This window comes from Microbacterium sp. NPDC077184, assembly GCF_040687055.1.
GTDB lineage: Bacteria > Actinomycetota > Actinomycetes > Actinomycetales > Microbacteriaceae > Microbacterium.
In genome coordinates this window covers 230,687-406,693 of record NZ_JBFBMM010000003.1, presented here as the reverse complement: position 1 = coordinate 406,693, position 176,007 = coordinate 230,687, and the positions used below count along the sequence as shown (strand labels likewise).

At 69.9% G+C, this 176,007-nt stretch carries 164 protein-coding genes (1 of these 164 running past the window's edge); 72 read left to right on the top strand and 92 right to left on the bottom strand.

Annotated elements, in window-relative coordinates:
* A partial coding sequence (locus AB0O93_RS08895) for an NAD(P)-dependent oxidoreductase (protein ID WP_363342527.1) occupies positions 1-789 on the top strand: 789 nt, incomplete at its 5' end.
* Between the two features lie 660 nt (positions 790-1,449).
* Here AB0O93_RS08895 and AB0O93_RS08890 read toward each other — a convergent pair.
* A complete protein-coding gene (locus tag AB0O93_RS08890; protein WP_363342525.1) occupies positions 1,450-2,535 on the bottom strand; it encodes an acyltransferase family protein in 1,086 nt (361 codons plus the stop codon).
* A gap of 164 nt (positions 2,536-2,699) precedes the next feature.
* Here AB0O93_RS08890 and AB0O93_RS08885 point away from each other — a divergent pair, with 164 nt between their 5' ends.
* The 5 genes from AB0O93_RS08885 (at position 2,700) to AB0O93_RS08865 (ending at position 5,858) form a co-directional block, all read left to right on the top strand.
* The gene (locus AB0O93_RS08885) at positions 2,700-2,990 is read left to right on the top strand and encodes a hypothetical protein (RefSeq protein ID WP_363342523.1); all 291 of its coding nucleotides are present in this window, start codon (positions 2,700-2,702) and stop codon (positions 2,988-2,990) included.
* Between the two features lie 95 nt (positions 2,991-3,085).
* Positions 3,086-3,376: a hypothetical protein gene (locus AB0O93_RS08880; RefSeq protein ID WP_363342521.1), complete on the top strand. Its 291-nt coding sequence runs from the start codon at positions 3,086-3,088 to the stop codon at positions 3,374-3,376.
* A gap of 13 nt (positions 3,377-3,389) precedes the next feature.
* Entirely contained in the window at positions 3,390-4,301 is a 912-nt protein-coding gene (locus AB0O93_RS08875; RefSeq protein ID WP_363342519.1) for a cation diffusion facilitator family transporter, read from the top strand.
* A gap of 267 nt (positions 4,302-4,568) precedes the next feature.
* Entirely contained in the window at positions 4,569-5,459 is an 891-nt protein-coding gene (locus AB0O93_RS08870; protein WP_363342517.1) for a hypothetical protein, read from the top strand.
* A 9-nt stretch (positions 5,460-5,468) separates the two neighbouring features.
* Positions 5,469-5,858, top strand: coding sequence for a hypothetical protein (locus AB0O93_RS08865; protein ID WP_363342515.1), 390 nt, complete (start codon positions 5,469-5,471; stop codon positions 5,856-5,858).
* A 30-nt stretch (positions 5,859-5,888) separates the two neighbouring features.
* On the opposite strand, the gene AB0O93_RS08860 is transcribed toward AB0O93_RS08865, so the two are convergent.
* Complete coding sequence (locus AB0O93_RS08860) at positions 5,889-6,776, bottom strand: universal stress protein (protein ID WP_363342513.1); 888 nt, start codon at positions 6,774-6,776, stop codon at positions 5,889-5,891.
* A 56-nt stretch (positions 6,777-6,832) separates the two neighbouring features.
* On the opposite strand from AB0O93_RS08860, the gene AB0O93_RS08855 reads away from it, so the two are divergent.
* Positions 6,833-7,417: a hypothetical protein gene (locus AB0O93_RS08855; protein WP_363342511.1), complete on the top strand. Its 585-nt coding sequence runs from the start codon at positions 6,833-6,835 to the stop codon at positions 7,415-7,417.
* Between the two features lie 166 nt (positions 7,418-7,583).
* Here the strand turns inward: AB0O93_RS08855 and AB0O93_RS08850 are convergent, their stop codons facing one another.
* The 3 genes from AB0O93_RS08850 to AB0O93_RS08840 all read right to left on the bottom strand — a co-directional run bounded on the left by AB0O93_RS08850 (position 7,584) and on the right by AB0O93_RS08840 (position 10,230).
* Positions 7,584-8,366 (bottom strand): immunoglobulin domain-containing protein, encoded by a 783-nt coding sequence (locus tag AB0O93_RS08850; protein WP_363342509.1) that lies wholly within the window; start codon positions 8,364-8,366, stop codon positions 7,584-7,586.
* 207 nt (positions 8,367-8,573) lie between these two features.
* Positions 8,574-8,912, bottom strand: a complete 339-nt coding sequence (locus tag AB0O93_RS08845; protein ID WP_363342507.1) for a hypothetical protein — start codon at positions 8,910-8,912, stop codon at positions 8,574-8,576.
* Between the two features lie 4 nt (positions 8,913-8,916).
* Positions 8,917-10,230, bottom strand: coding sequence for a plasmid pRiA4b ORF-3 family protein (locus AB0O93_RS08840; protein WP_363342553.1), 1,314 nt, complete (start codon positions 10,228-10,230; stop codon positions 8,917-8,919).
* 372 nt (positions 10,231-10,602) lie between these two features.
* Here AB0O93_RS08840 and AB0O93_RS08835 point away from each other — a divergent pair, with 372 nt between their 5' ends.
* A complete protein-coding gene (locus tag AB0O93_RS08835; RefSeq protein WP_363342505.1) occupies positions 10,603-11,988 on the top strand; it encodes a DUF222 domain-containing protein in 1,386 nt (461 codons plus the stop codon).
* A 286-nt stretch (positions 11,989-12,274) separates the two neighbouring features.
* Here the strand turns inward: AB0O93_RS08835 and AB0O93_RS08830 are convergent, their stop codons facing one another.
* Positions 12,275-16,681 carry an RICIN domain-containing protein gene (locus AB0O93_RS08830; protein WP_363342503.1) on the bottom strand — a complete coding sequence of 1,469 codons (4,407 nt, stop codon included), beginning with the start codon at positions 16,679-16,681 and terminating at the stop codon, positions 12,275-12,277.
* A 322-nt stretch (positions 16,682-17,003) separates the two neighbouring features.
* Positions 17,004-19,616 carry a LuxR C-terminal-related transcriptional regulator gene (locus AB0O93_RS08825; protein WP_363342501.1) on the bottom strand — a complete coding sequence of 871 codons (2,613 nt, stop codon included), beginning with the start codon at positions 19,614-19,616 and terminating at the stop codon, positions 17,004-17,006.
* Positions 19,617-19,843: 227 nt separating this feature from the next.
* On the opposite strand from AB0O93_RS08825, the gene AB0O93_RS08820 reads away from it, so the two are divergent.
* Genes AB0O93_RS08820 through AB0O93_RS08770 form a run of 11 tightly spaced genes read left to right on the top strand, consistent with a single transcriptional unit; the run spans position 19,844 to position 32,628 of the window.
* Positions 19,844-21,145, top strand: a complete 1,302-nt coding sequence (locus AB0O93_RS08820) for a sugar ABC transporter substrate-binding protein (protein ID WP_363342499.1) — start codon at positions 19,844-19,846, stop codon at positions 21,143-21,145.
* Entirely contained in the window at positions 21,138-22,034 is an 897-nt protein-coding gene (locus AB0O93_RS08815; protein ID WP_363342497.1) for a sugar ABC transporter permease, read from the top strand. The genes AB0O93_RS08820 and AB0O93_RS08815 overlap by 8 nt, the downstream gene beginning before the upstream one ends.
* A complete protein-coding gene (locus tag AB0O93_RS08810) occupies positions 22,034-22,948 on the top strand; it encodes a carbohydrate ABC transporter permease (protein ID WP_363342495.1) in 915 nt (304 codons plus the stop codon). Before AB0O93_RS08815 ends, AB0O93_RS08810 begins: the two co-directional genes overlap by 1 nt.
* 7 nt (positions 22,949-22,955) lie before the next feature.
* Positions 22,956-24,071, top strand: a complete 1,116-nt coding sequence (locus tag AB0O93_RS08805) for a mandelate racemase/muconate lactonizing enzyme family protein (protein ID WP_363342493.1) — start codon at positions 22,956-22,958, stop codon at positions 24,069-24,071.
* A complete protein-coding gene (locus AB0O93_RS08800) occupies positions 24,068-24,796 on the top strand; it encodes a FadR/GntR family transcriptional regulator (RefSeq protein WP_363342491.1) in 729 nt (242 codons plus the stop codon). The genes AB0O93_RS08805 and AB0O93_RS08800 overlap by 4 nt, the downstream gene beginning before the upstream one ends.
* Positions 24,793-25,257, top strand: a complete 465-nt coding sequence (locus tag AB0O93_RS08795; protein ID WP_363342489.1) for a cupin domain-containing protein — start codon at positions 24,793-24,795, stop codon at positions 25,255-25,257. Before AB0O93_RS08800 ends, AB0O93_RS08795 begins: the two co-directional genes overlap by 4 nt.
* Positions 25,247-25,714: a hypothetical protein gene (locus AB0O93_RS08790; RefSeq protein ID WP_363342487.1), complete on the top strand. Its 468-nt coding sequence runs from the start codon at positions 25,247-25,249 to the stop codon at positions 25,712-25,714. Before AB0O93_RS08795 ends, AB0O93_RS08790 begins: the two co-directional genes overlap by 11 nt.
* Positions 25,711-27,360 (top strand): GMC family oxidoreductase, encoded by a 1,650-nt coding sequence (locus AB0O93_RS08785; protein ID WP_363342485.1) that lies wholly within the window; start codon positions 25,711-25,713, stop codon positions 27,358-27,360. The genes AB0O93_RS08790 and AB0O93_RS08785 overlap by 4 nt, the downstream gene beginning before the upstream one ends.
* Entirely contained in the window at positions 27,348-28,844 is a 1,497-nt protein-coding gene (locus AB0O93_RS08780) for an aldehyde dehydrogenase family protein (RefSeq protein ID WP_363342483.1), read from the top strand. Before AB0O93_RS08785 ends, AB0O93_RS08780 begins: the two co-directional genes overlap by 13 nt.
* Complete coding sequence (locus tag AB0O93_RS08775) at positions 28,841-31,180, top strand: molybdopterin-dependent oxidoreductase (protein ID WP_363342481.1); 2,340 nt, start codon at positions 28,841-28,843, stop codon at positions 31,178-31,180. The genes AB0O93_RS08780 and AB0O93_RS08775 overlap by 4 nt, the downstream gene beginning before the upstream one ends.
* Complete coding sequence (locus AB0O93_RS08770; RefSeq protein ID WP_363342479.1) at positions 31,177-32,628, top strand: aldehyde dehydrogenase family protein; 1,452 nt, start codon at positions 31,177-31,179, stop codon at positions 32,626-32,628. Before AB0O93_RS08775 ends, AB0O93_RS08770 begins: the two co-directional genes overlap by 4 nt.
* Positions 32,629-32,687: 59 nt before the next feature.
* Here the strand turns inward: AB0O93_RS08770 and AB0O93_RS08765 are convergent, their stop codons facing one another.
* The 13 genes from AB0O93_RS08765 to AB0O93_RS08705 all read right to left on the bottom strand — a co-directional run bounded on the left by AB0O93_RS08765 (position 32,688) and on the right by AB0O93_RS08705 (position 46,122).
* Positions 32,688-33,473 (bottom strand): glucose 1-dehydrogenase, encoded by a 786-nt coding sequence (locus AB0O93_RS08765; protein ID WP_363342477.1) that lies wholly within the window; start codon positions 33,471-33,473, stop codon positions 32,688-32,690.
* 161 nt (positions 33,474-33,634) lie between these two features.
* Positions 33,635-34,159, bottom strand: a complete 525-nt coding sequence (locus tag AB0O93_RS08760; RefSeq protein WP_363342475.1) for a hypothetical protein — start codon at positions 34,157-34,159, stop codon at positions 33,635-33,637.
* Between the two features lie 10 nt (positions 34,160-34,169).
* On the bottom strand, positions 34,170-34,826 hold the full coding sequence (locus AB0O93_RS08755) for a response regulator transcription factor (RefSeq protein WP_363342551.1): 657 nt from the start codon (positions 34,824-34,826) through the stop codon (positions 34,170-34,172).
* Positions 34,823-36,085 (bottom strand): histidine kinase, encoded by a 1,263-nt coding sequence (locus AB0O93_RS08750; RefSeq protein WP_363342473.1) that lies wholly within the window; start codon positions 36,083-36,085, stop codon positions 34,823-34,825. Before AB0O93_RS08750 ends, AB0O93_RS08755 begins: the two co-directional genes overlap by 4 nt.
* Positions 36,086-36,165: 80 nt before the next feature.
* A complete protein-coding gene (locus AB0O93_RS08745; protein WP_363342471.1) occupies positions 36,166-36,405 on the bottom strand; it encodes a hypothetical protein in 240 nt (79 codons plus the stop codon).
* 115 nt (positions 36,406-36,520) lie between these two features.
* Positions 36,521-37,141 carry a putative glycolipid-binding domain-containing protein gene (locus AB0O93_RS08740; protein WP_363342469.1) on the bottom strand — a complete coding sequence of 207 codons (621 nt, stop codon included), beginning with the start codon at positions 37,139-37,141 and terminating at the stop codon, positions 36,521-36,523.
* Between the two features lie 229 nt (positions 37,142-37,370).
* A complete protein-coding gene (locus AB0O93_RS08735; protein WP_363342467.1) occupies positions 37,371-38,582 on the bottom strand; it encodes an acyltransferase in 1,212 nt (403 codons plus the stop codon).
* A gap of 10 nt (positions 38,583-38,592) precedes the next feature.
* Positions 38,593-40,062: a S8 family serine peptidase gene (locus AB0O93_RS08730; RefSeq protein WP_363342465.1), complete on the bottom strand. Its 1,470-nt coding sequence runs from the start codon at positions 40,060-40,062 to the stop codon at positions 38,593-38,595.
* Positions 40,059-42,185, bottom strand: a complete 2,127-nt coding sequence (locus AB0O93_RS08725) for a glycosyltransferase (RefSeq protein ID WP_363342463.1) — start codon at positions 42,183-42,185, stop codon at positions 40,059-40,061. The genes AB0O93_RS08730 and AB0O93_RS08725 overlap by 4 nt, the downstream gene beginning before the upstream one ends.
* Complete coding sequence (locus AB0O93_RS08720) at positions 42,182-42,712, bottom strand: acyltransferase (protein WP_363342461.1); 531 nt, start codon at positions 42,710-42,712, stop codon at positions 42,182-42,184. Before AB0O93_RS08720 ends, AB0O93_RS08725 begins: the two co-directional genes overlap by 4 nt.
* Positions 42,709-44,016: a wax ester/triacylglycerol synthase domain-containing protein gene (locus tag AB0O93_RS08715; RefSeq protein WP_363342459.1), complete on the bottom strand. Its 1,308-nt coding sequence runs from the start codon at positions 44,014-44,016 to the stop codon at positions 42,709-42,711. Before AB0O93_RS08715 ends, AB0O93_RS08720 begins: the two co-directional genes overlap by 4 nt.
* 1 nt (position 44,017) lies before the next feature.
* Positions 44,018-44,953, bottom strand: a complete 936-nt coding sequence (locus tag AB0O93_RS08710; RefSeq protein WP_363342457.1) for a glycosyltransferase — start codon at positions 44,951-44,953, stop codon at positions 44,018-44,020.
* A complete protein-coding gene (locus AB0O93_RS08705) occupies positions 44,950-46,122 on the bottom strand; it encodes a glycosyltransferase family 4 protein (RefSeq protein ID WP_363342455.1) in 1,173 nt (390 codons plus the stop codon). The genes AB0O93_RS08710 and AB0O93_RS08705 overlap by 4 nt, the downstream gene beginning before the upstream one ends.
* 291 nt (positions 46,123-46,413) lie before the next feature.
* On the opposite strand from AB0O93_RS08705, the gene AB0O93_RS08700 reads away from it, so the two are divergent.
* The 6 genes from AB0O93_RS08700 to AB0O93_RS08675 are packed head-to-tail and all read left to right on the top strand — an operon-like array spanning position 46,414 to position 52,691.
* Positions 46,414-47,268 (top strand): hypothetical protein, encoded by an 855-nt coding sequence (locus AB0O93_RS08700; RefSeq protein WP_363342453.1) that lies wholly within the window; start codon positions 46,414-46,416, stop codon positions 47,266-47,268.
* A 14-nt stretch (positions 47,269-47,282) separates the two neighbouring features.
* On the top strand, positions 47,283-48,818 hold the full coding sequence (locus tag AB0O93_RS08695) for an O-antigen ligase family protein (RefSeq protein ID WP_363342451.1): 1,536 nt from the start codon (positions 47,283-47,285) through the stop codon (positions 48,816-48,818).
* Positions 48,815-49,672: a glycosyltransferase family 2 protein gene (locus AB0O93_RS08690; protein ID WP_363342449.1), complete on the top strand. Its 858-nt coding sequence runs from the start codon at positions 48,815-48,817 to the stop codon at positions 49,670-49,672. The genes AB0O93_RS08695 and AB0O93_RS08690 overlap by 4 nt, the downstream gene beginning before the upstream one ends.
* Positions 49,669-51,138, top strand: a complete 1,470-nt coding sequence (locus tag AB0O93_RS08685; RefSeq protein WP_363342447.1) for a lipopolysaccharide biosynthesis protein — start codon at positions 49,669-49,671, stop codon at positions 51,136-51,138. Before AB0O93_RS08690 ends, AB0O93_RS08685 begins: the two co-directional genes overlap by 4 nt.
* Positions 51,135-52,001 (top strand): GDSL-type esterase/lipase family protein, encoded by an 867-nt coding sequence (locus AB0O93_RS08680; RefSeq protein ID WP_363342445.1) that lies wholly within the window; start codon positions 51,135-51,137, stop codon positions 51,999-52,001. Before AB0O93_RS08685 ends, AB0O93_RS08680 begins: the two co-directional genes overlap by 4 nt.
* A gap of 36 nt (positions 52,002-52,037) precedes the next feature.
* Positions 52,038-52,691: a CatA-like O-acetyltransferase gene (locus AB0O93_RS08675; RefSeq protein WP_363342443.1), complete on the top strand. Its 654-nt coding sequence runs from the start codon at positions 52,038-52,040 to the stop codon at positions 52,689-52,691.
* 58 nt (positions 52,692-52,749) lie between these two features.
* On the opposite strand, the gene AB0O93_RS08670 is transcribed toward AB0O93_RS08675, so the two are convergent.
* The 6 genes from AB0O93_RS08670 to AB0O93_RS08645 form a co-directional block, all read right to left on the bottom strand.
* The gene (locus AB0O93_RS08670) at positions 52,750-53,748 is read right to left on the bottom strand and encodes a glycosyltransferase (RefSeq protein ID WP_363342441.1); all 999 of its coding nucleotides are present in this window, start codon (positions 53,746-53,748) and stop codon (positions 52,750-52,752) included.
* Positions 53,749-53,806: 58 nt separating this feature from the next.
* Positions 53,807-55,279, bottom strand: a complete 1,473-nt coding sequence (locus AB0O93_RS08665; protein WP_363342439.1) for a sugar transferase — start codon at positions 55,277-55,279, stop codon at positions 53,807-53,809.
* A 155-nt stretch (positions 55,280-55,434) separates the two neighbouring features.
* The gene (locus AB0O93_RS08660; RefSeq protein WP_363342437.1) at positions 55,435-56,637 is read right to left on the bottom strand and encodes a glycosyltransferase; all 1,203 of its coding nucleotides are present in this window, start codon (positions 56,635-56,637) and stop codon (positions 55,435-55,437) included.
* Positions 56,634-57,191, bottom strand: coding sequence for an acyltransferase (locus tag AB0O93_RS08655; protein ID WP_363342435.1), 558 nt, complete (start codon positions 57,189-57,191; stop codon positions 56,634-56,636). Before AB0O93_RS08655 ends, AB0O93_RS08660 begins: the two co-directional genes overlap by 4 nt.
* Before the next feature lie 8 nt (positions 57,192-57,199).
* Positions 57,200-58,468 (bottom strand): polysaccharide pyruvyl transferase family protein, encoded by a 1,269-nt coding sequence (locus AB0O93_RS08650; protein ID WP_363342433.1) that lies wholly within the window; start codon positions 58,466-58,468, stop codon positions 57,200-57,202.
* Between the two features lie 29 nt (positions 58,469-58,497).
* Positions 58,498-59,727 (bottom strand): hypothetical protein, encoded by a 1,230-nt coding sequence (locus AB0O93_RS08645; protein ID WP_363342431.1) that lies wholly within the window; start codon positions 59,725-59,727, stop codon positions 58,498-58,500.
* Positions 59,728-60,129: 402 nt separating this feature from the next.
* Here AB0O93_RS08645 and AB0O93_RS08640 point away from each other — a divergent pair, with 402 nt between their 5' ends.
* The 4 genes from AB0O93_RS08640 to AB0O93_RS08625 all read left to right on the top strand — a co-directional run bounded on the left by AB0O93_RS08640 (position 60,130) and on the right by AB0O93_RS08625 (position 65,609).
* Positions 60,130-60,579 carry a MarR family transcriptional regulator gene (locus tag AB0O93_RS08640; RefSeq protein ID WP_363342429.1) on the top strand — a complete coding sequence of 150 codons (450 nt, stop codon included), beginning with the start codon at positions 60,130-60,132 and terminating at the stop codon, positions 60,577-60,579.
* A 49-nt stretch (positions 60,580-60,628) separates the two neighbouring features.
* Positions 60,629-61,051: an organic hydroperoxide resistance protein gene (locus AB0O93_RS08635; RefSeq protein ID WP_363342427.1), complete on the top strand. Its 423-nt coding sequence runs from the start codon at positions 60,629-60,631 to the stop codon at positions 61,049-61,051.
* Between the two features lie 204 nt (positions 61,052-61,255).
* A complete protein-coding gene (locus tag AB0O93_RS08630; protein ID WP_363342425.1) occupies positions 61,256-65,242 on the top strand; it encodes an Ig-like domain-containing protein in 3,987 nt (1,328 codons plus the stop codon).
* Positions 65,243-65,387: 145 nt separating this feature from the next.
* Complete coding sequence (locus AB0O93_RS08625) at positions 65,388-65,609, top strand: DUF3072 domain-containing protein (protein WP_363342549.1); 222 nt, start codon at positions 65,388-65,390, stop codon at positions 65,607-65,609.
* A 31-nt stretch (positions 65,610-65,640) separates the two neighbouring features.
* On the opposite strand, the gene AB0O93_RS08620 is transcribed toward AB0O93_RS08625, so the two are convergent.
* On the bottom strand, positions 65,641-66,045 hold the full coding sequence (locus AB0O93_RS08620) for a nuclear transport factor 2 family protein (protein ID WP_363342423.1): 405 nt from the start codon (positions 66,043-66,045) through the stop codon (positions 65,641-65,643).
* Positions 66,046-66,062: 17 nt separating this feature from the next.
* Positions 66,063-67,502, bottom strand: coding sequence for an NAD(P)/FAD-dependent oxidoreductase (locus tag AB0O93_RS08615; RefSeq protein ID WP_363342421.1), 1,440 nt, complete (start codon positions 67,500-67,502; stop codon positions 66,063-66,065).
* 128 nt (positions 67,503-67,630) lie between these two features.
* Here AB0O93_RS08615 and AB0O93_RS08610 point away from each other — a divergent pair, with 128 nt between their 5' ends.
* Positions 67,631-68,341 (top strand): spermidine synthase, encoded by a 711-nt coding sequence (locus AB0O93_RS08610; RefSeq protein WP_363342419.1) that lies wholly within the window; start codon positions 67,631-67,633, stop codon positions 68,339-68,341.
* A 263-nt stretch (positions 68,342-68,604) separates the two neighbouring features.
* Entirely contained in the window at positions 68,605-69,102 is a 498-nt protein-coding gene (locus tag AB0O93_RS08605) for a hypothetical protein (protein ID WP_363342417.1), read from the top strand.
* A gap of 50 nt (positions 69,103-69,152) precedes the next feature.
* Here the strand turns inward: AB0O93_RS08605 and AB0O93_RS08600 are convergent, their stop codons facing one another.
* Positions 69,153-71,765: a LuxR C-terminal-related transcriptional regulator gene (locus tag AB0O93_RS08600; protein ID WP_363342415.1), complete on the bottom strand. Its 2,613-nt coding sequence runs from the start codon at positions 71,763-71,765 to the stop codon at positions 69,153-69,155.
* A 144-nt stretch (positions 71,766-71,909) separates the two neighbouring features.
* Entirely contained in the window at positions 71,910-72,392 is a 483-nt protein-coding gene (locus AB0O93_RS08595; RefSeq protein ID WP_363342413.1) for a DUF4916 domain-containing protein, read from the bottom strand.
* A 127-nt stretch (positions 72,393-72,519) separates the two neighbouring features.
* On the opposite strand from AB0O93_RS08595, the gene AB0O93_RS08590 reads away from it, so the two are divergent.
* The gene (locus AB0O93_RS08590) at positions 72,520-76,311 is read left to right on the top strand and encodes a hypothetical protein (protein ID WP_363342411.1); all 3,792 of its coding nucleotides are present in this window, start codon (positions 72,520-72,522) and stop codon (positions 76,309-76,311) included.
* Between the two features lie 42 nt (positions 76,312-76,353).
* The gene (locus tag AB0O93_RS08585; RefSeq protein ID WP_363342409.1) at positions 76,354-76,554 is read left to right on the top strand and encodes a hypothetical protein; all 201 of its coding nucleotides are present in this window, start codon (positions 76,354-76,356) and stop codon (positions 76,552-76,554) included.
* A gap of 14 nt (positions 76,555-76,568) precedes the next feature.
* Here AB0O93_RS08585 and AB0O93_RS08580 read toward each other — a convergent pair whose 3' ends face one another.
* Positions 76,569-77,417: a tryptophan-rich sensory protein gene (locus tag AB0O93_RS08580; RefSeq protein WP_363342407.1), complete on the bottom strand. Its 849-nt coding sequence runs from the start codon at positions 77,415-77,417 to the stop codon at positions 76,569-76,571.
* A 154-nt stretch (positions 77,418-77,571) separates the two neighbouring features.
* Here AB0O93_RS08580 and AB0O93_RS08575 point away from each other — a divergent pair, with 154 nt between their 5' ends.
* Positions 77,572-78,279: a GPP34 family phosphoprotein gene (locus AB0O93_RS08575; RefSeq protein WP_363342405.1), complete on the top strand. Its 708-nt coding sequence runs from the start codon at positions 77,572-77,574 to the stop codon at positions 78,277-78,279.
* A 22-nt stretch (positions 78,280-78,301) separates the two neighbouring features.
* Here the strand turns inward: AB0O93_RS08575 and AB0O93_RS08570 are convergent, their stop codons facing one another.
* The gene (locus AB0O93_RS08570; protein WP_363342403.1) at positions 78,302-79,807 is read right to left on the bottom strand and encodes a protein adenylyltransferase SelO; all 1,506 of its coding nucleotides are present in this window, start codon (positions 79,805-79,807) and stop codon (positions 78,302-78,304) included.
* 39 nt (positions 79,808-79,846) lie between these two features.
* Positions 79,847-82,354: a LuxR C-terminal-related transcriptional regulator gene (locus tag AB0O93_RS08565; protein ID WP_363342401.1), complete on the bottom strand. Its 2,508-nt coding sequence runs from the start codon at positions 82,352-82,354 to the stop codon at positions 79,847-79,849.
* Positions 82,355-82,648: 294 nt separating this feature from the next.
* Between AB0O93_RS08565 and AB0O93_RS08560 the strand changes: the two genes are divergently transcribed.
* From AB0O93_RS08560 to AB0O93_RS08545, 4 genes are read left to right on the top strand one after another with little or no spacing between them, the layout of a single operon-like run.
* Positions 82,649-83,329: a SipW-dependent-type signal peptide-containing protein gene (locus tag AB0O93_RS08560; protein ID WP_363342399.1), complete on the top strand. Its 681-nt coding sequence runs from the start codon at positions 82,649-82,651 to the stop codon at positions 83,327-83,329.
* A complete protein-coding gene (locus tag AB0O93_RS08555) occupies positions 83,326-83,982 on the top strand; it encodes a signal peptidase I (protein WP_363342397.1) in 657 nt (218 codons plus the stop codon). The genes AB0O93_RS08560 and AB0O93_RS08555 overlap by 4 nt, the downstream gene beginning before the upstream one ends.
* Positions 83,983-83,998: 16 nt before the next feature.
* On the top strand, positions 83,999-84,733 hold the full coding sequence (locus tag AB0O93_RS08550; RefSeq protein WP_363342395.1) for a hypothetical protein: 735 nt from the start codon (positions 83,999-84,001) through the stop codon (positions 84,731-84,733).
* Positions 84,730-86,445, top strand: a complete 1,716-nt coding sequence (locus tag AB0O93_RS08545; protein ID WP_363342393.1) for a choice-of-anchor G family protein — start codon at positions 84,730-84,732, stop codon at positions 86,443-86,445. The genes AB0O93_RS08550 and AB0O93_RS08545 overlap by 4 nt, the downstream gene beginning before the upstream one ends.
* Before the next feature lie 123 nt (positions 86,446-86,568).
* Here the strand turns inward: AB0O93_RS08545 and AB0O93_RS08540 are convergent, their stop codons facing one another.
* On the bottom strand, positions 86,569-89,013 hold the full coding sequence (locus AB0O93_RS08540; RefSeq protein ID WP_363342391.1) for a glycoside hydrolase family 2 TIM barrel-domain containing protein: 2,445 nt from the start codon (positions 89,011-89,013) through the stop codon (positions 86,569-86,571).
* Positions 89,014-89,142: 129 nt separating this feature from the next.
* Between AB0O93_RS08540 and AB0O93_RS08535 the strand changes: the two genes are divergently transcribed.
* From AB0O93_RS08535 to AB0O93_RS08515, 5 genes are all read left to right on the top strand, one after another.
* Positions 89,143-90,912, top strand: a complete 1,770-nt coding sequence (locus tag AB0O93_RS08535) for a sulfatase (RefSeq protein WP_363342389.1) — start codon at positions 89,143-89,145, stop codon at positions 90,910-90,912.
* Positions 90,913-91,065: 153 nt separating this feature from the next.
* Positions 91,066-92,601, top strand: coding sequence for an ABC transporter substrate-binding protein (locus AB0O93_RS08530; protein ID WP_363342387.1), 1,536 nt, complete (start codon positions 91,066-91,068; stop codon positions 92,599-92,601).
* 76 nt (positions 92,602-92,677) lie between these two features.
* A complete protein-coding gene (locus AB0O93_RS08525) occupies positions 92,678-93,619 on the top strand; it encodes an ABC transporter permease (RefSeq protein WP_363342385.1) in 942 nt (313 codons plus the stop codon).
* A complete protein-coding gene (locus tag AB0O93_RS08520) occupies positions 93,616-95,442 on the top strand; it encodes a dipeptide/oligopeptide/nickel ABC transporter permease/ATP-binding protein (RefSeq protein WP_363342383.1) in 1,827 nt (608 codons plus the stop codon). The genes AB0O93_RS08525 and AB0O93_RS08520 overlap by 4 nt, the downstream gene beginning before the upstream one ends.
* Positions 95,439-96,332: an ATP-binding cassette domain-containing protein gene (locus tag AB0O93_RS08515; protein WP_363342381.1), complete on the top strand. Its 894-nt coding sequence runs from the start codon at positions 95,439-95,441 to the stop codon at positions 96,330-96,332. The genes AB0O93_RS08520 and AB0O93_RS08515 overlap by 4 nt, the downstream gene beginning before the upstream one ends.
* Here the strand turns inward: AB0O93_RS08515 and AB0O93_RS08510 are convergent.
* Complete coding sequence (locus AB0O93_RS08510) at positions 96,322-96,978, bottom strand: TetR/AcrR family transcriptional regulator (protein WP_363342379.1); 657 nt, start codon at positions 96,976-96,978, stop codon at positions 96,322-96,324. The two genes, AB0O93_RS08515 and AB0O93_RS08510, sit on opposite strands and share 11 nt — an antisense overlap.
* Before the next feature lie 420 nt (positions 96,979-97,398).
* Here AB0O93_RS08510 and AB0O93_RS08505 point away from each other — a divergent pair, with 420 nt between their 5' ends.
* From AB0O93_RS08505 to AB0O93_RS08495, 3 genes are read left to right on the top strand one after another with little or no spacing between them, the layout of a single operon-like run.
* On the top strand, positions 97,399-99,684 hold the full coding sequence (locus AB0O93_RS08505; RefSeq protein WP_363342547.1) for a glycoside hydrolase family 3 C-terminal domain-containing protein: 2,286 nt from the start codon (positions 97,399-97,401) through the stop codon (positions 99,682-99,684).
* Positions 99,681-100,838, top strand: coding sequence for a serine hydrolase domain-containing protein (locus AB0O93_RS08500; RefSeq protein ID WP_363342377.1), 1,158 nt, complete (start codon positions 99,681-99,683; stop codon positions 100,836-100,838). Before AB0O93_RS08505 ends, AB0O93_RS08500 begins: the two co-directional genes overlap by 4 nt.
* Positions 100,835-103,636 (top strand): family 78 glycoside hydrolase catalytic domain, encoded by a 2,802-nt coding sequence (locus tag AB0O93_RS08495; RefSeq protein WP_363342375.1) that lies wholly within the window; start codon positions 100,835-100,837, stop codon positions 103,634-103,636. Before AB0O93_RS08500 ends, AB0O93_RS08495 begins: the two co-directional genes overlap by 4 nt.
* Here the strand turns inward: AB0O93_RS08495 and AB0O93_RS08490 are convergent.
* The gene (locus AB0O93_RS08490) at positions 103,633-104,232 is read right to left on the bottom strand and encodes a PadR family transcriptional regulator (RefSeq protein ID WP_363342373.1); all 600 of its coding nucleotides are present in this window, start codon (positions 104,230-104,232) and stop codon (positions 103,633-103,635) included. The two genes, AB0O93_RS08495 and AB0O93_RS08490, sit on opposite strands and share 4 nt — an antisense overlap.
* A 121-nt stretch (positions 104,233-104,353) precedes the next feature.
* On the opposite strand from AB0O93_RS08490, the gene AB0O93_RS08485 reads away from it, so the two are divergent.
* From AB0O93_RS08485 to AB0O93_RS08470, 4 genes are all read left to right on the top strand, one after another.
* Positions 104,354-105,862 carry a sulfatase gene (locus AB0O93_RS08485; RefSeq protein WP_363342371.1) on the top strand — a complete coding sequence of 503 codons (1,509 nt, stop codon included), beginning with the start codon at positions 104,354-104,356 and terminating at the stop codon, positions 105,860-105,862.
* A gap of 197 nt (positions 105,863-106,059) precedes the next feature.
* Positions 106,060-106,203: a hypothetical protein gene (locus AB0O93_RS08480; protein ID WP_363342369.1), complete on the top strand. Its 144-nt coding sequence runs from the start codon at positions 106,060-106,062 to the stop codon at positions 106,201-106,203.
* A 50-nt stretch (positions 106,204-106,253) separates the two neighbouring features.
* Positions 106,254-106,613 (top strand): hypothetical protein, encoded by a 360-nt coding sequence (locus tag AB0O93_RS08475; RefSeq protein ID WP_363342367.1) that lies wholly within the window; start codon positions 106,254-106,256, stop codon positions 106,611-106,613.
* Positions 106,613-107,341 carry a MerR family transcriptional regulator gene (locus tag AB0O93_RS08470; protein WP_363342365.1) on the top strand — a complete coding sequence of 243 codons (729 nt, stop codon included), beginning with the start codon at positions 106,613-106,615 and terminating at the stop codon, positions 107,339-107,341. Before AB0O93_RS08475 ends, AB0O93_RS08470 begins: the two co-directional genes overlap by 1 nt.
* Before the next feature lie 7 nt (positions 107,342-107,348).
* Here AB0O93_RS08470 and AB0O93_RS08465 read toward each other — a convergent pair whose 3' ends face one another.
* Both AB0O93_RS08465 and AB0O93_RS08460 read right to left on the bottom strand, forming a co-directional pair.
* Positions 107,349-108,506 carry a GDSL-type esterase/lipase family protein gene (locus AB0O93_RS08465; RefSeq protein WP_363342363.1) on the bottom strand — a complete coding sequence of 386 codons (1,158 nt, stop codon included), beginning with the start codon at positions 108,504-108,506 and terminating at the stop codon, positions 107,349-107,351.
* Positions 108,507-108,527: 21 nt separating this feature from the next.
* Positions 108,528-108,896, bottom strand: coding sequence for a hypothetical protein (locus tag AB0O93_RS08460; RefSeq protein ID WP_363342361.1), 369 nt, complete (start codon positions 108,894-108,896; stop codon positions 108,528-108,530).
* A gap of 123 nt (positions 108,897-109,019) precedes the next feature.
* Here AB0O93_RS08460 and AB0O93_RS08455 point away from each other — a divergent pair, with 123 nt between their 5' ends.
* Positions 109,020-109,562: a cysteine hydrolase family protein gene (locus AB0O93_RS08455; protein WP_363342359.1), complete on the top strand. Its 543-nt coding sequence runs from the start codon at positions 109,020-109,022 to the stop codon at positions 109,560-109,562.
* A 100-nt stretch (positions 109,563-109,662) separates the two neighbouring features.
* Here AB0O93_RS08455 and AB0O93_RS08450 read toward each other — a convergent pair whose 3' ends face one another.
* From AB0O93_RS08450 to AB0O93_RS08430, 5 genes are all read right to left on the bottom strand, one after another.
* The gene (locus tag AB0O93_RS08450) at positions 109,663-110,859 is read right to left on the bottom strand and encodes a glycosyltransferase (protein ID WP_363342357.1); all 1,197 of its coding nucleotides are present in this window, start codon (positions 110,857-110,859) and stop codon (positions 109,663-109,665) included.
* Positions 110,856-111,431: a helix-turn-helix domain-containing protein gene (locus AB0O93_RS08445; RefSeq protein WP_363342355.1), complete on the bottom strand. Its 576-nt coding sequence runs from the start codon at positions 111,429-111,431 to the stop codon at positions 110,856-110,858. Before AB0O93_RS08445 ends, AB0O93_RS08450 begins: the two co-directional genes overlap by 4 nt.
* Positions 111,432-111,582: 151 nt before the next feature.
* Positions 111,583-112,011, bottom strand: a complete 429-nt coding sequence (locus tag AB0O93_RS08440; protein WP_363342353.1) for a YdeI/OmpD-associated family protein — start codon at positions 112,009-112,011, stop codon at positions 111,583-111,585.
* A 169-nt stretch (positions 112,012-112,180) separates the two neighbouring features.
* Positions 112,181-113,131: a diacylglycerol kinase family protein gene (locus AB0O93_RS08435; protein ID WP_363342351.1), complete on the bottom strand. Its 951-nt coding sequence runs from the start codon at positions 113,129-113,131 to the stop codon at positions 112,181-112,183.
* Between the two features lie 50 nt (positions 113,132-113,181).
* Positions 113,182-113,988, bottom strand: coding sequence for a DeoR/GlpR family DNA-binding transcription regulator (locus tag AB0O93_RS08430; protein WP_363342349.1), 807 nt, complete (start codon positions 113,986-113,988; stop codon positions 113,182-113,184).
* A 205-nt stretch (positions 113,989-114,193) separates the two neighbouring features.
* On the opposite strand from AB0O93_RS08430, the gene AB0O93_RS08425 reads away from it, so the two are divergent.
* The 7 genes from AB0O93_RS08425 (at position 114,194) to AB0O93_RS08395 (ending at position 121,695) form a co-directional block, all read left to right on the top strand.
* Positions 114,194-115,498, top strand: a complete 1,305-nt coding sequence (locus AB0O93_RS08425) for a sugar ABC transporter substrate-binding protein (RefSeq protein ID WP_363342347.1) — start codon at positions 114,194-114,196, stop codon at positions 115,496-115,498.
* Positions 115,499-115,619: 121 nt separating this feature from the next.
* Positions 115,620-116,549, top strand: a complete 930-nt coding sequence (locus tag AB0O93_RS08420; protein ID WP_363342345.1) for a sugar ABC transporter permease — start codon at positions 115,620-115,622, stop codon at positions 116,547-116,549.
* Position 116,550: 1 nt separating this feature from the next.
* Positions 116,551-117,456: a carbohydrate ABC transporter permease gene (locus tag AB0O93_RS08415; protein ID WP_363342343.1), complete on the top strand. Its 906-nt coding sequence runs from the start codon at positions 116,551-116,553 to the stop codon at positions 117,454-117,456.
* Between the two features lie 42 nt (positions 117,457-117,498).
* On the top strand, positions 117,499-118,362 hold the full coding sequence (locus AB0O93_RS08410; protein WP_363342341.1) for a ketose-bisphosphate aldolase: 864 nt from the start codon (positions 117,499-117,501) through the stop codon (positions 118,360-118,362).
* Between the two features lie 47 nt (positions 118,363-118,409).
* Positions 118,410-119,648: an ADP-dependent glucokinase/phosphofructokinase gene (locus tag AB0O93_RS08405; protein WP_363342339.1), complete on the top strand. Its 1,239-nt coding sequence runs from the start codon at positions 118,410-118,412 to the stop codon at positions 119,646-119,648.
* A complete protein-coding gene (locus AB0O93_RS08400; protein WP_363342337.1) occupies positions 119,645-120,631 on the top strand; it encodes a carbohydrate kinase in 987 nt (328 codons plus the stop codon). The genes AB0O93_RS08405 and AB0O93_RS08400 overlap by 4 nt, the downstream gene beginning before the upstream one ends.
* A gap of 44 nt (positions 120,632-120,675) precedes the next feature.
* The gene (locus AB0O93_RS08395) at positions 120,676-121,695 is read left to right on the top strand and encodes a DUF998 domain-containing protein (protein WP_363342335.1); all 1,020 of its coding nucleotides are present in this window, start codon (positions 120,676-120,678) and stop codon (positions 121,693-121,695) included.
* Between the two features lie 4 nt (positions 121,696-121,699).
* Here AB0O93_RS08395 and AB0O93_RS08390 read toward each other — a convergent pair whose 3' ends face one another.
* The 4 genes from AB0O93_RS08390 to AB0O93_RS08375 form a co-directional block, all read right to left on the bottom strand.
* Complete coding sequence (locus tag AB0O93_RS08390; RefSeq protein ID WP_363342333.1) at positions 121,700-122,203, bottom strand: hypothetical protein; 504 nt, start codon at positions 122,201-122,203, stop codon at positions 121,700-121,702.
* Positions 122,200-123,468, bottom strand: coding sequence for a glycoside hydrolase family 32 protein (locus AB0O93_RS08385; RefSeq protein ID WP_363342331.1), 1,269 nt, complete (start codon positions 123,466-123,468; stop codon positions 122,200-122,202). Before AB0O93_RS08385 ends, AB0O93_RS08390 begins: the two co-directional genes overlap by 4 nt.
* Before the next feature lie 154 nt (positions 123,469-123,622).
* Positions 123,623-123,856 (bottom strand): hypothetical protein, encoded by a 234-nt coding sequence (locus AB0O93_RS08380; protein WP_363342329.1) that lies wholly within the window; start codon positions 123,854-123,856, stop codon positions 123,623-123,625.
* Positions 123,857-123,911: 55 nt separating this feature from the next.
* A complete protein-coding gene (locus AB0O93_RS08375) occupies positions 123,912-124,736 on the bottom strand; it encodes a nitrilase-related carbon-nitrogen hydrolase (protein ID WP_363342327.1) in 825 nt (274 codons plus the stop codon).
* Positions 124,737-124,865: 129 nt separating this feature from the next.
* On the opposite strand from AB0O93_RS08375, the gene AB0O93_RS08370 reads away from it, so the two are divergent.
* From AB0O93_RS08370 to AB0O93_RS08355, 4 genes are read left to right on the top strand one after another with little or no spacing between them, the layout of a single operon-like run.
* Positions 124,866-125,102 (top strand): hypothetical protein, encoded by a 237-nt coding sequence (locus AB0O93_RS08370; protein ID WP_363342325.1) that lies wholly within the window; start codon positions 124,866-124,868, stop codon positions 125,100-125,102.
* On the top strand, positions 125,099-126,583 hold the full coding sequence (locus tag AB0O93_RS08365) for a cytosine permease (protein WP_363342323.1): 1,485 nt from the start codon (positions 125,099-125,101) through the stop codon (positions 126,581-126,583). The genes AB0O93_RS08370 and AB0O93_RS08365 overlap by 4 nt, the downstream gene beginning before the upstream one ends.
* Positions 126,580-127,680, top strand: a complete 1,101-nt coding sequence (locus AB0O93_RS08360; RefSeq protein ID WP_363342322.1) for a Zn-dependent alcohol dehydrogenase — start codon at positions 126,580-126,582, stop codon at positions 127,678-127,680. Before AB0O93_RS08365 ends, AB0O93_RS08360 begins: the two co-directional genes overlap by 4 nt.
* Before the next feature lie 15 nt (positions 127,681-127,695).
* Complete coding sequence (locus tag AB0O93_RS08355) at positions 127,696-128,319, top strand: hypothetical protein (protein ID WP_363342320.1); 624 nt, start codon at positions 127,696-127,698, stop codon at positions 128,317-128,319.
* Here the strand turns inward: AB0O93_RS08355 and AB0O93_RS08350 are convergent.
* Positions 128,303-128,902, bottom strand: coding sequence for a hypothetical protein (locus AB0O93_RS08350; RefSeq protein ID WP_363342318.1), 600 nt, complete (start codon positions 128,900-128,902; stop codon positions 128,303-128,305). The genes AB0O93_RS08355 and AB0O93_RS08350 overlap by 17 nt on opposite strands.
* A gap of 217 nt (positions 128,903-129,119) precedes the next feature.
* A complete protein-coding gene (locus AB0O93_RS08345; protein ID WP_363342316.1) occupies positions 129,120-130,811 on the bottom strand; it encodes a sigma-70 family RNA polymerase sigma factor in 1,692 nt (563 codons plus the stop codon).
* A gap of 155 nt (positions 130,812-130,966) precedes the next feature.
* Here AB0O93_RS08345 and AB0O93_RS08340 point away from each other — a divergent pair, with 155 nt between their 5' ends.
* From AB0O93_RS08340 to AB0O93_RS08330, 3 genes are all read left to right on the top strand, one after another.
* The gene (locus tag AB0O93_RS08340) at positions 130,967-132,277 is read left to right on the top strand and encodes a UDP-glucose/GDP-mannose dehydrogenase family protein (RefSeq protein WP_363342314.1); all 1,311 of its coding nucleotides are present in this window, start codon (positions 130,967-130,969) and stop codon (positions 132,275-132,277) included.
* Between the two features lie 20 nt (positions 132,278-132,297).
* Complete coding sequence (locus AB0O93_RS08335; RefSeq protein WP_363342312.1) at positions 132,298-134,091, top strand: DUF4012 domain-containing protein; 1,794 nt, start codon at positions 132,298-132,300, stop codon at positions 134,089-134,091.
* Positions 134,092-134,161: 70 nt separating this feature from the next.
* Positions 134,162-134,704, top strand: coding sequence for a cell wall protein (locus tag AB0O93_RS08330; protein ID WP_363342310.1), 543 nt, complete (start codon positions 134,162-134,164; stop codon positions 134,702-134,704).
* Positions 134,705-134,729: 25 nt separating this feature from the next.
* Here the strand turns inward: AB0O93_RS08330 and AB0O93_RS08325 are convergent, their stop codons facing one another.
* Complete coding sequence (locus AB0O93_RS08325; protein ID WP_363342308.1) at positions 134,730-135,185, bottom strand: VanZ family protein; 456 nt, start codon at positions 135,183-135,185, stop codon at positions 134,730-134,732.
* A gap of 577 nt (positions 135,186-135,762) precedes the next feature.
* Here AB0O93_RS08325 and AB0O93_RS08320 point away from each other — a divergent pair.
* Both AB0O93_RS08320 and AB0O93_RS08315 read left to right on the top strand, forming a co-directional pair.
* Entirely contained in the window at positions 135,763-136,521 is a 759-nt protein-coding gene (locus AB0O93_RS08320; RefSeq protein WP_363342306.1) for a cohesin domain-containing protein, read from the top strand.
* A 62-nt stretch (positions 136,522-136,583) separates the two neighbouring features.
* Complete coding sequence (locus tag AB0O93_RS08315; RefSeq protein ID WP_363342304.1) at positions 136,584-138,425, top strand: amidase family protein; 1,842 nt, start codon at positions 136,584-136,586, stop codon at positions 138,423-138,425.
* Between the two features lie 62 nt (positions 138,426-138,487).
* Here AB0O93_RS08315 and AB0O93_RS08310 read toward each other — a convergent pair whose 3' ends face one another.
* From AB0O93_RS08310 to truA, 4 genes are all read right to left on the bottom strand, one after another.
* Positions 138,488-140,062 carry a carbohydrate-binding protein gene (locus AB0O93_RS08310; protein ID WP_363342302.1) on the bottom strand — a complete coding sequence of 525 codons (1,575 nt, stop codon included), beginning with the start codon at positions 140,060-140,062 and terminating at the stop codon, positions 138,488-138,490.
* Positions 140,059-142,389 carry a glycosyltransferase family 2 protein gene (locus tag AB0O93_RS08305; RefSeq protein WP_363342300.1) on the bottom strand — a complete coding sequence of 777 codons (2,331 nt, stop codon included), beginning with the start codon at positions 142,387-142,389 and terminating at the stop codon, positions 140,059-140,061. Before AB0O93_RS08305 ends, AB0O93_RS08310 begins: the two co-directional genes overlap by 4 nt.
* Before the next feature lie 88 nt (positions 142,390-142,477).
* Positions 142,478-143,200, bottom strand: coding sequence for an endonuclease/exonuclease/phosphatase family protein (locus AB0O93_RS08300; RefSeq protein ID WP_363342298.1), 723 nt, complete (start codon positions 143,198-143,200; stop codon positions 142,478-142,480).
* An 89-nt stretch (positions 143,201-143,289) separates the two neighbouring features.
* Positions 143,290-144,129 (bottom strand): tRNA pseudouridine(38-40) synthase TruA, encoded by an 840-nt coding sequence (gene truA, locus AB0O93_RS08295; RefSeq protein ID WP_363342296.1) that lies wholly within the window; start codon positions 144,127-144,129, stop codon positions 143,290-143,292.
* Between the two features lie 37 nt (positions 144,130-144,166).
* Between truA and AB0O93_RS08290 the strand changes: the two genes are divergently transcribed.
* Together AB0O93_RS08290 and AB0O93_RS08285 are read left to right on the top strand one after the other, a co-directional pair.
* Positions 144,167-145,171, top strand: a complete 1,005-nt coding sequence (locus AB0O93_RS08290; protein WP_363342294.1) for a glycoside hydrolase family 6 protein — start codon at positions 144,167-144,169, stop codon at positions 145,169-145,171.
* Positions 145,172-145,344: 173 nt separating this feature from the next.
* Positions 145,345-146,325, top strand: coding sequence for a response regulator transcription factor (locus AB0O93_RS08285; protein WP_363342292.1), 981 nt, complete (start codon positions 145,345-145,347; stop codon positions 146,323-146,325).
* Between the two features lie 35 nt (positions 146,326-146,360).
* Here AB0O93_RS08285 and AB0O93_RS08280 read toward each other — a convergent pair whose 3' ends face one another.
* Positions 146,361-147,842, bottom strand: coding sequence for a glycosyltransferase (locus AB0O93_RS08280; RefSeq protein WP_363342290.1), 1,482 nt, complete (start codon positions 147,840-147,842; stop codon positions 146,361-146,363).
* Positions 147,843-147,940: 98 nt separating this feature from the next.
* On the opposite strand from AB0O93_RS08280, the gene AB0O93_RS08275 reads away from it, so the two are divergent.
* Entirely contained in the window at positions 147,941-149,572 is a 1,632-nt protein-coding gene (locus AB0O93_RS08275; protein WP_363342288.1) for an ATP-binding protein, read from the top strand.
* On the top strand, positions 149,572-150,744 hold the full coding sequence (locus AB0O93_RS08270; RefSeq protein ID WP_363342286.1) for a hypothetical protein: 1,173 nt from the start codon (positions 149,572-149,574) through the stop codon (positions 150,742-150,744). Before AB0O93_RS08275 ends, AB0O93_RS08270 begins: the two co-directional genes overlap by 1 nt.
* Here the strand turns inward: AB0O93_RS08270 and AB0O93_RS08265 are convergent.
* Complete coding sequence (locus tag AB0O93_RS08265; RefSeq protein ID WP_363342284.1) at positions 150,722-151,339, bottom strand: hypothetical protein; 618 nt, start codon at positions 151,337-151,339, stop codon at positions 150,722-150,724. The two genes, AB0O93_RS08270 and AB0O93_RS08265, sit on opposite strands and share 23 nt — an antisense overlap.
* A 44-nt stretch (positions 151,340-151,383) precedes the next feature.
* Positions 151,384-152,244: a universal stress protein gene (locus AB0O93_RS08260; RefSeq protein WP_363342282.1), complete on the bottom strand. Its 861-nt coding sequence runs from the start codon at positions 152,242-152,244 to the stop codon at positions 151,384-151,386.
* A gap of 141 nt (positions 152,245-152,385) precedes the next feature.
* Between AB0O93_RS08260 and AB0O93_RS08255 the strand changes: the two genes are divergently transcribed.
* A complete protein-coding gene (locus AB0O93_RS08255; protein ID WP_363342280.1) occupies positions 152,386-154,329 on the top strand; it encodes an acyltransferase family protein in 1,944 nt (647 codons plus the stop codon).
* Positions 154,330-154,348: 19 nt separating this feature from the next.
* On the opposite strand, the gene AB0O93_RS08250 is transcribed toward AB0O93_RS08255, so the two are convergent.
* The 35 genes from AB0O93_RS08250 to AB0O93_RS08080 form a co-directional block, all read right to left on the bottom strand.
* Positions 154,349-155,305, bottom strand: a complete 957-nt coding sequence (locus AB0O93_RS08250; protein WP_363342278.1) for a GNAT family N-acetyltransferase — start codon at positions 155,303-155,305, stop codon at positions 154,349-154,351.
* A 72-nt stretch (positions 155,306-155,377) separates the two neighbouring features.
* Positions 155,378-155,932, bottom strand: a complete 555-nt coding sequence (gene rplQ / locus AB0O93_RS08245) for a 50S ribosomal protein L17 (protein WP_363342276.1) — start codon at positions 155,930-155,932, stop codon at positions 155,378-155,380.
* A 46-nt stretch (positions 155,933-155,978) separates the two neighbouring features.
* Entirely contained in the window at positions 155,979-156,968 is a 990-nt protein-coding gene (locus AB0O93_RS08240) for a DNA-directed RNA polymerase subunit alpha (RefSeq protein WP_053546356.1), read from the bottom strand.
* A 138-nt stretch (positions 156,969-157,106) separates the two neighbouring features.
* Entirely contained in the window at positions 157,107-157,505 is a 399-nt protein-coding gene (gene rpsK, locus AB0O93_RS08235) for a 30S ribosomal protein S11 (RefSeq protein WP_013583990.1), read from the bottom strand.
* A 31-nt stretch (positions 157,506-157,536) separates the two neighbouring features.
* The gene (gene rpsM / locus AB0O93_RS08230) at positions 157,537-157,911 is read right to left on the bottom strand and encodes a 30S ribosomal protein S13 (protein ID WP_053546357.1); all 375 of its coding nucleotides are present in this window, start codon (positions 157,909-157,911) and stop codon (positions 157,537-157,539) included.
* 236 nt (positions 157,912-158,147) lie between these two features.
* Entirely contained in the window at positions 158,148-158,264 is a 117-nt protein-coding gene (gene rpmJ, locus AB0O93_RS08225) for a 50S ribosomal protein L36 (protein ID WP_138174654.1), read from the bottom strand.
* A 67-nt stretch (positions 158,265-158,331) separates the two neighbouring features.
* On the bottom strand, positions 158,332-158,553 hold the full coding sequence (gene infA / locus AB0O93_RS08220; protein ID WP_028496510.1) for a translation initiation factor IF-1: 222 nt from the start codon (positions 158,551-158,553) through the stop codon (positions 158,332-158,334).
* Between the two features lie 151 nt (positions 158,554-158,704).
* Positions 158,705-159,388: a thioredoxin domain-containing protein gene (locus AB0O93_RS08215; RefSeq protein WP_363342273.1), complete on the bottom strand. Its 684-nt coding sequence runs from the start codon at positions 159,386-159,388 to the stop codon at positions 158,705-158,707.
* A 41-nt stretch (positions 159,389-159,429) separates the two neighbouring features.
* Positions 159,430-160,269, bottom strand: coding sequence for a type I methionyl aminopeptidase (map, locus tag AB0O93_RS08210; RefSeq protein ID WP_363342271.1), 840 nt, complete (start codon positions 160,267-160,269; stop codon positions 159,430-159,432).
* Positions 160,270-160,271: 2 nt separating this feature from the next.
* Positions 160,272-160,862: an adenylate kinase gene (locus AB0O93_RS08205; protein WP_363342269.1), complete on the bottom strand. Its 591-nt coding sequence runs from the start codon at positions 160,860-160,862 to the stop codon at positions 160,272-160,274.
* A complete protein-coding gene (gene secY, locus AB0O93_RS08200) occupies positions 160,859-162,181 on the bottom strand; it encodes a preprotein translocase subunit SecY (RefSeq protein ID WP_353999275.1) in 1,323 nt (440 codons plus the stop codon). Before secY ends, AB0O93_RS08205 begins: the two co-directional genes overlap by 4 nt.
* 142 nt (positions 162,182-162,323) lie before the next feature.
* Entirely contained in the window at positions 162,324-162,893 is a 570-nt protein-coding gene (gene rplO / locus AB0O93_RS08195) for a 50S ribosomal protein L15 (protein WP_363342266.1), read from the bottom strand.
* Positions 162,893-163,078 carry a 50S ribosomal protein L30 gene (gene rpmD / locus AB0O93_RS08190; RefSeq protein WP_020098644.1) on the bottom strand — a complete coding sequence of 62 codons (186 nt, stop codon included), beginning with the start codon at positions 163,076-163,078 and terminating at the stop codon, positions 162,893-162,895. Before rpmD ends, rplO begins: the two co-directional genes overlap by 1 nt.
* Positions 163,078-163,767: a 30S ribosomal protein S5 gene (rpsE, locus tag AB0O93_RS08185; RefSeq protein ID WP_082334510.1), complete on the bottom strand. Its 690-nt coding sequence runs from the start codon at positions 163,765-163,767 to the stop codon at positions 163,078-163,080. Before rpsE ends, rpmD begins: the two co-directional genes overlap by 1 nt.
* Positions 163,764-164,123 carry a 50S ribosomal protein L18 gene (gene rplR, locus AB0O93_RS08180; protein WP_053546362.1) on the bottom strand — a complete coding sequence of 120 codons (360 nt, stop codon included), beginning with the start codon at positions 164,121-164,123 and terminating at the stop codon, positions 163,764-163,766. Before rplR ends, rpsE begins: the two co-directional genes overlap by 4 nt.
* 2 nt (positions 164,124-164,125) lie before the next feature.
* The gene (gene rplF, locus AB0O93_RS08175; protein ID WP_053546363.1) at positions 164,126-164,662 is read right to left on the bottom strand and encodes a 50S ribosomal protein L6; all 537 of its coding nucleotides are present in this window, start codon (positions 164,660-164,662) and stop codon (positions 164,126-164,128) included.
* A gap of 6 nt (positions 164,663-164,668) precedes the next feature.
* Positions 164,669-165,067 (bottom strand): 30S ribosomal protein S8, encoded by a 399-nt coding sequence (rpsH, locus tag AB0O93_RS08170; protein WP_053546364.1) that lies wholly within the window; start codon positions 165,065-165,067, stop codon positions 164,669-164,671.
* 91 nt (positions 165,068-165,158) lie between these two features.
* The gene (rplE, locus tag AB0O93_RS08165; protein WP_363342263.1) at positions 165,159-165,752 is read right to left on the bottom strand and encodes a 50S ribosomal protein L5; all 594 of its coding nucleotides are present in this window, start codon (positions 165,750-165,752) and stop codon (positions 165,159-165,161) included.
* The gene (rplX, locus tag AB0O93_RS08160; protein WP_053546366.1) at positions 165,752-166,111 is read right to left on the bottom strand and encodes a 50S ribosomal protein L24; all 360 of its coding nucleotides are present in this window, start codon (positions 166,109-166,111) and stop codon (positions 165,752-165,754) included. Before rplX ends, rplE begins: the two co-directional genes overlap by 1 nt.
* 4 nt (positions 166,112-166,115) lie before the next feature.
* Positions 166,116-166,484: a 50S ribosomal protein L14 gene (rplN, locus tag AB0O93_RS08155; protein ID WP_053546367.1), complete on the bottom strand. Its 369-nt coding sequence runs from the start codon at positions 166,482-166,484 to the stop codon at positions 166,116-166,118.
* 3 nt (positions 166,485-166,487) lie between these two features.
* Positions 166,488-166,817: a 30S ribosomal protein S17 gene (gene rpsQ, locus AB0O93_RS08150; protein ID WP_363342260.1), complete on the bottom strand. Its 330-nt coding sequence runs from the start codon at positions 166,815-166,817 to the stop codon at positions 166,488-166,490.
* Entirely contained in the window at positions 166,817-167,131 is a 315-nt protein-coding gene (gene rpmC / locus AB0O93_RS08145; protein WP_053546369.1) for a 50S ribosomal protein L29, read from the bottom strand. Before rpmC ends, rpsQ begins: the two co-directional genes overlap by 1 nt.
* On the bottom strand, positions 167,131-167,550 hold the full coding sequence (gene rplP / locus AB0O93_RS08140; protein ID WP_045275476.1) for a 50S ribosomal protein L16: 420 nt from the start codon (positions 167,548-167,550) through the stop codon (positions 167,131-167,133). The genes rpmC and rplP overlap by 1 nt, the downstream gene beginning before the upstream one ends.
* Positions 167,550-168,308, bottom strand: a complete 759-nt coding sequence (gene rpsC / locus AB0O93_RS08135) for a 30S ribosomal protein S3 (RefSeq protein WP_053546370.1) — start codon at positions 168,306-168,308, stop codon at positions 167,550-167,552. Before rpsC ends, rplP begins: the two co-directional genes overlap by 1 nt.
* Positions 168,308-168,703, bottom strand: coding sequence for a 50S ribosomal protein L22 (gene rplV, locus AB0O93_RS08130; protein WP_236967968.1), 396 nt, complete (start codon positions 168,701-168,703; stop codon positions 168,308-168,310). Before rplV ends, rpsC begins: the two co-directional genes overlap by 1 nt.
* A gap of 26 nt (positions 168,704-168,729) precedes the next feature.
* A complete protein-coding gene (gene rpsS, locus AB0O93_RS08125) occupies positions 168,730-169,011 on the bottom strand; it encodes a 30S ribosomal protein S19 (RefSeq protein ID WP_053546372.1) in 282 nt (93 codons plus the stop codon).
* Between the two features lie 12 nt (positions 169,012-169,023).
* On the bottom strand, positions 169,024-169,863 hold the full coding sequence (rplB, locus tag AB0O93_RS08120; protein WP_053546373.1) for a 50S ribosomal protein L2: 840 nt from the start codon (positions 169,861-169,863) through the stop codon (positions 169,024-169,026).
* Between the two features lie 25 nt (positions 169,864-169,888).
* Positions 169,889-170,209 carry a 50S ribosomal protein L23 gene (gene rplW, locus AB0O93_RS08115; RefSeq protein WP_053546374.1) on the bottom strand — a complete coding sequence of 107 codons (321 nt, stop codon included), beginning with the start codon at positions 170,207-170,209 and terminating at the stop codon, positions 169,889-169,891.
* Complete coding sequence (rplD, locus tag AB0O93_RS08110; protein WP_363342255.1) at positions 170,206-170,865, bottom strand: 50S ribosomal protein L4; 660 nt, start codon at positions 170,863-170,865, stop codon at positions 170,206-170,208. The genes rplW and rplD overlap by 4 nt, the downstream gene beginning before the upstream one ends.
* Positions 170,866-170,867: 2 nt before the next feature.
* Complete coding sequence (rplC, locus tag AB0O93_RS08105; RefSeq protein WP_053546376.1) at positions 170,868-171,527, bottom strand: 50S ribosomal protein L3; 660 nt, start codon at positions 171,525-171,527, stop codon at positions 170,868-170,870.
* 10 nt (positions 171,528-171,537) lie between these two features.
* Entirely contained in the window at positions 171,538-171,846 is a 309-nt protein-coding gene (gene rpsJ, locus AB0O93_RS08100; protein WP_013584016.1) for a 30S ribosomal protein S10, read from the bottom strand.
* Positions 171,847-172,298: 452 nt separating this feature from the next.
* The gene (locus AB0O93_RS08095; protein ID WP_363342253.1) at positions 172,299-172,514 is read right to left on the bottom strand and encodes an Rv0909 family putative TA system antitoxin; all 216 of its coding nucleotides are present in this window, start codon (positions 172,512-172,514) and stop codon (positions 172,299-172,301) included.
* A 43-nt stretch (positions 172,515-172,557) separates the two neighbouring features.
* The gene (locus AB0O93_RS08090; protein ID WP_363342251.1) at positions 172,558-173,553 is read right to left on the bottom strand and encodes a class C sortase; all 996 of its coding nucleotides are present in this window, start codon (positions 173,551-173,553) and stop codon (positions 172,558-172,560) included.
* Positions 173,554-173,629: 76 nt separating this feature from the next.
* A complete protein-coding gene (locus tag AB0O93_RS08085) occupies positions 173,630-175,111 on the bottom strand; it encodes a SpaH/EbpB family LPXTG-anchored major pilin (RefSeq protein WP_363342249.1) in 1,482 nt (493 codons plus the stop codon).
* Positions 175,112-175,239: 128 nt separating this feature from the next.
* Positions 175,240-176,007: the 3' portion of a hypothetical protein gene (locus tag AB0O93_RS08080; protein WP_363342247.1), read on the bottom strand. Its footprint extends 2,226 nt past the window's final position; 768 of the gene's 2,994 nt are visible here — the last part of the coding sequence; its start codon lies off the right edge, out of view; its stop codon occupies positions 175,240-175,242.

Below are 176,007 nucleotides of genomic sequence, written 5' to 3'. Positions count from 1 at the left end.
CGGGACACCCTCGACCTCACCTCCCCCACCCTGGACACCGACCGGCGGTGGCGGGACTACGACACCATCATCAACGCCGCCGCCTACACCGCCGTCGACACCGCCGAAACCCCCACCGGCCGCTCCACAGCATGGGCCAGCAACGTCACCGCGACCGCAGCGCTTGCCCGCATCGCCACCGCCAACAACATCACCCTCGTCCACGTCTCCAGCGACTACGTCTACGACGGCACCCGCACCGGCGAATACACAGAGGAGGACCCGATCAGTCCCCTCGGTGTGTACGGGCAAACCAAAGCCGCCGCCGACACGATCGTGGCCACCGTTCCCCGCCACTACATCATCCGCACCAGCTGGGTCATCGGCGACGGCAACAACTTCGTCCGCACCATGGCAGCCCTCGCCGAACGCGGCATCAACCCCACCGTCGTCAAAGACCAAACCGGACGCCTCACTTTCACCACCGACATCGCCGCCGGCATCCACCACCTCCTCACCACCCCGGCGGCCTACGGCATCTACAACCTCACCGGGACCGGGCAACCCACCACCTGGTACGACATCGCCCGCCACGTCTACCAACACACCGGACACAACCCCGACCGCGTCACACCCGTCAGCACCGAGCAGTACTACGCCAACCCCACCGGACCCATCGCGCCCCGACCCCACAACAGCCTCCTCAACGTGGACAAGCTCAGTGCGGCAGGGCTGACGCCGCGCGACGCGGTCGAGAGTCTTCGCGGGTATCTGGGTGCCGATGCGAGGGCGGAGAACACTCGCGCCTGAGCGGTCTCGCTCAGCGCACAGCCACCGTCACGGCGGCGGCCTGCTCCAACACCGCGGCTGATCATCGTCGCGTAAATGGCCACCACCCACACGGCGCCGGGAGCGGCACCGTGTGGGCCGCCCGTTGCACACCTCGCAGTTGCGCCCCATCCGCCTCCGGCTGCTCACTCTCCGGTGACCGATCAGATCACGACGTTTGCGATGTGTCGCGACGCGGTCGTCTATGTGGTCGTACTCCTGGCGATCGTCACGACCGACGCACGCTACTCGCGCGGCAACCGCGCCCGACGGCAGTAGCGAGCGTCGCGGATATCTTTTCGACACATCGTGATCTTCAGAGTCCACGACGATGTCGAGGCGCGTGGACCTCTCCTTCGACACTCGCAAAGGACGCATCATCGTCGGAGACGCGGGCTTCACTGACGGCACGGCATTGCTAGCTTCCTGGTCAGACTCCGAACACGCGACGCCTCTGAGAGCATGGCCAGAATCTACGACTGGCGGATCGGAAGCTATGGGTTTTAACGCAACATATTGAGCATGTCGTTCGGTTGCGTGATCGGGTCGTAACCTGCCCATGGCAGGAGCGAACCTCCTCACGTTGCGGCCGTCGGGACCGGCTGAAGTCGCGCCGACGCCGTAGCACCAACGCTTCGATGCCTACCAGCGCGACGACTGGTGAACAGGAGATTGTTTGAGCCAGTCAGGCGAGAGCGTCCACCGTAGCGGGGTCGCGAGGATCAGACGGCCGGCGAGCATGGAAGCCCAGATGATCACTACGGCGGCTAGGGGCGGGAGGATCGCCCCGAAGAGGTACGGATGCTCTGCTATCTGGCGACCGAGCGTGAGTCCGACTAGCCCGCTGACAACGGACAACGCGAAGATGTGGAAGATGTAGACCGGCAGCGTGAGCCCGCCGACGCGCTCGAGTGTCCGCGTCGTGATGTTGTTTCGAGGGAGGAAGGCGAGCACATTGGCCGCAAGGAGAAGGCCGACGATCGCGAGCACGGGGCGCATCTCCGTGAGAACGTTAGCGAACATGCTGCTAAGGACAGCGACGGCGTAGACAGACGCCAGAGTAATCGCACGCGTCGGGGTCGCCTGCCGCATCACGGCATCCCAGAAGCTACGTCCGTGAATGCCGGCGAAGAACCATACGAAGTTTACGGCCATGTGGCCGAACATGAACGAGAACGCCTCGGTGGGCACGAGCGGCCGGAGCGCGGCATCAATCAGCGGCGCCGCGAGCGCGACCCCGAACAGAGGGATGACGAGCCAGACGCTCCGATCACCCAGAACCCGTTGCGCGGCCCACGCGATGAGGAAGAACAACGCCAACGCGTACAGGTACCAGTACGACGTCGGCAGGGTCACCGCGATGAGAAGGTCGGGTGGTGTGACCGTCTCGTCGAAACCGGGAATGGGCAGCCAGAGGCGAGCGAGAAAGAGAACCGTCCACAGGACGTAGAGGTAGTAGAAGCCGATTGTCCGTGCCTTCGAGGCACCGAGGGGTCGGCGGACGGCAGCCGCGGCGAGGTAGCCCGAGATGAAGAAGAACAGCGGCATGCGGATGGCGACGAAGAACTGGGAGAACTGCCACCAGAACGCGTCCCCTTCGCCCATGTACGCGTTCTCGATCCACAGAGAGACGTGCATGACGACGACAAGCACCATGCAAAAGCCCTTGCCGACGTCGATCCACTGTTTGCGCGCCGCAGGCAGCGCGGCTCCCCCCGAAGATTGCATGGCTCGAAGCCTATCGGGAGGGGCCACGCGCTCTTCCGCAGTGTGCGAAAGAATTTACTTGGGCGCATCGGCCGTGTCACGCGCGGGCGAGTGTTCCACAATGGCGGCGCGCAGAGCCTGGTTCTCGGCGGCGAGGTTGGCAACCTGCCCGTAGACCCCTCCGCGTGCAGCAGCTCGCGCAGCATAACAGCGACCGCGACACAGCGGCTATGGTCAAGCCGGGAGAGGCGGCCGAGGCCGTGGATTTCGACGACGGTCAGCCGCGCGAAGGTCGATGCGTCGGTGATGGCGCTCGCGGCATCCGTCTCAGCATCCGCGAGGACGCGATCGACGCGAGCGTGCTCGACGGGCCACGTGGTCGCGGGGTGAGGGTCTCGCCCATCGGGACGCACGCGACAACGATGAGCGGTGAGGTCGGCACCACAGGATCCGTCTGGGGTGCGGAGGAACTCTGAATGCCGGACTCGGACATCAGGGCAACGACCCCGCCACCCGCGCAGAAGACGACGGCTTGAGGGGCTGCGCTGACCAGGTCAGTACACTGCTCGGGATGGTTGCGGCCGCTCGGACACACGATGCTGCGTTCTTCTTCGAGCATCTGCCGATAACGAGGATCATTGCGAGCGTGGCGCTTGCGCGACTGCTGGTCGTCGACGCGTGTGTCGCCACCACTCACACGGAGCCGGCCGCTCGCGCTCCGGTAACCGATCAGAACGTGACGTCTGCCATGCCTCCCGACGCAGTGGGGGAAGGACCTCGCCCACGCGATCAGCGCGGCTCGGTGATGCGCGCCGTTCCGGACGCGACGGTGATCGCGCATCCCGTCATCAATCGGGTGTAGAAGAGGAACCATCATGGGTGCAGGACACAGCCACGCCACCGGGGACGCGACGCCCCGGAAGAAGCTCCTGATCGCGTTCTCCATCACGGCATCCGTCTTCGTGGTCGAAGTCATCGGCGCGATCATCACCGGCAGCCTCGCCCTGCTCGTCGACGCAGCCCACATGCTCACCGATGTGATCGGCCTGGCGATGGCGGTCACGGCCGCCCACCTGATGAACCGGCCACCGTCGGAGAGGTACACGTTCGGGCTGCGGCGTGCGGAAGTGCTCGCGGCCCTCGCTCAGGCCGCGCTGCTGCTCGGGGTGGGACTCTTCGCGTTGGTTGAGGGCATCCGTCGCCTGTTCGAGCCGCCCGAGATCGCGTCCGGCAGCCTGCTGTTCTTCGGGATCGTCGGCCTGGTCGCCAACATCGCAGCGCTGCTCGTGCTGATGAGCGATCGCATGCGGAACCTGAACATGCGGGCCGCGTTCCTCGAGGTCGTCAACGACGCGCTCGGCTCAGTCGGGGTCATCGTCAGCGCCATCCTGATCGCCACCCTCGGCTGGTACCGAGCCGATGCGGTCGCCGGCATTCTGATCGCCCTGCTCATCATTCCGCGCACGATCATCCTGTTCCGCGCGTCCGGCAGCGTCCTGCTGGAAGCCACCCCGCCCGGTCTCGACCTCGCGGATGTGCGCCGCCACATCCTCGAGCTCCCCCACGTCGTCGCCGTGCACGACCTGCACGCCACCCTGGTCTCGACCGACCTACCGATCCTGACCGCGCACGTCGTCGTCGACGACGCGCTTGCGCCGGAGGAGTCGGCTCGGCTGCTGCGGAGGCTTCAGGAATGCGTCGCCGAACACTTCCCGGTGAGCATCGAGCACGCGACGTTCCAGTTGGAGACGGGGGCGCACCGGGGGGGAGGGGCGGGGCACTCCTAGCGGGAGCGGGGTGCCGGGGTGCGAGGTTGCTGGAGGTTCGGCGGGTCTCGGTACGTCCGCTTCGCGGACACTCGACCACCGGAGGGTGGGGTCGGGGCCCAGGGGGTGCTGGAGGTTCGGCGGGTCTCGATACGTCCGCTTCGCGGACACTCGACCGCCCGAGGGTGGGGTCGGGTGGCGGGGTTGCTGGGGGGCGCGGAGATCACCGCGGGCGAAGGACTGCGCGGTGGGGGTGGCCGGCGGACTCCGCTCCGGTAGCGTGCAGCAATGGCGATCCTCGATGACGACGATCCATTTCCCTCCGTGGAAGACAGTCTCCGCCGGACTCTGGAAGACATGCGCTGGATCTCGCACCCGGCTGTCGGTGCGATCATCTACCCGGCCGGCATGGCCGCTCACACGGATCTGCCGCAGAAGCTATCGATCGCCATCGCCTCAACGGTGCTGGGGGTCAGCCTCGCTCACGCAGAGCGGACGTACAAGCACGCCCTGAGCCCGCCGGGCGAACCGAAAGAGAAGCATGTCGCGTTTGTGGGGTGCTATCAGACCGCGTCCGGCCACATCGAGGAGGCTGGTGCGCGATTCCGTTCGACGCCCGACGCCGCCCTCACGCTCGGGATGTTTGCCGCTTCCATCGCACTCCACCGCGTAAATGAGACGTTGAGCTCTGCCTACATCCTCTACAAGCTCGGGCAGCAGCTCGAAGGCGACACGATCGCTCGGTACATGCTCGAACAGGTGGCGTGGGCCTACACCGCTCGCACAGCGGAATCGCACGAGGAGCTCGACAAGATCAAGAGCCACTCCGCCATCTCTGCGTTCAAGAAGATCGCGCCGGCCGCAGGACCCCTCTACGGCCGCCTCAGCCAGTCGACGCACGCCGGCAACAGCACGCACCGATCATGGTTCGACATCACCCCTGAGGGGCGGGGCGTCGTGACCACCCGCAGGGCGCCGGGAGTTGCGCAGGCCACGACACTTCTCACGCTCGCTGACATGTGGGTACTGGCGCTCGAAGCAACGCAGATCGGCCACATGCTGTCGTACGAGGCGATCGATCCCGCGACAGGAACCGCACTGGAGGACCGGGCGTTCTTGACCTCGTCGCAGGAAGCGCTCGATCGCCTGCAGGCGGTGGTCGATGGCGGCGACCCGTAATCCAGTGCGATGAGCACATTGGTCGTCGAGGCCGGCAGCTGCCAGGCTCTCCTTGTGGCGAAACTCTTGCTCTTCAACGTCCCCCAGCCGACGACCGAATCGAAACCGAAGACTCTTCCCGCGTGGCTCGCGTGGATCCTGATCGGCGCCCTCACCGCGGCGCTGATCGTCGGCGTGCTGTCGCTCGCCCAGTCTGACGCGACGCCCGAAGCGATCGGAGCAGCAGCGGCATCTGTGCTGGTACTAGGCGCGCTCGCAAAGGCGGCGGAAGCAGCATCCGATCTTCCTGAAAGTGTGCGGGCCCGCCTCACCGCGGTATCCGCGGCTGCAACGCTCATCGGATCGGCGCTCGGACTCCTCGGCGTCACAGGAGCTCTGACCGCGCTTACCGCGACCTGAGCCGCGGCCGGTGAGATCGAGGCGGTCCCGTCAGCGGACGGCGACGGTGACCGCGGTGGCGTTCTCGAGGACCGCGGTGCTGGTCGAGCCGAGGAGGAGGCGGGCAAGGCCGCCGCGGCCGTGGGTACCGACAACGGTGAGCCGCGCGGAGGTCGACGCGTCGGTGATGGCGATCGCGGCGTCTCCTTCGGCGACGAGCGTGCGGACATCGAGGTCGGGGTGGCGGGTTCGTGCCTCGTCGACCGCCGTCTGCGCGAAGGCCTCGGTGGGGCCCTGCAGGTCGTAGGGCGTCGGGTCGTACGTCATGTTGACGTCGAGGGAGACCGGCACCGGCATCCAGGTCGACACGATCGTCAGCGGCTCGCGCAGGCGTGCGGCCTCGTCGGCGGCGAAGGCGAGAGCGCGGTGGGAGACGTCGGAGCCGTCGACTCCGACGACGACACCTTCGCGGTGCTCGTGGGCCACGTCGGGGACGACGGCGACGGAGCAGTGGGCGTGCGACACGAGGTGGCGGCTGAGGTGCTCGCGCTCCCGCTCACCCCCGGGGACGTGGTCGGTGCCGATGACGAGGAGGGCGGCATCCGTTGCCGCATCCGGGAGGGCGCGGTCGACGTGACGGTCGTCGACGACATCGATCGAGACGGTGAGACCGTCGGCGCGGAGAGGCTCGGCGAGGTCTTGGAGGGGGGCGATCGCGTGGGTGTCGGGGTCGTCACCCTTCGCGTCGACGACGGAGACGAGCTTCAGATCTGCTCCGGTGGTGCGGGCGCGCTCGGCGGCCCACGCGATCGCGGGGTGGGACTGCGTGGTGTCGGGGTGCACCGGGTCGGAGCCGGAGGTGTCGGGGCGGACGCCGACGACGATGAGCGGGGAGGCCGGGGCTGCGGCATCCGTCTGGGGTGCGGAGGAATCCGTCATGGCGCCAGCCTAGGGGGCGGGGGTGGCGGGAGGGAGGGGCGGCATACGGTGGGGCGATGAGTTCAGGTCAGCCGTGGATGGCTCCCGGGGCAGAACAACTGGAGCGCCTGACGACGGACGAGCGCGATGCGCAGGACTTCGTCGATTACATGCCCCTCTGGATCCGGCAGGCCTCGTACGCCGGCGGTGAGGCGCGAATCAACCGACGCATCAAGGATCACCTCGTGCGGGATTGGCAGGTTCCGCGCCTGCCGGGACGAGGTCGTCGCTCGGGCCGGGAGCGTTACGCCAGCGGGATCCCGTGGTCGAAGGATGCGCGGCACCTCCTCCTCTCCCCCGGGCCGGACGACAAGCTTGCGGGAAGGCTCGTCTTCGAACACGTGCGCCCGCTGAAGAACACCGTCGCTGAACTGCGCGCGTCGTACGTGGACGGGGAAGGCCGCGACGCGGCATCCATGCTGGCGCTCCTGCGGCGGCTGCACACCGGGTGGTGTTTCGCCGTGGTGTCGAAACGCGACCGAGTACCGCGAGCGTTCGCCGACGGGACGGACCCGGTCACGAAGTTCGCTGAGGTCGACGGTGGGGCGGCGGGCTTCTTGATCTTGGCGGACGATCCGCGGTTCGGGGACCGGGACTGGTGAAGGTGGGGCCGCGCGGGGAGCGGTAGTCGGTCTTCCAGGTCTCGGTACGTCCGCTGCGCGGACTACTCGACCACCGGGAGGGGTGCGATGCGCACGGTCTTTGTTGCGGCAGAACGATGCCGCCCCGGTCGGTGTGGCCGAGGCGGCATCGAGACGGTGTCGGGGGTCAGCTCCCGTGGTTCGTGCGGCGGCGGACGACGAGTAGCGTCGTCGCGCCGGCGAGGAGGAGCGCACCGCCGAGGCCGATCACCGGCCACGCGGGATCGGACCCGGTCGCCGCGAGAGTGGTGACGGGCGCATCGGTGTCGGACGCGGCATCCGTTGCCGGGGTGTCGTCGGTGTCGGAGGGCGTACCCGGGGTCGGCGTGGCGGTCTCGGTCGGGTCGGGGGTGGGTTCCGGGTCGGGGGTCGGCTCGGGGTCCGGGGTGGGCTCGGGGTTGGGGTTCGGGTTGGGGCCGGGGTTCGGCGCGGGGTTGACGAACAGGCCCACCTGCTGCGAGCGCACCTGACCGTTGCCGTTGGTGAAGGCGACGAGGATCGCCGTGTTGGTCTGGCTGCGCGTCACATCGGTCAGCGTGAGCGTCGTGGATGTCGCGCCCTCGATCGGCTGGAAGATCGCGTTCTCGGCGGTCAGTTCGTACCACTGCACGATGCCCCAGTGGGTCGCGGCGGCGGTGAACGTCGCGTCCTCCCCCTCGAAGACGACCTGACTCTCGGGCTGCTCGGTGATGACGGGCAGGCCACCGATCTCGGGAGCCGGGACCTCTTCCTCGCCCGGGGCCTCGGAGTCTTCCGGCGCGGGTGACACCGGCGCCGGGGACACGGGGGTCTCAAGCGGCGCGAGGACGGCGGCCGTCGCGGGGCTCGCGAGGGCGATTCCGCCGAGGACCAGGGCGGCGATGGACAGGGCGGCGATACGGCGGCGCGGTGCGCCAGCGGGTCGTGTCATGCGGGTCGGAGACTCTCTCGATGGGCGACGAGAAGTCTCAGGGGTGCGCGGGTCGCGGCACCCGTTGGGGGTGTCGCGTGACACGTGAGCGGCCTCGTCGGCGGCGGTCGGGTGGGGCCACCGTACGGGCGGATGCCGCAGGTCGGGTAGTGACGGGGTGAGCGCGGCGGGCGGGGAGGGTGAGGGGCATCAGGCGGGTGAGGGGCGTCAGGCCGTTTCGCCGTCGGCGGCCTCGATGATCTCGCGCATGAGGGGGACGGTGATCTCTTCGCGGGTTCCGTCGACCCATTCGTGGAGGGTGAACGGGATGCCGAGCCCGTCGAGGTAATCGACCGTCTTCTCGAGACGCGGGACGACCTCGATGTGATCGTTGCCGAAGAGGGGTGCGGTAAAGATCGGCTCGCCGGCGCGGATCGCGCGGCGCAGCTCGGGGGTTGAGCGCCGCGTGATGCGGTAAAGCGCCTGGAGGACCACGCTCGGGAAGTCGGGGGTTCCGTCGAGGGTGAGGTCTATCGCGTTGTGCGGGGGCATCTGCGGGGCGGGCATGGGTCTATTCGACCATGCGGGGGTTGCGGAGGACCTCGCGGGCGAAGCGACGGGCGGTGGCACTCATCTCGCCCTTGTCGGAACGCTCACGGGGGCCATCCCATAGGTTCTCCAGGACAGTCCGGATCGGCAGGCTGTAGAAGTCACTTCCGCGGAGGGGCTGGCGCTCCCGCCGCCAGCCGAGACGACTCATCCACCGCGCGGCGTGACCGAGGCCGCCCTGGGGCTGGTTGCCCCACGTAGCAGTGAAGGACTCCCCCGCAGCCACCGAGAGCAGCACACAGACGGTTGCGTCGCGGAGGTATGCGGCATCCGTTGATCCGGCACGGGCGTTCACGACGTGCGTGCCGGTGACGACTCCACGCCACCGATCGATGAGCGCCTGCCACAGGCGGTCGGGGTTCTTGCGCGCAGCGGCCCCGATACGGGTCAGCAGGAGGTGGCCCTTGAGCTTGCGAAGGAAGCCCTGTCGGGCGAGGGATTCGCGAAAGTGCAGAAGGGATGAGTGGTCGATCTCCCGATTGCTCTTCGAGAGCCAGGCGTCGCTCGTCGGGAGGATCTGCAGGGCGTCGACCACATCGGCGGGCTTGAGATAGCCGGCCGCCGTCAGGGGGATGCCCTCTCCGCCGGCGCGCTGGAGGAACCAGGTCCACGCGGCCAGGCACGCGTCGCGGTCATCGTCGGCGACTGCCGGCTCGAGGGTCGCGAGCGCGTGGGCGGCGGCTTCGACGAGGCGGTCGGTGACAGGCGTGCCCTGGTCGGCCGGCGTCGCGTCGAAGTCGTAGCGGACACGCTCGATGAGATCGATGACCTCTCCCGGAACGCCGGCGTCGCGCATCCGGAATCGGACGTCACCGAGCGCCCCATCGACCTCGGACGCGCTGAAATGAGCGGGATCGGGCTGGAACGTCGCGAGCATCTCGGCGTCGAGCCCGCGACTGTTCTCCGGGGGCGCGGCGCGGCGTCCGTCGACGCAGTGCGCGATCGGGGGCTGACTCGTCGCTGCGTCGGGAGCGGGGATGATCGCCTCGAGCCGAAGGATCAGCTGCCACGCATCGCCGTAGTCGTAGACGTAGCGCAGAACATCGCCGGGGTCAGCGAAGACCTCATCGACGCGGACGTCGCGGTCGGGGATGCCCTCGTCGTCATCGCCATCGACGAGGTCGTCGTTATCGACGTCATACGCGCACAGGAACAGCTGACTCTCGCGATCCCAGGCTCCCCCGCCGAGGGCGAAGCGATGAAGGTGCTCGTCTGCCCACCCGAACGCGGCTTGCAGGACGTCGTGCAGAGTGTCGAGGGTGATCGTCGAGCGGATGTCGAGACGACGCCAGATCGGTGGCTTCTCGCCGTCGATGTCGACCCGGACACGGAAGATCGCGACATCGTCGCGCCGTGGATGGGATGCCGGAGGTCAGGACGCGGCGGATGGGTGATCGCGGCGACCCGCCGACTCGCGACGACTCCGGCGAGGTCGAGCAGCTCGGCCGCAGTCATGCCGGCGGTGAGTTCAGCGAAGCGGCGGTCGATCTCTTTGTCATCCATCACGCCTCACCGTAGCGAACGACGACGAGGAGGTGCAGGCGTACCGAGTTTCGAATGTTATCCACATCGGGCAGGCTTAAGTCTTCGCAATGTCGTACCTGTGTTCTATACTTTGAGGACGGAACATTGATCGAGACGAGAAGCCATGAACGAGACTCCGGAGCCGGTGGGCGACAACGATGATCGTGATGCGGTGGCGCGGAAGACGGCGGCGTTCGTGGACGAGATCATGGAGGCTCGTCGCGTGGTTGCGGAGGGTCAGGCGCGCGAGGCCGCGGCAATGGCCGAGGCATATGCGTTCACGCAGGAGCAGACCGCGCTGCTGGGGTCGGCGACCGTCAAGGCGCGGGAGATGCCGTTGCGGGCCATGGCGGCGGAGATCGGTGCGGCGACGCGGGTGAATGACAGTACGGTGCAGAACCGGTTGTTCGAGTGTCACCGGTTGGTGACGGAGTATGCCCAGACGTTCGAGGCGTGGCGTGCGGGGCAGGTGTCGCAGGCGCACACGAAGGTCATCGTGGAGTTCGGTGCCGACCTGCCGGACCCGGAGGCGCGGGCGGCGTATGAGAAGGATGTGCTGGATTACGCGGTGAAGACTGCGACGGGCAGGTTGCGTCCGTATGCGCAGCAGGTGGCGGACAAGCTCAACCCGCGGACGGTGCAGGAGCGGCACGAGGTTGCGGCGTGCACGCAGCGGGTGTTCGTCGAAGACCTCCCCGACGGGATGTCGATGCTGGGAACGATCGCACCCTCCACCTATGTTCACGGGGCGTACGACCGTGCGACGCAGGTGGCGCGTGAGATCAAAGCGGCCGACCTCCGGGCCCGACGGGAGTACGCCGAGCGGCAGGCGCGCGGCGAAGAGGCCGAAGAACCGTGGTTCGACGACCGCACGCTGGATCAGATCCGCGCGGATGTGGTGATGGACATGCTCCTCACCGCTGCCCCCACCGTCGACCCCACCGGGGCTGGGCTGGCGGCGATCCGCGGGAGCGTGCAGGTCAGCATCCCCGCCACCACCCTCGCCGGCACCACCTCGGGTGGGGCGGAGCTCAACGGGAAGTGCGCGATCGACCCCGCCACGGTGCGGATCCTCACCGGGAATGCTCCCGGGTTCGATCGGGTGTTCCTCCACCCCGTCACCGCCGAAGTGCTCACCACGGACAGATATACCCCGACGGCGGGGATCAAGCGATTCCTGCAAGCCCGGTACGTGCGATGCGCGTTCCCCGGATGCCGGCGACCCGCGATGCGATCCGAGATCGACCACCACCAGGAATACAGCAAGGGCGGCAAAACCGACGGGGACAACCTCGGCCCCTGCTGCACTCGACACCACGTGACCCGCCATGCCGCGGGATGGACCGTCGAGCAACTCCCCGGCGGCAGACTTCGATTCACCGCGCCCTCGGGGAAGGTCTACATCGAAGACCCGCCACCGCGGGTGATGTTCATCCCCGAACCCGATCCGGATCCCGGTCCCGGACCGGATCGCGAATCGCCTCCGGAACCCGCGAGCCCGCCGTTCTGAGTTCGAGCGCGCCGGGTGATCTGAATCTCGGCGCCTCGCGTTCCTGAGGTGGCTGCCGCGGGGTCGCTCCGCGACCCCTTGCCCTCGACAAGGGGTACTCAGCGTGCGCTCGGCGGTGCCGCACGGGAACGTGTCGGTCGTGCACGGGTCTCGGTACGCCCGCGCCGGGAACTACTCGACCGTCGGAGAGAGAAGAGACGCCACGCAAGACTGCCGCCCGGCAGCCGCCGATGCGGATGCCGTCACGGTCGCGCTTGGTGACGGCATCCGCGATCAAGCAAATGGATCAGTCAGAGCGAGGCCTGCGGGCACGGGCGATCGCACCAGCGACGACGAGCAGAATGCCGGCGACCGCCACGAAGATCCACGGCCACGCTTCGGCCCCTGTCGTCGCGAGATCGGCGTCGTTCTGCGCATCCCCCTCGGCGGGGCCGTCACCGGGCGTGCCGGATCCAGCACCTTCGCCGTCACCGGAGTCGCCGCCGCTGCCGCTGCCGTCGCCGTCCGACCCGTCGCCGTCACCCGGAGCGGGGTCGTCGACTGCGTTGACGCGCACGATCAGGCCGCGCTCGTCGCTCGTGTTGTCCGACGCGCGCAACACGGCATACAGCTCGCGCGTACCGGCCTCGGGAGCGGTGTAGTCGACCACCGCCGACGACAGCCCCTCGGCGCCGAGACCTCCGAGACGCTTCACGGCCACGATGTCACCCTCCGACGGGTGACCGTCGTAGACGGTGACGATCTCGTGCGACGCGGTGTCACGCTCGGCATCCGCCTTCAGCACGATCTCCGCCGTCTCACCCACGGTGATCTCGGGAAGCTCGCTCTCGCTGTCGAGATCGAGCGTCGCCGCATCGGTCGTGATCACACCGGCACCGACGAAACCGACCTGCGCGTCACTCGCGCCCGCGGCGCCCTCGGGCACGACCGACACAAGACCGAAGCCCTGGTTGTTCTGGCCGCACACGAGAGTCTCGGCCTCACCGGTTCGCGGATCGGTCAGCGTGACATCGCCCTGCACCGAATCGGCCGGACACACGGTGTCGGGGGTGCCGGCCCAGCCGTGAATCTCGTCGATCGTGTCGTCCTCATCGAGCACGACGAAGACGCGCCAGCTCTGAGCACCGCCACCGGGGGCACCCTGCGCCGTCCACTGCGGGGACGACACGGTCAAGCTCTCCTGCGGCGCGATATCCGAGGTCACAGTGGTGGTGCCGATGTCGACCGGATCGCCGATGATCGTGTTGTTCGCATCGATCGGCACGGCCGAGAACGAGACGGTCAGCGGATCGGTGATCGGAACGAGACTGTAGTTGGAGACCTCGACGTCGAAGACGACCGGGTCGCCCACCTCCGGGCTGGAGCCGTACGGCACGCCCGAGGTCGTCGGGTCGTCACTGTCCGGCAGTCTCGGAGTGAAGCCGCGCAGCTCCTGACGGTTGTCGAGCGGAACCCACTCGACGGTCCCGAGATACCCGATGGGTCCCCGCACCAGAACGGTCGCTCCGGGCATGTTCAGCGCCGGATCGGGTTTCTGTCCGTACACGCGGGTCCAGAACTCCCGGCCCTCCGCGTTGGCCGTGAGATCCGTGCCGTACGTCACCCGCACGGCGCCATCGAGGCCGTAATAGTACGCGGCACCAAACTCGTAACCGAGATCGGCATCCACTTCCGGCACCGACAGCGCGAAGGTGGTGCTGTGGGTATTCGCCGTCGACCCGCTCGTCGACCCGGTGAACATCTGGTTCGTGCTGAAGCCCGCGGACAGGGAACCCTCGAGGTCGACCGAATCGACGAAGGGAACGCCGACCTTGGCCTCGACGCCGCCCTCGACGTTCAGATCAAGGTTCCAGCCCTTCTCGGATGTTTCGGACGTGCTCGACGAGCCCGACACGGTCGTGGTGAGGTCGACCGATGTCTCGGTGCCCCCGACGCCGATCTGCTCGTTGAACAGCGAGGCATCGCCGGTGGTCGTCGTGCCGTCCGCCGCCACAGAGGTGAACTGACCGACGACGTCGTCGATCGGCACCTGACCGTTGACGAGCCGCGGGTAGGACAGCGCGTTTCCGTTCTGCCAGCTGGCGGTGAAGTAGTCGTTGCCCTTGCCGGCGAGGTCCGCCTGCTGCGGCGTGCCGGGAACGACGACATCCCAGTAGCCGTAACAGCCGTCGTCGCACCCGGAGCTTGCGGCATCCGGCCGATCCCAGGAATCGACTGAGATCACGGGGTAGCGGGTGACCTGGTAGTCCTGCACCATCGCGTTGACGATGTCGTCGTCACCGGTCTTCGAGCTGATCGTGAAGTCCGTGCTGTAGCCCGCCTGGGCGGTAGCGCTCCCCAGCGAGCTCCACGATGCACCGAGCTTCCCGGACAGTTCCGTGCTGACCTCGCCCTTCTCCAGGAACGGGATGCCGGCGTCGATCGTGGCCTTCACGTCAGCCTCGGCACTCAGGTTGTACGCCTGGTTCGACTGCTGCGACGTCTCATTGTTGAACGCTCCCGTGCCCGACGTCCCCATCTCGAGATTGAAGTCCTGGTTGCGCGAGATGTTGAGGAACTCTCCGTCGATCCAGTCGCTGTGCCCGGGGGGCTGCCCGCCGATGAGGCTCATCGAGGTGAGCTTCTGCACGGTGAAGACGACGGGGTCGCCGAGCTCGAGCGTCTTGCCGCCGGGATCGTAGGAGGTGAGGTCGAAACCGCTCACCGCCAGCGTCTCGCCCCCGTCGACCGTCACTTGTTGGGTGTTGACGGTGGGCGCCTCGTTCACATCTGTCGGCTGGATAAGCAGGAGCTGATCATCGGTTGCTTCGCCTCCGACCCGAGAAAGCGCGATGCCCCACTGCGCGTCGTCGCCCCCGCCGCCACCGGCGAACCCGCCGACCGCCATCGAAACGCTGGAGGTCTCGTAGAGCGCGGGGAGGGTGGCCGCCTCGGGGAAGACGAGCTCGAGTTCTCCGTTGAGCAGTCGGGCGACGGTCACCGCCTGTCCACCGTCGGCGGCGGGGTGCGTGATGGCGAGCTGGCGGCTCCCAGAGCCGTCCACCGTGTCGAAGAACTGCCCGCTCTCGACGCGCACGCCGGAGTTCGCGTTCTCCCATTGCGCCGAGTACGCCACGTCATCGACGCGGATCCGTGTCACATCCGACACCGTCAGGTCGTCACCGCTGAGGGTGACGCGGCTGACGGCCAGACCGATGTAGCCGGAGTCCGCGGCATCCGGACCCACCCAGGCGATCTCCTGCAGGCCGTCGCCGTCGAAGTCGTATACCGACATGTCGGCAGAGGCCAGCTGGTCGGTTGAAAGGCTCACGGGCAGCGCTTGCGGGTCATCGACCCGCGTGAGTGCGCGCTGCTCCTCACCGCTCGCGGTGTATTCAGCCACGAAGACGGTGGGAGTGCCGGCGTCGTCCACGTACGCGACGATGATCTCGGGCGTTCCGTCCTGGTCTACGTCGGCGGTGTCCACGGCGAGGGGCAGCATCGCGCCGGCGGCGGTGCGACCGGGCGTGATGGCGGTGTCGATGATCGTCACGAGGCGCCGGTTGAGCCCGACGTTGTAGTCGACCACCGCGAGGGCAAGCTCGGAGTCAGGCTTCACATAGGCAACCACGGCTTCGTCCCGGCCGAGCCCCTCTGCGCCCGCGACGCCGTCCAGGTCGGCGACGGCAAGGTCGAAGACGGCATCCGGTGCGGCCGAGATCTCGAAAGAGGTGGACGCAGGGATCGCGTCGGGCTGGTCGACGGCGACGAAGTCCCACTCGAAGGGGGCGCCGCTCCCGAACGCGCTGGTCGTGATCCTGAACCCACTCCCGTCGTATCGCAGCGCCTGCCCATGCGACCAGTTGAAGATCATGGATCCGCCGTCGCCCTGCGGGATGAGGCGCCACCGCTGGTGCTCGCTGTCGTTGCAGACCGCGGTCCAGGGGTTGCTGAACGGGATCGGCTGCGTCAGGCAGGTTCCGTCCGCGCGGTTGACGAGCTGGAAGACGACGGCGTCGTCGGCGACGTCCTCGTGTGCGATCGCCGTCCACTGCTGCGTCAGGTCGGACTTCTCCGCGCCGTTGTTCGACGCCGCGTAGACAGGCGGCGCAGCGTTCGGGCTCGTCGCGATCACGTCACCGCTCGACGCGTGATTGCGGATGATGTAGGTCTTACCCGGCTCGAGGCCGTCCTCGGGCGACGCGTAGGTGGTGTACGTCCCGATGGGTTCGGCGACGTCGCTCGTGGATGTCAGCTGCAGGATGCCGACCGGCTCTCGACCGTCACCGTCGAGCAGCCCTTCGGTCGCGGCGAGGAGGAGACTCCGTTCGGCGAAGGGGCCGGTGAGATTCCCTGCGGCGGTCCGGGCGCCGAGGACGGTGCGCTCGAGCTCGCGCGATGACCCTCGGGGATCGGGCTGGGCCAGTGTCGCCAGTCCCGTGTTGGCGTCGTCGGTCACGCGGCGGTAGCTGTTGTCGGTCAGCGTGGTCGAGAGGAGGAGCTCGTCACTCGCGAACGCGACCCGCTCGCCGAGCAGGGCCTCGGCGGGGAAGTCGTTGCCGTCACCGTCGGTGGTGGTCGCATCGAAGGGCTCGATGGCGAGGAGCGGAGCTGCGCTGCTCGGAGCAGCGGCGAACGCGAAGCCCACGGCGACGGCGGCGGCGGTGGCGAAGGCGAAGATGCCGCGGCGCGCGCGACGGTGGGCGAAAGACATGTGTCGGGAAGGACCTTCTGGCGATTCGGGTCGAGACAGAGTGCGGTGACCTGACGGTATGCGCGTAGGGCATCCGGGTCGAAGCCTGAGGGTGAGCGATGCGCTCTTCTGGGGTGAGGCAGGCGAGGGGTGTTGCCTCCCGGGTGGGCCAAAGCCCCCTTTTGCGCGACGCCGGTCTCACCTGCCCCCCAGCAGCGGTGACCGCGCGCCGCCGCCCACCCGGGGAGGCAACGAGTATCGACGGTAGGGGCCGTGGGGCCACCTGACCCATTCGGAGGATGAGGGAATCGGGCCGGCGGGGTGAGGCGCGGTCACGGGGTGTTCAGCGGACCGACTGCACCGCTTCTTCGCGGGAGTTGACGCCGAGCTTGCGATAGATCGAACGCGTGTGGGTCTTCAGCGTGTTGACGCTGACGTGCAGGCTCTCGGCGATCTCGCCGGCGGTCTTGCGGGTGCCGAGGAGGTCGAGAACGGCACGCTCACGCTCCGAGAGCATCGAGATGGGTCCGGAGGTCGCGGCGGGGCGGGCGCCTCGGGCGGCGAGCTCTTCGTACGCGGTGCCGCGTTGGAGGTGATCGGCGAGGAGTTTCCGGACCGCCGGCTCGGCGCCGACGAACAGACGATCCAGACCCTCCCGGTCGCCGATCTCGAGAGCCTGCTCGCAGAGCTCGTGGGCGAGCCGATCGGCTCCACGGTCGGCCTGGACGAGGGCCGCAGTGAGGAGCGTCGCGGCGCGCACGTAGGTCACCTCGCGGTAAGGGCCGAGTCCGCGGAGCATCTCCAGGGCCCGCTCGGCATCGCCCGCGCGGCGGATGAGCTCGGCGAAGATCACCGTGACCAGCGGCAGGTTGGAGGCGGTGTGGCGCTCGGCGATCGCGACGGCGTCGTCGGTTCGACCCCGCGCATCGGCGAGCGCGGCGTCCGCGAGATCGCGGAAGGCACCCCACGAGACCCCGTGCCGCTCGCCGCGCGGAAGGGTGTCGAGCTCGATCGACGCGCGCGCGGCGAGGCGATCGTCGTGGGCGCGCGCCGCGGTGAGCGCGAGCATGACGGCGGCGACGCCACGGAACGAGGGCGCGGCGCGCTCGCCGCTGACGGCGCGGATGAAATGGCGCGCGGCGAGCTCGTATTCGTCGGCCCAGTAGGCGATGATCCCCATCGCGACCGTCGTCGCTCCCCCGCCGTTGGCGAGCCAGGGACGGTCGTCCTCCGCCGCGGCGCCGAGCCGGTCGAGGACGCGACCCGCATCGCGGAGGGCTCCCGCCCACGCCAGGGTGAAAGACAGGAGTCGGCGCGCACGGGTGGCGAGGATCTCATCGCCCACGGCATCCGCTTCGGTGACGGCGGTGCGGAGCTGGTCGATCGTGCGCGCCGGGGTGAGGCGATGGCGCATGCCCGCCCAGCCGAGGAGGAAAAGCAGCGCCGCGTGGACGTGGCGGTCGAGCTGCGTGTCGGTGATGATTCCGTCGTGCACCTTCTCGGCCGCGGCGGCGAGCGCTGCCCGGTCGTCGAGGAGGAACAGCTGCGCGCGCGGAAGGGTCATCGCGAACGCGGCGTCGGGGGTGTTGCCGGCGCGGGCGACCGCCTGAGCGAGGAACGTGCGCGCCGCGTGTGGGGCGCCCATGATGTCGGCCGCGCACGCGCGGATGAGGAGGACCGCGGGGTCGTTATCGAAGGGTGCGGGAAGGGCCGCGCAGATGCGATCGAGGGCGGCGGTGTCGGCCTCGATGACGATCCGCACCCAGTGCTCCGTGATGACACGGGCGACATCCGCCGGCTCGTCGGCGCGCTGCCAGTGGAAGATCGCTCCGAACGGGTCGTCGTGCTCGAGATGCCGGGCAGCGGCGCGATGGGCGCGGGCGTTCCGGCCCGGATCCTCCTCGTCGGAGATCGTGCGGCAGAGCTTCGCGAACAGCGGGTGCCAGCGGTAGGTGGTGGTCCCGCCGGGATGGGTGGGGTCTCCGTCGTCGACGACCGAGAGGAAGAGGCCGGAACGGAGAGCCCGCGACAGAAGGGACGCGGCATCCGCCCGCTCCGTGAGGACCTCGACGAGGGGGACGGTGAGCTCTTCGCAGACGGCGGTGTCGAGCGCGAGGCGGCGAAGATCCTCAGGGAGATCGCGCATGACATTGTCACGGACGTAGTCGCGGAGGAGCGCGGCGGTGGCGTGCGACGCGGTGGTGTCGGTGCGCGGATGGCGGAGGCCGGCGAGGCGGGCGAACTGGACGGCGATCGGCCAGCCGCCGGTCGCAGCGAGGACGGCAGCGGGGTCAGGAGCGGGGGCGGGCTCGGTGTCGGGGTCGGTGAGGACCTCGGCGATCTCGGCGGCGTCGAAGGCGAGCGCGGCGTCGGTGAGGACGGCATCCGGAGCTCCGAGCGTCCATCGGGCGAGACGCGCGTCGAGGGCGCCGGTGCCGACGAAAAGCAGGCGCAGCTGCTCAGGGCCGGACTCGATGAGGGCTCCGAGGAGACCGGTGATGAGGGCAGCGTCGGCGCGCTGGGCATCGTCGATGACGAGATGGACGGGTTCGTCGAGCGCGGCGAAGACGTCGTGGAGGGCATCGAAAACCGCGCCGCCCCCCGCTTCGGCGGGATCGACCGATGCGAGGGGGCCGAGGCGCGGGTCGACGGGGGCGAGGGCCTGGAGCGCGCGGATCACCCGACTGCCCAGGCGGGACGGCTCATCGTCGTAGGTGCCGAGGGAGAGCCAGGCGACGCGGTCATGCTGGCGGGCCGCCCAGCCGCTTACCGCCGAGGTCTTGCCGAATCCGCTCGGGGCGCGGACCACGGTGATGCGGTGCGCGCGGACTCCGGCGTCGATGGCGTCGTGAAGCCGGGGACGCGCGAGCGTGTGGGGCTGCGGGCGGGGAGGCGCGTAGCGGCGTGCGGCTGCGGTCGGGCTCGGGCTCGCCGGGCTCGGGATGGTGTTCGACAACGACAACCTCCGCGGGGGTGGAAGCCACGCGGATTCGGGTGCCGCGAGCCACATGCCACTTTATTCGGCGCGGAGAGGAGGCCGGTTTGCGTCGGCTTGTTGCCGGAGGGCGCCAACGTCCTGCGCCCGCGCTGCGACAAGACTGGTTGACGGACAGACGCACGGGGGTTTACAGTCCAAATTGGACAGACCAGTTGTCCAGTTTGCATGAATCAAAGGAGATTGAAATGCACAGCACCCGAATGCTGGCGCGCGGGTTGGGCACGGTCGCCGTGGTCACCCTCACCGCCGCCATGGCCGTCGCCTGCGCCTCGTCCGCACCGAGCGGCGGCGAGGACGAGGGTGGCACGCTCAACGTGCTCTTCCCCCAGACCCACGCCGGCGCGTCCGAGATCCTGAAGGCGGATTACGAGGCCGCCAACCCCGGCGTGACCGTGAACGTCACCCTGGTCCCCTACGACGAACTGCAGCAGAAGGCCACGCTCGACGTGCAATCCGGTTCGGGAGAATTCGATGTGTTCGACTCCTGGTACACCGAGATCGGCGCGCTCGCCGCGGGCGGGGTCATCGTCCCCATCGATGACATCGTCGATCAGGCCGATCCGGACGACTTCATCAGCTCGATCTACGACCCGTACTCCCTCGTGGACGGCGAGCGCTACAGCCTGCCCTTCGACGGCGACACCGAGGTGCTCTTCTACAACACGGAGATCCTCGAGCGGAATGGCGTGGAACCTCCGACGACGTGGGACGAGTACGCGGACGCTGTCGCGACGATCACCGAGAACGAGAGCGCGAACGGTGTCTACGGGGCAGCCATCATGGGCCAGCAGACGCCGATCATCCTGATGTCCACCTACGCCAACCGCCTGGCAGGCTTCGGCGGGTCCTTCACCGACGACGCCGGCAACCCCACGCTCGACACCCCCGCAGCGGTCGGAGCCGCCCAGGCACTCCTCGACGTCACCGACGCCGCACTCCCGACCCCGTTGGAGACCGGCTTCGATCAGGCGCTCCAAGCCTTCCTCTCGGGGAAGGTCGCCTTCATGGAGTTCTGGACCGACCTCGGCACCTTCGCTCAGGACCCGGAGCAGTCCGAAATCGTCGACAAGTGGGGCGTTTCCCAACTGCCGGTCGGCGGAGACGCGGAGTCCAGCCTCGCCGCCCTCGACGCCGGCTTCACGCTGACGCTCTCCTCGCAGGCCGACAACGTCGAGCTCGCGAAGGACTTCATGCTCTGGGCCACCAGCAGCGAAGTCAACCTCAAGCTGATCACGTCGTACGGATCCGGCATCGACCCGAACCGCGTATCGACTCTGCAGTCGGAGACCTACATCGAGTTCAACCCGCAGGTTCAGGAGGCGGCATCCGCATCCCTCAACGGAGCCCTGCCCTGGCCGACCACTGCCGACGCACCGGCGCTGAATCAGGCCCTCACCGACGCGCTGGCCACCATGATCGCCGAGCGCGGTGACCCGCAGGAGACGATGGAGCAGGTGCAGGCCGAGTGGGAGTCGATCCTTGGCTGACACCGCCACGGTGACGAGAGGGCCCGGTCGCCGCACCGGCTGGGCCTTCTCGACCCCGGCCCTGATCGCGGGACTCATCGTCACGGTCTACCCGCTCATCTACCTGATCGCGTCCAGCGTCAGCCGCTCCACGCTGGGGCAGCCCTTCCAAGAGCTGGTGGGCGCAGCCAACTTCAGCCGAGCATTCGGGGACACGACCTTCGTCGAGGCGCTGGTGCGCACGAGCGCATTCGCGATCGGCACCGCGGTGTTCCAGGTGGCACTCGGTCTCGTGATCGCCCTGTTGATGCGTCAACTGACGCGGGGCCAGAACGTCATCCGGACACTGATCCTTCTTCCTCTGCTGACCCCGCCCGTGATGGCAGCGGTGGTGTGGAAGCTGATCCTCGCGCCGAACGGCGGCCTGTTCAACGCGGTGCTCATGCAGCTCGGTCTCATCACCGAACCCGTGTCGCTGCTCGGGTCGTCTTTCTGGGCGATCGTCATGGTCGCCCTCGCCGACTCCTGGCAGTGGACTCCCTTTGTCGCCCTGATCATCTACGCGGGCCTGCTGGCTCTGCCTCAGTCGGTGTACGAAGCCGCGCAGGTGGAAGGCGCCGGGCCGTGGCAGACCTTCCGCTACATCACCTTCCCCATGGTCCTTCCCACCATCACCGCCGTGCTGCTCATCAAGCTGATCATCTCGTTCAAGGTCTTCGACCTCATCTACATCCTCACCGCCGGCGGTCCGGCAGACGCTTCGATGCTCTCCGGCTTCCTGATCTTCCGCACCGCGATGCGCGAGTTCGATGTCGGCTACGCCGCCGCGCAGACGCTCATCTTCGTCATCGTCGTCACGATCGTCACCATCCCCGTGACCATGCTCCGCAACCGCACTAGGTGGTCCTGATGTACTCGACAGACACGGCGAACGCCCCCACCACGGCACTCATCACCACGAAACGCGGTCGTCGGATGCCGCGGCGCCGCTCAGCCGGGCGCACCTCGGTGCGCGCAGGGTTCGGACGCGTGGGCCGTGGAACGCTCTGGCTCCTCGTGCTCGCCGGCACCCTCCTGCCGATCGTCTACCTCATCACCCTGTCGTTCACGCCGCAGTCGCAGATCGCGACAGGGCGCATCGTTCCGGACGAGCTGACGCTGAGCAACTGGACCGCCATGTGGGATCGGATGCCGATTCTCCTCTACGCACTCAATTCGGTCGTCGCCGCCGTTCTGGGGTGCGTCCTGTCCCTGGTGATCGCCACTCTGGTCGCCTTCGCCATCGCCCGCTATCGCACCGGTGGCGGCTTTCTGCCGGTGTACGTCCTGGCGAGCTTCGTCGCGCCACCCGTCGTCGCGATCATTCCTCTCTTCTTCCTGCTCCGCGCTCTCGAGCTCACGAACAGTCCGATCGGTCTCGGCCTCATCTACGGGCTGGTGAATGTCGCCGTCGCGACCGCCCTGCTGGAGCCGTTCATCGAGCGCATCCCCGTAGAACTCGAAGAGGCGGCGCAGATCGACGGCGCCGGACCCGTCCGGACGATGATCAGCGTGGTGGTTCCGCTCCTGGTTCCCGGGCTGATCGCCACCGGGATCATCATCCTGATCCTCAACTACAACGAGCTGCTGTTCGCCCTCACCGTGTTGCAGAGCAACGAATCGCAGACGCTCCCGGTCGCGATCTCGCTCTTCCAGGGCGACCGCGGCGTGCAGTTCGGGCAGATGGCCGCCGCCTCTCTCGCCGCCATCATTCCGGTGTACATCGCTGCCGTGTTCATGCAGCGGTACCTCGTCGGCGGCCTCACCAGCGGCGCGATCAAGTGAGGAAGTCATGAAGATCTCTGACATCACCTTCATCGGACTCCGGTCACCGCTTCCGGCCCCCGCCGTGTTCTCGTGGGGTTCGGCGTCCGAGCGGAACGTCGGTCTCGTGCGCGCGCAGCTGGACTCGGGTGTTGAGGGCTGGGGCGAGACGAGCGTGACCTTTCCGCTGTGGTCGCTCGAGGAACGCGCCGCCACCGTCGCGTCGCTCGCCCCCATGTTCGTCGGCCGGACGCTGGACGAACCGGCAGACATCGCAGACGTCATCTCCGCGGCGCGCGTCCGCACCGACCGACTCCGCAGCCTGTGGTCTCCGGTCGGGATCAGCGCGGCGCTCGGCGCCATCGAGATGGCCCTGTGGGACGCGTATGGGAAGGCGCTCGAGACGCCTGTCTGGCAGATCCTCGGCGGAACAGCGAGCGAGGTACCGCTATACGCCGTCGGATTCGGCGGCACACCCGAGCAGTCCGCGGAGGCCGCGGCATCCGCCCTCGCCGATGGCTTCGCGAAGGTCAAGGTCCGAGTCGGATTCGACCCGGATGCCGACGAGGCGCTCGTGCGAACCGTGTCGGACCGTATCGGCGGAGGCCTCCTGATCGACGCAAACATGGGGTGGTCGCGCACCGAGGCACAGACGATGCTGCGCCGCCTCGAGCCCTATGACCTCGGCTGGCTCGAAGAGCCGCTGGATCGCGCCGACCTCACCGGATACGCCGAGCTCCGAGAGAAGGCGACGATGCCCATCGCGGCCGGGGAGAACTGCTACAGCGAAGAGGAACTCATCGCCCTCGCGACGGGCGGCTCGATCGACGTCGTCATGCCCGACCTCGCTCGCGTCGGCGGTCTCACCGCAGCGATCGCCGGAGCGCGGGCTGCACGCGAATCCGGGCGCACCTACAGCACACATCATTACGCGTCCGACATCGGGTTCGCCGCGATGCTCGCCCTCTGCGCGGTGGTGGGCGAGCCCGCGCCGATCCTCCGCGACATCAGCCCCTGGCCGCTGCGGACCGAGCTCCTCTCCGACCCACTGGAGATCAGCCCCGGGCGTGCTCTTCCGTACTCGGGCCCCGGACTCAGCCCCTCACCACGCACGCCGGTCCTAGAGGAGTATCGAACGCTATGAGCAATGACACTCCCTACGCCCGGTTGACACCCAAGCCACTCTGGACCGCAGCGGCCGATCAGATCCGAGAACGGATCGAATCCGGCGACATCCCGGTGGGAGCGCGACTGCCATCGGAACGCGACCTGTGTGTACAGTTCGGCATCAGCCGGATCTCGCTTCGCGAGTCCCTGAGGGTGCTGCAATCCACCGGGTATGTCGAGACGCGGCCCGGCTCGGGCACCTATGCCCGCTTGCCGGAGCCGATCGCCGATGGATCGCTCGCCGCGTGGATCGCGAAAGACATCCACATCCTCGAACTCTTCGAGCTCCGGCGTGCTGTCGAGCCGGGCATCGCCGGGCTCGCGGCGTTGCAGCGGGATGACGCCCACTTGGGCCCTCTCCAGGCCACCATCGCGCAGATGGCGGGAGATTCGCCGCGCAACCACGCGCGCGTCGTGGCGGCGGACGCGGAGTTCCACCGACTCATCGGCCACAGCATCGGCAACCCCGCCATCTCGCGACTGATCGACCAGATCCAGGACGAAGGTGGCGCCGAGAGGCGACTTTCGCTCGGCGTTCCGGGGCAGACCGAACGCGCCGCCGACGACCACTCTGAGATCTTCGACGCCATCCGACGCCAGGACGAAGTCGGAGCGCGGGATGCCATGCGAGCCCACCTCGACGACGCCGTCGACTGGATCGTGAACTACACCAAGGAACACCCACCCAAGGAGGAACAATGACCACCACCTCGACCGCCCAGAGCACCACGCACAACGCCTCGGGGCAGCGCGTCGTGATCAGCCCGGCAGACTTCGGTTCGGGCGCACCGATGGAGGTCGGCCGCGCCGGTGTGCGGGATCGCAAGCTCATCTACCCCGAAGTCGGATTCGACGCCTCCACCCTGTGCCTCGGTCTCGTCGAGATCGATCCCGGCCATCACTCGCCTCTGCATCGACACAACTGCGAAGAGGTCTACTACGTCATCGAAGGCGAGGGCTACGTCGAGCAGGAGGGCGAGAACTTCCCCCTCGCCACGGGCGACGCCGTGCTGAACCGGATCAACGTCGATCATCGAGTCTTCTGCACCGGAGACACCACGCTGCGCCTCGCCGTCATCGGCGGCATCATGCTCGTGCCGCTCCTGCCGACCTGGCCCACGGCGAGCCCGTACGAGATCCTGGAGCAGGCAGATGAGGCGTGAGGATCTGGCGCACGCCATCGATCTGATCGGCGATGTCCTCCTGCCCGCCGGCCGTGGGCGTCCCGCACCCTCCGAGGTGCGCCTCGGCGACGATCTGCTGAACCGGCTGCGGGACTCGGAGAAGGAGATGCTCCGTCAGGCGTGCGAGGAGCTCGGCGCACCGGGACGGTTCGAAACCCTCGATGGCGGATCCCGACACGAAGCGCTCGCCACACTCGAGCAGAACTCTCCCCGCCTCTTCGACGCCGTGCGCCGGTGCGTCTACTTCGGCTACTACGCACAACCGGCTGTCATTCGGGTGCTGCGCGCGCAGGGTTACGACATCAACGAAGCCCCGCAGCCCCGCGGCTACGCGATGCCGCCGATGTCGCCGGAGGTCGTCAAGAACGTCGACCGCTCACGACGGGTGTGGATCCCGGCGGAAGAGGTCGGAACACGGATCAAGGAGGCCTCATGACGGCGCCGGTGAAGACACTTTCCTCCGTTCCGGTCCTCGTGATCGGAGCGGGTATGGCCGGCGGCGCGATCAGCTGCACGCTGGCGGAGGCCGGGGTTCCGGTCGTCTGTCTCGAGCAGGGCCGCTGGATACCGGGCGGCTCACGTCCGCACGCGGATCGCTACTACGAGCTCGAGCGTCAGTACGCCTGGAGCACGTCCCCGAACACGCGCGGATGGGCGGAGGACTACCCGATCGGCACCGATGCCGTCCAGCCGTTGATGTTCAACGAGGTGGGAGGATCAACGGCGATCTACACGGCCGCGTGGCCCCGATTCCGCCCGACGGACTTCGTCAAGAAGGACGAGCACGGCCGGAGCGAGAACTGGCCCTACTCGTACGACGACCTCTCGCCGTACTACGCGGAGAACGATCGGTCGATGGGAGTGAGCGGTCTCGACGGTGACCCCGCCTTCCCCGCCCACGATCCGTACCCCAATCCCCCGCTTCCGATCGGCAGACGAGGAGAGGCCTTCGCCCGCGGGTGTGAGCGTCTCGGCTGGCACTGGTGGCCTTTCCCGATGGCCGTCAACTCCCGCGAGTATCGCGGTCGCGCAGCGTGCAACGCGTGCGGCGACTGCCAGAGCGGATGCTCGATCGACGCGCTCGCCGGTTCCCACAACACCTACTGGCCGCGTGCGCTCGCGGCGGGAGTCGAGTTGCGCACAGGATCCCGGGTCGTCCGCATCGAGTCGGACGAGACCGGTCGCGTCGTCGGCGCCACCTACGTGAGTGCCGAGACAGGCGCCCGCTACTTTCAGCCGGCGGAGCGTGTGATCCTGTGTGCCAACGGCATCGGAACCCCCCGTCTCCTGCTGGCATCGGCATCCGACAGTCACCCCCAGGGGCTTGCGAACAGTTCCGACCTCGTCGGCCGGAATCTGATGTTCCACGGGCTCGCGATCGTCGAGGGGTGGACGGACGAGATGCTCGACCCCCATAAAGGCGTCATCTGCGCGGCGGCCTACTCAGCCGAGTATGCGGAGACCGACGTCGACCGTGGATTCGTCAACGGCTTCACCCTGCTCTGTTCCGGAATGAACGGCCCGGGGTTCCAGGCCAATGGATCGCACTCGGGCAACGTCGCCCCGTGGGGCGCTGGTCACCACGAATGGATGGATCGACACCTCAACCGCGGGATGGCGGTGCTCGTGCAGACCGAAGACCTGCCGTCGCCGAGCAACCGCGTCACCCTCGACCCGCAGTTGGTGGACGGGGACGGCATGCCCGCGCCCTTCATCCACTACCGCCTCGACGACAACGACGAACGTCTGCTCGAGTTCGCCTGTGCCCGCGCCGTGGAGATCCTCGAGGCGGCCGGGGCGCGAGAGGTGAAGGTCAATCGGTTCCGCGCAGCAGGCGGAGACTACATGCCGCCGGCCTGGCACCTCATGGGCACAGCTCCACTCGGCGACGACCCGACCACGTCCGTGATCGACCCCGATCACCAGGCATGGGATGCCCCCGGACTGTACATCTGCGATGGCTCGTCGATGCCGACGGGTGGAGCCGTGAACCCCACGAGCACCATCGGCGCCATGGCGCTACGATGCGCGACCCGCATCTTGGAACATCTCGAAAAGGAGACACCCGCATGGGCGAAGTGATGTCGATCGACCCGCGGACGGGCGATGCCGTCGAGAGCGTCGCGACGGAGACGAGCGACGCCGAGGTCGACGCCATCTGCGAAGCCGCCGCGGCCGGCGCCGACGCCCTTGCAGCCACATCGCCCGCGGAGCAGGCGGATCTCCTCGATGCGATGGCAGCCGCCCTCGACGCCGCGCGCGCCGAGCTGGTCACGCTCGCCGAGCGCGAATCCGCACTGGGAAAGACTCGCCTGGACGGAGAACTCACGCGCACGACGGGACAGTTGCGTCTCTTCGCCGACGTCATCCGCGACGGTGCGATGTTCGAGGCGATCATCGATCACGCCAGTGGCGCAGCGCCCGATCTTCGCCGCGTGCTCATTCCTCTCGGACCCGTCGCCGTCTTCGGCGCGAGCAATTTCCCTTTCGCGTTCTCAGCGGCGGGCGGCGACACGGCGTCGGCACTGGCCGCGGGGTGCCCCGTCGTGATCAAAGCGCACGGCGCCCACCCCGCGCTCGATGCTGCCGTCGCGCGGACGCTGAGCGACACCGCCCGTGCGCACGGTCACCCGCATGCCGTATCCATCGTGTTCGGGCGGGACGCCGGTCGGCGAGTGGTCGAGCATCCCGCGATCAGCGCTGTCGGGTTCACCGGAAGCGAGTCTGTCGGAAGACTGCTGATGGATGTGGCTGCGGACCGAGAACGGCCGATTCCGGTCTACGCGGAGATGGGGTCCTTGAATCCGCTCATCGTTCTGCCCGACGCCGTGGAACGGGCGAACCTCGCCCACGACCTCGCGAGCTCGATCACGCTGGGCGCGGGACAGTTCTGCACCAAGCCGGGGCTCGTCTTCCTCCCCGCCGGGCCGGAGGGCGACGCCGTCGTCGACAGCCTCGTCCGTGCGATGTCGTCGATCGATGCGACATTCCTCCTCAGCGCGGGGATTCGCGACAGCTTCGTCGCTCACGTGGACACTGTCGCCGGCGCCGGCGCGGACCTCCTGGTGACCCCGCACGCCGCGGAGGGGTCGTCTGTGACTCCCGGGCTCGCGCACATCACGGCCGCTTCGCTCCTCGTGTCACCCGAGGTACTCATCGAGTGCTTCGGCCCGGCCGCGCTCGTCGTGCGGTACGACGGTCACGACCAGCTTCTCGATGCCCTTCGTGCCGTCCCGGCATCCCTGACGGTCTCGATCTTCGCGGGCGAGGCTCGGGACAACGCGCTGACGACGCTCATCGGAGCGGCTCAGAAGCAGAGCGGCCGCGTGATCCTCAACAGTGTTCCCACCGGAGTCGCGGTGACCTGGGCGCAGAACCACGCAGGCCCCTATCCGGCATCGTCCGGGGGCGGGATGTTCACCTCCGTCGGCGCGACGGCCGTACGCCGATTCCAGCGCCCGGTGGCGTACCAGGGCATGACGGAGGATGTGCTGCCCGCCGCCCTCCGCGACGACAATCCCTGGCATCTCCCACGAAGGATCGATGGGGTCGAGGTGCCGGGTTGAGTGGCGCGCGGAGCGGTCGCACCGCGAGCCACTGGGGAAGCTACCTCGTCGACACTCTGGACGACGAAGTCGTCGGTGTCGTTCCGGTGCCCGAGGATCCGGACCCCTCACCTATCGGCCAGAACTACCGGGGACGACTGCGGGGCGGCCCCCGGATCACAGCCCCGGCCGTGCGGCGCGGGTGGCTCGACCAACGCTCGCGCACGGGACGCGGCTCGGACGATTTCGTGGAGGTCACCACGTCCGAAGCCGTGGAGCTCGTCGCATCCGAGCTGGAACGGGTGCGCAGCCAGTTCGGCAACGAGAGCATCTTCGGCGGGTCCTACGGGTGGGGAAGCGCCGGCCGCTTCCATCACGCCCAGTCGCAGATTCATCGATTCCTGAACTCGATCGGCGGGTACACGCGATCCGTCAACACCTACTCACACGCGGCCGACGAAGTGATCCTCCCGCACCTCGTCGGAGATCGGGCCGAATTCCTCCGGTCGGTCCCTTCCTGGGAGGAGATCGCTGCACACACGCAGGAGTTCATCGCGTTCGGCGGCCTCCCGGCGCGCAGCACGCAAGTGAACCCTGGAGGCGTCGGCGCGCACGTCAACCTCGCCGGCCAGCAGTCCGCGGCGGAAGCCGGTGTGAACTTCACGCTCATCACACCCGTACGGACGGACACCGTCGACCAGCTCGGCGGGCAGTGGGTGCCGCTCCGACCGAACACAGACGTCGCGCTCATGCTCGGCCTCGCCCACACCGTGCTCGACGCCGGGCTGGCGGACGTCGAGTTCCTCGAAGAGTGCTGCGTCGGCTGGGAGCGGGTCCACGCAGAATTGACCGGCCGCATCGACGGACGCGTCAAGGACGCCGAATGGGCGGCCGAGATCACCGGGATACCCGCGTCCACCATCGTCGACCTAGGACATCGCATCGGATCCCGCCGCAGCTTGATCGCCGTCACCTGGTCGCTGCAGCGCCAGCACCATGGGGAGATGGCCTACTGGGCGGCCCTCACGCTCGCCGCGATGTCCGGGTCTCTCGGTCGGCCCGGAGGGGGGTTCGGCACCGGATACTCCTCGATGCACAACGCCCACGTCTGGGATCGAGTCTCGCCCGCCGCCGCGCTTCCTCAGGGCCGCAACGCGGTCCGTTCGTTCATCCCGGTCGCGCGCATCGCCGATCTGCTCCTACACCCCGGTGAAGAGTTCGACTACAACGGTCGCACCTCGATCTATCCCGACATCCGCCTCGTGTACTGGGTCGGCGGCAACCCGTTCCACCATCACCAAGACCTCAATCGACTGACGCGGGCGTGGGAGAAGCCCGAGACCATCGTGGTCCACGAGCCCTACTGGAATGCGCTCGCCAAGCGCGCAGACATCGTCTTTCCCGCCGCCACTTCTCTCGAGCGCGAGGACTTCGCGATCGGCATGGCGGACAACTGGCTGAGCTGGATGGACCGCGTCGCCGATCCGCCGCCCGGCGTGGTGACCGACTACGAGACGTTCGCCGAGATCGCCGATCGGATGGGCGTCGGCCACGACTTCACTGAAGGACGCGCACCCGAGGAATGGATCAGTCTGCTGTGGGACCAGACGCGTTCGAAGGCAGGTGATCTCGGGTTCGAGCTCCCTGACCTCGAGACGTTCCGCTCGCGCGGCAGCATCCGGCTCGACATGCCGCGGGTCGCGCCGACCGCATTCTCCGAGCTACGGCGCGAACCACGCGAGCATCCGCTGACGACGCCGTCCGGAAAGATCGAGCTGCATTCTGCGACGATCGAGAGCTTCGGATACGCCGACTGCCCCGGGTGGGCGCGGTGGATGGAGCCGGCGGAATGGCTCGGCGCGGACCTGGCGAACACCTACCCCTTTCACCTTGTCTCCCCCCAGCCGGACGGAAAACTCCACAGCCAGTACGACCACGGCTCGGAGTCACGTCGACACAAGATCGACGGACGGACCGTTGTTCGGCTGTCAACGGAAGACGCCACCGAGCGCGGGCTCACCGATGGCGACGTCGTTCGCATCTTCAATGCTCGAGGGGCATGTCTGGCGGCCGTCCGTGTAGATGCGGGCGTTCGTCCAGGAGTCGTCTCGCTGCCGACCGGGGCGTGGTTCGACCCGGTCGACCCATCGGAACCCGGCTCGCTGGACCGCCACGGCAACCCCAACGTGCTCACCCTCGACATCGGCACATCGTCGCTCGCCCAGGGCCCCTCGGCCCATACGTGCCTCGTCGACATCGAGCGCCTCGACGGCGCGCCGCCCCCGGTCGACGCGCATCGACCGCCCCCCATCCGCCCCCGCTACCAGACCCCGACTCACAGAGGAGACACTCCATGAACGACACGCACGCCCGTCTCGACGTCACACGCAACTACATCGGAGGCGAATGGGTCGACCCGACCACCTCGGCGACCGGGGACGTGTTCGATTCGAACACCGGCGATGTCATGGGCTCTGCACCGCTCAGCGGCGCAGGAGATGTCGAGCGCGCCGTCGCCGCCGCCACCGAGGCACTCGCGGATTGGCGCGACCTCGGTGGCCCCGCTCGCGCGGAGTATCTGCGCGCCATCGCGCGGGAACTGGAGGCCCGCCACGACCACATGGCCGGTCTCATCGCCCGAGAGGTCGGAGCCAACGTCGCCATCTCGACTGGGTCGCAGACCTTGACGCCCGTGATGAGCTTCGACATCGCCGCGGACATCGCCGAGACCTACCGGTTCACCGAGCCGCTCGGCGACAACATGATCGTCCGCGAGCCGATCGGCGTCATCGGCGCCATCACCGCGTGGAACTTCCCCCTCCACCTCGTCACGGTCAAGGCCGCCTTCGCCATCGCAGCGGGGAACACCGTCGTCGTGAAGCCGAGCGAAGTCGCACCTCTGACGGCCGCGGTCTTCGCCGAGGTCCTGCACGCCGCCGGTCTGCCGGCCGGCGTCATCAACGTCGTCTTCGGAACCGGTCCCGACGTCGGGGAGCCGCTCGTCGCACACCCCGCCGTCCGGATGATCTCGTTCACAGGGTCCACCCGCGCCGGCCGGCGCATCGGCGAGGTCGCGGCCCAGAAGGTCGCCAAGGTCGCCTTGGAGTTGGGTGGCAAGAGTCCTCTCGTGATCCTGCCCGATGCTCCGCTGGATGATGCCGTGCGCTTCGGTATCGAGGATCTGCTGCTGAACAACGGACAGCGGTGCGACGGCTACACGCGCATGATCGTGCCGCGCGATCGGCTGGGCGAAGTCGAACAGCTCGCGGCGGAACTGATGTCGACGCGGCGAGTAGGACCCTCCTCCGAGAGCATCAACGAAATCGGTCCCCTCGCATCGCAGGCCCAGAAGGACCGCGTCCGGTCTTATATCGAGAGCGGCATCCGCGAGGGCGCGAAGCTCGTCGCCGGAGGCCCAGAGGACCCCGACCTCGCAGAGGAGAACCGGGGAGGCTATTTCGTGCGGCCGACCGTGTTCTCCGAAGTCACGCCCGACATGACGATCGCCCGCGAGGAGATCTTCGGACCCGTCCTGTCGATCCAGGCCTACGACGATGTCGAGGAGGCCGTGCGGCTCGCAAACGACACCGAGTACGGACTCGCCGCCGCCGTCTACAGCGGGGACCGAGACAGCGCCCTGGCTGTGGCATCCCGCATCGAAGCCGGAATGATCTCCGTCAACGGCGGTGGCATGGACATTCGCGCGCCGTTCGGTGGATACAAGCAGTCCGGCCTCGGACGAGAATTCGGCCAGTACGGATTCGAAGAGTTCCTCGAGGTCAAGGCGCTGCGGCTTCCGGCGTGACACGGGCGGGGGCGCGGCATCCGTCGTATGGATGCCGCGCCCCCGCGTTCGCCTGGTGGTCAGTACTTGGCGGACTGCCCACCGTCGATGGGGATGACCGTCGCGTTGACGTAGGAGGCGTCGTCGGAGAGGAGGAAGGCGACGACGGCCGCGATCTCGGGAGCCTCGCCGTAGCGCTTGGTGGGGTTGGCCTGGATGAACTGCTCGGCCGCGCCGCGCGGGTCGTCGGGGTCGAGCTGCTTCATGGAGTTCTCGACCATGGGAGTCCAGATCGCACCGGGCGCGATGGCGTTGAGGCGAATGCCGAACTCGCCGTACTCGACGGCGGAGTTGCGAGTGAGGCCCACGACGCCGTGCTTGGCGGCGGCGTAGCCGGACTGGCGACCGATGCCGCGGATGCCGCCGACGCTCGCGGTGTTGACGACGGCACCACTCCCCTGCTCGCGCATGACCTTCAGGACCTTCTCGAGACCGAGGAAGACGCCGCGGAGGTTGATCGACACGACACGGTCGAACTCGTCGGCGCTGAAGTCCTCGGTGAGGTTCTGCTTGCCCTCGATGCCGGCGTTGTTGAAGAATCCGTCGATGCGGCCGAAGGTCGACAGGGTCTCGTCGACGTAGCGCTGCGTGTGCTCCTCGCTGGAGACGTCCGCGGTGACGGAGAGCAGCTTCGCGTCGGGGGCGACCTCGCGGACGGCATCCGTCGTCGCCTTCAGGCCCTCTTCGGACAGGTCGACGAGGGCGAGGTTCGCTCCCTCGGAGGCCAGGCGGACGGCGCTCGCGCGGCCGAGGCCGGAGCCGGCGCCGGTGATGAGGACGGTGCGGTCGGTGAATCGTGCAGTCATATGTCTCTCGCCTTTCGAATCGCTGGTCCCGGGTCGGGTCCGGTTCGGGTCCGGCTTCCGGGGCATGGCTCCACTGTTCCACCGGGGCGTCCGAGGTGCGGGCGGTTGCGTTTCGGGCGGAGCGGGAGTACGGGCGGGTGCGGGAGGGCTGGTGCTGGTGGCTAGCGCGAGGGAGCCGAACCGCGTCGATCCTGTTCGAGCCACTGCGCCTGCTGGTGCGCGGCGGCGGTTGCGGCATCCGTGGTCCAGGTGGCGGGGCGACTGCCCTCGAGGATCCGGGAAAGAGGCGTCCATCCGCGGAAGGACAGAGGCTCCCAGCCCGGTGCCGGAGCGAGCGACGCGAGAGCCGACGCCTCGTCGATGCGCACCCTGTCCCACGCGTGAATGACGCGGCCGTCTCCCATGCTCAGCCCGACGTGACCCCAGTCGCGGCGGATGCCTCCGATGTCACCCACGCTGCGGTAGAAGACGAAAGCACCGGGAGGCGCGGGATCGGAGGTATGGGTCGCGCCGTACAGGTCGGCGGACTCACCGGCGTAATCGCCCCCGAAGATCTCGATCTCGTTCGCCCGCTCGATCGCGTCCTCGACGAAGGCAAGGCACCGTGTCGTGTACGCCGTGGAGTCGAGATGCTCTTCGGCCCAGCGGAGCGCGTTTCGAGAGATGGTGTCAACGTCGACGGTCACGAGGGCGATCCTAGCGAGGCGACGAGCGGAGGATCAGGGCGGCGGCTTGGGTGCGACTCTCGACACCGAGCTTGCCGAGCACGCGGCTGACATGCGTCTTCACCGTCGGTATGGAGAGGTAGAGCTCGGCGGAGATCTCGGCATTCGAGGCTCCGCGCGCCACGGCCTGCGCGATCTCGAATTCGCGCGGAGTGAGGGACGCCAGAGCTCGCTGCTCGGCGGCGTCGGGGAGTCGGGTGTGATCGGCGGCGAGGCGCATCACGGTGTCGAGGACACCCGGCGCGAGGACGGGGCGGCCCTCCGCCGCGGCGCGGATCGCCGCGACGAGCTCTGACGGCGGCGCATCCTTCAAGAGGAACCCGCGGGCGCCGGCGCGGAGCGCGCGGACGACATCCTCATCGGCGTCGAAGGTCGTGAGCACGATGATCGCCTGCGACGGATCGCGCGCGATCTCGCGGGCGGTCGCAGTGAGGCCGTCGCAGCGCGGCATCCGGATATCCATCAGGACGACATCGGGGCGGTGGCGAGCGATGACCGCTTCGGCCTCGAGTCCGTCCGCCGCCTCGCCGACGACGGTGAGGCCCGCGTCGGTCCCGAGGACGAGACGGAGCGCAGATCGCACCTGCGGATCGTCGTCGACGAGGACGACGGTGACGGCATCCGTCATGCGCTGATCGGCCACGGGAGGCTCACCTCCACGCGGAACTCGTCAGGGCCCGGGGTGAGGTCGAGGGTGCCGTGGACGGAGCGGACGCGCTCATCGATCCCGATCAGACCGAAGCCGGGGGTGGGGGGCTGGGCATGTGTGCGGGTCCGGGTGTCGGCCGGCAGGGGGTTGCGGACGGTGAGGAAGATGCGGTCGTCGACCACGCCATCGATCGTCAGGGTCACGGGCATTCCGGGAGCGTGGCGGCGGGCATTCGTGAGGCACTCCTGCACGATGCGGTACGCGTGGCGACTGACCGTCGGGTGCAGCGTCGCGGTGTCGACGGCGACGCGGGTGTCCACGGGGGTGGCGGTGGTTGCGGTGGCGATGAGGGCCTCGAGGTCGTCGAGGGTCGGCTGCGGGTGGTCAGGGTCGGTGGAGCCAGGGGCGCGGACGACGGCGAGGATGTCACGGAGCTCACCGAGCGACGCGCGGGCGTTGTCGTGGACGTTCTCGACGACGGAAGCGCGCTCGGCGGCGTCGAGATCGTCGCGGTAGCGGAGCGCACTCGCGTGCATCGCCGTCAGGGACAGTCGGTGTGCGAGCGAGTCGTGCTTCTCGCGGGCGATGCGGGCGCGCTCGTGGTCGCGCGCGGCATCCTCGCGGAGGCGCTGCTCTTCCTCGACGAGGATCGCGCGCTCCTGGAGGGAGGCGACGAGGGCGCGGCGGGATCCGATCGAGACGCCGATCGTGACCGCGACGGAGAGGAGGAGCGCGACGATCACGAGTGTGAGAACGAGGTCGACCGGGGTGAGCGGCAGGCCGATGAGGTCGATACCGAGGAGCGCGGCCGCGGCGCCGGACACGAGCCAGACCACGATCGCGATGGCGATGTCACGCGTGCGGCGGCGGGTGGCGAGCGACACGAGCGCGAGGAGCGCGGCGGGCACCGCGAACGAGGACGCCGCGGCGATGACCGCGAGCAGGATCCCGATCGTGAGCGGGGCGAGCCTGCGGAGGGTCACGAGCCCCACGGCGAGGAGGCCGAGGAGGATGTCGAGGAAGAAGAGGCCCGCGAAACGCAGGGTGGTGTCGTCGGCGCCGGAGTCGACGCTGAGGCCGAAGTTGACGACGAAGAGCACGAGGCCGGCGAGGAAGACGGAAACGACCACGGCGACCTCGAGCCAGACCCGGCGGGCGCGGGTGGGTTCGAAAGTCTTCTTCGAGGGAGTGGCGGAAGGGGTGGGGGTGGTCGCGGGCGTGGGGGTGGTCGCGGTCATGGGTTCAGCGTAGGAAGCGGGATCGCGCGAGGGCATCGTCCGAAAGTGTCACATTCCGGTGGGGGCAGGGATAGCCGACGTCATGGGCGTGATGGGATTTCGACGCCGAGAAGCGAGAGCAGCCCGTAACCCACTCCGAGGATGATGCCGGCCCAGCCCATCACCCGCATCTGCTTCGCCACCTCGTCCACGGGCCTTCCGCCCCAGTACCAAGACCGGTACGCGCGTCGCGCGAACCACTGAGCGCGAAGCACGAGGAAAGTCGACAAGGCTGCCCAGACGGCACCGAAGGACATCTGCACGATCTGCCACTGCTCCACAAAGACACATTAGGCAGTGGGGCTCGTGTCACCGGGAGATCGAGGATCGCGGCGCGATGCCGCGACTACCGACGGAGTTCGCGGACGAGAGGCGCGGGAGGTGTGGGCGGGCAGATCAGAGTCGAGGGAGTCTGCGGGCGAGGTCGGGGTAGTCGAGGACGAAGCCATCTGCGTCCGTCGTGATGTGTGCCGAGAAATCGCCGCTACGAAAGGACACGGTCGTCGCGTCAACAGGGCCGTAGTGCTGCTCGCTGCGGAGAACCCGGAGAGAGGGGACTTCGATCCAAGCCATCACGAGCGGTGGGTGCGTCGTCTCGGCGGGACTATCGAGCAGGTGAAGTCGGCGGATGGGCATCGTGTTCGTCACCGGGCAGAGGCCGAGGTCGCAGTCGAGCGCGCCGCTGAGATCGATGTCGGGGGCGATGCCAGCCGGCGGCAGGTCGGTGTCGCCGTGAGATTCGGTGCGGGACGTCCACTCCCCCTCCGGGGAGCGCTCGAGGTGGAGGAATCGGCGCCATCCGTCGCCGTGAACGGCAACGTCGATCGTGCGAGTGAGCCACCCGTCGCCGGCGTCGAGGTTCCACGACAGGGCGTACGCGGTCGCCGTCGAGGAGCCGAACGCGGTCATGCCTTCGTCTTGAAGACGCACCGAGGCGCGGTCCATGCGGGTCGGGTCATCCGTGCCCTGCCAGGTGAGGGTGCGGGAGCGAGGTTCGACGTGGCCGGAGTGGGTCATGGGTCGATCATCTCGGACGTCTCCGACGTGGCCGCCCCTCTATCGCCCTCGAGCGAGCCGAGAGGTCGTCGATGCGCACGCTGTCCCACGCGTGAATGATCCGACCATCGCCCATACGGAGCCCCACGTCTCGCCGAACCACCTGGATCGCACCGACGCTACGGTCGGTACGCCCGCTTCGCGGGCTCCTCAACCACGGGTGGGTGGCGCTGATCCTGGGGTGGGCGTGCTAGTCGGGAACGGGCGATGGAGTGGGATCAGGGCGAGCGGCGGGCTTGGCGCGAGCCGAGATGGTGCGACCGATACGGCTAGCGAGGAGATGACTCGGACGCTCGACGACGCGAAAGAAGACCTCCGCCATGAGCAGCGCGACGGGAATCGTGACGAGGAGCACCGAGCCGGCGACCGGCGGCTCGCCGATCACCCGACCGAGCGCAACGATCATCGGCTCGTGCACCAGATAGAGACTGAAAGACCTGGTGCCGAGCCACCGCAGCGGCGTGACGCTGAGCGCCGCCCCGAGCCCGGGAGAAGCGATCACGAGAAGCACCGCGAGCAGCGCGCCGACCACTTGCAGCACGCGCGTCAGCGGCGCGAGCGCCTCGATCATTGCCGACTCGACTGGGAGAACGAAGACCGTCCAGTAACTCATCATGCACGCGGCGGCGACGACCCCGACGATGACGAACGTCAGGCGCGCATGGCGCAGCCGATCGCGCCAGGCGATCACTTTCTCCCACTCCATCGCGAGGAGGCATCCGAGCGCGAAGATCGGCAACTGAAACAGCGCCGACATCGCGTACGGCCGCTCGATCGGCCCCTCGTACGCACCGACCGTCATGACGACGAGAAGCAGAGCGATCTTCAGCGGCAGGAACTTCCGCAACCGCAGGGCGAACAGCAGATAGAGCGGCAGCAGGAGTGAGAACAAGACCTCCCACTTCAGCGACCACAGGACAGTGTTCGTCCAGCCGGGCTGAGCCGGAACGACCAGGATCAGGTCCCTCAGCACGGCGATCGGGATGGGGTCCTGGTGGATCTGGACGAACGCACTGCCCTCTGCCAGCCGCGGAGTGAACAGGATCCAGGCGATGGCGAGCACGACGGAGGCCCAGACCGGCAGGTACAGGCGCACCAGCCGACTCGGATAGTACGCACGCCACTGCACGCCCCGCTTCCGAGCGGGAAGGCACAGAACGAAGCCGCTCAGCACGAAGAAGACGTAGACGGCGACCGTACCCTCCCACGCGAGGTGAAGCGGCGAATACGTCAGCCACCACATCAGGGGATCGGCATCCGTCGGCCGAGGATCGACGAACGGGTCGACGAACGCACTCGACAGCAGCAGCGAGTGCAGGATTACCACCACGAGCGCAGCGACGCCTCTCAGTCCATCCAGCCCGACGATGCGGTCGGGCGGAGCCGCCGACACGGACGACACGAGATCCGCCTCAGTTCGCGATCGTGATCGAGATGGCGGTACTGACGCCGACGTTGCCGGCAGCATCCGTCGCCCGCGCCGTCAGCGGGTACACGCCGTTGCGGTACGACCGAGACGAGAGCGTCGCCGTCCACTGACCGTTCGACTGCCGGGTCGCCGTCGCCAGTCGCGTCGTGCCGGACCAGAACGAGACACCGGTGACGCCGACGGTATCCGTCGCGGTGGCCGCGACCGTCACCGTGCCACTGACCGTCGCCCCGTTCTGCGGCGACTCGATCGTGACGGCGGGCGCCGTCACGTCAGGCGTCGGAGTGGGAGTCGGGGTCGGAGTGGGCATCGGGGTCGGGGTCGGAGTGGGCGTCGGGGTCGGAGTGGGAGTGGGTGTGGGCGACGGGGTGCCGCCAACGGGGACCACCGACGCGAGGTAGCCGTAGATGCGACCGGGAGTGGGGTTCGTCCGGGGGTCGCCCTGGAAGACGTGCCCGCGCTGCGCTGCCGCCTCGGCCTGCGCCCGCAGGATGCCGATCATCTGGGCGGGCGTCTTCCCCACGCACGCACCTCCGGGAAGAAGGCAGGTGAGGGCGACACCGCTGACGGCGGCCGCCGACATGCTCGTCCCCGACTGGATGAACCCGTAGCGATTGCCCTTCGTGGTCGTGTACGGGCACATTCCGGGAGCGGCGAGGATGTGCGCGGCATCCGCCGCCGTCACGGCGAAGTTGGAGTTCAGCGATGGTCGGTCGTCGAGGGTCGACACGGAGCACGGCGCCGTTCCGAGACCCCCGGGGCGTCCGTCGTAGTCGGCCGTGTTCGTGGTCGTGAGCACCTCGTCGTATGCCCCGGGCACGGTGGTGGCCATGTCGACGCCGGAGTTTCCGGCGACGCTCACGACGAGGATGCCCGCCGCCGTCACACGACAGACGGCCTGGTGCAGCAGGTCGCCGCTGGACCGTCCGCACTGGCCGTCGTCGGCGCCGCGGGTGCCGAGGCTCATGTTGACGACCTTGATGTTGCGCGACGCGGCATTGGCGAGCACCCAATCGAGCCCGCAGACGAGCGACGCGATCGTGCCGCTGTTCTTGGCGTCGAGCGACCGCACCGAATAGATGGGCGCCCCGGGCGCGACACCGACGATGCCGGTGTCGTTGTCGTAGGCGGCCATGTACCCGGCGACCGCGGTGCCGTGGCCGTTGCCATCGTCAGCGGTGCCGCTCGGGAGGCAGTTCACCCCCTCGACGAGGTTGTAGTCGGGGTGCTGACTCACCCCCGAGTCGATGACGGCGACCGCCGGTCCCGTCCAGGGCTGACCTGCGCCCGCACCGACGGCGAGAGGGCCCTGCGGCGCCTCCACACCCCCGATGACACCGCCGACGACCTGCGTCGACGATCCCGCCGCGGGCGCGGCCCCCAGTGGTGCGATGATCAGTGCGATCACCGCGGCGGTGGTCGCGAGCGCCGTAGCGCGGCGTGTGCGGATCATGGTCGACGGTCCCCTCGTCGTGCGGATGATGCGGTGTCGCGGTGGCATCGGAACGCCCGGTAGGCCTGTTCCGTCTGTGTTGCGATCGCCGGCCAGGCGAAATCCGCCAGGTCCGGCGATGCGGTCTCGCCTCGTCCCGTCGCGCGGTCGATGGCCTCCCGGAGACGCTCCGCGGTGAGCTCCCCTTCGAACAGGTCGACCCAGTCCTCGCCGACATCCGTTCGCAGATCCTGCATCGCGCCGAGATCGGGCACGAGGACGGGGCGACCGGCAGACAGAGCGAGGATCGCCGACCCGGAGTTCTGCACGCGGCGGTAGGGCAAGACGACGAGGTCGGCGGCGGCGAGGTACGCGGGCAGGTCGTCATCGGAGACGAACCCGAGATGGAACGCGATGCGCGGGTCGCCCGCGGCCGCCGCGCGGATGTCCTCGGCGAGGTCGGCGGGAGCGTGCCCGGCGATCAGGAGGGTGCCGTGACCGGGGACGCGGCGGAACGTCTCGACGAGATGCACCACGTTCTTGTACGCGCGGATCTGGCCGACGAAGAGGAGCACGGGGCCCTCGCCCGACAGTCCGAGTCGTGCGCGCGCCTCGTCGCGGGACACCCCGAACGCGTAGGCGTCGCGGTAGTCGCCGTGGCGTGTGACGGCGGCGGGCACGGCGGCGAGCTCGGGATACGCGGAGACCGCCGCGTCGATGCCGCTCGGCGAGAGGGCGAGGATGCCGTCGAGGCTCTTCAGCAGGAGGCGATGGGCGCGGTCACGCAAGCGTGCGCTCGATCGCTCCTCGTGGGCCTCGACGTTGTGCACGGTCCACACGAGGATGGCCCCGCGCCGACGGGCGGCGGCGAGCGCCGAGTAGAAGAGGGTGAGACGAGCGATATGGATGACCCGGCGCCGACCGGAGAGGAAGGAGAGATCGGGCCAGTGCAGGTGGATGACATCCACGCGGCCGAAGGCCACGCGCGCGTAGCTGAGGTCACGCACCAGCGCGCCGCGGTCGGCGAGCGCCCCGGCGAGCTGCGCCGTGTAGGGGTTGGCGTGCGCGGTGCGGAAGGCCGGCTCCGCCTCCACGACGAGGCGGCGCTGCGGGCGCAGCCGGGTCCGGGGTCGGGCAGGTGGCGTACGACCGAACAGCGCCGCCTCGGCATCCGGATACCCGCGACGCCAGGACTCACGGAGCGTCCAGGCGTCGCGCCAGGTCTGACGGGAAGACCGTGTGACGCTCTCGAGTCCGGCGCGGACGGCGGTTCCCGCCTGTAGGAGAGCGACACCGGCCCACGCGGCCCAGGGGCGCCAGGTCGTCTCAAGCAGGGTCACCTTCCCCGCGAGGACCATCGCCATCTTGCGTCCGGACGATGCCGTCGAGCCGCCGACGTCGTGCTGGATGACCGCGTCGGGGACGATGACGGGGCGATACCCCGCCCGTCGCGCACGCGCCGAGAACTCGGCATCCTCCCCGTAGAGGAAGAAGCGCTCGTCCATGCCGCCGAGGGCATCCCAGGTGATGCGGCGAGTGAGCAGAAGACACCCGGTGATGATCGGGACCTCGCGGACAGTGTCGCGCTCCCAGCGCCCGAGCGACTCGGGGTCCCAGACCGGTGAGGTGCGGAAGACGGTCGAGGCCATCGTGGCGAAGGTGAACAACGACCACAGGGTCGGCGCGCCCCAGCAGGAGGATCGGTCGACGCTGCCGTCGGCGCGCACCGTGCGTCCGCCGTAGACGCCGTACTCGGGGTGCGCCCGCGCGAATGCGGCGAGCGCTTCGAGTGATCCCGGGAAGACCGTCGCATCCGGGTTCAGCAGGAGGACGAAGTCACCCGTTCCGGCATGGACGCCGCGATTGACGGCGCGCGCGAAGCCGGTGTTCTCCCCGGCGTCGATCACGACGATCTCGGGGAAGCGCTCGACGAACGCCTCCGCACTGCCGTCCGTGGAGCCGTTGTCAACCACGATCACGGTGAGTCCGTCGATGTGCTGGTCGAGCACGGACGCGATGCATTCGGCCGTCCGCTCACGGGTGTTGAAGTTCACGATGACGACATCGATCGTGGCGGTGGGGCGAGGTGCGGTGGCCGGCGCGGGCGCCTCCGTGGCCTCGGCGGCGATGATTGTGTCGGTCATGCCGCAGCCTCCGGTCGGTAGCCGAGCACCTTCGCCGGTACTCCACCGACGATCGCGTGCGGCGGCACGTCCTTCGTGACGACGGCACCCGCGGCCACGATGGCTCCCTCGCCGACCGTGACTCCGGCGAGGACGACGGTGTCGGCCCCCAGCCACACGCCGGGACCGATCGTGATGTCGCGTTCGATCTTCGGCTGATCCATCACGGGGATGCCCCGGACGATGGCGTAGTTCGATGCCGTCAGGGTGACCCGCGGCGCGAGGAGGCACTTCTCCCCGAGCGTCACGCGACCCGTCGCGTTCCCGGCCCAGATCGTGGAGTACTCGCCGATGTGGGACCCCGCACCGATCTCGATGCGCTCGGCGTTGCGGAACGACACGTTCGGGGCGAACGTAACGCGAGGGCCGCGCGTGAGGAGCGGAACCTGACGGACGTGCGCATAGCCGTAGAAGTGCAGGAGCCGGAAGGCGTGGAAGTACACGCGCGGATCGAGCACCGAACCGAAGGCGCGAAGGTAGCGCTTCATCCGCTCACCGCCGCCGTGACCTCGCCTCGGAGGGTGTCGCGGACCCGGGCGACGGCGCCGTCGATGTCGAGCTCGGCGCGCCCCTTCGCCGTGATGTACAGCGTTCCGTCGTAACTGAGGGCGAACAGATTGAGTTCGTCGCGGGCATCGACCGCCGGGATGACGATGAACCGTCGCAGCTGCGCGCCGAGGAGGAAGCGCTCGTCCTCCACCCACGGCACGTAGGTGGCGTAGCCGATCGTGCGGCCCACCGGCTGCGGGTCGGCCTCGATCCGGGCGACGTACCGCCGGATCTGCTTGCGCACCGCGGAAACGAGCTCTGTCACCGGCACACCGGGCTCGCCGTGCACGCGCAGCATGCTGACATGGTTGCGTACCGTGCGGTCGCCCTTCTCGCGGCGCGACACCGGCAGCGCGACATCGAGCCCGCGATCGTCGTCGTCGACTGCGCGCATCGCGGCGGCGACGAGGAGCTCGGTGATCGAGCCGCCGTGCGTCGAGGCCGCCGCGGTCGCCTCCGCCATCGGGATCTCGACGAAGCTCACCCGGCCGGGCGGCAGATGCCGAGCGGTCAGTCCCCGGCGGCGGATCAGCCACTCCTTGATCGGGCGGACGTTGCGCCCCAGCATCCGTCGGACGCGCCGATCGAAGGGCTTCCGCCAGTACTCGTGCCAGCCGGCGCGGAACGAGGGCTGCTCCCTGAGCCACTCTCGAGCGACGAGCACCGGGATCAGCGCGCGCGTCCGCGGCGGCCGGCCCAGAGTCTGGATCGAGGCGCCCTCCGCCGCGGACGACGCGGCACTGTCGGAGGCCCAGAGCGTGAGCGTCTCGAATGCCCACTTCGCGTCTCCCATGACGTGGTGAAGGCGCATCCCCATCGCGACCTCACCCGTCGTCAGTCGAGTGAAGGTGACGTCCCACACCGGACGATCCTGCGGCAAGGGGGCACCGTCCGTGCCGACGATGTGCGCGAGAGTACGCGGACTCAGCTCGAGGATCTCATCGCGGATCAGCACGTGGCGGCGGACGTCGAAGTCGGCATCCGGAACCCACACGGGGGCCGTGAGTCCGAGCGGCGAGCGCACCATCTTCTTGCGCAGGTCCGGCACCGCGGCGATCCGGCGCTCCACGACTTCGAAGATCCGGGCAGGATCGAGCGCGCCATCCCCGTCGAGAAGCGACGCCCCGTCCAGGATGAGCGCGCCTCCCGTATGCGCGGCCTGATAGGCGATGGACGTCCACGCATGGGTCTCGTCGAGGATGCGCATCACCTCGAGGTCGACCGGGACCGATGAGCGTGCCATGTCAGCTCCGTTCCGAGATCAGAAGCCCCGCCGCATCCAGCGGCGGGAGGCCGCGGCTCTGCCACGGGGGGATGAACCGTTCCCCGACGATCGGGACCCGCCACATCGTGGCGGCGCCGACGGCCATCCCGCGCACGAGGGCCACGTCGTGCGCCACCGGACGTCGCCGGCGGAGGCCGCGGACGATCCGGACGAGCGTGCGGCCCTTGAGGCGCCACCCGAGGCGCAGCCCGAGCACCGGACGCAGACGGAAGTGCTTCACGAGGTAGGCCCCGAGACCGCGGCCGTACCCCTCGTGCAACCGCACGTACGCCTCTCCGGCGCGCGTGTTCGTGTGCCGGACCAGGCAGCCGGGCTCGTGGACGATGGCGGTCCCCGCCAGAAGCAGACGGGTGAAGATGTCGAGGTCCTCCGCCCCGGCCATGGGCTGGCCGGCACCGAGCGCATCGTCGAACCCGCCGATGCGCAGCAGCGCCTCCCGGCGGAAGGCCATCACCGCGCCGTGCCCCGCGTCGATCCCCGTCACGGGACGCTCGTAGCGGGCCGGCCGGTGATAGGGCGCATCCTCGGAGACCGTGTGGTCGAGCATGCGGCCGGTCACGGTCGCGACCTCCGGCTCGAGGAAGTGCGGCAGTGCCGCCTCGATCCACCCGGGAGCCGGATGACAGTCGTCGTCGGTGAAGATCACGATGGGCCGATCCGCGGTCGTCAGCCCGGCGTTGCGGGCGATGGACAGGCCCCGCTGGGCACGCACGTAGTCGACACCCGCGTCGGCGGCGACCTCCCGCGTCTCGTCGGTCGCCGAACCGCTGTCGACGACGAGGACGCCCACCTCGGGCGGGGACGACTGCTGCACGGAGGTCAAGGCCGCGCGCAGCATCTCCGGCCGATCGCGTGAGCACACGATGACCGTGACGTCATCCGGCGACGGGGTCATGCCGCGAACTCGTGCTCGTCGACGGTGTCCCGGCCGCACGCCTCGGCGTAGACCTCCGCGAGCCGCGCCGCCGCGACATCCCACGTCAGCGCGGGAGCATGCTCCAGACAGCTCGCGCTCATCCAGGTGCGCAGCGCCGGATCGATCTGGAGCCGATCGAGATGCCACCGCAGGGCGTCGACGTCCCCCGGAGTGTGGACGAACCCGTGGACGCCGTCCTCGAGGTCGGCTCCCGCGGCGGTCGAGACGAGCGGGATGCACCCGGCACCCTGGGCCTCGTAGGTGACCAGCGCGCTCCCCTCCTCCAACGTCGGGAGCAGCAGCACGTCGGAAGCGGCGAGAACGCTCGACACGTCCTCGGAGAAGCCGACGGTCCGCACCCCCGGAAGCCCCAGGTCGTCGCGGAGGAGATCGGCGTAGCCGGGCAGCATCCGTCCGACGACGGTCAGCTCGCCCCCGCGCGACGCCGTCGATGCCTTCCAGGCAGCGAGTGCGTGGTGGAGTCCCTTGCGGGGCTCACCGAGCCCGACGTAGACGGCACGGAGCGGCCGGTCGCCCGTGCGCGGGCGGACGCGCCTGCTGCTCGGGCGATAGCCGTAGCGGTGACGCAGGATGCGATCGTCGGCAAAGCCCGCGGCGCGGAACGAGGCGGCCACCGGCTCGGAGGGGGCGAGGATCGCGGTCGCGGCATCCCACTCCGCCTGCTCCATGCGCAGGTGCTCCGCGTTCGCGGTGTGCGCCGTGCGGACCCGGTCATGCAGACCGAGACGCGCCACCTCTGCGGCGACCACCTCCCACGCGTGCGCGGTGTGCGTGTTCGGCGCCTCGCGCAGCACCGCCGCGCCGACCTCGTGCCCCGCCGTCGCGGCGGCGCCCGCGCCGAGCGGCCACAGGTGCACGATGTCCGGTCGAACCGCGCGCACGCGTCGGGCGGCGCGGCGGTCGTGCCACACGAACGCGCGGTCGCGACCCACCGCGCGATGCGGAATGCGCCGGCCGGCGACACTCAGCGTCAGCGCCACCGACGCCGCCTCGACCGGTCGCGCGAGGCCGGCCGCCACGACGTGCACCTCGTGCCCGGCGCGGGTCAGGCCCTCGACCTGGTTCCAGGCCGTCCATCCGATCCCGGGTGCCCCCAGGACATGCGGAAACGAAAAAACAACTCGCACGCCACACCCCCAAAATGTGCAAGCGATCCCCCGTCGGCCCCCGCCGACGCTTGACTATGGACACGCGCGTCGGCGGTGTGCAAGTCGAAATCGTCATCCGTCACCGAAAGCCCCGCAATGTTTACACGGCGACGTCATCCGTTAACACGCCCGCAACTCCGACGGCGTTCTCGTCGCTCATGGTGGTAGGGCGTGGACGCCGATCTAGGGGTGGCGGCCACCGATCCGATGCCAGGGGGGCATGACGCTTGGGGCGTCGTGCGGCACGAACTCGGTCCAAGGGGGACAAAATTGGAAACTCCGCGCTATCTCATCATCCTGTGGCGGTCGAAGTGGCTGCTGCTGGTCGGACTCGTCGTGGCTACGCTCGGCGGGCTTCTCGCCGGCTTCACGCTCGTGGACGGACAGGTCGTCCCGCGATCGGAACAGGCCTACCGCGCCTCGACCACCGTGCTCGTCACCAGCCAGACGCAGCCGATGTACCAGGCGGTCATTCCCGGACAGGAGGTCGTGGAGGGCCAGACGCTCGCCACCGACGTCGACCTCACGCAGAAGGCGATCCTCTACGCGTACATGGTCAGCGGCCTGGAGATGCGCGACGGCGTCGCTGATCAGATCGGGCAGCTCTCCGACACGGAAGACCTCACGGCCCTCCGCCGCACGACGCAGCCCGGAGGCGACGAGTCGTTCCCCGGCCGCTACGTGCTGCCGATCATCGACGTCGTGGGCGCCTCCACGGACCCCGATCGCGCCGAGCAGATCAGCGCCACGGCGACCGACCTCTTCCTCACCCAGGTCGCCGCCGAGCAGGAGGCCGCGGGCATCCCCGAGGCCGAGCGGGTCGTCATGAGCGTCCTCGACGAATCCGGCGCCGTGGCGGAGGAGGGCAGCAACCCGATGATCCCGGTCCTGGTGACCTTCCTCGGCATCTTCCTGCTCTTCGTCGCCGCCGCCTTCCTCATCGCGGGGGCGAAGGGATCGCGCGAGCGCAAGCGGGCCGCGCGCGACGCCGCCGCGATCGACGAGGACGAGCCGGTCGACGAGTCTCCGACCGAGTCGCCGCGAATGCGGCGCGGACGGTCGTCGGCGCTCCCGCCCGACCCGGTCGAACGCGCCGATGATCGCGAGCCGACGACCGTCGGCTGACACGGATCCACTCGATGTCTGTGGACAGCGCCTCCCGCATCGGGACGGCGCCCCCCGACGATCTCGCCGTGCCGGCGTGGCGTCAGGTGACGGCCGCGGTGATCCTCGCGGCGACGGGTCTGGGAGCGGCCCTCGTGCTGCCCCCGCTCGTCGCGGGGGGGCTCCTCCTCGTCGTCGCCGTCGTCATCCTCGCCCGTCGTGTCCTCTTCAGCCGGCTGGGCCTGTTCGGCCTCTTCATCGCCGTGCTGATGATCTTCCCCGTGCGGCGCTACGCGCTGCCGATCCCGCTGCCGTTCGCTCTCGAGCCGTACCGCGTGCTTCTGCTGGTGCTCATCGTCGCGGTGCTCGGTGCCGTGCTGGTCGACTCGCGCCGCGCCTGGCAGCCGGTCGGATTCGGCTGGCCGATCGGGATCTTCGTGGCGAGCCTCGTCATCTCGATCCCCGCGAACGGCGACGACCTGGTGCGGGAGGGGCTGGCCTCCACCGCCGCGGGGTCGCTCCTGAACTACGCCCTGTTGCTGGCGCTGTTCTACGTCACGCGGCAGGTGATCACCACCCACCGGCTGGTGCTCGGCCTCCTGAACGCGCTGGTGTGGTCGTCGGTCGCGGTGGCGTTCGCCGCGGTCATCGAACGCGTCACCCGGATCAACCCGTTCCTCCGCCTCCACGAGGTCCTGCCGCTCGATCTCATCGCCACCGACAGCGAGTCCTTCCGTGCGGGGGGATTCCGCTCCTTCGCCTCATCGCAGCATCCGATCGCCCTCTCGGTGATGCTCTGCATCCTCATCCCGATCGCGATCTACCTGATGCGATTCAGCCCGTGGCCGCGGCATCCGCTCAACCGACGCCTGGTCTACGGGCTGGCGATCCTGATCATGCTCGGCGGTGTGCTGTCGGCGGTCTCGCGGACGGCGATCATCGTGCTGGCGGTGATGCTGCTGCTCGCCCTGATCCTGCGCCCCTGGCTCGGCATCACGCTGATCGCGTTCTCCCTGCCCGCGCTCCTGGCCGGGATGCTGTTCGTGCCGCGGATCGTGAACACGATGCTGCTGTCGTTCCTCGACCTCGACGCGCTCATCGCCTCGCAGCAGACCTCGCCGGGGTGGCGGGGTGCGGGGCGGTTGGCGGACCTCGGCCCGGCGATGGACGAATTCGCGGAGAACCCCCTGTTCGGGACGGGCGTCGGGAGCCGCATCGTCGTCGGCGACGACCAGAACGCCTTCATCCTCGACAACCAGGTGCTCGGCACGCTGCTCGAGACCGGCGTGGTCGGTGTGATCGGCCTTGCCGCGCTCTTCGTCGTTCCGGCGATCATGCTGCTGCGGTGGAGCTTCACCGTCGCCCGTGACGACCTGGAGTTCGCGATGCTCGGCTTCGCGCTGACGGTGAGTCTCGCCGGCTTCTGCGCCGCGATGTTCTTCTACGACGCTTTCGGCTTCTACCAGACCCTGTTCGTGGCGTTCATGCTGCTGGCCTCCGGCGGGTGGCTGATCACCGCGAGCCCGCCGGCGCTGCGCGTCCGGGCAGACCGAGAGCGGCAGCTCGCGTGAGCGCGGCGAGCATCGTCATCCCCGCCCACGACGAAGGGGCGGGGATCGCCGCGCGCCTGCGACGCATGCTCGCCGGCACCGACGACGGAGAGTTCGAGATCGTGGTCGTGGCCAACGGCTGCCACGACGACACCGCCCGGCAGGCGGCATCCGTCCCGGGAGTGCGCGTCGTCGAGATCGCCCCGGCGTCGAAGATCGCGGCGCTCAACGCGGGCGACGAGGCCGCGGGGGCGTTCCCGCGGCTGTACCTCGATGCCGACATCGAGATCGACGCGGAGACGCTCCGCGCACTCGTGCGCCTGCTCGCCGCGGCCGAGGAACCCTGCGCGGCGGCGCCGACACTGCAGGTGGACGCGAGCCGCAGCTCGTGGGCGATGCGACACTACGTGCGCGTGTGGGAGCTGTCCGACTACCGCCGCGCGGGACACGTCGGCTCGGGCGTCTACGCCGTCAACGCCGCCGGGCGCCGCCGGTGGGACCGCTTCCCGGACGTGATCGCGGACGACCGGTTCGTCCAGCAGCAGTTCGATCCGTCCGAGCGGCGCACCTCGAGCGGGACCTTCACCGTCCGTGCACCCGCGACCATGCGGGCCCACCTCCGCCGCGCGACGCGCATCGACCTCGGCAACCGCGAGCTCGGCGCTGTCGCGCAGCGGGCCGCGCCGGTTCCCGCACGGGTGCGCTACGCGCGGCTCCTCTCCCGCGTCGCCCGGCGCCCCGACCTGTGGATCGCGCTGCCGATCTACGTCTACGGCTACGCGGTGCCGATGCTGCGCGCGCGCCGCGCCCTCCGCCGCGGACAGCACGTGCCCTGGGCGCGCGATGCCTCCGTCCGCGACGAGGTGGCCGCATGAGCCGTGCCACCGGCGAGCGCAGCCTCAGCCAGACCGCCTCACGCGGGGCCGCGGTGACCGCGAGCGGCCTGTGGCTGAAGACGCTGCTGCAGCTCGGGTCGACGATGGTGCTCGCGCGCCTGCTCGACCCGCGCGACTTCGGTCTCATCGCGATGATCATGGCCGTCGTCGGCGTCGCCGACCTGATCCGCGATTTCGGGATGACCGGTGCGATCATCCAGGCGCGCACCCTCACCGCGCGCCAGTGGTCGAGCCTGCTGTGGTTCTCGGTGTTCCTCGGCTCGGGGCTCATGGTGGTGACCGCCCTGTGCGCCCCCCTCATCGCCGACCTGTACGACGAGCAGCGCCTGGTCATCCTCACCCTCGCGATCGCGCCGACCCTCCTCATCAACGCCATCGCGATGCCCATGCAGGCCGCCGCCCAGCGCGATATGCGCTTCGGCACGCTCGCCCTCATAGACATCGTGGCGATGGCCGTCGGGGTGATCCTCTCGATCGTCGCCGCGTTCCTCGGCTTCGGCGTGTGGTCGCTCGTGATCTTCGCCGGCGCTGGCCAGGTGTATCGGCTGATCGCGCTGTGGGTGGTCACCGACCTCCGCTGGGGCCTCCCGCGCATCTCGCGCGACATCCGATCGCTGCTGAGCACGGGAGGCAGCATCTTCGGCGTGCAGTTGCTGAATTACGCCGCGCGCAACATGGACAACGTCGTCATCGGCGCGAACCTCGGGCCGGCCGCGCTCGGTCAGTACTCCCGCGCGTACTCGCTCTTCCTGCTGCCGCAGCAGCAGCTGAACGGTCCGATCGGCCGGGTCGCGCTGCCGGTGCTGAGCCGACTGCAGGAGGACGGCGAACGCTACCGCCGCTATGTGCGCGGGTCGCTCGTGATCATCGGCTACCTGTCGCTGCCGACCTACGCAATCGCAGCGGCCGTCGCGCAGCCGCTGATCCTGCTACTGCTCGGTCCCGGATGGGAGCTCGCTGCGACGACCTTCGCGCTGCTGGCGATCGCGGGGATCGCGCAGGCGATCGGGAACGTCCAGGGGTGGCTGTACATCACCCTCGGACGCGCGCACCGGCAGCTCGTCTACTACCTCATCACCCGCCCCCTCGTCATCGCGATGTTCTTCGTCGGGGTGTGGTGGAACGGCATCGAGGGACTGGCCCTCCTCTACGGCTTGACCACCGTCGCCCTCCTCGTGCCCGGATTCTGGGCGGCCACGAGCGGCACGTTCGTCCGGGGCTGGAGCGACATCTGCCGGCCGCTCGTGCGCCCCGCGCTGATCACCCCGCTGACCTTCGGGTCCGCGTGGGCCGCCGTGGCGGCGACGAGCACCCTGCCCGCGATCGTGCAGCTCCTCGCCGGCGGGTTCGCCGGCCTCGGCGTCCTGATGCTCGCGCTTCTGATCCCCGTCTACCGGCGGGATGCGCGCGAGATGCTCGCGTTCGTGCGGAAGGCCCGCTCGTGACGCGCGCGCATGCATCGGCGCGCATCGCGCTGCTCGTGGCGGCCGCGCTGTCCGTCAGTGGATGCGCGCCCGGCTCCGCCGACCCGGTGCCGACGGTGCCCACCGGGTCGGCGGGCGGCGCGGCCGCGGGGCCGATCGCCGTGATCGGCGATTCGATGGCGCTCGGGGTGAACTCGTGCTCGGACATGGGCGAGTGCCCCGCCGCCTCCTGGGCCCTCGGAGACGACCCGACCGTGGCGTCCGTCTCGGCACGCCTCGCCGGTCAGGAGGGCGCCTCACGCCCCCACGTGTGGGCCGCGAAGAACGGCGGCACCGTCGCCGACGCGATCCGGCTCGCCGACACGGCGGTCGCGGAGCGGGCGGGGATCGTGCTGATCCTCATCGGCGCGAACAACGTCTGTCGCCCCGACACCGCCGCGGTCACCCCCGTCGCAGACTTCGGAGCGCAGTACACGACCCTCATCGACACGGTGCGGACGGGCCTGCCCGACGCGCAGATCGTCGCGCTGTCGATCCCCGATCTGCTGCGCATGTGGGAGCTCGGACGCGACGACCCGGAGGCCACCGCGCGTTGGAACGCGTCTTCGTCCTGCCGATCGCTGCTCGCGGACCCCGCATCCGACGCGGCCGTCGATGTGCAGCGCCGAGCGGGCATCGACGAGACGGTCCGCGGCTACAACGCCGCGATCGCCGAGGCCTGCGAGGCGGACGCGCGGTGCGTCCACGACGCCGGAGCGATCCACGCGCTGGACTTCACGTCGACGGACATCTCGTCGATCGACCACTTCCACGCGTCGGCATCCGGTCAGGCGAAGGTCGCCCAGGTCGCCTGGGAGACCCTCGCGCAGACCCTCGACGGCTAAGCGGGGCGCGCGGCACCCATCTGGGAGGATGGGCGGATGATCTCGCCCGAACCGATCGACCTGGACACGTGGGCGCGTCGCGAGGCCTTCGAGCACTACCGCGAGCGGGTGCCGTGCACATATGCGATGACTGTCGAGATCGACGTCACCGCACTCCTCGCAGCGCTCCGCCGCGCGGGCCGAAAGACCTACCTCGCCCAGATCTGGGCGATCGCACACTCCGTCAACAATCGCCGCGAATTCCGCATGGCACTCACCGACGCCGGCGCGCCCGCGACGTGGCCGGTCGTGCACCCCGCATTCACCGTGTTCAACGCCGCGCGCGAGACCTTCGCCGTGGTCTGGTCACCCTATGACTCGAACTTCGCGGCCTTTCACGAACGCGCGGCACGGGTGCTCGCCGAGGCAGCGTCCTCCGTCGCGATGTTCCCTCAGGGCGAGCTACCGCCGAACGCCTTCGATGTCTCGAGCCTGCCCTGGGCATCCTTCACTGGATTCTCGCTGCAGATCGACGGAGGAACCCGGCACCTGCTGCCCATCTTCACCATCGGTCGTCACATCGAACGCGAAGGGCGCACATTCATGCCCCTCGCGATCCAGGCACACCACGCGGCGGCAGACGGCTTTCATACGGCGCGACTCGCCGAGGACATCCGTGCACGCATGGCCACGCCCGAGTGGGTGACGTGAGAACCTCTGCTCGCTCGCCTGCACCTGCCCGGGAGACCCTCGCGCAGACCCTCGACGGCTAAGCGGGGCGCGCGGCGACACCCGCCGTCTGCGAACCCGCTCGCCGACGGCGCTTGGGTGCCTGGAGCGCGATCGGGCCCGCGTCGGTGACCTCGACCGTGCGCGCGGCCGCCGCGAGGAGCATCTCGGTCGTCAGCGCCTCGGGTGCCGCCTGGATCGCCAGGCCCCGCCCGTCGAACTCGGCGGCGATCTGCAGTTGGTGATCGTCGACGTGTTCGCCGAAGCGCGCGAGGCGCGGCACCAGCACGGGGGCCTTGCCCTGCTCGAACGCCGAGATCGCCGACCCGGTCCCGGAGTGGGCGACGACGACATCCGCCTCGCGGACCGCCGCGACGAGCTCGTCGTGCGGCACGCGCGCGCGCCCCTCGATCCCCCACCGCGTCACATCCTGCGTGCCCGTCTGCCACAGGACTTCGTCGCAGTCCACGAGCAGCGGCACGAGCGCATCGTAGAGGCGGTCGAATCCGTATCCCTCCTGTGTCCCGACGGTGACGACGGCCTTCCGAATCCGCTCCGGCGCCGAGCGCGCGGGCCCGGGCGCGTACGCGTCGAAGATCGAGCCGCGGTACTGCCAGCGCTTCGACTCCCACCCGCGATACTGCGTGTACGTCGCGACCTTCGACTGCGTCGCGACGATGCGTCCGGTCACCGACGGGCCGGCCGCCCGCGCGGCGCTCTCGATGTAGTGGGCCTCGACGCCCCGACGGGCGAGATGCGGCAAGGCGATCACCGCGGGACTCGACCCCGTGCTGAAGACGCGGTCGAAGTCGTACTCCGCCGCGACGTCGAGGAAGAGCGCGCGGAACCGCCGCAGGCCAGCGAGATCCCGCGGTGCGACGAACGGCCCGAAGTGGACGTCCCGATCGGCGAGCAGCGAGCGGCTGAGCCCGTTCTCGAACGTCACCCAGACCTGGTCCTCCGGCCTCACCCCCAGTCTCGGAGCGAGCGTGTGCAGCTGCTTCAGGTGTCCCCCACCCGAGCAGATCATCAGAGCCATCCCCATGGCTTCCCCCAGTTTTCGATCGATGTGTCGTGTGCGGTGCGTCCGCCTCTCGTCAGTACGCACCCTCGGGTTTGAACATCTGCACCACCGTGCGCCCCAGGAGCACGATGTCGCCGGTGACCGACCAGTTCTCGACGTAGTAGAGGTCCAGCCGGATGCTGTCCTCCCACGACAGGTCGGATCGCCCGCTCACCTGCCAGAGCCCGGTGATGCCGGGCTTGGTGAGGAGCCGTCGGGTCTCGTGTCCGCGGTACCTGCGGACCTCGGTCGGCAACGGCGGCCGAGGCCCGACGAGGCTCATGTCGCCGCGGAACACGTTCCACAACTGCGGGAGCTCATCCAGCGAGAAGCGGCGCAGCACCCGGCCCACGCGCGTGACGCGCGGATCCTCGCGGATCTTGAACAGGATGCCGTTTCCCTCGTCCGCGTCGGCGATCGCCGTCAGCCGCTGCTCGGCATCGACCACCATGGAGCGGAACTTCAGCATCGTGAACGACGTGCCGTCCATTCCCACCCGCTCCTGCCGGAACAGTGCCGGCCCCCCGTCGCGCCGCACCAGCAGCGCGATCACGGCGAGAAGCGGGGAAAGGACCACGAGCGCGAGAGCGGAGAGCACGACGTCCAACGCACGCTTCAGGGCGTACGCGGTTCCCGTGAACCGCGGCAGCTGAACATGCACCATCGGAAGACCCTCGATGGGACGCAGGTGGATGCGCGGACCGGCGACGTCGGTCAGCCGGGACAGGAGGATGAGCTCGGCGCTGGAGCGCTCCATGGCCCAGCCCAGCTCGCGAATGGCTGCGCGCCCCCCGGGGAGCTCGCCGGCGATGACGATCGCCCGCATCCGTGCGGTGCGTGCGGCATCCACGAGCTGAGAGTAGGGAACTGTCGGCAGGGACTCGAGCCGTCGGGCGACGTCGTCGTCGGCTGTGTCCAGATCGTCGGTGAGACTGATGCCGACGGCGGTGTACCCCGCGTGGACGTGACGACGAAGCTCGGCGACAGCGCGATCCACGTCGCGGGCGCGACCGACCACGAGCGCCCCGGTGAGGGCGCGATTCCGACGACGCAGTTCGGTCAGCGCCCGGCGCCACAGCAGCCGGTTCACCACGAGGAGCACCAGGCCGGTCGGCAGAGCCACCGCCACGTAGCGACGCACCGCGCCGATGTCGAGCAGGTAGTACGCGATCGCCACGCTGCCGAAGGTGACGAAGGTCGCCGCCAGCACGCGCTGGTACTCGGTGGAGCCCTGCCCGAGAATCCGTTGCGCGCGACTCTTCGTCGCCGACAGGGCCACGAGCCACGCCGCGCACAGCAGCGCGGTCGTTGCCAGGGTCGACGCCTCCATCACGCTCCACCACTGACCTGCCGGGCCGAATGACAGGGTGCTGGCCAGCAGCACCGATGCCGTGATCGCCGCGATGTCGCCCACGACGATTCCGCGGACGAGCCGTCCGTACCACATCATGCTCAGCGGCTGTCGCGGGATCGTCTCGACGAACCCGTCCGTGCGCGTCGAGGTCATCGCCGCCCCCGTCCGTCGGGAATCGTCGATCGTGCTGCGAAAACGATGATGGTGCGCACCAGGCCCCCCAGGGTGCTCATGAACCGGGGAACCCCCGTTCCCCGCGTGAATGCTATGCCGGGGCGTCGCCCCCGCGACATCCCGAAGACGACTCTTCATACACCCGAGCGCGACTCTTCACCTCGGCGAAACAAAGCCGATCTCGTGGTCACATCCAGCAGCGCCGCGTGCCGCGCCGACCAGCTGTTCTGCGCGATCCACGCGACCCTCTCGTCCTCGGACGCGACCCCCATCGCGAGGGCGGCATCCACCGCCTCCCCCATCTCCGCGGTGCCGCCCGTCAGCAGCACGCGAGGGCCGAGGTCGCGGACCGGCGGCAGATCGATCGCCACGACCGGCAGCCCCGCGGCGAGGTACTCGTAGACCTTCAGCGGACTCATCGCCTCTGTCAGCGGCGTCCGCCGATGGGCGAGAAGGGCGGCATCCGCGTTGCGGAGGGCGGCGACGAGCTCGGTGCGCCCGACGCCCGGCTGGATCCACACGTTGCGCCGGTCGCGCAGCGGCGCAACGGCGGCCTCGTCGCCGACGGGACCGAGGAGCACGATGCCGAGCTCGGGTCGCGAGGCGGACAGTGAGAGGATGCCGTCCACGTCCAGGCGCGCGTCGAGCGTCCCGACGTAGAGGGCACGCGGCCCGGGGATGCGCGCCAGCCACGCGGGCATCTCGGGACGCGGCCCGAGCCACTCCGCCGGATCGATTCCGTTCGGGATCACCCGCGCCGGACCCCGTGGATCGATGCGGTCGATGATCTGCTGCGACACCGCAACCACCGCGATCTCCGACTCTCTGATCTGGCGGTACGCCGCGCGGAACGCCGGCCGGTACCGCGCACGGTCGTCGGCGCTCAGCCAGTCGTCCCGCCCGAAATAGGTCACCGTCGAGGCCCACGCGAAGGGTGCGAACGCCGCGACGAGGGGATTCGTCGTCAGCACGCACGGCGCGACGAGGCCGAGGCGGTCCGCCTCCTCACGCAGCACGCGGTCGTACGCGCGCATGGAGGCCACCAGTCCCCGAGGAGTCAGGGGGTCGGCACGCGACAGACGGACGGGCTGGACGAGGCGGCGGGTCGGCGTCTCGGGAAACCCCGCGTCGCGTCCCGTGATCCGCCGAACGCCGTGTCCGAGGCGCGAACGCCACGGGTTCGCCACGAGCAGGCGCCCGACGCGCGGACTCGTCATGAGCGTCTGCAAGATGCGATCCGGCGGACGCATCATCCCGCGCTGCACAGCGTCGTTGTACGTCTCGTACGAGAACGTGAAGACGTGGTCGCGCGCGACCTGCTCTTCGGCATCCGTCACGAAGCGGCCCTGACCTCTCGGAGAGCGCGCGCCGGCGCCCCGACCGCGACGGTGTGGGCCGGGACGTCGCGTGTGACGACGCTGTTCGCCCCGATGACCGCGCCCTCGCCGATCGTCACGCCGGGCATGACGACGACGTTCTGCCCGAGCCATGCTCCAGCGCCGATCCGGACGGGGGCCACCCGCACCAGCGGCTGATCGCGGATGGGCACACCGACGTCGTCGAAGCCGTGCATGTGGTCGGAGATGTACACCCCGCGCGCGAGGTCCACCGCGTCCCCGATCGTGACCTCTCGGACCGCCGTGATCGAGGTCTGGTTCATCCGCACACGGTCGCCGAGGTGGATCACCGGCGTCCCCGCGTCCACGCGCGGCACCATGAGCCAGGAGGACGGGCCGACGAGCACCGAGCGCCCGATCTCGATGAGATGCGGATTCCCCGTCCGGAAGGGGAGCAGGATGCGGCTGCCCGCCCCGAAGGTGGCGAACCCGCGCGAGACGAACGCGCTGAAGAGCGCATCGCGCACGCGCTGCGCCTGCTGGAAGGCCGTCATCCCGGTGATCACGGTCGCGTCACCGCATCGTGGGCTGAGGGCGAGGCCGTGGAGGTGGTCGAGGAGATCGGGTGCCGTTCTGCCGACAGACCGTGCACGTTCTCGGCTGCGAGCGCACGGACACGTTCGGCCCGCGCCGACAGGTGTGCGCGTGTTCCGGGCTGTGAGGCCGTGACCAGCGCGGATTCGACACGGGCCGCCAGCTCGGCGCCCGGATCCACGCACAAATACGGCGCCTCGAACAGCGCCATGAGCCCCTCGACCTTGCCCTGGGTCGCGAGGGTCACGGCGGGGGTGCCGGCCATCAGCGACATGACGGCCAGGTGCATGCGCCCGGTGACGACGAGGTCGGCCTCCGCGGACATTCCGCGGATCTGAGCGGGTGGTAGGAGGCGATCGACGAGCGTCACGCGCCGTCCGTTCGCAGCATCCGCCCATCCGGCGGCGAGCGCCGCACACAGTGGGACGTCGTCCGCACCCGCACGGGACACATGCGGCACGAGCACCACGTCCAGCCCGCGGTCGTGCAGGCCCGCGATGACGCCGCGGTATTCGCGCACGACGTCGTCGCCCCCGCCGATGAGACCGGAGGCGTTCACCAGCGCGAACCGCGCATCCCCCGCGTAGCGACGAGCGGCGGCGTCGTCCGTCGAACGGGCCAGGAACACCAGATCAGCCGTGTCGGTCACAGCGAGGCCGTCCGCACGAGCCCGCGCCGAGGAGACCGGATCGCGCACGAGCAGAGTCACTCCGGCATTCGCTGCGCGACGAAGCGCACGGAGCGCGACCGGGTGCGGCCGGCCGTTCCAGCTGAACCCCAGAATGCGCACGGGCCAGCCGCGCGCGGCCAGGGTCTCCGCGACGACGGCGCGGGTCACGGAGGCTCCGAGGACGTAGGCTCCGTCCATGATGTCGGCGCCGATGATGCTGACCGATCCCGCGCTCCGGAGCGCACGCGACAATCGCCGCGCGTCGCGGGCGTGGCCGATCGCGGTCCCATAGATGAGTGCGGGAAGCGGGAGGAGCGACATCCGATCCGAGAGATGCGGCGGGATGTCGATGTCGGCGACCGACCGGACGACGACGACCACTGCGGCATCCATCGCCTCGACGAACGCCTCGACCAGCGCCTGATCGCCGATGTTCCCGCGCCCGGGCGGCGCGATGAGGATGGCGGTCGTGCCCCCGCGCGGGCGTGCCCGCAGCAACGCGCGGTCGACCGCGCGGATCAGCGGCTCCGCCTTCAGAGCGCCTCGCACCCGTTCCTTCACCCGCATCAGCTCCCCCTTGCGATTTCGGGTATGGACTACTTCCAGATGGACCTCAGGACGTCATCGGTCGGCACCGGCGAGATGGTGTCGAACCCGTCCGCGGACATCGTCGTCGTCCCGGTGTCGAACGCTCCATCGGAGACGGAGGGTGCCTGCGCACCGATGACGGTGCTCCCGGTCACGGTCTTCCACGTGCCGCGCAGCGGACCGTAGAAGGTGGACCCGGATGCCGAGAGGATGTCGACCGTGCCGGAGCCGTTGACCGCCGACGGGTAGCCGGAAGTGAAGTTGTTGGCCCCCTCGGGAAGCGGGAACCGATCGAGCATGTAGCGACCGCCGACCACCAGCGACGCGTCGAAGAGGATGTCGGAAGCCCCCGGGTAGCCGATGAATGCGGCGTTCGTCGAGGCGAAGATCGCCGTGTCCTTGAAGACGATTCCGCTCATGCCCTGCGAGCCGGACAGCTGCAGGGAGTCGACGTGCGCCGATGAGCCGGCCGCCTTGTACGACGGCGCGATGTAGGACCCGACGACCGCGACCCGGTCGATCCGCTGACCGGCGGTCCGGAACGCCCAGGTGTCGCCATCCGCCGCGCGCGCCTCCGGGGTCACGCACTCGACGAGGTCGACGTCGGCCGTCGGCTCGCTCGAGTTGCCGGTGATGTTGAAGGCCTGCCCCTTCGACCACGCCCAGGAGAAGTCCTGCACGGCCGACAGCACGATCGAGTACGGAGCGAGCCAGAACCCGAGGAAGGTCACCCCGCGGACCCGGTCGAGGCGGATCGAGGCACTGAAAGTCACCGAACCGACGCCGTCCCGCGGGCTGATGAGCACACGGGACTTCCTGCGGGCGGACCCGACGTTGGAGAGCACCGGCTTCGCGGTGGAGCCCGCGCCGAATCCCGGGAGCGTGCCCGGCCGGACGAGGATGGCGGCATGGCCGTTCGGCGCGACGGTGTTGGCGCGCTCGATGGCGGCGGCGATGGACGACCATGTCGGATCCGCCTCGACCACGAAGGCGAAGCGATCCCTCCGGGTCGGGGTGCGCGCCGGCCAGTGGGTCCCCGTGGGTCCGAATCGCTGGACGGCGACCGAGGCCGTCTGCACCTTCAGCTCGGGCCCGTCCTCGAGGACGAGATCCCGGGGCGGGGCGGCCGAGCCCGAGGGCACCGTCGACGGAGACGGCGTCGCCACCGAGCATCCGGCGATGAGAAGCGGAGCACCCAGCAGAGCGGTCAGAGCGGTGCGGCGAGACAGATCGGGCATAGCGGGCCATCCCGTCGGTGATGAGCGCCACCGCCCCCGCGGTGGTGCGACTGTGATCTGATGCACACCCTAGACGGCGGGATGATGCGGGGAGGTTACGACGGAGAGAACCCGTGTTAACGCTCGGAAGGCGACGAGGGGCCCGTGCCCTCTTCTTCCTCACCGGAGTCCCAGTCCTGCTCGATGGCGGCGTCCCGGTCCAGGTCACGTCCTCGGAACACCGACATCAGTGCGTACAACGCGCGCTGGAACACCGCACTCCCTCTTCCCAGGCGGCTGGGGGGTCGCCGACGAGAGCGTCGAGGCCGCCTGTGATTCCCCCACCCTAACGCGCACGAACGCGGGTGAAGCGGAACGACGGCATCGATTGTGCACAATTGAGTTGTGTGCAAGGCTTTAGTCATGCCCGCCACCGCGCTCGACGAGTTCGTGTGCTTCGCGATGTACTCCGCGTCGCACGCGACGACGCAGGCCTACCGCGAAGTGCTCAAGCCGTGGTCGCTGACGTATCCGCAGTACCTCGCGATGGTGGTGCTCGCCACCGGCGAGCGCACCGTGAGCTCCCTCGGTGACGAGCTGAACCTCGACTCCGGCACCCTGTCGCCCCTGCTGCGGCGCCTCGAGACCCGCGGACTCGTCGACCGCCGCCGTGACGACCGGGACGAGCGCGTGGTCCGGATCTCGCTGAGCGAGGACGGACGACGCGTGCACGGCGAGGTGATGGGCGCCGTGGGCTGCCTCGTGCCGGCCTTCGTCGACAGCGGCCGCAGCCTGCCGGAGCTGCTGGAGCAGCTGTCGGCCATCACGGCGAACATGCGTGCGCTCGCGGGCGAGCTGCGCGCCGCCTCCTGACGACCGTCCTCCTCTCCGACAACCCGTCCCCCACGAAAGGAAATCCCCCATGGAGACTCTCTACACCGCAGAAGCACTCGCCACCGGTGGAGGTCGCGACGGACACGTCCGCACCGCCGACGGCATTCTCGACACCGACGTCCGCACCCCGAAGGAGCTCGGCGGCGCGGGCGGCGCACCGAACCCCGAACTGCTCTTCGCCGCGGGGTACGCGGCCTGCTTCCACAGCGCCCTCCAGAGCGTCGCGCGCGCGCAGAAGGTCTCGATCGACGGCTCGAGCGTCGGATCCCGCGTCGCCCTGGGCTCGAACGGCGACGGCGGATTCGGTCTCGCCGTCGCCCTCGAGGTCAACATCCCCGAACTCGAGCACGAGATCGCCCAGCAGCTGGCGGATGCCGCGCACCAGGTCTGCCCGTACTCCAACGCCACGCGCGGCAACATCGAAGTCACGGTCACCGTCGTCGACGACTGATCCCTCCGACACGGATGCGGGGCTCGAGCGGTTCACGCTCGGGCCCCGCATGGTGTCTCCCCAGGCTTTACACAGCGGCAACACAGAAAACGCTCACCGAAACACCCCTTCCCTACGGTGGCGACTGCGCCTTCCTCCGCTTCGCCCGTTCCACCTGCTCCACCGGGAGGTGCATCCCCCACCGATCGCAGGAAGAGGACCGCCGTGAAGGCACCCGGCTCATCGCGCTGGCGCGCGCTCGCCACCATCCCCCTGGTCGCAGCACTGCTGCTTCCGACCGCTCCGGCCTTCGCCGCCGACGTCCCCGCCGCCGCGCCGCCGGCGGCTGACCCCGTCGCCGCGGCGCTCGATCTCGGCGCGCTGCCGGATCCCCTGGACCGCGGCCCGCACGTGCCGCGCACCATCCAGGAGACCAAGCTCGGCCTGGTCGACCTGCAGGAGCCGAATTCCAGCGGGCTCGCACCCGACCCGGGCACGGCGCGGGCGGCGGAGAGCATGGAGATCCGCGGTGCGCTCTACGCCCCGGCCGACCGGACGGCGCCGTCGCCGCTCATCGTCCTCGTCCACGGCAACCACGGCTCATGCGATGTCAACGGCGACACGAGCGTGCTCTCGTGCACGGAGTTCAAGCGGAACGAAGCGGGGTACGCCTACCTCGGCGAGAACCTCGCCACCTGGGGCTACACCGTGTTCTCGGTGTCGCAGGACCAGCTCATGATGCGTCAGGACGGCACCAGCGGAAAGGGCATGCACCAGCGACGACTGCTCATCGCCGCCACGCTCGACGCCCTCAGCGCGGCCAACGAGCCGGGCGGCCTCCCCGTCGACGAGCACACGACGATCGGCACCGAACTCGCCGGAACCCTCGACATGGAGCGCATCGGCCTCATGGGCCACTCGCGCGGCGGCGACGCCGTCACGAGCTTCATCGACTACAACCGCATCCGCACCGATGGGCCGCGCTATCCGCTGCGCGGCGTCATCGCCCTCGCCCCCGTCGACTACGAGCGCAAGGCCCCCTACGGCACGCCGTTCATGTCGATCCTCCCCTGGTGCGACGGCGACGTGTCGAACCTGCAGGGTGCGCGGTTCTTCGAACGCAGCCAGTACATCAACGGCGACAACCCGTTCCCCTCCATCCAGGTCTCGCACCTCGGCGCCAACCACAACTGGTACAACACCGTGTGGTTCGCCGACGGGCAGGACGGCACCACCGGCGGCGACGCCGCGTGCGGTGACAGCCGGCCGACCCGCGACGACCGCGTCTCGGAGAACAACCACCGCCTGAGCGGCGCCGCGAGCTACGACCCGTGGTCGTACGTCATCGACAACAGCGACACCTTCAACCCGGAGGTCAACACCAAGATCTCGGCCGACCCCGCACGCATGGGCGCGCAGGAGAAGCTGGGCCTGGCGACCATGTCGGCGTTCTTCCGGCGCTACGTCGGCGGCGAAGGCGCGTTCGAGCCCTACATGACCGGTGAACTGTCGACGACCGAGTCGCACCAGCAGGTGCCCGCCTCCGCGTGCCCCGACATCACCGATGGCGACCGCGCGATCGACTGCGCCGACCGCGTGTCGACCTCGTACTTCGCCCCCGCGGACGAGCGGATCGACGTGATCCGACCCGAGATCGAGAACCCGCTGACGCTCAACGCCCTCGGCGGCTCCCTGGTCGGCACCGGATTCGCGAACCCCTACCTCGAAGACGGCGGCGTCCTGCCGCGCCCGGAGCCGGCATCCGGAATCGACTGGTGCAACCCCGAGCCCGACCAGTTCGCCCCCGGTGTGCTCGGCATTCCGGGGAACCCCACCGCCGCCAAGGCCTGCCCCCTGCCGAACCCGGCCGCCGTCGGGGGCCAGAACGGCACGCGTGAGAACTCGCCCATCAACCACTCCTACGGGCGTCAGCTCTCCCTCGCGTGGGAGGCGGGCCAGCAGGCGACCCTCACCGCGCAGATCCCGGCGGCATCCAGCGACGTGTCCGGAATGAAGGCGCTCGCCCTGAATGCCGACGTGAACTTCTTCGACCTGCGCAACCCCGGCGCGGTGTCGCGGGAGGCCGACCAGCCCAAGACCGACGTCATGTGGGACCCGGCGGCATCGTCGCAGGACTTCGAGATCGTCCTGATCGACCGCGCCGGAACCGAGGCATCCGTCTCGGCCGGCGACCCGCGCTGGGGCAACGCCCTGCATATGTCCACCGGCGACCAGACGCGCTACACGCACATCGTGCTGGAGCAGATCCGGGTGCCGCTGACCGAGTTCACCGCACAGGGTGTCGACGTGTCGTCGCTCGCGGCGGTCGAGCTGCGCTTCGGCGGAGAAGGGATGCCGGCGTCGGGGTCGATCCAGATCGCCGACGTCCGGTTCCAGGAAGCTGCCGTCGAGGCGCCGCTGATCCTCTCCGACGGCATCACGCCGAACGCCGGGGCAGGCAGCGGGGCACCGGCCGCCGGTCCGAACCCCGCGGCATTCCTCGCGGAGACGGACATCACCCCCGGTCAGCTGGCGCTTCCCGACACCGTCGCGGACACCGCCGCGAACGTCACGTGGGTCGTCGACGACGACCGCGCGCAGTGCCCCACGGCGAACTTCACGAGCATCCAAGATGCCGTCGACCACGCCTCCCCGTGGGACACGATCGTCGTCTGCGAGGGCCGGTACGAGGAGTCCTCCTCCGCGCCGACCCCCGCCAGCCGGAACCCGGTCACCGCGCTCGCTCCGGGAGCGACGAACGGTCTCACCATCGCCAAGCCGCTGAAGATCAAGGGCGCCGGCGCCGAGAAGGTGACGATCATGCCCGATCAGAGCCTGGCGACGCTGGTCGGCGACACCCCGTACCTGCGGGACACCGGCGGAAACGTCATCACGGTGATGCGGCAGTCGCTCGGCTCGACCGACACCAACGAGCTGTTCCTGGACATCTCGGGCGTCACGGTGACCTCGGGCTCGGTGAACGCCGAGGCGGGCATCGCGTTCGTCAACACCGCCGGACGCGTGTCGGACAGCATCGTCGGTCCGATCGTGGCCTCCGACAACCCGCACGGCTGGGGGATCGTCAAGACGAACTTCCTCCAGGGCGCGGGCCCCGGCACGGTGGAGACCGAGCTGACCGTCGCCGACAGCGTCGTCACCGGCTTCCAGGCCGGCGGCATCCTGTTCGACGGCGGCCGCGGCCCCGACGGCGACCCCGCCAACGACGTCGACAGCGGCATCCGCCAGCACGGCTACGTCACCGGCACTTTGGTCACCGGATCCGACAACCCGGTGGGGGTGCGCTACACCCACGGGTTCGACGGGTTCGTCGACGCGAGCCGGATCACGGGTACCGCCGAGGCGGTCTCGCTCGTCGGCGCACCCGACGTGTCGGTCAGCGGCGTGATCACCGATCCGGCGCAGCCCGGCGAGCCGACCGCGGTCGGCACCGTCGAGGACCAGGCGCCGACCGGCGCGATCGTCGACCCGGGAACGGGCGTGTCCATCGAGCCGGGCACCGAGATCGTCCCGCTCGTCCGGGCGAAGGACGACTTCGCGGTCGCCTTCGTGACGCTGCTGGCCGACGGCGAACCCGTCGACACCCTGAGCACCTCCCCGTACGCCTTCACGTGGGCGCCGACGGAGGAGCAGGCCGGTACGGATGTCGTGCTCACCGCGGTGGTCACCGACTCGTCGGGCCAGTCGACCACCTCGGAGGACTACGTCGTCTCGGTCATCGGCGACGAGGAACCCGGTGACGGCGACGGTGGTGAGGGCGACGGAGACGGCGGCGGTGACGGTGACGGAGACGGCGGCGGCGAGGAGACCCCGGCGACGCCCACGCTCACCCTGACCCGCTCGACCGTCCAGGCCGGCGACAGCCTGGTGGTGCGGGGCACCGGTTACGAGCCCGGCACCGCCCTGCGCCTCGAGCTGCACTCCACCCCGCAGGTGCTGACGACGGTGGACGCATCGATCTCGGGCTCGTTCTGGACGAGCGTGACGATCCCGGCGTCGACCAGCCCGGGAGAGCACACCATCCGCGTGTACTCCGGATCGACCGAGCTGGCCTCGGCGACGCTCGAGGTGACGGTGAGCGAGCCGCTGGCGGTGACCGGCGGCACCCTGTGGACCGCGAGCTGGGTCATCGGCGCGCTGCTGATCGCGGTCGGCATCGCGATGCTGATCGTCTGGCGCCGTCGCATGGTGTGATCATGCGACGGACGTGACGACCTGAGGGGTCCGGGTATTCCCGGGCCCCTCAGGCGTCGTTGTCAACCCCGACGGCGGTGTCGGCGCTCGGGCCTACGGTCAACGCATGTCTTCTACGAACACCGACCCCGCCGACGACCGCGAGATGCTCGGCGCCACCGAACCGGATGCCGATTCCGACAACTCCGCGGAGAAGGACCCCTCGACGTGGGTCACGGGCGACGAGCCCATGACCGGCCCTCAGCGGTCCTACCTCGACACCCTCGCCCGCGAAGCGGGAGAGCAGGTGCCCGCCGACCTCACGAAGGCGCAGGCATCCGAAGAGATCGAACGGCTCCAGGAAGCCTCGGGGCGCGGCCAGGGCTGAAGAATCCCCGCAGGCCGTCGGCCCGCGAGGATTACGCTGGGGGCGACACCACGTGGCGGTGCTCGGCGATCCGACCGTCGCGAACGACGTAGAGGTCGGCGAACCGCGCGCTTCCGCCCGAGGACCCGCCGGTCTGCGTCGTCCGCAACTCCGAGAAAGCCGCCACGCGGTCGCCGGCCGCCACGATCGATTCGAGGAAGAACGTCGCCCCGGGATCGGCGGTGAACAGAGTGCGCAACTTGGCGGCCACGCCCGCTCTTCCCGGATCGCGCCCGTCGGGAGTGTGGTCGACGAAGTCCGTCGCGACGAGGTCGTTGACGCGACCGAGGTCGTGCGGCGGAGCCAGCACCTCGGCGAAGAAGCGACGGACGACGGCGGCATTGCGTTCGGCTGCCGCGGTGTCGGCGAAGACGCGGGGTGCGGGGTCCGTTGTCATGTGAGCCTCCCGGGGGTTCATGCGAGGGTCGGGTCGGTCGGAGCCGTCTTGAGGAGGTCGCGCGCGGCGACACCGACGATCGCCGTGTAGGTCGGATAGGCGAACTTCACCGCCGCGAGGGAGGAGACATCCGCACCGGCGGCCATGGCGGTCGTGACGGCCTGGATGACCTCGACCGCGTTCTCCCCCACCGCGTGGGCGCCGAGGATGAGCGAGCGACGACCGTCGGCGATGAGCTTCAAGAACCCCACCGCACGGTCGTCGATGATCGCCCGCTCGAGCCGGTCGTAGTGCGCGACGGCGACGACGCACTGGGAATCTCGCTCACGCGCCTGCTCCTCGGTGAGACCGACCGACGCGTAATCGGGGTCGGTGAAGGCGCCGACGGGGAGGAGGTGGTGCGGGGTGGCCCGGTTCGCACCGAGGACGGCGTTCTCGGCCGCAGCCTCGGCTTCGAACTGCGCAGCTTGGACGAGCATGTCCTGTCCGGTGAGATCACCGACCGCGAAGATGTGCGGCACCGACGAGCGGAAGTAGCGATCGACGGCGACGGCCGAGCGCTCGATGTCGACTCCGGCCTCGTCGAGCCCGAGACCCTCGACGTTCGCGGGCCACCCCGCCGCCATGATCACGACGTCGAACACCGCGGTGCTCGGATCGTCGCCCTCAGCGTCGCGCCAGGTGAGGAGGATGGTGCCGTCGGACTTCTTCTCGAGCGAGTCGACCCCGGCGAGACCCGTGCGCACGGTGATGCCGAGTCGCGTGAACTCACGCGTGATCGCCTCGCTCACGTCGGGATCGGAGGGCATGAGGATCCGCGGGGCGACGTCGAGGAGGGTCACCTGCACCCCGAACGAGTCCAGGATCGTCGACACCTGCGCGCCGGTATTGCCGCCGCCGATGATCGCGACCGATCGCGGCAGCTCGGTGACGGTGAGGAGGTGCTCGGGAAGCAGGGCGTGCTCGGCGCCGGGGATCGGGAGGACACGGGAATGACCGCCGACGCACAGGATCACCGAGCCGGCGGTGACGTCGATGGGGGCGCCGGTGCCGTCGGCGGCGCTGTCACCACGGAGGCGCAGGGTGTCGGCATCCGTGAACTCGGCCGTCGTGCTGAGGCGGACGTCGACGCCAGCCTTCTCGAGACGCTCGAGGTCGGCCTTGCTCTCCCGGACCAGATCCACCCGCTCGCGCACGAGCGTGGCGGTGGCCGGCCAATCGAGCTCGGGATCGGACACGCGGATGCCGTACGCCCCCGCCGCGCGGATCTCGCGCATCAGGCGGGCAGCCTTCGCGAGGGCGCGCGTGGGCACGCACCCCGTGTTCACGCACGTGCCGCCGACATGATCGGCACGCTCGACGAGGAGGACGGACGCGCCCAGCTCGGCGGCACGGAGGGCGGCGGCGATGCCGGCAGGTCCCGCCCCGACGACGGCGACATCGAACTGCTGGGTCATCTCGTCTCCCTCGCGGCGCCTCCCCGACGGGGTGGGTCGTGGTCCATTCTGGCGCGCGCACGGGTGGGTGAGGGCGGACGGTGGGTGTCGCGGGCATAGCGTGGGGTCGACGACCGATGAGGAGTGCGATGATCGCGCGGATCGAAGAACTGGATTGGCAACCGACCCGCATGGGCGACCTGACCCTACGGCGACGGACGGATCCCGCGACGGGTGAACTCATCTACGAGGTGAAGCTCGGCGAGGAATTCCTGATGTCGAGCCTGTTCACCGTCGCCGAAGAGGAGCTGTCGACGCTCGGGCTCCATGCGGCATCCGGTGATCGACTCGACGTGCTCGTCGGCGGGCTGGGTCTGGGATACACCGCGGTGACGGCGCTCGCTGATGCGCGCGTGCAGCGCGTCGACGTCATCGACGCCCTGCCGGCGGTGATCGACTGGCACCGGCGCGAACTGCTGCCGGTGTCGGCGACGCTCGTGCGGGACGAACGGACGTCGCTCATCCACGACGACTTCTTCGCCGTCGCCCGGTGCCCGCCCGGCACCGACGACCGGGCGTACGACGTCATCCTGCTCGACGTCGACCACTCGCCGCGCCACACGCTCGACCCGAGCCACGCGGATCTCTACACCGTCGCCGGGCTCACCGCGCTTCGCGGACATCTGCGACCCGGTGGCGTGTTCGCACTGTGGTCGGACGATCCCACCGAAGAGCCGTTCCTCCGCGACCTCGAGACCGTGTTCGGCGCGGCCGAGGCGCACGAGGTGCGATTCGCCAACCGCCTCACCGGCGGGACATCGGCGAACACCGTCTACGTCGCCACGACCTCGGAGGCGTGAGGGACCTCCGGGGATCCGACCGCATCGAACCGCGATGTGAAACCCCGGGGAGAAATCAACGTTTTCGGGCGCGACACGCCGCCGACACGACCGAATCTCCCGCGTTCCTCACCGAATGGCGGCCCGCCGTTCGCGCCTCGGCAGCGGCCGTGGGCCGGCCACCCGGAGGTCGCGCTCCGACCCCTCCCCTCAGGAGCTCAGGCAGACGGTGAGCAATCTCTACTCATTGCCGCGGTGATGCGGTCGCGCGCAGGATCGGACACATGCCCGAACAGCCTGTCTTCCCTGCCCGAGCGGGGCGCCGCCGCGCACTGCCTCTTCTCCTCGCGACCCCCATCCTGATCTTCGGACTCGCCGGGTGCGCTTCCCTCGTACCGACCCCGGAGAACATCGTTGAAGGTGTCGTCGAACAGGTCGCGGAGCAGAGCGGTGAGGACCTCGATGTCGATGTCGACGTGACCGGCGACGGCGTCTCGCTGCCGACGGACTGGCCGGGACTGCCGGTGCCCGAAGGGCGCCTCTTCTCCGCGATCAAGATGGGTGACAGCTTCAGCCTGTCCGTCGAGGTGGACAGCGAAGACACCGCGCGCGCGACCGCGGACGAGATCATCGCCTCCGGTTTCGAGGTGCTCAGCGAGACCGACTACGGCGAACTGAAGGGGCTGGTCCTGAAGTCCGCCGACTGGAGCATCGTCTACGGCTGGACCGTCTCGGACGAAGGGATCACGGTCTCGTACACGATCACGCCCGTGACTTCCTGACCGCGCCCCCGCCTGAGACCCGCTGAGCGCCGCCCGGGGGACGGCGGCGCTCAGCGCGCAGCCGAGGGATCGTCCGCGTCGAACAACGTCGCGAGGTCATCTCGGCCGGAGACGCCGAGTTTGCGGTAGACCCGCGCGAGGTGGTTGTCGACCGTCCGTGCCGAGAGGCCGAGCTCGGCGGCGATCTCGCGGCTGCGCCGTCGCATCGCCGCGGCACGCGCGATCTGCCATTCCCGGGGCGACAGCATCATCTCGTCCACGCTTCCGCCGGTGCCGGGAAGGCGCAGCGGATCCGCGGACGTGAGCGCCGCGAGGTCGGCTGCGGCGATCCGCCCCTGCGTGCGCGCCCGACCCTGCCCCGCCCGCACCGCCGCATCCTCCGCGATGCGACGCGCGACGCCGAGGAGGCCCGCGCGACGAAGCGACGGCAGAAGGTCCACGTAGCGCGCGTAATCACCCCGAGCCCGGGCGCGCGCGACATCGGCGAGAAGGACGCAGAGCGGTGCTCCGCCGGCATCGGCGGCGCTCTCGAGGAGATCGACGACATCACGCGCGCGACCCAGCCGGATCGCCGTGGACGCCGTGAGCGCGGCAAGGACATGGTGGCGCTGGCGCACACCCTCCTCCACCGCCGCGCGGAGGAGCGCGATGGCCTCGTCATCGCGACCGGCACGCGCGGCCGTCCATGCGTCGGCCTCGGCGAGCTGCAGGACCGCCTTCACCTCCGTCGGCGCGGGGCCGCCGGAAGAGTTCCGCACCGCGGACGCGTCGTCACCGCTCATGGCCGCGCAGGTGCGGGCGAGTGCTCGAGCCACGTCCACCAGACCGGTGAAGTCGCGCCATTCCAGCAGTCGCACCGCGAGCCGCGCCAGATCGAACGCGTCATCGTGACGCCCCCCGTGGAGGGCGATGAGGGCGAGCGTGTAGGTCCACAGACCGGCGGCATCCGCCTCTCCGTCGAGCCGCCGCCCCTCGGCGAGCACCCGTGCACTGCCGATGTCGCCGGACCCGACGAAGACGAGGAACTGCGAGAGAGCGAGCAGGCTCTCGGCGTGCGGCAGTTCGGCGCGATGCCGGTCGGCCAGCGGCCGGCCGCGGTCGATCGCCGCCTGCGCCTGCGCGATGCTCCCGCCCATCGTCGCGAACATCGCCTCGGTCAGGTCACCGCCCAGCTGTGCGAGCGACGACGGCGACGCCGACGGCTCATAGGCGGTCACGTCGCCCGCCATCGCGCGCCACTTCACCGCCTCAGCGGCGAGCGCGCCGCCGGCATCCGGATCGATGCGGTCGAGCACGGCGCGAGCGAGATCCGCGGCGGCACGGGGATCTCGGAGGCGATACGCCAGATGCTGCCCGTGCCGCAAGGCGACGACTGCGCGCATCTCGTCATCGACCGCTCGGTCGGATGCCGCGACGAACGCCGCGTCGGCGTCGCGGTCGAGCGCCGAGAGCGCCACTGCGCGGACGAGAGCGGCGGCAGCCGTGGGGCGGAGACGATCGGCGGCGTCGGCCAGGCGCAGTGCCGTCTCGGGGTCGCCCGCGGATGCGGCCGCCTGAGCAGCCCACTCGAGCTCTGCGGCATCCGCGTCCCCCTCGGGCAGGAGGTGGATCGCCGTGCGGCGATCGTCCTGGTCCCCGGTGGAGCGGAGCGCCTCCGCCGCGCGCCGGACGAGCTGGATGCGGCGCTCGGGATCGAGATCGGCGAGAAGCGCCTCGGTGAGGAGCGGGTGCGCGAGGCGCACGCGGCGGCGGCCGGCATCGACGGTCTCCCGGACGACTGCTCGCGACACGAGGTTCCGGAGCGCCCGATCGTCGATGGCGGATGCGAGGTCCGCCGTCCACGGCTGCGCCAGCGCCAAGAGCTCTGCGAGCTCGCGCTCGGAGGACGACAACGGGGCGAGGTGCGCACGGGCCGCGTCGAGCAGGTGCGGGGCCAGACGCATCTCGTCGATCTCGACGCCGACCGTCGTGGGGCGCAGGCGGCCCTCGCGCTCCGCCGTCACCAGCAGCTCGCGGAGCACGAGGGGATTGCCCGCACTGGCGTCCGCGAGGCGTCGCGCGGCATCCGGGTGAAGCGGCTCCTCGAGATACTCCTCGGCAAGCGCGACGAGCTGCACCGGGGTGAGCGGCGGAACATCGACGCGGTCGAGCAGCCCCTCGGCGTCGAGCCGCGCGACGGTCGCCGACAGCGCCCGCTCGACGCGGTCGGTGAAGACGGCCGGCACCCCGAAGACGCGAACGAGCTGATAGACCACACCGGCCGTGACGTCGTCGACGAGCGAGACGTCGTCGACCGCCAAGGCGTAGCGCGATGCCCCCGCCCCGACCGTCGCGACGAAGCGGTGCACGCGTTCGCCGATCACATCGGCGTCGTCTGACGGGATCGCGGCAGGCTCAGGGACTCCGGCCGTCGCGAGGACCGGGGCCAGCGCCGCGGCGGGGACGCCGCGCAGCTCGGCCACGCCGACGATCGGAACGACGATCCGCCCCTCCTCCCGGAGGGCGGCGACGACCCCGCGGGCGAGCGTCGTCTTCCCGATCCCCGTCCCACCCGAGAGCAACTGGGCACGCGAGGGGCGGGCGCGCATCCGGCGCACGATGTCCTCGACGAGATCGGGGCGCGCGGCGAGCGGCCACGACGGGGTGGGGCCTTCGGTGGTCACACCCCGACGCTATCGAGCCCAGGGGTGACGCGAGGCCGCGCAGAAACAGGAGATCAGGCGAGAACAGGACGATCGGTGACGGAATCGCCTGTTCTCGTCGGATCGCCTGGTCTCGTCGGATCGCCTGGTCTCAATTGACCGCCCTCAGGCCAGACCCATCCGCTCGAAGAGATCCCGGCATCCGGGCCAGAGATCGTCGGGCAGGGCATCCGTGGCGAAGAAGGCGAAGTCGAGGGCCTCGTCGTGGGGCTGCGGATCTCCTTCGAGCGCGATCGTGAACGACAGGCCGATCGCGTGCTTGCGGGGATCATCGCCGAAGACGGTGCCGTCATCCGGTGCGACCGCGGACGGAAACCACTCGTAGACGTAGTCGGGCTGGGGGTTGAGCGGCAGGTCGGGTGCGAGCCCGAGGGTGTCGACACTGTGGCGACGGATCGCGGCGGCGATCGTCTCGCCGCGCTGAATGCGACCACCCAGGTGGCACCACACGCGACCGTGCGGAGAATCGCGCAAGATCAGGCCGATCTCGCGACGGCCGTCGACCTCGCGGACGGGCACGAAGTCGACGCAGGCGATGGGCATCGACTCCTCGATTCGGGCGTACAGATCGGCGGGGAGGAAGGTCATGCATCGATTCTCGCGCGGATGAGAACTGCGGGAGAAACCGCGGATTCCTTGACGCGAAACTGCGGAACGGGCCAAGATGGGACACAGCTTGGGAAACGCTTTCCTTAACTGACTCAAGGGAGATTCAGTGACTGCTCTGCGACGTACGACGAGGTTCCGCACCGCGATCGCCGCCCTGGCGGGGGGCGCGATCATCGTCTCCGGCGGAATCGTGGCGGCCCCGGCATCCGCGAACGAAGAGGTCGATCTGCGCTTCGACTTCGGCGGACCCGCCTCCCCCGTCGCCGAGGGATGGACCGGCGTGCACCCCGGATCGGCCTACACCGCAGAGCTCGGCTACGGCTTCACCGTCGCACCCGGGGCGTTCCGCGACCGGGGCGGCGACGACCTCGTCGCACGCGACTTCACGATCGCCGGCAGCTCCACCTTCGCCGTCGACGTGCCCAACGGAACCTACGAAGTCACGACGTGGGCGGGCGACCTCATCGCCGGCAACCGCACGACGTTCGACATCGAAGGCACCGCGTTCTCGGGCCCGCGGACGTCGAGCGGCGACGTGCACGAGGAGTTCTTCCCCGAGATCCTCGTCGCCGACGGACAGCTCACCATCTCGGCATCCGGCGACGGTCGCATCAACGGCATCCTCGTGCAGACGCCCCTGCCCGCTCCGCTCGCGCTCGCCACCTCGGTGAACGCCGACGTCCCCGTCGTCGCGCTCGGGTGGGAGCCGGTCGCCGGAGCCACCGGCTACACGATCTTCCGCGCGGCCCCCGGCGGAGACCTGACCGAGATCGCCACCGTGGCGGCGCCCTTCGACGCGGCCACTCCCCCCACGTACGTCGACAGCGACGTCGAGCTCGGCGAGAGCTACGACTACGCCGTGGCGACGGTGAAGGGCGAACGGACCTCCCGTACCGGCGAGCGCGTCACGGCCTCGGTGACCGATGCGTCCGTCGCCCCGCCCGCACAGCCTTCCGGGCTGGTGACGACGTCGATCGAGCGCAACAGCGTGACCATCGCGTGGGACGGAGTCGAGGGCGCCGCGCTCTACCGGGTGTTCCGTTCCACCCGGGAGGATCTCCCCTTCACCGAGATCGCGCGCGTCAGCGAGCCGACCTACACCGACACGGACGTCCTCACCACACGCCCCTACCTCTACAAGATCGTCGCGGTGAACGCCGGCGGTGCGTCGGAGGAGTCCGCGGTGCACGCGACGGATGCCGCCACCACCCTGGTGCGGAACGTCGAGTACCTCGACCGCTCCCCCGTCGCGGTGACGACGGATGCCGGGGTCTACCTCGGCTGGCGCCTCCTCGGCCTCGACGACCGCGACCTCGGTTTCACCGTCTACCGCGACGGCGCGAAGATCACCGACGCCCCGATCACAGACACCACCAACCTCGTCGACCCCGACGGCACGGCCGAATCCGCCTACCTCGTCACGGCGCAGATCGGCGACCGCGAGGTGTCGGTGACGGACGAGTTCGGCGTGTGGGCATCCGGCTACCTCGACATCGCGCTGGACACACCGGCGCCGCAGACGATGCCCGACGGCAGCACGGCCACCTACGCTCCCGGCGACGGCACCGTGGCGGACGTCGACGGCGACGGACAGTACGAGCTGATCTTCCTCTGGAACCCCTCGAACGCGAAGGACAACTCCCAGTCCGGCTACACCGGCAACGTCTACATCGAAGCGGTGCGCCTCGACGGCACGAGCCTGTGGCGCATCGATCTCGGTCGGAACATCCGCGCCGGAGCGCACTACACCCAGCTCGAGGCGTTCGACTTCGACAGCGACGGTCGCGCGGAGATCGCGGTGAAGACCGCCGACGGCACGATCGACGGCGAGGGCAGCGTCATCGGCGACCCCGACGCCGATCACCGGAACTCCGGCGGCTACATCCTCACCGGCCCCGAGTACCTCACCGTGTTCGACGGGGAGACCGGCGCCGCGATCGACACCGTCGACTACCTTCCCGGCCGGGGCAACGTCGCCGCCTGGGGCGACGGGTACGGCAACCGCGTCGACCGGTTCCTCGGGGGCGTGGCCTACCTCGACGGCGAGAACCCGTCACTGGTGATGAGCCGCGGCTACTACACCCGCAGCGTCGTCGTCGCGTGGGACCTCGTCGACGGAGAGCTCGTCGAGCGCTGGACGTTCGACTCCGACGAGGCCGGCGGGGATTACGAGGGACAGGGCAACCATCAGTTCACCGTCGCCGACGTCGACCGCGACGGTCTCGACGAGATCGTGTTCGGTGCGCTGACGATCGATGACGACGGGACGCCGCTGTACAACTCGCGCCTCTTCCACGGCGACGCGCAGCACGTCGGCGACTTCGTCACCGACCGCCCGGGCCTCGAGATCTACAGCGTCTTCGAGAGCCCGAGCGGCAACGGCGGCATCATCGCGGCGATGCGGGATGCCGAGACCGGCGAGATCCTCTGGGCCAACGAGGGCAGTCGCGACACCGGGCGCGGAACGGCGGCCGACATCGACCCGACATCTCCGGGCGCGGAGGCCTGGAACATCGGCGGCGACTTCGCGTGGAACTCCCGCGTCGGAACCCTCAACGCCGCCGACGGCACGGTGCTGTCGAACGACATCCCCGCGGCGAACTTCGTCACCTGGTGGGACGGCGACCTCACACGGGAGATCACCGACCACGACTACGACATCGCCATCTCGGCGGGTGTCCCGACGATCTCGAAATGGGATCCGGCGGCGCAGGAGGAGGTCGAGATCGCACGCTTCGAGGGGACCCTCACGAACAACACCACCAAGGGCAACCCCGTCATCCAGGCCGATCTCTTCGGCGACTGGCGCGAGGAGATCGCGGTGCGGCTCGCCGATGGCAGCGGCATCCGCATCCACACGACGACGGATGTCGCGGACACACGGATCCCGACCCTCATGCACGATTCGCAGTACCGACTGGCCGTGGCGAACCAGAACTCCGCCTACAACCAGCCGCCGAACCCGTCATTCTTCCTCGGTGCGGGGATGGATGAGCCGCCGATGGCCGCGATCTCGTACGTCGGCGCGCCCGCGGCGGACGAGTCCGCGCCGGTGATCGACGGGATGCCGTCGGGCATCGTCTCGGTCGACGACCCGCTCGCCCTGGCGGTGGCCGCGGACGACCCCGAGAGCGGTGTGCGGACACTCGCGGTCACGATCGACGGCGTCGCGGTGCCGGCATCCGGTGACGTGATCCTGTCCGAGCTCGGACTCGACGGCGACGGGCGCGAGGTGGAGGTCGTCGCCACCTCGGTGAACAACGCCGGGCTCGAGACCGTCGAGACCTCGACCGTGCTGCTCGTGCCGGGGGACTCGTTCACCGCCGCTCCCGGGCGGGGCACCCTGTCGAACACGAGCGGATGGGACGACGGCCTCCACGACGGGACCTACGACGTCGTCATGAACCTGTGGTGGGGCGTGCCGGGAACGGTGTTCCGCCTGTTCGAGAACGGCGAGCTGATCGAGACCCGCGTGCTCGAGCCGACCGCCGGGATGTCGCAGACGACCGGGCTCCGCATCGAGGGGAAGCCCAACGGGCGCTACGTCTACACCGCTGAGCTCGTCAACGCGCAGGGCATGACGGAGACGTCGTCGACGACGGTCGTCGTGAACGCCGCCGCCCCGGGGAAGCCGGTCGTGTCCCACGACAACTGGGATCGCGACGGCGACTTCACGGTGACGGCGAACCTCTGGTGGGGCACCAACGCCGACGCGTACGACATCCTGCTCGACGGCGAGGTCGTCGACTCCGGCGAGCTCGACGCCGCGACTCCCTCCGCCCAGCGGGTGCGGGTGGAACTCGAGGACGTCGCGTCGGGCACCCACGAGCTCGTGGCGGTGTTCCGCAACGCTGCCGGGGAGACGGCATCCGCTCCGCTGACGGTCACGGTGCGTTAGGGGGCGCGGTGATGAGAGGGCGGGTCGGGCTAGCCCGACGTCATGGCTGATTCCGACGACGCGACCGACAATCCCAAGAACGGCATCGCGCTCGGTCTGGCACTGGGCCTTCCCTTCGGCGCGGTGATCGGGCTTCTCCTCCTCGACAACATCGCGCTCGGCGCGAGCCTCGGCCTGTTGGCGGGGATCGTCATCGGCGTCCTCGTCGATGCGCGCGGGCGCGCACGAGGAAGCGACGAGTAGCGGGCGGGCATCCGTCAGCGGGTGACGGCGCTCCCGCGGCGGGCGCGGTCGTGGCGGATGCGGGCGACCACCGTCGCGACGACGATGAGGACGACGGCGACGATCGCGGCGACACCGGTCGCGGGCGAGTAGGGCTCGTCGGTGAACCGCGCGACGGCGACCCACGCGACACCCCAGCTGAGCGACAGGGCCGGCGCGATACGGCCACCGCCCCAGAAGGCGAGCGCGATGCCGATGAGCGCGGCGACACCGAGCACGAGCGAGGACCAGAACTCCGGCGCGATGCCGAAGCCGTCGAAACCGGTCGCGACGAGGATCGCGGTCGCATTGGCGGCGGTGGCGATGATGACCCACCCGAGGTAGAGGCCGATGGCGCCGTCGGCGACGACGATCTCGACCTTGTTCTTCGGGGTCGTACGGCGGAGGATCACGAAGATGCGGCAGAGGACCGCCAGCAGCGCGGCGATGACGGGAAGGCTCAGCCACAGGAGGTCGGCCTGGACGACACCGATCCAGATGGCGTTGAGGATGAGGGATGCCGCGACCCACCAGCCGATGCGCGCCTGCCGCGCGTCGTTCCGCTGCGCCGGGAGCGCCTGCCAGATCGCGTACGCGAGCATGCCGGTGTAGATGACGCTCCAGATGCGGAAGGCGCCGGTTCCGGGGGCGATGAGGGTGGAGTCGGAGTTGAGGAACCCGCCCGCGGCCTCCTGGATGGGCGTCCCGAAGAACGCGCCCGACCCGATGAAGGCGGCGACGATCGCGAGGACCGAGCTGACGAGGATGATGATCTGCTGCGCGATCCCCCGCGAGGGGACGGTGCTGTCGCGGCGGTCGGCGCGCGTCTTCGCTGTCGTGGACACGGGTGGCTCCTCTGTTCGATCGGCTCGGGCTCGAGCGGCGCCGGGGGCGCGGGGCGAGACTCTCTCTTATGTCTTCCTACTCTCGATGGCGGGCGGATGCAGGGGGTTGCGCCCAGCTTGACCCTGTGGTGGGAACACGGTGTTCCCTGGAGACATGAGCGAAGACCGAACGATCCCCGCCGCGTCGTCCCCTGCGGAGCCGTCCCTCGTGGGAGACGTGCTGCTGCTCCTCTTCCAGCCGGATTCGGGCACCATCGCCGGTGAGAACGTGCTCTTCTACGTCCTGGGCGGCGCCGCCGTCACCGACCTCGCCCTGACCGGTGCGGTCGAGGTCGACGGCCGACGCCTGTTCGCCCGGCCCGTCTCGGCGACCGGCGACGAGCGACCGGAGGATGAGCTCGTCGCCCCGGTCTGGGACTATCTGCAGAAGAAGCCCCGCGACGTGCAGACGGTGCTCGCGGCCGTCGGGCCGAACCTGCGTGAACCCGCCCTCGAGCGCCTTGTCGCGCGCGGCGAGCTGCGGGCCGAGACCCGGAAGACCCTCGGTCTTTTCCCCTCGACGCACTACACGCTCGGCGGCGACCGCCGCGCCGAGCTCATCGCGGGGGTGCGTGCGGCGCTCGTCGGCGGCGCCGACCCCGACGCGCGCACCGCGGCACTCGCCGGGCTCCTCTCCGCCAGCGACACCCTCCCCTGGTTCGACCGCGAGATCCCGTGGAACTCTGCCGTCTACACCCGCGGGAAGGCGTTCGAGCAGGGCGACTGGGGCGCCGCCGCCGCGGCATCCGCCGTCGCCCGAACGGTCGTCGCCGGTGTCGCGAGCTCCCTCGTGATCGCGGGGGTCATCTCGAGCCGGCCGTGAGACACCGGGGCCCGGTGTCGGGTCAGGTGCCGCAGTACGTGACGTACGGGCCGAAGGCGTCGGGAGCTGGCTCGGCGTAGCGCTCGAGACCCGGGCGGGCCGTGAACGGCGAGCGGACGGCATCCGTCAGTCGATGCAGCAGTGTCAGATCGCCGGTGTCGGATGCCGCGGCGAGCGCCTCCTCGACCAGGTGGTTGCGCGGGATGCAGAGCGGGTTGACGCGGTCCATCGCGTCCGGATCGGGGGTGAAAGCGAGCCAGCGCGCGAGCCACAGGTCGACCGGGCCGGGGTCGGCGACGAGGGCGCGGAGGGGCGCGGCGTCACCTCGGGCGGCCGTGGCGAGGTGGCGGAAGAAGAGGGTGGCGTCGGCGCGCGAGACGGCGAGGAGGTCGAAGAGGTCGGACACGAGCGCCGGCACGGCGTCCTCGTCGCGGCCCTCGTGGGCGGCGGAGAGGCCGAGCTTCGCACGGATGCCGGCCGACCACGCCGCGTTGTACGCCGGGCGATAGGCGTCGAGGGCGTCCTGCGCGACCGAGATGGCGGCATCCGTGTCGTCCCCGAGGAGCGGGAGGAGCGCCTCGGCGAGCCGGGCGAGATTCCATTCGCCGAGGCCGGGCTGATTGCCGTACGCGTAGCGGCCCTGCCGATCGATGGAGCTGTAGACCGCGCCGGGATCGAAGGCATCCAGGAAGGCGCACGGGCCGTAATCGATGGTCTCTCCCGACAGCGTCATGTTGTCGGTGTTCATCACGCCGTGGACGAAGCCGACCAGCATCCACCGCGCGATGAGGTCGGCCTGACGGGCGACGACGGCGTCGAGGAGCGCGCGGGCGCGAGCGGCCGGGGCGGCGGATGCGCCGGGGTCGATGCCGGGGTCGATGCCGGGGTCGTGGCGCGCGATCGCGTGGTCGACGAGACGTTCGAGGAGGGCACGATCGCCGGTCGCGTGAGCGTGGGCGTTCGCGAAGACGACGCTGCCGACGCGGAGGTGGCTCGAGGCGGTGCGGACGAGGACGGCGCCGGGGAGGATCTGCTCGCGGACGACGTCCCGGCCGGTCGCGACGACCGCGAGCGCGCGCGTCGTCGGGATGCCGAGCGCGTGCATCGCCTCGGAGACGACGTATTCGCGGAGCATCGGTCCGACCGCGGCGTACCCGTCGCCGCCGCGGGCGAACGGCGTCGGTCCGGACCCCTTGAGATGGAGGTCGTGGATCGTGCCGTCGGGCGCGGTGAGCTCGCCGAGGAGGAGGGCGCGTCCGTCACCGAGGCGGGGGTTGTACCCGCCGAACTGGTGCCCGGCATAGGCCTGCGCGACCGGCTGGGCACCGTCGGGCAGGGCGGTGCCGGTGAGGAACGCCAGGCCTTCCGGGGTGCGGAGGAACGCCGGATCGAGGCCGAGCTCCGTCGCGAGGGCGTCGTTCAGGACGAGAAGCGCGGGCGCCGGCGGCTCGTCCGCCCGCCACGCGACCGCCATCTCCGGCACCGCGTCGGCGAACCGGTGCGTGAGCGTCGCGGTCGTCGGTCCCATCCCTCGAGCGTACGTCCCGGTTCCGTCCCGTTGGCGCGGTCAGGGACGGGCGGGTGCCGGGAGCGCGACGCGCTCGCCCAGGTCGCGGCGGGAGTCCGCGCCGATCTTGCCGCGCGCCTGGTAGATGTGCGACTCGACGGTGCGAACCGACAGGAACAGGCGCTCCGCGATCTCACGGTTCGACAGGCCCGCCGCAATCAGGCCCGCGATCTCGACCTCACGCCGCGTCAGGAGGTCGGTGGCGGAGGTCGCCGTCCCTCGCGAGCTGGACGCGGGGCCGCGCGACGACGACGGCGACCGGGTGATCAGCGTGCGCGTGAAGACCGCGTGAAGCTCCGCGGGACGGGGATCCTCCATGAGAGTCACCGGGAGGTCCGAAAGCAGTCGCGTCAGCGGGGCTTTCCCGGCGAGCACCGCACTCTCGATCTCGAGCTGTGACCGGCTGCCGTCGACATCGAGGGCGACGGCGCGATAGAGATCTCGAACCCTCAGCATCGGCGTCTCCTGCGCCGTCGTGAACGACAGCGCCTGCCGGACCGCGCGCGCCGCCTCCTCGAACCGCTCATCCAAGGCATCGATCACCGAGTGGGCGGCGGCGCACGCGTGCCGCAGGGCGAGCGGGCCGTCCGCCCATACGGACTCGACCCGGTCGGTGATGTCCCGCGCCTCCCGCGTACGCCCGTGCTGAGCCAGGAACTGGGCGATCCACAGCTTCACGCCCGCAACCGACAGGTCTTTCCGCAGGGGCGGGAATCGTGTGCGAGCAGCATTCAGACTCGCGAGCGCGGCGGCGCTGTCCCCCCGCACCGCCGCGGTCAGGGCTGTCGCGAGTCCGGCGATGCCGATGACCCGCTCATCGCCTTCCCGAACGGCTCGTCGCCTTTCGCGAGCGATCCGCTCGTCGATACCCGGGGCGTCGTCGCCGAGAACCAGATGGGTGATCTGAGCGACGATGAGGATCCAGAGGCGGCCTGTTGTTCCGAGGCCAGGGATGCCTCCCTCGCCGATTGCCTCCTCCACGCGCACCAGAAGACGGATGGCGCCGTCCGCATCCCCCAGTTGTGCGCGGGCGTACGCCTCCATCAGCCACGCCGAGATCCGCCACATCCCGGTCGCCGCGCTCGCCGCATGATGCGCCTCATTGCGCGCGCGGCGCCAGTCCAGCGCCCACACGAGGGAATCCACGTGCGCGAGCGACACCCGAGGGTCGTCATCGCGCGCCACGCCCGGCGCGAGCGCCGTCCGGAGCTCTTCCGCCCTGGCGCCGTGGCCTCGGGCCTCCCACGTTCGGGCGACGAGGAAGGCGCGCGAGAGGTCTGCGTCGTCAATCACGTCCTCTGCGGCGAACCGCTCGATCCGGGTGTCTCCCACGCACAGGCGCGCGTGCACGAGCTCCAGCCGGAGACCGAGGTCTTCGTGGTTCAGCGCGAGTCCCACCGAGGCGTACGCCTCCGCCAGCGCATGCCGCCCCTCGTCGTTGCACCATCGGGCAGCATCTCGCAGCGCCCGTCGCCGCAGTTCCTCGGACGAAGGGGCGGGCAGGGCATCATCACGGAGCACCCGATCGGCGATCGCGGCGGCGATCGGCAGGCTCCACCATCCTCCATCGGCCTCGAGCATCCGCAGGAGGGCCGCGTCGACGAGCGCCTGAACGCCCTCCGGACCGAGCTTGCGTTCCGCGCCGCGCGCGAGGACGGGATTGGCCCACAGGGCCCGCGCGTCGGACCGGTCGCGGTGGAGCAAACCGGCCGCTCGGAGCTCATCGATCTCCTGGACGGGTCGCATCCGCGCGGCGTGGGAGGACGCGATGCCGGGGAAGCGATGCACCAGAACGAGCGTCGCCAGGTGCCCGTCGTCCAGCGTCGCGAGGTGCGCCATCACCGCGGCCCCCGCCCGGGTCCATCCGGGCGCCTCGCGAACGGCGATGAGCGGATCGTGCTCGTTCTTCACGGCGTCCGTGGCGATCCGCTCGAACTCCCACAGAAGAGCGCGGGATCCGTTCGCCATCCATACGATCGCGTCCACGGTCACGTCATCGATGACGCCGTCCACGCCGTCGCGCAGCAGGCGCGACGCTTCGTCATCGCTCAGAGGCGCAAGATCGATGCGGCGCGCGAATCCGCGGCTCCCCAGAGCCAGCAGGGCGCGCGTCACGGGGTCGAAGGTCTCGCGGACCACGGTCGGCACCTCCACCGAGAAGCAGATCACCGCACCGCGTCGGCACATCGCCTCGGTGAGCACGGAGGCGCTCCGCTCGTCGAGGTTCTGCGCGTCGTCGACGACGAGAACGGTCTCGACCGGTGGAATGTCCTCCGGGGTCAGAAACGGACGCCCCTCCATCGCGATGGCGCGGATCAGCCGGGTCGGGATGCCGCGATCCGCCAGGTCTCTCACGACGTGATCGAGCGTCGTCGTCTTCCCCGCCCCGACGGGACCGACGAGCGCCACGGATGACCGCGCGACGAGCTCCGTGACGATGTCGTCCGGCTCGACGCGACGCAGACTGCGCGCGAAATCGTCCCCACCGGGGGAGTCCGCTGCCCTCATGGTTCCCCCCGCGATGGCATTGGCTCGGTGTGGACCTCACGATATCGACCGCTCTGGGCGATGTCTGCCCCTTTCTCCGCACTCGACCCCGTAATCCACTACTGGGCATCGTCGACGACTACGGGTTTTCCCCGAACATCCAGCAAGCGATTACCGGTCGGCACGGGTATTCGTACGGATTCCCGCCGCCCTCGCTAGCCCGTCGCGGTCCTCGCTCGCCAGGCTCTCCAGCGCGGGTCCTCCCACCCGCCCGTCGAGCAGCGGCACGGCGGCTCGCAGATGATCGGAGTTTTCATGAAGCAGCAAGAGCGCCGGACCGTCCGGCGCCGGATCTTCGCCATCGCCGCCGGTGGCGCGGCCCTCGGACTCGGCGTCGCCGCGACCCTCGCGGCGTGGACCGACACGGAATGGGTGTTCGGCGGTGACGGCGCCGGGGGGCCGGGCGTGGGAACATCCACCTTCGCGATCGAGCAGAACACGGACGCCCCGACCTTCGACGGACCTTGGGACGACGAGCCCGAGAACCCCGGTGGCGAGATGGTCTTCTCCGCCGTCGACATCCTCGGCACCGACCTCTCTCCGGGCGACAGCGTGTACGCGTCCGTTGCGCTCCGCACCAAGGCGACCTCGATCGCGGGCGATGTCGAGCTGCAGCCGGCCGTGCCGGCAGCGGGCATCCCCGCCGACGACCCCGACGGGCTCCTCTTCGCCGCGCTCGACGTCCGCGTCGCCACGAGCGCGACGGCGTTCGCCTGCGATGCCACCGCCTTCACCGGCGGCGCGACGATCATCGCCGACGGAGACCTGGCTTCGACCGGTGGAGACTCTGCGCAGGCGCTGGCGGCGGCATCCGGATCGGTGCAGTACTACTGCTTCGAGGTGACGCTCCCCGAGTCGGTCAACGACGAGGACGACCCGTCGATCTACATGGATCGCGCGGTCGCGCCGGCCTGGGAGTTCGTGGCCACCTCGTGAGCGAGCTGGTCACGGCATCCCGCCCCTTCGCCGCGCACGCCGCCGCGTCGTCCCGTCACTCCGCGGCTCCGGCCCGCGAGGGCGACGTGATCGCTCCCATGGAGCGGGTGCGGGATGCCGTGACCACCGTCTTCGGATGCCTCGGCATCCTCACCGTCGCCTGGCTTGCGGCGAGCGCCGTCTGGAGCCTCGGGATCATCGTCTTCGTCACCGGGTCGATGGCCCCCTCCCTCCCCACCGGCGCCGCGGCCGTGACGCAGACGGTGGAGGCGAGCGATCTCGCGGTCGGCGACATCGTCACCGTCCGTCGCCCGGACGCCAACGTGCAGGTGACGCACCGCATCGTCGACATCGCCCCCGTCGTGGCGAATCCCGACGCCCGTAGCCTGACGCTGCAGGGTGACGCGAACGAGAACGCGGACCTGAAGCCCTACGTCGTCACCGAGGCCGCGCGTGTTCTCGCCGGCGCTCCCGGCATCGGCTGGGTCATCATCTGGGCGAAGACGCCCGCGGTGATGCTCGGCGGCGCCGTCCTCGTGGCCTTCGTCGTGGCGTGGGCACTGTGGCCCGCGCCCGCGCGTCCGACATCCGAGGACGACACCGATGTCGTCGCGGATGTCGTCACGGATGCCGAGCCGGAACCCGCCGGCTGATCTGAGCAGGAGAACCATGTCCCACCCCCGCCGTTCGCGCGGCCGGCGCGGCAGCGCCGTCGTCGTCGCAACGCTCTCGCTCGCCGCCCTCGGCCTCGGGAGCGTCCTCGTCGCCGACGCCGCCCGCGCCGCCTTCATCGACGTTCCGCCGACGGGCACCCCCGGCCGCCTCGTGCTGTCGGCGGATCCGTATCCCGCGGAGTTCCTCGACCTCAGCCCCGGAGAGCCGGCGTTCTGGCAGATCCGCGCCCGGCTGGAAGACGCCAGCCGCGCGACGCTCGCACTGGAGCTACGCAAGAGCGGCACGCTCGCGACGTATCCGCGGGGTCTGGCGATGCAGGTCGACGTGTGCGATGCACCGTGGTCGGGCTTTCCGGCGGCACCGGTGTGTACCCCCGGCGCGCGCGCCGTCACCGTCGCCACGCCCGCGGATGACTACACCGTGTCGTCACCGACGTTCGAGCTGCGGCCCCTCACGCCGTCGGCTCCGCAATACCTGCTCGTGACACTCTCCGTCGAAGACTCCGCAGCCGCTCGCTCGGACGAGGCGCTGATGGGGCTGCGCGGACAGATGGGCGTGGGCCTCACCGCGACATCCGTCGACGATGTCCCGGTCACACCCCCCGGCCCTGGCCCCCTGCCGGCGACCGGGTTCGACATCGGCATGCTCCTCGGGGTCGGAGCGCTCGCTCTCGGCATGGTGGGGCTCGGCGCGACGATGCGCCCGGCGCGTCAGGGAGGACGCTCATGAACCGTCGGATGCGCGGAGGCCTCGCGGCGTTGCTCGGAGCGGCGCTGGTCATTCCGCTGAGCGTCACGGCCACCACGGCGAGCTGGAACGACCGGGAATGGGCATACGGTGGGCCGATCGGCACCGGGTCGCTCCAGTGCGACGGATCGACCGCGTTCGACACGCGCTCGCGCGGGACGTTCCTCGCCGGGCAGCTCCTCGGGGTGAACCTCGACGCGATCGCCGAGCTCGAAGAGATGCGGCTGACCGTGAACGCCGACGGCACCGCGGCCCCCTCCCCCGGCGAGGCGATCGATCTCGGTTCGACACCGCCGACCTTCACGTACGCGAATCCGTTCGACGTGACCGCGCTCGGAATCGTGGGGGTCGACCTCACCGGGTTCGCCGTCGGAGTGCCGGGGGCCGCGCTGGGCGCGGCGAACCAGTGGGCTCAGGGGGCACCGACCGGTCAAACGGCGGGCGCGTCGGGCCTCATCAACGACTCGGGTGCCGTCCTGGTGTCGGACGACACCCCGTCGGACGACCTCCCGGCTCCCGGAACGATCGACATCACGGCGCTCCTCCCGACGATCCCGGGTCTCTCCACGGCCCGTCTCGAGGTCGGAGCGGTGGCCGCGAGCTCCCAGCTCGACGGCTGCGCGGCGCTCCGCGAGCAGATCTGGGGCATCGCGCCGGCGGAACCGGCCGTGCAGCGCGACTACGGTATCGCGGGTCTCGACGTGGTCGTCGACGCGCCCGCGGTCGGTGCACTCACCGGTGCGGTCAACACCACCGTCACCGGCCTGAATGCCTCAGTGGCCGACCTCGTCGGGCCCGGTGGTCTGATCGCGCAGACGCTCGAGTCCACGCTCCTGCAGACCGTGACCGGCCTCGTCGGGGTCGATCTCACCGGCACCGTGACCATCACCGGGCTCGACCTCGGCGCGACCGTCGCCCCGTTCCTCGGCCTCACGCTCGACGGCAACGGCTTCACGATCGACCTCGCGAACGGCCGCATCCTCGTCGACATCGAGCGCCTGAGCGGGCCGCTGAACAACGCCGGTCCGAACACCCAGCTCGTGCTCAACGCAGGAGTGGTCAACGACATCGTCGCCGAAGCCGGCATCCTCCTCGACGAATGGGTCGACGATGTCGTCGCCGCCTTGGACACCGCGATTCGCGCAGCGCAGCTGACGATAAGCCTGTCCTCCACAGTCTCCCGGACCGTGCTCGGGGTGCCTGTCGAGTTCGCCTCTGTCACCGTTACGCTGAGTTCCACCATCGGTCAGGTCCTGTCGGGTGAGACGACTGTGTCCGTGTCTGCGAGCCTCCTTGGAGGCATCATCCCCACTCCCCTGTTGAACGCGCTTCTCTCCGGCATCCTCGGTTCGGCGGGCGCCCTGACCACGGCCCTCGTCGGACTCCTGACGACCGAACTCATCGATCCGATCACGACGCTCGGCGCGACGTTGTCCACCCTGTCGGCACCGGTCGTGAACGCCCTCGCGGGCCTGGTGAACGCGCTGCCGTCGGTGGTGTCGCTCATGGTCAACGTCCAGCCCGATCAGGCGGGCGCGCCGCCCGGCTCGACGTACATCGAGCCCGGCCCGCGCTCGACCGCCGAGTACGCCGTGACGGCGCTGCGGCTGGGCCTGGCCGACTTCGACACCCCCGCCGACGTCGCCCACGTCCGCTTCGCGACGGGCTCCGCCGGTCCCGTCACCCTCCCCTGACCCGCGCTCCCCTGTCGCCCCCGTCGGCACCCCTGACGCCGAGACTGCATCCTCCGGTCAAGACTGCACGTCGCGCACGCAGTCTCGACGGGAGGATGCAGTCTCGCGGTCAGGAGGGGGGTGTCAGGGCAGGGCGACCTCGGTCGGGGCGTGATCCTCGGCCGACACGCGCAACGCGAGCGGACCGTCGCCCGTGCGGCGGATCACCGCGAGCGCGCGACCGTCGAACGTGGTGCATGACGGCCCCGCGAACGACTCCTCGGTGCGCGCCCGTCCGGTGCCGAGACCGGCGATCTCGCCCGGCCCGTCCACCTCGACGGTCACGAGAACGTCGCGGTCGCACGAGACGACACCCGCGGCATCGACGAGGACGACGTCCACGAACGACAACGGACCCGGCAGGATGCCGGTCTCGACGTCGGCGCGCAGGGAGACTCCCTCGCCGGCCGACGACAGCGCGTGCGATCCGATGACCGCCCCGTCCTTCCGGGCGACGGCGAGGAGCTCGCCCGGTCGGTAGGCGATCTCGAAGCGGGCGACGAGGTCGCGCACCTCCCCCACGGGCGCGACGCCTAGCGAGCGCCCCTCGAGGAGCAGTTCGACCTCGTCGGCGTCGGCGTACACGTCGACCGTCACCGGTGCCCCCGCGGGAACACCCCACGACCAGCTCGCGACCACGTCGTCCCACGACCAGGGGGTCTTCGCGGTGGGACGTCCGTGGTGCTCCGGTCGGTGCACGGCGATGTACGGAGCACGCCGCAGACCGAACGCGATCTCGCGGTAGTACGACGCCGGCAGCCGGTACCCGGTGATGTCGATGTCACCGCAGTCGGCGAGGACGTAAGGGTAGGGACCCGCGGTGCCGGTCGCGACGTACCCGTCGGCATCCGTGTAGTCCACGCGCCCGATCCCCGCCTCGCCGAGGTAGTCCCATCCGGTCCAGGTGAAATCGCCGATCACGTGCGGCAGCTCGGTCACCAGGCGCCACAGCTCGGCGATGCGGTCGGGGAAGGTCTCGGAGCCGACGATCACGCGGTGCGGATGGTCGATCGCGTCCTGCCGGTAGCGCGAGTCGGCGTAGTTGAATCCGACGACATCGAGCACGGATGCCGCCTCCTCGATGGACCGCGACACCACGTCGGAGGCGTTCGCGGCGGCCATCTGCGCGCCCATGTTCGCCATCATCGTGTTGGGATCGGTCGCGTCGTCACCGGCATTTGTCCCCTCGCCCTCCGCCTCGTCACCGGCGATCTCGGCGATCGCGTCGAGATTGGCGATGATGCCGTTGATGCCGTTGGTGACGTAGCGCGTGGGGTCCAGGCGCCGGATCTCCTCGGCGAGACGACGTCCCCAGGCGGCTCCGATCGGGCGGCCGAGCTCGAGGATCTCGTTGCCGATCGAGTAGAGGATGACGCTCGGGTGCGATCGGTCCTTCGCCACGAGCGCCGCGACCTCCTCGCGCCACGTCTCGGCGAACGTGATCGACGCGTCGAACGCCGTCTTCGACTGCAGCCACACGTCGGTGAGCTCATCCATCACGAGCATGCCGTGGCGGTCGCACGCCTCCAGCACCGCGCGGGACGCGGGGTTGTGAGAGCTGCGGATGGCGTTGAATCCGGCGTCCTTCAGGCGACGGATGCGGCGGTCCTCCGCGGCGGCGTCGCCGGCCGATCCGAGCACGCCGTTGTCGTGGTGGACGCACGCGCCGCGCAGGTCCACCCGCGCGCCGTTGATGCGCAGACCGTGCGCGGGATCGAGCTGGAGCGTACGGATGCCGGTGGTCAGAGCGGCACGGTCGAGCTCGCGGCCGTCGGCCTCCTCGGCGAGGGTCGCCTCCACGCGGTAGAGGTGGGGCGTCTCCGGAGACCAGCGCTGCGGATCGGCGACGGCGACCCGCGTCCGGGCCACGGCCGTCTCGCCGGGGGTGAGGGTCAGCGGCACAGATGTCCGGGCGACCTCGACGCCGCCCGGATCGACGATCGCCCACGTGACGCGGGTGGTGCGGGTGTGGCGGGTGGCGTTGCGCACCTCCGCCGACAGGGCGAGCATCGCGCGCTCGTCGTCGACGTCCACGGCCGGGGCGTCGATGCCGTCAAGAGTGAGGTGGACGGGGTCGGCGACGATGAGGTGGACCGGGCGGTAGACACCCGCACCGGTGTACCAGCGGCTGTCCTTGTGGACGCGCGCATCGACGGTGAGCGTGTTCGTCTCACCGAAGCGCAGGAAGCCGTCCAGCGGCACCGCGAAGGCGGAGTAGCCGCCGGCGTGGTGGGCGGCGACATCGCCGTTCACCCGCACCACGGCATCCCGGTACACCCCCTCGAACTCGACCAGGACGGTCTTGTCCCGCCACGCGGCGGGGGCCTCGAAGGTCGCCGTGTACGCGAAGACCCCACCGGGGATGTAGCCGGCGTGCACGCCCTGCGGGCTCGCCGGATCCCGCGGGAGGTCGCGCAGGGCGTCGTGGGGAAGGGTGACCGGGCGGGGCGCGGTCGCGGCATCCGGCCGCTCGAAGGCCCCGAGCTTCGGTCCGACGGTCCAGGACGCGGGGAAGGGGACGCGGAGCATCCCTCCTTTGTACGCCGAATCCCAAGCGAAAGCTAGCTTTTGACGCGGACCGCGGGCATGCTGGTCGACAGCGGCTCTCCGACCCCGTGCGGTCGGAACCCGACGTTTCGATGATGAGAAGAGGGCACCATGCGCGCGATCATGGTCATGTTCGACAGCCTGAACCGACGGCTCCTGCCGAACTTCGGCGCCGACGAGATCGAGGCACCCAACTTCGAACGGCTCGCCAAGATGAGCGTGACCTTCGACAACTGCTACGCGGGGAGCATGCCCTGCATGCCGGCGCGACGCGAGCTCCACACGGGTCGCCACAACTTCCTCCACCGGTCGTGGGGGCCGCTGGAACCGTTCGACGACTCGATGCCCGAGATCCTCAAGAACACCGGTGTCCACACGCACCTCGCCACCGATCACCAGCACTACTGGGAGGACGGCGGCGCGACCTATCACTCGCGGTACAGCACGTTCGAGTTCTTCCGCGGGCAGGAGGGCGACGCCTGGAAGGGGCACGTCGGAGGCGTGACGCCGCCGCCGAACGACAACGGGGACAACTTCCTCACCCGCCAGGACTGGATCAACCGGCTCTACCTGACCGACGAAGCCGACCACCCGCAGACGCTGACGTTCGACGCCGGCCTGCACTTCCTCGAGACGAACGCCGACGAGCAGGACTGGTTCCTGCAGATCGAGACGTTCGATCCGCACGAACCGTTCTTCAGCTACGAGCGCTATCGCGAGCTCTACCCCGACCGCAACGACGAGCGGATCTACGACTGGCCGTCCTACCGGCGCGTCATCGAGGACGAGGGGACGGTGGATGCCGTCCGGGCGGAGTACTTCGCCCTCGTCTCGATGTGCGATCGCTCCCTGGGGCGCGTGCTGGACTTCATGGACGAGCACGACATGTGGGACGACACGATGCTCATCGTCAACACGGACCACGGGTTCCTCCTCGGCGAGCACGGCTGGTGGGGCAAGAGCGTCATGCCCTGGTTCGACGAGAGCATCCACACGCCGCTGTTCCTCTGGGATCCACGGGCGGGAGAGAAGGATGTCCGCCGCTCGAGCCTCGTGGCCACGATCGACATCGCCCCGACCCTCCTCGACTTCTTCGGCGTCACGCCGACCCCCGACATGCAGGGCCGCACGCTGCAGCCGGTCGTCGCAGACGACACTCCCGTGCGGGAGACCACTCTCTTCGGCGTCCACGGCTCGCACGTGAACATCACGGACGGCCGCTACGTCTACATGCGCGCCTGCGCGACGGACGAGAACCAGCCGCTGTTCGAGTACACGCTCATGCCCACCCACATGCGCAGCAGATTCTTCGTCGAGGAGCTCCGAGACCTCGACCTCGCGGACCCGTGGGACTTCAGCAAGGGCGTGAAGACCCTGAAGATCCCCGCCGGCCCCGCGGGGAACCCCGCGGCCTTCGGCACGCTCCTCTACGATCTGATCGAGGATCCCGATCAGCGCACGCCCCTGCGGGATCCGGCCCTGGAGAAGCGGATGGCGCAGCTGCTCGTCGAGGCGATGCGGGACAGCGAGGCGCCTGCCGAGCAGTACGAGCGATTGGGGCTGCCCGCCACGGGCCCCGTCACGGACGCGCACCTCCTCATAGAACGCCAGTGGGACCGCGTGGTCTCCTCCGCCGCCCCCGCTCCCCTGGTCTCGGACTTCCCCCGCGACGCCCATGTCGTGACGACACCGATCCGGCGCCTTCTCGACGACGAGCGGACACGGCCGCTCATCCACGAAGCTTTCCCGCCCACGCGCAACGACGGTTTCGGACGGTACTTCGGGGGCATGACGCCGATCATGCTGACCGCGGCCATGCCGCAGGTGAAGAAGGACCGACTCGACGACCTCGAGACGCGGCTCGCCGCCGCCCTGAGCTGACGAAAAAGGACCGCGCACCGGGGCGTCATCGCGAACTCCGAGCGGTCGATCGAAATTCTTCGCAAAAACCTTGTGGACACTCGGGTTTCCACGTAGAGTCATCCCACGGCGGTCCGAGGACGGACGTCACACACAGCATGTGGAAGGACGACGATGTTCAAGTTCAAGCGTTCAGCGGCGGTCGCGGTTGCGGCCGTGCTGGCACTCACCGGTTGCACCGCCGGCGGCGGGGGCGACAACGGCGGCAGCGGTGGCGACAGCGGAGGAACCCTCACGTGGGGTGTCCTGGCTCAGGCATCGACGTTCCAGCAGAAGGACATGCGCTGGGCCAACGAGTCCCCCTACGCCCAGGCCGTCTACGACTCGCTCGTGATCACGACGCCCGAGTTCGAGGTCGAGCCGAACCTCGCCACGGAGTGGGAATACAACGAGGACAACACCGTCCTCACGATGACCCTCCGCGATGACGTCACCTTCACCGACGGCGAGACGCTCACGGCGGAGGATGCCGCTGCCAGCGTGCTCGGCTTCCGCGACGGCACGTCGCCGAACGCGACGCTGCTGAGCTCCGTCACCGACGCCACGGCGGTCGATGACACCACGCTCGAGATCACGCTGGCCGAGCCCGACCCCGGACTCATCACCGCGCTCTCGCAGAACGCCGGCCTCGTCGCGCCGGCCGAGCTGGTCGACGACCCGGCCACGGCGACCGACCCGGTCGGCTCCGGCCCCTACATCCTCAACACGGGCGAGACCGTGGTCGGCAGCAGCTACGTGTTCGACAAGAACGAGAACTACTGGAACCCCGACCACCAGCACTACGACAAGCTGATCCTGCAGGTCTACACGGACGCGTCGTCGCTCGTGAACGCCGTCCAGGGCGGTCAGGTCAACGTCTCGAACGTGATCGACCGGACGACCCTCCCCCAGATGGAGGCCGCCGGCTACACCCTGAACGAGTCGCAGCTCGACTGGCAGGGCTTCCTCATCATGGACCGCGCCGGCGAGATCTCCCCGCCGCTCGGTGACGTCCGGGTCCGCCAGGCCATCAACATGGCACTCGACCGCGACGCGTTGCTGCAGACGATCGGCAGCGGATACGGAGAGGTCACCGACCAGATCTTCGCCCCGTGGTCGGCCGGCTTCGACGCATCCCTCGACACGTACTACGACTACGACGTCGAGGCCGCCAAGGAGCTCCTCGCGGACGCCGGCTATCCCGACGGCTTCGAGGTCACCATGCCCCGCGTCGGTACGATCCCGGCCGCGCAGTGGACCCTCATGGCCGACCAGCTCGCGCAGGTCGGAATCACCGTGAACTACGAAGAGGTGCAGCCGAGCGAGTTCATCAGCGCCATCCTCGGGGCGAAGTACCCGATGTCGTGGTTCCAGCTTCAGATGGGCCCGACCGACTGGCAGCTCGCGCAGTTCCAGATCGCTGAGCAGGCGACATGGAACCCCTTCGGCTACACGACCCCCGAGGTGCAGGGCTGGATCGACACGATCCAGGTCGGCACGGAGGAGGAGGCGCAGGCCGCCGGTCTGGAGCTGAACACGTACCTCGTGGAGAACGCCTGGAACGCGCCGTTCTACCGCCCCACGCAGATCTTCGTCAGCGACTCTTCGACGATGGCCGTCCCGCAGGTCGGCAACGTGGTGCCCTACCTCTGGAACGTCCAGCCCCAGTAGCAGTCCGCAGGTGCCGGACCGGCAGCACGCCGGTCCGGCACCGCCCCCGATGAGGTTCCCTCAGTAAGGACCAGTGATGTTCCGATTCATCCTCCGTCGCGTCATCGCCGGCGTGATCCTCCTCTTCGTCGTCTCGAGCATCGCGTACGTCCTCCTGTACCTCGGCGCCGGCGACATCGCGCGGCAGATCCTCGGACAGGACGCCACGCAGGAGCAGGTCGCCGCCCTGAACAGCGACCTCGGACTCGACCAGCCCGTGCTCGTCGCGTACGCCACGTGGCTCGGGAACGCCGTCACCGGCGACTTCGGCGTCTCCTGGTTCACCCAGCAGCCGGTCGTCCAGGCGATCTCCTCCCGGGTGGCCGTCACCCTCTCGCTCGTGATCGGCACCGTCATCCTGACGGCGATCGTCGGCACCACGCTCGGCGTGTGGGCCGCCCGCAAGCGAGGTGCGGCCGACCGGACGGTGCAGATCGTCTCCGTCCTCGGATTCGCCATCCCCGGGTTCCTCATCGCGATCCTGCTCGTCAATCTCTTCGCGATCCGCCTCGGCTGGTTCAAGCCGACCGGCTTCGTGCCCCTGACCAGCTCTCTGCCCGGCTGGCTCAGCACCGTCACCCTGCCGATCATCGCCCTCTCGATCGGCGCGATCGCCGCGATCGCCGCGCAGATCCGCGGTGGCGTCATCGACACCATGCGGCAGGACTGGGTGCGCACACTCCGCAGCCGAGGCCTCTCGGAGAACCGCGTCCTGTACAAGCACGTGCTGCGAAACGCGGGTGGGCCGGCACTCGCCGTCCTCGCGGTTCAGTTCGTCGGCCTCCTCGGCGGGGCCATCATCGTGGAGCAGATCTTCGCGATCCCCGGCCTCGGCCAGGTCGCCACGACCTCGACCGCACAGGGTGACATCCCGCTCGTCATGGGCCTCGTGGTCGTGACCGCGGCGATCACCGTGATCGTCAACATCGTTCTGGAGATCCTCCAGGGATCCCTCAACCCGAAGGCGCGTGTCTCATGAGTGAGTCTGCCACCACCCCCGCCATCGACGTCCAGGTCGAGGAGAAGGCCGCCCGCTCGCACGTGGTGGCGCGCCTCCTGCGAAACCCCACGGGCCTGGCCTCGGTCATCGTCCTCGTCATCGTCTTCCTGGTCGCCGTGCTCGCCGACTTCCTCGCACCGTTGGACCCCGGCCAGGCGAACATCAACGAGGTGATGGCGCCTCCGGGCGGCGACTACCTCCTCGGCGCCGACAGCGCCGGCCGCGACATCCTGTCCCGTCTGCTGTTCGCGACGCGGTTCAGTGTCGCCGGCGCCCTCCTCGCGGTCGCCGTCGCCGCGATCATCGGTGTCACCACCGGACTCATCGCGGGCTACTACCAGAAGTGGTTCGAGACGGGATCGGTCGCGGTCATCAGCATGATCCAGGCCCTGCCCGGCATCGTGATCCTGCTGGCCGCCCGCGCGGTGGTCGGACCCTCCCTCTGGATCATGATGGCGATCTTCGGACTGATCCTGTCACCGGCGTTCTATCGACTCACGTCCGCGGCCGTCCTGGGCGTGCGGCACGAGCTCTACGTCGACGCCGCCCGCGTGGCCGGCGTCAGCGACACCAGCATCATCGGCCGGCACATCCTCGCCGTGGTGCGCGCGCCAATCATCATCCAGGCGGCGCTCCTGGCCGGCATCGCGATCGCCGTCCAGTCCGGACTGGACTTCCTCGGCCTGGGAGACCCCGACATCCCGACCTGGGGCGCCATGCTCTCCGACGCGTTCTCACGGATGTACCAGGCACCGCTGATGCTGCTGTGGCCTTCGCTCGCCATCGCGGTCACCTCGATCGCGCTCGTGCTGTTCGGCAACGCGCTGCGGGACGAGCTCGAGCGGGCAGCGGCCAAGCCGAAGAAGCGCAAGCGGTCCGCTGTCGCGGCAGCCCCCGCGGGCCCGGCGAACGCGGCACCCGTCGTCCACCCCGACTCGGATGAGACGGGTGCGGTCCTGCTGGAGGCCTCGGATCTCGTGGTGGGCTACGACCAGCCGGACGGCACGGTGAAGCAGGTCGTCAACGGCGTGTCGCTGACCGTCCGCAAGGGCGAGGTCCACGGGCTCATCGGCGAGTCCGGATCCGGCAAGACCCAGACGGCGTGGAGCATCCTCCGTCTGCTTCCCGCGGGCGGACGGATCATCTCGGGCACCGTCACGTTCGACGGTCAGGACCTCGCGCATCTGTCCGACAAGGCGATGCAGAAGATCCGGGGGCGGCGGATCTCCTACATCCCCCAGGAGCCCATGTCGAACCTGGATCCTTCCTTCACCATCGGCGCGCAGCTGGTGGAGCCCATGCGGGTGACGCTCGGCATCTCGGCGGCCGAAGCGAAGAAGCGGGCGCTCGCCCTGCTCGCGCGGGTGGGTATCCCGAACCCGGAACGCACGTTCGCGGCCTACCCGCACGAGGTCTCCGGTGGAATGGCGCAGCGCGTCCTGATCGCCGGCGCGGTCTCGTGCGAGGCCGACCTGATCATCGCCGACGAGCCGACCACCGCCCTGGATGTCACCGTGCAGGCCGACATCCTGGACCTCCTCCGCGAACTGCAGGCGGACCTCGGGGTGAGCGTCCTCATCGTGACGCACAACTTCGGTGTCGTCGCCGACCTCTGCGACCGCGTCTCGGTCATGCAGAACGGACTGATCGTGGAGACCGGTGCTGCACGGGCCATCTTCGCCGAGCCGACGCACCCGTACACGAAGTCCCTGTTCGACGCGATCCTGGAGGACGGCGAGGCGCGAGGACCCCTCACGCGACCGTCCGAGCGTCAGCCCCTCGAGGAAGGTGCCGCCCGATGAACACCGAACCGCTGCTGGTCGTCGAGGACGTCGTCGTCGAGTATCCGGCCAAGGGCTTCCGCAAGAAGCCGTTCCGCGCCCTCAAGAGCGTCTCGTTGGACATCCACCCCGGCGAATGCGTCGGGCTCGTGGGCGAGTCCGGCTCGGGCAAGACCACCCTCGGCCGGGCCGTGCTCGGCCTGGCACCGGTCACCGAGGGTCGGGTGCTCTTCAAGGGGCAGGACATCTCCCACCTGGGACGCCGCGAACGGCGCAAGCTCTCCGATGAGATCCAGGTCGTCTTCCAGGACCCCTACTCGTCCTTGAACCCGTCGCTCACCATCGAGCAGACGCTCGCCGAACCGCTGAAGGTCAAGAAGATCTCGTCGGCCGACGCCTCGCGTCGCATCCGCGGCCTTCTCGATCAGGTCGGCCTGCCGTCGAACTCCGCCACCCGCCTCCCGCGGGAGTTCTCCGGCGGGCAGCGCCAGCGCATCGCGATCGCACGCGCCCTGGCGCTGGACCCGCAGCTGATCGTCTGCGACGAACCCGTCTCGGCGCTCGACCTCTCCACACAGGCTCGCGTCCTCGACCTCTTCCGGGACATCCAGGAGGAGACGGGGGTGGCCTACCTCTTCGTCTCGCACGATCTCGCCGTCGTCCGTCACCTGAGCCACCGGGTCGCCGTGATGTACCACGGCGAGATCGTCGAGTACGGCGACGGAGACAAGGTCACCAGCGACCCGGACCACCCGTACACCCAGCGGCTGCTGCTCGCCGCCCCCGTGCCCGATCCCGCCCGCCAGGAGAAGCGTCGCGTCGACCGGCGCCGGCTGCTGCAGGAGCAGCGGGCACAGGAGCTGGAATTCAGCCTCTCGCGGACCGGGACGTCCCTCGTCGTCAGCGAGTGATCCCGTCGAGGGGTTCCGCGACGCGGAACCCCTCGACGAAGGACGCGAAGAAGTCCGAGAGTTCGCGCGCCATGTCCACGACGTCGCGATCGAGGAGCCACTGCAGCTGAAGTCCGTCCATCAAGGCGATGGTCGCGTTCGCGGCGCGGTGCGGATCAGCGCCGGGCGCCAATCGCCCCGCATCCTGCAGCTGGCGGAAAGCGCTCGCGATCATCTCCCGCGTATCCACGTAGCGCGTGACGAAGTAATCGTGCGCCGGGTGATCGGGAGCGATCGCCTCGGCCGAGAGCACGCAGTAGAGCTCCACGACACCGGGGACGCTGGCGTTGTAGGTGGCCAGGTCCACCAGGGCGCGGAGCGTGGCCGCACCGTCGTCTCCGTCCAGCTCGAACCGTTCCCGCGCCAGGTCGTCCCTGTGCTCGAGGACGGCCTCGAGGAGGTGCACCTTGCTGGGGAAGTGATGGAGGAGACCGGCCTCACTGATCCCCACACGGGTGGCGACCTCTTTGAGCGAACCCGATCGGTAGCCGGACTCGGCGAAGACCTCGAGCGCGGCGTCGAGGATCGCCATCTTGCGAGCGCGGGTCTTCGCGTATTCGCCTCTGGCCCTGCGCGGGGCGACCTTCGTCGTGGTCTCGGTCGACATCTCTCCCCATTTCCGCCTGCCCGTCGGCGGGCCGCGCCGACCGGGGCTGTCCCCACATTGTGGATCATCCGACCACAGAAACCTAGTCACCGGTCGGATTCGACCCGCCTCATCCGATCGGAGACCGCGTCTCCCACAAAAACCTAGCGCTGGCTCGGCTTTCGTGTTAGCGTCTCGATCAGAGGATCCACGGTGGTGTCGCTCGCAGTGAGGCCGTGACCCGAACATCCGTCCGCGACCGCACGACAAAGAAGGACTCCCGTGACTCTCCAGCCGGCTGCCCCCGCCACGACCCACCCCGCCTCGGTCGAGCACCTCCTCCCCCTGCTTGACGCGCTCAGCCTCGAGCAGAAGGCCGCGTTCGTGCAGGGCGCCGACTTCTGGACGACCGTGCCGCTGCCCGAGATCGGCCTGCGCGCCATGACCCTGTCCGACGGGCCCGCAGGTGTGCGCGGTCCGCGATGGGACGAGCGCGAGCCGTCGCTCAACCTGCCGTCGGGCTCCGCCCTCGCGGCCTCGTGGGATGTCGAGTTGGCGTACCGCTACGGAGCAGTCGCGGCATCCGAGGCCCGCCGCAAGGGCGTCGACGTCGTCCTCGGGCCGACGATCAACCTGCACCGCTCGCCGCTCGGCGGTCGCCACTTCGAGTGCCTGAGCGAAGACCCGGAGCTCTCGGCCGAGCTGGCCGAGGCATACGTGCGCGGACTGCAGGACAACGGTGTGGGGGCCTGCCCGAAGCACTACGTCGCCAACGACAGCGAGACCGACCGGTTCACGGTCGATGTGCAGGTCGACGAGCGCTCACTGCGAGAGCTGTACCTCGCCCCGTTCGAGCGCGCCGTCGAGGAGGGCGGGGCGTGGACGGTCATGAGCTCCTACAACTCCGTCCACGGAGTCACGATGACGGAGAACGACCTGCTCGAGACGCCGCTGAACTCCGAGTGGGGCTTCGACGGCGTCGTGATCAGCGACTGGACCGCGGTGCGTTCGCTCGACGCCGCCCCCGCCGCACAGGACCTCGCGATGCCGGGCCCCGCGCCCGCGTGGGCGGATCTCGTCGACGCGGTCCGCGACGGACGCGTCTCGGAGGCGGACCTCGACCGCAAGGTCCTCCGACTGCTCCTCCTCGCGGAGCGCGTCGGCGCCCTCGGCGACACCGCGCCTCGCCGGCCCGCGGAGGTCGACGGTGTGCCGTTCACGCGTGAAGCAGGGATCGCCGGCACCGTCCTCCTCGCCAACGACGGGGTGCTGCCGCTCGACGCCTCGGCCCTCGGCTCGCTCGCGGTCATCGGCCAGAACGCGCTCGACGCGCGCACGCAGGGCGGCGGAAGCGCCACCGTGCTGCCGACGCACGTGACCTCCCCCCTCGAGGGCATCCGCGCGGCCTTCCCCACGGCGCGCGTGTCGTACGAGCGCGGAGCGGTCTCGCAGACCGGCGTGGCGGAGATCCCGGTCGAGCAGCTCGTCAACCCCGCGACGGGCGAGCCGGGCGTGCGCGTGACGTTCTACGACGGCGACGGCGTCGAGCTGTTCGCGGAAGACCGCCGCTCGACCGCGCTCGTGTGGTTCGGCGGCGACGCCCCCATCACGGCGAGCCGTCGGGTCGTCGTCGAGGGCGACTATCTCCCCGCGGAGTCGGGCAGCATCCTGCTCGGCTTCGCGGGTGCCAACCCGGGCCGTCTGTACGTCGACGACGATCTCATCCTCGACGACAGCCCGGTCGCCGAGGGCGGCGACCTCGGCGCCGCGTTCCTGAACCCGCCCTCGCTGACCGCCCCCGTCGACGTCGTCGAGGGACGCACGACCCGCATCCGTGCCGAGTTCCACACGGAACAGGCCGGTCTGATCGCCGGCGCCCTGTCGCTCACGGTCGGGATCGCCGCGGACGACTCGGACCCCGAGGGTCTGATCGCCCGGGCCGTGGCGTCCGCGGAGGCGGCGGAGGTCGCGATCGTGGTGGTCGGCACGAACTCCAAGGTCGAGTCCGAGGGCTACGACCGCACCGACCTCGACCTGCCGGGCCGTCAGAACGACCTCGTGCGCGCTGTTGCCGCGACGGGAACCCCCACGATCGTCGTCGTGAACGCCGGATCGCCGGTGGTCCTGCCGTGGGCCGACGAGGTCGCGGCCGTCCTGCAGGGCTACTTCGGCGGCCAGGAGTTCGGCTCCGCACTCGCAGCGATCTTGAGCGGAGCAGCCGAGCCCGGCGGACGCCTGCCCACCACCTGGCCCGCAGCCCTCGCGGACGTGCCCGTGGTCGAGGTCATCCCCGATGACGGAGTCCTCCGCTACAGCGAAGGCCTGCACATCGGCTACCGCGCCTGGCTTCGGGCGGATGTCGAGCCGGCATTCCCCTTCGGCCACGGGCTCGGGTACACGACCTGGTCGTGGGGCGCGGCATCCCGCGTCGACGACACGCTCGAGGTGACGCTGGCGAACACGGGCGCTCGCGCCGGGAAGCAGGTCGTCCAGGTGTACGCCGAGCGCGCGGACTCCGAGGTCGAGCGCGCGGAGCGCTGGCTGGTGGGCTTCGCCTCGGTCCACGCGGAAGCGGGGCAGACCGTCACGGCGTCGATCCCCCTTCCCGCGCGCCGCTTCGCGCACTGGACGGGCGAATGGTCGGTGGAGCCCGGCGCCTACACGCTCCGCGCCGGCGCGTCGGTCGTGGACCTCCCGCTGTCGGCCGAGTGGATGATGGAGGGATGACGCGTCTCATCAGCCTCGACGGAACACTGCAGGGCGCGGCCGATCCTCGTCTGGAGCAGCTCGTCGCGCGCCTCGCGGGCTTCCTGCAGGCGGATTCCGACCTGTCCTTCCAAGCGGCGGCGTTCCATGACGGCGAAGCCGTGCTCGATGTGTGGGGCGGACCGCACCTCGGCGAGCACACGGTCACGGTGCCGTTCTCCGCGACGAAGAACACCATCGGCCTCTCGGTCGCCCTGCTCCTCCAGCGCGGGCAGCTCGATCTCGACGCGCCTGTCGCCGAGTACTGGCCGGAGTTCGCGCAGAAGGGCAAGGCGAGGGTCACCGTCCGCCAACTCCTCTCTCATCAGGCCGGTCTTCCGCAGGCGCGGCCCGCGCTGTCCCGAGCGGAGCTGTTCGACGCCCACGCCGGCGCGGAGCGCCTGGCCGCGACGACGCCGTTCTGGCATCCGGGGAGCGCGTTCGGCTACCACGCGCTCACGATCGGCAATCTCGCGTCGGAACTGGTGTTCCGTGTGACCGGCCGCACGCTGAACGAGTTCTACGAGGACGAGATCCGGCATCCGTACGGTGTGGATTTCTTCCTCGGGTTGCCCGCGACCGAGGAGGTCCGCAGGACCGAGACCCTGCCGATGATCCCGCCCGCGGACGCCGGCCCGATGGCACCCCCGTCGCTGCTGGCCCCGCTCGTGTTCGGCGGACCGATCCTCGATCTCGCGAACGAACCGGCCAGCTGGCGCTTCGGGCATCCGGCCGTCTCGGGCACGGGCACCGCCCGCGGTCTCGCCCGCCTGTTCGCAGCGGCTGTGAGCGGCGTGGACGGCCGAGCGCCGTTCCTCTCCGAAGACACGGTTCTCGCGATCGGCCAGCAGCAGGTGCGCGGCCACGATGAGGTGCTGGGGCAGGCCGACCGCGCCCACGCGGTGGTGTTCCAGAAGCCCACCCCCGCGCTGGCCTTCGGCGGCCCGCGCGCCTTCGGTCACGACGGCGCCCAGGGTGCGCTCGCGTGTGTGGATCCCGACACGGGCGTCGCGTTCGCGTGGACGATCGCGCGAGGAGCCTGGCCGGGCGGCGCCGATCCCCGTGCGCTCGTCCTCGCCCGCGACCTGGGCGCGCTCCTGGCCGCCGGCACCGGCCCGGAAACAGTGAACCGATGACGACTCCGACGACACCCGCACGCATCGCGGCGCTGCACGCCGAGCGACGGCGGGACGCCCCCTTCGTCGCGACCCCGACGCCCGGCCTCACCTGGACCGTCGACAGCGATGCGCCCGGGTGGATGCAGGCATCCGTCGACCTCACCGACGGCCTCGAGACCGTCACACTGACGGGGCCCGACAGCGTTCTCGTCGACTGGCCCTTCCGCGCCCTCGACCCGGGCGAGAGCCGCGACGTCGCAGTGCGCGCGCGATCGAGCGACGGCGCCGAAACCGCGTGGAGCGCGCCGGTGCGGATCGAGGCCGGCTTCCTCGCGGAGGGCGAATGGATCGCCGAGCCGGTCGGCCTCGCGGCGCCCGAGCGCGACGCCCAGCCCGCGCTCGTGCGCACGTCGTTCACGATCGACCGGCCGGTGGAGCGCGCCCTGCTCTTCTGGACCGCCCTCGGCGTCGCCGAACCCGAGATCAACGGACGACCGGTCTCGGACGACGTGCTCTCCCCCGGGTGGACCGCCTACCGCGACCGCCTGGTCCATGAGACCGTGGACGTCACCGCGCTGCTGCGGGACGGCGAGAACGCGCTGGAGGCGAGCATCGCCGGTGCCTGGTACACCGAGCGCTACGGCTTCCACCGCTTCACCGACCGCCTCTACGGAACCCAGCCGTCCTTCCTCGCCCAGATGCGGGTCACCTACGCGGACGGCGACTCCGAGACGCTCGCCGCCACCGGCCCCGGGTGGTCGGCGTCCGGCGACGGGCCCGTCGTCGACAGCGGGATCTACGCCGGCGAGCACCAGGACCTGCGCCGCACCCCCGACGCCGCACGCTGGGCACCCGCGCGGATCGGCGCCGCCGCGAACCCGGCTTTCGCGCACGTGCCCGTGCCCGAGGCGCGCATCGCGCCGCCGGTGCGGCGCATCCAGACCCTCCCGGTGGCGGGCATGATCCCCACTCCGTCCGGCGGCACGATCCTCGACTTCGGCCAGAACCTCGTCGGTCGACTGCGCATCCGCGCCCGCGGCGTCGCCGGTCAACGGGTGGTGATCCGGCACGCGGAGGTTCTCGAGGACGGCGAGCTCGGCATCCGGCCCCTGCGCAACGCCGCGGCGACGGCGACGTTCGACCTGAGCGGCGGTGACGACGAGCTCGAGTCGAGGTTCTCCTTCTACGGATTCCGCTACGCCGAGATCACCGGGATCGACCTGGATGCCGGAGACGTCGAGGCCGTCGTGCTGCACACCGACATGACCCGCACCGGCTGGTTCTCCTCCTCCCACGACATGCTCGACCGGCTGCACGAGAACGTCGTGTGGGGTATGCGCGGAAACTTCCTGTCGATCCCCACCGACTGCCCCCAGCGCGACGAGCGCCTCGGATGGACCGGCGACATCCAGGTCTTCGCACCGACGGCGAGCTTCCTCTACGACTGCAACGGCTTCCTCGCCTCCTGGCTGCGCGATCTCGCGCACGAGCAGGCCCGCGAGGGCGGGGCCGTGCCGGTCGTCATCCCCGCCGCGCTCCCCTCGTTCGCCGGCGGTGGACCGGTGGCCGCGTGGGGGGATGCCGCGACCGTGGTCCCGAGCGTCCTCCACGAGCGCTTCGGAGACACCGCCGTGCTCGCCGCGCAGTACGAGAGCATGCGCGCCTGGGTCGACGCCGTCCTCCGCGACGCCGGCGACAGCGGACTGTGGGCCGGCCGGATGCAGCTCGGCGACTGGCTCGACCCCGCCGCACCTCCCGACAAGCCCGGGCAGGCCAAGGTCGACGGCGACATCGTCGCGACCGCGTACCTGGCCCGCTCGCTGCGGCAGGTCGCCGACGCCGCGGCGCTCCTCGGGCGCGACGCGGACGCCGCCGCCTACGGGGCGCTGGCCGAGCGCAGTCGCGCCGCCTTCATCGCGGAGTACGTCACGCCGGCCGGACGCATGATGAGCGACGCGCCGACCGCGTACGCGCTGGCGTTGGAGTTCGACCTCGTGCGCGAGCCGGCGCTGCGCCAGGCCCTCGCCGCCCGGCTCGCGTCGGTCGTCCGCGAGGGCGGCTACCGCATCGCCACAGGCTTCGTCGGCACGCCGCTCGTGACCGACGCGCTCACCGCCGCCGGACACCTCGAGGCGGCGGAGCGTCTGCTGCTGCAGACCGAGTGCCCGTCGTGGCTGTACCCGGTCACGATGGGCGCGACCACCGTGTGGGAACGCTGGGATTCGCTCCTGCCCGACGGTTCGGTCAACCCCGGCGAGATGACCTCCTTCAACCACTACGCGCTGGGCGCCGTGGCGGACTGGCTGCACCGGGTCGTGGCGGGGCTCGCCCCGGCAGCGCCCGGCTACCGCGCGCTCCGCATCGCGCCGCGCCCCCTCGCCGCGCTCGCGCACGCCGAGGCGCGGCACATCACGCCGTACGGCGAGGCGTCCGTGGCGTGGCGACGCGACGGAGCGGAGGTCGTGGTCTCCGCGCTCGTCCCGGCCAACACCACCGCGATCGTCGACCTCCCCGGCCGCGACGCCTTCGAGGTCGGCTCCGGAACACACGAGTGGCGGATGCCGTCGGCTCCGGCATCCGCTCGTCCGATGCTGGACGGGCTCGACGCGTCCCTCGCGGAGGTGATCGACGACCCGCGCGCCTACCGGGCACTGCTCGACACGGTCGCCGGATTCGACACGGACCGGGCCGAGGCCCTGCGCGCGGAGACGCGCTGGGGCGCGGGACGCTCGGTGAGCACCGCACTCATGTTCGTGCCGCCGGACCTGCTCGCAGCGGTGGACGCCGCGATCCGCCGCGCGACCGCGGGAGACTAGGCGGGAACGCCCCGGTCGACGGCCGTGCGCTCCTTCTCCGCCTGTCGCTGTCGGACGATCTCGCGGAGTTCGACGAGGCGCGCGACCATCTCGTCCGTCGCCTTCGCGCCGGCGTCGTGCTGGAAATCCTCCACGAGCGTGGTGAGCTCGACGTCGAAGGGCACCGGCGACTCCGCCTCGATCGTGCGATCGCGGTAGCGGAACGTGGCGATCTGCCGGCGGCGGGCCTCGATCTCGGCGCTCAGAAGCTCGATCAACGCCGCCTCCCCCACGAAGCCGGAGAAGAACAGGCGCGCCCGGAACTCGTAGCTGTAGGGCGCGACCATCGGCTGGAACGGGCTGCGGAGCCAGGCCATGAAGAAGTCCGACCCCGCGGTCGTGGCGCGGTAGATCTTCGCGTCCTGGGGTCCGCGGCGCTCGCTGGTGGTGAACTCCACCATGCCCGCCTCCGCCATCCGACCGAGCGAGCGGTACACCTGGCTCATCTGCGTCGCCGGCCGGAGGAAGACGCCGTCCATCTCCATGTAGCGCGACAGCTCGTACCCGGTGCGGGGTTTCACCAGGAGGATCCCGAGGAGGAGGTGCTCGAGCTTCATGGGGGCAGTATTCCACATGTGGAGCACACATACTACTCCACTTGTTGAATAGTCGCCCGGATTCTGTTAGCTTCGCGAGAGGGTCGCCAGAGACCCGACGCCGACGTCGAAGGAACGCGCCATGAACCGACCGAACATCATCTTCGTCATGTCCGACGATCACGCCGCCCACGCGATCTCCGCGTACGGCAGCCGGGTCAATCAGACGCCGCACCTCGACCGGATCGCCGAAGAAGGCGTCCGGATGGACGCGGTGTTCTGTACCAACTCCATCTGCAGCCCCTCGCGGGCGTCGATCCTGACCGGCACGTACAGCCACGTGAACGGCGTTTCTTCCATCTGGACCGAGATGGACTATCGCGTCCCCACGTTCGTCGATGTCCTCCACGACGCCGGCTACCGCACGGCGATGTTCGGCAAATGGCACCTCGGCGAGCACGGGGTGTCGCTGCCGCGGGGCTTCGACGAATGGAAGATCTTCCCCGGCCAGGGCGACTACGTCGATCCCGAGATGATCGACGAGAACGGTTCGTCGACGGTTCCGGGATACGCCACGGACATCGTCACCGACCTCTCGATCGACTGGCTGAAGTCCCTCGACGAGGACGAGCCGTTCTGCATGATGGTGCATCACAAGGCCCCGCACCGCCCGTGGATCCCCGACGAGAAGCACAAGCACCTGTACGCCGACGGCAGCATCCCCGAGCCTGAGACGTTCTTCGACGACTACGAGACGCGCAGCATGGCCGTGCGGGGCGTCCGCATGACGATCGCCGACGACATGGGCGCGGACGATCTGAAGACCGAGGTGCCCGCCCACCTTCGCGGCGAGGAGAACCGCGCCGCGCGCATGAGCTGGAAGTACCAGATCTACATGCGCGACTACCTGCAGTGCATCCAGTCCATCGACGACAACGTCGGTCGTCTGCTCGACCACCTCGAGGAGAGCGGCCTGGCCGAGAACACCCTCATCGTCTACACCTCCGATCAGGGCTTCTTCCTCGGCGACCACGGCTGGTTCGACAAGCGCCTCATGTTCGATCAGTCACTGCAGATGCCGATGCTGATCCGCTGGCCGGCCGAGATCCCCTCGGGAACGCGCTGCGAGGCGATCATCACGAACGTCGATTTCGCCGCGACCTTCCTCGACGTCTGCGGGATCGAGGCCGACGCGGCGCTGCCGACCTCCCAGGGGCGCAGCTTCCGTGCGCTGCTGCGCGGCGAGGACGTGGCGGACTGGCCGGATGCCGCGTACTACCGCTACTGGGAGCACGACGACCCGATCCACGCCGCGCCCGCGCACTACGGCATCCGCACGGCGGAGTACAAGCTCATCCACTACTACGGCGCCGGCCTCGGCGTCCCCGGGGCGTCCGATGCGACCTTCGCCCCGGAGTGGGAGCTGTACGACCTCGCGAACGATCCCACCGAGGTGCGCAACGTCGCGGACGACCCGGCGTACGCGCAGATCCGGGCCGATCTCGAGGTGAAGCTCGCCGAGTACCAGCGGCACTACGCCGACGAGCCCTACCGCGGCCCGGAGACACCGCGCCCGGAGTGGGGCCCGTACGACGAGGAGCTGTTCGAGAAGGTCCGCGCGTACGTCGAGGGCATCCGCTCCTCGAGCTGACCCCGCCTGCTCCCCTCCCCCGTGACCGCGAGACTGCATCCTCCGGTCGAGACTGCACGCCGCGCACGCAGTCTCGACGGGAAGATGCAGTCTCGCGGTCGGGGAGGGCACAGGCGTGGGGCGTTGGCAAGCCCCTCGCCGCGGGAGCGACGGGGGTGTTCGGTGGAGGAGCCACCCAACGATCCCAGGAGGTCCCCATGAACGACGACCGGCAGCACGAGGACGACAACGACAACCACGCGGCATCCGCCGGCTCGGAATCGCCCGAAGAGGGACAGGCGGCGCGAGCGGATGCCGAAGACGCCGTCGAGGGCGGTGACGCGCACGGCGACAGCCGCTAGCGTGTGAGCAGTCGCCCGCGAACGGCGGGCGCGACCCCACGGGAGCTCGCATGAACCGTCCCCTCGGCGTCACCCTCGTCGCCATCGTCGCGTGGCTGAACGGCTTCTTCCAGATCATCGGTGCCATCTTCGTCGTCATCGGCGGCCTCCTCATCACGCCCGTCGCACTCATCGGCTGGGTGAGTCTCGTGGTCGGCATCATCACCCTCGCCGTGGGGATGGGCCTCTGGAAGGGCAACCCCACCGCCCGGACCGTCGCGATCATCGTGTTCTCGATCACGATCATCCTCGGCGTCATCAGCCTCTTCTCGGGCGAAGGATTCTGGTCGGTGCTCGCGGGATCGTTCCTGTCGATCGTCGGCCTGATCCTGCTGTCGACCCGGAACGCGCGACGCTACTTCGCGCGCTGATGGCCTGGAGCACCCGAGAACTCGCCGACCTCGCGGGCACGACCGTCAACACCGTCCGGCACTACCACCGCCTGGGCCTGCTCACCGAACCCGACCGGCGATACAACGGCTACAAGCAGTACCGCACCGAGCACCTCGTCGCGCTCCTGCGCATCCGCCGATTCGTCGACCTCGGCGTCCCACTGGCCCAGATCGGCGACGTCGGAGCCGACAGCCTGACCGCGGCGGAGGCCCTGGCGGAGGTGGATGCCGAACTCCAGGCCAAGATCGAACGCCTCCAGGAAGCCCGCGCCGCCATCGCCACGATCCTCGAGACCGACGCCCCCGCCGACACCCCGGCGGGCTTCGAAGCCGTGGGGTCGCGCCTGTCGAGCGCGGACTCCTCGATGATCCACCTCTACACGCGCCTGTACGACGAGGAGTCCCTCACCGACCTCCGCGAGATCGTCACGCACGACGAGGATCCCGTCGGCGCGGAGATCGATCGACTGCCGGCGGATGCCGACGAGCAGACCCGCCGGAACCTCGCCGCACGCCTGGCGCCGAGCCTCGCCCAGAACCTCCGCGACTACCCCTGGCTGCTCGATCCGGGAGACCGCCTCACGCGGGGCGAACAGGCCACGCGCGACACGGTCGTCGACGCGATGCGCGAGGTGTACAACCCCGCGCAGCTCGAGGTGTCGGCGCGCGCGAGCCTCCTGGCGCACGCGATGGTCGCCGACGACTGACGGCGGTTCAGCTGATCCCGGCGCGCAGGAGCCCTTCCGACGACAGGGCGATCTCGGCGAACCTCTCCCCGATGAGCGCATGCCCCTCCGCGCTCGGGTGCAGCGCATCCGGCAGGGGCACCGCCGCGGCATCCGTTTCGCCGTACAGCCGCAGGCCATCGAGATACCGCAGCTGCGGGTCGTCGCTCCGCGCCGCGACCACCTCGGCGAGCGCGTCACGGATGACCCGCAGCGTGAGCCGGCCCGCCGCGACCTCCGCGGGGTCGCCGGTGGCGACGAACCGCATCTCACCGGTCGCCCACCCGGCCGGGTCCACCGCACCGGGGCCGGGGGTGTCCTCGTGGATGCCGCAGAAGATCGGCGACACCAGCAGCAGGGGCGTGTCCGGGTGGCCGTCGCGGATCGTGTCGAGGAAGCCGTGCACCGCCGGGACGAAGCTCCGCACCCGCATCGCGTCGAGGTTCACGACGTTGATCCCGAGCTTGACGCTGATGAGGTCGGCCGGGGTGTCGCGGATCACCCTCGCGACGAACGGATCCACCAGCGCACTGCCGCCGAAGCCGAGGTTCTGCAGCCGCACCCCGGCGCGACGGGCCGAGATGACCGGCCAGATCCGTGTCGGCGTCGTCGCGTTCGAGCCCTGGCTGATCGAGCTGCCGTGGTGCAGCCAGAGCGGACCGTCGGTCGGGGCCGGGCGCAGCGGGGCGTCGGCGCGGAGCGCCACCAGCTCGACCTGCTCGTTGTGCGGCAGCCAGATCTCCACGGTCTTGTCTCCGGATCCGGTCAGCGCCACCTCGACGGTGTCTGCGGCACCCGAGACGAGCGTGCTGCCGCCGGTCTGCATGTCGAGCTCTACCGCGTCTCCCGCGCGCAGTTCCTGCGAGCCGATCAGCTCGCCGTCGACCACCACGTCCACCACTCCTCGCGGTCGCGGCAGTCCGCGGTAGGCGACGCGCGTCGCGTGCAGATCGAGCGCGAGCGAGGTCGCACTCGTGACGACGGAGAGACGGATGCCGGAGGGCTGCGCCTCCATCATCGTCAGCTGCGGATCGGCGTCGCGCTCGCGCATCCGCGCGGGGAGCCGGTGAGGGCGCAGGCCCCGATCGGTGCGCTCGAGTTCGGCGGCGCCGAGGATCAGGTCGGGGGTCAGGTCGATCGTTTCCATGTCACGCCCATCCCAGCACAGTCACCACCCGAGCGCCGCTGCCGCGACGAGTCCGGTCCACACGACGATCGCCACCACCTGCCACAGGATCACCCACCCCTTGCGCATGCCCGAGGCGACGAAGAACGCCGCGGTCAGCTGCGTCGGAAGCGCGAGAGGCGCGATGAGGCTCGCCCCCGGAACGCCGAACGGCACGAGCCACGCGCTCAGACGGCGGCGACCCTTCGCGGTGCGCGACGGCTTACCGGGGGCCTCGGCAGGGTCGGCGGCACCTGCGGAATCAGTGGGGTCGCCTCCGGAACCGGCACCCACACGCACCGGCTCCGCCGTCCGTGCACGCCGGGCGACCACGGCCTCGCGCGCTCGGGCGCCGAAGACCACGACGAGCACGACGGAGAGGATGTTCCCCGTGGCGCCGGCAACGGCGGCGACGAGCGGGTTGATGCCGACGAGGATCCCGAGCGCCGCCGACCACTGTGTTGTCGGAACACAGTCAAGTCGTAGGCTCGGACGATGGCCGCCACGCTCGTCATCGTCGACATCCAGAACGACTACTTCCCCGGCTACGCCTTCCCGCTCGTGGGGGCGGATGCCGCTGCCGCGCGCGCGAGCGAACTTCTCGCCGCGTGGCGCGAACGCGGAGCTCCGATCCTGCACGTCCGGCACGTGTGGGAAGGCCCGGATGCCGCCTTCCTGCGGCCCGACACCGCCGGCTCCGAGATCCACCCGCTCGTCGCCCCGCGCGGCGAGGAGACCGTCATCATCAAGGAGCATCCGAACGCCTTCCGCGACACCCCGCTCGACGGCATCCTCACCGCCCTCGACAGTCGCGACCTCGTCGTCTGCGGGATGATGTCGAGCCTCTGCGTCGATGCGACCGTCCGCGCGGCCGCCGACCTCGGGTACACCGTCACGGTCGCGCACGACGCCTGCGCCGCCCCCGACCTCGACCTCGAGGGCGAGACGGTGCCGGGTCGCCAGGTGCATGCCGCGTTCATGGCCGCTCTCGCCGACAGCTACGCCACCCTGGCACCCGTGCGCGAGCTCGTCGCGTAGCGGCCGACGTCCGCGTCAAACGCCGGGGACGAATCGACCTTTTCGCCCCCGGAAGTGTCCCGAAGCGCCGGAATCTCCCCGCACTTTCACGCGGAACCGGTCAGCTGAGCGTCGCGATCGCCTCGAGGGCGGCATCCGTTCCGCGATCCGCCTGCATTCGCACAGCGACCTCTGCCGCCGCCGCGGCGTAGCGCGGCGCCGCATCGAGCGCGTCGGCGAGCCGGTCGGCGGTCAGCCGACGCGCGGGGATCGCCGCAGGACCGAGAGCCCGACGGCGCAGCACGGCGCCCCAGAACGGCTGGTCGGCGATGAACGGGACCACGATCGACACGGTCCCCGCGCGGAGCGCCGCCTGAACCGTACCGATGCCGCCGTGGTGGATGGCCGCCACCGCGCGCGGCAGCACGAGGTCGTGCGCCACGGAATCGACGACGAGGACGTCATCGCCCTGCAGGTCGGCGGTGACGGCGAGACCGCCGAGTCCGTTCGCCACGAGAAGGCGGTGTCCTGCGCGACGCGCGGCCTCGACGACGATCCGCCCCCGTTCCCGGGGATCACCGGCGGCCATCGACCCGAATCCCGCGTAGACGAAGGGTCCCGCTTCAGCGAAGTCGGCGATCTCCGCGGGGAGGTGAGCGGATGCCGGGACCGCTTCGTGCCAGGGCCCCGTGAGGTGGACCGAGGGGGGCCAGTCGACCGGTCGCGGGAGGAGGGCGGGGCTGATCGGGAGCAGCGTCGCCGCCGGCGGGGTCGCGCGCCGCGGCATCCGGATCCCGAGGAGTCCCGCCGCCTCCCGCAGGTCGCGACGGAAGAGGGCGGCAGCGCCGGACGCCGCCCGGTAGGTGAGCCGATTGAGCGGACCGAGGTCGGCGGTCACCGTACCGGCGGCCGCGAACGCGCGCGTCGGTGTGACGGCCGGGACCATTTCAACCAGCACGTGCGGGATGCCGAGCGCCTCGCCGATCAGCGGCGCCGAGAGCACCTTGGGGTGGGCGACGACGACGTCGGGCCGGAAGTCCCGTGCGATGCGGGCGGGCTCGACGATCACCTTCCGCATCGCGGGGTTCACCGCGCGACGATAGTTCGCGATCGCGGCGCGGACCGACACCCCCTGGGCCTGAATGAGGTGCGAGTAGTCGATGCCGAGACTCACGACGTCGACGCCGTCCGCCGCCACGCCGGAGTTGTCGGGCGCGACGACGCGCACCGGGTGCCCGGCGCGCTGCGCGGCCCGGGCGAGGGCGACGAACGGCTCGACATCGCCGCGCGATCCCGCCGTGACCAGCAGCATCCTCATCGCGCGTGCTCCAGCCTGTCGTCCACCATGAGCCCTCGCGTGAGGACTTCGGCGAGGGGACCGGCGATCCGCCGGATCCCGGCATCCGTTCCCTCCGCCCACTCGTTGAGGCGTCGGCGCCATGCGAAGGGGGCAAGCCCCAGGACGACGAGCGCGACGGCCTGACCGTCGCGATCCTCCGAGGGGCGGATGCCGCCCCCGGGGTCCGCGATCGCGTCCTGGGCGAGATCCACCAGCCGGGCGAACAGCCGCCTCGCGCCGTCGGTGTCATCGTCGAGGGTGGTGGCGAGGTAGGGCCCGTACGTGTCGATGACAGCGCCGAGAGACTCACGATCGCCGGACACCTTCGCCCCGATGGACGCCTCGACGCGCGCGTCGCACTCCTCGCGCAGCGCGGCCTTCGAGCCGAAGTGGTGCGTCAGCAGAGCCGGACTCACCCCCGCCGCGGCGGCGATCTGCCGCACGGACGCCGACGCATACCCCGAGGACGTGAAGCACGCGAACGCCGCGTCGACGATTCGGGCGCGAGCAGTGCGGTCGACGTCGGGGGCCGTCACGGGTGCTGTACGCATGTACAGCATTCTGTACATGCGTACAGCACCGCGCAAGGGGCGACCGAGCTGCACCGGACGCCCGCGTCAAACGCCGGGGACGAATCGACCTTTTCAACCCCGGACGCACGCCGAAACGCCGGAATCTCCCCGCGCTTTCACGCGGAACCGGTCAGCGGAGCTTCGCGACGATCGCGGCGATGCGACGCGCGCGGGTCTCTGGCGCCTTCGCGCCCTCGACGTTCGTCACGTGCTCCTTCCTCGCGCTCGGCGCCAGGGCATCGAAAGCCGCGACGACGCCCGCGTCGGCGAGCGCGGCGGCGAGGTCGTCCGGAATCTCGACGGTCCGCGGGGCGGTGTCGAGCGCGAGGTCCACGACGATCGCGTCTCCACCGGCGAGTCCCGTGGCCGCACGCTTGTCGGACGAGAACGGCAGCAGCTGTCGACCACCCATCACCGCGAGGGTGCTGGGGTAGGTGAACCCGTTGACGGTGACCGTCACCGCGGCCCGCTTGCCGCCGCCGAGCGCCTCGACGATCTCGGGCGGCACCTCGATGCCGGTGTTGTTGCCCGTCTGGAACAGCGTCGTCTCGAACCGCATGCGGCGAGTGTGCCAGAGCCGCGACACTCCGTCGAGGGGGCGAGAGGTCGCCTCGGCGTCGAGAACGCGGGACGAATGCGGGCCGGAGAGGCCCCCGGGGTCGCGCGGGCGCCGAATCTCCCGCGTTTTCGACGCCGAAGCGCTGGGACCGGCGGGTGCCGCGCCCGGCTCAGCGGACGCGGATGGCGCCCGGCTGCAGGGTGACCTCGAACTCGCGGGTCTTGCCGATCCCCTCGCCGTCGATCTCGAACTCGCGCGGGTCGGGCAGGGTCACGCGGATGCGGCGGGCGCGGCCGTGGGTGACGGCATCCGAGTTCGTCGCCTCGTCCTTGTTGCCGATCAGACGCCCGAGGCCGTTGTCCCACACCATCGTCTTCAGCGTCCCGAGCCATTCGCCGAGCCCCTCGGCGCTCAGCAGCAGGTAGTCGAGCTCACCGTCGGAGGGGTCGGCATCCGGCATGAGGGTGAGACCGCCCTGCAGGGTGCCGCAGTTGGCGATCAGGAGGGTATGCCCCTCCTCGTCACGACCGGGGAGGTCATCGGCGGTGAGGTGGAACGGCACGATGTCGCTCGCGGTCAGCGCACGCCCGAGAGACTCGACGTACGCGAGCCACCCGGCGCGGGCCTTGAGATCCTCGTTCGTCTCGGCGATCATGTGGGCGTCGATCCCGAAGCCGATCATCACGACGAACGCGTGGCGCTCCTTGCCCCCCTCCAGCTCGACATCGACCCAGCCGACATCGACCGGCAGCGCGTCGCCCGAAAGGGCCCGCTCGACCGCGGCCTCGACGTCGTTGATCGGGACGCCGAGGTTCCGTGCGAGGAGGTTTCCGGTTCCGAGGGGCACGATGCCGAGGTCGGCGTCGGCCTTCGCGTCGGCGAGCGCCTCGGCCACCGCGCGCACCGTCCCGTCACCGCCGGCGACGAGGATGAGGTCGGCGCCGGCCTCGAGCGCCCGGGCCGTCGCGCCCTGACCGGGGTCGTCGACGGTCGTCTCGAACCACGACACCGGGGTGTCACCGACGGTGCCGGCCTTCTCCTGGACCCCCACCAGGGCGTCGCCGAGGACGTCCTTCTCGGTCTTCGACGGGTTCCACACGACGGCGATACGCGCACTCATGGGTACATCATGCCCGCCCGTCGGCGGAGAGAGAGGGGGATGCGGTGCGCTCAGGGAGTGAGTACAGTCACTCCGGCATTCCGCAGCTCCTCCGCGAGTTCCTCCGACGGCTCCTCATCGGTGACGAGGTAGTCGGCCCCTTCGAGCGGGGCGATCTGGGCGAACAGGCGTCGGTCGAGCTTGGTCGAGTCGGCGAGGATGACGGTGCGCTCGGCACGCCGGGTCATCTCGGCCATCATCGACGCGTCGCCGAGGTTCGAGGTGGAGTAGCCCGAGCGATCGACGGCACCGACCGCGACGAGGGCGAGATCCGCACGGATGTCGCCCTCGAGGTTCGCCGCGCTCATGGGCAGCGCCACCGGACCGGTGGTCGCCTGAGTGAGGGTGCGCACCGCTCCCCCGAACACGTAGAGGTCGCGGAAGGCGTTCGGTGAGAGCTCCGCGGGGATCCGCAGGTTGTTCGTCGCGATCGTGAGGTCGCGGTGATTGCGCAGCGCCCGCGCGACCGCGAGGGTCGTCGTGCCCCCGTTCAACATGATCACCTGGCCGTCCTCGACGAGTTCGGCGGCGAGCTTGGCGATCGCCTCCTTCTCGCCCACCTGCATGCGGAGGCGCACGTCGAGCCCCCGATCGCGTCCCGGAGTGTCGCTCGCGCTCACCGCGCCGCCGTGGGTGCGGACCACCACCCCCTCGCGGTCGAGCTGGTCGAGGTCGCGGCGGATGGTGTCGATCGACACCGAGAAGTGCTCGGCGAGATCGGCGACCGTGACCCGGCCGACCTCCTCGACGTACGCGGCGAGGTCCGCCTTGCGCCCTGCGGGGAGTCGCCGGCCTCTCTGCGTGAGATGCGCGTTCATGCGGTCATGCCTAGCACATCTGCCAGAATTCCAGGGAAGCAGTTGCAAGAAACAGCAGGATCGGCCCGCTCCGATGCACAACCGAGATCATTTTCTGCGAGTTTTTGCTTGACGACCTCGGGCAAACCCCGGCATACTCTTGCGTAAAGAGGCATTAAACGGCAGATCTGCGCGTGATGCCGCATGAATCTCGAAGGAGAGAACCATGGCAATCCCACATCGGCTCCCCCGCAGGACGACCCTGCTGGCGGGACTGGCAACCGCAACGGCATCCGTCGTCGTCCTGGCCGGATGCAGCTCCGGCGGCGGTGGTGGCGGAGACGACTCCGGCGCCGACGGCGACGTCACGATCGAATTCGCGCAGTGGTGGGAGCCCGAACTCCCCGACGGCTCGTTCCGCGCGCTCATGGACCAGTTCGAAGAGGCCAATCCCGGCATCACCGTCGACCTGGTCAGCGGCCCCTACGCCGCGACCAAGGAGCAGCTGTTCGCCGGCGCCGCCTCGGGCACCATGCCCGACGTCGTCGGCCTCGACGGCGCGTGGGTGAACGACTTCGCGAAGCAGGGCGTCATCACCGACCTCACCGCCCTCATGAGCGAGACCGGCTACGACGACTCCGAGCTCGCCAGCCAGATCCAGGTCGACGGCAGCACCTACATGATCCCGGTGGTCAACTTCGTCTACCCGATGTTCACGAACGACGCGATCCTCGCCGAGGCGGGCGTCGACGCACCCCCGGCCACGCGGAGCGAGTTCGCCGAAGCGGCCGAGGCGATCACCGCGCTCGGCGACGACGTGTCCGGCTGGGCGCTCCCACTCTCCCTCGAGGCCCCGAACGGCGTGCAGAACGACGTCATGTCGTGGGTGTGGGCCTCCGGCGGCTCCATGCTCGCCGACGGTCAGCCCGACCTCACCAACGAGGCCGTCACGAGCGCCTCGGAGTACATCGCCGATCTGTGGGATGCCGGGGTCATCGCCCCCGGAAGCTTCACGATGAAGGAGCAGGACAAGGTCGAGGAGTTCACCAACGAACGCGTCGGCATGATGATCGACACCCTGTCGCACATCAACCTGATCCGGGAGTCCAACCCCGACCTCGAGTTCTCCATCTCGCCCATCCCGGCCGAGGACGGCTACGACGGCGAGCGCGGCATCCCCTACGCCTCGTGGGGCATCGGCGTCGCCGAGAACAGCGAGAACAAGGAGGCGGCGTTCACGCTCGTGGAGTTCCTGATGAGCGCGGACGTGAACTCCGAGCTCTCGACGATCGCGAACGCCTTCCCGGGCAACACCGAGTCGGTGCCGGACTTCGTGAACGACGACGAGCTGTTCGCCACGGCGTTCGAGATCTACCAGGCCGGCTACCCCGCGAACGAGTTCACCGGCCTCCCCGTCGCGGAAGAGCTCATGCGCCTGTTCGGCGAGCAGTTCCAGGCGGCACTGGACGGTCAGCAGACCATCCCGGATGCCCTGGAGAAGGCGCAGGCGGCATGGGAATCCGAGTTCTGATCCGGTAACCCACCCGCGGGAGCCCCCCGAAGCCCGGGTGCCGTCACCACGCTGGCGGCACCCGGCCCACCCCCTCATCCGCCCGAACCGAACCGGCAGCCCCGAGAAGGACGATGACGTCATGACTCTGCGCAGTTTCGCAGCCCCGGACACCGAGACCCTGGTGACCGGCGCCCCCCTCTCGAGAAGGCGACGTCAGCTCCGACGCGCAGCCGAGTCCTACGCGTACCTCGCGCCGACCCTGGTGCTGCTGTTCGTCCTGATGGTCATCCCGATCGTGATGGTCATCGGCTACTCGTTCCAGGATCGCGCGATCATGGGCGGCGAGCCCGAGATCGTCGGGTTCGAGAACTACCTCACGGTCCTCACCGACAGCGGGTTCTGGCGCGCGACCTCCAACACGCTGTTCTTCACCATCGTCAGCGTCGCCGTGCACCTCGTCCTCGGCATGACCTTCGCGCTGCTGCTGAACTCCAAGCTCATCGGCGTCATCCCCCGCGCGATCTTCCGCGCCCTCTACGTCCTGCCGTGGCTGTTCACCGCGGCCGTCATCGCGGTGCTGTGGCGGATGCTGCTCGCCCCGAACGGCGTGATCAACTTCCTCCTCAACACGGATGTCGAGTGGCTCGCCAATCCGCAGCTCGCCCTCGGCACGGTGACCTTCATCAACATCTGGGCCGGCTACCCCTTCTTCATGGTGAGTCTCCTCGCCGGCCTCCAGGGCATCCCCGGCGACCTCTACGAGGCGGCGACCGTCGACGGCGCCGGTCCCGTCCAGCGCTTCTGGAACGTCACCGTCCCGCAGCTGCGACCGATCATCATCAGCCTCATCCTGCTCGACCTCATCTGGACCTCGCAGCAGTTCGCGCTGATCTGGATGACCACCGGCGGCGGTCCGATCGACGTCACCGAGGTGCTCAGCACCTTCACCTACAAGCTCGCGTTCGCCCGCTACGACTTCTCCCTCGCCGCGACATCCGCGGTCCTGGTGCTGCTGATGTCGATGGTGCTGGCGATCCTCTACGTCCGCCACCAGAAGGCGAGGGACTGACATGTCGCGCACCGCTGTCGCCGGGACCACCGTGTCCGGCACGACGCCCACCTCCCGACCTCCCCGCACCAGCCGGGCCACCCGCACCCGCATCGCCCGCATCGGCGTCGTGGTGGGCCTGCTCCTCGGCGCCGTGTTCGCCGCGGGTCCGGTGCTCTGGATGCTCTCGAGCTCGTTCAAGTCGAACACCGAGATCTTCGAGCTGCCCCCGCGGCTGATCACGGAGTCGTTCTCGTTCGACGCCTACATCGCGATCCTCACCGACCCGGAGGCGGTGCGGTTCTTCCTGAACAGCTACATCGTCGCCGGGGCGGTGACGATCCTCACCCTCCTCGTCGCGATCCAGGCGGCGTACGCGTTCAGCCGGTTCGAGTTCCGCGGGAAGCGCATCCTGAACGTCGTCATCATCAGCGTGCAGGCCGTTCCGCCGATCACGCTGCTGATCCCGTACTTCGGCCTCGTCGTCGCGCTCGGTCTCTACAACACCTACCCGGGCCTGATCTTCACCTACATGGTGTTCACGCTGCCCTACGCGATCATCATGATGACCGGGTACTTCAACACCCTCCCCCGCGAACTCGACGAAGCCGTCCGCGTCGACGGCGCCGGGTCCTTCACCGCCCTCTGGCGGGTCCTCGTGCCGATCTCGGTGCCCGGCATCGTCTCGGTCGGGATCTACACGTTCATGATCGCGTGGAACGAGTACCTCTTCGCCCTCACGCTCACCCGCACCACGGACATGCGCACCGTTCCCATCGGCATCCAGCTCCTGATGGGACAGCACTCCTACGAGTGGAACCAGATCATGGCGATGAGCGTGCTCGGCTCGATCCCCGTGCTGATCCTCTTCCTCGTGCTGCAGCGCTACTTCATCAGCGGACTGACCGCGGGCTCCGTCAAGAGCTGACGACGCCCGACCCTCGACCCCACCCAATAAAGGAGAACCCCCGTGCTGTACACCGGCAAATCCATCCTCGACGTCGCCAACGAACGCGGCTTCGCCATCCCCGCCTTCAACATCAGCGACTGGGCGATGTTCAACGGCGTGATGGACATCAGCGAGGAGCTCGATGCTCCGGTGATCATCGCGATCCACCCGGACGAGGTCAGCCACATCACCACCGACCTGATCCCCGCGATGCACGCCCGCGCCCACCGCTCGAGCGTTCCGGTGGCGATCCATTGGGACCACGGCGGCACCTACGAGCAGATGATCACCGCGATCCAGTCCGGCTTCACCTCGGTGATGATCGACGCGTCGCTGCTGCCGTTCGAGGAGAACGTCGCGCTGACGAAGAAGGTCGTCGACGCCGCGCACGCCGTCGGCATCCAGGTCGAGGGCGAGCTCGGCACCATCGGCGCGAACGACAGCTACGGCGAGTCCGGTGCGGCCGAGATCATCTACACCAACGTCGACGACGCGGTCCGCTTCGTCGAGCAGACCGGCGTCGACAGCCTCGCGATCGCCATCGGCACCTCGCACGGGCTCTACCCGGCCGACAAGAACCCCGAGCTCCGCCACGACCTGCTCGAGCAGATCAAGGCCGCCGTCGGCATCCCCCTCGTCCTCCACGGCGGATCGGGGAACCCCGACAGTGAGCTCGCCCGCGCGGTGTCGCTCGGTATCAACAAGATCAACATCTCCAGCGACATCAAGGTCAGCTACCACAACCGGATGCGCGAGATCCTCGGCACCGACGTGCGCCTGCGCGAGCCGAACGCGATCCAGCCGGAGCCCATCGCGGCGATGAAGGTCACCGCGGCCGAGAAGATCCGCCTGTTCGGCGCGGACGGCAAGGCTCCGCTGTACTGAGACCCGGACGGCGCGGAAGCCGGACGAACCACGGAGAGGGGGCGGGCGTGACGAGGAACCTCGTGCTCGGGCTCGGCGGCACCGTCGACTACGAGATCGCGTGGGACGCCGACGTGTTCGACGACCTGGCGGCGTCCTACGGGATCGGCCGGCACGACCTGACGACGACGGCTCCCCTCTCCGATGAGCGCGCCCTCGTCGTGGCGATCCTCGCGTTCGCCTCAACGGGTGCGGGCGGCGAGCGCTTCATCGCCTCGTCCGACATCATCGAGCGGTTCGCCGCGCGCTTCGACACCGCCGTCACCCTCGGCGGGACCGGGGTGCGGGCGGGGCTCGCGCTCGAGCGGCTCGGCATCCCGAGCGTGCAGCATCTGGTCAGCATCGACGACACCGTGCGGAGGCTCCTCCCCCCGAGCCTCCGCACGGTGTGCTCGGCGACCGAGGACACCCTCGATCCGCACCTCATCGTGCAGTTCCGTCCCGGGGACCGGATCCGACTGACGGATGCCGAGCTCACCGTCCCGGCGGCGAACCGGCTGATCGTCGCCAACGATCCGCCGAACCGGGGGATGGCGATCGCGCCGGAGCTCGCCGACGCGGCGGAATCGGCATCCGCGTTCCTGGTGTCGGGCTTCAACACGATGCAGGATGCCGTGCTGCTCGATCGCCGCCTGGACGACCTGCGCGCGGTGATGACTCACCTCCCCGACGACGCGCTGGTCTACTACGAGGACGCGGGGTTCTACGACCGCTCCCTCGCGCACCGGGCGCGCGCGGCGCTGCTCCACCGCATCGACGTGTACGGCATGAACGAGGACGAGCTGCAGGAGTACGTGGGACGACCGGTCGATCTCCTCGACGCCGGCGCCGTGACCGCCGCGCTCCGCGACGCGCAGGGGCTGATCCCGGCGCCCGCCCTCGTCGTGCACACGCGGTACTGGGCGATCGCCGTGGGGCGGGATGCCGCGCGGCACCGCGACGCCCTCGACAGCGCCGTCCTCCTCTCCGCGACCCGGTACCGGGTGGGCGACGCCCTCCGGTCGGACGACCTCGCGGTCACCGCGCGGGGAGCCCGGCACACGACGGGCGCGGCGGTGGTGGCCGCGGTCGAGGACGCCCTCCCGGATGCCGCGGGCGTCGCCGCGTTCGATCTCGACGTGCCGCACCCGACCACGATCGGCCTCGGCGACACCTTCGTCGGCGGTTTCCTCCTCCCCACCGCCCTCGCGGCGCGGGCCGCGAACGCGGCGAGCGCGGCGAGCGCGGCGAGCGGATCGAACGCGTGATCGTCGCCCTGGCCGCGAACCGTCCGCCTGCGCGCTTCTACCGCGGCGGCGCGCGCATCGCGCGGTTCCGCGGAGAGACGGATGCCGCCTCCCACGAGCCGGAGGACTGGGTCGGATCGGTCACGACCGTCGCCGGCCACGACACCGACGGGCTCACCCGCCTCCCGGACGGCCGCTTCCTCCGCGACGCGATCGCGGCCGACCCGGAGCACTGGCTCGGCGCCCGGCACGTCGCACGCTGGGGCGCGGATCCGCAGCTGCTCGTGAAGCTCCTCGACGCCGGTCAACGCCTCCCCGTCCACGCCCACCCGAGCGATGCCTTCGCCCACACCCACCTCGGGCGCACCCACGGCAAGGCCGAGGCCTGGTACATCCTCGAGGGCGGGGCGGTCTACGTCGGACTCCGCGAGGACGTCGATCCCGTCGCGCTCGCCCGGCTCGTGGCCGCTCAGGACGCCGACGCCCTCCTCGGGCTCCTCCACGCGATCGAGGTCTCCCCGGGGGACGTCGTCTGGGTGCCGCCGGGCGAGCTCCACGCGATCGGGGCAGGGGTGTTCCTCCTCGAACTCCAGCAGCCCGAGGACCTCTCGATCCTGCTCGAATGGGACGGCTTCGCCCTCGACGGGGCGCGCGACGGCCACCTCGGGCTCGGCTTCGACGTCGCCCTCCGCGCCGTGAATCACCGCGCCCGGACGCCCGCCGAGATCGGCGCCCTCGTTCGCCCGGCCCCGGCATCCGGGTCCGTGTTCCCCGCCGCAGCCGACGCGTTCTTCCGGCTCGAGCGGCACCGGCTGGGCGACGGCAGGACGGATGCCGCGACCCTGGAGGCCGGCTTCGCGATCGTCATCGTCACCGCCGGCCGCGCGGAACTCGCCGGGGTCGACGCGGCCGCCGGTGCGACCCTCCTCATCCCGGCCGCCGCCGACGCGATCCCTGTGCGCGGGAGCGGCGAGATCCTCGTCGCCCGCCCCCCGCACGCCTGACCGGAGATCTTCCCTCGCGGCCCACCCCGTGCCACGATCACCTCATGAAGGCGCGGGTCGAATCCGAAGCGATCTACGCGGCCCTGTTCTCGGGCGCGCTCGGTGGGATCGCCGGCCTCCTCCTCGGACTCCTCGGCCCCGGGCTGCCGCTCGCCGGCGAGGGATCGCTCGGGCGCATCGCCGGGGTCGCCGCCGGGGCCGCGGGGCTCGCCGCCGCCGGTGTCGGCTACTGGCGCGCGCGCCGTCTGCCGGGACAGGAGTGGCGGCTCGCGCTGTCATCGTGGCGCTTCACGGTGAACACCGTCGCGGTCGCGCTGGTGCACGGCATCCTCGCCGCCGTCGCGACGGTCGCCGTCTTCCTCGTGCTGAGCCTGGGGTTCGTCGGTCTCGAGGTCGACGCGTTCTGGGCGATGGTGCTACTGGGGGTCACCGTGGGTCTCACGGTGTACATGGTCTCTCTCTCCGTCTCGCGGATGTCGACGCAGCGGATGTCGAGCCTGCTGATGTCGTTCGTCGCCATCGGCACGCTCACCGCGATGGTCACGAGCCCCGACCCGCGGTGGTGGGAGATCCACTTCAGCCAGCTGGGCACCTTCGGCGATTTCTCCAGCCTCCTGTTCAACGGCACACTCATCGTCGGGGGTCTGCTCGTGACGTCCTTCGCCGTCTACCTCGCCGCCGACATCCGCGCTCTCGCCCAGACCGGCGAGCTGCGTTCACCGCGGGGCGAGCGGCTGGCGCCCACCTTCTTCGTGATCATGGGCCTGATGCTCGCCGGCGTCGGTCTCGTGCCCGTCGACGTGAGCCTGCTCATCCACAACCTCTGCGCGTCGGGGATGGCGGTGATGTTCCTCGCGCTCCTCGTCGGCGGCCCGTGGCTGCTGCGCGGGATGCCGCGCACCTACTTCGTGGCGGCGTGGACGTTCCTGGGAGCCATGGTGGTCTCCACCGTGCTCTTCGCGGTGGGCTTCTTCGGGCTCACCGCGTTCGAGATCATCGTGTTCGCGCTGATCTTCGGCTGGATCGCGGTGTTCATCCGCTTCCTCGTCAGCGCGCGGAGCTGAGGAGTCAGGAGGTCGGCATCGGGGACGTGACGACGTCGACCGACCCGAACGGGAAGGGGAAGACGTAGGTTCCCTGACCGTCGATTCCGTACAGCGGCAGCACCCAGAACCACACCTGCGCGACGACCACGGCCACCGCGGCGACGATGACGATGGTCCGCGCCGTCCGGCGAAGCGTGCGGATCGCCTCGACGTCGCTCTGCGACCGCCGCAGCACCCGGCGGATCGCCCACAGGACGGCACCGACGAAGAAGAGGAAGACGAGCGGACTCGGCGCGAGGGTCATCTGCGTGCAGACCGGCTCGAGGTCGGTGGCGGTCCCGTTCCCGTCCACCAGCCGGCCCGACGCATCACGGCCTGGCGAGCACCCCGCCTTCGACGCCACGGTCAGCACCGAGGCGAGGATCGATGCCAGGAAGGCCGTCCACAGCAGCGACCGGATCTGTGCGATCACGGGCGCGCCGCTGACGAGCGGCGTCGTCGTGGGGGTGTGGTTCGCGCGGGTCATCGGTCGCTCCGTCCGGTCGTGAGGGGGTAGACGGCGAGGTCGCCGACGGATGCCGTGACCCCGAGGTCGGCACCCCGGGGAGCGATCGCCGCGGCATAGAGCCCGGCGTCGGACGCGAGCTCGAGCACCGGGCCGTCGAGGATCACGCGCACCGACCCGGCCGCAGGGACCGTGGCCTCGGTGTCGCCGATGCGCACCCGGACGGCATCCGGGATCCGCGCCACCGTGACGACCTCGTCGCCTCCCGACGTGACGGTGAGCTCGCCCTCCGCGCCGTCCCACACGATGTCGGCGGCGAGGCCGTCCACTGCGCCGTCGGCGGCGAGCGGTCCGCGGTGCGCGTCGACATCCGGGTGGGGTGTCGCGACGAGGGCACCGTCGGGACGCCCGTCGGGGACCGAGAGCCGGAAGGGGACGCTGTGCGCGCCCGCCCAGCCGGCGGCTTCATCGGCGATGCCGCGGATCCAGAACACCAGGCACGGCATCTCGTCGGCATCGAAGAACAGAGACGGGGCGTAGTAGCCCTCGCCGTAGGTGAGGCGACCCCACGATGCCGCGTCGAAGCGCCCGTCGGCGTACGTGCCGGTGGCGTACCCGGCGTAGTGGAGCACGTCGTCCTCCCATACGGAGGAGATCATGACCTCGATGCCGTCGACGGTGACGAACTGCGGGCACTCCCAGAGGGACCCCGTCCAGACGGGATCCGTCTCGTCGCGGGAGCGCTCGAGCGTCACGCCGTCGTATGTCCAGGTACGGAGGTCGGGAGACGTCCACGACAGCGCCATCGCGATCCCCTCGCGGTGCTCGCCGCCGAGGAACATGCGCCACCCATCGCCCTCGCGGCGCACCACCGGGTCGCGGAAGGAGGTCAGGTCGACGCCCGCCGGCGCCTCGACGACGACCTCACCCTTCCGCCACGCGGTCCAGTCGTCGTCGAGCGGGTAGGCCGCACGCACGCGCCCCATCGCGAAGTTCGGCTCGGACGTCGCGGTGTAGAACGCGACGGTGTCGGCGGGATCTTCGGTCGTGACGATGCAGCCGGTCCAGATTCCGCCGTCGCCGTCACCGGGGGCGATGGCGATCGACCCCTCGGTCAGCGAGAGCAGGTCGGGTCCGCTCGCGTGGCCCCAGTGGCAGCCCGGCGCCCATGCGGTGCTTCCGGGCACGTACTGGTAGAACGCCTCGTACCGCCCGTTTCGGAAGGTGATCCCGTGCGGGTCGTTGATCCAGCCGGTGTTCGCGGTGAAGTGCAGGGTGGGGCGCATCAGGCCATCCTCCCGGCCGCCGGGCGATCGCGCCAGCCGCCCCGGGGAGGCGCGGGGCGGTGGGGCGTCCACGGCCGTGCCGGTCAAACGCCGGGGAGATTTCGACACTTTCCGCCCCTGAACCCGCTTCCGGTGTCGATTTCACCCCGGTCTTTCACGCCGTCTCGGGGTAGAGCCGTCCGCGGCGCGCCGTCGCGGTCACGGAGCCCGCCCCGAACGCCGCCTCGGCCACCGTCTCGATCGCCCTGCTCCTCGCCGCCGCGGCGTGGTTCTTCCATTCCTCGGTCCGGCTCGCACGCCGACCGATGCCGGCCTGACGACACCTGCGGAGCGCGGGCCGGTCGCGGACGTCGGCGTGAAACGCCGGGGAGATTTCGACTCTTTCCACTCCTGAACCGGCTCTCGGCGTCGATTTCTCCCGCGTTTTTCACGCGGCGGCGCGCTCAGCCCCGTGCGAGATCGGGGCCGTACGTGTTCACGGCCCGCGCGCGGCGCACAGCATCCAGCGGGATCCGCGCGACCGCGACGTCCTCGCCGTCGTCGCCCAGGAGCGCGGCGTGACGACCGAACGGTGTCGCGATGCAGCTGCGGCCGGTGAAGCCCGGGCCGCAGTGGTTGGCGTAGGCGATCGCGACCCCGCTCTCGAGGGCGCGGGCGGGCACCTGCAAGGTCGACGTGAGCGACGCGGAGTAGTGCCAGGCCTCGCCGAGATCGTCCATACCCTCCTCGGCATCCGGCACCGCGGTCGGAATCAGGAGGATGTCGGCGCCCGCGAGCGCCTGCGCCCGCGCGAACTCGGGGAACTCCACGTCGTAGCAGATGCCGCCGCCCCAGGAGACACCCGCCCAGGTGAACGGCGGCGCGTAGGCATCCGCCGGTGTCATCCACGCCCGCTCGGTCTCGCCGAACAGGTGTCGCTTGCCGAATCGGACGACCTCTCCGGCATCCGGGTCGAAGAGCGACGCGGTGATGCGGTGTGCCTCACCGCCACCGCTCCCGACGATGGTCTCGACGCTCGAGGCGACGAGCCCGATCCGCTCGGCGCGGGCGATACCGGCCAGTGCGTCCCGGACGGCCGCGCCGTCGTGACGCCACGCGCGGTCGGGGGCGTACCCGGTCGCGAAGAGCTCCGGGGTCACGACGATGTCCGCGCCGAGCTCACGCGCGCGCGCCGCCAGTCGGGCGAGGGTCGCCAGGTTCCGGTCGACGTCATCGACGACGGCCTCGGACTGCGCCACGGCCACCACGGGGGCCACGAGATCATCCATTTCGTCCTCCTGACGCAATCATCGTTGACACCCGCGTCCTGACGCCGCCATGATGTCACAAACCAAAACGGATTTGGTTTAGCCCCCCGCTTTCCGCATCCGTCCACCTCACCCGAACAGAGGATCCCCATGTCGACACAGAGACGTGCCGCTACCGGCACCACCGGCGTCGAGTTCGAACGCGCCATGATCGCGGGAGGCACCGAGCCCGCCGTCGCGTCGGAACTCGAACGACGCATCGCCGTCATCGAATCCGAGGAGAAGGACGACGCCTCGCGCCTCCCCCTCACCGGAGCCGAACTGGCCGTCTACGTCGGCGTGACGGTGGCCGCCGTCGCCATCGGCGCTGTGATGGTGATCCTGTGAGCGCGCGCGATGCGAAGGCGACGAGCTCCCGCGCCGCCGCCCGCCGCTCTGCCGCTCGCGACCGCGCGCCCCTCGCCGACCCGATGCTCTCCAGCGAGCACGTCTTCGGCACCTTCCCGCTGCTGAAGAAGGAGCGCACCTGGAGCGCGCTCGACTTCACGTGGGTCAACACCGCCCTCGCCATCGCGACGTGGGCGTTCCTCGTCGGCGGCTCGACCGCCCTCCTGGTCGGCTTCCAGGCGGGGATCGCCGCGATGCTCATCGGCAACGCGATCGGGCTGTGCATCATGGTGCTCGCCTCCGTCGTCGCCTCCCAGCGCTGGGGGTCGGAGCAGTACACGCTTCTGCGCGGCGCTTTCGGGGTTGTGGGTGTCGGCATCCTCGTCTTCACCGTCATCCTGATCACCGAGATGGGCTGGTCCTCGCTCCTCGCCGTCATGGCCGGCCGCGCCACCAGCCAGGTCACCGCGACCCTCACCGGCGCCGAGCTCGACCAGTACGGCCCCGTGGTCACGATCGGCGGGCTCGTCGCGATCCTGCTCGCGTGGTGGGTGCTCTCGCGCGGCCCCGTGACGATCGGGCGGTTCAACGCCTACATCGCGCCGGGCCTCGCCGTCATCACCGTCATCATGATGGTGTTCCTCGTCATCAACACCTCGTGGAGCACCCTCTTCACCGCAGCCCCGCTCGCCCCCTTCGACAACGACGTGCTGAACTTCATGATCGCGGTCGAGTTCAATGCCGGCGTGGGTGTCTCCTGGTACCCGGTGATGGGGTCGCTCGCCCGCATGACGCGCACCCGCAAGGCCGCCGTGTGGCCGGCCTACGGCGGGCTCCTCGTCGCCACGCTCGTCGCGCAGATCGTCGGGATGGCGGCGGCACTCACCCTCGGAGACTCCGACCCGACCGTGTGGATGGTGCCCTTCGGCGGGGCGGTGCTGGGCGTGGCGGTCCTCATCTTCATCGCCTTCGCCAACATCACCTCGATGTCGTCGATCGTCTACTCGACGATCCTCGCGATCCGCCAGTCGTCGGGGAGGCTCCTCGCACGCGTCCCGTGGAAAGTGCTGACCGCGGCGTTCTTCGTCCTGCCGGCGATCATGACCTTCTTCCCCCAGTTCATGTACGAGCAGTTCATCGTGTTCGTCACGCTCTCCGGCGCCTTCCTCGCTTCCGTCTGCGGTGTCGCCCTCGCCGACTACTTCTTCCTGCGGAAGCAGCGGATCGATCTGCGCGAGATCCACCTCGGCCAGCGCGGCACGCTGTACGCGTTCCGGGGCGGAGTGAACTGGGCCGGGATGATCTCCCTGCTCCTCGGCGCGATCTTCTACCTGTGGCTGTACAACCCGATCACGCTCGAGACGCAGCCGGCCTTCCTCGTCATCACGGCATCCGTTCCCGCCGCCGTCGTCGCGGCGGTGGCCTACCTCGCCCTCACCGCGGCGTTCTACCGCGCCCGCCCCCTGGAGATCACGCGATGAGCGACAACGTCACGACCACCGCCGCCGTCTACACCGGATCCGAGCGACTCGACCTCCGCGAGGTCACCCTGCGCGCTCCGGGTCGCGGCGAGGTGCGCGTGCGTATCGGAGCCTCCGGTGTCTGCGGATCCGACCGCCACGTCCTCGACGGAGACTGGCAGATGCCGACGCCGACGATCATGGGCCACGAAGGCGCGGGTGTCGTGGAGGCCGTCGGCGAGGGCGTCACCTCGCTCGCGGTCGGCGACCACGTCATCATGACCTGGTTCTACCCGTGCGGCACGTGCTCCAGCTGCCGGCAGGGGCGCACCTGGGTGTGCACCGGTTCACGCTCGGAGGAGTGCCTCCTCCCCGACGGGTCGACCCCGACGACGATCGACGAAACGCGCGTCTACCCGTACCTGGCCGTCGGATCGATGAGCGAGCGGGTCGTCGTCGCCGAGCAGGCCGCGATCCGCGTGCCCGCGGAGGTGCCGTTCGACGTCGCCGCACTCATCGGGTGCTCCATCGCCACCGGCGTCGGCGCGGTCGTCAACGACGCCCGCGTCCAGGCGGGGCGCTCGGCCGTCGTGATCGGGGCCGGAGGCGTGGGCCTCAGCATCATCATGGGCCTGGCCCTCGCCGGTGCGAGCCCGATCATCGCGGCCGACGTGAATGACGACGCCCTCGCCCTCGCGAAGGAGTTCGGGGCGACGCACACGGTGCGCTCCGGTCCCGACCTCGCCGAGCGTGTGCGCGACATCGTCCCGGACGGGGCGGACTTCGCCTTCGAGGCGATCGGTCGCCCCGATACGATCGCCCTGATGCCCAGCACCCTCCAGCGCGGCGGAACCGCCGTCATCGTCGGACTCCCCCCGCAGGACCGCCCGGTCCCGATCGACGCGCTCGCGCTCGCCGAGGAGGGGAAGGCCCTGCTCGGGTCCAACTACGGCGGAACCGTGCCGGCGCGTGACTTCCCGATGCTGTCGCGTCTGTACCTCGACGGAAAGCTCCCCATCGACCGGCTCATCACCCACCGGTTCGCGCTCGCCGACGTCAACGACGCCTTCGACCTCATGCGCGCCGGCGCCAAGGGACGCAGCGTCCTGGTCCTCTGATCTGATCGGACACGGATGCCCCGTCCCTCGCAGAACATCCTCTCGACGAGCGCGATCGCCCGCGCGGCGCTCGCGCTCGTCGAGGAGAAGGGCGACTTCACGATCCCCGGCATCGCCCGGGCGTTGAAGGTCAATCCCTCCTCGCTCTACCACCATCTGCCGGGCGGACGGCTGGAGATCATCCACCGGATGCGGGAGGAGCTGTACGCGCGCATCGATGTCGGGGCGCTGCGCGACGTCACGCGGTCGCCGGAGGACCGCCTCCGCGCCTGGATGGGCGACGTGCGCGCGGCCCTCGCGACCGCCCCAGGGGTGGTGATCGTCTTGGTCTCCTCGCCCGTGCAGGATGCCCTCACCCTGGCGATCTACGAGGCGCTGTTCGAGATCCTCCGTGACATCGGCATCCCGGTGGACCGCCGGATGGCCTTCGCCGCCATGATCGACGCGGTGGTCCTCGGCTCAGCCGTGGACGCGGGGTCGCCCGTGCCGCTGTGGCAGGCAGACCCGGCGGAGAACCCCGAACTGCACGCCGCGGCGGCTCGTGACGACGACGAGTCCCGGGCATCGACAGCGTTCGCCCTGGCCATCGACGTGACCGTCGCTGCCGTACAAGCGGCTGCTGTCAGTCGACGCGGATGACCCGGCCGTCGAGCACGTCCAGGTAGATCTCGACGTCGTCGGCGAAGCCGATCTCCCACGCCACGGTGTCGCCCTCGGTCGTGAGGTCGGCGTCGTCGAGACGCGCGGTGCCGGTGTACTCGGATACGGCGATCCCGATCGCCTCGGACAGGCCGATCTGGACGCCGTTCAGGCGTCCCGCGTCCTCGCCGTCGAGCGAGTCGTCCCGTTCGCTGCGCAGCACCTCGGCGCCGGCGGCATCGACGATGACCTCGAACTCCTCGTTCTCGACCGCGACGCGGACCTCCCAATTGCCGCCGTCCTCGTCGTCCAGCTCGAAGGCCATCCCCCCGGCGGTGCGCTCGGCGAGGTCGACCGCGGCGCGCGCCGCCTCGTACTGCGCAACGACGTCGGCGTCAGCCCCCGACCCGGCGGCCGGAGCGGATGCCGTGGGCGAGGCGTCCTCGGCGGGAGCCCCCTCGGCCGACGGAGCCGGGCCCACAGGGTCGACGGGCTCGGGCGGAGAGCAGGACGTCAGTGAGAGGGCGGTGGCGGCGAGCGCGACGGCGAGCGTGCGGCGGAGCGGAGAAGAAGTGCGTGCCATACGCCCACTCTGGACCCAGGCGCCACCTCTCCATGGCGTCTTGCCCCCTACCGGGGGCCGTGCTAGCCCGGGAGCGACGGGGCCTGCCGGCCGGGACCCGACAGCCCCCGTCCCCGACGCCCTCCCCCACACGCCGGACTCCCCAGAGGTGGGGATGCCGCTCCCCACGGCATCCCCACCTCAGAAGACGACGTTCCGGCGCGACGGTGACGCGTCGTTACCCGTTCGTGATGTCGGTCGAGTCCTGGCGGAGAAGAGCCCACAGTCGCATCTCGCCGGCAGGTCCCTCAGTCGTCGCCTCGTCGCTTCCTGAGACGTAGGCGAATCGGACGATCGCGTTCTCCAGGAGATCCCGTGCCGTCACAGGAATGTCGAGGCGACCGCGCCCTGCGGGGTCGAGGACGGCCCGCACCGGGTCGCGGTCGCCGATGCGCACGGTGACCTCCGCATCCGGGGCGCCCTCGAGCCCGAGATCGAGGACGAGGCCCTCACCGCTCCAGCGCCCGCTTCCTGCCCCGATCATCGGGGTTCCCTCGGGGAGGACAGGTGTGGGCGTCGGCACCGGAGCGAGCTCCGGAGTCGACGCGGGGGTGGGCTCCGGCGAGGGGCGGGCCGGTGTCGGCGCGGGCGCGGCGGTCGGCCTGGGGCTCGATGACGGCGTCGTCGGCGCCGGGCTCGGCATCGGTGCGGGGAGCGCGGGCGGAAGAGGCGGGGCGGGCGCAATCGGCGCCCCCGGCGCGGTCGCGGGCGGGGGATCGGAGACGGGCTCCGCCGCCGGCGCGGTCGAGGCGAGCGGCGCGGGGGCGCCGGCGGGGACAGTGCCGATGTCGGCGTCCGTCTCCTCCGCCGCGATCGCTTCCGGCGCCGGGGCGGAGTCGGCGTCCGCGTCCGCGGGAGCGAGGGAGACCGCCGCCGCCGCGACGGCGATCGCCACGACCCCCACGGCCGCGGCGACACCGACCCACAGCCCGGCGGACGCAGTCCCGGACACCGCGGTGGCCGACGAACCCGCCGCCATCGATCCTCCTGCGGACCCTGCTCCGCCGGATGCCGGATCCACCGCGACCGGCAGACCCGCCGCCGCCTCCGCGGCCAGCGCCGTCCCGCCGCCCTGCGCCCAGGCGCCGTACGACGCCGCACCCGCACCGAGGACCGGCGGAAGCAGCACAGCGCCCAGTCGGCCGGAGACGTCCCGCGCCTCTTCGGCGACGATGAAGCAGCGGGTGCACCCGACCAGATGGGCCTCGATCCGTCGCCGTTCGCGCCGCGTGCCCCGCCCGCGGGTGTAACCGCCGAGTGCGGCGACGGTCGCGCGGCACTCCGGGTGATCCGCGAGACCGCGCAGATGCGCCTGCACCCACGCCTGACGGAGACCCTCGCGCGCACGGGACGCGAGCTGTGCGGTCGCATTGGGGGTCATGCCGAGGATCCGCGCCACCTCCGCCGTCTTCAGCTGCTCGACCTCGCCGTACCAGAGCACCTCCTGCCAGCGCGGGGGGAGTGACGCGAACGCCGCTCCCGTGAAGCCCCGGTCCAGGGCCCGCTCCGCGTCAGCGTCGCTCCCCCGCGGGTCGGGCTCCTCGTCGAACGCGTCGTGGGCGTCCTCCCGATGCCGCCGCCCCCACGAGGCGGCGATGTTCCGCACGGACGCCAGCAGGTAGGGCCGGAACGCCCCCTGCGGACCCTTGCCGCGGCGCAGCGCGGAGAGGATCGAGGCAAACGCCTCCTGGACGAGGTCGTCGGGGTCGAACGTCGCGGTCACCGCGACCGCCGCCGCCCGCGCCGCTGCGTGATGGCGGGCCCACAGTCGCCCGTATGCGGCGTCGTCGCCGCCGCGCACCGCCGCGATCAGCTCCGCATCCGACGCGTCCGAGGTGTCGGACGCGTCCGTCCCGTCTGAATTACCCACGCTCACAAGACGCACTCCCCCGCGATCCATTATGCGAGGGTCGACGAATCGCACCTTCCGCATGCGAAACGTCCGTGTCACGCGCGTCTGGTAGAGATGTAAGGCTTGTACCAGCCTTCGCGGGCTTCCTCTGCACCCTCACCCCAGGAGATCACGTGCGACTTTCCGTCATCGGATGCGGTTACCTCGGCGCCGTCCACGCGGCCGCCATGGCCTCCATCGGCCACGATGTGGTCGGCATCGACGTGGACGAGCGCAAGATCGCCGCGCTCTCGAAGGGCGAGGCTCCCTTCTTCGAGCCGGGGCTGCAGGAGATCCTCACGGAGGGGATCGCCTCCGGGAAGCTCCGCTTCACGACCGACATGGCCGAGGCCCGTGGCGCCGCGGTGCACTTCGTCGGGGTCGGCACGCCCCAGCAGAAGGACGGCTACGCCGCCGACCTCACCTACGTCAACGCCGCCGTCGACGCGCTCGTCCCCTTCCTCAGTGAGGGCGACATCGTCGCGGGCAAGTCCACGGTCCCGGTCGGCACCGCCGCAGCGCTCACCGAGAAGGTCGCCCCGACGGGCGCGACCCTGGTGTGGAACCCCGAGTTCCTCCGCGAGGGCTGGGCCGTCCAAGACACCGTCGACCCCGACCGGCTCGTCGCGGGCGTCCCCGAGGGCGCCGCCGGCGAGCGCGCCGCCGACATCCTCCGCGAGGTCTACCACCCCTCGGTCGCGAAGAACACGCCCTTCATCGTCACCGATCTCGCCACCGCGGAGCTCGTGAAGGTCGCCGCCAACGCGTTCCTCGCCACGAAGATCAGCTTCATCAACGCCATGGCGGAGATCGCCGAGGTCACCGGCGCCGACGTCACCACCCTCGCCGACGCGATCGGGCACGACGCCCGCATCGGACGCCGCTTCCTCGGCGCCGGCATCGGCTTCGGCGGCGGCTGCCTCCCCAAGGACATCCGCGCGTTCTCCGCCCGTGCCGAAGAGCTCGGCCGCGGTGAGTCGATCGCGTTCCTCCGCGAGGTGGACGCGATCAACCTCCGCCGTCGCGACCGCGCGGTCGAGCTGGTCGTGAGCGCCCTCGACGGCCAGGTGTTCGAGCGGAAGATCGCGGTCCTCGGCGCGGCGTTCAAGCCGCACAGCGACGACATCCGCGACTCGCCCGCCCTCGACGTCGCCGTCCGTCTGAAGGGTCTCGGCGCCGATGTCGTCGTCACCGACCCCGAGGCGATCGAGAACGCCCGCCGCATCCACCCCCAGCTGACCTATGTCGCCGACCGCGACGAGGCATTGAAGGACGCGGATGCCGTGATCGTCGTCACCGAATGGGACGAGTACCGGCGCGAGCTCGACCCCGCCCACGCGGCATCCCTCGTCGCGAACCGCGTGATCGTCGACGGACGCAACTGCCTGGATGCCGCCGCCTGGCGCGCCGCCGGCTTCACCTACACCGGGATGGGCCGCCCCTGACGGTTCCGTAGGCTGGCCTGGTGACGACCCCCACCCTCCCCCGCCCGGCGCGGACCGCCGGACGGGTGTTCGTGATCGTCCTGGTCGTCCTCGTGGGCCTGACGGTTTTCGCTGCGGCGTGGATCGGCATCCGCGGCGCCCTCGCGTACGGCCACCTGCGTGACGCGCAGACGGCGGCGGTCGCCGCGCGCGCGTCGCTCGCCGATCCTGCCACCGCCGCCGACGCGATCGCGACGATCTCCACCGAGACCGCCGCCGCGCACCGCCTCACGAGCGATCCGGTGTGGCGCGCCGCCGAGGGCGTGGCCTGGATCGGCCCGCAGCTGCGCGCCGTCTCCACCGTGGCGGCGTCGCTCGACGAGGTCGCGGGATCGGCCCTCGCACCGCTGGTCGATGTGGCCTCGTCGTTCTCGGTGGACTCCCTCGCGCCCGTCGACGGACGCATCGATCTCGCCGCCTTCACCGCTCTGGAGGAGCCGGCTGCCGCGGGCGCCGCCGGGGTGCGCGACGCCGCCGCGGCCCTCGAGGGCCTCGACCGACCGGCGCTGCTCGCACCGTTGCGCGACGCCGTCGACGAGGTCTCCGATCTCCTCGACGAAGTCCAGGTCGGAGCCGGGGCCCTGGCCCGGGCCACCGCGCTCATCCCCGGGATGCTCGGCGCCGACGGCCCGCGAAACTACCTGATCCTGTTCCAGAACAACGCCGAGTGGCGCTCCCTCGGGGGCATCCCGGGCGCGGTCGCCCTCCTCTCCACCGACGACGGACGGATGTCACTGGCCGCGCAGGAGTCCTCCGGCGACTTCCCGACCTACGACACCTCGGTCCTGCCGCTCGGCCCGGAGGTGCAGGGCATCTACGGCGAGCGCCCCGGTCGCTGGATCCAGAACGTCACGCAGGTCCCCGACTTCCCCCTCGCCGCGCAGCTGGCGCAGGAGATGTGGGCGCGCGGGCACGACGGCCAGGTGGTCGACGGCGTGATCGCGATGGATCCCGTCGCCCTGTCCTATCTCCTCGAGGCGACCGGATCGGTGGAGCTCCCCACGGGCGACGTCCTCACCAGCGAGAACGCCGTCCCCCTCCTCCTCAACGAGGTCTACCTCCGCTACGAGAACCCGTCTGATCAGGACGACTTCTTCGCGCTCGCCGCGGCATCCGTCTTCGACGCCCTCTCCACCGGCGGGTTCAGCCCCGCCGACCTCGTGAGCGCCCTCGCCCGTGCCGGGGACGAGCGGCGCCTGCTCCTGTGGAGCGCGCACGAGGACGACCAGACGCTGCTCGACGACACCACCCTGGCCGGGGGCCTCCCCCGGACGGATGCCGATGTCGCACGGTTCGGGGTGTACGTGAACGACGGCACCGGGTCGAAGATGACCTACTACGCGGGAGCGGACACCGCCGTCGCCTGGACCTCCTGCACGGCGGGCCCGCGCGGGGTGAGCGGTCAGGCCGAGCTCACCGTGACGGTCCGCAACGATGCTCCGGCGGATGCCGCGACTCTGCCGGACTACATCACCGGCGGCGGCAGCTTCGGTGTCCCGCCGGGCGTCGCCCGCACCGTCGGCTATCTCTACCTGCCGACCGGCTTCACCCTCGCCGATGCGACGCTGAGCGACGGGAGCGGCTTCGGCGGAGGCGTCCACGACAGTCGCCGCGTGCTCACGTTCTCGGTCGACCTGGCCCCCGGAGAGAGCGCGACCGCGATCGTCCGGGCCGACACCGCCGAGCCGTCGGCATCCGTGCTGGAGGCCGTACAGACCCCCGGGGTGACGGCATCGGCGGTCCCCACCGCGGCGTGCGGGAGCGCCGCGCCCTGACCCGATCGTGACCGTTCTCTCATCCCCGCGACACGAGGGGGTCACAGGCGCCGCTTAGACTTGGCGAGCCATGAGACGACTCCCCACGTTCTTCGCCGCCACGACGATCGCCGCCGTCGCAGTTCTGAGCGTGCCCGCCGCCGCTCACGCCTCGACCATCTACCCGCCGTCGGGGTCGTGCACCGCGACGCCCGCCACGGCCGTCCCGGGGGGCACGACGCTCTTCGCGTGCGACCCCGCCACCTTCTCCGCCGACGAGCCGGTGACCATCACCGTCACGGGAGAGAACGCCTCGGATGCCGTCATCGGGATGATCCGCACGGTCTCCACCGCGAGCGGTGATGCCGTCTCGACCGCCGACGGCTCGCTCGCCGGGGTCCGCATCACTTTCCCCACCGATGCACGCGGCACCTACAACATCGCGGCGTTCTCCTCGACGTCGGCCGGTGGAACCTCCGCGGTCTCCGTCACCAATCCCGACGGCAGCCTCCCCGTGACCGGTTTCGACAGCGCGACCATGACGGGCCTGTGGATCGGCGGCGGTCTTCTCCTCGTCGCCGGCGCGGCCCTCGGTGTCGTGGCGGTCGTGCGCCGCCGCCGCGACAGTCTCTGACGCGGTCCCTCCCGACCCCGCACCCTCAGCGGCGGGATGCCGGAACCCGTGGGCGCGGCGGCATCGCCGTGACGGGCGCCGCGACCTGATGCTCCTCCTGGAGCCAGCGGACGAAGACCACGACGAGCAGACCGACACACACCCCGGCCATGTTCGCGACGAGGTCGAGGATGCTCGGCGTCCGGCGATCCAGCAGCAGCGCCTGCGCGGTCTCGATCATCAGGGTCGTCAGGAACCCCAGCGGGAGGACCAGCCACGCCTGTCGCACGAGCTGGGTGACGAGCACGCCGAAAGGGATGAAGAGGGCGATGTTCGCCGCGAACTCGATCCGGTCGTACGTCAGCACGGGGAACACCCGCGTGATCGCACGCAGGAGCGGGCCCGCCCCGCTGTCCACCGGCACCGGCCAGAACGCGATCGCTGACAGCGCGACGGCGTAGGCCAGCAGCACGACGGCGGCGGGTCTCGGGCGTTGCGGCACCCGCCGAGCCTATCCGCGCCGCGGGTCCCCTCGAGGGCGGCGTGTTTCGGGGACGTGAATTCTCGCGGGCCGCGGTGACAGCGCGCATCACTCCTCAGTACGGTGTGGGGCAGATCCGCCCGCACGCGCTGCGTTCCCAGCCCGCAGCCCAGGCCGTGTGCATCGTGCCCCGACCGCGGTCGGGTTCAGGCTCCTCTCGCGCTTCCGCACTCCCCCACCTGCGGTTCGGCGCGAGAGGGGCCGCCCACGCGCAGGGAGCGCCGGGAGCGCCGGGTGCAGAAAGTGGTGCGGCCCGCGGTGGGGAGACCGCGGACCGCACACCCGTCTGTAGAGATGCCGGGGCTCGCACCCGAAGCAAGCCGTCGGCGACGGGGAGTGAGGATGCTGGGGACACCCTCGCCTCCAGCGTAAGCGAAACCCGCGCGCGGCCACAGCAGGCGGCGTGCCGGACGCGCCTTTGTCTCACTGCGCGACACGGGGGCGCAACATCGGGCAACCGTCGGGAAATCCGGCGGTGCCAGGGTGGGCGGCATCCCGAAGCCCGGTGCATCCCCCATCCGGAAGGACCCGCTCCCGCATGCCCGAGAACACCCCCGCACGGCGTCCGCTCCGACGACGCTCACGCGCCGTCGCGGCCCTCGCCGCCGTCACCGCCCTCCTCGGCGGCTCCCTCGCCCTCGCACCGTCCGCGGTCGCGGCGGAGGCGCCGCCGACCATCGGCGCCGTCACCCTGACCGCGCCGGCCGCGGCGGACGAGGGCGCCACCGTCGAGGTCGTCATCGCCGTCGACGCCTCCGCCGACGTCTTCGCCTACGAGCTCGCCGTCACGTACGACCCGGCGCTGCTCGCCCTCGTCGACGGGGAGAGCACCTTCCCGAGCGGCGGCTTCGACGCCGTCGCCGACGACGCCGGCACCGCCACCTTCACGCACACGCGCCTGGGCACCTCACCCGGCCTGTCGGGTGCGCAGGAGCTCGTGAGCTTCTCGTTCACCGCCCTCGGCGGTGGCACCGCCGAGATCGCGGTGTCCGACGCGACGTTCCTGAGCGCCTCCGGCGCCGCGATCGGCCTCCCCGGGGGCGCGGTCGTGTCCGCCACCACCGAACTGACGGCCGCGCCCGAGCCGCCGAGCCCGTCGCCGACGCCCACCTCCTCGGCGACGGCGACCCCGATGCCGCCGACCGACGACGCCACCCCCGTTCCCGACGCCTCCGGCCCGCCGCTCGCGGTGACCGGTCAGGACGCGGCCGTCTGGATCGTCCTGGGTGTCCTCGCCGCAGGTCTCGTCGCCGTCGGCGTCGTGATCGTCCTCCGCCGTCGGGCGGTGACCCGATGAGCGCCCGGTCCGCCTCCTCGACCCCTCTCGCATCCGCCCCCACGACCCGGAGGACCCCCGCGGTGAAGACCCCCACCTCCCGCGCGATCGCGACCCTCGCGATCGCCGGCACCCTGACGGCCGGCGCGGTGACGCTCCCCGCGACCGCCGTCGCCGACGACACGGCATCCGCCCCGTTCCTGATGCCCTTCTACACGGAGCTCGATCTGACCGGCGACCACCAGGTCACCGCCGACGACCTCGACGTCATCGCCTCCGCCTTCGGCACGACGTCGACGGATGCCGGGTGGGCGGCGGTGTCGAAGGTCGACCTCGACACCGACGGCGTGATCACGCTCGCCGACCTCGCCGCGGCCTCGCAGCGCATCATCTACGACGACGGCCCGTTCGAGCTGGTCGAGGCGTCGGTGATCGAGATGCAGGCGGCGATGAACGCCGGGGTCACCACCTCGGTCGAGCTCACGCAGGCCTATATCGACCGGATCGCCGCGTACGACCGCGTCGCGCAGGGCGAGGGCCAGCGGGCGCTGAACTCCATCGTCACCGTCGGCTCCGCGCCGGCGCTCGCCGCCGCCGCAGCCGCCGACGCCGTGCGCGCCGAGTCGGGACTCACGAGCATGCTGCTCGGCATCCCCGTCGCGCTGAAGGACAACTACAACACGCTCGACATGCCCACCACCGCCGGCTGCGGATGCTGGGACGGCAACCAGACGAGCACCGACGCGTTCATGGTCGAGGGCCTGCGCGCCGACGGCGCGGTCATCCTCGCGAAGGCGAGCATGGACGAGTTCGCGGTGAACCTGTCCTCCACCTTCAGCGCCGGCCAGCCGGCGGGAGCGACGCTGGACGTGTCGAGCCCGTACAACACCGCGCGGAACGCCGGCGGATCCTCGGGCGGCACCGGCGCCTCGATCGCGGCGAACCTCGCCGCCCTCGGCTTCGGCACCGACACCGGCGGATCGATCCGCATCCCGTCGAACTACAACCAGCTCGTGGGCGTCCGCCCGACCGTGGGCCTCGCCAGCCGCGACGGCATCGTGCCGCTCGCGCTGTCGCAGGACACCGGTGGCCCCATGGCCCGCTCGGTCGTGGACGCCGCCGTCGCCCTGGACGCGGTCGTCGGCATCGACGACGGCGATCCGGTCACCGCGCGCCAGAGCGGCCTGGTCCCCGCGTCGTACACCTCGGAGCTGTCCTCGACGGCACTGGAGGGGACGAAGATCGGCTACGTCGCGGAGATGATCGGCTCCAACGCCAGCACCGTGCGCCTGTTCGACGCCGCGATCGCGGACCTCCGCGCCCAGGGGGCAGAGGTCGTCGAGGTCTCCACACCCGAAGGCTGGGCCGAGATCCTCGCCGAGGGCAGCGGGTCGGGCCCGGAGTTCAACCACGACCTGCAGATCTACATCGACACCTACCTCAACCCCGCGGTGACCGCGCGCAGCCTCGCGCAGATCAGCGAGTCGCCGAACATCATCCCGAACCGCGGCATCACCGCGAGCAACCCGAACAACGCCACCTACGTCTCGCGTTCGCGCGTCACCGCCGAGGAGTACGAGGCATGGGCGGGGCCGGAGGGCTCGCACACGCTGCAGCTCGCGCGCGGCAAGCAGATCGTCACGGCGATGATGGAGACCGAGAGCCTCGACGCGATGATCTACCCGACCGGCAACCCCTACGGCACGATCGGACGCAACATGCGCCTGAGCCCGAACACCGGGCTCCCCGCGGTCACGGTGCCGATGGGGCAGGCCGTCGAGGGTGAGCCGATCCCCGGCGGTGGAGCGAACATCGAGTTCCTCGGTCGCGACTTCTCCGAGGGCACCCTGCTCGGGTTCGCGTTCGACTACGAGCAGGCCACCGGCCACCGCACGTCGCCGACGCTGTACCCGGCGCTCGACTGACCGCACCCCGCGAGCTCCGAGGCCCCGGCATCCGCATCAGGATGCCGGGGCCTCGGCTGTTCTCATGACGCCGGCGTCGCTGACGGCGTCGGCGTGGGTGTCGCCGCGGGTGTCGGCGTGAGCACCCGCCAGGGCGAGCGGTCGTGGTCGGTGAGACCCACCGCGGGATCATCGCCCTGCGTCCACCACTTCGCCACGTACGGCGTGCCCTCGAACTGGACGCGGTCGCCGGCGGTGTAGACCTTCCCCGCCTCCCATGCGGGGTAGGTCCCCTGGGGCGCCGTGGGCGGCGCGTACGGCGCATCGTTCGGCATCACGGGGCCGACGAGCGTCCAGGCGGTCTCATCTCCCGCGAGGGTGGGGTCGTCGGGCTCGGCCCCGCCGAGCGTCCACCATTTCGCGCTGTACACGTTGCCGTGCCACACGACCCGGACGCCGCTGGAGTACGACACGTCGGGCGACCAGATCGGATACGGGCTCGTGTCCGGATCATCCGGCACGGGGGTCGGTGCCGCCGTCGGTGCCGCCGTGGCGGCCGGCATGCCGTCGAACCCCTCGGACAGGATGTCGGCGAACGACTCGCCCTGCTGGTCGATGCCGCTGCAGGAATCCGAGACGATCTGGATGTCCGGGTAGTTCGGCCCGCAGGTGCGATCGCGATTGAGGGACCACATCGACATGCGCCCCAGCGCATGCTCGGCAGCGAACGCGTGCAACAGCTCGGCGTCGCGCAGGGTGAACACCTCGCCGGCGATGTCGTTCTGGCCGATCATCGGGGTGACTCCGAGGATCGCCCAGGCCCCCTCGGACGGGAGATCGACGTCCATCCGGTCGTAGAGGGTCGTCAGCTGCGCGCGCGTCGCCGTGGCCGCATCGATGGCGATCTCCCCCATCGACCGGTCGCCGAGGTCGGTGTTGTAGTTCATCGTCATGATGTTGACCCCGGTGAGGTCCACCCCCGACGCCAGCATCTGGCGCACGACCGTGAGCCCCTCCTCGGTGAGACCGTCCATCGCCACCGGAAGCGTCACCCACACCTCCAGAGGCTCGCCCGCACGCTCGCGCTCGCGCTGCAGCTGCGCGACCGCGGCGGCGCGACGGTAGCCGGCGGCCTCGTCGCTGAGGTTGGCGTACTCCAGATCGAGGTCGATGGTGCCGACTCCGTAGCGGTCGATGACGTCGCGATAGGCGTCCGCGACCTCGCCCGACGTCTCGCAGGCGCTGGCGAGCTCGGTGTTGATGGCACCGCCGAAGGACACCACGACGTCGGCTCCCCCTTGACGCAGGCGTGCCACCCGCCGGTCGAGGTCCAGCTCGCGCTCGGCCTCGTCGAGGCTGTAGAAGGTCCCCCAGGTCGGCTCGCACACGTCCTCGGCTTCCGCCACCACGAACGCGAGCACGATCGCGGCGTCCTCCGCCACGGCGGGGGTGTCCGAGACCGCGGCCGCCGGCACATCGAAGTAGCCTCCGAACCACCGCGGCCCGGCCACCGTCGCCTGCGCGGACGCCTGGTGTCCCACCACGGCGCTCACGACGAAGGGCGCCGCCATCACTGCCACGACCACGGCGACCGCGGTGCCGACCCGCCAGGGGGACAGCCGCTTGCCCGCGTGACGTCCCCGTGACGCGGCGCTCACGAGGGCACCCCCGGTGCCGGGTGGCCCTGTCGGAGAACCGTGCGCCAATCCGGTCCCTCATCGTCGGCGTCGGCGGAGCCGGCACCCGAGGGCGAGGCATCCACCCACATCCAGTCGGTCAGTCCGATCCAGGTGTCGACGATGGAGTTCCGGATGCCGATGTTCGCCAGGATCGCCCAAGCGCCGCAGAACGCGTTGAACGCGGAGAAGGCGAGCGTCCCCCACGCCCCATCGCTCCAGCTGCGCCACGCGACGAACAGGGAGAACCCGACGATCGCGTACGGCGCGACGACGTAGAGGAGCTGCGTGGCCGTGCGGTCTTTGACCTTGGGCGTCCGCGCGAAAGGGATCTTCTTGCCGGTGAGGCCCTGCTGGATGGACTTCAGCACGCCCGCGATGTTCACCGGGAGCAGGATCAGGTTGAATCCGTAGATACGGAAGATGTCGGTGCGCTTGTACCCGCAGTAGTGCAGGTCGCTCGCCATGGCGAGGAAGTACGGAAGGGCGCCGATGAGCACGAGAGGGCTCACCAGTCGGCTGTCGTACGGGTAGGCCAGAAGGAACACCAGGCCGAGGCTCGCCCATGCGATGGAGGCCATGTAGTTGGCGCGCAGCGCGATCTCGCCGATCGCCATCGGCTTGTGCGCGAGACGGTGCGCGCGCATCTGCCGCCAGAACTTCGGCAGGATCAGCAGTCCGCCGTTCGCCCAGCGTCGTCGCTGGACGACGAGCGTCCCGAAGTCGGGCGGAGTGGCCGAGTAGCTCAACCGCTCGGGATAGTTCACCAGGGTCCATCCGTGCTCGCCGAGATCGACGCTGGACTCGGTGTCCTCGATCACGGTGCGGTCCTGCACGTAGCGGCGGACCTCGAACCCGTCGACGGTGTCGATCTCGAGGATGTCGTCGAGCGCCTCCATGCGGATGACCGCGTTGGCGCCCACCCAGAAGGTGGCGTTGTGGGCGGTCATCCCCTGATGGAGGATGTGCTGCACGTCGGTGGTCGCCCCCGAGAGCCGCTCCACGCGCGTCGGCGCTCCTCGGAACGACGAGTACGGGGTCTGGGTCACGGCCACCTTGGCGTTCTCGGGCTGCTCGAGGAAGTGCACCAGACGCAGACAGTAGTCCCGCAGCAGGACGGAGTCGGCGTCGAGGGTGAGGACGAACTCCGAGTAGGGCACGTCGAGATCGGCCTCGGCGGCGGTCGTCACCGGACGCAGCAGCAGGCCCAGCTCGGTCTGCTGCTCGGCGAAGCGCCCGCCGAGCAGACCGATGTAGGAGTTGAGGTTCATCGCCTTGTTCGCCTCGTGCGACAGCGACGCGTAGCGCTTGCGTTCGAAGGAGGTCACCTCTGCGGAGAAGATCCACACGAGGCGCCGGAACAGCTCGCGCACCCGCTCGGCGGGGACGCTCGCCCCCTCGTCGAGAGCGGTCATGACCGCGCCGGCCGTGGCGTCGAGGTCGTCGGCGAGACCGAGGACCACCTCGTCGACGAAGAAGTCGTCGACGTGGTCTTCGCGCCCGTGCGTCGCCGCGAGGGCACGGAGCCAGTCGACCGCGGCGGTGTAGGCGTCGACGAGCCGGACCAGCAGGTCCTCATCGGCGTGTCCGGATGCCGCGATCTCGGCCTCGCATCGCGCGAGGGCGTCACGGAACTCCGCGGCGGGGCCGGCGAGCGCCCGCGTGATCTCGGGTCCGATGCGGCGCGTCTCGTCGAGCTTGGCCGCCACGGCCGGATCGGCCGGGTCCGGGGCATCGTCGATGAGCAGGACCACCCGCATGGAGGGGTACTCCTGCAGAGCCGCCGACCACAGGGTCGTGCGGATGACCGAGGGCTCTTCGGCGTAGGAGGGCACGAGCACCGTGAGCGGACCGTGGCTGAGCGAGAAGTGCCGATCGAGCTCCGCACGGTCCGCGCGCCGGTGACGGGCGAAGCGTTCGTACGCCCCCTGTCGCGCGACGAGGTACATCAGGGCGGAGAACGTCAGCACGCTGATGACGAGAAGGTAGGAGACCGCCTCGATGACACGCCAGGTGGAGTCGAAGGCCCCCGCGAACAGAAGGGTCACGGCGACCGTGAGCATGTAGAGCGCCCACACCGACACCGTCACCCAGATCGCGACCCGCCCCCAGATGAGCTTCGCGGTCGACGGACGGCTGTGCACGGCGGGCAGCGGCGGGCGTGGCCGCTCGGTGCCCCATTGCCGCCGACGCCGTTTCGGCGGATCGGAGGGTACAGCGAGCGGGGCGTCGTCCTCGATCGTCGCGACAGCCGGCGAAGGGCTGTCCTCATCGGGGAGGCGCGTCGGATCGTCGGCGAGATCGACCATCGGCGGTGTTCACTTTCGCGGGGAGGGAGCCGCTTCACGGTCGCGGCCGATCAGACTCTAGGCCCCCGCACCACCGCCGCGCAGGGCGTCACCGCCGATCTTGGCCTTCTCTTGACCCTGCGTTGAGGTTCCCGGCCTTCCGGGCCAGGGGCCGGGCCGTGACCAGGATCGGCAGGTGGTCGCTGTCCCCCTGCGGAAGAGTACGGACCCGATCGATTTCGAACCCGATGGAGGTGGCGAAGTCGTAGTGGCCGCGGAAGAAGCGATAGCGGGTGTAGGTACGCGAATCGCTGAGATTCAGCTCGTATCCCTGATCGCGGACGCGCTGCCCGAGGTTCTCCTTGAAGACCGGGTAGTTGTAGTCGCCGACCATGAGGGTCGGGAGCCCGTCGCCCATGAGCTGGAGCTCCGACAGGGCGGTGCGGATCTGGTGGCGGCGGAGGGAGTTGAGCGCCGTCAGGGGTGCCGCATGGAACGACGCGACCACCACCTCGTGCCCGTCGTCGATGTCGTAGAGCTTCACCCCGAGCAGCCGCTCCTCGGCGGGCTTCAGCACACGATCGTGGAGCGACTTCTTCAGCGCCATCATGCGGACGTCCACCGCGCGGAAGGTGTTCTCCCGGTAGTAGACGGCCAGGCCCAAACGGTTGCGCTGGGTGGAGTCGGCCAGGCGCAGGCCGTCGATGCGCTCGGGGATGTCCTTCGTGTCCGCTTCCTGCAGGCACAGCACGTCGGCCGCGTGGCGCTCGACGAGATGGGAGAGCTCTCCCGCGGCGCGGTGCTTGCGCAGGTTGTACGAGATGACTTTCATGACGGGGACAGCCTAGGACTCCCTCGTGACGATCGGGTATCGCGCACGTGGATCCGTCGTGTACTCCCAGGTCGCGGCCTCCGCCGGTGTCAGAGCTCGCGGCGGGCCCGGGTCTGCTCGGCACGGAGGGACAGCAGATCGTCGGCAGGGTATCCGACCTCGGTGAGGGTGAGGCCCCGCGCGGCGAGGACCTTCACCTCCGGCACCCGCTCGCGGGCGTCGCGGATGCGCACGACATCCTCGGCGGACAGACGCCCCTCCCCGACGGCGACGCACGCCCCGACGAGCGCGCGCACCATGCTGTGGCAGAACGCGTCGGCTTTCACGTGCGCGAGGAGGACGCCCCCGTCGTCCCTCCGCCATGAGAACGCGAGCAGGGTGCGGATCGTCGTCGCCTCCTCGCGCGGCTTGCAGTAGGCGGCGAAGTCGTGGAGCCCGATGAGCGACCCGGCCGCGGCATCCATCGCGTCGCCGTCGAGCCGGGTGCGGACGAAAGTGGTGCGGTGGCGCTCGAGCGGGTCGTAGCTGTCGTCGGCGATCCGATATTCGTAACGCCGCCAGACCGGGGAGAACCGCGCATCGAATCCGTCGGGCGCGCGGCGGACGCGCCGCACCGTGACGTCGGCGTAGGCCCCGAGCGCACCGTTGACGCGCCGGGCGAGCGCCGCGACGCCGCCGTCGTCCTCTCCCTCCCGCGCGCGCCCGCGCGAGAGGCGGCCGACCTGCACCTCGTCGAGATCCAGGTGTGCGACCTGCCCGCTCGCGTGCACCCCGGCATCCGTCCGCCCCGCGACCACCAAACGGATCTCGTCCCCGAGGACGCGGGCGAGCGCGTCCTCCAGCGTCTGCTGCACGGTGCGCAGGCCCGGCTGCCGCGCCCAGCCGCGGAAATGGGTGCCGTCGTAGGAGATGTCCAGTCGGAGGCGCACCCGTTCAGCCTACGGCGGGCGCGGGTAGAGTCCGAGGGTGACAAAGCGCGGGCGACTCCTCGGGACGGTGGGTGTGGCGCTTCTGGGAACGGTGGGAGTCGTCGTGGCCGCCTTCGCGATCTGGCAGATGCTCTTCGCGGCCCCCGACGGACCGCGGCCCCCCGCTCCCGGCGACGCTCTCTTCGTCTCGCCGGATTCCTTCGCCGCCCGCGCCGCGGGCGACGGCGGCGAGGATGCGTCCACCGAGGCCGCCGCCTACCTCGCCGCCCAGCCCACGGCGGTGTGGCTCACCCCCGAGACCTATCCGATCGGCAGCGTGACGGCCGCCGTCGAGGGGATCCTCGCGCAGGCCCGCGCGCAGGACGCGACCCCCGTCCTCGCCGTCTACGGACTCCCCGATCGCGACTGCGGCAACTTCTCCGCCGGCGGACTGGATGCCGAAGCGTATCCCGGATGGATCGATGCCATCTCCGCCGGGCTCGCCGCCGACCCCGCGCGATCGACGGTCGTGATCCTCGAACCCGATGCGCTGGCACTCGACTGCGAGCGCTCGGAGGAGCGTACGGCGCAGATCGCCGACGCCGCCTCGCGGCTCGCGGCGGAGAACACCTTCGTCTACGTCGACGGGGGTCACTCGAATTGGCGGTCCGTCTCGGAGATGGCGACGCTCATCGCCGAGGTCGCCGAAGCCGCTCCCGGCGCGATCCGCGGATTCGCCACCAACGTCTCGAACGCGAACTCCGACGCCGACGAAAGCGCCTACGCGCGGCAGGTCGTCGGTCAGCTCGAGGCGTGGGGCTTCGACGATCTGCACGCGGTGATCGACACCTCGCGCAACGGCGCCCCGCACACGGGGTCGGAGTGGTGCAACGTCCCGGGGCTCCGTGTGGGCGCGACCGCCGGAACCTGGGGCGACGACGTGGTCGACACGAACCTGTGGATCAAGCCGCCGGGCGAAAGCGACGGCACGTGCAACGGCGGCCCGGTCGCGGGGGTGTGGTGGCCGGAAGCCGCGGTGGAACTCACGCGCGACATCCTGTGATACCGGAGCCCGGGACGCCGATAAGCTGACGTCGGGTGGACCGATGGTCCACAACGAATGCGCCACCGGAAACACCCGCTGTGTACCATTGCGCTGAACATGGCTCCTGAGGTGTTCCAGCACCCCCGCGGCACCCACCGCGCTCCACTCCCCACACCCATCGAGAGATCCCCATGAACGACTCCAGCGGCGTCCCCAAGACCGCGGTCATCGTCGAAGACGACGCAGAGATCCGCCACCTTCTCGTGGAAGTCTTCGAGGGGGCCGGGTTCTCGACGGTTTCCGTCGGCAACGGGATCGACGGCGTGCAGGCCGTCATCAGCTACCAGCCGACGGTGACGACGCTCGACATCAACATGCCGGGCATCGACGGGTTCGAGGCCGCCCGGCGGATCCGCCAACAGAGCGACACGTACATCATCATGCTCACCGGCCTCAAGGACGAGGCCGACCTGGTCCTCGGGCTCGGATCGGGGGCCGACGAGTACCTCACGAAGCCGTTCCGCCCGCGTGAGCTGCGCGCGCGCCTGGACGCCATCCTGCGTCGCCGCGACACCGCGCCGGCAACCGGCGCGGGAGCGACGGCCCCGCCCGCTCCTCGTCAGGAGCAGGTCGGGCCGTCGTTCCCGGGCGGCCGCAACACCGCTGCGCGACACGGTGTGATGGATGCCGGCTCCGCCGCCTCCCCGACGGCGGTGCCGGCATCCGTTCCTCCCCCGCCGTCAGAGGCCTCCGCGACCATGGTGATCGCGGAGTCGGGTAGCGAGGTCCCCACCTCGCCTGCCTCGAACGGCACCCTCGAGCACGTCGGGTCGGCCGCGGTGCGGCACCGCGACCTCGCGCTCGATCCTGATTCGCGCATCGTCGTGATCGACGATCGCGAAGTCGATCTGACCCGCACAGAGTTCGACCTCTTGGCCACCCTCATGGAGTCCAAGCGTCGTGTGCGGACCAAAGCCGATCTCACCCTGGTCCTGCGGGGCGAGTCGTACGTCACCAGCTACTTCGTGGGCGAGGCCGACAAGCGTGCCATCGAAGCCCACATGACCAACCTCCGACGCAAGCTCGGCGACTCCCCCACGAACCCTCGCTACATCGAGACGGTACGCGGGGTGGGCTACCGCCTGACGGCGGAGGCCGGCTCGCCGGCGTGAGGCCGCGAGTACCCGGACGCCCGCCTGCCGGGCGCTCATACCTGGAACCCCTGGTGGCGGCGGATCAGCTTGAAGAACATCATGAGCGTCTGCAGGACCGTGATGACGCCGACGATCGGCCAGCCGACCCACAGGATGGTGGACTGCGCGACGGGCGGGAGCATCACCCAGATGACGGCCATGGCGACCAGCGACGCGATCAGGAGCACCAGCGGGACCCAGTAGGTGCTGCCGCCGCCCTTCTCCGCCTTGGCCTGCATGGCCCAGTTGTCGACCTTCTTGCGCGAGAGGAATCGGGTCCACGAGCGCAGGAAGTGGCTGATGCGCACCCACATGAACACCTCGGCCGGAGCGATGAGCCCCGCGAAGAGGACATCGCGGGCCGTGCGGTCCTTCATGGTGAAGGCGATGCGCATGTTCAGCGCGACGGCCATCGCCGGCGGGATGAGCCACCACGGCGAGAAAACGAACGCGCCGATCGACAGCGAGCCGGCCAGGAGGACCAGGAAGGCGACGCGGACGAAGAAGTTCGTGAGCATGCCGATGTTCTCGAACCAGCGCAGACGCAGGTTCGGGTGCAGCGGCTGGCCCTTGGTGTCGCCGCGCTGCCCCGGCCACATCAGCTCGATGGCTCCGTAGGTCCACTTCACCTGTTGCGCGTCGTAGGAGCGGAGGGTGGTCATGCCACCGACGTCCGCGCGGGCGAAGGGGCTGATCTTCGTGAGGTAGCCGGCGCTCTTGATCTGGAGCGACAGGAGCGAGTCCTCGACCTCGCTATCCTTCACCCAGGGGGTGGACTGGTGGTTCTGCACCATGACATCGCGCAGGGCCGCGGTGGAGAAGATCGAGAACTGACCGCCGAGCACGGCCATGTTGCGGCCGCGCAGGAGGTTCTGCATGTTGAAGGCGGCGAACTGGGTGCGCTGACCCGAGATCAGGAACTTCGCGATCGCGCCCTTGATGGGGCGGTCGTCGATCGAGTAGATCGCCGAGATGCCACCGATGCGGCTGTCCGACATCGCCTCGCTCTCGAGGTACTCCACGGCCCGGGAGTCGGCGATGGTGTCGCCGTCGACGCCCAGCAGGTAGTCGTAGCCCTCCACCAGCGCGAAGCCGTAGTTCAGGGCGCCGACCTTCTTGTCGGGGTTCTTGCCGATGTCGTGGACGAAGACCTCGGTGAACTGCTCGCCGAGCTCGGTGACGACCTCGTGCGGTCCGCTGTACCGGGACGCGATCTTCACGGTCTTGTCCGAGGTGTTGTTGACCACCACGTGGATGACGTCGGGGACGCGGGTCTGACCGAGCAGCGACTCGATGACGTCGGCGATCGACTCCTCCTCGTTGTACGCGGGGATGACGCATCCGATGGTCGAGCGTCCGACGATCGCATCGTCGAGGACCGATTCGAACTCCCGGTCGATCTCGCGCTCGACCGGTTCGGCCGGCTCGAGGTGCTCGACGACGGTGCGGGCGAGAGCGCCACGGCGCACGAGGGCGGTGGGGGGAGTCGTTGTCATGCCCACAACTCTGCCCGCCCGACCGCAAGGCGTCGCCGACGGACGATGAGCGCTTCCGCAAGGAAACCTCAAGGCGACCGCAACGTCCGGGAGGTGCGATGAGGGACACCATCCGCGTGTCGGGTCGCACCCGCTCCATCTGGCTGACCCAGCTCTCCCTCGCCGGGGCGGTGATCGCCATCGCGCTGATGGCGATGGTCATCGCGCCGGCATTCTTCGGACAGCTGCACTTCGTCATCGGCACCGCGGTGATCGTCGGACTGGCGGCCTTCACCATCGGGGCCCCCTGGGACCGGTGGCCCCGGCTCGCGGTTCTGGCGATCCCCTTCCTCGACGCCATCGCGATCGGTGTGCTGGCCTTCGGCACCGATCTGCGCCTCAGCTTCCTGTGGGCGTTCCCGGTGATGTGGGCCGGCATGCACTTCCGTTTGCCCGTGCTGGCCGGCATGCTCGGGCTGATCAGCGGTCTCATCGCCCTGGAGATCCTGAACAACACCCCCGGCGCCACCGTGCTCCGCGTCTTCATCGTCGTGTCGACGCTGTCCTTCATCGGCATCACGGCGCACCTCGCGATGCGGCAGGTGCGGGCGTCGCGGCGCCTCATGGCGCGACAGGCGTCGCGGCTGCACGCGACGGTCGAGCGCCGCTCCGAGCAGGAGCGGCGGACGAACGAGATCCTCAACGCCGTCGACATCGGAGTCGCCCGTGTCGCCACGAGCGGGCCGACGCTGAGCGTCAACAGCACCTACGGACGCCTGTACGGCATCGATCCGCGCGACCCCGAGCAGCCGGCACGGTCGGTGGAGTACTCCGGATATCGCGGGATGCCGATCCCGCCCGGTGACCGCACGCTTGCGCGGGCTCGGCGCGGCGACACCTTCCACGACCAGCGCGTGTGGATCTTCACGACCGACGGCGAGTGGCGGACCCTGTCCGTCACGGCCAAGCGCCTGCGGTCCTCTGCGCACGAGGAGGAGACCGTCCTCCTCCTCGTCCACGACGTGACGGCCGTGACCCAGGCGCAGCGGGAGCGCGAACGCCTCGCGGCCATCGCCTCCCACGAGCTGCGGCATCCGCTCACCGTCATGATCGGCACGGCCGAGCTCGCCCTCGAGGACGAGAGCATGTCGCCCAAGGCCGTCGAGCGGTTCCAGAAGCTCCTCGATGCCAGCGAACGGATGCTGGAGATGACGCAGCAGATGCTGGGCCCGCGCTCAGCGGTCCGTTCCGAGGCTCCCCCGGTCGACCCCTCCCCGCGGGAGGAGACCGATCTGCAGCCGATCCTCATCGATTCGGTCGCCTCCTACGAGCAGGTCGGACGTGCCAAGGACGTCCGCGTCTCGCTGTCGACCAGCGGACGCCTGCGCGCGGTGGTCGACGGGTTCCGGATGCGCCAGGTGTTCGACAACCTCGTCAGCAACGCCGTGAAGTACACCGTCGCCGGCGGTGACGTCGAGATCACCGCGGGAGCAGAGGGCTCCGACGTGGTGGTGAGCATCGCCGACACCGGCATCGGGATCTCGCCCGAGGACATCCCCCGCGTCCTCACCCCGTACTTCCGCACCTCCGCGGCGAAGAAGACCGCCGCCGGCACCGGCCTCGGGCTCGGGATCACGAAGGAGATCGTCGAGGCGCATGGCGGCACCCTCACGATCGACAGCGCACTCGGCGAAGGCACCGTCATCACCGTCCGCCTCCCTCGCGGAGCCGCCGCCCAGGAGGGAGCCTGATGGACGTCCTGCAGACGATCGGCTCCTCCGACCTCGGCATCTGGCAAGCCGGCTTCGCGGCGGCGGCCACCTCGGTCACGGTGGGAATCGCCTTCCTGCGCGCCCCGAGCCGGGCGACCCTGTACTGGACCTACGCGTTCACGCTGGCGCTGATCTCCACGTTCGGCGTGATCGCCGCTCAGATCGCCGAGAACGAGCCCGCCCGCGCGTTCGCGCTCGGCCTCCTCCTCGGCGCCCCCGCCACGCTGTGGTCCGGGTTCCGCGCCCACCGCGGCGTCCGGGCCTACATCTGGGTGGGGCCCGCACTGGCACTGCTGATCGCGCTCACCCTCACCCTGGCCGCCGACTCTGCGTGGTTCATCACGGCATACCGCGTCTGCTACCTCCTGGCAGCGCTGTCCGGAGGCCTGTTCCTGTGGGAGTGGAACCGGATGCCGAACCGCAGCGATCCGGTCGTGTGGCCCTTCGGGGTGGTCTCGGTGCTGTTCGTCGCGCTGGGCGTCGCCGGAGCCGCGGTGGGGCTGGCGACTCGTCCGATCGACGAGGACTTCACCGTCACGCGCCCGCTCTCCGCCCTGGGGATGCTCGTCTACATATCGGCGGCCCTCATCGCCATCCTCGGCCTCACGCTGGCGCGACGCTCGTCGGGCGGCTCGACGCCCGCGATCGACCGCGAGTTCGCGGCCTTCCGCGACGCCGCCGGCGCGCGTCTGGCACGCTCCCTCCCGACGAGTGAGGTGTGCTCGGTGCTGATCGTCCGACTCGACGACCTGCCCCAGCTGCGCACCACGCTCGGAGCCGAGGAGATCGGCGCACTCACGGGCCGGATGGTGGCGGCTCTGCGGGCGACTGCCGCGGCGGGAGCCCTCGTCTCACCGGCGGCAGAGGGCGCCGTCGCCGCTTTCGTCGCCCGGCCCGAGGGCGCGACCCGGGACCTGCTGCGACGCCTCCTGCGAACCGTGGGCGACCTCGAGGTGGACTCGCGTCTGCCGGTCCAGCTGTCGGCGAGCGCAGGCTGGTGCTCCACCACCGTCGGCGGATACGACCTCGACGCGCTGCTCTTCATCGCCCGCGGGGCCGCCGAAGTCGCGCAGGAGCGCGGGGGCGATCAGTGGGAGCGCGCGGACGGCAGCTTCATCGAGCGGCTGGTCACGGGGCTGGAGGAGCGGTGAGCGCCACCGTGAGCACATCCGTGGCGGTCTGCTTGGCGTAGTCGGCCGAATCCGGCGCGGTCTGCATGAGGAAGTCGTAGGTGATCTGCAGGATCACCCGGTCCGCCTCCTCGGGGACCGCGCCGATCTGGAAGGTCTGCGAATAGCTCTGCGGGCTCAGCACGAGGTATCCCGGGTTCACCGTCGCCGTATCCGTCTGTGCCGCGAGCGGCGCGAGCTGGCCGGTGGCCGTGGCGGGGATCGCCACGACGCTCGCCTGCTGCAGATACACCTTCTTGCCGTCATCCGGAGTCACGGTGGTCGTCAGCGACATGTTGAGCGGCTTCAGCGCCCCCGGTGTCCACTGGTCCATCGACAGCGGCGACCAGTAGTCCACCGTCGCCGAGACGGCGCCCGCCTGGAGCTCCCGCTGCGTCGACCCGCTGGAGAGGTCGTTGGGGACGGGGGCGGGAACGGTCGCGGTGGGCGAGCCGGTGGGTGCGGACGTCGATCCGCCCGGCTCCTCCCACGGCGGTGTGCCGCATCCGGTCAGCGTCGCACCCGTGGCGAGGGCGACGGCGAGCGCGATCGAGAAGCGAAGCGGGGGAGTGCGCATGGTCTTCCGTCCGTGAGAGGCCTTCGGCCAGTGTAGGGCGTCGCTCAGCGCACGATCGCGACCGCGCTCGGCAGTCGGCGCAGCACCTCCTCGCTGACCGAGCCGAGCAGGAAGCGGGCGATCGCGCCGCGACCGTGCGAGCCGAGCACCGTCATACGCGCGCGGCGCGCGTAGACCTCGATCGCCTCCGACGGGTACCCGCGCTCGATGTGTCGCTCGACGCGCAGGTCCGGGTACGTCGACGACAGGCCCGCGAGGGAGAGACCGAGGCTCTCCTCCGCCAACCGGGCGAGGGCGTCGAGATACTCCGGCGGGTACAGCCCCGGGTGCCGCGAGACCTCCATCGGGCTCCACGCGATCACGGTGACGAGGGCCTCGCCGAGCCGGTCCGCCTCGGCGGCGGCGAATCCGATGGCGCGCTCGGACAGGTCCGAGCCGTCCACGCCGACCACGACACCCGATCGCGGGCCGGGGTCGGCGTCCGGCACGACCACGACCGGCGCATGGGATCCGGCGACGATGCGGATGCCGTGCGGTCCGCGGGCGGGTCCCCCGTCGCCGCGGAAGTCGCTGCCGATCACGAGGAGCGCGGCATCCGTCGACGCGTCGATGAGCTTCGCGACGGGATTCCCGTGGTCCACACGGACCCGGACGTCGAGCCGGTCGGGGTGCGCGGTGATGAGTTCGCGCGCCTGCGCCTCGAGCTGCGCGCGGAGGTCGTCGACGGCCTGCTCGATCAGGTTCGCCTCGCCGATCGTCCCCACGGCCCCACCCACGACGGAGAAGAGCAGCAACCGCTGGCGGCGATCGAGAGCGCGCTCGACGGCCCACGCGATGGCGCGCTGTCCGGAGCGCCGGCCCGCCTCGCTGTGAAGGGCGACGCCGACGACGATGGTGTCCTTCATCATGTCCTCCTCGGGTCCCTTCCACGCTAGGTCCGCACCCTCCGCCGCACGGGGACCTTGGTCCCGGCGTCGCCTCCGAACTCCCAGCGTCCGGTCGTACACTGACAGGCGCCGTCCTTCGACCCCGGCCGCTCCCCCTCGATGACGTTCACCGCGCCCCGTCCGACCGCCGCCCGCTTCGCCGGGCTGGACGGTCTGCGTGCCGTCGCCGTGATCCTGGTCGTGGTCTACCACTTGTTCGGCCCGGCGCTCCTGCCGGGGGGCTTCCTCGGTGTGGACGTCTTCTTCGTGATCAGCGGCTTCCTCATCACCTCGCTCCTCCTGCGCGAGATCGCCGCGACCGGCGGCATCCGTCTGGTCGAGTTCTGGCGCCGTCGCGCGCGACGCCTGCTGCCGGCGCTGCTGGTGGTGCTCGCCGTCTGCACGACCATCGCCGGTCTGATCGGCGGCGACGTCCTGAGCGGACTCGGCTGGCAGGTGGCGGGCGCCCTCACCTTCAGCTACAACTGGCTCGCCCTGGCCGGCGATACCGGCTACTTCGCCGCGACGACCCCGGAGCTCTTCCGGAACGTGTGGTCCCTCGCCGTCGAGGAGCAGTTCTACCTCCTCTGGCCGCTGATCCTGCCCCTGTTCCTGCTGCTGCCGCGGCGCACGTGGCGTGCCGCGGCCGCCGCGATCCTGGCCCTGGCGAGCGCGGCGGCCATGGCGATCATGGTCTCCGGCGGTGCGGGAACGGCGATGACCGCCTTCTCGGATGCCGTGACCCGCGCGTACTTCGGCACCGACACCCACGCGTTCGGCATCCTCCTCGGCGTGGCCCTGGCCTGTGCACGCCCCGCCCTCCTCGACCGGATCGGCGAGCGCCGCGGGGGGCTCGCCACGGGCGCGGGCGCGATCGCCGTCGGCGGCGTGATCGCTCTCGCCCTCCTCCCCCCGGGTGACGGCATCGCGACCTTCCCGGGCGTCCTCCTCGCCGCCAGCGCCCTGACGGCGGTGGCGATCCTGTCGGCCGCGGTTCCCGGATCCCGCGTCGGCGTCGTGCTCGATGTCGCGCCGCTGCGGTGGATCGGCGACCGGTCCTACGGCATCTATCTGTGGCACTGGCCGCTCCTCGTCCTCGCGCTCGCGTGGCTGCGCGGCACGGGGCCCGAGGCCGGCGTTCCCCTCGCGGTGGGCGTGGGTGTCCTCCTGGTCACCCTGGCCGCCGCCGAGCTCTCCTACCGGTTCGTGGAGACGCCGCTGCGCCGCGACGGCTTCCGAGGCACCGCGCGACGCCTGCGCGCCGCTCTGCGCGGCTCGGCACGCGTGCGGGCGCGGGCGGTCGGCGCGGTCGCGGTCACGGTCCTGTTCCTCGGCGGCTCGAGCGCGGCTCTGGCAGCGGCACCCGGCGAGACCTCCTCCGAGGCGGTGGTCGCCGCGGGCGCCGCCGCGCTCGAGGCGGCTGAGGAGACCTCCCCCCGTCCCGCGCCGTCCCGATCCGCTGTGACACCGCTCACCCCCGCCGTGAGCGCGCCCTCACCGACGCCCGTCGCCGGGGAGGAGATCACCGCCGTCGGCGACTCCGTCATGCTCGCCGCCGTCCCCGGACTCCTCGAGGAGCTCCCGGGCATCCAGGTGGATGCCGCCGTCTCGCGGTCGGTGTGGGCCGGGCCCGGCATCCTGGAGTCCCTCGCCGCGCAGGGCCAGCTGCGGCGTTACGTGGTCCTCGCGCTCGGAACCAACGGCCCGGTCGATGCCGGCGTCCTGCAGCGGATGGTCGACATCGCCGGCCCCGAGCGCGACGTCATCCTCGTCAACGCCTATGCGCCGCGGGAGTGGATCCCGCAGGTGAACGCCGACCTCGAGGCGTTCGCCGCCGCGCATCCCCGCGTGAGCGTCGCCGACTGGTCGAGCGCGATCGCACCACGCGAGGATCTGCTGGCCGGCGACCGCATCCACCCGGGCGAGGAGGGCGGCCGGCTGTTCGCCCGGACGGTCGAGGCGGGCGTCACCGCCGTCGAGCACGCCCGCGCGGCCGCGGAGCACGACGCGCAGATGCGCGAGTACCGCCGTCTGCACCACGCCGAGGTCCGCATCCCGCAGTGACGGACGCGGCGGCGTCAGGTCAGAAGCGTTCGACGAGGGCGCGCTGGCGGTGCGTCGCGCGGAAGCCGAGCCGCTCGTAGAGCGTGTTCGCGCCGGTCTTACTCGCGGTGTCGACGTCGAGGACGGCCTGCTCGAGCCCGGCGTCGCGGGCGGCGCTGAGGGTGCGGGCGATCACGGCGGGGGCGAGCCCCCTCCCCCGCTCGTCGCGAACGACGCCGATGAGGTCGATGTAGGTGTTCGGGGCGCCGAGGGCCGCCCAGTCCTCCTCGTTGACCGATGCCAGGCAGAAGGCCACGACACGACCGTCCCGCAGAGCCAGCGTCGAGAGGTCGGGCCGGAGGAAGGGTCCGTCGACGAACTTCGTCCAGCGCTCCACCGTGCTCGGGAGGCTCCCCCAGTGGTCGCGGAAGGCGTCGTTGCGCGCGAGGCGCACGTCCTCCGACCGTTCGGGGCTGTAGGGAACGAGGTCGACACCGTCGGGCGCCGCCGCCTCCGCCGCGGGCTCGGACAGGTCGCGCTGCATCGAGCTGAACCAGCGCTCCGTGCGCAGGCCCCGCCGCTCCCCCAGGCGCGCGGCATCCGTGTTCGTCTCGTCGACGTACTGGAAGATCGCCGCGGGCCCCGGCGCCCCGGTGGCGGCGATGAGCTCGCGGGTGCGGTCGTGGCTCCACGCCAGCAGTTCGCGGCCGATGCCCTGCCGTCGCCGGTCCGGGTGCACGGTCCCGTGAAGGTATCCGTGGATGCCGGTGGTCGTGTCCGGGTGCACCATGGCCCACGCGAACCCGATGATCTCGTCGTCCGAGTCGACGGCCACGCGGGTGTCGAGCGCGGGATCGACATGGGACAGCTCGAAGACGTCCGCGAGGTCTTCGCGCGGTGTCACCCACGTGGGGTGGTCGATCCGGTCGGCGGCGACGACCACGGCGTGGATCCCGTCGAGGTCGGCGACGGTGGCGGAGCGCAGGCGAATCGTCATCCCTCGAGCCTACGCAAGAGACCCGCACCCCTGAACAGGGATGCGGGTCTCGTGCGTAGGTGTGGAGCGGTGTCAGGCCTTGTCGTCCTGGACCGCGTCCTCGGCGGCGGCCTCGGCAGCGGCGCCCTCCTCCGGCGACTCCGCGCCGGCGTCGGCGGCGGTGTCGCCCGCAGCAGACTCCTCGGCGGCCGGGGTCTCCTCGGCGGCGGTCTCCTCGGCGGCGGCAGCCGGAGCAGCCGAGCGCTTGGTGGCCTTGGCCTTCGGCTTCACCGGCTCGAGGACGAGCTCGATGACGGCCATGGGGGCGTTGTCGCCCTTGCGGTTGCCGACCTTGGTGATGCGCGTGTAGCCACCCTCACGGTCGGCCACGAGCGGCGCGATCTCGGTGAAGAGGACGTGCACGACTTCCTTGTCGCCGATGACGCTGAGCACCCGACGACGCGCGTGCAGGTCGCCGCGCTTGGCGAACGTGATGAGGCGCTCGGCCAGCGGACGCAGGCGCTTCGCCTTGGTCTCCGTGGTCTTGATGGACTTGTGCGTGAACAGGGCCGCGGCCAGGTTCGCCAGCAGAAGACGCTCGTGTGCGGGTCCGCCTCCGAGGCGGGGTCCCTTCGTGGGCTTGGGCATTTTCGATTACTCCAGTGGGAAAAGTCGGTCAGGTGAGCCGGGAGACTCAGGCGTTCTCGTCGTCGTAGCCGCCGTAGAAGTGCGCGCCGTCGAACCCGGGAACCGAGTCCTTCAGCGACAGCCCGAGCGAAACGAGCTTGTCGCGCACCTCGTCGACCGACTTCTGGCCGAAGTTGCGGATGTTCATCAGCTGCGTCTCGGAGAGGGCGACCAGCTCGGAGACGGTGTTGATGCCCTCGCGCTTGAGGCAGTTGTAGGAGCGCACCGAGAGGTCGAGGTCCTCGATGGGCATCGAGAGCTCGTTGGAGAGCACCTGCTCGACGGGGGCGGGACCGATCTCGATACCTTCGGCCTCGACGTTCAGCTCGCGGGCGAGACCGAACAGCTCGGTGAGGGTGCGACCGGCGGACGCCACGGCGTCGCGCGGAGCCATCGACGCCTTGCTCTCGACATCCAGGATCAGCTTGTCGAAGTCGGTGCGCTCACCCGCACGGGTGGCGTCGACGCGGTAGCTGACCTTCAGGACCGGCGAGTAGATCGAGTCGATCGGGATCTGACCGGCCTCGGCGTACTCGTTGCGGTTCTGCGTGGCCGAGACGTAGCCGCGGCCACGCTCGATCGTCAGCTCCAGCTCGAAGCGGGCCGTGTCGTTGAGGGTCGCGATGACCAGGTCGGGGTTGTGCACCTCGACACCGGCGGGAGCGGAGATGTCCGCCGCGGTGACCTCGCCGGAACCGGTCTTGCGCAGGTACGCCGTGATCGGCTCGTCGCGCTCGCTGGAGACGACCAGCTGCTTGATGTTGAGGATGATCTCGGTGACATCCTCCTTGACACCGGGGATGGTGCTGAACTCGTGGAGGACGCCGTCGATGCGGATCGAGGTGACGGCGGCACCGGGGATCGACGACAACAGGCTGCGGCGCAGCGCGTTGCCGATCGTGTAGCCGAAGCCGGGCTCCAGGGGCTCGATGATGAACCGGCTGCGGAACTCCCCGATCTTCTCCTCGGTCAGAGTGGGACGCTGTGCGATGAGCACGATGTGTTCCTTTCGATCACGTGCCCGCTATATGACACGTGCGGTGAATGAGGTGTTGAGTTGTTCTCGAGTCCCGTTCCGCCGTCGCGCGGGCGACGTGCATCGCCGCGCGACGGCGGAACGGAACGGAAAGGAATGTCAGACGCGGCGGCGCTTCGGGGGACGGCAGCCGTTGTGGGCCTGGGGGGTGACGTCCTGGATCGAACCGACCTCGAGGCCGGCAGCGGTCAGCGAACGGATCGCGGTCTCGCGACCCGAACCCGGTCCCTTGACGAAGACGTCGACCTTCTTGACGCCGTGCTCCTGCGCCTGGCGGGCGGCGGACTCCGCGGCCATACCGGCGGCGTACGGGGTCGACTTGCGCGAGCCCTTGAAGCCGACGCCACCCGAGGACGCCCAGCTGATCACGGCGCCCGACGGGTCGGTGATCGAGACGATGGTGTTGTTGAACGTCGACTTGATGTGGGCCTGACCCACGGCGATGTTCTTCTTCTCCTTGCGGCGCGGCTTGCGCGCTGCGGACTTGGCCTGTGCCATGTGCGTGTTCTCCTAAACCCTGGGGCCGCGCTTAGCGCGCCTTCTTCTTGCCGGCGACGGTGCGCTTGGGGCCCTTGCGGGTGCGCGCGTTGGTCTTCGTGCGCTGACCGCGCACGGGGAGCCCACGGCGGTGACGCAGGCCTTCGTAGGAACCGATCTCGACCTTGCGGCGGATGTCGGCGGCGACCTCGCGACGGAGGTCACCCTCCACCTTGTAGGTGCCTTCGATCTGGTCGCGGAGGGCGACGAGCTGGTCGTCGGTGAGGTCCTTCACGCGGATGTCGTGGTCGATGCCGGTGGCGGCGAGGACCTCGTGCGAGCGGGTACGGCCGATGCCGTAGATGTAGGTGAGCGCAATCACCACGCGCTTGTCGCGCGGGATGTCGACGCCGGCAAGACGTGCCATGTCGTTCTCCTGAGGAGTCGTGCGAAGGTGTGGAGCAGCATCGGTGCCCGGGCCTTCGTCCCGAGGTGTCCCCCGCTGCGCGGGTTCTGATACTGCCGGATGTGTTCAGTTGTGGGTGTGAGCCGGGGCGGCGGGGGCTGCGGGGGCTAGATCTCGATACACCGCGCCGGAGGCGCGGCACTCGATCCTGACCCGAGTCGCATCAGCGCGGCTGTGCCGCGGTGATCCGACTCGCGTCAGCCCTGGCGCTGCTTGTGACGCGGGTTGGACTTGCAGATCACCATGACGCGCCCGTGGCGACGGATGATCTTGCAGTGGTCGCAGATGGGCTTGACCGAGGGGTTGACCTTCATGATTTCTTCTCTTCGCTGTCTTCGCCTCCGCCGGCAGGGCCCGCGGAGGCGTTACTTCTCGACCGGTCTAGCGGTAGCGGTAGACGATGCGTCCGCGGGTGAGGTCGTAGGGCGACAGCTCCACGACGACACGGTCCTCGGGGATGATGCGGATGTAGTTCTGCCGCATCTTGCCGGAGATCGTTGCGAGGACCTTGTGTCCGTTGGTCAGCTCGACGCGGAACATCGCGTTGGGCAGGGCCTCGGAGATCACACCCTCGATCTCGATGACACCGTCTTTCTTCGCCATACGCTCGCTAACACTTCGTGCAGACCGGTCGGTCTGCGGTGGATGGGAGTCGGTGCTGTGGACACGCCGATGAAGGCGCAACGCACCAAAGATCAAGCATACGTGATAGTGGATGCCGCGGCAAATGGGGGCCGCATCCTCTCACACCCGATCAGCCGAAGAGCGTCGCGAGCTGACCCGGCGCGGGGATCTCGGAGTTGGAGATCACCTCGCCGTTAACGGTCAGGGTCGGCGTCGCGATCCCGGCGGCGCCCGGCTGGACGGGGGTCTCCTGCGTGATCGAACCGACGTAGCGGGAGTAGGTCTGATCGGTCACGCACGCGTCGACCCCGTCGACGCCGACGGACGAGGCGATCGAGAGGATCTCGTCATCCGTGAGCCCGGCGCTCCCCTCGGCCGGCTGCGCCGCGAACATCGCCTGCAGGAACGGGAGGGCGGCGTCCTCGTCCGCCACCGCGACGCAGTACATCGCGTTGGCGGCGCGGGTGGAGAACTCCGTCCCCTGAGACACCCGGTCGAGGATCGAGATCGGGTGGATCTCGAGCGTGGTCGAGCCGTCTTCGACGAGCCCGTCGATCTCGGGACCGTAGGCGGCCTCGAAGTCGCCGCACACCGGGCACATGAAGTCGATGTAGGTGGCGAGGGTGTTCTCGCCGTCCCCGACGGAGATCGCCCCCGTCTCGGCATCGACGTTCGCCGCCTGCGGCGCCTCCCCCGGACCGGTCGCGGCGTTGTTCAGCACCACGACGAGGCCGCCGACGGCGACGATCGCCACCACCACGGCCGCACTGACCCACACGGCGAACCAATTGACCTTGCGCGCGGCAGCAGCCATCATCTTCCTCTTCCGAACCTCGTCGAACCGAACGCCGGGACTCAGGCGATCGGCTGTGGGGTGACGCCGAACGGCGCGAGCGCCTCGGCGCCGCCGTCGGGCGCCGTCAGCACCCACACTCCGCCATCATGCACGGCGACGCTATGTTCCCAGTGTGAGCCGGCCGTGCCGTCGACGGTCGACACCGTCCAGCCGTCGTCCTCGACGTCGGTCTCCTGGTCGCCGATGACGACCATGGGCTCGATCGCGACGACCAGTCCCGGGCGCACTTCGGGACCCTCGTCGTCGACGCGGTAGTTGAACACCGACGGAGACTCGTGCATCTTGCGTCCGATGCCGTGACCCACATAGTCGCGGAGGATCCCGTACCCGCCGTCGGGCGCGTGCGTCTCGATGTATCCCTCGATCGCCGCACCGATCTTCCCGAGATGACGCGCCGACGCGAGGGCTGCGATACCCGCCCACAGCGATCCGCGCGTGACCTCCGACAACCGCTCGCGCTCGGCGACGACGTCCGGTCGAGTCGGGTCGTCCAGAACCACCGTGAAGGCGGAGTCGCCGTTCCACCCCTTGAAGAGCGCTCCGCAGTCGACGGAGAGGATGTCGCCGGGCTCCAGCGCCCGCTCCCCCGGGATGCCGTGCACGACCTGCTCGTTCACCGACGCGCAGATGGTGTGCCGGTAGCCCCGGACCAGCTGGAAGTTGCTCGTCGCGCCGCGCTCGGCGATCACGCGTGCGGCGACGGCATCCAGCTCACCCGTGGTGACGCCCGGCGCGACGATTTCGCGGACGGCGTCCAACGCCGCGGCGGTGATGAGCCCCGGCTCGATCATCGCCCGCAGCTGAGCGGGCGACTTGTAGATGGAACGGCGCAGCACCACGGTCAGCCGACGCGCGCGAGACCGCGTGCCTCGAGGGCGGAGACGATGCGCTCGGTGATCTCGTCGAGGGAGCCGACGCCGTCGATCGCCACGACCGCACCGCGCTCGCGGTACACGTCGAGGATCGGGGCGGTCTCCCGCTCGTAGATCGCGAGGCGGTTCGCGATGATCTCCTCGGTGTCGTCGCTGCGCCCCTGCTCGGCGGCGCGCTGCGACAGCCGCGCGATGCTCTCCTCGCGGGGGACGTCGAGTTCGATGACGGCGTCCAGCTGCTCGCCGCGGTCGGTGAGGAACGCGTCGAGGTCGCCGACCTGTCCGAGGTTGCGGGGGTAGCCGTCGAGGAGGAATCCGCCGGCGGCGTCTCCTTCCGACAGGCGTTCGCGGACCACGGCGCTGGTGAGCTCGTCCGGAACGAGATCACCGGCTTCGATGATCGCCTTGACCCGCTCTCCGAGCTCCGACCCGCCGGAGACGGCGGCGCGGAACATGTCGCCGGTCGAGATCGCCGGGATGCCGAAGGCCTCCGCGATCCGCACCCCCTGGGTGCCCTTGCCCGAGCCCTGCGGCCCGACGATCAGCAGACGCGCGGTCATCGCAGAAGCCCTTCGTAGTGACGCTGCTGCAGCTGCGCGTCGATCTGCTTCACGGTCTCGAGCCCCACGCCCACGATGATGAGGATCGAGGCGCCGCCGAAGGGGAAGTTCTGGTTCGCACCGACGGTCGCCAGCGCGATCAGCGGCAGGAGCGCGATCAGACCGAGGTAGATCGACCCGGGCGCCGTGATGCGCGTGAGGACGTAGTCCAGGTACTCGGCCGTCGGACGCCCCGCACGGATGCCGGGGATGAACCCGCCGTACTTCTTCATGTTGTCGGCGACGTCGACCGGGTTGAAGGTGATCGCGACGTAGAAGTAGGTGAAGCCGATGATCAGCAGGAAGTACACGAGCATGTAGATCCAGCTGTCGCCGTTGGTGAAGTACTGCTGGATCCACGCGACCCACCCGGGGATCTCCTCACCCGGCTGCGGCTGGTTGAACTGCGCGATGAGCGCGGGGATGTACAACAGCGAGGAGGCGAAGATGACGGGCACGACGCCGGCCATGTTGACCTTGATCGGGATGTAGGTGTTCGTCCCGCCGTAGGTGCGGCGTCCGACCATGCGCTTGGCGTACTGGACGGGGATGCGGCGCTGGGACTGCTCGACGAAGACGACCAGGGCGATCACCACGACGCCGACGGCGATCACGAGGAGGAAGACCTCGAAGCCGCGGGCCAGCCAGATGGAGCCGAGGGCCGACGGGAACGTGGCCGCGATCGAGGTGAAGATCAGCAGCGACATGCCGTTACCGATGCCGCGCTCGGTGACGAGCTCGGCGAACCACATGATGAGGCCGGTGCCGGCGGTCATGGTGATGATCATGAGGAGCTGCGCCCACCACACGTCGTTGGTGAGGAGCTGCTCGCACTCGGGGATGCCGGTGACGCCGAAGAGCTGACCGGACCGGGCGACGGTGACCAGGGTCGTGGACTGCAGCAGCGCCAGGGCGATGGTGAGGTAGCGGGTGTACTGGGTCAGCTTCGACTGGCCCGCCTGCCCCTCCTTGTAGAGGGTCTCGAAGTGCGGGATGACCACGCGCAGGAGCTGCGTGATGATCGTCGCCGTGATGTAGGGCATGACGCCCAGGGCGAAGATCGACAGCTGCAGCAGGGCGCCGCCGGAGAACAGGTTCACCAGCGACAGCAGACCGTCGGTGCCTCCGGACTGCGCCAGGCACGACTGGACGTTCGGGAAGTCGACGAACGGCGTCGGGACGTGGGCACCGAGCCGATACAGCACGATGATGCCCAGGGTGAAGCCGATCTTCCGCCTCAGGTCGGGGGTGCGGAAGATCCGCGCGATGGCGCTGAACAAGAGCGTTCCTCCAGTGGGGATGACGGCGCGCTCGCAGGCGCACCGTCACAAGACTAGCCCAGCCGGTCCCGCACGCGTCAGCGTCGGATCTCGCCGGGGACGACAACGGGGGCCGGAGAAACTCTCCGACCCCCGATCGTCATTACTTGACGGTGCCGCCGGCGGCGACGATCTTCTGCTCCGCGGAGCCCGAGACCTTGTCGACGGACACGTTCAGCGCCACATCGATGTCGCCGGTGCCGAGCACCTTGACCTTCTCGTTCTTGCGCACCGCACCCTTGGCCACGAGGTCGGTGACGGTGACGTCTCCGCCCTTCGGGTAGAGCTCGGCGAGCTTCTCGAGGTTGACCACCTGGTACTCCACGCGGAAGGGGTTCTTGAACCCGCGCAGCTTCGGGGTGCGCATGTGCAGCGGCATCTGCCCACCCTCGAAGCCGGCCTTGACCTGGTAGCGGGCCTTCTGACCCTTGGTGCCACGACCGGCGGTCTTACCCTTCGAGCCCTCACCGCGACCCACGCGGGTCTTGGCGGTGTGGGCACCCGGGACGGGACGCAGGTGGTGGACCTTCAGGACGCCGGGACGCGATGCCGCGACATCCTTCTTCGCCTCCGCCGTGGCGGGGGCCTTCTTGGCTGCCGGCTTCTTGGCGGCGGCCTTCTTGGGCTCGGTCGCCTCGACGACGTCGTCCTTCTTCTCAGCCTTGTCGGCCATCAGTCGATCTCCTCAACCTTCACGAGGTGCGCGACGGTCTTGATGTAGCCGCGCGTCTGCGCGTCATCGGGGCGGACGACGGAGTCGTTGATCCGCTTCAGACCGAGCGAACGCAGCGTGTCACGCTGGTTCTGCTTCTCGCTCACCTTGGACTTGACCTGGGTCACCTTCAGGCGCGCGGCCATCAGACACCTGCCTTCGCGGACGCCGTGGCCTCGGCCTCGGCACGGACGAGACGGGCGGGGGCGACCTGGTCGAACTCGAGACCGCGACGCGCGGCGACCGCACGGGGCTCCTCGAGCTGCTTCAGGGCCTCCACCGTCGCGTGGACGATGTTGATCGTGTTCGACGAACCGAGCGACTTGGACAGCACGTCGTGGATACCGGCGCACTCGAGCACGGCGCGCACGGGACCACCCGCGATGACACCGGTTCCGGCGGCAGCCGGACGCAGGAGCACGACGCCGGCAGCGGCCTCACCCTGCACGGGGTGCGGGATGGAGGAGCCGGTGCGCGGGACGCGGAAGAAGTTGCGCTTGGCCTCTTCGACACCCTTCGAGATCGCCAGGGGGACCTCGCGGGCCTTGCCGTAGCCGACACCCACCACACCGTTGCCGTCACCGACGACCACGAGTGCGGTGAAGCTGAACCGACGGCCACCCTTGACGACCTTCGACACGCGGTTGATGGTCACGACGCGCTCGAGGAACTGGCTCTCGTTGCGGTCGCGGCCACCGCGGTCGCGGTTGGGATTGCGCTCACGACCACCGCGGCGCGGCTCGCGCTCGGCGGGCGCATCGGCGGCGGGCGCCGCTGCCTGCTCGGTAGCGGTCACTTCGTTCTCCACCTTCTGGTTGTTCACTGCATCGCTCACAGGTTCAGACCTCCCTCACGGGCACCGTCCGCGATCGCCGCGACACGACCGGCGTAGCGGTTGCCACCACGGTCGAACACGACGTCGGAGACGCCGGCGGCCTTCGCGCGCTCGGCGAGGAGCTCGCCGACCTTGCGGGCCTTGGCGGTCTTGTCACCGTCGAAGCCGCGCAGGTCGGTCTCGAGGGTGGAGGCGCTGGCCACGGTGTGACCCTTGGAGTCGTCGACGATCTGCACGAAGACGTGACGTGCGGAACGCGTGACGACCAGACGGGGCCGCTCGGCAGAGCCGACGATCTTCTTGCGCAGGCGGGCGTGACGACGCGAACGCGCCTGAGACTTTGTCTTGACAGCCATCGTTACTTACCACTCTTTCCGGCCTTGCGACGCACGACCTCGCCGGCGTACCGCACACCCTTGCCCTTGTACGGCTCGGGCTTGCGGATCTTGCGGATGTTCGCAGCCGCCTCACCGACGGCCTGCTTGTCGATCCCGCTCACGGTGAGCTTGTTGTTGCCCTCCACCGTGAGGGTGATCCCAGCCGGCGGCTCGATCAGGACGGGGTGCGAGAAGCCCAGGGCGAACTCGACCGAGCTGCCCTTCTGGGCGACGCGGTACCCGGTGCCGACGACCTCGAGGCCCTTGGTGTAGCCCTGGGTCACGCCGACGATGTTGTTGTTGATGAGGGTGCGGGTCAGGCCGTGGAGCGACCGCGACTCGCGCTCGTCGTCGGGGCGGGTGACGAGCACCTGTCCCTCGTCGACGGAGACCTCGATGGGGCTGGCGACGGAGAGCTTCAGCTCGCCCTTCGGGCCCTTGACGGAGACCTCGCGGCCGGCGACCTCGACGGTCACGCCCGCGGGGATGTCGATGGGAAGACGTCCGATTCGCGACATGTCAGATCACCACACGTAGGCGAGGACTTCCCCACCCACGCCCTTCTGCTCGGCCTGGCGGTCCGTGAGGAGACCGGAGGAGGTGGACAGGATCGCGACGCCGAGGCCACCGAGGACGGTGGGGATCTCGGTCGACTTCGCGTAGACGCGGAGGCCGGGCTTCGACACGCGCTTGATGCCGGCGATCGACCGCTCGCGGTTCGGGCCGTACTTCAGATCGAGCGTGAGGGTCTGGCCGACGCGCGCGTCCTCGACGCGCCAATCGGCGATGTAGCCCTCCTGCTTGAGGATGTCGGCGATGTGGGTCTTGAGCTTCGAGCTCGGCAGCGACACCGTGTCGTGGTGCGCCGAGTTCGCGTTGCGCAGACGGGTCAGCATGTCTGCGACCGGGTCTGTCATCGTCATGGATAGCTTCTTTCGTTCATGAGGTTTCGCCGCGCCGTTCCACGACGGGCGACCTTCCATGGGTGCCCCCGAGCCCCGGGGGCGGGGGTTCTCAGGCCTGGGCGTCTTCCGAGCGGAAGGGGAAGCCCAGGTGACGCAGCAGCGCCCGACCCTCGGCATCCGTCTTCGCCGTGGTGACGATCGTGATGTCGAAACCGCGGACGCGGTCGATCTTGTCCTGGTCGATCTCGTGGAAGACCGACTGCTCCTGAAGACCGAAGGTGTAGTTGCCGTTGCCGTCGAACTGGTCGCCCGACAGGCCGCGGAAGTCGCGGATGCGGGGCAGCGCCAGGTTGACGAGGCGGTCGACGAACTCCCACGCGCGGTCGCCGCGGAGGGTGACGTGCGCGCCGATGGCCTGACCCTCGCGCAGCTTGAACTGCGCGATGGACTTGCGGGCCTTGGTGACGACCGGCTTCTGACCGGTGATCTTGGTGAGGTCGTCGACCGCGCCATCGATCACCTTGCTGTCACGAGCGGCCTCGCCGACACCGGTGTTCACGACGACCTTGACCAGGCCCGGGATCTGCATGATGTTGGCGTAGCCGAACTCGTCCTGCAGAGCCTTCTTGATCTCGGAGTTGTACTTCTGCTTGAGGCGGGGCTGGGTCTTGCCAGCCGCCGCGGCAGTCGCGGTGTTGCTCATCAGAGGTCCTTGCCTGACTTCTTCGCGTAGCGGACGCGCACGGTGCGCTTCACGCCGTCCTTCGTCTGCTCCTCGACGCGGTGACCGACACGGGTCGGCTTCTTGGTCGAGGGGTCGACGACGGCGACGTTGGAGATGTGGATCGGGGCTTCCATCGTCTCGATGCCGCCCGTCTTCGTCCCACGCTGGCTCTGGCCGACGCGGTTGTGCTTCGTGACGTAGTTGACGCCCTCGACGATCACGCGGTTCTGCTCGACGAGGACCTCGAGGACCTTGCCCTGCTTGCCGCGGTCGCCGCCCTTGTCCTGCTTCTTGCCAGTGATGACCTGAACGAGGTCACCCTTCTTGATCTTGGCCATGCGGTCAGATCACCTCCGGGGCGAGCGAGACGATCTTCATGAACTTCTTGTCGCGAAGCTCACGACCGACCGGTCCGAAGATGCGGGTGCCGCGGGGCTCCCCGTCGCTCTTCAGGATGACGGCGGCGTTCTCGTCGAACTTGATGTAAGAACCGTCGGGACGACGGGTCTGCTTGACGGTGCGGACGATGACGGCCTTGACCACGTCGCCCTTCTTGACGTTTCCGCCGGGGATCGCGTCCTTGACCGTGGCGACGATGATGTCACCCAGGCCCGCGTAGCGTCGGGCGGAGCCGCCGAGCACGCGGATGGTGAGCAGCTCCTTGGCGCCGGTGTTGTCGGCGACCTTGAGGCGGGATTCATTCTGAATCATGGGTTACTTCGCCTTCTCGATGATCTCCACCAGGCGCCAGCGCTTGGTGGCGCTGAGCGGGCGGGTCTCGTTGATGAGGACGAGGTCGCCGATGCCGGCGATGTTGCCCTCGTCGTGCGCCTTGACCTTCGACGTGCGGCGGATGACCTTGCCGTACAGCGGGTGCTTCACGCGGTCTTCGACCTCGACGACGATCGTCTTGTCCATCTTGTCGCTGACGACGTACCCACGACGGGACTTGCGGTACCCGCGGGCGTCCGCGTCGCGGACGTCGTGCTCAGCGTGCTCGTGACCGGGCTCGACGGCCTGGTCTGCCTTCTTGGCGGTGGCCATCACTCAGCCCCCTCTTCCTTGGTGGCCTCGGCGGAGTCCGCCTTGCTGGCCTTGGTCTTCTTGGCCTTGGTCTTCGTCTCCACGGGCGCGGGAGTGGCACGGATGCCGAGCTCGCGCTCACGGATCACGGTGTAGAGCCGCGCGATGTCGCGCTTGACGGCGCGGATGCGACCGTGGCTCTCCAGCTGGCCGGTGGCCGACTGGAAGCGCAGGTTGAACAGCTCTTCCTTGGCCTTGCGCAGCTCCTCGACGAGGCGCTGGTCTTCGAACGTGTCGAGCTCGCTCGGTGCGAGCGTCTTGGTGCCGATCGCCATTACGCGTCGCCCTCCTCGCGCTTGATGATGCGTGCCTTCAGCGGCAGCTTGTGGATGGCACGGGTCAGGGCCTCGCGAGCGAGTTCCTCGTTGACACCGGCGACCTCGAACAGGACGCGACCCGGCTTGACGTTAGCGACCCACCACTCCGGCGAGCCCTTACCCGAACCCATGCGGGTTTCGGCGGGCTTCTTGGTCAGCGGGCGGTCGGGGTAGATGTTGATCCACACCTTTCCACCGCGCTTGATGTGACGGGTCATCGCGATACGTGCCGACTCGATCTGTCGGTTCGTCACGTACGCGGGGGTGAGGGCCTGGATGCCGAACTCGCCGAAGGAGACCTTCGTGCCACCGGTCGCCTGGCCGTCACGCTTGGGGTGATGCTGCTTGCGGTACTTGACCTTGCGGGGGATGAGCATTACGCCGACGCTCCTTCTGCCACGGGGGCCTCGTTGCGAGGACCACGGCGACGGTCGCCGCCGCGGTCGTCACGACCGCGGGACTTCGGCGCGTTGGCCTGCTCGCGGGCGAGCTCCTTGTTGGTGAGGTCGCCCTTGTAGATCCACACCTTCACGCCGATGCGGCCGAAGGTCGTCTTGGCCTCGTAGAAGCCGTAGTCGATGTTCGCGCGCAGCGTGTGCAGGGGCACACGGCCTTCGCGGTAGAACTCCGACCGGCTCATCTCGGCGCCGCCGAGACGGCCCGAGACCTGGATGCGGACACCCTTGGCTCCGGCACGCTGGGCGCCCTGGAGGCCCTTGCGCATCGCGCGGCGGAACGCCACACGAGCGGAGAGCTGCTCGGCCACACCCTGCGCGACCAGCTGAGCGTCCGCCTCGGGGTTCTTGACCTCGAGGATGTTCAGCTGGATCTGCTTGCCGGTGAGCTTCTCGAGGTCGGTGCGGATGCGCTCGGCCTCCGCACCGCGGCGGCCGATCACGATGCCGGGACGCGCGGTGTGGATGTCGACGCGGACGCGGTCACGCGTGCGCTCGATCTCGATGTTGCTGACGCCCGCGCGGTCGAGGTTCGACTGCAGGAGCTTGCGGATCTTGATGTCCTCGGCCACGTAGTCGGCGTAACGCTGGCCCGGCTTCGTCGAGTCGGAGAACCAGCGCGACACGTGGTCCGTGGTGATGCCGAGGCGGAAGCCGTACGGGTTTACCTTCTGGCCCATTACTTGCTCGCCTTCTTCGTGGATGCCGAAACCGTCTCGTCCACCTCGGGGGTGGACAGCACGACGGTGATGTGGCTGGTGCGCTTCTTGATCTGGAAGGCCCGGCCCTGGGCGCGGGGCTGGAAACGCTTGAGCGTCGTGCCCTCGTCGACGTACGCGTTCTTCACGTACAGGTCGGACTCGTTCAGGTACTCGCCGTCCTTGTCGGCCTTGACGCGAGCGTTCGCGATGCCGGCGGCGACGAGCTTGTAGATGGGCTCGCTCGCACCCTGGGGCGCGAACTTGAGGATGGCCAGGGCCTCCTCGGCCTGCTTGCCCTTGATGAGGGCGACGACACGACGAGCCTTCTGAGGGGTCACGCGGATGTGTCGCACACGTGCGATGGACTCCACCATTTCTCTCTCCTCTTCGCACCGCCGCGTCAGCGGCGGCGGCCCTTCTTGTCGTCCTTCACGTGGCCGCGGAAGGTGCGGGTGGGCGCGAATTCGCCCAGTTTGTGGCCGACCATGGTCTCGGACACGAAAACGGGGATGTGCTTGCGTCCGTCGTGCACGGCGATCGTGTGGCCGAGCATGGCCGGGACGATCATCGAGCGACGGGACCAGGTCTTGATGACGTTCTTACTGCCGGCTTCGTTCTGCGAGACCACCTTGCGAAGCAGGTGCTCATCGACGAAGGGGCCCTTCTTAAGACTGCGAGGCATCTTCCTCTACTCCTACTTCCGCTTCTTGCCGGCGTTGCGACGACGGACGATGTACTTGTCACTTTCCTTGTTCGCGTGACGGGTGCGGCCCTCGGCCTGACCCCACGGCGAAACAGGGTGACGACCACCGGAGGTCTTACCCTCACCACCACCGTGCGGGTGGTCGACCGGGTTCATCGCGACACCGCGGACGGTCGGGCGGACGCCCTTCCAGCGCTTGCGGCCGGCCTTGCCCCAGTTGATGTTCGACTGCTCGGCGTTGCCGACCTCGCCGACGGTCGCGCGGCAGCGCGCGTCGACGTTGCGGATCTCACCCGAGGGCAGACGCAGCTGCGCGTAGGGGCCGTCCTTCGCGACGAGACGCACCGACGTACCGGCCGAGCGGGCGAGCTTCGCGCCGCCGCCCGGGCGCAGCTCGATGGCGTGCACGACGGTACCGGTGGGGATGTTCTTCAGCGGCAGGTTGTTGCCGGGCTTGATGTCAGCCGACGCGCCGGACTCGACCACGTCCCCCTGCGACAGCTTGTTCGGCGCCAGGATGTAGCGCTTCTCGCCGTCGAAGTAGTGCAGCAGCGCGATGCGCGCGGTGCGGTTGGGGTCGTACTCGATGTGCGCGACCTTGGCGTTGATGCCGTCCTTGTCATTGCGACGGAAGTCGATGACGCGGTACTGGCGCTTGTGCCCACCACCGATGTGGCGGGTCGTGATGCGGCCCTGGTTGTTGCGACCACCGGTCTTGCTCAGCGGGCGGAGGAGCGACTTCTCGGGCGTCGATCGGGTGATCTCGGCGAAGTCGGCCACCGACGAGCCGCGGCGACCCGGGGTCGTGGGCTTGTACTTGCGAATAGCCATGTTCTTGGTCCTCTGTTCCGCGGGGTCAGCCGACGGCCGTGAAGATGTCGATGGTGCCCGACTTCAGCGTCACGATGGCGCGCTTGGTGTCCTTGCGCTTGCCGGTGCCGAAGCGGGTGCGGCGTGCCTTGCCGACGCGGTTGATGGTGTTCACCGCGGCGACCTTCACACCGAAGATCTTCTCGATGGCGAGCTTGATCTCGGTCTTGGAGGCACGGGGGTCCACGAGGAAGGTGTACTTGCCCTCGTCGATGAGCGAGTAGCTCTTCTCGGACACCACCGGCTTCAGGATGATGTCGCGCGGGTCCTTGTTGCCCGCGGTCTGCAGAACGTTGTCGGCGCTCATGCGGAGACCTCCTCGGTCGCCGTCTTGGACGCGACGAAGGCGTCGTAGGCGGACTTGGTGAAGACGATGTCGTCGGAGACGAGCACGTCGTAGGCGTTGAGCTGGTCGAAGGTCAGCACGTGGACGTACGCGAGGTTGCGCACGCTCAGGACGCTGAGCTCGTCGGTGCGGTCGATGACCACCAGCACGTTCTTGACGGCACCGAGGCCGGCCAGCACCGCGGCGGCAGCCTTCGTCGAGGGCGCACCCTCGATGCCGAAGGAGTCGACGATGTGCAGACGCTGGCCGCGCGCACGATCGCTGAGCGCGCCCGCGAGGGCGGCGGCGATCATCTTCTTGGGCGTGCGCTGGCCGTAGTCACGGGGCTTCGGGCCGTGGACGATGCCACCACCGGTCATGTGCGGCGCGCGGATCGAACCCTGACGGGCGTTACCCGTGCCCTTCTGCTTGAAGGGCTTGCGGCCGGCACCGGAGACCTCGCCGCGACGCTTGGTCGAGTGCGTTCCCTGGCGGGCGGCGGCGCGCTGGGCGACGACGACCTGGTGGATGAGGGGGATGTTCGTCTTGACGTCGAACAGCGCGGCGGGCAGGTTCACGGAACCGGCCTTCTTGCCGTCGGTGGTGACGACGTCGAGCGCGAGCGTGGAGTCAGCCATGATCAGGCACCCTTCACTGCGTTGCGGACGTAGACGATGCGGCCGCGCGCACCGGGGACGGCGCCCTTGACGAGCAGCAGACCCTTCTCGGCGTCGACGGCGTGCACCGTGAGGTTGAGGACGGTCACACGCTCGCCACCCATACGGCCGGCCATGCGCATGCCCTTGAAGACGCGGCTCGGGGTCGACGACGCGCCGATCGAGCCGGGCTTGCGGTGGTTGCGGTGCGCACCGTGCGAAGCGGAGACACCCTTGAAGTTGTGGCGCTTCATGACACCGGCGGTGCCCTTGCCCTTGCTGGTGCCGACGACGTCGACCAGCTGGCCGGCCTCGAAGACGCCCTCCGCGGTGAGCTCCTGACCGAGTGAGTAGTCAGCGGCATCCGCGGTACGGATCTCGGTGAGGTGGCGACGCGGGGTGACGCCGGCGGCCTCGAAGTGGGCCGTGAGGGGCTTGTTCACCTTGCGGGGGTCGATCTGCCCGTAGGCGATCTGCACGGCGTTGTAGCCGTCCTTCTCCGGGGTGCGCACCTGGGTGACCACGTTGGGGGCCACCTCGATGACGGTGACGGGAACGAGCTTGCCGTTCTCGTCCCAGACCTGGGTCATGCCGAGCTTGGTGCCGAGCAGGCCCTTGGAAACCTTTTCGTTGATGTGTGCCATGTCGATCGCCTCAGAGCTTGATCTCGATGTTGACATCGGCGGGCAGGTCGAGACGCATCAGCGAGTCGACGGCCTTGGGCGTCGGGTCGATGATGTCGATGAGGCGCTTGTGGGTGCGCATCTCGAAGTGCTCGCGGCTGTCCTTGTACTTGTGGGGCGACCGGATGACGCACACGACGTTCTTCTCGGTCGGCAGGGGCACGGGGCCCACCACGGTTGCGCCCGCACGGGTCACGGTGTCGACGATCTTGCGGGCCGACGAGTCGAGGCCGGCGTGATCGTACGACTTCAGGCGAATGCGGATCTTCTGTCCCGCCATTGTCTGCTCACTCTCTTTCCGCGTCATACCTCGAGGGCATTGGACGCACGATGGCGCTTTCGCGCCAGGGCACTTCTGCACCGCTTGCGCAGTGCGTTGCTGCACCGCTGTTCTGATGTCAATCCGGATGCCGCGCCGAAGCGCCGCATGTCCCGGCATCCGTTCCCGCCCGCGCACGATCGCAAGGCTTTCGTGTGGGGGGTGTGGATGTGGTGGTTCTGCTGCCCGCGGCCTAGGACCTTGCGCGAGACCCCGAAGGAGTCGTGCGCCGCCTATGCACTGCCCTGGCAGTGATCCAGGACGCGCCAGTGGGCACCCCGGAATGTGGAACCTCACTAGTCTACGTGCGGCCCGGGCGTGTCGCAAACTCGGGCGTGTCGCGTCGGCGTGTCGTCCGATCCGACGACGAAGGGCCCGGCTTTCACCGGACCCTTCGTGCTCGGAACGGGCGTCTACTCGTTCCCGATCGCCTTGTCGGCGGCGTCCCGCGCGTTGTCGACGTGCTCGTGCACGCTCTCGGGGGCGACCTTCTTGACGAACTCGGCGGCGGCGTCGAGGACGGAGTCGGACACCTCCTCGGCCTTGTCGGATTTCACCGCCTCCTGGATCTTGTCCTTGTTCTGCTCCAGGAACTGCTTGCCCTGGTTGACCAGGTCGTCGATGGCCATGGCTTCTCCTTCGGATCCGTGCGCGATCCCGCGCTCGCTGGGATCATTGTGGCGGTGCGGATGCGCCGGGGGAAGAGTCGCCGTCGAACTCTCCCGGTCGCCAGGACGCCCGCCGCGCCGGCGCAGTCGTGGAGCGGGTGGGCACCGGCCGACCGCTCCACCAGACGTAGAGCGAGAGCAGGCCTGCGGCGCCGACGAGCCCCAGGATCCAGGTCGGGAAGCCCGGGATGTCGGGAGTCACGCCCGCGCGCGCCACATCCTCCGGCGGGGTCGGCAGGAGGCGCTCCCCGGTGACGAGGATGCGGTGACTGTTGATGCCGAGCGGGGTGCAGGTGACGAGGGTCACGAGGTCCTCCCCCGCGAACGGGTACAGCGTCTCGGTCTCGTCGGGCGCGACGACCTGTGTGTCGCGCACCCGATAGGTGAGGACCTCGCCGAAGACCTCGACGGTGAAGGTGTCGCCGACCACGACGCGATCGAGGTTCGTGAACAGCTCGGCCGAGGCGAGCCCCCGGTGGGCGGTGAGGACCGCGTGGGTCCCCGACCCCCCGATGGGGAGCGCGGTCCCCTCGAGGTGCCCCACACCGCGCTCAAGGACGTCCTCGGTGGTGCCGTGATAGATCGGCAGGTCCACGTCGATCGCCGGGATGCGCACGCGCGCCATGAGTCCGTCGTCGTCGGCGGCGAGGAGCTCCTCGTACCCCGCGCCGGCCTCGTCGGACTGCGGGATGCGCTCATCGGGGTCGAGGAACGCTCCCCCGGTGAGTCCGGCGTTGTAGTCGGCGGCGCGGGCGAGCTCGGCGGCGAGCGCGTCGGGACCGGCGATCTCGACCTCGTGCGCGTATTCGTCGATGCGGAGGGACTGCTGGTACTGCGACATCCAGGCCGCTGCCGCCGGGTAGAGCAGCACCGCGATCCCCACGAAGCACACCACCGCGATCACGAGGGGGACGACCGGGAGACGCCACCGCGCGCGGCGGGCGCGTCGGGTCGGCGGCGGATCGGCCGGAGCCTCGGGGCGGGTGGCGGTGAGCGTCATCGGGGAGTCCTTCGGTGAGAACGTGGTACTCCGCGGCGGGGGCTCGGGGCCCCCGCCGCGGAGAGCGGGTCGTGCGTCAGACGCGCACGCGGCGGCGGGCGATCACGACCGCCGCGCCGGCGGCGATGAGCACGAGGGCCACTCCGGCGATGCCGAACATGACGGCTCCGTCACCACCGGTGAGGGGCAGGATCGGCGGGGGCACCTGGGTGTTGAGGACCTTGACGACCTCGGCCTTCTCGATCGAGCCGGGCTTCACCGTGACCTTGATCGGGGTCGTGTCGGCGGTGTAGCCGACGGGGGCCTTCGTCTCGACGAGCCAGTAGTCCTTGCCCGCCCCCTTCACGCCGGCGAAGAGACCGTCGACGGTGAGGTTGCCGGCGGCGTCGGAGACGAACGTGGTCGTGCCGTCGACCGACACCGGGTTGGTGCGGCTGGTCGCGTCGGCCTCGCTGGCGAACACCTGGAACTCGGCATCCTTCAGACCCGTCTTGACGTCGCCGGACTGGGCGTACTTGAAGACCTTCAGCGCACCCCAGTAGGTGACGTCCTCGGAGACGACCTTCGCGTCGTTGACGTACAGGGTGACGGTGTTCTCGATCGATCCGTCGCCGATCTCCTCGACGGTGGTCTTGACGGTCGCGATGACCGTGCCGCCCAGAGCCTTGGCCTGGAGCTCGGCGAGACCGGTCTGGGTGAAGACGACCTTCAGGTCTCCGGCGGCACCGACCTCGGGAGCCGAGACGGTGAAGGAGTCGTCGGCAAGGGTGACGGGGGCACCGGTGCGGTCGGTGACCGCGACCGAGGCACCGGCGAAGCCGAGACGGGCGTCGAGGGTGTCGACGATCTCGAAGCGGTTCAGCGAGCGCCCCTCGCCCACGTTCGGGACCTGCGCCGCCACGTTCCAGCTGATCTCGCTGCCGAGACCCGTGGCCTTCGCGTCGTCGACGGTCTTGGTCACCCCGGTGAGCGAGTTCTTCGGGTACACGTTGACGTCGTAGAGCCAGGTGTTCTTCTGCGTCGCGAGCGGCACCGTCACGAGGAACGGCGGGGTGGAGATCGCGATCGGGTTCGCTCCCGCGTCGACCTCGGAGACGACGTACACGCCGAGCGGCAGGTTCGGGAAGCCGACGATGCCGGCGGCGTCGGTCGGGCCCGAGGTCACGACGGTCGTCGGGTAGGTGGTCGACCCTCCGGTCACCACACCGTCGGCCGAGACCGTCAGCGTCGCCGCGGTGGTCCACCCGGCGTTGGTGGTGAGGTCGATGCCGTCCACCTGGGCGATGGAGAACGTCACACCCTTCAGCGGGGTGAGGTTCTTCAGCTGCTCCTCGGTGAGCTTCGTCCCATCGTGGGGCAGGCCGGTGGCCTCGTCGGGCTCGGCGTACTTGTGGATCGTGACCGACCCCTTGGCCTTCGGGTCGATGTTCGGGCCGTTCGGCGTCTCCGTGGCCGAGGCGGGCGCCGCGAGGGCCACCGCTCCGATCATGGCGATCGTGACCGCGCCGACGGCGGCGACCACGCGGCGTCCCCAGCCGCCGTTGGTGATGGTTGTCATTGTCTGTACTCCCCAGTTTTCTTCTTCAGACAGGTGGTGGTGCGGGTGTTTCGGGTTCGGGTGTGAAGTCGACGGCTGCACCGAGCCGTACGTGTGTGGGCGTCGAGGTTGCGCGCGGGTACCCCGCGTCACACGCTCCGACGGAGGGCGAATCTGCTTCGCAGGTTCCAGGCGGCGAGCGCCCCGGCCAGCAGGAGGACGGCGAGACCGCCCAGGAGGAAGGCATCCGTGCTGGCGCCGCCGGTGAGCGGAAGGACTACCGCGGGCACGCGGTCGTTCACGAACCGGTAGGTCGCGTGGCTGCCCGCCGGAACGGTCACGCGGTCGCTGTCGACCGAGACCCAGGAGCCGTCCTCGAGCTGACGCTCCAGCGCGAGCTGGCGGTAGGCGATGGCCCCGTCGCCGGCGGTGGGCGCCTCCGACAGCGTGTAGGCGGTTCCGGGCTTGACCTCGAAGGTGTTGGCCGCGCTGGCCTGCGACGCCCCGACGGCCGTCTTCGCCGTCAGGCCGGAGCCTGCGCCGGGGTCGGCGGTGAGCGTCCAGTCGCCGGGCGGAAGGGCCTGACCGACGACCTCCTTGAGGATGGTCAGCGTCGCCGTGGTGTTCACGATCGTGCATTCGACGGTCTGCCCGAGCGGAACGGTCATCGTGGACGCCGTCACGGGAACCGCGGTGGACCCCGCGACACACGTCCATGCGCCGGCGGCGACGTACTCCTTCGGGCCGCCCGCCTCACCGAGGGTGTAGGCGACACCGGTGGAGACGGCTCCGGTGACGGGCTTGTCGGCGCGGTAGGTGCCCGAGGGCCCCGCGAGCGCGTTGCTGCCCGCAGGCTTCGTAGCCGAGAGGGTCCACGCGTCGGTGGCCGCCGAGCCGTAGCCGACCGTCTTCACGAG

Bases quoted from the DNA above. Each gene is read 5' to 3' on its own strand.
- AB0O93_RS08890 (WP_363342525.1), bottom strand. From the start codon at position 2,535: ATGCAATCTTCGGGGGGAGCCGCGCTGCCTGCGGCGCGCAAACAGTGG.
- AB0O93_RS08880 (WP_363342521.1), top strand. From the start codon at position 3,086: ATGGTTGCGGCCGCTCGGACACACGATGCTGCGTTCTTCTTCGAGCAT.
- AB0O93_RS08875 (WP_363342519.1), top strand. From the start codon at position 3,390: ATGGGTGCAGGACACAGCCACGCCACCGGGGACGCGACGCCCCGGAAG.
- AB0O93_RS08870 (WP_363342517.1), top strand. From the start codon at position 4,569: ATGGCGATCCTCGATGACGACGATCCATTTCCCTCCGTGGAAGACAGT.
- AB0O93_RS08865 (WP_363342515.1), top strand. From the start codon at position 5,469: ATGAGCACATTGGTCGTCGAGGCCGGCAGCTGCCAGGCTCTCCTTGTG.
- AB0O93_RS08860 (WP_363342513.1), bottom strand. From the start codon at position 6,776: ATGACGGATTCCTCCGCACCCCAGACGGATGCCGCAGCCCCGGCCTCC.
- AB0O93_RS08855 (WP_363342511.1), top strand. From the start codon at position 6,833: ATGAGTTCAGGTCAGCCGTGGATGGCTCCCGGGGCAGAACAACTGGAG.
- AB0O93_RS08850 (WP_363342509.1), bottom strand. From the start codon at position 8,366: ATGACACGACCCGCTGGCGCACCGCGCCGCCGTATCGCCGCCCTGTCC.
- AB0O93_RS08845 (WP_363342507.1), bottom strand. From the start codon at position 8,912: ATGCCCGCCCCGCAGATGCCCCCGCACAACGCGATAGACCTCACCCTC.
- AB0O93_RS08835 (WP_363342505.1), top strand. From the start codon at position 10,603: ATGAACGAGACTCCGGAGCCGGTGGGCGACAACGATGATCGTGATGCG.
- AB0O93_RS08830 (WP_363342503.1), bottom strand. From the start codon at position 16,681: ATGTCTTTCGCCCACCGTCGCGCGCGCCGCGGCATCTTCGCCTTCGCC.
- AB0O93_RS08820 (WP_363342499.1), top strand. From the start codon at position 19,844: ATGCACAGCACCCGAATGCTGGCGCGCGGGTTGGGCACGGTCGCCGTG.
- AB0O93_RS08810 (WP_363342495.1), top strand. From the start codon at position 22,034: ATGTACTCGACAGACACGGCGAACGCCCCCACCACGGCACTCATCACC.
- AB0O93_RS08805 (WP_363342493.1), top strand. From the start codon at position 22,956: ATGAAGATCTCTGACATCACCTTCATCGGACTCCGGTCACCGCTTCCG.
- AB0O93_RS08800 (WP_363342491.1), top strand. From the start codon at position 24,068: ATGAGCAATGACACTCCCTACGCCCGGTTGACACCCAAGCCACTCTGG.
- AB0O93_RS08795 (WP_363342489.1), top strand. From the start codon at position 24,793: ATGACCACCACCTCGACCGCCCAGAGCACCACGCACAACGCCTCGGGG.
- AB0O93_RS08790 (WP_363342487.1), top strand. From the start codon at position 25,247: ATGAGGCGTGAGGATCTGGCGCACGCCATCGATCTGATCGGCGATGTC.
- AB0O93_RS08785 (WP_363342485.1), top strand. From the start codon at position 25,711: ATGACGGCGCCGGTGAAGACACTTTCCTCCGTTCCGGTCCTCGTGATC.
- AB0O93_RS08780 (WP_363342483.1), top strand. From the start codon at position 27,348: ATGGGCGAAGTGATGTCGATCGACCCGCGGACGGGCGATGCCGTCGAG.
- AB0O93_RS08770 (WP_363342479.1), top strand. From the start codon at position 31,177: ATGAACGACACGCACGCCCGTCTCGACGTCACACGCAACTACATCGGA.
- AB0O93_RS08765 (WP_363342477.1), bottom strand. From the start codon at position 33,473: ATGACTGCACGATTCACCGACCGCACCGTCCTCATCACCGGCGCCGGC.
- AB0O93_RS08755 (WP_363342551.1), bottom strand. From the start codon at position 34,826: ATGACGGATGCCGTCACCGTCGTCCTCGTCGACGACGATCCGCAGGTG.
- AB0O93_RS08750 (WP_363342473.1), bottom strand. From the start codon at position 36,085: ATGACCGCGACCACCCCCACGCCCGCGACCACCCCCACCCCTTCCGCC.
- AB0O93_RS08740 (WP_363342469.1), bottom strand. From the start codon at position 37,141: ATGACCCACTCCGGCCACGTCGAACCTCGCTCCCGCACCCTCACCTGG.
- AB0O93_RS08730 (WP_363342465.1), bottom strand. From the start codon at position 40,062: ATGATCCGCACACGCCGCGCTACGGCGCTCGCGACCACCGCCGCGGTG.
- AB0O93_RS08725 (WP_363342463.1), bottom strand. From the start codon at position 42,185: ATGACCGACACAATCATCGCCGCCGAGGCCACGGAGGCGCCCGCGCCG.
- AB0O93_RS08720 (WP_363342461.1), bottom strand. From the start codon at position 42,712: ATGAAGCGCTACCTTCGCGCCTTCGGTTCGGTGCTCGATCCGCGCGTG.
- AB0O93_RS08715 (WP_363342459.1), bottom strand. From the start codon at position 44,016: ATGGCACGCTCATCGGTCCCGGTCGACCTCGAGGTGATGCGCATCCTC.
- AB0O93_RS08710 (WP_363342457.1), bottom strand. From the start codon at position 44,953: ATGACCCCGTCGCCGGATGACGTCACGGTCATCGTGTGCTCACGCGAT.
- AB0O93_RS08695 (WP_363342451.1), top strand. From the start codon at position 47,283: ATGTCTGTGGACAGCGCCTCCCGCATCGGGACGGCGCCCCCCGACGAT.
- AB0O93_RS08685 (WP_363342447.1), top strand. From the start codon at position 49,669: ATGAGCCGTGCCACCGGCGAGCGCAGCCTCAGCCAGACCGCCTCACGC.
- AB0O93_RS08675 (WP_363342443.1), top strand. From the start codon at position 52,038: ATGATCTCGCCCGAACCGATCGACCTGGACACGTGGGCGCGTCGCGAG.
- AB0O93_RS08670 (WP_363342441.1), bottom strand. From the start codon at position 53,748: ATGGCTCTGATGATCTGCTCGGGTGGGGGACACCTGAAGCAGCTGCAC.
- AB0O93_RS08665 (WP_363342439.1), bottom strand. From the start codon at position 55,279: ATGACCTCGACGCGCACGGACGGGTTCGTCGAGACGATCCCGCGACAG.
- AB0O93_RS08655 (WP_363342435.1), bottom strand. From the start codon at position 57,191: ATGACGGCCTTCCAGCAGGCGCAGCGCGTGCGCGATGCGCTCTTCAGC.
- AB0O93_RS08650 (WP_363342433.1), bottom strand. From the start codon at position 58,468: ATGCGGGTGAAGGAACGGGTGCGAGGCGCTCTGAAGGCGGAGCCGCTG.
- AB0O93_RS08645 (WP_363342431.1), bottom strand. From the start codon at position 59,727: ATGCCCGATCTGTCTCGCCGCACCGCTCTGACCGCTCTGCTGGGTGCT.
- AB0O93_RS08640 (WP_363342429.1), top strand. From the start codon at position 60,130: ATGCCCGCCACCGCGCTCGACGAGTTCGTGTGCTTCGCGATGTACTCC.
- AB0O93_RS08635 (WP_363342427.1), top strand. From the start codon at position 60,629: ATGGAGACTCTCTACACCGCAGAAGCACTCGCCACCGGTGGAGGTCGC.
- AB0O93_RS08625 (WP_363342549.1), top strand. From the start codon at position 65,388: ATGCTCGGCGCCACCGAACCGGATGCCGATTCCGACAACTCCGCGGAG.
- AB0O93_RS08620 (WP_363342423.1), bottom strand. From the start codon at position 66,045: ATGACAACGGACCCCGCACCCCGCGTCTTCGCCGACACCGCGGCAGCC.
- AB0O93_RS08615 (WP_363342421.1), bottom strand. From the start codon at position 67,502: ATGACCCAGCAGTTCGATGTCGCCGTCGTCGGGGCGGGACCTGCCGGC.
- AB0O93_RS08610 (WP_363342419.1), top strand. From the start codon at position 67,631: ATGATCGCGCGGATCGAAGAACTGGATTGGCAACCGACCCGCATGGGC.
- AB0O93_RS08605 (WP_363342417.1), top strand. From the start codon at position 68,605: ATGCCCGAACAGCCTGTCTTCCCTGCCCGAGCGGGGCGCCGCCGCGCA.
- AB0O93_RS08595 (WP_363342413.1), bottom strand. From the start codon at position 72,392: ATGACCTTCCTCCCCGCCGATCTGTACGCCCGAATCGAGGAGTCGATG.
- AB0O93_RS08585 (WP_363342409.1), top strand. From the start codon at position 76,354: ATGGCTGATTCCGACGACGCGACCGACAATCCCAAGAACGGCATCGCG.
- AB0O93_RS08575 (WP_363342405.1), top strand. From the start codon at position 77,572: ATGAGCGAAGACCGAACGATCCCCGCCGCGTCGTCCCCTGCGGAGCCG.
- AB0O93_RS08570 (WP_363342403.1), bottom strand. From the start codon at position 79,807: ATGGGACCGACGACCGCGACGCTCACGCACCGGTTCGCCGACGCGGTG.
- AB0O93_RS08565 (WP_363342401.1), bottom strand. From the start codon at position 82,354: ATGAGGGCAGCGGACTCCCCCGGTGGGGACGATTTCGCGCGCAGTCTG.
- AB0O93_RS08560 (WP_363342399.1), top strand. From the start codon at position 82,649: ATGAAGCAGCAAGAGCGCCGGACCGTCCGGCGCCGGATCTTCGCCATC.
- AB0O93_RS08550 (WP_363342395.1), top strand. From the start codon at position 83,999: ATGTCCCACCCCCGCCGTTCGCGCGGCCGGCGCGGCAGCGCCGTCGTC.
- AB0O93_RS08545 (WP_363342393.1), top strand. From the start codon at position 84,730: ATGAACCGTCGGATGCGCGGAGGCCTCGCGGCGTTGCTCGGAGCGGCG.
- AB0O93_RS08540 (WP_363342391.1), bottom strand. From the start codon at position 89,013: ATGCTCCGCGTCCCCTTCCCCGCGTCCTGGACCGTCGGACCGAAGCTC.
- AB0O93_RS08535 (WP_363342389.1), top strand. From the start codon at position 89,143: ATGCGCGCGATCATGGTCATGTTCGACAGCCTGAACCGACGGCTCCTG.
- AB0O93_RS08530 (WP_363342387.1), top strand. From the start codon at position 91,066: ATGTTCAAGTTCAAGCGTTCAGCGGCGGTCGCGGTTGCGGCCGTGCTG.
- AB0O93_RS08525 (WP_363342385.1), top strand. From the start codon at position 92,678: ATGTTCCGATTCATCCTCCGTCGCGTCATCGCCGGCGTGATCCTCCTC.
- AB0O93_RS08520 (WP_363342383.1), top strand. From the start codon at position 93,616: ATGAGTGAGTCTGCCACCACCCCCGCCATCGACGTCCAGGTCGAGGAG.
- AB0O93_RS08515 (WP_363342381.1), top strand. From the start codon at position 95,439: ATGAACACCGAACCGCTGCTGGTCGTCGAGGACGTCGTCGTCGAGTAT.
- AB0O93_RS08510 (WP_363342379.1), bottom strand. From the start codon at position 96,978: ATGTCGACCGAGACCACGACGAAGGTCGCCCCGCGCAGGGCCAGAGGC.
- AB0O93_RS08505 (WP_363342547.1), top strand. From the start codon at position 97,399: ATGACCCTGTCCGACGGGCCCGCAGGTGTGCGCGGTCCGCGATGGGAC.
- AB0O93_RS08500 (WP_363342377.1), top strand. From the start codon at position 99,681: ATGACGCGTCTCATCAGCCTCGACGGAACACTGCAGGGCGCGGCCGAT.
- AB0O93_RS08495 (WP_363342375.1), top strand. From the start codon at position 100,835: ATGACGACTCCGACGACACCCGCACGCATCGCGGCGCTGCACGCCGAG.
- AB0O93_RS08490 (WP_363342373.1), bottom strand. From the start codon at position 104,232: ATGAAGCTCGAGCACCTCCTCCTCGGGATCCTCCTGGTGAAACCCCGC.
- AB0O93_RS08485 (WP_363342371.1), top strand. From the start codon at position 104,354: ATGAACCGACCGAACATCATCTTCGTCATGTCCGACGATCACGCCGCC.
- AB0O93_RS08480 (WP_363342369.1), top strand. From the start codon at position 106,060: ATGAACGACGACCGGCAGCACGAGGACGACAACGACAACCACGCGGCA.
- AB0O93_RS08475 (WP_363342367.1), top strand. From the start codon at position 106,254: ATGAACCGTCCCCTCGGCGTCACCCTCGTCGCCATCGTCGCGTGGCTG.
- AB0O93_RS08470 (WP_363342365.1), top strand. From the start codon at position 106,613: ATGGCCTGGAGCACCCGAGAACTCGCCGACCTCGCGGGCACGACCGTC.
- AB0O93_RS08465 (WP_363342363.1), bottom strand. From the start codon at position 108,506: ATGGAAACGATCGACCTGACCCCCGACCTGATCCTCGGCGCCGCCGAA.
- AB0O93_RS08455 (WP_363342359.1), top strand. From the start codon at position 109,020: ATGGCCGCCACGCTCGTCATCGTCGACATCCAGAACGACTACTTCCCC.
- AB0O93_RS08450 (WP_363342357.1), bottom strand. From the start codon at position 110,859: ATGAGGATGCTGCTGGTCACGGCGGGATCGCGCGGCGATGTCGAGCCG.
- AB0O93_RS08445 (WP_363342355.1), bottom strand. From the start codon at position 111,431: ATGCGTACAGCACCCGTGACGGCCCCCGACGTCGACCGCACTGCTCGC.
- AB0O93_RS08440 (WP_363342353.1), bottom strand. From the start codon at position 112,011: ATGCGGTTCGAGACGACGCTGTTCCAGACGGGCAACAACACCGGCATC.
- AB0O93_RS08435 (WP_363342351.1), bottom strand. From the start codon at position 113,131: ATGAGTGCGCGTATCGCCGTCGTGTGGAACCCGTCGAAGACCGAGAAG.
- AB0O93_RS08430 (WP_363342349.1), bottom strand. From the start codon at position 113,988: ATGAACGCGCATCTCACGCAGAGAGGCCGGCGACTCCCCGCAGGGCGC.
- AB0O93_RS08425 (WP_363342347.1), top strand. From the start codon at position 114,194: ATGGCAATCCCACATCGGCTCCCCCGCAGGACGACCCTGCTGGCGGGA.
- AB0O93_RS08420 (WP_363342345.1), top strand. From the start codon at position 115,620: ATGACTCTGCGCAGTTTCGCAGCCCCGGACACCGAGACCCTGGTGACC.
- AB0O93_RS08415 (WP_363342343.1), top strand. From the start codon at position 116,551: ATGTCGCGCACCGCTGTCGCCGGGACCACCGTGTCCGGCACGACGCCC.
- AB0O93_RS08395 (WP_363342335.1), top strand. From the start codon at position 120,676: ATGAAGGCGCGGGTCGAATCCGAAGCGATCTACGCGGCCCTGTTCTCG.
- AB0O93_RS08390 (WP_363342333.1), bottom strand. From the start codon at position 122,203: ATGACCCGCGCGAACCACACCCCCACGACGACGCCGCTCGTCAGCGGC.
- AB0O93_RS08385 (WP_363342331.1), bottom strand. From the start codon at position 123,468: ATGCGCCCCACCCTGCACTTCACCGCGAACACCGGCTGGATCAACGAC.
- AB0O93_RS08375 (WP_363342327.1), bottom strand. From the start codon at position 124,736: ATGGATGATCTCGTGGCCCCCGTGGTGGCCGTGGCGCAGTCCGAGGCC.
- AB0O93_RS08370 (WP_363342325.1), top strand. From the start codon at position 124,866: ATGTCGACACAGAGACGTGCCGCTACCGGCACCACCGGCGTCGAGTTC.
- AB0O93_RS08360 (WP_363342322.1), top strand. From the start codon at position 126,580: ATGAGCGACAACGTCACGACCACCGCCGCCGTCTACACCGGATCCGAG.
- AB0O93_RS08355 (WP_363342320.1), top strand. From the start codon at position 127,696: ATGCCCCGTCCCTCGCAGAACATCCTCTCGACGAGCGCGATCGCCCGC.
- AB0O93_RS08350 (WP_363342318.1), bottom strand. From the start codon at position 128,902: ATGGCACGCACTTCTTCTCCGCTCCGCCGCACGCTCGCCGTCGCGCTC.
- AB0O93_RS08330 (WP_363342310.1), top strand. From the start codon at position 134,162: ATGAGACGACTCCCCACGTTCTTCGCCGCCACGACGATCGCCGCCGTC.
- AB0O93_RS08320 (WP_363342306.1), top strand. From the start codon at position 135,763: ATGCCCGAGAACACCCCCGCACGGCGTCCGCTCCGACGACGCTCACGC.
- AB0O93_RS08305 (WP_363342300.1), bottom strand. From the start codon at position 142,389: ATGGTCGATCTCGCCGACGATCCGACGCGCCTCCCCGATGAGGACAGC.
- AB0O93_RS08300 (WP_363342298.1), bottom strand. From the start codon at position 143,200: ATGAAAGTCATCTCGTACAACCTGCGCAAGCACCGCGCCGCGGGAGAG.
- AB0O93_RS08285 (WP_363342292.1), top strand. From the start codon at position 145,345: ATGAACGACTCCAGCGGCGTCCCCAAGACCGCGGTCATCGTCGAAGAC.
- AB0O93_RS08280 (WP_363342290.1), bottom strand. From the start codon at position 147,842: ATGACAACGACTCCCCCCACCGCCCTCGTGCGCCGTGGCGCTCTCGCC.
- AB0O93_RS08275 (WP_363342288.1), top strand. From the start codon at position 147,941: ATGAGGGACACCATCCGCGTGTCGGGTCGCACCCGCTCCATCTGGCTG.
- AB0O93_RS08270 (WP_363342286.1), top strand. From the start codon at position 149,572: ATGGACGTCCTGCAGACGATCGGCTCCTCCGACCTCGGCATCTGGCAA.
- AB0O93_RS08265 (WP_363342284.1), bottom strand. From the start codon at position 151,339: ATGCGCACTCCCCCGCTTCGCTTCTCGATCGCGCTCGCCGTCGCCCTC.
- AB0O93_RS08260 (WP_363342282.1), bottom strand. From the start codon at position 152,244: ATGAAGGACACCATCGTCGTCGGCGTCGCCCTTCACAGCGAGGCGGGC.
- AB0O93_RS08255 (WP_363342280.1), top strand. From the start codon at position 152,386: ATGACGTTCACCGCGCCCCGTCCGACCGCCGCCCGCTTCGCCGGGCTG.
- AB0O93_RS08250 (WP_363342278.1), bottom strand. From the start codon at position 155,305: ATGACGATTCGCCTGCGCTCCGCCACCGTCGCCGACCTCGACGGGATC.
- rplQ (WP_363342276.1), bottom strand. From the start codon at position 155,932: ATGCCCAAGCCCACGAAGGGACCCCGCCTCGGAGGCGGACCCGCACAC.
- rpsK (WP_013583990.1), bottom strand. From the start codon at position 157,505: ATGGCACAGGCCAAGTCCGCAGCGCGCAAGCCGCGCCGCAAGGAGAAG.
- rpsM (WP_053546357.1), bottom strand. From the start codon at position 157,911: ATGGCACGTCTTGCCGGCGTCGACATCCCGCGCGACAAGCGCGTGGTG.
- rpmJ (WP_138174654.1), bottom strand. From the start codon at position 158,264: ATGAAGGTCAACCCCTCGGTCAAGCCCATCTGCGACCACTGCAAGATC.
- infA (WP_028496510.1), bottom strand. From the start codon at position 158,553: ATGGCGAAGAAAGACGGTGTCATCGAGATCGAGGGTGTGATCTCCGAG.
- AB0O93_RS08215 (WP_363342273.1), bottom strand. From the start codon at position 159,388: ATGGCTGCTGCCGCGCGCAAGGTCAATTGGTTCGCCGTGTGGGTCAGT.
- AB0O93_RS08205 (WP_363342269.1), bottom strand. From the start codon at position 160,862: ATGACCGCGCGTCTGCTGATCGTCGGGCCGCAGGGCTCGGGCAAGGGC.
- rplO (WP_363342266.1), bottom strand. From the start codon at position 162,893: ATGGCCGACAAGGCTGAGAAGAAGGACGACGTCGTCGAGGCGACCGAG.
- rpmD (WP_020098644.1), bottom strand. From the start codon at position 163,078: ATGGCCGCGCGCCTGAAGGTGACCCAGGTCAAGTCCAAGGTGAGCGAG.
- rplR (WP_053546362.1), bottom strand. From the start codon at position 164,123: ATGGCTGTCAAGACAAAGTCTCAGGCGCGTTCGCGTCGTCACGCCCGC.
- rplF (WP_053546363.1), bottom strand. From the start codon at position 164,662: ATGTCGCGAATCGGACGTCTTCCCATCGACATCCCCGCGGGCGTGACC.
- rpsH (WP_053546364.1), bottom strand. From the start codon at position 165,067: ATGACGATGACAGACCCGGTCGCAGACATGCTGACCCGTCTGCGCAAC.
- rplE (WP_363342263.1), bottom strand. From the start codon at position 165,752: ATGAGCAACACCGCGACTGCCGCGGCGGCTGGCAAGACCCAGCCCCGC.
- rplX (WP_053546366.1), bottom strand. From the start codon at position 166,111: ATGGCCAAGATCAAGAAGGGTGACCTCGTTCAGGTCATCACTGGCAAG.
- rplN (WP_053546367.1), bottom strand. From the start codon at position 166,484: ATGATTCAGAATGAATCCCGCCTCAAGGTCGCCGACAACACCGGCGCC.
- rpsQ (WP_363342260.1), bottom strand. From the start codon at position 166,817: ATGGCCACCGCCAAGAAGGCAGACCAGGCCGTCGAGCCCGGTCACGAG.
- rpmC (WP_053546369.1), bottom strand. From the start codon at position 167,131: ATGGCGATCGGCACCAAGACGCTCGCACCGAGCGAGCTCGACACGTTC.
- rplP (WP_045275476.1), bottom strand. From the start codon at position 167,550: ATGCTCATCCCCCGCAAGGTCAAGTACCGCAAGCAGCATCACCCCAAG.
- rpsC (WP_053546370.1), bottom strand. From the start codon at position 168,308: ATGGGCCAGAAGGTAAACCCGTACGGCTTCCGCCTCGGCATCACCACG.
- rplV (WP_236967968.1), bottom strand. From the start codon at position 168,703: ATGGTGGAGTCCATCGCACGTGTGCGACACATCCGCGTGACCCCTCAG.
- rpsS (WP_053546372.1), bottom strand. From the start codon at position 169,011: ATGCCTCGCAGTCTTAAGAAGGGCCCCTTCGTCGATGAGCACCTGCTT.
- rplB (WP_053546373.1), bottom strand. From the start codon at position 169,863: ATGGCTATTCGCAAGTACAAGCCCACGACCCCGGGTCGCCGCGGCTCG.
- rplW (WP_053546374.1), bottom strand. From the start codon at position 170,209: ATGAGCGCCGACAACGTTCTGCAGACCGCGGGCAACAAGGACCCGCGC.
- rplD (WP_363342255.1), bottom strand. From the start codon at position 170,865: ATGGCTGACTCCACGCTCGCGCTCGACGTCGTCACCACCGACGGCAAG.
- rplC (WP_053546376.1), bottom strand. From the start codon at position 171,527: ATGGCACACATCAACGAAAAGGTTTCCAAGGGCCTGCTCGGCACCAAG.
- rpsJ (WP_013584016.1), bottom strand. From the start codon at position 171,846: ATGGCGGGACAGAAGATCCGCATTCGCCTGAAGTCGTACGATCACGCC.
- AB0O93_RS08095 (WP_363342253.1), bottom strand. From the start codon at position 172,514: ATGGCCATCGACGACCTGGTCAACCAGGGCAAGCAGTTCCTGGAGCAG.
- AB0O93_RS08090 (WP_363342251.1), bottom strand. From the start codon at position 173,553: ATGACGCTCACCGCCACCCGCCCCGAGGCTCCGGCCGATCCGCCGCCG.
- AB0O93_RS08085 (WP_363342249.1), bottom strand. From the start codon at position 175,111: ATGACAACCATCACCAACGGCGGCTGGGGACGCCGCGTGGTCGCCGCC.